The organism is Psychrobacter sp. PG1, assembly GCF_014897815.1.
In the GTDB taxonomy this organism is placed as follows: Bacteria; Pseudomonadota; Gammaproteobacteria; order Pseudomonadales; family Moraxellaceae; genus Psychrobacter.
Genome location: NZ_JABUZG010000048.1, coordinates 1 through 186,633 on the forward strand (window position 1 = coordinate 1; position 186,633 = coordinate 186,633).

Sequence of the window (186,633 nt, forward strand, 5' to 3'; positions counted from 1 at the left end):
ATTCTTTTAAAACGTTGCACTTCTTATTTGAATCTAGGGTCAAATAAAATCCTAGCTTAGTAATAAAAAATGGGTCACTTTTTAGGTCATTTGTGGAGCATATAATATTGAATAAACACCCTGAAAGTGGCTGGTTTAACCCTGCATTGCTGACAATAACGCACAGACTAAAGCAGTTCGCCCAGTTATGGTCGCTACAGACACTGACCGATATGCCTGATCGACTAAGAAACCTATGGCAGCAGCTTATCGGCTCTTATTGGTTTATCCCAACGGCATGCGTCATCGTTGGAATATTGCTTGCGCCTTTATTGGTCACTATCGATCAACACTTTGACCGCGAAACCGTCAGAGAGATTACCTTTGCTTTTACCGGTGACGACGATGCGGCGCGCGCTATCATGACTGCCATCGCAGGCGCAGTATTAGGCGTAGCAGGCACGACCTTTTCCATTACAATCGCCGTGCTGTCGATGGCCTCTTCGCAATTTGGCCCACGGCTATTGCGCAATTTTTTAACCGATACACCCAATCAATTTGTGTTGGGGGCGTTCATTGGCACGTTTAGTTATAGTTTATTGGTGTTAAAATCCATCCATAAGTATGACGTGGCTTTTGGTGTGCCACAGCTCGCAGTGACTTTTGGTATTATTATGGCTATTATATGTGCGCTGTTGCTGGTGTACTTTGTACAGCATATGGTACATGCCATTCAAGCTTCCCATGTGATTCAAAACGCCAGCAATGATGCGATTAATAATATTCACTATTGGTATCGTGATCATTGCGATATACAGCATCAACGCGATATAGAACATCATGACATTGAACAGTTTCATCACTGGTCAGCGATGCCCATCTATCCACCAAGCTCAGGTTATGTCCAACAATTTTACCTTGAGTCACTGATTACACTGACACAAGACTATGGTGGCGTGGTGCAAATGCGTATCAATCTTGGTGATTATGTCACTGATAAAAACGTCATTGGCTACTTTTACCAACGTCCAGCAGGTCATCCAAACAATCGACAAAAAACAGCGACGCCATCTTTAGCTGTTGTACCGCGTGCCCCTGACGGGCTTTTTTGGCAACGCTTTGCAGGCTGTATACGTATCGAACAACGACTGGCTCATTCTAACGATATTGCTTATAGCTTGGGACAAATGACAGAAATCGCCGTCCGCGCCTTATCGCCCGGTATCAATGATCCAAAAACAGCGGTCAACTGCGTACAATCACTAACCAGTTGCTTAAGTATTATGATGCGTCGCCAGCCGCCCAGTCCCTATCATTTTTATACACCGGCACAAAACGATGATTCATCGAAAGCCGAAGTTGACCAGCGACGCTTGGCGATATTAGCCATAGTTACTCATACTCCCAAAATATCTGATTTTATCAATACCTCACTTGGCGAGATACGTCGGTATGCAGCAGCAGATTTGATGGTCTTAAAAGCGCTATGTCAGGCGATGGTCAATCTAAGTTATGCTCGCGTAAATAACGCACAGCAGCAAACCCTATTGCATGAGATAAAAATGATTGAGCGCGCAGGAGAAGAAAACCTAAGCTATCAAGAGCTGATAGATGACTTGAGCGCGATGTGCCAACAAGCCCAACAGTTCATACTTAGCAACGATGCTCATCATCAGTATTTTAACTATGTTAGCGCGTTTGACAGCCATATTCGCCAAGCATTACAAACGCAATCAAAATAAAAAGACAAACGATAACTAAACTAAAATCAAACCTATTTAGTGTATGTAAGCGCTAAGCTTATGACAATTTTAAACTCACTTGAGAATTTTTTCATGGCCCCTACCAGTAGCCTAACCATACTTGAAATCAGCGCGATATTCTTATCAATCACAGCCCTATTAACTTACGTTAACCATCGTTTTATTGGTCTACCGACCACGATTGGCGTGATGGTTATCTCCATTTTATTATCTATTGGCGCCATATTTTTGGGATTTTTGGGATTTGATCAGCTCATTGATTATGAAGTAAGCTTATTAGAGCAGCTTGATTTTACCGAAGTCTTATTAGATGGCATGCTCTCTATGCTGTTATTTGCAGGGGCGCTGCACGTCAATATCAGCGATTTAAAACGTTATAAACTGCCTATTGGTATCCTTGCTTGCGTCGGTACCATCGTCTCTGCGATGCTTATCGCCACGGCGCTTTATTTTATGCTGCCGCTGCTTGGTTTCGGTTTGCCGTTTCTTTGGTGTTTGCTATTCGGTGCTCTAATATCACCGACCGACCCCATTGCTGTGATGGGCATCCTTTCATCGGCTGGCGCGCCAAAAAGTATAGAAACGGTCATCGCAGGTGAGTCTTTATTTAACGATGGTATCGGCGTCGTCATCTTTGTATTGCTGCTAGGTATTTTATCCAGTGGTGATATCCCAACCGCCAATTATGTGGCGCATACTCTAGCGGTTGAAGCCGGTGGCGGCATTGTTTTTGGCTTAGTACTTGGGGCGATTTTGTATTACATGCTGAAAAGTATCGATAGCTATCAAGAAGAAGTGTTGTTAACGCTTGCTGGTGTGATAGGTGGTTATGCACTCGCCAGCCATTGGCATTTATCAGGACCACTCGCCATGGTGATGATGGGGTTGATGGTTGGGAATCGCGGACGAGCATTGGCGATGAGCGATAAAACGCGGCATTATATTGATTTATTTTGGGAATTAATCGATGAAATTCTCAATGCTATTTTATTCGTACTCATCGGTTTAGAAGTAGTGATGATTGCTTATTCGGGTAATTTATTTATCGCCGCTGGCTTGACGATTGTCATTGCCCTAGTTGCGCGTTTTATCGTTGTAGGTATGACGACCAAAACCTTTCATCGTCAGCTCGATTTACCGACTGGTGCATGGAAAGTGCTGACATGGGGCGGATTACGTGGTGGTATTTCGGTTGCTTTAGTATTGCAGCTGCCGCTGGGAACCGAACGCGATATCTTGTTGGCACTCACTTATGCAGTGGTGATATTCTCTATCTTGGTGCAAGGTTTGAGTATTGGCAAAGTCGCCAAAAGCATTCGCACTGATAAAAGTATAGCAAAACCATAATTTGTAACCAGTTTTAAGCCAATCGTTTTAGCAAAAGAAAGCCAGCATAAGACAGTATCTTATGCTGGCTTTTTCATACATATTCAGTTTTTTTGATAGCCGCTATATACGCCTTTTTTATATCAATCCTTTACGCTTCATATTACGATATACCACGACCACAATAAGAAGATTCGAGACTAATATTCCAAGTTTAAACCAATCAAATGGGCTAACGATTAGATAGTAAAGCTCAATAGGAATAAACACCCCATAACCCAGCACACCAAACCAATACGCCCATGTTTTATCCTGCCATAAGCCATAAGCCTCAAGAAAACGTAGACTGGCGTAAGCAAAGATTAATAACAAGAATAATGACCAGTTTTTACTTGCCTGCTGGGCAATCCGTACTGCACTGTCAACTTGCGGTGCCAGTAGCTGTCCAAAAGTCTGTTGCCAAGAATCAGTCGCCGTCGTTAGCCAATGGTCAAGATCAGTATGCCATGACCATAAAGCCCCTGCCCCTAATAGTGCACCGACCCCTTTAACCACCTCATAGATTGCCACCGCTTTGATAGATTCACTGGCAGTACTGTGCGACTTGATGGTTTGGTTGTGCAAGTGATGATCGCTATCCTTCGAGGATGGTTGCAGACTATCATCCTGCCTAGGCAAATTAGCCAAAGAAAGTCTCCACAACGTGGCCTTGCAACTGCTGATTAAAGAATGGCGTGTTTTTACCATTGGACAGCATGGATTGGGCGGTCACTTGCCACTCTAACTTAGGATCCACCAGTACTGCGCCGCCGATTTTTTCATATTGCTCACTAATACCAGCGATTTTCGCCGGATTGAGACAGATTTTATCGACAAGTTGCTCTAAGGTTAACACCTCATCATTGACTAGCTGACAAGCCAGCGCCATAAAGGTATCAAAATTTGAGATGCCTGGTGTACTCTCAGCAAATGGGGCTTTTTTGGCGGTACTGTTCAAGGGTTCATGATGGCTACATATCGCATCAATGGTGCCATCTTTTAGACCACGGCGGATGGCTTGCTGATCGGTATTACTACGCAGGGGTGGTAATACATAGGCTTGGGCGTTAAAACCCTCTAAATTGTCATCGGTCAAATACAACTGATGCATGGCCACATCACAAGTCACGGGCAGGCCTTTATCTTTTGCCCAGCGCATTAATTCAATTGAAGATTTACAGGATAATTGACTAAAGTGAGCGGCGATGCCCGTTTCTTCAACCATTAGCAACTGCGTTGATAAGGCAACCGTTTCAGCAATCCAAGGAATCCCCTGCAAGCCATGATATGAAGCGATATAACCTTCATGAGCCACGCCATCACCAGATAGACTTGGCTCATCAGGATAAAAGAACACTTTCATATTAAAAGTCGCGGCGTATTCCAGTGTACGCAGTAATACTAAATCATTGCGAAAAGGGCGGCGCGCATTAGAAACGGCTATGCAACCGCCTTTTTTAAGCCCAGCGATATTTGATGGGCGCTCACCTTCTAAACCAGCAGTCAATGCACCCAAAATATGCAAATATATGCCGCCATCACCAAGCGCGCGCTCACGTAAGCCTTTTAATAATGAACCGTTCTCTAAGATAGGATTGGTATCAGGAGGAATGACCACATGCAAAAAACCATTGCCACGAGCAGCGCGCCCTTCTGACTCCAAAGTGCCATGTTGTTGTTGACCTGGTTCACGTAGGCGGGCGCACAGATCCACCAAAGGCGGCAGTAGCCACATTTCACGACCAGCTTCGAGTGACGCCAACTTATCTGTCGCAGCACTTGATAGTGAGTCTTTAAATGATTGAGGAAGATGGTTAATTATCGGTGCATCTATATTTAACATAGTTGTCATGAGCGTTATTACCGTATCAATAAAATGGGATAAATAAATATAAAACAGCGAGGCAGAGGATTATTTACTCGCAGCTTGGTGAGCGCGCTGACCTTCCATAGCTAACGACAGTACTGCCATACGAATAGCGATGCCGTTATTCACCTGTTTTAAAATCACTGACTGGTCGCCATCAGCAACGCTTGATGCAATCTCAACACCGCGGTTCATCGGCCCTGGATGCATGACCAACGCATCGGGCTTAGCCAACGCCATGCGCTCTGGTGTAATACCGTAGTGTTTATAATATTCACTCGATGATGCCAATAGTGGCGAGCCGATACGTTCGTTCTGTATTCTTAATCCCATAATGACATCACAGTTCGTGACACAGTCATTCATATCTTCATAGACTTGTACCCCAAAACGCTCAATGCCTTTCGGTAATAAGGTACGCGGCGCACAGACGCGAATGTCTTTTACACCCAAGGTTTGTAGCGCACTAATGTCTGAGCGCGCCACTCGCGAATGCTTGATATCGCCAACGATAGCCACTGACAGCTCCTCAAATGGGCGCGGCGCTTCACGATGAATAGTGAGCATATCGAGCATCCCTTGCGTTGGATGCGCATGCCAGCCATCACCGCCATTAATAATAGCAATATTCGGTGTGACCTCTGTTGCCATAAAATGGGCAGCACCTGATGCTGAATGCCGTACCACAAAGATATCTGCCGTCATGGCTTGTAGATTCCACAGCGTATCACGCAAGCTTTCGCCTTTTTTAGTGCTAGAGCGCTCGATATCGATATTAAGCACATTGGCACCGAGACGCTTTTCGGCTACCTCAAAGGTCGTACGGGTACGCGTTGACGGTTCAAAAAATAAATTCATCACCGTATAGCCTTCGAGCTCAGGGCGGTTAATGAGCTGTCCATTATCATCAAAAAACGTCTCTGCTTTGGCAATAATCGCCTGTAACTGCGCTTTATTAAGACCTTCCACCCCCAAAAAATGGCGAATACTGCCATCGCTATTAAGCTGCGGACGACTTAACGACGCATCAAGTTTCTCATGAATGGTATCAGGGTCGAATTTGGCATAATCCGTTGGCGAGACTGTCTGAGTTGAGCGGCTATCAGTAGAATTTGGCATAGTGGCAGGTCTTTATTGTTGGTTTATATGATTTAATAATCATTATTTATGCGTTTTTTGGCGATTTATAGTCGACGATAAGCACAGAGACAAGGACATTTTGGCACTTATTTGCTACAATTTACCCCAGTGGCAGTGAGAGACATAGCGCTGTAAAAAACAGCCATTGTTATCCTCTTGGGCAGTAGCCATAGACCTGTCAAAACCATCATCAAAAATCCGCTTAGCCAAACGATAAATAAATAATAATAGTGATAGTGTAGCTGATTTTGTGGTCAGGACAAAGATGCCGTGCGAGGTATTTAAAAATTTGCCAGATTTAGGTCTGTAACGTGCGACCCAACCGATTTTCCAACCCCTTATTTAATCCTTAGTTTCAGTAGCCTTTATTTTAACAGCATTTATTAGGAAGCCTTATGACAACCCTTACAGACTATCTCAATGATTATTCGCCCAATCCTGCACTGAGTGACGTTATTACTACTGTCACTGACGTGGGTAAAACCATCTCACAATTATTGAGAAAAGGGGCACTAGCAGACATTCTAGGCGAAGCTGGCAACCAAAACGTCCAAGGTGAAGACCAAAAGAAACTGGACGTACTGTCCAATGACTTATTGTTAGATGCATTAGCGAAAAATACACATTGTGCAGGCGTTGCCTCAGAAGAGCTTGACGATGCTACCCCTGCCAATGCAGACGGCAGTTTGTTGGTATTGTTCGATCCGCTTGATGGTTCATCAAACATCGATATTAATATGGCCGTTGGCACTATTTTTTCTATTTTACCGTACCAGCGCCAAGGTCAAGTCAGTGAAAATAGCGACTTCTTGCAAGCTGGTAATCAACAGTTAGCAGCCGGTTATTTGCTTTATGGTACCTCTACCGTACTAGCGCTAACTATCGCCGATCATGTCGTGATGTTTAGCCTAGATCCTGACACTAACGATTATGTATTGATACAAGAAAACGTGCAAATCGATGCCGATACCAGTGAATACGCCATCAATGCTTCAAACTACCGCTACTGGCGCGCACCCATGCAGCAGTATATCGATGAGTTAATTGCTGGCGAAACGGGTGTCCGTGGTCGCGATTTCAATACACGCTGGGTGGCGGCCATGGTCGGTGATGTGCATCGTATTTTATGTCGTGGTGGTCTCTTCACTTATCCGTTCGATACCAAATATGCCAATAAAGCTGGCAAATTACGCTTGATGTATGAAGCCAATCCAATGAGCTTATTGATTGAGCGTGCGGGTGGCGCTGCTACTGATGCAGTCAATCGCATTTTAGACATAGAGCCAACCGATATTCACCAACGCGTCCCAGTGGTACTAGGCAGCAAAAATGAAGTCGATTATGTTAAAAATCTGCATATAAATTACGCTGATAAATAAGCACTTTGCCTTTACTTTGATAACAGTCAGTATAAAGCCAGAGCATTTATAAGCTTTATACTGATCGTTTAATTTTTTTATATTTTTTTCTAAGCGATCCACTATGGTAGCAAATCCCACCGAGCTTATTACCTCAGATAAAAATACGACCGTTAAACTTGTCAAATCCTTGTTAACGCAAGCGCGGCAGCGGAAGAAGCAAGGGCAAACGGTGATTGAGGGCGTCCATCTCATCGATGCGGCGCTGCGTAGCGACTACCCGTTTGTCCAGATCCTACTCGCAGAGTCTGCGCACAACCATCCTGAGGTTCAGCAAATTTTGACGCACTTGCCTACTTATACGCCTATTTTCACGTTATCAAATTCGCTGTATGAGAGCATTCGTAGCTTAGGTACTGGTATCGATATCATGGCAATCATTAAAGTACCAACGCCTCATTTATCGATGATTGATAATGACTGCTTGATTTTAAATGATGTGCAAGACAGCGGCAATGTGGGCACTCTATTACGCACCGCAGCAGCGGTTGGCATCAAGAATATACTCTGTACCAGTGCGACAGCACAAGCGTGGTCCCCTAAGACATTACGAGCAGGCATGGGCGCTCAGTTTGCCCTGACCATTTATGAAGATCTAAGTGTGCAAGATATTTTAGACCATGTGCAAACACCGCTATTTGCTACCAGCTCCCATACTGATACAGTCATTTATAAACATGACTTAAAAAAACCTATCGCTTGGATTATGGGGCATGAAGGACAAGGCGTTTGTGACGAACTGATGCAGTGCGCCACCCCTATCGCTCTACCACAGCCTAATGGTCAAGAAAGCCTTAATGTCGCCATTGCAGGCTCATTATGCTTATATGAAACGCTACGTCAAAGAAACTATAACTAATGTTGTTTGACTGAATCAAAAACATACCTCTCAAATACGAAAAACCCGCTATAAATAATAGCGGGGTTTTATACTTAACTAATCACTAAATAACGATTAAACCTTGCTAGTAAGCTCAGGCAATGCTGTAAATAAATCCGCTTCTAAGAAATAATCAGCAACGCTAGCGATAGGTGCTTCTGGGTCATTGTTGATAGCAACAATAACTTTAGAATCTTTCATACCCGCTAAATGCTGAATCGCGCCTGAAATGCCCGCTGCAATATATAAGTCTGGTGCAACGATTTTACCCGTTTGACCGACCTGCATATCGTTTGGTACGTAACCTGCGTCAACAGCGGCACGTGATGCACCAACGGCAGCGCCAAGTTTATCAGCCAATGGTTCGATATATTTGGTAAAGTTCTCGCCATTTGCTAAGGCACGACCACCAGAAACCACAATGCCTGCTGAAGTCAATTCAGGACGATCAGATTTCGCCATCTCTTCATTAACGAAGCTTGCTTTGCCAGTTTCTTGCACGTTGTCGATTGTCTCAACAGTAGCTGAACCACCTTCGCTTGCTACTGGGTCAAAAGCTGTGGTACGTACTGTTATGACGGCTTTATCTTCTGTGGTCTTAACAGTTGCTGTTGCGTTACCAGCATAGATAGGACGCTCAAACGTTTGCGCATCTACGACGGCTGAGATTTCTGATAGCATGCTTACGTCAAGTAAAGCGGCAACACGTGGCATAAAGTTCTTACCAGTGGTTGTTGCTGGTGCAAGGATATGGCTGTAATCACCAGCGATATCAGCAACCAATAGCGCAACGTTACCCGCTAATTGATGCTCATAGGCAGCGTTGTCTGCTAATAATACTTTAGTCACGCCTTCTGCTTTAGCTGCTTGGTCAGCGACAGCTTGAGCACCACTACCTGCAACCAACACATGGATATCATCACCCATTTGCTTAGCAGCAGCGATGGTATTCAAAGTTGCCTTTTTCAGACTGGCATTGTCATGTTCTGCATATACCAAAATTGCCATGATTTTAATCCTTTTTTATTCGTATCATCTATTCATGCGGTTGTTTGTGTACAAAGCTGTTTGAGCAACTATTATTTTATATAAAATAAATCAGTTAAATCTATAGCTTTGTACAGGATATGCCGTAGCGAAGTATCCAATCATTGAAACATTAAATGACTTTTGCTTCGTTTCTTAGCTTATCGACCAACTCATCCACTGAACCCACTTTGATGCCAGCTTTACGTTCAGCAGGTGGCACAACTTTAATGATCTCTTGCTTAGAGGCCATATCAACACCAAAATCAGCAGGCGTTTTTTCGTCAAGTGGTTTTTTCTTCGCTTTCATGATGTTAGGCAATTTAGCATAACGAGGCTCATTCAAACGTAAATCAGTGGTGATAACCGCTGGTAACTCAAGTGCTAGCGTCTGTAAACCACCGTCGATTTCACGAGTCACGTTTACTTTATCGCCTTCAACTTTTACTTCTGATGCAAACGTACCCTGACCGATACCCATCAATGCCGCTAGCATCTGACCAGTCTGGTTGTTATCATCATCAATGGCTTGCTTACCCAATAAGATAATATCAGTGCCTTCACTCTCGGCGATATTTTTGAGGATCTTAGCAATTTGTAATGGATACGGCTTGTCGTCAGTCAACACTAAAACACCACGATCAGCGCCCAATGCTAACGCTGCACGAATTTGCTCTTGTGATTCTTTTGGACCGATTGAAGCAACAATGATTTCATCAATCACACCTGCTTCTTTTAGACGAACCGCTTCTTCTACTGCAATCTCATCAAAAGGATTGATTGACATCTTAGTGTTTGATAAATCAACGCCAGAGTTGTCAGCTTTTACACGAACTTTTACGTTGTAATCAATGACACGCTTGACCGCTACTAATGCTTTCATACGTTCCTCGTTTATTAATGTTATGAATTAAAAATTGTCAGTTAAGAACCAAAGGTTCATTTTTTTAAACTGTCGTTCAAAATACTACTTAGGGTTATTACTGCGTCAACAGATAGTAGTTAATTAAGCGAGAAGAAACAATACCGAAAATGGTATTAGTATCACACTACTCATTGATAAAATCTGCTAAAGCTAAGCCAACCATTATTATCAGACCCCTGTATCTTGCGTGAGCACAGGCATAAGGTCAAGACAACGCCGTGAATAATGCGTCATAAATTTGTCACCATTCTATAATAAATAGTTTATAAGTACACAATTTTACAGTCTTCTTTAACCTACATTCTCAATATTTCACCTATTTTTAGCACTGTCAATACGATAGTTACTTAATGGATTGTTGTGATCTATCTCGCTGGCATCAATCGAGAACATCAATCGACAACAATAATCAAAAACTCAAAATCTACGATTTTCTATTTTTACTGGAACCAATCAGCAACTCACTGTCGCGTATATCATCGAATAATGACCAGTCAGGCGTGACTGCATTATTTTTGATGACACTCATATCCCCTGTGGTTTCCATAATGACAGCAAATACTTCCGTTTTAGACTTGATCCCATTCTTGCGTAAAACCTGTTGAACATCACTGGTACTAAGATTGGCCTCTTTTAAATTTCTACTAAAATACTCGCCATGCGCCATTAATATAATGGCTCGATTGTCTATCAGAGATTTTAACGGTTTGAATTTACGCCTGATAAATGAGATAACCCCTTGAATCACAAACAATACTGCGACAGAAAACAGCCCTTGCATTAATGACGGTGTGTCTGATAGCACCGTTGAAGCGAGTATACTGCCAATACCGACAGTCATCGCAAAATCATGGCTTGAGAGCTTGGAGAAACTTCGCAACCCCATCAATCTTGTAAATAACATTAACCCTAAATAAAAACCGATTGCAGATAGAGAAATACCCAGCACTTACTGCCAATCGATTGAAAACCATGCCTCCCACTTCATAAAACAACCTTATTTTGTTAGATCTTTTTTGAGTCAGTGCTGATGACTGACAGCTAATATCAGTATGCTTTTGATGATTTTACGTTTATAGCAAAAAAAATGGCATAAAAAAAGCAACCTGATAAGAGGTTGCTTTTTTTTAGAGTTGAAACAGTATTTTTATTGTTTTAACAAACAAAGGCATCAATGCATATTGATAATCTTACTGTCATCAAGCTTACTGACTAATCAGCTTACCAGATGTCAAATGAGATTAGATAGCTTCGATTTGCTCGGCTTGTGGGCCTTTTTTGCCATCACCTAAGATGAAAGACACTTTTTGGCCTTCGGCTAGAGTTTTGAAACCACCACCTTGGATAGCGCTGTAGTGAGCGAATACGTCTTGTCCGCCATTGTCTTGAGCGATAAAACCAAAACCTTTAGCTTCATTAAACCACTTTACAGTGCCTTCAACTTTATCTGACATAAATTTTCCTAACTCTTTAACTGTTGGCGAGACGTGTGTCGTCACCGATTAATTGATATATACCCAAACTATTTTCTGCTAAATGCAACAGTCAATACGATCAAAATATCGTTAGATAGCTTGAAATTACGACCTAAAATCTTTTGAGTACAGCCTGATTATAGCAGCTTTTTATAATCGCAACAGGTTAAATTGATGATTTTTGTAAACAACGACAATCCGTTTTTAAAAGTCACGAAAGCCAATTAAATACTATCTAATACATTGATAAGAAAGATATTTTATATCATTTACTATCTATCATTCTAACGTAAAGGTGTCATTTAAGTTGGTGACAGCATTATCTCAAATAATAAATAGGTGATAAGTCAGCATATGCTTCATTGAGATATCGGTAGCCACGGTGAACTTAATACTAACAAACAAAGCGCAAAAAATATCAGCGAAAATGACTGACTATAGGCGATGTATTTAGCAGGTATCACCAAGTCTTTAGGAGAATCAGGAATACCTTTACGTTTTAGTAAACGCGTCCCGTATATCCATCCAAAGGTAGTATAGATGCCATAAGCAGCAGGTACCGTAATGGCTAGTGGCGTCAAGTCAATCACATATAATATGACAACGGAAATAAAGAACCACAAAGTATCCAAGAGTGAGCTGATTTGAAAAAACTTAGATTTAGGCAATTTGCCATCGGTTTTTTTGAGCATCTCCCCTTCTATCCATATTAAAACAGCTACCACAGCGCTAAGAGTAATATATACGAATTGCGGCGTTAGCCAGTCTGGATAAGATATTTGCACAACACACAACCTATAATCTATAAAAAATAAGAACGCGCAACTCAATCGTCTTGATAATTAACCAGCAACTGGTTGCACTAAGAATATTCAAAAAATCAATGAAGGCTAGATATATGAGGCATCGATTGGTCGTTTTCAACCAACACCAAAGCGATTGTGGTTAAAATTTCACTAAAGTAGTGCAAACTAAAAAAGCCCACACTATTAAGTAATAGCATGGGCTCTTAGGTCTATATCAGCGATTAATCTCTTAATAGCCTAATACTGAATTAGTTTTTTTCTTTATCGATGATTTTATTACCGCCGATCCAAGGCATCATGCCACGTAGCTTAGCGCCAGTGATTTCGATTTGATGCTCTGCATTGTTACGACGACGAGCCGTCATTGAGGGATAGTTGGTTGCGCCTTCAGAGATAAACATCTTCGCGTACTCACCAGACTGAATGCGTTTTAGGGCATTACGCATGGCTTCACGTGATTGCTCATTGATGACTTCAGGACCAGTTACGTATTCGCCATATTCAGCGTTGTTACTGATTGAATAGTTCATGTCAGCGATACCGCCTTCATACATGAGGTCTACAATAAGCTTAAGCTCATGCAAGCACTCAAAGTAAGCCATTTCTGGGGCATAGCCAGCTTCAGTTAGGGTTTCAAAGCCCATTTTAACCAGCTCTACTGCGCCGCCACAAAGTACTGCTTGCTCACCGAATAGATCAGTTTCAGTTTCGTCTTTAAAGGTTGTTTCGATAATACCTGAACGACCACCACCAACACCAGCAGCATAAGAGAGTGCTAATTGTTTGGCTTGACCTGAAGCATCTTGGTAGATAGCGATAAGATCAGGGATACCGCCGCCTTTGGCAAACTCTGAACGTACCGTATGACCTGGTGCTTTTGGTGCAACCATAATGACATCAAGATCACCACGTGGTACGACTTGGTTATAATGAATCGCAAAACCATGAGCAAACGCTAGGGTTGCACCTTCTTTGATATTTGGTTCGATTACATCATTATATAGCTCTTTTTGAAACTCATCAGGCGTCAAAATCATGATGACATCAGCAGCTTTTACCGCTTCTTCTACTTCAGCTACTTTTAGACCTGCGTTTTCTGCTTTTTTCCATGAGCCAGAGTTAGCACGTAGACCAACGGTCACATCAACATCTGAATCTTGTAGGTTAAGCGCGTGTGCATGGCCTTGTGAACCATAACCAATAATGGCAACTTTTTTGCCTTGGATGATTGATAGATCACAATCTTTATCATAATAAACGTTCATAAACAGAGTCCTTTTCCTAAATCATGGCTTGCCATGGATAAATAAACACTTAAATTATAATCACCTTATCGAAGTGATGGGTGAGATAAGCGCTATGTTAATGTTTGAATAAATAATTTGACCTACAATAGGTACAGTAAGCACCCATTATAAACTGAGCGTTTTTTCGCCGCGTGCAATACCAATCACACCCGAACGCACCACTTCCATAATACGTTCACGACCAATCACATCAATAAAGCCGTCAAGTTTGGCTTTGTCACCGACGATTTGAATGGTATATAGATTGGCGTTCACATCAACGATTTGTGCGCGGAAAATATCGGCACTGCGTTTAATCTCTTCACGTACGCCACCCGTCGCCCGTACTTTTATGAGCATCAACTCGCGCTCGACGTGCACGGTATCTGATAGATTAAGCACTTTAACCACTTCAATCAATTTATGCAATTGCTTGGTGATTTGTTCTATTTTTTCAGGTGATGTAATAGTAGTCAATGTTAAGCGAGAAATACTCGAATCGTCTGTTGGCGCAACGTTCAAAGTTTCAATGTTGTAGCCACGTTGAGAGAACAAACCGACCACTCGCGACAACGAACCCGCTTCGTTTTCCATCAATACCGAAATCAGATGTTGTTGTTGCATTAGGTACGCTCCCCTTTTGTTAACCACATATCACGCATCGCTTGCCCAGCGATTTGCATTGGATATACATGCTCGTTACGATCGACATAAACGTCAATAAATACCAATCTATCTGTTATTGCCATGGCTTCCGCCAATTGCGCTTCCATGGTCGCAGGATCAGTAATCTTGATACCGACGTGACCATAGCTTTCAGCGAGTTTGACAAAGTCTGGTAGTGAATTCATATAAGAATGGGCATGACGACCTTCATACAGCATATCTTGCCACTGCTTCACCATGCCTAATTGGGCGTTATTTAGATTTAAGATTTTAACTGGCAAATTATATTGTAAGCAGGTTGAGAGCTCTTGAATATTCATCTGAATAGAGCCTTCACCCGTGATACAAACCACGTCACGCTCAGGGTGAGCAAGTTTGGCTGCCATCGCATACGGCAAGCCAACACCCATCGTCCCTAAACCACCTGAGTTTAGCCATTGGCGCGGCTCATTATAGGTATAATAAAGCGCGGCAAACATCTGATGCTGACCGACGTCACTGGTGATAATAGCGTTACTATTCGTCACTTTATCTAAAGCTTGAACGACCGCTTGGGGCTTAATGCCGTTATCGGTGCTAGTGTCATAACGCAGGCCATGACGCTTACGCCACTCATTAATCTGTGACCACCAATCCAACAATGCTGGTTGGTCTAGCTCTTTATCATCACCGACAATCTCTAGTATATCGGTCAGGACAGATTTAACATCACCCACGATCGGAATATGCGCATTAATCGTTTTTGAAATAGAGGTAGGATCAATATCAATATGAATAATCGTCGCATTCGGACAGAATTTTTTGACATTATTAGTGACACGGTCATCAAAACGTGCGCCAACTGCCAAGATGACGTCGGCATGATGCATGGTCATATTGGCTTCATAAGTGCCATGCATACCGAGCATACCCAAGAACTGACTATCAGAACCAGGGAACGCGCCCAAGCCCATTAAGGTATTGGTTACTGGTAAGTTTAAACGATGCGCAAGATTAGTAAGCTCTTTATGCGCATTACCTAAAACAACACCGCCACCAGAGTAAATAATCGGACGCTTTGCAGCAAGCAGCGTTTCAACCGCTTTTTTAATCTGACCACTATGACCTTTTAATGACGGCTGATACGAACGTATAAACACTTCTTCTGGATAAGCGTAAGCAAACTTTTCACTTGGCGCGGTCATATCTTTTGGTACATCAATCACTACAGGACCTGGGCGTCCAGACTGAGCAATATAAAAGGCTTTTTTGACAATCATTGGGATTTCGCTAGCGTGGCGCACTTGAAAGCTATGCTTCACGATAGGACGTGATACACCGACCATATCTGTTTCTTGGAAGGCATCTTCCCCAATTAGGCTGCTAGGTACCTGACCTGCGATAACCACCATCGGCACAGAATCCATAAACGCTGTTGCGATAGCCGTTACGGTATTAGTAGCACCTGGACCTGACGTCGCTAAGACCACCCCTGTCTGCCCTGTGACTCGCGAATAAGCATCTGCCATATGACCGGCTGCTTGCTCATGACGTACTAAAATATGCTCGATATTTTCTTGTTGAAACAAAGCATCATAGATATGAAGAACCGCACCACCTGGATAGCCAAAAATATATTTGACGCCCTCATCAGTCAGTGATTGCACCAACATCTCAGCACCAGATAGCATTATAGGTTGCTCACTACCCTCAGCGAGGCGTTGTTGCTTTTCTTCAAAATTTTTGGCGGCATTCCCCGTTTGGGTATGTCCCGTCATATTCGGACTTTGCGTGGTTTGCGTCACTGTCATCACCTTTTTTTTGTCAAGAATTGGCGTTCATTTATAAGAGAAAACCACGCTATTTACACAAGATGGTTCGTCTTATAGAAATGGCTGCAAATCCTTATCCATATCAAGAATGTGTGCCCACTATCTCTAAGCAACGCTGTTTTATAAGACAGCAGGTTACTCAAACACAGCAATATATGTAGGGTCAGTTTTATGGCAGGAGTCTATCGATGTACAGTGACAAGATGCGCGTGCATCTATAAAAGAAGCTTATTATTGATAAATAGCAGATAGCATTTACAACAGATTGATTTATACAGAGGCATTGATATTCACAATTTAAATCACTCTCACAGCCAATACTAATTTGTAAAATGGTTAGATTTTACGACAGGCTTATTAAAAAGATTTAATTGCTGAATATTTTTCCATGTTTAATACAACCGCTAGAGTCACGCTTAGCGCATTTCAAATAATAAGTTTATCTTAGTCATTGTAGACAGATAAGTCCGGAGACAATACATAAAGTCATCGATAACAATCGTTATGATTACTATCTTTGCAATATCATTGTCACAAAGAAACGAAAACTGCGTAAGCCACTGATAAGTAACCTATCGTCCTCATTTTCAAGTGCCACGGCAATATCATAAAAGCCGCTCACTGACCAATCAACTGCTATTATATTCGATGGTTTGTGAGCTATTGTCAAGAAAAACTTCTAAAGCCCATCCCTAACTATTAGTTATTAAATAATATACATTCATAAGGATTATTTGTTAGAATCGAAAGCTGGTACATTTTTAGTACCATTCCAACACTTAAATGTTATATTGACACATATATACACATCTGTTTTTTACCCCTTGAGAGGATTGCTACTATGGCATATGCGTCTAAAATAAATACTGCTACCAAACTGCTTATGAGTACTGCGTATGTGCTAATGCTGTCGATGAATGCCAGTCATGCTATTCAAGTTTATAAATCTGTCGGTGCACATGGTGAAGTCAAATACAGCCAACATGCGCCGCAAAATGGTAAAAACATTGAGCTGATTGAATTTCGTAGTGACGGCAGACAAAGCAATGCAGGACAATTGGCTGGCAAAACAGATGCCAATCAAAGTACTAATACTCAAAGCGCAGAAGAACAAAGAGTTGCAGCGCTTGAAGCACGGATTAAAGAACAAGAAGCACAAGCCAATGCACAGCGTTGCCAGTCACTCCGCAATAATTTGACCAACTTGAATGTCGGCGGACGTATTTATGAGATGGATGCAAATGGCAAGCGTCAATATTTAGACGGTCGTGAAATTGAGCTCAAACGTGAACGTGTACAGCAGGCAATTGATCAGTATTGTGGCAACTCAACTACTTAGGTTTAATGCTAATTATAGATGTTAATCAATAGCTGCATCACATGACGAATGGCTGCTGGCATATCCTGAGCTTGTAGCCCTCGCTGTCCAACTAATAACGTATTATTACTTTGATTGACCAGCGTATCCCCTGCTAATCCATGTATAACAACCGCCTGATGCAAGCTTTGCATTCCTGACGATAAATCTTGTTGTGCTAGCAGACCAGCAATGACACCAGATAACACGTCACCCATGCCAGCCGTCGCCATCCCCGCATTACCGACAGCACAAACATAAACGTGGTGCTCATCTAAGCCCTGCTCTAATATCAAAGAACCTGCGCCTTTTAGCACCCATTCACCACCATAAGTTGTAGCGCACTGTTTTATCGCTTGTAGTCTATCGCTTTCCACTTCACTGATTCTCTTATTCAGTAATCTAGCAGTTTCGCCACTGTGCGGTGTCAAACAAACTTGATGATTAACGCTATATTCTCGCAGCTGACTGACCAATTCATGATGCTCTAATTGCAATGATGCCAAATGATAAAGTCCATCAGCATCAATCACTATTGCCTTTTTAGCTGTCATCGCAGTTTGTAGATACTTTATAAACAACACTTTTGCTTTTTCATCACGACCAAGCCCCATACCAATCGCAATCACAGTGGCTGACTTGATTAACTCCTGCACTCCATCCACATCATGCAAATTGATCGTCATTGCATCTGGTAGTGAAGTTAATAGGGCGCTATGAAAAGCCTCATGGCAAGCAACCGTAATTTTACCCGCTCCTGCCGCCATCGAGCTCGAAGCAGACAGTATCGCAGCGCCGCCCATACCTTGTGAGCCATCGATACGATTACCGCCAATAATCAGTACATGACCATAGCTACCTTTGTAGCTATTTTGACGGCGAGGACTTAGACCATATGCAGTAGTAATCAGTGTTGCTACTGGCATGAACCTTTTATCATTTATTGGATAAGGTATCAGCGGTATATCAATTACCTTGCCGCTACAATCCATACCATCTTTGGTATGCAAACCGAATTTCCGTGCAATTAAACATAGCGTTATATCAGCCTGTATAGCCACCTGCTCAAACACCTCGCCAGTCGAAGCCACCAGACCACTTGGAATATCAACCGCAATGGCCAAGGTACTATTTTGTTCAGATAACTTATTAAAAGTGCTAATGGCTGTTTTATAAATACCTGTAGGTGCACGATCCAGACCAATACCAAACAGTGCATCAATATAGACATCGGCTTGCAGATTACCATCTACTCCTTCTTCTAGCTCACAAGCACTATTTTCAAAGCGTTGATAAGGGCAATTAGCCAATAGCGCCTCTTTTAGGACTTTTTGTGCATCGGAGAATGCTGTTGTGTTACTGATATCAAAATCATCACTCTCAAAACCCACTGTTACCACTTGTACCTGCCAACCCATTTTCTGTAAATAATGAGCAATGAGCCAACCGTCGCCACCATTATTACCCTTTCCAACCCAAATGCTCACTCGATGCTGGCGCATATGACGACGAGGCACATAAGTAGTGGCTGATGGATATATGTTTAATTGTTTTTGTTCATATAATTGTTCTATATGTTGCGCCATTTGCCAGGCTGCTTGTTTCATCAACCCAAAACTATCATGCCCCTCTACAAACCATGCTTGCTCCATCGCATAGAGTTGTTCACTGCTATATAACGGGATAGGTTTTGTACTTTTTATAGGTGATAAATTGATCTGATTTTTCATAACTAATCCTTAAGTATTTTTTGCTGATTTTTTATTTTATTGGCATATGATTACTATCATTTAGCATCAGCTTAGCAAACGCTTACATCAACGTATGTATCAATATGAATGTGAAATTATTTGCTTTTATACTTGCGCTCTTGGCTCACTGGCTTATTATATCGGTATTCACTCTATCACCTACTGTCACACATGAATAATCTTCCTAAAGCAAACTTGCCTATCTCTTCAACCCAGCAGAAATCAGCTAAGCAAATCTCTTCTGAACCTAAGCCTGCGTCCGAAAAAAAGATTAATGTGAATAATAGCCCAACATTTACCACCACAGCAGATGTCAAACAATGGATTAAAGACCAAGCACAGGCTTTAGGGTTTGCCGACTGCGGGTTTTTATCGGTGCATCACCCTTTATTTGCTAAGCAGATTGTACAATTGCAACAATGGCTCGAAAAAGGCTATGAGGGGCAACTGCAGTTTATGCATAACAATCATGAACTGCGGGCAAATCCTGACCAACTGGTAGAAGGGGCAAAAACCATCATCAGTGTTCGTATGGATTACCTGACTCAAGCACCAACCCCACGTACGATCACTGACAATGACTACCCCAATCAAGGCATCATCGCTCGTTATGCCAGAGGACGCGACTATCATAAAACGATGCGCAGTCGTTTGAAACAATTGGCACTAAAGATAGAAGCCATGCTTCCTGAGTGGCAACACCTCAATATAGGTTCAGAGCAAGATTTTATTTTTAGGCCTTTTAGTGACTCTGCGCCTATTTTCGAGCGACCCATTGCCGATGCTGCTGGTCTTGGCTGGACAGGAAAGCACACCTTATTAATCAACAAGCAAGCGGGTTCATTTTTTGTATTGGGTGAGCTATTTATTAGTCTCCAGTTACCTGATGACAAACCGGTCAAAGAGCATTGCGGCAGTTGTAGCGCTTGTATCGATATCTGTCCCACTCAAGCAATTGTCGCGCCCTATGAGCTCAATGCTGCAGCTTGTATCTCCTACCTCACTATCGAGCACGACGGTATTATTGATATAAAATACCGCCGCACGATTGGTAATCGCATCTTTGGCTGTGACGACTGTCAACTTATCTGTCCTTGGAATCGCTACGCCAATCTTACACCTGTAGAGGACTTCGCACCACGGCACAACCTTGATAGCAGCAGTCTGCTGGAACTGTGGCAATGGCAAGAAGCTGAATTTATGAAAAAAACTGAAGGCAGCCCACTTAGACGCACAGGCTATGTGAACTTCTTGCGCAATATCGCGATTGGTCTTGGAAATGCTAATGGTCATCAAGACACCATTACTCAGTTACAATCAAAGCTAGGCATACACAACGAGATGCTTGATGTACATATCAACTGGGCCATAGCTGAACAGTACGAGAAATTAGAGAACATTTAAATCTTAAGCTTATATTTATATAAACCCGAAAAAAATGCCTCTTATTATAGTAAGAGGCATTCTTTATTTTATTCACACATATCGCTGACAGTTCAAAACCATATTATGGCTTATGGCTTAGGAATACGCAGTACTTGACCAGGATAAATCTTATCAGGGCTAGATAGCATCGGCTTATTGGCTTCAAAGATTTTCATGTAATCATCCGCTGAACCATAAACCTCTTTTGCAATCTTAGACAAGCTATCACCAGATTTCACTGTATACATCGTTGACTCAGGCGCATCTTCTTCGATATCAATATTATCGATTACCTTGGCCACGTTTTGTACATTACCAATGGCGATAATCGCTTTTTCGCGGTCTGCTTGCGTTTTAGCTTTACCGCTGATTTCTGCAGTATCTGTTGAGCCGTTATACTTGATTTTCAAATCGCTAATATTAAGATTCTGCTGTTGAATGCGACGAAGTAAAATATTGGCAACTGATTGCGCAGAAGGTTCGCTACTCTGTACTGGCGTATTAGCGTCTGCTTTTGTTTCTGACTTGGCATCGTGTTTGGCGTCATCACGATTGAAAATTTTATCACCGATATCTTTTGCAAAACTGAACATACCCATTTACATACTCCTTTAAATATTGTTATTTATTATTCATCATTATTTTTTTAATGGCATATACTTTCATATATAACCACACTTTATATATCACTATACTTTGTTACTACTTACCATTATGAGTATAGACAAAGATAGGTGAGGTAGATAGTAATAGTATGTTGAGTAATGTTGATTTGGCGTAGCTTATGTTAACGTATTGATTAATCACATAACTACCTGTTGCCATGGCAAATTAAGAACATAAAAAAACCGCCTATCTCTACAGATAGGCGGCTAGAATAACTCGCTAAGCCACTAGCTAATTATAGCTGCGCTTGTACATAATCAATCGCTTTTTGAACAGTCGTTAATTCTGCTGAATCTTCATCAGGAATGGTAATGCCAAAGTCACTTTCAAATGACATAACCAATTCGACTAGGTCTAACGAATCTGCACCTAAGTCTTCCATAAATGATGCATCATTGTTGATATCTTCAACATTCATACCCAATTGCTCAGCTACTGCAGCTTTAACTCTTAGCTCGGTATCATTACTCATGTAGATTTCTCCTTTTTGATCTATTATTTTGGCAAGTCACCATAGGCCTATCATTAGGCTCTACGGCATTGTATATAAAATCATATCTTCAGATTAGCACAGCTATCCGAGTACTTTGTAACTTGTTTTATAGCTGGTTATACATTTTGACTGATGTCTAGTAAAGCCCTGCTATAATACAGGGCTTTGACATAAAAGTATCCGTCATTATAACACCCTTTATTATAGTTTACACTCGTGCACAGAGTTTTTTATTATAACTGTGTAACACTTATTTATCACCTACATATACATACCACCATTGACAGGAATAACAGCGCCTGTGATATAACTGGCCTCATCGCTGGCTAAGAAATGTACGGCGGCGGCAATGTCTTCTGGCTGTCCAAGGCGACTGATAGGTACAGCGTCTAGCATAGAGTTCAATAGGCGCTCATCAAGCTCGTCCGTCATATCCGTTTCGATCAAACCAGGGGCTACGCAATTAATCGTCACTTGTCGTGAGCCAATTTCACGCGCGAGCGTACGGCTGAACCCTTCGACGCCTGCTTTGGTCGCCGCATAGTTCGATTGACCTGCATTACCCATTTGAGCAACGACAGAGGTTATATTGATGATGCGACCACGGCGTGCTTTCATCATACCGCGCACAGCACGTTTACTCATGCGGTATACAGACGTCAAATTGGTATCGATAACATTTTCCCAATCGTCATCTTTCATACGCATCAGCAGACCATCTTGGGTGATACCTGCATTATTAACCAAGACTTGTACTGCGCCGTAGACGCTCTCAATCTCTTCAAACAGCTTATCAATTTGTGCGGTATCGCGTACGTCTAAAACACGTCCAATACCGCCACTATCGTGGAGATAACCATCAATCAGCTCAGCACCTTTTTCCGTAGTCGCTGTACCAATAACAAAATGTCCTTCTTTGGCGAAACGTTTGGCAACGGCTTTACCAATACCACGGCTAGCACCTGTCACTAGAGTAATCGTACGACTCATGATAACACCTCCATTAATTTATCAAGACGAGCGGGCTTGTCAGTAGGATAGCTCATAATTGGCTGTGCTTGGCGCTTCGCCAAGTTGCTCAATACATTACCACTGCCGCATTCGATTAAAATATTAATTTGTTTGTCAGCCAGCTCTTGCATGGTTTTTGACCATAATACTGGTTGGCTTAATTGCTCTGTTAATGCCTGCTTGATACCGACCGCACTGCTCTCGACACGCGCATGTCGATTTTGGATAACAGGAATCGTCGCTTGATCAAATTTTATTTCTGCCAGAATCTCAGCCAATGCAATACTCGCTGGTTCCATTAGCGCGCAATGTGATGGTACGCTTACCTTTAGCGGGATAGATTTTTTGCCTGTGTTTTGCACTTTATCAATAACGGCATTCACACCAGCAGCATTACCCGATATCACCACTTGTCCCGGACTATTAAAGTTGGCTGCACCTACAATGGCACCCTCGACATGTTCAGTCGCTTGCTCACACAAGTTTTCTACTCGATTGTCCTCAAGCCCTAACACTGCTGCCATGGCAGTATCGACACCTACAACGGCTTCTTGCATCAACTGACCGCGCTTATGTACCAATTTAACCGCATCAGCAAGCGATATGACTTCAGCCGCACAAAGCGCACTGTACTCACCTAGAGAATGACCCGCTAAATAACAAGGCGCTGTGGTTATTTTTTGTTTTAAGATACGCCAAATGGCGATGCTGGCCGTCAGTAATGCTGGCTGAGTATATTGTGTTTGATTGAGTTTTTCTTCATTTTGACAGATTGCCCATAAGTCTTCACCAAGCGCGGCGCTAGCTTCAGTAAAGGTATCGAGAATCTCTGGATAGATTTCAGCAAGCTCACTAGTCATCCCGACTACTTGCGATCCTTGACCAGGAAAAATTACCGCAATACGTGTCGGCGGCTTTTTTACCATATCGGGTACAGAGGCCATAACCAATATTCCTTATTTAATTGGAAATATCCCTAAAAACAATTGGGGTTTATTATATTATTAGAGGCGATATAAAGCCGTTGCTTTAGTATTTGTCTAAAAAAACGGATTATCGATAAACTATACACTGACGCACACTATTATCATAGCGGATGCAACTGAAACACGTATAGTAAAAGATACCACTCACATTAAAATGGTAGAGTATATCGATTCATTTTCATATTTTCTAAAGGCACATGGTAAAAGGTTGTTCAAATACCTACCATAAAAGCTAATAGCAAAAAGCCAAGTTATCTAGCCACATAATATATGATAGCGAAATAACTTGGCTTTCTTCAGCTCAAAGCATATTACCTAATAACAGCGTTGCAAAAATAATGACAGTCACCAGTACTATCATTATTTTTGCAATTAGCTATTGAATAGCCAACAATTTAAGCGTCTTGACTAACTTTAAACAACTGGCGACCACGGTAGAAACCATCTTTAGTCATGTGATGACGACGATGTTTTTCACCAGTGGTAGCATCTACGCTTATCTCAGCGATTTCCATACGATGATGTGAACGGCGCATGTCACGACGAGAACGACTTTTACGACTTTTTTGAACGGCCATGATATAGCTCCTATACTTAAAAGGGGATAAGCTTGAAATTCAGCTTTAATCGACACTGACAGAGGCTATATAATCACAACAACCTAAGTCTTACGCATCATTAGTTAAATAGATTGCCACGTATTAAAGTGTTGATTACGTCTAAAATCTATAGTTAGTCTGCAAGATCAGCATCTATCTGCCAGTAGCAGATTGCTAGAATGCAATAAACGGGACATTATACGCATGTTTAGCGGATTAATAAAGCCCTGCTTCTCACTCTTTGGTAGAAAGCTGATGAAAGGTATCATAAATTTATTAAGTAGTACATTTATATATGACTTGTCTCTTAATAAGATTACAACTTGCCTTTTAGAGAGGCTAAAGCAGCAAAAGGATTTTCGCTTTCTTCCTCTTCTGGAATCTCACCAAATTGCTCTACCGTCATTTCACAGTCGTCATGTTTTGGCGACATTGGCGTCTTCAGTAATATCTCATCTTCTACCAATTTTTTGAATGGCAATAAAAGCTCTGGTGCAGGCTCAGTAATAATTTCATCAAGTAATAAATAATCTTGTTCATCATTGATTGAACGTGCTTGGCTCTCATCTTCTAGTAGCGCAATATTATAATCATCAGACAAATCGATAGCTACTGGCTGTAGGCAACGCTGACAGGTTAACCAAACTTCACCCGTCAGTGTGAATGCCAAATGTAAGACATTATTGCGTCGATACAGATTGGCATTAAGCGAGATATTTGCTTGTTCATGTTCGGTGGCTAAGGTAGCAGCAAGACGTTTGAAAGCGCTTGGCTCTACCTCTCCTGTCCATTCATATCCAGTATCTGCCCATTTATCCAAAGAAATAGATTCAGGCATACTAGTAGATAAAGGCGCTTTTTTATTATCAGCATAACCTGCTGACGGTTTACTTTCTGGAGTGCTTGACATGCGCGACCTCATTCATCAAAACGGTGTATAATATTGCCTGCCATACTAACGGAAAGCATTGAGCGACGCTAGCGCTAGTATGTTAAATTTATTTGATATAAGCTCTATTTTTATCTCTTTATTTCTCCTATTTATATTCAAAGATAGTTCTTCTTTTTATCTTTTATTTGACCAGTGCTTTACCTATGAATGTGTTTAATGATAAACCTGACTTCTCGAACCTACTTTCTCCACTTGAAGCAAAGATACTATTGCAACGTCTCACTACGTTAACCAGTAATGTGAATGCCTCTTCCACTGACTCGTGGAACCTTAAAAACAATCAGTGCTTAGAGGATGTAAAAAGTGAATGGCAAAGGTTAGAAAGGTTAGCTACTATCAAAGGCTTAGATGGCACTCCATCATTGGTTAATAAATACGAGCAAGCGGCTACTGATTGGCTCATCCAATTATTCAATAATTTATTCGCTCATCAAAATGTGACATTGGTTCGTGGACAAGGAGAACCAGAGTACTTTCCGGCACAAAATAACGAACCCGCAAAAATTGCATTCGCTCATGGATTTTTTGCTAGTGCGTTGCATGAAATGAGCCATTGGTGTGTGGCTGGAGAGGCTCGTAGACGTTTGCCTGACTTTGGCTACTGGTACGCACCAGATGGGCGTACTGCCGCTCAGCAGCAAGCATTTGAACGTGTAGAGATTAAGCCTCAAGCATTAGAGTGTTTATTTACTCTCGCTTGTGAACGGCAGTTTCAAGTCTCACAAGACAACCTGTTTGCTGACTTTGATACGAGCAATAGTACATTCGCAAACGACGTCTACCGACAAGTGCAACAATACATCGCTAAGCCCAATATATTGCCACCTGATGCTAAGACTTTATTACACGCTTTACTCAGTGTCTCTATAGCTGATCTAGAGTAACAGCGGCATATCAGCTTAGAAGTGTGGCATTTTTGCGTTAACGATTGTCTACGCATAGTAACGGCTTGCAATCAAACTTATATTGGCTTTGCGCTATACTAAGAAGGCAATGATGCTTTTTTAGTAAACTTAGTGAAAGAAGCGTACGCGCCATAAATGTCCTACTTAGTTAAAAACCTCATATTCAACAACCCATAATTATAAAATAAGGAACTGCTATGCAAGTATTTTATATTCATCCAGAAAATCCACAGCCACGTCTGATTGAGCAAGTGGCGGATTTGTTACGTAAAGACCAGCTCATTATCTACCCTACCGATACCAGCTATGCTTTTGGTTGTCGCTTAGGGGCAAAGGATGCACTCGATAAGCTTAAACAAATTCGTGAACTTGATGATAAACACCAGTTTACCTTACTGTGCCGTGACTTAAGCGAAATTGCCAACTATGCTGCAGTGGACAATATACAATTTAAACAGCTCAAAGCGCTTACTCCTGCGCCCATCACCTTTATCCTCAATGCTACAAAAGACGTACCAAAAAAATTGGCACACGCGAAGAAAAAAACCATCGGTATTCGAGTACCTAGCAACCCCATTGCGCAAGCGCTTTTAGAAGCCATGGATGAACCTATCTTGACAAGCTCATTAATACTACCTAACCGTGATGACATACTAGATGATCCCTTTGAGATTGAGGATTTATTAGGCAATCAAATCGACGGTTTAATAAATGCAGGTATAAAAACCACTAAGCTCACTACTATCGTTGATATGACTGGTAGCCAGCCTGAAATTATCAGGCAAGGTGCCGCGGATGTAGATTCACTACTACGGTAATAAATTAAAGCATCAGACACAAAAAAAAGCTCCAATTGAATTGGAGCTTTTTTATATACATCTTTTGCTTATTATAAAATTAGTCGCGATCAACCAATTCTACATATGCCATTGGCGCATTGTCACCATCACGGTAACCACATTTTACGATACGCAAATATCCACCTGGACGGGTCTGGTAACGAGGACCTAACGTGCCAAATAGTTTACCTACCATAGCTTTGCTACGCATACGGCTAAATGCCAAACGACGGTTAGCAACGCTGTCTTCTTTAGCCATAGTGATTAATGGCTCGGCAACGCGACGTAACTCTTTTGCTTTTGGTAAAGTTGTTTTGATCAGTTCATGCTCAAATAATGAGTTAGTCATGTTCTGAAACATTGCCTTACGATGACTGCCGGTACGACCCAGCTTGACTCCACTCTTACGATGGCGCATAGTCAAAAATCCTTAAAGTTTAACGGCTACGATAAGAAAAGCGATCATCAACACGAAGGTCAGCTGGTGGCCAGTTATCTAGGCGCATACCGAGCTCTAAATCTTTAGACGCTAGTACGTCTTTGATTTCCGTTAATGATTTCTTACCAAGATTTGGGGTTTTTAGAAGTTCAGTCTCTGAACGTTGTACCAAATCACCGATATAGTAAATGTTTTCAGCTTTCAAGCAGTTGGCTGAGCGAACCGTTAGTTCAAGATCGTCCACAGGGCGTAATAGCACCGGATCAACCTCTTCTTTCTCTTTCACAGGCTCAGGCGCTTCTTCAGCTTCTAGGTCAACAAAGATAGAAATCTGTTGTTGTAAAATAGTGGCTGCTTTACGAATTGCTTCTTCTGGATCTATAGTGCCATTAGTTTCAAGCTCAATGATAAGACGATCAAGATCAGTACGCTGCTCTACACGAGCGTTCTCAACCTGATAAGCAACACGAAGCACAGGACTAAAACTTGCATCAAGCTTTAAACGTCCGATTGCTTTAGTATCACCATCTTCACGGCGCTGGTTTGCTGGCTCATATCCACGACCCATTACTACACGCAAACGCATCTTAAGATGACCACGATCACTCAATGTACCCAACACCAATTCTGGATTGACGATGTCTACATTATGCGGTAACGCGATGTCTGCAGCAGTAATAGTGCCTGGACCTTGTTTATCCAAGGTCAAAAATACTTCATTTTGGTCATGAAGCGTAATGGCCAAGCCTTTTAGGTTCAAAAGCAAGTCAAGTACATCTTCTTGTAGCCCTTCAAGCGTTGAGTATTCATGGTCAACACCATCAATCTCAGCCTCAATGACTGCAGCACCAGGTAATGAAGATAACAAGATGCGACGTAAGGCATTACCAAGGGTATGCCCAAAGCCGCGTTCTAACGGTTCGAGCGTGACTTTCGCAATCGTTTCATTAACCGTATCCACATTAATGGCATTCGGCGTTAGAAACTCAGTTGCATTTAGCATCATGATGTCACCTCGATTTATTAAACTGGTTTAATTAACGTTGATTGCTCAATGCCGTTTTCACGACATCGAGCAGTACGTCATTACTTAGAGTATAGCTCAACGATCAAGCTTTCGTTGATTTCAGCAGGTAGATCAATACGATCAGGCGCTTGTTTGAAGGTGCCTTGTAATTTGCTGTGGTCAACATCTAGCCATTCTGGAATACCACGTTGGGTAGCCAGCTCAATTGCGTTTTTAATACGTAATTGCTCGCGAGACTTCTCTTGGATAGCGATGACATCACCATCTTGCAACTGAATTGATGGAATGTTCACACGAACAAACTCATCACGGCCAGCTTTTTTTACCATCACAGTACGATGACTGACTAGCTGACGTGCTTCGGCGCGAGTTGAGCCAAAGCCCATGCGATAAACAACGTTATCTAGACGGCTCTCAAGCATGGCTAACAGGTTTTCACCAGTAGCACCGCGCTTACGAGCAGCTTCTTTATAGTAATTAGCAAACTGACGCTCTAATACACCATAGATACGCTTAACTTTCTGCTTTTCACGCAGCTGTAAAGCATATTCTGAGGTCTTGTTACGGCTTACACCGTGTTGACCTGGTGGACGACCAGCTTTTTTCGTTTTTACGTCGTATGGTTTAACGCCAGACTTAAGACCTAAGTCCGTGCCTTCACGACGTGATAATTTGAGTTTTGGTCCAATATAGCGGGCCATTGTTATGTCTCCTATAAGCTTTTGGGATAAAAAGCTTCGTCTTTAATATTAGACGCGGCGCTTTTTCGGCGCACGGCAACCATTGTGTGGGATTGGGGTTACATCAGAGATGCTGTTAACTTTATAACCCAATGCACCTAGTGCTCTTACCGCAGACTCACGACCCGGTCCTGGTCCTTTGACCAAAACGTCGATATTCTTAACACCATATTCTTGAGCCGCTTTACCAGCGACCTCAGCTGCAACCTGAGCTGCAAATGGTGTAGATTTACGTGAACCACGGAAGCCTTGTCCACCTGAAGTGGCCCAAGCCAGTGCATTACCTTGACGATCGGTAATCGTAACAATGGTGTTATTAAAAGACGCATGGATATGGGCAATGCCCTCCGATACTGAACGACGAGTCACTTTCTTGCGACTACGAGTGTCTTTAGCCATCTTTTAGCTTCCTAAGTTAATTATCTTTTGAGAGGGCGTGTCGGACCCTTACGAGTACGAGCGTTGTTCTTAGTATTCTGACCTCTAACTGGTAGGTTACGACGATGACGGATGCCACGGTAACAACCAAGATCAACTAAACGCTTGATATTCATTGACACTTCACGACGAAGATCACCTTCAGTCATGTAATTTGCAACTTGTGCACGGATAGCATCTAACTGTGTATCATCTAACTGACTAACTTTAGTAGTAGGGGCAATGCCAACTGCTTCTAAGATTTTCTGAGCAGTGGTACGACCTACACCAAAGATGTAAGTTAGTGAAATAACAGCATGCTTATTATCCGGAATGTTTACGCCGGCAATACGAGCCATTGATTTCTCTCCATTAAAGAAAAATAAGCGTTATTTATCAATAAGGCATTATTTTTCAGATTTGTTGCTGTCAATACTAAAGCTTTTATAATTATTATCGCTGCTTTGACTTGGTTACAAGCCTATTCATTGACGGTCTTATAAAAGTTTTTGCATAAACTACGGCAAGTGGCGGATGATATCCCATCCGCCGTCATTTTTCAAGTATTAATTGAGATAGTAACAAAAGTCTAAGACTTTATAATACTAAATATTAACCTTGACGTTGCTTGTGGCGAGGTTCTGCTGTACAGATGATATGTACACGGCCTTTACGGCGCACAACTTTACAGCTACCACAAATCTTTTTAACTGATGCTTGAACTTTCATAGCATGCTCCTTTGAGATATCGTACCGCTCATTTAAGGTTGAGTGGGCGATTGAATTAACGTCTGATCATGATATTGATGGGTCATCAAATGCGCTTGGATTTGCGAAATGAAGTCCATTACCACAACCACCATAATCAGTAAAGACGTACCACCGAGTTGAAACGGTACACCAAACGATGACTGGACGACCATTGGCATTAAACAAATAACCGTCATATACATCGCGCCAATAAAGGTCAGTCGGTTTAATACATGATCTAGGTAACGCTGAGTTTGTTGTCCGGGGCGAATACCTGGGATATACGCACCACTACGTTTAAGGTTTTCAGCTACTTCACGTGGACTAAATACCAATGCCGTATAGAAGTAACAGAAGAAAATAATCATCGCGCCAAACAGAACCAAATATAGCGGCTGTCCTGGAGACAACACCAATGCCATATTCTGTAGTATCTTTTGTGTAAGGGTAGGATCAGTTGATTGACCGACCCACTGCCCTAAACTTGCTGGAAACAACAACAACGAGCTAGCAAAAATGGCTGGGATAACCCCTGCCATATTAAGCTTCAGCGGCAAATGTGACTGCTGCTGAGCATATATTTTGCGACCTTGTTGCTGCTTCTGTGCATAGTTCACTGGAACACGGCGCTGAGCACGTTCAATATAAACGATACCAGCAGTAACCGCGATGCCTAGTAGCACAAAAATAAACAGTACAATCAAGTTCATCTGCCCTTGATTGACCTGTTCAATAGACTGCGAAATCATACCTGGCGTACCAGCCACAATACTCGCAAAAATGAGCATTGAAATACCATTACCTACGCCGCGCTCTGTAATCTGCTCACCAAGCCACATCAAGAACATAGCACCCGCTACCAATGAGGTAACCGCTGGAATATAAAAGGTCAGACCAGAAGATAAAGTAAGATTTTGACTGATTAAGCCAGCACACATTCCTAATGACTGTACTAGGGCTAAAGCAAGTGTTCCTTGACGGGTATACTTGTTCAACTTACGTCGTCCCGCTTCGCCTTCTTTTTTGAGGGCTTCAAGCGATGGCAATACTGCAGACATCATTTGTACAATAATCGATGCTGAAATATACGGCATAATACCGAGCGCCATAATGGACATACGCTCTAGTGCACCACCTGAGAACATGTTAAACATACTCAAAATGGTGTTTTCGTTGCGCGAAAACAGATCAGCCAAGTTGACCGGATTGATACCCGGTACTGGAATATGTGACCCTAAACGATAAACAACCAATGCGCCGATTAAGAATAATAAACGCGTCCATAATTCATCATACTTGCGTATGAATGCAAATGGATTGAGCGGTATACCAGTCGATGACATTGATTGTTTTGACACGTTACTACTCCTCGATGCTACCACCAGCAGCTTCGATTGCTAGCTTAGCGCCTTTAGTCACTTTGATACCTTTAAAGGTATAAGCCTTAGTGACTTCGCCTGACAACATAATACGGGCACGCTTCATGTCGTGACGGATTAGGTTAGCAGCTTTAAGTGTTTCAAGGCTAACCACATCGCCATCAATTTTATTTAGTTCAGAAAGACGTACTTCAGCCGTCTTCATTGCCATTTTGCTGGTAAAACCAAATTTCGGTAGACGACGATATAAAGGCATTTGACCACCTTCAAATCCTGAGCGTATGCTAGAACCTGAACGAGATTTCTGACCCTTTACACCACGACCACCAGTCTTACCAAGACCTGAACCGATACCACGACCACGACGTTGGGCAGTTTTCTTTGCGCCAACACCTGGTGATAATTCATTTAATCTAAGACCCATTACGCTTCCTCCACTTTTACCATGTAGTTAACGCGATTGACCATACCACGTGTTGAAGGTGTATCTTCTACTTCAACAGTATGATTAATACGGCGTAAACCCAATCCTTTCAAGCTCGCTTTGTGGCTCTTTAGGCGATGGGCACCCGATTTAAATTGAGTGACTTTCATTTTTTTCATCGTAACTCACCTAGTCTAAGTTAACCCAAGATTTCGTCTACAGATTTACCACGTTTTGCTGCCATCTTCTCTGGAGTTGACATATCACGTAAACCGTTAAACGTTGCGCGAACAACGTTAGCAGTATTGGTAGAACCATAACATTTAGTCAAAACATCTTTGACACCAGCAACTTCTAATACAGCACGCATTGCGCCACCAGCGATTACGCCAGTACCTTCAGACGCAGGCTGCATATAAACTTTACTAGCACCATGACGTGCTTTGATCGGATGATACAAAGTTGCATCATTAAGCTCAACAGTAATCATATTACGTTTGGCAGCTTCTAGTGCTTTTTGGATAGCAGCTGGCACTTCACGTGCTTTACCGCGACCAAAACCAACACGACCATTGCCATCGCCCACTACAGTCAATGCAGTGAAAGAGAAAATACGACCACCTTTAACAACTTTTGCAACGCGATCAACGGTAACTAAGCGTTCTACTAGACCGTCAGTCTGTTCATTTTTATCATTTTTATCATTTCTAGCCATGATTAAAACTCCAATCCGTTTTCGCGAGCTGCTTCTGCTAAAGCTTTAACTCGACCATGATATTTAAAACCACTACGGTCAAAGGCAACTTTAGTGATACCAGCTGCTTTTGCGCGTTCTGCGATCATTTGGCCCACAGACGTTGCTGCATCAGCATTGCCAGTCGCGCCTGAGCGCAAGCTGCCGTCTAAGGTAGATGCCTGAGCAATCACTTCACCACCGGTAGGAGAGATAATCTGGGCATAAATATGTTTTGGCGTGCGAGTAACCGTTAAGCGATGAACGCCTAAGAAACGGATATGCGCGCGGGTTTTCTTAGCTCGACGCAGACGAGCTGCTTTTTTATCAAACATTTCAACTCACCTTATTTTTTCTTGGCTTCTTTGCGAATCACATGCTCGTCACTATAACGAATACCTTTACCTTTATAAGGCTCAGGTGGGCGGAAACCGCGGATATTAGCCGCTGCTTGACCAAGCTGCTGTTTATTGTTTGATTTCAAAACAATTTCAGTTTGCGTTGGGGTTTCAGCTGACACACCTTCAGGCAACGTATATTCTACTGGATGAGAGTAACCAACGTTCAAAGTTACCTTGTTACCAGCAACTTGTGCGCGATAACCAACACCAATTAACTGAAGACGCTTTTCAAAGCCTTCGTTCACGCCTTTAACATAGTTGTTAACAAGAGCGCGCATGGTGCCAGTGTGCATCATAGCTTCTTTTGAATCGACTGTAGGTGAGAAAATGATCGCATCATCTTCCTGTTTCAGCTCGACCAATTCATGCAGGCGTAAAGACAAAATGCCGTTCTTGCCTTTCACTTCGACCTGCCGATCGTTCAAAGTAACACTTACGCCGTTTGGCAGTGTCACTGGGGCTTTAGCCACACGAGACATAGGAATATTCCTTAAAAAATTAACTTCTTTATATTAGCGAAAAAACTAACAGGCTAAAAAGCGTGTTAGTTTAGCATAGTTGACTGCGTTAGACACCTATCAATTTGAAATAATTAATTATTACTCAATCAATAGAAGTCTAACAATTATCAAATAGACTTTATCGTCGTGTAGCTTACGCTACAAATGCGACGATTTCACCACCGATACCAGCAGCGCGTGCAGCACGATCACTCATGATGCCTTGGCTAGTTGATACGATAGCAACACCCATACCTTGCTTAACAGTAGGGATAGCGTCTTTACCGCGGAACTGGCGTAAACCAGGACGGCTAAAACGTTGAATCGTTTCGATGACAGCGCGGCCTTCGAAGTATTTCAATTCGATAGATAGGGTTGCTTTATTGTTTGCTTCTTCAGTAACAACAGCGCTCGCCACATAACCTTCGCTAACTAGCAAATCAGCAATTGATTTACGTAATTTAGAGCTCGGCATTGCTACCGATACTTTGTTAGCCATTTGTGCGTTACGAATACGGGTTAGCATATCCCCAACGGTATCTTGCATACTCATATAGTTACCCCTTACCAGCTTGCTTTACGAACACCAGGCACATCGCCTTGCATGACACGCTCACGCAGCATATTGCGTGATAAGCCAAACTTGCGGAAGTAACCGTGAGGACGACCGGTGATAGCACAACGATTGCGCAGACGTACTGGCGATGAATTGCGTGGAAGAGCTTGTAGCTCTAGCATCGCTTCCATACGAGTTTCGTCACTTGCAGTCATATCACTGATAGTTTCTTTTAGCTTGATACGCTTATCAGCGTACTTAGCAACCATTTTTTCGCGCTTTAATTCGCGGTTAATCATGCTCTTCTTTGCCATAACGTCTTTACCTTATTTAAATGGGAAGCCGAATGCTTTAAGCAACGCGCGACCTTCTTCATCAGATTGAGCTGACGTGGTGATTGTCACATCCATACCGCGGATACGATCAATCTTGTCAAAATCTACTTCTGGGAATACGATCTGTTCTTTGATACCCAATGAGTAGTTACCACGTCCGTCAAAGGCTTTAGGTGAAAAACCGCGGAAATCACGAATACGAGGAATTGCAATGGCAATGAGACGATCTAAAAATTCGTACATTTGCTCACCGCGTAGCGTTACTTTGCAGCCAATTGGCCATTCTTCACGAATTTTAAAGCCAGCAACTGATTTACGCGCTTTGGTGACGACAGGTTTTTGACCAGCGATAGCGGTCATGTCAGCTACTGCACCTTCAAGCAATTTCTTGTCTTGAGACGCGCCGCCTACACCCATGTTAAGTGTGATTTTAGTGATTTTAGGCACTTGCATCACATTAGCCAAACCAAGCTCTTCTTTGATTTGCTGCTTTAATTCTTCGTTATATAAAGATTTTAATCTTGCCATTACCATTACACCCTTAGTGTCTTACGCAGTCGCCACTACTTCACCGTTCGAACGATAGACGCGTTGTTTCTTGCCGTCTTCGCCGAACTGATAAGTAATACGATCAGCTTTTTGGGTTTGCGCATTTAATATTGCGACATTTGAGATATGTAGAAAAGCTTCTTTCTTAAGAATGCCACCTTCAACGCCAGTTGCCTGATTTGGCTTCTGATGTTTAGTGACAATATTAATGCCTTCAACTTTAATACGATCATTTTTTACAGCTTGTACAGTACCTTGCTTGCCTTTGTCTTTCCCAGCAATCACGATAACTGTATCGCCTTTACGTAATTTTGACATGGATTACCTCACAATACTTCTGGTGCTAGTGATACAATTTTCATAAACTGATCACCACGTAGTTCACGAGTTACCGGTCCAAAAATACGAGTTGCAATCGGTGCTTTATTTTGATTCAACAATACCGCAGCATTGTCGTCAAAACGCAGAACAGAACCATCAGGACGACGAACGCCTTTTTTGGTACGTACAACTACAGCATTCATCACGTCGCCTTTTTTAACACGACCGCGAGGAATGGCTTCTTTAACCGTTACTTTAATAATGTCGCCAACTGATGCATAACGACGATGAGAGCCACCCAGTACTTTAATGCACTGAACTCGTCTTGCACCGCTATTATCTGCAACTTCCAGCATCGATTCAACCTGAATCATAGCGTTACTCCACACGTATGAGCAATAAAAACCAGTTGCTGCCGCTAGCACAGTATGAGTAGTCGGCATTTTAATAATAATAACCGCTGCTACTCTTAATGTGAGTGATATACGCTCGGCGCAATCAGCATCCTTAAAAAGGCGGCTATTTTAACAGCTTCTGGCTTTTAATGCAATTTACTTAGATTTTTTCTACTTTTTCAACCACTTCAACCAAAGTCCAAGACTTGGTTTTAGAGATTGGACGCGTTTCTTTGATGCGGACAAGGTCACCTTGTTGGCAAACGTTATTCTCATCATGGGCTTTGATTTTTGTAGAACGACGAAGCTGCTTGCCATACAAAGGATGACGAACCAGACGCTCAATCAAAACTGTGATGGACTTGTCCATCTTGTCACTGACAACTCGTCCTGTCAATACGCTAGCATTAGCTGTTTGATTGTTATCGCTCATGAGTCGCCTCGTTGTTTCTCGTTAATCAAAGTCTGAAGCTGAGCAATCGCACGACGATTAACACGTACTTCATGGGTATTACCCAACTGACCAGTTGCTTTAGCCATACGAATACGGAAAGCATCAAGTTGCTTTTCATCAAGTAACTGAGTCAGTTCTTCTAATGATTTATCACGTAATTCACTGATCTTCATTACATTATCGTCCGCTTAACAATGGTAGTTTTAAAGGGCAGTTTTGCTGCAGCAAGCGTGAACGCTTCGCGAGCAAGTTCTTCTGAAACCCCTTCGAGTTCATATAGCACTTTACCAGGTTTGATTTCGCATACCCAATATTCTACAGGACCTTTACCTTTACCCATACGTACTTCTAGTGGTTTATTGGTAATTGGTTTGTCTGGGAATACACGAATCCAAATCTTACCACCACGCTTAATTTTACGAGTGATGGTACGACGTGCTGCTTCAATTTGACGGGCAGTCATACGACCACGAGTCAACGATTTTAGACCAATTTGTCCGAATGCAACGGTGCTTCCACGATGAGCTAGCCCAGTGTTACGACCTTTGTGCATTTTACGAAACTTGGTACGTTTTGGCTGTAACATAGTTTAACCTCTGTCTGTGTTTCGACGGTTTCCGTTTCCACGACCACGGCGTTTTGGCGCACGAGTCTGCTCTTCTTTAACGGGATTGTATACACTGTTCATACCGTCAAGGATTTCGCCACGGAAGATCCAAACTTTTACACCGATGGTGCCGTAAGTAGTTTCCGCACGTACTGACGAATAGTCGATATCAGCGCGTAGTGTATGCAATGGCACACGACCTTCACGGTACCATTCAGTACGAGCAATCTCAGCACCGCCAAGACGGCCAGACAACTCAACTTTAATACCTTTAGCACCAGAACGCATGCTGTTCTGTACGGCGCGCTTCATAGCACGGCGGAACATAACACGACGCTCAAGCTGACTTGCGATACCTTCCGCTACTAAATGAGCATCAAGATCAGGCGAGGTGATTTCTTCAATGTTGACCTGAGCAGGTACGCCCATAATTTTGGTCAATTCTTTTTGAAGTCTTTCAATGTCTTCGCCTTTCTTACCGATAACAATACCAGGACGCGCAGTGGCGATGGTAATCTTAGCAGCACCTGTAGGACGCTCAATCATGATTTTGCTAATCATAGCACTATCAAGCTTTTTGCGCAGATATTCACGAACTTGAATGTCATTGATTAGGTATTCTGAGTATTGTTTAGGGTTAGCATACCAGTTTGCGTTATGCTTCTTTACAACACCAAGACGAATTCCGATTGGATGTACTTTTTGACCCATAACTTATTCTCCTACCTTTATAGTGATGTGACAGGTACGCTTACTGATACGATCAGCGCGACCTTTAGCACGTGGTAGGATACGTTTTAGCGTAATGCCTTCATCAACGTAGATGGTTGATACTTTAAGGGTATCAATATCTAGACCGTTGTTATGTTCGGCATTGGCGATGGCTGAGTTAAGACATTTCTTAACAAATACAGCGCCTTTTTTATTACTATACGTTAGGATATCCAAAGCACGCTCGATAGATTTGCCACGAACTTCATCGGCAACGAGTCTAACTTTTTGTGCCGATATGGCGGCACCGCGTAATTTTGCAGTTACTTCCATGGTAAGCACCTTATCTCTTAGCTTTTTTGTCAATGCCATGACCACGATACGTACGAGTCGGGGCAAATTCACCTAGTTTATGACCAACCATCTGTTCACTCACGATAACCGGTACATGAGTACGGCCATTGTGAACAGACAAGGTTAAGCCAACCATTTGTGGTAGGATCATCGAGCGGCGCGACCAAGTCTTAATTGGCTTGCGTGAGTTGGTGTCTAATGCATTCTCAACTTTGGCAAACAAATGCGCGTCTATGAATGGACCTTTTTTCAATGAACGAGGCATGAAATTCTTCCTTTATTTCTTCTTGGCGCGACGGCGGATGATCATATTGTCAGTACGCTTATTACTACGCGTTTTAAGTCCTTTAGACTTCTGACCCCAAGGGCTGGTTGGATGGCGACCTTTATTACGACCTTCACCACCACCATGTGGGTGATCAACCGGGTTCATAGCAACACCACGAACAGAAGGACGAACACCACGCCAACGTGAAGCACCGGCTTTACCAAGTGATTTCAAGTTGTTTTCAGTGTTAGAAACTTCACCAATAACGGCACGGCAGTTCACGTGTACACGGCGTGTTTCGCCAGAGCGCATACGTAGAATAGCATAAATACCTTCACGACCTAACAACTGAACGCTGGCACCCGCAGAACGAGCCATCTGTGCGCCTTTACCGATTTTAAGTTCGATATTATGGATCACAGTACCCAATGGGATGTTTTTCAGCGGTAAACAGTTACCTGGACGAATTGGTGATAGCTCACCTGACATTACTGTATCGCCAACTACTTGTTTTTTAGCAGCAATGATATAGCGACGTTCGCCATCAGCGTACTTAAGTAAAGCAATGTGCGCAGTACGGTTAGGATCGTATTCAATACGCTCTACCGTGGCTGGGATATTGTCTTTAGTACGTTTGAAATCGATAATACGATAATGCTGCTTATGACCACCGCCAATATGACGAGTCGTTATGCGACCATTATTGTTACGACCACCAGTTTTACTTTTTGATTCGAGAAGCGCTGCAAACGGACGACCTTTATAAAGGTGTGGATGCACCACTTTTTCAACAAAACGACGGCCTGGTGATGTTGGCTTTGCTTTTACGATAGGCATGAGTGTAATCCTTATTCGTTGTTCGCTGTTTCACTAGTAGAAGCAGTCGTATTCGCGACCTCTTCACCAGCATCAGCCATTTGTACATCTTGACCAGCTTTTAAGGTAACGTAGGCTTTTTTGTAGTCATTACGACGGCCGATACTTTTACCAAAACGCTTTGTCTTACCTTTAACATTCAACGTGTTTACTTTTAAAACTTCAACACCTTCAAACATCATCTCAACCGCTTTTTTGACTTCAAGCTTAGTAGCGTTAGAGTCAATTTTAAATACCTGCACACCAAGTGAGTCGCCAAGCATTTGAGATTTCTCTGAGAATACAGGTCCTCTTAGGATCTGATAAAGTCTTGCGTTATTCATGCTAGTGCTTCCTCAAATTGTTTCGCAGCTTCGACTGTCATGATCACTTTATCAAAAGCGATCAAGCTCACTGGATCCACTTCACTTGTATCAAGTACATTGACATGTGGGATGTTGCGAGCAGCTAAGTATAAGTTTTCGTCAACTTCTTTAGTGACGATTAATGCACGTGATGCATTTAACTCACCTAACTTTGCAATCAACTCTTTAGTCTTAGGTCCAGAAACGCTTAGCTCTTCGACCAAAATCAAACGCTCTTGGCGAATCAATTCGGCTAAGATACACTGCATAGCACCGCGATACATTTTACGGTTAACTTTCTGTGACCAATCTTGTGGTTTAGCCGCGAATGCACGACCGCCCCCACGCCAGATTGGGCTACGAATAGAACCTGCACGAGCGCGACCAGTACCTTTTTGGCGCCATGGCTTAATGCCACCACCAGAAACTTCGGCACGGGTTTTTTGAGCGCGTGTACCTTGACGAGCACCAGCAAGATATGCGGTGACGACTTGATGCACTAGTGCTTCGTTGAATTCACGACCGAAAGCCGTATCAGAAAGCTCAACTGCCGCCCCTGTAACTGTTTTTAAATCCACGTTAATCCCCTTGCTTAGGCTTTGACTGACGGACGTACGATGACATCGCCACCGGTGGCACCTGGGATAGCACCCTTGATGACAAGTAACCCTTTTTCAACATCAACCGATATCACTTCTAGGCCCTGAACGGTAACGCGTTTGTTACCCATCTGACCTGGCATTTTTTTGCCTTTGAAGACTTTACCTGGTGACTGGTTTTGACCAGTTGAACCAATGGCACGGTGAGATACTGAGTTACCATGAGTGGCATCTTGCATGCTGAAGTTGTGACGCTTCACGCCGCCTTGAAAGCCTTTACCTTTACTGTTACCTGTGACATCAACCATCTGACCTTGTTCGAACAAGTCAGCTAGGATCTCACCACCAATTTCACGACCTTCAAGATCGCTATCATTGGCACGAAATTCCCAAACACCACGACCAGCGGCAACGCCAGCTTTAGCGAAGTGACCTTTTTGAGCTGCTGCTACGCGGCTGTCACGACGGGTACCTGTGGTAACTTGGATGGCTTGATAGCCATCTACATCAGTATTTTTTACTTGAGTAATGCGATTAGCACTGATCTCAACCACTGTTACAGGGATAGATGCGCCTGCTTCAGTGAAGACACGGGTCATGCCGCATTTTTTACCGACTAAACCGATCGCCATTTTAGACCTCTTTATATCTTATATTAATGGGTTGGGTGTTTATGTGCATTAACCCAAAGCAATTTGAACGTCAACACCCGCCGCCAAGTCAAGCTTCATTAGCGCATCCACAGTTTTGTCGGTAGGTTGAACGATGTCAACCATACGCTTATGAGTACGGATTTCGTACTGATCACGAGCGTCTTTGTTTACGTGTGGTGAAGTTAGAACGTTGAAGCGCTCAATGCGAGTCGGCAACGGTACAGGACCACAAACTTGCGCACCGGTGCGCTTTGCAGTATCAACAATCTCTTGTGCAGATTGATCAATCAGACGATGATCAAAAGACTTAAGACGGATACGGATTCTCTGGTTAGCCATGCCAGCAAGCTCCTAATATGTGCTTTTGTCATTTTTGCTTTGCAAAGATATGATCAAAAGCCGTTTGGTTAAATATTCACTTAAAGCGGCCTTCTGTTCTTAACCAGAATGAGTTCTTTATCCGAACTTGTAGCGTGCCAAAAGCAAAATAGTTTAAAGCCCCGCCGACCCTTCCATTATAGGATGTCAGCAAAGGCATAATGAAATAGTGCTAGAAACGATGCTCTAGCTGTCATAGCGCCCGCTGTTTGATTGGCGGCGCATATATAATTCAGTGGTGTATATTATACATAGTATTTCAGTCATTGCAAGGATAATATCTGTAGCGACTTATGATATTACCCTTTATAAACAGTAATATGTAAACAACCGTATCTGTGCTTAATAATCACGCTTATATGAATCGATAACTATGCACTGTTAATCTAAAGCTATGAAACATCAATCCAAAACAATGTCATATTGCTCTTGAGTATAGAGATTTTCGACATCAAAGGTAATCACTCTACCAAGTAAATACTCTAAATCTGCCACCGTGTCTGACTCTGAAGTGAGAAGTAAATCAATGACTGCAGCATGGGCAACGACCGTAAATTTCTTGGGAGAGTTATAAGTACGAGCACAACGCATGATTTCACGGAATATCTCAAAGCACACTGTCTCAGCCGTTTTAACAAAGCCGCGTCCTTGACAGGTCGAGCACGGCTCACATAGCTGCTGTCCGAGCGACTCACGCGTACGTTTACGCGTCATCTCTACTAACCCAAGCTCACTGACCTGAGTAATCTTAGTTTTGGCATAGTCTTGTACTAGCTGTGATTGCAGGCTCTCTAACACATCATCTTTATGCTGCTGTTCAAGCATGTCAATAAAGTCTAGGATGATAATACCGCCTAGATTACGCAAACGCAGCTGACGGGCTATCGCATGAGTTGCCTCAAGATTGGTTTTATAAACCGTATCTTCTAACGAACGCCCGCCTACGAATGATCCAGTATTGACATCGATCGTGGTCATCGCTTCTGTTTGGTCGATAATGAGATAGCCACCTGATTTTAAATCTACGCGGCGTTTTAAAGCATCACGCAAATCATCTTCGACGCGATGGACATCAAACAAGGATGGCTCAGCGGTATAATGGACAATGCGGTCATAGACAAAAGGCACAAACTCTTTGGCAAAGGATCTGACTTGTTCATAAATTTGTGCATTATCAATGATGACTTTCTCGGTATCCGCGTGAACCAAATCACGGATAGAGCGCAGCGGTAATGATAGCTCTTGATAAATAAGCTCAGAACTTTGATGTTGTTTCATCTCTTGGCGACGCGCGCAGATGGTACGCCACAGCTGCAATAGATAATAAATGTCTTCTTCAAGCTTATCGACAGGGACACGTTCAGCAGCGGTACGAGCGATGAGACCGCCTTTTAAATTGACCGTTTGCATCAGGCTACTAAGCTCAGTCTTCAGACGAGTGCGCTCTTCTTCGCCATCAATGCGCTGAGAGATACCAATGTGTTCGCTTGAGGGCAGATACACCAAATAGCGAGATGGCAAGGATATATTGGTGGTCAAGCGAGCGCCTTTACTGCCCAACTGATCTTTGGTCACTTGCACTAAAATACGTTGGCTTTCATGCAAGCGATGTTGAATCAACGTTTTAGACACAGGGATGACTTCGGTATTTTGTATACTAATCACCGGTGGCGTGACAGCCAAGTTATTAGTACTATTTTCTACCACAGCATCTTCTATATTGCTATCCGAGTTTTTATCGCTATTGTCAGCCGCTTTACTTTTATTTTCTGCTACTGGGCGCGGCTCACGCTGCATATCATTGACATGTAAAAATGCTGTCCGCGACTGCCCGATATCAACGAATGCTGCCTGCATACCAGGTAAAACGCGTACGACTGTACCCAGATAGATATTGCCGACCAGACCCAATTTATGATGACGTTCAATATAAATTTCGCCCAAGATGCCATTGTCTAAGACTGCGACACGGGATTCCATTGGACTAATATTAATCAGCAGCTCTTCGGACATAATGTTTTTCTCTTATCTCTCAGCTTTCTTGTTAGACGTTCATCGTCTATTATCTTTATAGTGTAACAAATGCTGCTGGCTCTCGCCCATTACTCTCGCGTGTTATTATGTGCAGCAGGTTGGAGTGACAACCAATCTCTGAGAGACCAATAATCTCTATGAGGTTCTGTCTCGCATTTTACTTGATACTAATATCTGTGACGTTTTTAATTAACGCCAGCGTTTGTGGAAGTGGTAAACCCACGACATTGGTATAGCTACCATTGATACGGCTGACCCAAATAGCACCCAAACCTTGTATACCATAACCACCCGCTTTATCAGCAGGCTCACCACTTTCCCAATAGTTACTCATCATATCCGCAGTGAGCGCTATAAAGGTCACTTCGGTACGCTCAGTGATTCGTTGCTGATTAATGATTTGAAATACTGGCTCATGAGTTGAGCTGTTAGCCGCTTTAGAAGATAATGATACATGCGTTGCTTGAACTGCTGTCCATACTTCATGGACATTATCAGACATCTGTTGCCACATGCTATAAGCGTGCTCACGATCGACTGGCTTGACCAGCACTGTTTGACCATCTGCCAGCACACCGATGGTATCAGACGTTAAAATGATAAGTGAGTCAGAAAAACAGTTTTTATCCGTTTTCAAGCGTGATACTAGTTGCTGTATGGCAGACTCAGCTTTAGTGGCGACCATGCGCTCGATATAGTCTGTGGGTGACTCCTCATCATGCTGTGTTTCATCGACATCTACACTCAATGTGCTAAATTCTAGTTGTGCTCTTTCTAACAGCTCACGACGGCGCGGCGAACCAGAAGCTAAAATAATATCCATCGCTACTCTCTTTATATCTGAATTTATCTGCCTACTACCGAAAATTGCTGCCTGTTAGTGCATTAATATTAGTTAGTCATGATTAATAAACACCAGCGCTATAATCTTATTGGTTATCAGCAGAATTTTTCTTATGACGCGAATTTACGCAAAGCCAGTAGTACCAATGGCCAGCTGATGATACTCATCAACAGTGATAAGGCAGATTGTGCGACAAAGACATTCTGGATAAACATCTGCAATATCCATAAACATAATTGAAAAACAAACAATCCTAAGCTCGCTAATAACCATGCACTGATGGTATTTAGTTGCCTAATATAAATACTGGTTATTTTTATGAAGAAGGCGACTGCCACGGCGGCAAAGGCTTGCTGTCCCAAATGGGTATCCATGAGTAAGTCAGCAATGAGACCGATGGTAAATGCTGTAAAAATACCAACATAGCGTGGCTGAAATAACAACCAAAAAATCAGCATCATGATCATGACCATAGGGCGTAAGGTAGCCATACTAGGACTTAACGGATAGACATTAAGCGATGACGCAATAACAAAACTTAGAATGATGGTAGCAATCAGTAGTACCGTTGCATTCTCAGAATCAGGATACGACATGGGTACTTACCTTAACGAATGTATTGATGGCTGCTGTTAAAGCATGAGTGGGCATTGATGGGATAAAAACCATGGCTAAAAATGTATCGACAAAAAGACCAGTTAATAAATAGATGCCAGCCATTATCTTATTGGTACTTACGTATTGAGCGCCTAACTTCTTAACGGTCATTGAGAGTCATATTATTTTTATTCACCAGCTTATCTTGCAGGACTAATACATATGCATTATCGATAAAGTTCGCCGCTGGGGTCACTTCTATACTTCTAAAGTTATCGGCTTGAGTATCTTTAATATGGGCGATACGCCCGACACGATACCCTGCTGGAATACGCCCACCCAATCCTGATGACACCAGCTCATCACCCACACGCACGTCTGAGGTTTTGAATACATAGTCAAGGCTTAATGAGGTTGGTATACCTTGCCCTGTCACGATAGCGCGTTGACCTGTGCGCTTAACCGTAACTGCAACCGATTGCTGTTCATCAGTAATCAATAGTAGGCGACTGGTATTGGGATAGACATTAATAATCTGCCCTAAAATACCGTCCTCATCAATCACTGTTTGTCCAACTTGAACCCCGTCTTGAACGCCTTTATTGAGCACCACGATTTGTCTGAGTAAGTTGGTGTCTGTACCGATTACCTGTGCCAAATTAAGATCAAATTGTTCAGGCTTGGTCGTTGATAAAATACCTTGCAGGCGCGCATTTTGTGCCAAAATATAATCTTGCTGCTGCAACTTGGCTTGCGCATGGATAAGCTGAGACTTCAATTGCATGTTTTCGCGGCGCAGCGCTTCTTTAGACTGTAAGCTGCCACCTGCCCAATGCTTGGCATAACTCGGTAACAGTGATAGCTCATAAATAGGCTGCATCGCGGCATGACTGGTACTACGTACTGGATTAAACCATTCTGAATTTTTGCTATCGAACCACATCAATATTAGAGCTGCTATTAATACAATGGCAGTCTTACGAAGTGCTAACGGCTGGCGCGCAAAAATACTTGGGGTCATAAGTCGTCTAACTCAGGAGTTATAAAATAAGCAGTAGCCAGTACTGGGTTCTAGTTGATTAATGCAATTAAAGGCAGCGCAACTGGCTACCTTTAATTTTATACTGTTTTGACCCACTATTTTTACGCAAGCTATCATCAAGCACGACGAAGAGGATTTATCAATACCGCAGTGCTTAACTAAAGCAATCTAAACAAAAATCATGTTCAAGCTTTTGTTATTGATAAAATCAAGTGCAATACCACCGCCGCGGCTGACGCAAGTCAATGGATCTTCAGCAACGGTCACAGGTAGACCTGTCTCTCTTGAAATCAATTTGTCCAAATCACGCAACAGCGCACCGCCGCCCGTCAAGACAATACCACGCTCTGCGATATCTGATGACAGCTCAGGTGGCGTCTGCTCAAGTGCAGCTTTCACCGCGCTAACGATACCGCTCAGCGGATCACTCAGGGCTTTTTGTACTTCTTCTGAGTTGACAGTAAAGGTTTTTGGCACGCCTTCTGCCATGCTACGACCGCGAACTTCAACTTCTAGCTGACTGTCTTCATTCAAAGCAGAGCCAACTTCGTGTTTGATACGCTCAGCTGTCGTCTCACCAATCACACAACCATGGGTACGGCGTACGTGGGTGATAATCGCGTCATCAAACATATCGCCACCGATACGAATCGACTCAGCATAAACGCAACCAGATAAAGCGATAACGGCAATCTCCGTAGTGCCGCCACCAATATCAACCACCATCGAACCACTGGCTTCATGAACTGGCAAGCCAGCACCGATGGCAGCAGCCATTGGCTCTTCTAACAATAGTACTTTACTCGCACCTGCTGAAGATACGGCTTCACGAATCGCTTTACGCTCAACCAGAGTAGACTTACAAGGCACACAAACCACCACGTTAGGCTGCGCCATAAAACGCTTAGCTTTTACCTTCGTGATGAAATGCTTGAGCATTTTTTGCGTCACTTCAAAGTCAGCAATCACGCCGTCTTTTAATGGGCGAATCGCTGTAATATTGGCAGGTGTACGACCAAGCATCTGCTTGGCATCAATACCAACAGCAGCAACGGTAGGGTTTTGTGTACGATTACTTCGTAACGCAACCACCGTAGGCTCGTCAAGTACGACGCCTTTATTAGGAATAAAAATGAGAGTGTTCGCAGTACCGAGGTCGATAGCGATATTATTTGATAAAAATCCAAACAGGTTCATGACTAATATTTCCAGCGTATTACAAATGAGGCGAATGAGATTGACTGAGGCGTTACTCATCAGCGTTGAGCAGGTCGTCGTTAGACATTACTTATGGCGAAATTTGAACCTCGCAACAAGTCAAACCTAAGCAATAATGATGCAAGGGAAAAACTGAGCTAAATTATACCGATTTGGCTCAAAAAAAACACAGATATTTGCATCAGTAAGTCAGGATTTTGGTCTTAAACGCTAAAAGTTGTTACAAAGTTTAAAATAGCAGTAAACACCATTCGACTTAATGAAACATCATTTAATTCAATAACTAACAAGGCTCTACAGGCAAATGATAATTTTGCTTAGCAGCACAGGTGCATACTGTAACGTATTTCAGAACGTAATGGGTAAGCAATTGAGAATCAATCGTGAATTATACGGTCAATTTTGCAAATCACGCCATCTTGGTTGATATTGTGCATCAATCAAGCGTCATGCTCTGTAAACTTAAGCCAGATGCTTTATAATAAAGCCACTATATATACATCTTAAGATAAACCCCTTGTTTTAGTTTGTGTTAATAATTATCTATATCTAGTGCTTGTCTATTTTAGCCGCATTCTACTCTAACAAAAACTGTCCTTCACTGGAGAAACTATGTCACAGCAACCAGCAACGTCTGACAGCAACGTCAGCCGTGAAGAAATCCTAGAAGTTGCCAACCTTGCACGTTTGGGTGTCGATGAAAGCACAGCCAATAGCTATGCCGACGATATTAGTAAAGTATTAAAACTGATGAATACGCTATCTAACGTGGATACCACAGGCATCAAACCCTTAGCAAACATTCATGAAGCTTGCCAAGAATTGCGGGCTGATGTGGCCAAACACGATATCAACCGCGCGCGCAATCAGTCAGTCGCCCCAGCTGTTGAAGATGGCTTATATTTGGTTCCACAAGTGATTGAATAAGCAGCGTGCTGCTTTAATCGCTACCCTATTTTACTTTATGCTACTCACATTTTGACGGACGACACCTTATGTCAGAACTTCATTTATTAAGTACCCAGCAGCTTATTACGGGCTTGCAAGACAAACAATTTAGCAGCCTTGAGCTGACAGAACACTACATCAAGCGTATAGATGCGCTAGACAATAAGATTAACAGCTTTATCACTCATACTTCTGAGACAGCACGCGCGCAAGCAAAGGCAGCAGACGAAATGCGCGCACAGGGCGATCAGCGTCCATTACTTGGTGTACCGATGGCGCACAAAGACATCTTTTGTACTCAAGGTGTACTGACGACTTGTGGCTCTAAGATGCTGCATAACTTTGTCTCGCCTTATGACGCTACCATCGTCTCTAATATCGACAAAGCGGGCATGATTAGTTTAGGCAAGCTCAATATGGATGAGTTTGCGATGGGCTCAGACAACAGCAGCTCTTACTATGGCACTGTGCAGAACCCTTGGAACCTAGAGCGCGTCCCTGGTGGTTCATCAGGTGGTAGTGCTGCCGCCGTTGCCGCAGGTTTTGTGCCAGTGGCAACGGGTAGTGATACTGGTGGCTCTATTCGCCAGCCTGCGTCATTTTGCGGCTTGACAGGTATCAAACCTACGTATGGCCGTGTGTCACGCTTTGGTATGATTGCCTATGCCTCAAGCCTTGACCAAGCGGGCAGCATGGGGCGCAGCGCTAAAGATTGTGCCTATCTATTGCAGCCAATGATTGGTCACGATCCACGCGATGCGACTTCTATCAAATATGACATGCCTGACTATGTACAAGACATCAATGATGCTGAAGGCGCGGCTGGCGATAAGCCATTTAACGGTCTACGTATTGGTGTTGCCAAAGAATACTTTAGTGCTGGACTAGACGCTGAAGTAGAAACGGCCGTACGTGCTGCTCTGAAAAAATATGAAGAGCTGGGTGCGACGATTGTGGAGGTGAATATCACTGACCCTGAGATTACTCTTGCCACTTACTACATGCTAGCCCCTGCCGAAGCATCATCAAACCTGTCACGCTTCGATGGCGTACGCTTTGGCTATCGCTGTGAGAATCCAACCGATCTGCTAGATCTATACACGCGTTCACGCTCTGAAGGCTTTGGTCCTGAAGTACAGCGCCGTATCTTGACCGGCACTTATGCACTTTCGGCAGGTTACTTTGATGCTTACTATACCAAAGCACAAAAAATCCGCCGCTTAATCGTCAAAGACTTTGATGAAGCCTTTGCTAGCTGTGATGTGATTGCTAGCCCAACAGCACCAACCGCTGCTTACAAGCTTACTGACAACCTTGATCCTGCGACGATGTATTTGGGTGACGTTTATACCATCGCGGTCAACTTAGCGGGTCTACCTGCGCTCAGTCAGCCAGTTGGTCTAACCTCAGAAGGTTTGCCTGTTGGCTTACAATTAATCGGTAAGCATTGGCAAGAGAGCCAATTGCTCACGACTGCTCACTTATTCCAACAGCATACCGACCATCATTTACAACACTCTACCATCGCAAAGGAGACGGTATAATGAGTACAGCTACTACTGATAACAATGCCGTGCGCGAGCATGCCGTGCGTAAAGAGCTTTTCGTCGATGGTTATGAAGTGGTCATCGGCATTGAGATTCACTGCCAGCTCAATACAGAGAGTAAAATATTCTCAAGTGCGCCCACTGATTTTGGTCATGAGCCAAACAGCCAAGCCAGTATCGTCGATTTGGGCCTGCCTGGCGTATTGCCAGTGCTAAATGCTGGCGTGGTCGATCGTGCCTTAAAATTCGGTATCGGCGTCAACGCTGAGTTGGGTCTATTTAATACGTTTGATCGTAAAAACTACTTCTATCCAGATTTGCCGAAAGGCTATCAAATCACCCAGATGGCAAACCCTATCGTTGGCGAAGGCTATATCGATGTCGTGGTCAATGAAGGGGATAAGAACGAATATCCCAAACGTATGGGTATTACGCGTGCGCATTTAGAAGAAGACGCTGGCAAGTCAGTACACGACGCCGTCGATGGTATGACTGGTGTGGATTTAAACCGTGCTGGTACGCCGCTAATCGAAATCGTCTCTGAGCCTGATATGCGCTCAGCTCACGAAGCACTTGCCTATATCAAAGCCATTCATCAGTTGGTTACGTGGCTAGGAATCTCAGATGCAGTGATGGCAGAAGGCTCATTCCGCTGTGATTGTAACGTCTCTATTCGTAAGCCTGGTGCAGAATTGGGTACGCGTACTGAGCTAAAAAACTTAAACTCGTTCCGCTTTATCGAGCGCGCCATCAATCGTGAAATCGAGCGTCAAATCGATATTTTAGAGGACGGTGGCAAAGTACTGCAGGCGACGATGCTTTATGATCCAGAGCGCGACGAAACTCGTGTAATGCGTACCAAAGAAGACGCCAACGATTATCGTTACTTCCCTGACCCTGACTTGCTACCTGTGCGTATCGAACAGCATACTGTAGATAGCATTCGTGCAGCAATGCCTGAGCTACCAGTTGCTCGTCGTGCGCGTTTTGAAAAAGCGCTTGGTCTATCAGAATACGATGCTCGTATCTTGACTGGTAGTCGTCAAATTGCTGATTACTTTGAAGCTGTGGTCGCAGAAGTTGGGCAAGCAGATGCCAAAATGGCTGGCAACTGGGTGATGGGTGATTTGCTTGGTGCACTAAACAAAGATGATAAAGAGATTACTGACTCCCCTATCAGCGCCAAGCAATTGGCTGGTATGCTAGCGCGTATTAAAGACGATACGCTATCTGGCAAATTGGCTAAGAAAGTCTTTAGTGCGCTCTATGAGCGCGCGGGCGGCGATGCTGATGATGCCGCTGACAAAATCATCGAAGAAAAAGGGCTTAAGCAAGAAACCGATACGGGCGCTATCAAAGCCATCGTTGAAGAAGTCATCGCTAAGAATGCAGCCATGGTTGAAGAATATCGTGGCGGTAAAGAAAAAGCCTTTAACGGTCTGGTCGGTCAAGTCATGAAAGCCAGTCGCGGTAGTGCCAACCCGCAGCAAGTGAACCAAATCCTAAAAGAGCTACTAGGTTAAGGATAATTGCTGATTGGTTTTGCCCATTGGTTATGCTGACTGTGATACGTAAATTAAGGTTATAGAGTTTGACTAAAATAAATAGCCCTTGCAATATGCATAATTTTGCGTAAAATAGTCAGTCATTCGGGGCGTAGCGCAGTCTGGTAGCGCACTACACTGGGGGTGTAGTGGTCGCAGGTTCAAATCCTGCCGTTCCGACCAAACATAGCAGTAATAGAGAAAAGCCAATCATTGTTTTCAATGGTTGGCTTTTTTTTGATTAAAATTTGGGCAATGCCTTACAGTTGTTACTTTTAGTAGGTGTAGGTATGACATTTAAATTACTTTGATGACAAATCTACAGATTACTAGCCCCTGCACAGACATCTTTGTTCAAAACCACTGTTTCTACCAAATTATCCTGATTGTCATAACTAGATAGCTTAACCACAACATTATTAGCAGCTTGGTATTTTGCGCCATAAAAATCATTACAAAGCTCAGTCATACCCGACTCTTGGAAACTAGGCTCCATGTTCTTAAAAGCGAGTGAGCTTGAGTATAGGTCGACATGCCAGCTCATCAAGTGATTTTTACCACCCAATTTAAAATCAGGTTGCTCATTTTTAATCTTTTTATTAAACATATGATCCATTAAGTCAAAAAAAGTAGACGCGGCTTCTAAGTCTACGTAACGGTAGTTTTCATCTACGACCTCAAACTCTTTAAAATACTTATCCATAGCATCAAAAGCACTGGCATTGGCATTGGTAGCGAATGTAACACCCATCAGAACAGCAGTAACTAGCCATGCTTTCATAATATATTACCTCTCATAACGATCATCTTTATCTATTCAAACAATTCAAACTGTTGCTTGATTTTATTATACATATAATTACTTTTTTCATCAGAACTTGATTTTCCATTACTCTCATTACCAATATGGCCTAGTTTCACAATTTATTTCCTCAATTTTATACTTGATAGCAGCAATACAGTATTTGTCTTCACTCACATACTCCCTACTCTCATAATTAGAAGTTTCTTTTTTATTAAATAGAGTGCACCTTCGAACCTTGTCATAGTTTAAGCTGTCATTAACCACCATAACATGATTAATTGCTTACTGAATATCTTGTGAAATATGCTCTTAGGGCAAAGTAGGTTTCTGTGCCATAGTCAAAGTTGCGCCCATAGACGCACAGGCAGTGGACTTATCATGCATGAAATATTTTACAGATGCTTATTTATCATCTTAGTATTAATAGTAAGGCATTATCGAGCAACAATATTTGGCTTGATACAAGTTATGGATAGAATATCTTGTTATTTTCAGGCATTAGCCGACAAGTGGTCACAACATTAACATAATACGATTGACCATAGACTTTTATAGAGCGAGCCGTTAGGGTAAATGCTACACCTTTACACTGGTTTATCCTATGTCAGAGCCTATCGCTCAGCCCTTCTCGACTTACCTTATAGATGACGCACCTTGGGACGTATACCAGCGACCTTATGTGCGTGATTTGGCGTATGTACTTGCCTGCCCTAACGTCTTGACTGAGTGGCTGGACTTTGCACCGCAGGAGAACACACATGCGATTTCAGTACATAGCGCCAGATTTTGGCAGGTACAATTTGAAGCGTATAAGCAACGATTAACAGAACTAGATACTACTACTGATTATCAAGAATTGACCCGTTATTTACTCAAGCGTCCAAGTCCCAATCGATTGGGGTTTCACTTTGAAGGGTTACTGTCATTTTGGTTAGAGGATGGTTTTGCGCGTAAGTTGCATCCGTATGAGACCCTAGCCAGTAACGTCCAGTTGTATAACGGTAAGCAGACGACTGGTGAGCTGGATTTAATCTTATATAATCATGGAGAAAATCTGGTCGAGCATTGGGAGCTGGCGATTAAGTTTTTTATGGGATCAGCGCCTTTTGCTCCTGAGAACTGGGTTGGCATCAACTCCAAGGACAATCTACAGCGTAAAATGACCCATATGCAAACCAAGCAGTTTCGTACCGTATGGGTAGATACCGAAAAGCATGGACAAGTTAAAATTGATAAGCGTTATGGCGTGATTAAAGGGCGATTCTTTTTGCCAATCAATACCTGTAATTTTGCTTATCCGCCTTGGTTAGCACCAAGCTTTCCTATACATAAATGGTGCGATAGCAATGATATGACTAATCTTGCGACGCTTAATATAAGGGCATTACGAGCCGCCCATTATATCGAATGGTTTACTAGGCGCGACTGCTATGATGGACGACAGCCGCAGGTAGCTTGGTCAAACGACGAACTACCTACGACAGGACTATACTTCGAAGGTCATAGTCCGATCGTCATTTATCCTGAACAGCGCAACAAAACGCATGACAAATTTTAGTAACGTCCACCGCATTATATGCACATCGAGGCTTTAGCCATCTGTTTTATTAATGCAATGCAATGAATCAAGCTACCAAGCATAGCGTCCATACAAGCTAATCTCACTGCGTTTGGCTTTTTCTGAATCGAGACTGTCAGTCAGCAATTTGATGCCAGCATAACGACTGTCTACAGCAAGACCCAAGGCTTGCGTTTGCGGCTCTATCAAGCCCGTCACCGTAATGGGAAAAGCATCATTGGACGTTTGGTAGCCTGCGGATAATTGATATAAGTCTTGAATGTCATTTACTTGACCATGTAGACCGAGCTGCCATTGACTGTCTAGCTGATGCTGAAGGCTACCTTCAACTCGCCATGGCAATGTCTGTGTGACATCGTCAGTACTAAGCTGCCCTTCAATCGTATAGAGAGGTCTACCATTGACGTCATAATCCAACGCATAACGAGTGCTTGGCATGTCTTTCCAGCGCATGCGTCCAAGGATATCGTAGCCACTCAGAGACAACTGTGTGCTATCAGACAACTGACCTGTAAGCTGCAAATCGAGCGAATAACCATATCCTGAAGGTTTCGCGGGGTTCCAGTCTAGGTTTTCCTCCCCTAAGGCTGGTTCATCATAGTAATAATCGATATAAGCGTTGGTTTTATCCAAACTGTCTCGTATGTCTGTCACCTCATTATTTGGCAACACTCTGGTGCTTAAATCGCCAACTATCTTACCTTCTAATGCATGCAGTCCTTGCCAGAGATTGGCCCGAGTCGTCAATTGCCAGTTAGGCAGGAGCTGCTGCGTCAGACCAATATTAGCACCGAATCTTTCATTGTGTTTGGCTTCCAAAAATAACGGATAATCTTGACTGGTACTTGAGGGCTGTTTATTTTCATATTGCCAATACACCTCTGCTGTCTCTTTGCTAAACGTCATCAAGTAATCATAACGCCAACCTAGACCGTAGCTAATCGCACTGCCCGCAGGACGAATCTCAAGCGACGTCCGACCTTGGGCATAAGCATGATCACCCGAGTCCAGCGGGGCACTCCAATCGTCTAAAAATGCGGAGATAGGCTGTGTTGGACTATAAGCCGTTGCCATCAGACTCCACTCTATCTGCGCGTTTGACTGAGCAGTATGACTGTCTAGCAAGCCTGTCGCTTGGGGGTAGAAGTAAAAATTCGTATCAGCAGCTGGTATATCTGCACTCTCAGCAACCGCAGCGCTGGATATCATCATAGCGGCAATCGCTGGCGTAGTGATTAACTTGGTACGGCTGTATAAATGCGATGCTAAGCTTTTAGGTAAAAGACCATAGAGACTTGAAACGTTATATGGCATAAATTTCTCACGTTTATTAGAGAGCATAAAAAAGAGACAGGAATCTGTCTCTTTTTTGTGTTGCTATACCTCAATCGCTACTAACAACGGTTGAGAGTCGATGTGACACATGGTTTGATTATAGAATAATTAAACTGTCATCAGTAAACTTGGCAGTAACTTTGCCATCATTATCCATTAAATCACCGTAGTCTTTACCGTTAACCATGATATCGCCGAGCTTACCCATTTTATCTTTGATAAAATCACCATTGGCATCGACATTTAACTTGATCGACGCTTTATTTTGCTCAACAGTAAACTGGGTGCTAACCACATCATAGTTATTATCTAAGCTTGACTTACCGGTTACAAATAGCTTCTTACCCTCTACGCTAGCAGTTAAACCTTGTAGCTCAATAACATTACGAGCAGTACGTTTAAGATTGGCTTGGAAATCAAGCGGAATCGTCGTTGTATTCTCTTTCGTTACCTTGCCTTTAATCGCCAATACTATTTCCATACCTACGTATTTATTGGCGGCCTCTTCGATATCACCAACTTCATCGATTATGATAAATTTCTTTATATCAGCGTCATTGGCAGTCGCATTCAGTGTAATCTCTACATCAGTCATCGGTTTTTGCTTGGTCATCTTGCCCGTTATAGCAAACTTATAAGGGATTGTTCTAACCACCAGACTGTTATCTGCCAGCTTTCTGCTGACATCCAGCGCAGCAAATTCAAAATCTTTTGCTTCAATGACGCTATCATTAGCCGTCAACTTCAGGCTGCTTAATTTGATGACCGCCTTTTCTAGCGTGATGCCTTCTCTATTTGCATCATTGATATCAAACTCATCATTGACCACGACTTTATCACTGAATTGACCACTGACTGTTGCGCCTTTAGTACTTGAGTTGAGGGCAACGATATCAGTGCCAGTGCCAATGTTAATACTCTTGAAACCCAAGCTGCCGTTAAAGTTATCTGTACTGGTTTTTGAGCTTAGCGCATCTTCGAAACCATCAAATGCTGCCTTAAAACTGTCTTGATTGACGACAACAGGTCCGTACAAACCTGTTTGCGGGTTATACACATAATCGTATTCTTCAATATCAATATTGGTGCTACCAGTTAAGGTAAACTTACCATCAGTATTTAACGTCGCTAAAAAGTCTTTTTCTGGGGTCAAGACTATATTTCCCAATGCTGTTTCAAACTCTTTATCATTAGCCAATGCAATAATGTCAGTTGCCGTGAGCTGTGATACATTATTCTTTTCCATATAGTATTTTAGATCACTTGGGATATCGAAGGTATAACCAAGTCGCGTATCTTGCTTTTCTGTAAGGATATCACTTACATCTTCGTAAGCATCTGTAACCGCTTTATTGTCACTGACAAATAACTTGGCGGTACGAATCATCTCTTTCGCTTGCTCGATCTCAGACAAACTATTATCGACAGGCGGCTTAACTGGCACATCTGGCGTATTAGTACTATTACCAGAAGAGTTATTATTGTTGTCATCACCACAGCCTGCTAACGCTAACGTGCTGGCTAACGCTAATGCGCTCAATTTAAAAAATTTCATAACACAGTCCTTTATAGAATGATTTTAAAAACCAGAAGCACCAAAATCTTTATCTAATTAAGCAAATAATGCCTTAATTCAAAAAATCGCCTCTTAATTTAGAAAACTTAAGTTTGCTTTAAAATAATAATACTCTTATTTAAACAACTTATCTATAAAGTAAACAGATATAACAGCAATGTTACACAAAAAAATAAATGCCGTTGTTACGACTAATCTTGACTGCCTGCCAAAGATACTTTATCAATAATTTTCAATTACTTGCATCAGCTCGTACCTGAGCATATCTGCGCTTGGCATGCGCTCAGCGTGAAAGCGCACAATAGCAATACCGGCACTAGCAAGGGCTTTGTCTTTTTTGTCATCCGCCTTTTGACGCGCTTTACTCGTGTGTGTCCAATCATCAAGCTCGATAGCAACCAGCGTGGTCTGCGCATCAATATCCACAATCACATAATCAACGCTTTGACGGCAGATACGATTGAACCAAAAGCTACGCTCGGACGCCTCACTGCTATTGCCTTCGATAATGCGTGACAGTTGAACTTGGACGAAAATATGATATTCCGGCAACGCACTTTTTAGCTTATTAAAGAAAATGACTTCCGTATCCGTCATAATCGGCATCGGCGCAAACGGCCAAATAGCCAACTCATCACCGCGTACTGGCTTTGGATCAGGCTCAACAACTGGAGGTCTTTTCAACAGCTTTGGTACGGTAATCAGCCCTAAAAACCCAACGGCCAATATTAAAAATATAACACCAAATGACATGGTTTTACCTTATACATGATTAAGGCAGCCAAATATGTATGACGACTTCCATAAAGTGACATACATACTCAACTGCGACAGGGCAGCCCTTATAGGCTGACCCGTTATACAGAAAAAATCAGGGGCAATCGGCGCACATCGTAGCTAAGCTTACGCCAATCAGCAAACACCAAAACAAAAAACACGACAATAAATGTCGTGTTTGAATAAAACTCAGATAAAACAATAAAATCTAACCAAGACTCTGCTGTTTATTTAGCAATAACAGTCATCCGATTATCGTGATTTTAATGCTATTTTAGCGCCAGTATAAAACCCAAGCACTGGTCGTATTGACCTTAGGATCGCTATTGATTTTATCTTTCAACGCTAATGCCGCCACTTTACCTCGCTCAGGACCGACGATGACGCGAACCCCGCGGCTGGTAGGGCTGGTCTTAACTTGGTAGCCTGCGGATTTAAATTTCTTTGCCAGCTCATCCGCTTTGGCTTGATCGTTTGCCAATGCTACTTGCACCCCAAAGCTGCCTTTGGCGTCGGTTTCTTTGACTTCTTTACGGGCTTCACTGAGTTTCTGCTGTGCTTCACGCTTAGCATCCGCTGATTTTTTGGCTAAAGCCTCTTCTTTCTGACGCTTGTCTTCACGTGCCTGCTCAGCCGCTGCCGCTTCACGTGCTAATCGCTCCACTTGCTTACGTGATGGAATGGTGATGTTTTGACCCAGTTGTAGCGATGTCGACGGTGACAGATTATTCGCTTGTGCCAATACTTCTACTGGCATATTGTATTGCCGCGCCAGTTTAATCAGCCCATCTCCTCTTTTAACTTGATAATCAGAAGGCGATTTTGGTGGCTCATTCTTAGCCGCTTCTGCTGCCGCTTGTTTTTTCTCAGCCGCAGCATCCGCTTGTTTCTTAACTTCCGCTTGTCTTTTTGCTTCCGCTTCTTTTTTACTGTCTGCTAGTTTCTTAGCGGCAGCCTGCTCTTTAATCGCCGCTTGCCTTTGAGCTTCTTGTTGCGCTTGGGCAGCTTTTTGCTGGTCTTCAGTATTTGTCTCACTTTCAGCTGACTCAGCAGCGCTAGTCTTTTTTATGGGCGTTGTAGCGTCATTTTTTTCCGCATCGGATTTGGATTTATCACTCTCTTCAGCAGCTGCCGCACTACTGGCCATATACTGCTGACTTTCTGCACGGGCTTTTGCCAATGCTTCCGCCTCAGCGGCTTCCTGTTCAGTTAAGAACTGCTGGGCACGTTTTTCTTGTTCAGCCACACGAGCAGCGCGCTCTTTTTGTTTCTCTGCCAAGATACGTTTTTCAGTCTCGATATCCGTCGTCAGCGGCTGAGGAGACTCTTGCTCAGGGCTTGGCTTATCTACCATTGCTGACGCTGGTTGTGGTTCATTACTATCACCAATCTGTTGCACCATGGCGTATAGCATCACGCTACCGCCGATAATCATCCCAATGCCCAATAAGGCTTGTCTCGAAAAGTTCATCCGTTTACGTCTCTTAGTTGGTAATAAGGTTGATTGAGCGGCGCAACTGTCGTCTCAAAACTGTGTTTAGATAGTTTTAATAGCCTTGATAGGTGTCATTGCCACCAGTTGCGTCCATCCGTTTTTAAATGTTATGCCAAGCGTTTAATGCCATTATAGAGCAACTTGCCAAATCACTTTGATTATAAAGCATATTTTTCATACTGTCTGCCATCATGCTACTGCTAAGATTAACATTAAATAAGCACCATTTTAATGTTAATTATCAACCGCCAGTGCTGCCAGTGCCTCGCCGATCGTATGAAAGGAGCCACATACCACGATAAGGTCTTGCGGCTGACTGCCATTGATAACCGCATCGGTCGCTTCTGCTAAACGTTTAAATTCGTGTATTTGAGCATTGTCGACATAGCTCGATAGGATACCTTGCAAGTGCTCAGTGCTCGCGGCGCGTGGATAATCAATCTCAGCGATATACCAATCGCTAATCGGTAAGCCCGCTATCGTCAAATGCTGCACGACTTTATTGATATCTTTATCACCCAACATAGAAAACAGCATTTTAATGCTGGCAGGTTTTCCTATAGCTTGACTGATATGATTACTATTTGGATTACTGCTTTGATTGAGAGCATCAGAACTATTTTGATTGGCTAAATGCTGTTGCCAAAGCGGTAATAGTTGCGCCAATAAAAACTCGACGCCTTGCTCGTTATGCGCGACATCAAACAGCCAATGGCGATTGTGGGTCTCACGATAATCAAAGCGACCAGCGAGCCTGACCGTTTGCAGCGCCTGCTCGATAGCAGTGCTATCAACATTTAACGAACTTGCGAGCACTGCTGATAACGCAGTGGCAGTATTGGTCAATGACAGTGCTGGGCGCGGTAATTGCATGGTAACGGCGGCATTGCTGTACTGCCAAGCGCTTGTATCCACTTCACGATAATCAAAGTCTTGCCCAACTCGATAACAAGTTGCTTGATGCTTATCAATCGCTTGCTGCACACTGACTGGCATCGCGGTAGCACCATAAACCACGCTGATACCATCACGTAAGATACCTGCTTTCTCACGGCCAATATCTTCAACATTGTCACCCAGCCAATCGACATGATCGATAGCGATATTGGTAATCACTGCCATATCAGGATCAATGATATTGACCACATCTAAGCGCCCACCCAGACCGACTTCTAACACCCAGACATCACAATCCGCTTCGGCAAATATTAATAATGCGGCAAGTGTGGTCATCTCAAAAAATGACAAGGTCAGCTCACACGCTAATCGCGCTGCTTCTACCTTGCTAAAAGCTTCAATTAACGTCTCGTCACTGACCATCTCGCCATTGATACGCACGCGCTCATTAAATACACTTAGATGCGGTGATTGATACAGAGCCGTTTTATAGCCTGCTGCTTGGCACATCTGCGCGATGGCAGCCGTCGTTGAGCCTTTACCATTGGTGCCTGCCACCGTAAATACATAAGCATCGTCTTTGGCTGACTGTACCACGCCTAATGCCTCGGCAACTGGCAAAACTCGCGACAACCCCATGTCTATTGCCGATACATGAATCTGCTGCATATAATCGAGCCATTCGGTCAAGCTAGAATGCTTGTTGGGAGTGTTAGGGTTAAAAAGTAGAGAGTCGGACATGGACACAGCCTATATTGAAATATTTGAATAAAAAATGGTCAATGAGAAAGCATTCATTAAGAAAGTACAGACAGTATATAACTACCTGCCCAAAAAGCAAAAATAGCATTTACCGCTGTTGACGATAAATGCTATTGATTGATCTTACTTAGTCAGCAAAACTGAGCATGCTACTAAGCATAAGTCATGCGGAATATTAAACTCAGTTATCCGTTAGTCAAGCCGATGAGCAAGTTAGGCATCAACATTAGGCATGCAGCTTAACTTTGCCAGCAGACGATAAATGGTATCAATCATTTGATGACGATGCACCACTTCATCGACCACACCATGTTCTAACAAGAACTCGGCACGCTGGAACGGCTCTTCTAGCGTCTCACGAACCGTTTGCTCAATCACGCGCTTACCAGCAAAGCCGATCATGGCTTTTGGTTCTGCTAAATGAATATCACCTAACATAGCGAGCGATGCAGTCACACCGCCATAAACAGGATTGGTCAATATCACGATATACGGCACGCCAGCAATTCTCAAACGCTCAATTGCAGCAGCCGTTCGTGCCATCTGCATCAAAGACAGCAAACCTTCTTGCATACGTGCGCCGCCAGAGGCAGCAAAGCAAACTAAAGGCACTTTGTCTGCCAGTGCTTTCTCAGCTGCTTGGACAAAACGATCGCCAACCACTGACCCCATAGAACCGCCCATAAAGCGGAAATCAAAGGCACAAGTAACGATATCAAGATTGCGCAATTTACCGTACATCACAATCAGCGCCTCAGACTCGCCGGTTTTGTCCTGTGCTTCGGTCATGCGCTGCGGATACGGCTTGCTATCCACAAACCTTAGCGGATCTTTGGCAGTAAATTGTTGTCCAAGCTCACCGTCTACTTGATCGAGCAACCAGTTTAAGCGCTCACGAGCACTCATCGGTAGATGATGATCGCAATGCGGGCAAACATAGCAATTAAAAATCAGCGCCGTATTGGTAATCATCGAATGACAATTACTGCACTTGGTTGACGGTTCAGTCTCTACTGCCGTCAAAGGCGCTGTCAGTTGCTGTTTAATACCCGGTATCGGGCGATTAAACCACGATTGCCCAGCCGTATTACCGTTTGGCTCAGCGTTACTTTTTTCAGTATGGTTCGGAGTCGTCATATCAGGTTTTATTATCGTATCAGTCATATTATTCGCCATTATCAAAGGCTTATCGACAAGCTGGCTCATGCGCTTGTCCCTAAGAATCGATTTATAAGGATCAGTTTAATCGTCACATATTCTCATAACTTTCGCAGCTATAAAGCTACAGTTATAAGGCACGCTTACGTGAAACTGTAACAATTTATATGTGATGTTAGTTTACACACGTAAACTAACTTTAGCAAAGTCATTTAACCCTGTCTTTATAAACATTGTTATTCATATTGCCATGACGATTTAAGTGACGATAATTTAACTTTATTTAACTCAGGCACTCAAACTATCAAGTGCACCGCGTAGCTCATCCATTTTTGCCATGATTTTTTGCTGAGCGGCGGCAACCGCAGTGCTATCATTGGCATCTATATCAGAAAAATTCTGCACCAAGGCACTACCGACAATAATACCATCAGCATGTGCTCCAATCGCTTTGGCAGACGTTGCATCACGAATACCAAAACCCACACATACTGGCAAATCAGTCGCTGCTTTAATCGCTTGTACTTGAGTCGCAACATCATCAGTATCAAGCGTTGCCGAACCCGTCACGCCTTTTAATGACACATAATAAATATAACCACCGCAATGGGTCAATACTTGCTCACGGCGCTCAGGTAAAGTGGTTGGTGACAATAAGAAAATTTCATTCATCGAATGGTCAGTTAAATGCTGGGTAAAGCTGCCCGCCTCGCTTGGTGGTAAATCAACCATCAAAATACCATCGACACCTGACTGCTCACATAACGCGACAAAGTTGTCATAGCCAATGATTTCCACGGGATTGAGATAACCCATCAAAATAATGGGCGTCTGCGTGTCTTGCTGACGGAACTCTGCAACCATTTTTAGCGCATCACGTGTACTCGTACCTGCGGCTAATGCACGCTCTCCAGCTAAAGCGACGACTGGGCCATCTGCCATCGGGTCAGAGAAAGGTAAGCCTACTTCGATCATATCCGCGCCGTGCTTAACCAAATCATGAAGCAAACCAACGAAGTTGCTTGGATTGGGGTCACCTGCCATCACATAAGGAATCAGGGCTTTTTTGTTTTGTGATTTTAAAGTTTCAAAAGTGCTTTCAATTCTAGTCATAGTAGTCTCTAAATATAGCTTGAGTTTGATTTATATTCCTGAGCTAGATCAATAAGATTCAAATTATTATATCTTTGGCTAGATGATACTGGGTATGTAGAATATACATAATCTATAAAACTGTTGTAATGCATTGTCTTAGTTTTGGATATAACAAAGTCGAGTATTCTCTTATCATCCTGGCTTATAACTTCTTCAGAAAAGATATTATTTTCGTTAATTAGTTTAATAACATACTTCGGACTACCATAAAAGTTAAAATCCATTTCTACATCTAAATAATTACTTTTATTGACCTCTTCGAGTACATCATTGACATATGGCCCATAGTGGTTGAACAGCCATAATATTTCAGACATTTGTTTACCTTTCAACAAACAACTAAACCAATCAGCTAAATACACTAGCTTAGTTAGTCTTGAGTTTGATAACTCATTCGTATAAGGATAATATTTACAGAAATATATAATAATTAGTTCTAATTTCATAACTGAACCTCAGACTGAATAAGCATCGTAAGCATGAACTCTTCATCGACATCTTTTGTAGATTGTGTTTCACTATGTATTAACTTGCCACTTACTATCCTATCTGAAAGTTGAGTATGGTAATTTGCGACTTGTTCAAGAATTCCATCTCTTTGCTTATTCACAAACTCCTTATTCTCACTTTTAAATAATATTACACCAATATGCTCATCAATATGCGTTAGAGCAACTCCAACGTACTCACAACTTTTCATTGTTAGACTTTCGGTTTGCTCTTGATCATAATCAAATTTTTGTTTTTGGTAATGTTCATAACCTGACTTGTCATCATAGGAACAACATTCATCATCATAATATTGTCCATGCTCCCACGCTTTACTTAAAGCACCTTTATTAATAGGGAATACCCTAGTATGAATTTCTTTAAATTTTGGGTTCTGAGAATAACGTCCTAATATCAAAAACTGACCACACTCTTCAAAATATATTGAAACTCTAGTATAAGTATCTAGTTCTAAATTTTTAAATATGCTTTTTAGTATAGAAATTACTAGTTGCTCATGAGTTTCTATCAACTTGAGATTCGTTTCTTGAAGCTTAATACCTGTTCTTTCAGACTCTTCTCCTGCTTTCCTTACTTTTACTTTTTCCATCTCTAACTTTTTTTTGATCTCTGAATTTTCTTCTTTCGATCTTTCCATATCAAAATGGTTGCCTATTGCTGCTAAGATAAGGAATAAAGATCCTACTCCTATACCCAGCCACCAATTATTATTAGAAGAGACAAATGCACAGCTTATAGAAAAAACTAATGTCGCCACTACATATAAAAAAATATACATTGTTCGATCTAAAAGAGAACCTATCTTTTCGAAAAAGCCCTCTTTAGACGTACGAAAGTAACCGAATTTGTTGAAAGCATTTTTTAAAGCCGAATATTCTGGTATTACATCACTTTCAGGCATTACAACTCAATCCCTTCCGCCTTCATTACTGAATGCAAATCTTTGTCACCACGACCTGACATATTGATGATAATGGTTTGATCAGGCGTCATGGTTTTAGCCAGCTTCAATGCATAAGCAACGGCATGAGCAGATTCAAGCGCAGGGATAATACCTTCTTTACGCGTGACTTCATGAAAGCCTTCTAACGACTCTTTATCGGTACAGCCGACATATTCAACACGCTTCATGTCTTTTAAGAAGCTGTGCTCAGGACCAACGCCAGGATAATCAAGACCTGCTGAGATAGAATGCGTCTCTTGAATTTGACCGTCATCATCCGCCATAAGATAGGTACGGTTACCATGCAGTACACCGATACGACCAGCGGCTAATGGTGCCGAATGGCGACCCGTTTCGATACCGTCACCCGTTGCTTCAACGCCATACATTTTAACGTCAGTATCGTTTAAGAAATCAAAGAACAAGCCAATGGCGTTTGAGCCACCACCCACACAAGCGACTAATGCATCTGGTAATTTACCCGTCATTTGCAGATGCTGAATACGTGCTTCTTTGCCGATAATCGCTTGGAAATCGCGTACCAATAACGGATAAGGATGCGGGCCAGCGACCGTACCGATAATGTAATAGGTGCTATCGACATTAGTAACCCAATCACGCATCGCTTCGTTCATGGCATCTTTTAGGGTACGTGAACCAGAAGTCACTGGCACAACTGTTGCACCGAGCAAACGCATACGATAGACGTTCATTTTTTGACGCTCGACATCGTCGGCACCCATATAAACAATACACTCTAACCCTAAGCGCGCGGCAATCGTCGCCGTCGCTACGCCATGCTGACCTGCACCCGTTTCAGCAATGATACGTTTTTTACCACTCATTTTGGCAAGTAGTGCTTGTCCAATGGTGTTATTCACTTTATGTGCGCCAGTATGGTTTAAGTCTTCGCGTTTAAAATAAATCTGCGCACCACCAATCTCATCGCTCAATCGCTTAGCATGATATAAAGGCGTTGGGCGGCCGACATAGTTGACCAAATCATTGTGATACTCTTCCCAAAATGCAGGATCGGCTTTGACCTTGATATATAACGTTTCTAGCTCTTCTAGTGCTGCCATCAAGGTTTCAGAGACAAAGCGACCGCCATGCACGCCGAAATGTCCACGGGCATCAGGATATTGATTGAAATCTTGCACGCTTTCTGGATTGGTGAAGGTATTGATAGCTTTAGCAGTGGTAGATAGATCTTTGCTCGCGACATGACTCATGATAATTCCTACTATAATAAGTGGTATTTTTTAAGATAAATAAGGGGAAAATTTTCCAAGTAATTAGCTATTTAACGGATAAAAAGTTCACGGCTAAAAAACTAGTTACTGATATTCGAAGATCCGCCAAGCGTCTCATTTTGCCATCGGTCGCGTTTTACCGCTTTCATAAAGGCACGCATTTTGGCAGCGTCTTTTTTGCCTTTGTCAGACTCAATCCCACCGCTGACATCGACCGCATAAATAGGCAAATCTAAAGTGGCAGCGACATTATCGGCATCCAGTCCGCCCGCTAAAATAATAGGTAGCGAGCTGTCTTGCGGTAGCAGACTCCAATCAAAACGTGCCCCTGTGCCGCCATATTTATGGGGATGGTAAGCATCCAATAAGATACTGTTCGCGCCAGCGGCGGCAAACTCATTAATCTCGGCGCTTACGCTAGCGGCAGTGTGTTGGTCAGCATTGATACGCAGCGCTTTTATCCAGCGTTTATTGACCGCACTGGCCAGCTGCGCACATTGCTCCGGTGTTTCATCACCATGGAATTGAATGATATCAAAAGCGACCTGATTCGCTAATTCTATCAGCTCTGCGCGCGGCATATTCACCACTAGAGCCACTATACTTATAAAAGCTGGCAAAGACGCACTTAACGATTGCGCCTGCTCGATAGTGACAGCGCGTGGACTGGGCGGATAAAATACCAAGCCAACCGCATCAACACCCAACTGGGCAGCAATTTTAATATCATTAGGCTGGGTAAATCCGCAAAACTTAACGTGCATGATGTGACCTTAGATATAACACTCAGTACGACATTATTAGACTGTCTTCGCTACATTGACGGAAGGTAAACGTCAATTGCCAACGCTAAAGCGTAAATATGAGGATTTGTTAATTGAATGGTAAATCCATTGCATCCAAAAACTTATCCTAGCATACTTTTATTACCAGTTTTGTTTATGATTGCGATTGATTAATAGAGGGATAGTTGAATGTCTAAAACGGCGGCGGAAACGTCTCATAACACCGATAGCACAGATAGCACCGAAACAAGCAACTTCAACAATAGCGACGATGCCACTAGCGTAAACCCAGCGCATTACCTAATGTGGTTTCGTCGTGACCTGCGAGTTCATGATAATACCGCGCTAGCTGCGCTTTGCGAGCAGGCAAATGCGGATAACGCCTCAGTAAGCGCTATTTACTTCGTGACGCCTGAACAATGGCAAGCCCATGACATGTCGCTGACACAGCTCGACCATATCGCTCGTACCTTGCCTATCCTAGCCAAATCTCTGCAAACGCAATTAAATATCCACTTAACAGTACAGCTCTGTCCAAGCTTTTCTGACTGTGTTGAGGCGATGCTAGATATCTGTAGCGCGAACCAGATCAGCACTGTGATAGCAAATCACGAGTACGAAGGCAATGAGATTAAGCGTGATGAGCAATTAACCAAACAGCTTGCAAACAACGATATAGAATTTATCCGCTGGCATGATCAATGTATCTTGCCACCACAAACCATCACCACGAACGATGACAGCATGTATCAGGTGTTTACCCCATTTTATAAAAAATGGCGGCATACCTTGGATATCGGCACCATACAAATGCATGAGGCATCCGCCATAAATGGCAACACTAAAGTCAAACTAGAAGTCTCAAACGCCAATGCTACTATCGAAGATATAGAAAGAGTAAGTAAAGAGGTAGTCGAAGATTATCAAAAGGCACTGCAAAATGCTGGTTTATTAGAGCACATGGATATAGACGTACAGCTTGAGCACGCTCGGGCAGCCTACCCTGCTGGCGAAGATGCAGCTTGCCAGCGTTTAGAGGACTTCATCGCTGATGATATCGATAACTACGATATCAGTCGCGATGTACCCAGTTTAAATACCACCAGTCAGCTATCTGCCTACCTGACTATTGGCGCAATCAGCCCCAGACTTTGCTACTTACAAGCTAACCTACAATTAAGCAAAGCACTGGGAGAATTACATGGGAATGACGGTGACAACTTAGATAGCGGGGATAGCTTTGACAACACTGATAATAATGACATTAACCGCTGGATAAGTGAGCTGGCTTGGCGAGATTTCTATCGCCATGTTTTAGACTATAAGCCCGAGCTGATTCGCCATCAAGCGTATAAAAAGGAAACCGATAGCAAGATTAATTGGTCATATAATCAGCAGGAATTTAATGCATGGTGCGTAGGTAAAACTGGCGTGCCGTTAGTCGATGCGGCAATGCGCTGCCTGAATACAACGGGCTTTATGCACAATCGCTTGCGGATGGTCACGGCAATGTTTTTAACCAAGGATTTATTGATTGATTGGCGCTTAGGTGAGCGTTATTTTATGCAGCAGCTGATAGACGGCGACTTTGCCTCCAATAATGGGGGTTGGCAATGGAGCGCGTCGACTGGCACCGACTCTGCACCTTACTTTCGCATTATGAACCCTTTTAGCCAAGCCAAAACCCACGATACCGATGGCGAATTTATCAAGACGTGGCTGCCTGAGCTAAAAGCTATTCCTGCCACCATCTTGCATAGCGAGGATAAAATGCGTCAAGCACTAGCAAAGGGCGGTAAATTTTCTGACATTGATTACCCATTACCGATGGTCGAACATAAAGCGGCTCGCCAATTAGCGATTGCTGAATTTAAAAAATAGCGACGCATTACATCAACACTAAAACCTCAATTTACTAAGAGTTTCAGCTATTAGCTATTGTATTTTAATCACATTATCTACCCTTCCTAGGGCGTGTCCTCATTTTAAAAATGGTGATAAAAATGAGATAAATTACCGTCAAACAAGGAAAGTAGCGCACATAATATTGAAATATTAAGAAGCTGTTTGACGATGTTTGGCAAAATTTAGCTGTTTTTAACCCATTTAACAAGTAATCGATTGAATTGAGGACACGCCCTAGCATCAGCTGGCTGCTTATAATATGCGGGTTTGGATAACATAAAGAGCATAGGCTAATAAAGTGAAGCTTATAATTAATAGCACCCATGTCGCAAAAGAAAGCGATTCTTTCGCTTTAGGGCGCTTATTAAGCTGACGTTCAGGCTTAGAAGACGGTTTATTATTAAGAGTTGTCATATACGCCACCTTTTATATAGGGTTATATCACCAACGAAATTCATAAGGTGATTATGAATAATAGATAAGCTCTACTATACAATATAAATGGCGTTACTTTAAGTGTTTCCAATTAATAAGCTAACGTATGACTATCTAGTCTATGGCTCTAATAAAATTATGTATGCGTTATTTTACTGGCATCTGGCACGCGCCTGCGCCTTGCGTAGTCACCGTCACTACTGCACCAGTTAACGAAAATAGCTGTTGCAGTTGGGTTTGCGCATTTTCTAGTGCCATATTCATGACATCACCACGACAAGCGCGTTCGAGTACTTCTTTTTTTGCCATACTTTGCGCTTGTTGCAATATTTTTGGATCGACTTGCATCATGCCAAAAGCACCTGTTTGCCAATCATAAATCTCGATATCGTCTAGATAAACTGAAAATATCTCTGATGGTGGGATGGTAATATTGATTTGCGGCATCACTGAGACTGGCGTATTAGCACCCGCTTCTTGTACCTCATCGACGTTAATTTCAGGCTGCACCACTTGTACCATCTCTGGGGTAAGTGCACTTAAATCAATTCCCGCCTCCACTCGTCCGCGCGCGATAAACAAACCCTTTTGCTCGTCTTGCCACAGCTTCATCCAACTGCCAGGGCGCTGGCTAGTAATGACGGTATCGACACTAAACGCCACCGTTTCCAAACGATTCAATTTTTGGATTTGTGTGACCACGCCTTCACGAGTAATGGTTTCTATCGGCTCTTCCTTGGTTATATTCTGCACACTATAAATAGCAAAAACGATAGCGGCTAAACCGATGAGCAATATTATCCACGACATCATCGCAATGGGTTTTTTCGCTTGTGAGTTAGTCGCATCATTATTAACAGGAGATCGATTGTCAGGATTATTCATATAAACACCCTCAGAGTTTTATCATTTATTTTTATTAAACGTATAACAAATAACTGTCTAAATGATAAATGCTACTTTTGAGCAGCAACTTCAAGTAATAACTACCAATACGCTACATAATGACTAGCGCTACCATTTACTATAAACACCCTAAAAACTGGTAAATAATCGAGTTGTAGTGACCTCATTTGCTCGTTTAAGTCACGTTTAAGTCACGTTTAAGTCACGTTCTGTCTGAAAAAACAAAAAGTCATTGCGTCTTAGGCTAACTTTACCTAACATAGTCAGATTGTATAAGCAAAATGTTGGCGTACATCTATTTTTCTGGTCTTTATGCGTAAAGTATGACGCTGCCAACATCAACGTTTTAATACAAAATGAAAAGTTCCAGCCTTTTTGTAAGGCGTTTTATGAACGCACTTTCTATTCATGTACTGTTTGTCGCAGTACTTTTTAGCTAGGCATGTCCTAGACTATTACCAAGTGATACAAAGGTAAGCTTGCGTCGGCCATCAAAGCACACGCTCAACATCCTACTATTTCTTATTTATTTTATCGTTGATAAGGTTACGCTTTATTTATGAAAGCCAGTCAATTTTTATTTGCCACTCTAAAAGAAACCCCAAGTGATGCCGATATCGCCTCAAGCCAATTGATGGTGCGTGCCGGTCTTATCCGAAAGATTGCTTCTGGGTTATATATTTGGTTGCCCATGGGGCTACGCATCTTGCAAAAAGTCGAACGTATTGTTCGTGAAGAGATGCAAGAAGTTGGTGCACAAGAAGTGCTCATGCCGATGACCCAGCCTGCCGAGCTTTGGCAAACGACCGGACGCTTTAACGATTACGGTCCTGAGCTATTGCGCTTCAAAGACCGTCATGATCGCGACTTTGTGCTTGGTCCGACACATGAAGAAGTTATCACCAATCTGGCGCAAGGCGAGCTGCGTAGTTATAAACAACTACCAATCACCTTTTTCCAAATTCAGAATAAATTCCGTGATGAGATTCGTCCACGTTTCGGTGTGATGCGCGCACGCGAATTTACCATGAAAGACGCCTACTCGTTCCACGTTGACCAAGCCTCATTGGCCAAGACTTACCATGACATGTATGACGCTTATACGCGCATCTTTACCCGTTTGGGTTTAGATTTCCGTGCCGTGCAAGCAGATACGGGTTCTATCGGCGGTTTTGCTTCACATGAGTTCCATGTGTTGGCAGACAGCGGCGAAGATGATATTGCCTTCTCTGATTCTTCTGATTATGCGGCCAACGTTGAGCTTGCCGAATCAGTGAGCACCGCTGAGCGTCAGCCACCGAAGATGGAGCGCGAAGACGTCCTGACGGAAAATATGACCAGCTGTAAAATGGTTGCTGAACATTTAGGCTTACCATTAGAAACGACGGTCAAAACATTAATCGTCCATGGTCATACCGAAAATGATGAGCCACAGCTTATTGCTATCGTATTACGCGGTGATCATCAGCTAAATACGATCAAAGCCGAGAAAATCGAAGAGGCCAATGTGCCGCTGACAATGGCTTCTGATGAAGAACTGAAAGCTGCTGGTCTGCATAAAGGCTATATTGGCGTTAATTTGGATATGCCTGTCTTTGTTGATCGTTCGGCAGCAAATTTGTCAGACTTTGTATGCGGTGCCAATGAAGTCAACAAACACACCACTGGTATGAACTGGGCGCGTGATGCGAGCATTACTCGTGTCGTTGATGTACGAAATGTGCAGGAAGGCGACCCTTCTCCTGATGGTAAAGGCAGCCTAAAAATCAAACGTGGTATCGAGGTCGGTCATATCTTCCAGTTGGGTGATAAGTACTCGCAAGCGTTAAATGCTACCGTATCTGGTGAAGATGGTAAGCCTGTGACCCTAATGATGGGCTGCTACGGTATTGGTGTGAGCCGTATCATTGCCGCTGCTATCGAACAGAACAACGACGAAAATGGTATCATGTGGCCACAGACGCCAACGGTTAATGATTCAATCGCTCCTTTTGAAGTCGCTATCATACCGATGAAGTCAAAAGAAGAGACCGTCATGCAGACAGCGACGGCACTCTATGAAGAGTTAAAAGCACAAGGCATCAATGTGCTTCTTGATGATCGTAACGAGCGTCCAGGTGTCAAGTTTGCTGATCTTGAATTGATTGGTATTCCTCATCGTATCGTGGTTTCAGACCGTAACTTGGCTGAAGGCAAGTACGAATACGTCAATCGCCGTGAGACAGAAAAGCAAATGCTCAGCCGTGAAGAAGTCATGGCAAAAGTAAGCGGCAAATAGTTTTATTCATAAACCTTATACCATAAAAAGCGCCTATCTTAGTGAATAAGATAGGCGCTTTTTTTACTTCTAAAAAAATGAAAATTGTTATTTGATATTATATTTTTTGGCAATCGCCTTACTACGTTTCTGTGTTTCATTAGCGGTGCAAACATTAGCGCTAATCTGAGCGTATACCACAGAATTATTCATTGGACCTTCGTAGTCAAAATCACACTTCTGATTGCGGGTCTTTAACCATACGCGCTGTTCTTTATCCAAGCGCTGTTGCTGTGTCGTATTTAAAGTACGATAAACGCTCATATAGATTTTATTAAGGCGATTTTTTTCGACTATAATTGCATTGTTACCACAATCATAAGCCACTTCCATATAAGCGTCTTCACAGTTATATTGGTTTTCCACAAATGCAGCCTGTGCTAACTGCAAGGTAGAAAGAGACAAAATAGCAGTCCCTAGAGCGGTTAAAAAGCTGGTTTTTAACTTCATAACTGCATCTCAATATTCATAAAATAAGGTTTATTGAGTATAAGAAAGAACGCGCATCTATGAAAGCTAAAAATTAATATTTATTTACTGCCGAATCAAGCGGCTTGGCTGTGGCATTAAGCGGATATCACTGACGCGACAAGGGTTGATATCGAGACCGCCTCGGCGTGTATACCAAGCGCGAACCATCAGCTCACTTGGCTCATAGTATTGACTCAAATCAGCAAATATTTGCTCCACACATTGCTCATGAAAACCATTATGCTGACGAAAACTTAAGATATAACGCAGCATTCCAGCATCATCGACTGTTTTATTACTGGTAATCGAAACCGCCAACGTCCCCCAATCTGGCTGATTGGTCACCGGACAATTACTGCGTAGTAAATTAGAATAGAAAATATAAGGCTCAGTGCCAGTATTCTCTAAAATAGAGCTACTGTTTAAATCTTTATCACTACTTAGCAATGACGCATCAGGATGCTCACACAATGCGACTTTTTCGCTACTGTTAGCAAGCGCGTCATCAATGCAAACACCCTCAGGTTGAGCCACCAATAACCCTGTTGTCTTATTATGCAGGTCTTCCTCTAAGCCAAACAACTCAACTTGCACGTCTGCTTTTACACAGGCTGATAAATCTTTAGCAATCAGCGCTTGCACATCATTCCAACTAGCGAATTCAGTAAAGTTGATACTGTTTAGATAGAGCTTAAGTGACTTTGACTCAACGATAAATGGCGAGCTGGCCGGAATGTCAAAACGTGCTATCGCAACTTGCGAGAGTCCTTGCGGATTCAACCAAGACATCTCAAATGCCTGCCACCAATCGATGCCAACCATTAACTTATCGTCTTGCCAGCCAATGACATCACGCCCCATACTGCGGGCAATAGGATACAAGGTTTCTGGACTATACTCAGTTGGATAGTCAGTGGTTTGCTCACCCAAGATACCGTGAATACTCATAAGTTACTTACCTTTCATGCTTAAATATAATAAAACGAAAACACGCTATTTTACAGCAATGGGCTATTTTATGGGAATCATTTGCCAGTCTGATGTGGGCTCTGTCTTCACATAATTAAATCGTACTCGATAAGCAATAGTGTCATGCTCATTCATATTAAAATAAAAATCTACCAATAAGCTATTATTGGTAACCCATTCAAGCTTTGCACTGTAAGGCATTGGACTATACTTCCGACTGTCATAAAACTTGAAATGTTGCCGAAAATTTCCATAATCCATATTGTTCTTATCATACTGATAGCTACCGTACTTGTCCTTTTTCCAAATGATAACCTCTTCTTCTGGAAACTCAACTTTAACCGTGGCTGCATAAGTCATGTCTGGTGAAAATGTCAAATGCGATCCTTCAAACTCTTGCTTGAAGCCTGAATCTAAATCAATCAATACTGTATTGTTAGTCTCATATATTTGCCCAGATAAATAAAGCCAGTTGTTATCTGCATCATAATGGTCTAAAAGATAAACATATCTAAGCTCTTTTTCCCCTTCTGCAAAATCGTCCATCAATATGATAAGGCCATGATTTGGTACCTTTATGATAGTCTTGTTTATCTTGCGAGAAATGTATTCTGATAAACCCCATTTCTTGATGAGTCTTTGATTATAAATCATCAAGCTTTTATCTAAGCAATCTTGATAAATCCGCTCATTTTCACTACTGCAATTCTCACCCCAGTTAGGATAAACGGGCTTGTCTATTATTTCCCAAACATAGTCATCCGTCGTCGCTTGGGGCAGGTCTGCTTGTGCTGGCATTGACAGCATTAGCAGTATTGCACTCGTCATACAGATGCGAATTTCAGTGGCTACTGATAGAGTTATTTGCATATGAGAGCTAGACCTTTTTATTGTTTTTTAATCGTTGGTATTAACATCAGGTAAAACTCTCTGCCATTTACCCTCTTTATTATCAGCCGCATAAATATAGCGCACGCGAAATGCTACCGTGTCAGTGGGATTGACTCTGTAATAAAAATCAACGTTAACTTTATTATCGCTTGTCCAACTGATATCTCGCGCTTCGTACACCTCATGTTTTTTGTCATTATCATAATCTTGTTCATATAATTCATTACTAGCAAATATCGTTGCATAGCGTCCGTCATTGTCAGCTTTTTGACGCTCCCATATTATGATATCTCTGGTCACACCTTGCCTACCATTAAACCCTACCACTTGATTCATATCGCTAGAAAACTTAAGATTGGTCGCATACAGCTCTTGCCAGCGCCCTGTGTTTAAATCGACAATGACAGTCGCTTGAGTCTCATACATCGTACGTAGTAACTGCAACAGATGATGTGATTTATCATAATCCTGCAATTGATAATGAGCCCTATACTCTTCTTCAAACGGTTCAAGATAATCCTTAAATACTAATGGCTGCTTATGGTTGGGTGTATTAATATAAATGGTATCTTTTTCTCGAATAACGCGGTCACTCAAGCCCCATTTTCGGCTTTGCAAATTATCAGCTTGGGCTAACGATTTAAAAATACAGTTTTCATAATCTTTAAACGTTCGATATTCAGTATGATCGTATCGACAGCTGTCTTCATACCAGTCTATGGCTACAGGCGAAGGGACTTTTATCCATACCTCTTCATTTGTCGATGGCTCTAAAGCTAAAGGCGCTGCCTGTGCATCTAAGGATGCTATTGTGGTCAATATAAATAGTCCTGCGACAGTCAACACCGTCTTTATACAATGAGAGATAGCGATCATTTACCTACTACCTTCATACAGTTGCCACTTATCCGTTGAGGCATTTTTAATAAAGGTATATCGTACTCTAAAAGCCGCTGAATCCGCTTGATTCAACTTATAAAAAGAATCTGCATAAAACTTATCATCATTTACCCAAGTAAAGGTTTCGCTATCATAAACCTGCTGTGCTTTATCTGCTTGATAAAACTTTTTATGATTGTCGTAGTTTTTTGAATCGTCACTACTGCTATAGACTTGTTTATAATAGCCTTCATAGTAACCGCTATCTTGTCGCTCCAAAATATTGACATGTTCCGTCGCTCCCATTTCACTTTCAAAACCGACTATATATCTCATATCAGGAGAGATACTTAGCTTTCTGAGACTAAAATCTTGCCAAAACCCAGTAACCAAATTAACTACCGTCAAGCTCTCTCCTTCATAAAATCTTTGATGTATTGTCAGTAATTTCCGTGATTTATCGTAGTCTTGTAGCGAATAATAAGGATTAAAATCCTCCTCATAAGGACTGGAGTAATCAACAAATACTAGTGGGTTTTTCCGATTAGCGACTTTGATATAAATGGCATTTCTCTCTCTAACGACTTTATCGCTGATACTCCATTGCTTACTAAGCGCATTATCCGCATCTTCCCTCAAGTTATAAAGACAGTTTTGTAGCGCATCATAAGTTTCATATTTGTAGTCGTTATGGCAATCATACTTATACGTTGCAGGATCTACAGGCGTCTCCATGACGACCCAATCATAATCATCCATTGCCGCAAGTGGCGCTGCGATGGCAATGCTCGTGATTGTACTCAATAAAGTGGCTGTAAAAGCCTTACTCATACTTCTGACAAAAAAATTTTGCATAAAAAAAGCCCAACAATGTTAGACTCTTATAATAAGGTGACAAGCTACATTTTACAAACTAATCTACAAGCGCACACGTGAGCCATTACTGAGTAAACGATAGGCGATGGTATAGAATACCGCACAGAAGACAAAAATAGCCGCCATTGAATACCAGACATTCACATCAGAATAACCAAGAATACCGTAACGGAATGAGTTCACCATATAAACGATAGGATTTAATAGTGAGATATTTTGCCAAAATGGTGACAAGTTTTCCATCGAGTAAAACACACCACCTAGATAAGTCAATGGCGTAAGCACAAAACTTGGAATGATAGAAATATCATCAAATGAGCGAGCAAACACGGCGTTGATAAAGCCACCAAGTGAAAATAAGATAGACGTACCCAGTACCGTAAATACCGTCACAAATAAATGTTCAATGCCAAGGTCGGTAAAAAATAGTGCGACTATTGAGACGATGATACCAATGGCCAGTCCACGAAAGATACCACCACTGATATAACCCATTAAAATCGCATGTTTGGAAACTGGCGAAACCAACAGCTCCTCGATACTGGAGGTGAATTTGGCACTAAAGAAGCTCGAAACCACATTGGAGTAACTGTTGGTAATAATCGACATCATAATGAGACCAGGCACGATAAACTGCATATATGGTACGCCGCCCATTTCACCCACACGCGAGCCGATCATCTTACCGAAGATGACAAAATAGAGACTCATCGTAATCACTGGTGGCAGCAAGGTCTGTGGCCAAATACGCAGAATTCGGCGAACCTCTTTTAACAAAATGGTGCGAAAAGCAATCCACTTTTTATTCCATGACATGGTTTTATTAGGATCTATCATTTCTTGACTCACAATCCTGCCTCCTTCATGCTGTCTGCACTTTGGATATTTTTGTCTACTAAGCGCATAAATAGCTCTTCTAGTCGGTTGGCTTTATTACGCATACTGGCTACCGTGATACCTTGCTCAGATAACTGGTCAAAAACACCATTCAACGATTCGCCTTCAGTCAGTGTGACTTCAAGCGTCTGATCATCAGGCTGCGATGTGTCTGTCACTCCTGCCAAAACCAATTGACGCGTAAGCGGTGTCTCCAAATCAAAAACAAAAGTCTCAACCGATAGCTGCGCTAGCAAATCCTTCATCTCGGTATTAATACGAATCTCACCATGATCCAAAATCGCAATGCGTTTGCACAGCTGCTCCGCCTCTTCAAGATAATGAGTCGTCAGAATAATCGTGGTGTTTTCTTCGATATTAATCTGCTGCATAAACTCCCACATAGAGCGGCGTAACTCGATATCTACCCCAGCGGTTGGCTCATCCAAAATCAATAATTTTGGCTTATGAATCAGCGCCCTTGCAATCATCAACCGGCGCTTCATACCACCTGATAGCTCACGTGACTTGCTATTGCGCTTGTCCCACAGACCTAGCGCCATTAATAATCGTTTTGCCCGTGGGCGTGCTTCTTTGGCAGGAATACCAAAGTAACCGGCCTGTGTAATCAAAATATCTTCGACTTTTTCGAACATATTAAAATTAAACTCTTGTGGGACGATACCAAGATACTGTTTAGCGATAGACGGATTCTCTAGTAAGTCGGTGCCAAAGATCTTTACGCTGCCAGTGGTTGGTTTAAAAAGCGAGCTAATAATACCAATCATGGTTGATTTACCAGCACCATTTGGCCCCAGCAACGCAAAAAACCCTCCTTGCGGGACAGTTAAACTGACATCTTTGAGTGCCGAAAACCCATTGCTATAGGTTTTGGATAAATTCTGGATAGCAAGTGCTGGTACCTCAGACATGAAAACCTCTTTATTGGTTATAAATTTATGTAAAATCGTTTTTAGAATATAAACAGACAGAAGAGACTGTGTAGTGTCATAAAGTGAGGCTAGTATTGGTGAATTTCAACTGTAATGCCTTAGAAGTACCGTATTGATAATACTCATCATTAAAAAAGCGCCTATCTCATTTAATGAAATAGGCGCTCCACTGATATATAGGGTAAAAGGCTTAGCCAGATATTCAATATAATTAGCTTGCTTCACCAACCATATAATCGACAGCGTTTTGAACTTCCTCATCAGGGATATCAGCACCACCTTTAGCAGGCATGGCGTTAAAACCATTGATAGCATGAGTGTATAATGTTTCTTTACCCTTAGAGATACGTGGTCCCCATGCACCAGCGTCACCTAAGATTGGCGAGCCAAGTAGACCTGCCGCATGACAAGTCTGACATACGGCATTGTATACTGCTTTGCCATCACGAGGACCATCACCCGCTGCTGGGCCAGCGGCGCGTGCCGTCACATCACAAACTTCATCGTCTTCAAAGCACACTTTAGCAACTGGCTGAATGCGAGCAATTAAGTTAGGATACAAAGCAATCAGCTTTTGCACTTGCGGCGTATCTTGCGGAATAGGCTCTTCATCAACCGCAGGTGCGGCAGCAGCAGTTTCTGCGGCAGGTGCCTCGCCATCAGTCGTATCTGCAGCAGCTTGGGTATCATCACCCAATTGCTCAGGCGCATTTGCTACCACTTCTTGCGCGGCTGCTACATCAGAAACAGTTACAGGAGTGTCTACTACACTTTCAGCTTGGCTCACCGCGATACTAGCGATTCCTAGAATGGCAGCTGCCGATAACATAACTACTTTTCTCATTCGTCACGTTCTCTTATTACATATACAAAGGCTTATACGGCTCAGACATTCTGTTTGTCCTCCTTTGACAACCAAGTAGTTATCAATAGCAAACAGCCATCCCGCATACTAGCACACTTGTAATCGGTGATTATAAATATGAATTCTCCCTGTCATTATAAGGGAAAAGGCAGGTAGATTGCCATGCCTGTTTAATGACTATCCTGTTTTTTCTTAAAAAACATCAATCACTGTCTTCATTCATTGGCTTTATGGATTTTATTTGTTAGACTAAGCGGTCTTTATTTTTCAACATCCTTACTGCTCATAACGCTCGTTTAAGCATGATGTTGATAATACCGTACGCCGTTGTTATTATGCGCTCGTAGCTCAGTTGGATAGAGTATCGGTCTCCGAAGCCGAGGGTCGTGGGTTCGATTCCCGCCGAGCGCACCAATCATCGTATTTCCCCCTTCCCTAGCATTACCTCAAACCTCTAAAACCCTTATATACTAAAGTATTACGTCTTTCAACATAACTTGCCATTACCTATTAGCACCTATAGAATGTTGTACATCTTGTTGTACATACACAACATTTTTTATAGCTGGCTTTCGGGTGTGATAATGAATGAGCGTAAAAACTATTTACTAACTGACAATGGCGTGAAGGCAATTGCTAAGCAGTCAGCACCCGCCAAACGCACAAGATATAGCGATGGAGACAGTCTTTATTTAATTCATGATCCTAAAGGTTCACTTTATTGGGTAATGGCTTATCGCCATCAGTCCGATAAAGATATTAAACCTAAACAAAAAACTCATCATATTGGTACGTATAAACTATCTAAGCAGATGATTGACGCATCATTCAAACCTGAAGTAACACTCAAGCAAGCTCGTATCGAACGCGACAAAGCAAAATTATTACTTGCTGACGGTATCGATCCTAACGACCATAAGAACAGGCACAAAAACAGCTACGAACAAAAAGATTTATTTAAAGTCATAGCTGAAAGCTATATGTCAGAGAAATCAAAAACCACATCGAAGAACGTGCAAAAGCTACAAGGGTTTTTGAATAATCATATTTTAGACCACATAGGTGAATATCCTATTAGTGCGATCACAGCGCAAGATATTATTAAGACAGGACTTGCTATTCAAACTAGCTTCGAAGCACAAGGCAAATATACGTCAGTAACCGCGCATAAATCCATGGGACTTATCAGCTCAATATTTGACTATGCTATCAATACGCTAGGTTATGACATCGTTAATATTGCCAGCGGACGTAACAAGGCATTAAGACCACACAAAGCCAACCGCATGAAAGCCGTTGAACAACACCAATTTCCTGAGCTTCTACGCAATATTGACAGCTATGTAGAAAACCATCCAAATGGCCATCAACAAACTGTTGCTGGCTTGCAGCTAATGACGCTATGTTTTGTTAGAACTAAAGAATTAAGGTTTTTTGAATGGTCAGAAATTGATTACCATAAAAGCGTTTGGCGCGTGCCAGCTCATAAGATGAAAATGCGTCAAGATCATATTATCCCGCTGTCACCACAAGCAATGGCAATTATTGAAAGTTTGAGACCACTGACAGAGCAGACAGGTTATGTTTTCTATAACTTCGAATCTAATAAGCCATATAGTGAAGCTTGGTTCAATCAGGCATTAAATCGCATGGGCTATACGGGTGACCACTACCCCAAAATGACAGGACATGGCTTCAGACAGCTTGCTAGTACAGGGCTATATGAGCTGCAATTCAATGACAACTTGATAGAAATACAGTTAGCGCACCTCGAGCAGTCTAGTGTGAAAAAGCGATATGACTTATCAGCTCATTTAGCGGAGCGTCAAATGATGATGAATAAATGGGCAAACCATCTTGAAGATTTGCGCGCCGGTAAAGCGGTTAGTTTTGATCTTTTAACACCTGATGAATTATACAAAGAAATGAGTAAGAGAAATAAGCAAGTGACTAATATAACGCTGCATGATAAAGACATTTTGATAAAAAATCTAAAAGCACAAGGCGTGTCAATAGATATATTAGATGCGCTCACTAAGCACTTTCAATATAAATAAAAGAGTAGATTTTTATATAGAACCAAAAAACAATGTAACTAAATATGATTTTATATGAGCGCTATTAGTTTACTTTGTCCCGATATCAGCGTACATAAGCCTATGAAAAAAATGGATAAAATCTCATTAAATACAATCGAAGTAGCTTAGTCGATTGATCTATCTACATAGGCAACTTAGTAAACTAATCTATAGATGTAGATAGCAACATTTAATAATGCTCCATAAACATGTGGTAAGCTAACTCTTAGTTACCTACTGAATTGTAGCAATGAAACAATCTGATTAAAAAATAAAGAAAAAATAGTATGGGCGTATAAGTCGCTTTTAAGTTTGGCGACTAGGTAGCGATTTATCCGCCCACCTATTTAATGAGACACAACAAAGAGGATTCAAACCATGACTTAAATAACCACCTAAAAGAGGAGATAGTTGTATCTTGGCTTTGTCTTTGCTGGTTTTTACTAACACTTAATATGCTTTTTTGACTTTCATATTATGTGTAAGTCTCATAGTAGTTAGCAAACGCCAAATAAGCAATACCCTTCAGCGAAACTGTACTCCTCTTAAAAGCCCGTAAGGTCTTACAAACCATAGCGATAAGCCTGTCAACCAGTCTAGAAATTGGTTACAAAAAAACAAGATTACTTTTATTTTGCCTCAGAACATTGAGGTGAAACAGACAGCTTATTGTTTTTTCTCATCGTTTTCTAAATAAAAAACTTTATAAGAGGTTTACATAATGACGCCAGTTAATAAGTACCTGAGGATGGCAGACCTTGCCAACTATCCCGAATGCAAAGCTAAGACCTACATTACAAAGTCAGGTCAACAGCGCACTGTCACTGCCAAAGCTGCCACACGCGGCATCACTGGCTTTAGTGTTAAGCATATCTACCATTTAATCAATCAAGGCAGTTTTCCAAAACCTTTTAAGATTGGAAGAGCTAGTCTATGGCGATTGTCAGAAATAAATAACTGGTTAGATAGTCATGGACAGCAGACAGATAATCATACCAATGCTAACGCAAAAGAAGGGGTTTAATATGTTGACCTCAGTAACTGCACCCGTGATCTACGAGCCTACCTCAAAAACCCAAATAGAAATAATCAGAGCGCACCTAATGACAGGCGCGACGATCAGTATATGGGAGTCTATCTGCCTTTACCAAATCACAAGCTTAGCCCAACGCATTCATAACTTGCGCGATACAGGACTGCTAATTCAAAGTGAAATGGTCAAGCATAACAACAAACGGTTTGCGGTCTATTGGCTCGATGAACAGACCTTACTAGAACTAGAAAGCGAATTTCCTAATACTGAGGTGACTCCATGAGCCAATCAAACGACATCTTAGAATCCAGCCTAGTAGCAGTTGATGGCCTTTACCTGTCTATCATTAACGACCGAGTACAAGACATATCAAACGATGCTGAAAGCTTATCAATGGGACTTAGTACTATTAAGATCAAGGATGACACGAGCAAGGGCATTATTGTAGGTATAAGGTCTACCCTACTGGAAAATAATGAGCTGGCAAGGATAGTTAGTGAAATGATAGATGGGCTTATAACCTTGCCAACAGTGGAGGTAAAGGGTCATGAGTAATAATCCTATCAAAGACAACTTACAACTCAAAAACGGTGCGCAAGCTGGCAAGCGTGGCATGTGGGTTAGTTTTATCATTTTTATGATATGGGTGAGTGTCATCGGCTTGCTTATATCATTAGTGGCATGTAAACAGAGCGAACCTGAAATATTTGTAACTAAAAAACTAGTGGAGTGTAAACATTCTTACCAAAGCAACGCTATAGGAATACCGATCTTAGTCTCTACTTTGAAAGGCATCAGCCTATATATCAGTGGAACGAGTTGCGAGAAAAGGAGTAATAAATGATTACTACACTAAAAACCGACAGCCAAGAAAAAACCCACGGCAAGGTGGGATTATCTGGCATCTTAGGTGACTACCCAATAGCAACTATCGAAGCACTATCAGGATTTACTATTTTAGCTGAAAACCAACTGTTATTGAACCCTAAAAGCTTGCTTATTATTGATGAAAGGGTAACACCAATCAAAGGAGAAAAAGCAGCGGATAAGTTGGACACAATAGGCACTATAGGAATGGTTTTGTATAACAAAGATTATGAGCCGACAAGCTTACGATGCTTATATGCTGATGACCATATCAAACCGATCATAACCGACACTAGCCAGCCGTCTGCTTACCTTATTGGATCATTAAGTAATGATAGCGAGCTTATCGCAGTAGATAACTTTGATGATGGCATAGCCCTAGCCAAATGCTTAATCAGCGAGCATGTGACGATAGCTATTAGCCCTACTGAATGGCTATTCAATGAAACGGTTAAGCATTTCTCACAAGATAGGCCTGTTACCATCTTTACGACATTAGACAAGGTAGACGAAGTAAGCAAGCCGCTGGCAGGTCATAACGTAAAGGTAATAGTTACCAGTGACCGGACAGTATTAGAACACTTGGAATATGGGGGCTTAAGTTATGCTGTTATTTTGGAAGACAGTAAAACCACTATAACTAATTTACAAGCTGATGCATGGAGCGAACCTGAACTGCTCGCAAGTGACCCAAGCCAGCCCACACTCTACCCCATCGAAGCATGGCCGCCGATACTACGAAGACCAATAGAAGCAATTGCTTACTATACACAAGTACCATTAGCGATGGCAGGACAGGCCGTTTTAGGTGCAATAGCCCATATAGGGCAAGCGCATATTGATGCACCGATGGGCAGCCAACACAAGCCAACGAGCCTTATTATTATTACAGAGGGCGAAAGCGGTACCGGTAAAACGCAAGTAATGGGCTTAAGTCACTTTAAAATAGACCAACATGAGAAACAGCTATATTCTAATTATTTAAGTGACATATCATCATGGGAGAATAATTTATTAAGTCTAAAAGGTAAAGACAGAGCCGCTTTTTTAGATGAAAACCCAAAGCCACCTAACCCCGTTACTATGTTCGATGATGCAACGATTGAACCACTTATTGATCGTTTTGTTGATGGTGAGATGTACAATGCTAGTTTATCTACTGATGAAGCAGGTCAATTTTTTAATGGCCACAGCATGACAGGTGATACCGCTGGCAGCGCATTAGGTGCAATAACAAAACTTTATAGCAGTGGCATGGCTAGGCGTATGAGATCACAAAAAAATGCTTACTCTAACCCAAGAACCACCGCTTATGATGTCCGTATGACTTTTTTACTTCAAGGACAGCGCGTAGTCTTAGAAAAAGCATTAACCGACCCATTTATGAGTGGACAAGGCTTTTTAGCACGGGCAATAATTGCTTGTCCTGAGGACTTACGAGGTAAAAGAGTTTGGAATGATCCAAAGCGTAGGAATGACAAACCACATGATAACCCTTACTTAATAGACTACTGGTCACGCTGTCAAAGCTTACTTGACCCACTGCCAGCCAATTTACCAAACGACAGCATAGGCGCACCTAGCCGTATTAAAATGCAATGGGCAAGCAATGAAGCAGTACAAGCTTTTGAGGACGGTATGCAAACGATAGAGAACCGACAAGCCAACGGACAAGTTTTACAATATCTCAAAGCTTACGCCTCACGTATGGCAGAAAATGCCACGCGCATAGCCTCACTAATGGCATTCTTTGATAGCCGTAAGACCGTTACCACTGATGACATAAAACGCGGCTTTATGTTGGTGGAATACTCAACAACCGAACGCTTACGCTACCAAGATGCAACCTCTACAGGTGAGCAGAATGACAGTGAAAAGCTAAGTTGCTGGTTAGTAAATAAAGCAAGAAATAAAAACCCTCATAAGTTAAACCGCGCTGATATTTATAATGGTGCACCTCAGCCTATGCGTAAGAATAACCGCTTACTTCAAGGTGAGCTAGATAACTTAGAAAGTAAGTCACATATCAGGCAAACGGAAGAGGGACGAAAAAAAATTATTGAGGTCAATCCAAAGCTTTATAAATAAAGATACTTACCCAGAAATGTGCCTTTTTTGCCTTAATACTCCTTAGCCCTTACAGCTAGGGGGTTTTTCTTAGTAAAGGCCTTTGCCTAACTATGCCTTTTTTGCCTAAACCGTCCTAAAACCATACCTATTTAGGCATAATAAAGGCAACTTAGGCACGCTTAGGACAGGGGCATTACTAATTTAATGGTACATGTGATAAGGCTTAGAAGCTATTTAGGCAAAAAAGGCACGTTTTCTTAGGTATAGATTCATAATGGCAAGTAAGTAATGATATAGTCTATTTTTTTATGTAATATAAAGAGTTACAGAATGAAATTAAAATCAGTATTAACTAAGATAGGTGTTGGCATTAGCTGCTTTATGGCGGTGACGTTCTCACATGCAGCCCTTGAATGTAAAGACATTGAACGCAGCAATTATGATGCACATGAAAATATGCAAAAATTAGCCATAGAAGCGAGACTAATTGACGGTTATGTGTCACGTAATCATGAAGCTGTCATATGGGAGTTATGCGGTTATGGCGAAGAGGATAGTAATGCAGATGAGTTTGTAAAAAAGATGACTGATGCAGGTTATGTCAGGCGCTCTGAGGTGGAAAGCATTAAAGAAGTACTTGGACTTGATAAACGTTCACCCGCTGGAAAAAACTATGAGTATGCGTACATTAAGTTTATTAACGACATAGGATTATCGTCTGCTGAATCTAGTCATGCTGCATCTTTTTATGCCAACAAACCTAATTCAGAATGTGGAAAAACTGCTAAACGGGCGTTAGAGGGCGACCAAATAGCAATAAAAAAACTAGAAAAAGAAGATAATACTTGTACCTCAGGTTATGAAGATTAATAAAACAAAGATAAGATGTAGTGGTTTCTATCTATCATATTAAAAATTTCTCATAGACAAAGGCAAGTTCTAATCATCTGTCTTTGTCTATGAACACACTTGTTATTTTTATTATCGCGAATACCTCTAAGCACCCAGCTTCGTATCAAGCATCAATCTAATGAACTTTTTAAACTGGTTAGGATTAGACAATAAGTGCATGGTCATACCCTCATACGCCTCTTGGCTCTCAAACAGCGCATCCATTGCTGCATCAGGATAGCCGCCCAACATTATCTGATCGGTACTGTTATTACTAAACTGCTTTACCACGATCTCATTTTCTGTGACTTTATCCCAAATGGTGTTTTGAAAATTAACCATATCATTCTCGGTAAAGTCCTCGCCAGCAAACACCTCATTTAAGCGCTCAATGATTTGCGACAAGAATGCTTCTTTTATATCCTTAGGAGTTGCCGTACCAGCGCCGCCGCCAGCTTCTAACTCACCACTACCCTCCTGTAGCTTTAGATCCTGCTGGTGCAGCTTTGAGACGCGGTAATGACTCATAGCGATGTTGGTTAGATCAATATCATCCTCATTGTCCACACTTTCGCGTAATAATGGCCGCAGGTTACGGGCGTATAAGCTCAGCTTTTCCAGCTCTTTATCGTCATAGTCCACGATTTGCGACATAAACTCATATTGACGGGTAAATGTCCCTAAATCCTTTTTAAAGATTTCTAGCTCGTCTTGCTCAGTCTTAAAGCCTTTGTAGTCATTCTCGGCATTGGTCATCAGTACCACATCGCCCGTGGCTTTGGTGCGCTCAAGCATCACCTTCGCGTGCTGTGCTTGTTCACGTGCCAGCTTATAACGCTTCTGCCAACGCTCGACCGCAGGCTTGCAGTTATTACTAATGGCGGCGTTAGACTTGTTCTTGCTGTAGAAAGCGTCAACAAACTGCTCAACCTCATTCCATAAGAAGATACCACTGGTGCGTAGTTTTTCAGAGAGGTCAAACACCTGATCGGGGTCGGACACGTCCGCTAAATGCGCGGTCTCATAATACGGTTGGAAGGCTTCAAGGATATCATCAGGATCATTAAAGAAGTCGAGCACAAACGTGCCGCTCTCCGCCTTGCCCTTATAGGTACGATTCAGCCGTGAGAGGGTCTGTACGCAGTCCACGCCTGTCAGCTTCTTATCGACGTACATGGCGCATAGTTTCGGCTGGTCAAAGCCTGTCTGGAATTTATTGGCCACCAGCATCACTTGATAGTCGTCACTATCAAAAGCTTTACGCGTATCACGGCCTTTGAGACCGATATTCATATTATGCTCGGTGAACTTCTCGCCAAGTAATGCGCCGCTATCAGGGTCATTGTCGTTAAAGGTCACTTCACCTGAAAACGCGACCATAGCATTGATACCGCGGTAACTGTTATCACTAATATATTTATCAAAAGCCAGTTTATAGCGTACTGCCTCTTTACGTGAGCCTGTCACGACCATCGCTTTGGCTTGGCCGCCGAGTAAGCCTTTGATGTTGTCATTAAAGTGCTCAATAATGATCTTAACCTTCTGCGCGATATTATGCTCGTGCAATCGCACCCAGTTATTCAGCTTAATCTTAGCGCGGCGGGCATCGACCTCATCGTCATCGCTAGCCAGCTTTTGAGTGAGCTGATAGACCACTTTGTAGTTGGTGTAGTTCTTGAGCACATCTAAGATAAAGCCTTCTTCGATCGCTTGGCGCATAGAATAGACATGATAAGCAGCTGGTAGGTTATCGCTGGCGGCTGGCAAGTCAGGGTTAGGCAGACGGCCAAACAGCTCAATGGTTTTTGGCTTCGGCGTGGCGGTAAAGGCGTAATAGCTTAGATTCGGACTGCTACGGCGGGCGGCTAATTTGGCGTCCATCGCCTGATTGATGACATCTTCACTAGAGAGCGGCTTATCATCATCCGCCTTACTCTCTATATCACCTGAGACCAGCACTTCTTTGAGCTGGCGTGCGGTAGAGCCTGTCTGTGATGAGTGCGCTTCATCGGCAATGATGGCGTAACGGCGCGATTTTAAGACGCTAGAATCTTCGATAGCTTTGAGCACAAAGGGAAAGGTTTGGATAGTGACAATGATAATCGGCTGGGAGTTGACCAGTGCTTCGGCAAGCTGCTCAGACTTTGAGCCGTCACTTTCTTTACGGTTGATCTTACCGACTACGCCATCAGCATGTTCAAATTGATAGATAGTATCTTGAAGCTGGTCATCCAGTACAGTTCGATCAGTGATGACAATGACTGAGTCAAACTGCTTATCGCCGTCGCTGTTGTATAAGGTGGATAGCTGGTGCGCAGTCCATGCAATAGAGTTAGACTTACCTGAGCCTGCGCTATGTTGAATGAGATACTTTTGACCCGCGCCCTCATCGATAGCCGCATCGACCAGCTTGGTCACCACGTCCCACTGATGATAGCGCGGAAACATCATGGTCTCACGTTTGGACTTGCGCCCGATCGCGTCCTCTTCCTCTTCGATCTGCAAGTGCATAAAGTGACCAAGGATGGCGAGCAAATTATCAGGCGTCAGCACTTCATTCCATAGGTAATCGGTGGCATAGCGGCTGCTATCGGCTGGCACGTCATTACCCGCGCCGCCCTCGCTGGTGCCTTTATTGAACGGTAAGAAGTAAGTACTGTCACCTGCCAGCTTCGTGGTCATATAGACTTCATATTGACTGACGGCAAAGTGAACCAATGCGCCGCGCTTAAACGTCAGCAGCGGCTCAGGTTTCTTGGTATCTGGGTCTTTTGGCAGGCGGGTCTTCTTATACTGAGTAATGGCATTTTGTACCGATTATTTAAACTCAGACTTTAGCTCCATAGTTACTACGGGCAAGCCATTAATAAACAGTACGATGTCAATGCGGTTACGCTTGGCGGTTTTGCCGTCGCTGCCAACTGCTGCTTTAGTATGCGGGCTATAAACCACTTCAGGCACGATACGGCATTTATTGCTCTCATAACGGGCGATGATATCAGGGTTTAAATCATGCTCTGGCTTAAACTGGCATAAACTAAAACGCGCATTACGAATCTTTAAGCCATGCCGCAACACACCCAAGGTGCCATAAGTGCGCGAGGCTCTATCAGTCGCATTGATATCTGCTTTATTGAGCTGCTTGACCAAAGCCTCAATAAAGTGACGTTCACTATCGATAGGAAACACGCGGCAAAACTTGTCCCACTCATCGGGCTGGGTCGTCTGCACAAAGTCCAGCACGTCTTGCTCATATAGCGCGGTCGCTGTTTGATAGCCGCTGGCATGACCCAATTGCCAGCCATGTGCCTGCATCTGGTCGATTATATCGGCTTGGAAGACAGATTCGTAAGTGATATCGTGGGCGTTGGTCATGTTAAGTCCGTTTAGTTTTATTATTATTTTGCTTAAAATAATTAGGTCGAAAGCGCTATAAGGTCTGAATACTCTCTAGCAAATATAAAAAGCAGCACTAGCAGAAACGTTAATAGTAGCGTTCTATATTTTTCAGCGACTGCTCTTTTAGAAGTAAGTGCCTTATAAAAAATAAACAGATAAGGAATAATTACAATCCAAACATAGGGAATCCAAAGGAACATTAAAGTAATGGTAATATCGTCCAGCATATACTTAGCGGTACTACTAAAAAACTCTAAAGAAACAGCATAATTCGAGTCGTGCTTTTTGTACCCGCTGTAAGTTAAGTAAGCATTTATTAGATAAGCAATAATAGGGCTATAAATGAGCGCCCAGAATAGCTGCTTGTAGCACTTAGTAACTGGATCGGGATGATTCATAATTATATCTATTAATATGCGGAAGTCATTTTAAGGCATACCTAACAGTTTAGAGCCAAGACACGATTGCAAGTCACCATTGCCACAGCCTTTATCAAACCATTCCTTAGCCTGCACGTTGTCTTGCTTTACCCCTTGCGCCTTCATATACATCAGCCCCAGATTACGCGGGGCGAACGGATGATTTTGGGCGGCAGCTTGTTTAAATAACGTCATGGCGCGGGCATAATTTTGCGGTACGCCATTGCCCTCTAAGTACATCACAGCAAGGTTGTTTAGACCAGCAGCTTCACCTTGATTGGCAGATTGTTGTGACCACTCAAAGGCTTTAACATAGTTTTGCTCAACGCCTTGACCACTATAGTATGCCCAGCCCAAACCGCCCATACCCAATGCATTGCCATGGTTGGCAGACTTTTCATACCATTTAAAAGCCTCGGCATAATCACGCGCAACCCCATTACCGTTCTCATACATATAGCCTAAATTATTTTGCGCCAAATCCTCACCTTGCGCGGCGGCTTTTCGTAGCCAATACAGTGCTTTGGTATAATCCTGCGTCACACCTAAGCCTTTTATATAAAACTGTCCAATATTGTTTTGGGCAATTGCATGTCCTTGATCGGCAGCCTTTTGATACCATTTGGCTGCTTCGCTATAGTCTTGCGTCACGCCTAAGCCTGCTTCATACATCACGCCGATGTTATTGTGAGCGTCAAGATCTCCTTGCTCAATGGCTTTTTGATACCAGTCATAGGCTTTGGTAAAATCCTGATCGACCCCAATGCCGCTTTGATACAACAAGCCCAAACTGTACTGCGCCATCACATTATCTTGTGCGGCGGCGCGTTGATACCACTCGACCGCTTTGGCATAGTCAGGCGTCACGCCCAGTCCTTCTTGGTACACCGCGCCCATGCTATATTGCGCGAATGGCTCCTCTTGATTGGCAGATTTCTCGAACCATGCGAGCGACTTGGCATAATCTTGCTCTACCCCTAAGCCTTCTTGATACATCGCGCCAAGATTATATTGCGCTATGCTGTCGCCTTGATTGGCAGCCTTTTGGAACCATTCGGCGCCAGTAGCATAATCCTGCGGCACATACTCGCCTGTCATATATATCGCACCCATATCGTATTGCGCTGCCGCCACGCCCTGATCAGCGGCTTTTTTATACCACGCCACCGCTTTGTTAGGGTCTTGGGGCACACCATCGCCCATCTCATACATCGCGCCCATGCTATATTGAGCGGCGGCATGACCTTGTTCCGCCAGCGCTTTGGTACTGCTAAAACTGGTTGCATGCGCGGATAACGATAGCGCTAAAGCAGCGCTCAAAGCTATTACTTTGTGTCTGATTCTTAGCGGTACGATTGACACTTTCATTTTGTCCTCTACATATTAGGGCGGAATGGATATAGGGTATTTTATTTATATCAAGTTATTGTATAAGGGCATTCCCGTTGCTTAATACTATAGTCATAAACCGCTGGCATGACCCACTTGCCAGCCGTGCGCTTGCATTTGGATGACGATGTCAGCTTGGAAGGCAGATTCGTAGGTGAGGTTATGGGCGTTAGTAGCAGTACTTGTCTGAGTCATGGTGAGATTCTTATTATTAAGTTATGAATTGGGCTTATGAGATCAACCACACTTTATCGATTTCAACGATCTGTTGCTCCTGCCCTTTAATGCTTTCTTTTCTTAAAAATCTAATAGGGTCAATGTCTTGCAACATCTCTACATCTTCTTCATCAGCCATATCATAATAGTCAAGCCTTCGATAAAGTTTCCATTCAAAATGATCTAAGTATTCAGCGGTTTTTGAATTATAGTGAATAGAGCTTTGAATACCATTTTCGGGCTGCTCATCTATTGGCTCAAACGTATTTTGATAAAAGTCTTTGTAATCCTCTATCGCACAAACTACTTGTGAGCGACTGATGTACGTTTCAAATAGCCAGATTTGTAAATAATACGGGGTTTGCAACTTTTCTAGCGAATCTTTCCATGACTGATAGATATTTTGCACATTTTTAATCAATAGATATTCACAGTCGCCCATTGGCTCAGGATAGATACTATTAATCAAAGACAAGCGTGACCATGGAGCTACCAAAAACTTAACGTAATCTCGCTTTTCTTGATTTAACAGATCAACATCAAGAACTTTATTAGCTTCGCCCCATTTTTCAATAGTGCGCTTACGGCGGTTCAGGCCTCTTATTTTTCGATATCTTAATACGTTGTTTTTCATAGCTCACTCTATTTTTTGATACGCTTAAATCAAGCCTTAGGGCTCCTCACATACCATCTTCAAGCTCTTACCAAATATGGTTTTATTGAGCTGATTGTAGTTGTTAAAGACTTTTTCAGAGTCAGCATGATAAACCTGATCATTCACGCAATTACCAAAGCCAAAAGTTATCAAGTTTATTCTGGCATACTTAGCAGAGTTACTTACCTTTTCTTCCTGATAGCGCTGGGTCGCAATTTTACGATATCGTTCTAATTCATCAGCCCCATACTCGCTTGTTTCCAGAATTTGCTCTTCAACAAACTGTTTCCATCTATTTTGCACCGCCGCTTCGTTCTGCATGAAAGGTTCAATATAGTTTTTACACATCTGAGGGCTTTGTTTGAGGGCTTCACTAGGGTTTAGATAGCCTAAAATGACTAATCGATCTTTTTCATACTCTGCATCAATCGTTTTGAGTAAGTTTTGTTTATAGCCTTTCGCTTCAGGTACAACATCAAGACGCTCAGTATCACGCTTTACTTGCTTATACTCTTCGGTCGAGACATCTAAGTCTTTCATAGATAGTTTATCTAGCGCATCAACACTCATGGGTGAAGAGAAGCTTTCCAGATTTAATCTGGTTAAACGATCCAATACGAGATGGGAATTTTTGATTTGCTTGGCGCTGTACTTTTTATTATCAAAACTCCCTTTCATATCGCATAGATCGTCTTGCCATTTGTAGACTTCGGCTGTTGCAATACTAGGCACAGTCAGTAATACGCTTACCGCTATCAACGAATACCTTTTCATCATTGGAGTCCTTTTTTTCATTCGCCTTGCTTATTTTGATATTTATTAATCGAGCAAACATTTAACTCACTATTCTTTTTAGGATGCTTTTTAAAGCCAGTCAAATTGAATTAAACAATCAACCATACTTTATTGATACCAACGATCTGATACTTTCTACCTTTGATGATCTCTGTTCTTCACTTTTGCAAGAGGTCTACTCTTGGCGCATTGCGCATTGCGCGGTGTATTTACCGTCAAATATTTTATGATTAAGCTTTGCATAATTAGTAGACACTGTCTTTAGCTCAGGGCGATAAGCGGTACTCTTAACACAGTTGTAAAACCCAGAAGACACAATAGCGTTTCGTGCATAAAAATAAGCACTCAGTGACTTTTGTTTTTGATAATCTCTCATCTCAATCTTACGATAAAACTCATCACTCAAACTACCCGTACGTACTTTATCCTGAATATTTTCTTCCACCACTTGCTGCCATTTATTCTGCACTGCCGTTTCATCTTGCAATAAAGCCTCTACATAATGCTGACACAGCGGCGGGCTTTGCTTAAGCGCTTTACTAGGATTTTGATAAGCCAAAATAGCCAATTGTGCCGTTTTATATTCGCCATCAATAGTCTTAAGTAACTCTTGTTTATACGTCTGTGCTTCGGGCACTAACTCAAGTTGCTCTACATTACTTTTAGCTTGCTTATATTCTTTAGTCAGTACCTCTGGGTCTTTCGACGATATATTGTCTAAAAAAAGATTACTCATAGGCTCAGAAAAGCTTTCAAGATTTGCTCTCGTCAAACTGTTTAATACGAAATGAGAATTCTCTATTTGCTTGGCAGTATATTTATTATTATCAAAATCTCCTTGATATTGACAAGACTTCATTTCCGAACGCCACTCATAAGTTTGCGCTTGGGCAATGGTGGTGACTGCCATTGAGACAAAAATGGCGGCTGTCGTCATTGCTTTCATAAATGAAACTCCTTTGGTTATTTTGCTGGTTATGACATATAAACAAGCGCTTCATCTTTACATTACTGACGACTCATCCGCCCGCCAACCTCTCACATCAATCTTACTCGTAACGGCAGCAGAGATTAAAACGGTGCGGAGTCTTACATCAATTGAAATTAATTATGGATAGACACCAAATACTAACGCTGCTATCTGATAGCCGCTGGTGCGACCCAACTGCAAGCCTTGCGCTTGTATTTGAGTGACAACATCAGTTTGGAGTACAGATTCTTAGGTGACGTCGCGGCTCATGGCATTTTCTTATTTTTACTTTTGTTAAACGGTATATAAATATAGCAGACAAAATATCAGCTAGCGCTGGCAAAACCCTTTGTATGTTCCATATATTACATATAGCCGATAACCGCTATTTCTATTCTTTAAACGATTCTTCAAATTTATCTATGTATGATAGAAAAGCTGGAACCTCTTCAGATTTTGATCTGATACTAATATTTTCAAGAATACGACGGACAATATGTAGGTTTTTAATATCCTTAAGTGTTATAAATATAAGCATCATGTCTCTAACGACAGGAATAACTTGCTCCAAAATTTTAGGGTTATCACTCAGCTGAAAACGAAAAGATATTTTATTTAGTACTATCAATCTATTAGAAAGATTTGGATCCATTTGAAGAATCTCATACTTTAATAATAATGCTTCAAGTACTGCAACCTCTGTCAATTCATCGGTACAATCAATCCCTTCATCCACTACTGAGTCTATAATTTTTAAAGATTTATTGTATTCTTTCAATCCATATAGTGCTCTGGCTTTATCAGTATATGCCGCTCTTATAATTTTTTTATTATAGCCATCATGAATATCTTCAGGAAGATTTCCATGAGTATAAATATCAATAATTTTTTCACAAACTGATATAGCATTTTGATATTCTTCAAGCATAATAAGGCTTGTTGTTTTCCATGTTAAAGCAGCTTTGGCATGGGCGCGCTCTTGTGAATCTTCGCTATCAATGTATTGACAATATAAGTTATCAGCCAGCTCAATAGCCTCATGATAACTATCTTTAAGAAAAAGTTTTTGAACATTTCCTGCCATTTTGGCAGATTTAGATTTTAAAAACCAAAACATCATCTAGCCTTTTTATACAGTCTATTTTTTCAATAACCAATACTATGTTAGTTGCTATATCATCTAGCATCTTTGGTATAAAAGCATGCTGGACGATGCTAGCATAAAAACAAAACAATTGTACATTAAGAATAAAAAACCATCCTACCTTTTGGGTCGATTATCTAACGCTATGTGCTTACCATAGAATATGTTGTGTCTCATTGCTTTACTTTAATCAACCACACTTTATTCACTTCTGCTATTGTGTGTGGGCGTCCATTAATAACCACGTTCATTTAATCGTCTATATTGATCACAGCCATATTGATGACCCTTGTCACACGTTTTCCCGTACCATTCCTTTGCTGTAGATCGGTTTCGCTTAAGACCACCAAAACCTTCTTCATAAAAGTATCCAAGCATCCCTTGACCTTGTATGTTTCCCTGTTTTGCTGCCTTTTGAAACATCTTTCTTGCTAATACAAGATCTTGACGGACGCCTTCACCGTTGTAATATATTAAACCAACCTTAACTTGATACTCTACATTGCCTTGGTTTGCCCATTTTTTCATATCGGCCAAACTATCCTTAGCGTCAGAATATTTATTCTCATAGGATAAACGGCTACTTAGCGAGCCTATCTTATATTTTTTTTGCTTGGCATGAGCACTTAGGTTATCAATAGCTTTGGATATCTCATCATTACTATATACAGTAGCACTACTATTGGTAGCATATATATTGCGACTAGAACCATAAATTGCAGACGTAGAATCATTGCTAGTCGTGTGGGTCAAAGTGTTATTTTGTTGGAAAGTAGTTTCGACAGCGCCATTCACTTGGGCTGTACCCACTCCTAATAGTATCAATAGTAATCTTTTCATAACTTTCATACCTATGCCAGTCAACTTTAATAAAGTACTCTTATAGCGCGTAATTTTAGTTGTGCATTACGAAGGCTTTGTTGTCAGCCGCCCGCCAACCCCTCACATCAATCTTACCCGTAACAGCAGCAGATATTAGAGCGGTGCGGCATACTTGCACGAGTTCAATAATTTATTTAGTTTGACTAAAAAACGTAATCCAAGTTTTACGGCTCATCGCACATCTGCTTAAAGCTTCTACCAAACAAGGTTTTATTGAGCTTTTGCTGATTACTAAACACTTCATCAGAGTCAGCATGATAGACCTGCTCATTGACGCAATTACCAAAACCAAAAGTAACCAAGTTTATCTTGGCGTACTTAGTAGGGTTGCTGGCTTTTTCTTCCTGATAGCGCTTGGTAGCCAAACTGCGGTAATACTTACCACCATCGTCTGTGATATCTGCTTGTTTTTGAATTTGCTCTTCAACAAACTGCTTCCATCTATTTTGCACAGCCGTTTCATTCTTTAATAACGGCTCAATATAAGTTTTACACATTTGCGGGCTTTGCTTGAGTGCCTCACTGGGATTCAGATATCCCAAAATCGTCAATTTATTTTGTTTATATTCGCCGTCAATAGACTTGACCAACTCTTGCTTATAACCTTTCGCTTCAGGCACTACATCAAGTCGTTCAATATTGTTCTTAACTTTTATATATTCTTCAGTAAGCTTGTCTAAGTCTTTCATCGATAACTTGTCTAGTGCATCAATATCCATCGGTGGAAAAAAGCTATCTAGATTAGATCTTGTTAAGCTTTCTAATACTAAATGTGAATTCTTGATTTGCTTAGCGGTATATTTTTTACTATCAAAGTCACCTTCCATACTGCAAAAATCATCTTGCCATTTATAGGTCTGTGCTTGGGCGATGGTGGTCACGGCCATTGATGCCAATAGAGCTGCTACGGTAACTGCTTTCATCATATAACTCCTTTTATTAATTTTCTTGTTTATCAAACGCAATATGCGCTTAATCTCTATTTACAGCTACTCAGGCGCAACCCAACCCCGCACATCAATCTTGCCTGTGACGGCAGCAGATATTAAAGCAGTGCGGCGTTCTTGCATGAGTTGGATGTTGTACTCTGATTTTTTTATTAAATCATCAAATTGGTTATCCATTTTTTCAATTTTTTTAACTATTAAATCTTGCTCTTGTTTTGAAGGTAAGGGCATGAAAATACGACCTAGTTCGTCAAAATAAAGTCTCAAACGCATCTCCATTATTCCTCTAGACCATCGCTTAAACTCCATATTAGCCAATCTGGTTCTAAACAAATAATGATAAAACTTAGAATTAATATCTTTCGTTGCTCGCAAAATGTCATACGCTGGGCTAGTAACTCCTTCATAATCCGAATAACCTACAGCACCCATCCAAGCCAATAGTTTATTTACAACTATATCCCCTTTCTTTACTTTCCAGTAACCATCAGTCGTAGACGCTTTATTTCCTTTCTGCTCTAAATCTTTACGAGGGCGGACTCCAATTGCTGTATAAACTGATAATAGCTCATAATCGTTGTTTGAAGGTGCTGGCTCAGCAACTAATCTAAAAAATCGTTTTGCAGGCAAAATCTCCCAATGCTCAGGCACATCTCCCAACCACTCAACGCCCGAATCTTTCATCGGCGCATCAGGGTTTAAGCCTTTCGTCACCGCATGACTGATCACCGCTTGGCGCTTTTCTTTTAACAGTTGGATAAGGGTTTGCTGCTTTTCGATTAAGGTATCGATTTGGGCAGTTTCATGGTCGAGGAAGTTAGCGATTTGGTTTGCTTTATATAAATCAATTTTTGGAATAGATAATTGCCCCAATCTTTCCGAGTTTAGAATTTTAACTACATTACCAGTAGCCATCTGCTCTAGTTCGTTTCTAGCTGCAAGTAATAAATAATAATTATATTTTGAATTATCTTTAAAGCTGACAGCGGTAATTTGCTGATTAGTCATAATAGTTTTGGACGCATATCCAGCCTTACCAATCGTACCTATACAGCACAATAAAACTGAGTTTTTAGCAACTTTTCTTTGTGTTTTCCAACCCAGTTTAGTTAAATATTTTGTTCCGCAAACTTTTTCGGTATTTTCTTTTATATCTTCTGGTCGCACCCATTCATATATTGTCACATCATCAGAGTAATATGCGCTAATAGCTGTAGATGGTGTCATTCCAGTAATGAATGAAGCTTTTCTTTTTAGACTTATAGTAGACCAATCCTTAGGAATCTCTCCCAACCACTCAACCCCTGATTCTTTATATTGTTCATATTGCTGATACTTTGCCATTATGAATGCACCTCACCCAATAACTGCATAATCTCGCTACTCACCGCATCCAAGTCCGCATCGATATCAGCAAGCGCGCGCGGTGGCTCATACACATAGAAGTGACGGTTAAACGGTATCTCAAAGCCCACAATGCCGATATCTTCATCGATGGCATCTGTCTTATCAGAATTGATCCACGCATCAGGCACATGCGGCTGCACTTCACGGGCGAAGTAACTTTCAATTAGCTCAGTGGTCGTCACCTCAGGATTGAGCGGCACGTTTTCGTAATCACGTAGATCGCTGTCTGTTTGGAACTCTACAATCTTGGTCTTGCTGGCAGGATCGGTGTAGCTAAACGCACCATAGAGCGGATTGGCAACCTTGACCGCTTTTTTGATGACGGGTTCTGCCTCAGGGTTTTTCCAAGTTATCGCATCCATCAGCTGCTTTTTCTCTTTGGTGTCTAAGCTAACCTCAGCGTCTTTTAACGCTTGCTTAAACACTTTTTCAAACTCATTGAAATCATCGAATTGGTTTTCACCAATCGCCGCTTGCAAGGCTTTGGCTTTATTCATGATCTCAAGCTGATCTCGCCATACTTTAGAGTCAAGCACGTCTTTGATTTGCTTTTCTTTTAGCTCAGAGAAGTCCGCCTTAATCATCGCACGCGCCTCAGTCGTGACCGCTGATAAGTCGCCGTAGCTGTTACTGTTGCTATCAGTCGTCCAATTACCACCAAATGCCTCATACAGCGCTGGCATGACCATATCAAATGGTTTAGGCGCATAACGTAGGGTCTCTAACGCGCTATCTGACAGCTGAGCAGACAGACGTAGCAGGCGCTCAATCGTGATACGGCGATAGCCAAACTCATGAGTGGCAAATATCTTACTGGCAAAGGTTTTGGCGGGTTCGGCTTTAGGATTGGCAGACTGACGGCCACGGTTAGACTTCACCTCTTCATGCTTATCTAGCACACGCGCATCAACCACTTCAAAGTCACCAAAGCTACGGATAATGGTCTTTATGTCGTCATCGCTCATCTCGTTACGCTTAGAGCCAAGTGATTTACGCATCTTGCCGTATAGGTTACTGCCATCGATCAATTGCACATGACCTTTACGCTCAGCGGCTTTCTTATTGCTTAGCACCCATACATAGGTAGCGATACCCGTGTTGTAGAACATATCGGTAGGCAGGGCGATGATGGCCTCTAGCAAATCAGCCTCAAGGATGTAACGGCGAATCTCACTCTCGCCACTCCCTGCGCCGCCCGTGAATAGCGGTGACCCATTTAAGATAATACCGATACGGCTGCCTTGGTTACTATTTTGACCATTATTAGCTTCTTGCTCATTAGTAGTGATCGGACGCATCTTGCTAATCAAATGCATCAGGAACAATAGCGAACCATCAGACACGCGTGGCAAGCCAGCCCCAAAACGACCGTCAAAGCCCTTTTGTGTATGCTCATCGTTTATCTCACCGGATATCTTTTTCCAATCGACCCCAAACGGCGGGTTAGACAGCATGTAGTCGAATTTCTCAGCGACCAGCTGATCACTAGACAAAGTATTGCCCAGCTTAATATTATTCACTTCTTGCCCTTTGATCAGCATGTCGGCTTTACAGATGGCGTAAGACTCAGGGTTGAGCTCTTGCCCATAGGTACGCATGACCGCATCAGGGTTTAGCTCTAGCACGTACTCCATACCAGAGGATAGGAAACCGCCTGTACCTGCTGTAGGGTCGTAAATGGTGCGAATAATGCCGTCTTTGGTCAGCGCGTTATCATCTTCCATAAACACCAGTGAAGTCGTCAGTCGCACGATATCGCGCGGGGTAAAGTGTTCCCCTGCAGTCTCGTTCGAGCTTTCAGCAAAGCGGCGGATCAGCTCTTCAAACACAAAGCCCATTTCATGGTTAGAGATCGCCTCAGGGCTAAGATCCGTAGTGGCAAACATCCGCACCACTTTATATAGTAAGTTGGCATCGGCCAGTTGCCCGACAAACTCTTCAAATTTGAAGTGCTCAAATATCTCACGCGCGTCTTTAGAGAAAGATTGCACGTAGGTGTTTAAGTTGTCTTTAATATCGCTCTGACCCATCTTGCTCAAATCCATGGGCGAGGTATTATAAAACGCATGCTTGCTGGCACGAATGATGAACTTCTCTTGTGCTTCCTCTGGCAGACCTTTTTCAGCGATACGCTCACTCTCAGCCACCACAGCAGCTTTGGTGTCTGCTAATACGCACTCTAGGCGGCGCAGTAGTGTAAATGGCAGGATGATGCGTCCGTATTGAGATTGCTTAAAGTCACCACGTAATAGATCAGCGACAGACCAGATGAAAGCCGCTGTTTGAGAGAAGTTTTTGGTCATTAGAGTGTCTTATTGTTTGTTGGGCAAGGATAAATACTTTGGATGATATGACAGGCTTAAAAATTGGCTAACACGTACTGCGATGGAATATATCGACTTATGACGGTCTATAAAAATTATTGTATGATAGTAGAGGATATGAACGCTAGTTTGCAAACGCAATTAAGGCTTTTATTGGATAAAAGTATTCTTATTTAAATAAAAGAATTCTTTTAATGTCTGGATACTGCTTTTGGAAGCAAGAAATTGAGGAAGCAGGGAAATGAGGAATAAAAATGCGCTTTTTTATACCTTTATTTCAAAGTGGAAAACCACCTCTAAGCTAATAAAATAAATAGCTGACGTTGGAAGCGGAAAAATTCTCAGGAAGCAGAAAGTGGAATAATTAACATTCTACAGTAGCGGCTTTAAATGTAGGATAGTACACTAGAAAGGAATCCAGATTTACTCACAGTGACCGACCTATAAATACAACTAGATAGCTATTGGAGATTGAAACCCAACGCCTTTCAAAGTAAAAATGCGACTGCTTACACTCATGAATGTTATGTACTGGGAAATATTGTGATTAATACATTTATATATCTGATGAATGCCTACTTGTATCAAAATTGGTGGGCAGAGTATTCTGATCCTAAAGTGAATGACGCAGATGTTCTCATTCATTTTGCGAGTAAGGAAAATCTAGATATCTTAAATAGCTTAGTTCAAGACCTCGAGTATATATTGGCCAATGATTTAGCAAAAAAAGTTTTTGAAAACAATACTTTTGATTTCGATCCATTATTAAATGGTTATGCTAGTGAGCAAGCATGGATTGAGTCAGCTTATAAGACGCTAATGGCTGAAATTAGATAATTGACTTTCATCAGCATAATTATTTTGTAAGTAGCTATGAGTAAGCTTCCAAGTTATAAGCCGAGAGTAACGATATTAAAATGTTGTACATAACGTTGTACATATAATTAATAATTTATTTAAAACTATTTAATATCAAATACTTACCATAAATGATTGACTCCCGCCGAGCGCACCAATCATCGTATTAATAATCTTTGTTTCATCCTTCCCTAGTAACACCCTAAATCTTGAATATCTATCAAATCCGTGCTCAAAATATTTGCGGCTTTTCTGTGCCTATAGATTTTAGAATCTCTCACCTATAACACTCGCCTATTCTGCTTGCTGCAAATTAGCTGCTAGCTGGGCACGGTTAGGCACACGATGATAATTAATCACGGGCACGTTACCCAACAGGCGCTGACCTGAAGCAATTTTCTTATCCATCGTAATCATTGCAATTTTCCTGTCTTGTTTACTGAGCAATAAATGATTGGTCTTGCGTGTGACTCGATAATCAGGAAAATACTGTTTGATCAGCACGGAGGTTTTTTGCAGGTCGTCATTAATAGGTTTTTTCACGCTTTTAGACGATTTATTATGAATTGTCTCACCCACTTTTACGCCGCGTGACTTTGCCAACAACCATAAAGCGGCAATAACGGCAAACAATATGACAAGCCACCAAATTCCATCTATCATTAGAAGAGATATCCATTATTAGCAAGGGTTGGCTCATGTTAGCAGAATTATCACCAGCGTTAATAGCAGAAGTAGAACTTGCTGCTAAATTATTGACATCCAAACAGCATATTTGCATCTTAACGGGTGCAGGGATTTCAGCCGAAAGTGGCATTCCAACTTTTCGAGATAAGCAAACAGGCTTGTGGGAAAACTATGGTGTGGAAGACTTGGCGACACCTGAGGCTTTCACTCGTGATCCAAAACTGGTGTGGTCATGGTATCAATGGCGCAGGCAATTGGTCGCAGATAAAAAACCGAACCCTGCACATGTTGCCTTAGCGCAGTGGCAATACCATACTCAGTCGTCCAATCAATCATTAACGCTTATCACTCAAAATGTTGATGATTTACATGAGCAAGCTGGCAGTATGGTAACTCATTTGCATGGCAATCTGTGGCATAACCGCTGTAGTCAATGTGAGACAGCCTGCCAAGGTCAATCGAGGGCTTCGTATCATAGCGAGGATACAATCAATTTTGATGACACACTGATGACCTGTCCACATTGCGGTGGCTATATCAGACCAGATATCGTTTGGTTTGGCGAAGCATTACCAGTACAAGCATGGCAAACGGCAGAAGATGCGGCGGCGAACTGCGAGGTATTTCTCAGTATTGGCACCTCCAGTCTCGTCTATCCTGCCGCTGGACTCGCACAGTTAGCGAAGCAAAATGGTGCCAAAATTATTGAGATAAATCCCAATCCAACGCCGAATACTATTGTGGATATCACCTTAGCAGAAAAAGCTGGTGTGATTATGCCGTTATTAATCCAGAAAATCACTGCGCTCTAGTCGCCTGAACCTAAGTTACTTGCACCTAAGTCGCTTGAACCTAAAAAGCATACCGTGTAAAAAAGAAAAGGCTTAACGATTGATATCAACCGTTAAGCCTCGGGTACTAAAATCTAATCATAGTTGATTTACTTTAGTGCCAGATCAACTTTCGCCAAATATGCTGCTTTTAATTCATCACTAATAAATGAGGCATTAAAGGAGTTCTTTACCAAAGTAACAACATCATCTTCTGTTAGCGGTAAATTTTCGCATATATTTATAAAGTTCTGATTCATATAACCTTTGAAATAGGCTGGGTCGTCTGAGTTTATGGTGATATTTAGACCATAATCTAGCAGCTCTTTGATATTGTGTTCTTTGTAATGATCAAAGACTTTCAGCTCAATATTTGAGTTCGGGCAAACGGTCAGCGGCATTTGCTCGTCTTTAAGTCTTTGCATCAACTCTGGGCTTGTTATCGATTGCACACCATGATCGATTCTATTGATATTTAATAAGTCCAGCGCTTCGTAAATGTACGAAAAATCTGCTTCTTCACCAGCATGGGCGACCAGCTTAAAACCTGCTTCTTTAGCTTTTTTGAAGACATCTTTGAATTTCGATGGTGGATTGCCCAGCTCTGACGAATCAAGACCGACACCGATGATATCATCTTTGAATACCAGTGCTTGCTCTAAGGTCTCAAACGCTTCTTCTTGTGATAAATGCCTTAGGAAACACATGATAATACAAGAGGTGATACCATATTTTTCTTTGGCATCTGCAAGCGCTTCTTTGATGCCTGTTATCACCACTTCAAAAGGTATGCCTCGGTCAGTATGCGTCTGCGGGTCAAAAAATATCTCTGTGTGAATGACATTATCTTCAACACACTTAAGTATATATTCCCACGTTAAATTATAAAAATCGTCTTTAGTGATCAGGACATTTGCGCCTGCATAGTAGATATCTAAGAAGGTTTGCAAGTTGGTGAAGTTGTAGGCGTTGCGCACATCTTCTATGTTTTTATAGGGAATCTCTATCTGGTTCTTTTTGGCCAATCTAAACATCAGCTCAGGTTCTAGTGAGCCTTCAATATGTAAATGCAACTCAGCTTTTGGTAATTTCTTTATTAAATCAATCATAGGATTCCAGTGACGGCTTTTTGTAGTAGAGTACTTTTGATAAGTGCTTTTGAGAAGTGCCTTTATAAATGCAAAGCCTGTATAGACGCTTGAGCAATATATCAATCACCCTCGATTTCTAGAGGCGCTATTATATTGTAATTGATGCCTAAACCCTATAAAAGAACACGATGCTAGCAAAATAACAAGCCATCAGATTCCCTCATCAACGTTACTTCAAAAACACCACAGTATCAGACAACTCGTTACCCGCTGGATCCTGATCCAAATGATAATACTGACGCAGCACTTGCCCAACTTCATCTAACAATTCAGCCAAGCTTTCTTCGGTTTTTTGATTGGCAATACCCGACACGGCCTTATCACACATCGCCCGCCAAACGGTGGGGCTGACATGAGCACTGATACCACGATCAGCTACGATCTCTAACTGATGCTCGCAAATATTGACATACACCAAGACGCCCGTATTCTCTTCAGTATCCCAAACTCGATACTCACTAAACAGCTCAATCGCACGTTCGCGACAGCCAATATAGTACGCCTCTTGAATCGGCAGATGGTTTTCTACAATCAAAAACACCTCACCGCGATGCCCTCGCTCTGCACGGGTCACCTCGTCTGTCAAACGTGCTTTGGCTGCTGCTGTTAACCATTTACTATGCAATATAGGAATAAATAAGACTTGACGCCACCAGCGGGCAAAACTGGGATTTGACGCGTTGTTTTCTGACATTTTACTATTTCCTCAAATACGTCATTACTGACGGTCGTTTAGTATCCGTTTTTACTTAAGCATCTACCAAGCGTCTACCACGAGCCACCAGCACCGCCGCCGCCAAAACCACCGCCGCCACCACCGAAGCCGCCGCCGCCGAAACCACCACCTCCAGAGCCGCCGCCACCGCCCATACCAGGTAGGAATATCATACCGCCGCCTCTACGACCGCCGCCAGATCCACCTTTACCACCACCGCCGCCACCTCGTGAAATCAAAAATAGCCATAAGAAGATAGCCATGATAACGGTCATAAAAAACCCACCGCCTAAGGCTAACGATCCCGCAAAAAAACCACCAGCAGTAATAATAGAACCAAATACACGACCAAAAATACTGGTAATAAAGCTTCCAAATATCATCGCCATAATAAATAAAAATATGGGTGATGGTAGCTCGTCTGAACCTTGTTGTGCACTACGCTCAGCTGCTTGCGCATCAGCACGAGCCAATACCTCAGGATCAGCAGTCAGCCGCGTTTTGAGTGCGTCAACGCCAGCTATTATCCCAGCGCCATAGTTATTTTGCTTAAATAACGGCGTGATATCTTCACGAATAATACGATTGACGGCAGCATCTGGTAAGACACCTTCTAGTCCATAACCCGTCAAAATGTACATATCACGGTCATTGACGGCGACTACCATGAGTAAGCCATCATCGACGTCTTTATTGCCCAGCTGCCACTTCTCAGCTACTTGTAGAGCATAGTCAAAGATAGGAACACCATTGGTCGTAGGCACGATAACCACCGCTGCTTGCGCAAGACCTTGCTGATAAATATTTCTAAGCTGCGCCTCTAGACGCTGTTTTTCTTGCGGATTTAGAATATTAGCCTGATCAACGACAGGATTATTTAATATAAGTTTATCGGCATCGACACTGGGTGCATTCGACTGTATAGGAGAAGGATTTGCGGCTGTAGACCCAACTGTTGCCTCATTATTAGCCACATTAGGGTTGATCGCCTCATTACCTAAAATGGCATCATTGATTGCATCATTACCCAATACAGCGTCATTGATCGCTTCATTAGACTCGCCCGCTTTGGCAATCGCTACCAAGTCCTCAACACTACGATTTTGCATGTCTGAGGTGCTATCAATGGCTTCATTAGGCGCAGCATACAACACAGGCGCACTACTGACGCTGAGTGTGAACAGTAATACTGATAGGATTGCTTTTGAATTGTTCATCTAATCTATACCACCTCAAGTGACATCTGTACTTAGTGAATCTACGTGAGACCATTCACAAAAATTAGCATAGCAAAAAAACCAAATTTGACATAGCTAATCGTACTTTTTGGATTTGATATTCATTTAATAGGCATTCATATCCATCAATACCTTTAAAAATGTGGCTAAGCAAACTAGTGGCTAACTAAGCTAAACGATAAAAATGTAAACAAACAGAGTGGCAAATCCCGCTCTGTTTTCATCTCTATTTAATCACCACTACTCAGCTGTCGCTGACTTATCATCACCGAAGTCAACACTTGGTGCGGTTGAAATAGCGTCTTCATTCGCCACGCTAAAGTTTGGCTTGGCATTCATACCAAATACTTTTGCTGTAATGTTGGTTGGGAACTGGCGCACCGTCGTATTATAGCTTTGCACTTCTTGAATATAACGGTTACGAGCAACGGCAATACGGTTTTCAGTGCCTTCGAGCTGGGCTTGTAAGTCTTGGAACAAAGCATCTGACTTTAACTCAGGATAACGTTCAGAGACAGCCATCAAACGTGATAGTGCACCTGTCATCTGTTCCTGTGCCGCTGCATAACGCTCCATCGCTTCTGGATCATTCAGTACTTCTGGCGTCACCGTAATGCTACCAGCACGAGAGCGTGCCTCAGCTACTTGAGTAAACACTTCTTGTTCTTGCTCAGCATACTGCTGCACGACTTTGACTAAGTTTGGCACCAAATCAGCGCGGCGTTGATATTGGTTCACCACTTCTGACCACGACGCGGTAACTTGCTCATCTTGAGCTTGCAGGTTGTTGTAGCCACAACCGCTTAGACCAACGGTAGACGTCGCTAACACGGCTGCCAGCAATATGGGTTTTACAATTGATTGACGCGTCATCATTGTTTCTCCTAATAATGGTAAATAATAAATAGCCAGTAACACTTTTTTAATAATTTTTTAAAGCTTGTATTTTGAAGCTGATACATGAGGTCATGCAAATGTATGTCTATTTATATTGAAGCCGTATATTTTTTATAATAAAGGCACATCACTTATATTAAAGCCACACTAAACATAAAAAAAGCAGTTAATGAGTACGATAGCAATCGTATGCCGCCCTATGATCTCGTCTTATCAACGAAACGAAACTATAGGATAAGATATCTTACACAATGATGGCGCTATCTCAGTATTTTTACAATTAGCCGTTACCAAAACACAACCGCAAAACCACACTGCTATCCCATGACTATTGCTCGTTTTTATTACCTATCATTGATAACATCTACCTCACAAATACCATCGAACCACTGGCATTATCTTTAGTGCATAGCTTGTCCAGTATAGAGAAGTGACAGATAAGCGATTAATGATCGCTCTGTTTTTCTGTAGTCGATGTGGCTTTATCTATTGTTTCGATATCTAACGACGGTTAAAACATACGATATTTTATCGTTATTTGTAGTCATATCTTCCTGACTCAATATGAATATATATGCTTCTGTACAAAGAAAATTCTAGTAATTACGACAAAAATATGGCAAATTGCAGTTACGTAGCCGTACGGTTTGAATACATTTGGTAGTGGACTTATGGCTTGATTAGTATTAGCGAGTTGTTGATTTCTATGTAAAATATTACTCAATTATTAGAGATTCGCTTAATCGTTTCAATCAGCCACACTGACCCTGTAGTCAATCGATACCGCTCACAAAAAGTTGAATGCTATCGGCATGATAAGTATTTAATATTATAACCGCCTGTTTTATCCACCGGTCTACTGAACATTCATCTCAGATATTAAGTGATAAGATAAATGTCGCAGTAATTGAGACAGCTTACGCCTTGCAACTATGCTGATACGCATATCGTCGGTAATAAGCTTAAGCAAACTGTCAATATTACTGATAAACCAAGCGGATAACGACAGACAACTACAGTCCATTCTTAGTGGCTAAGCGCGTATGAGACTTAACGGATATACATGAGTCAATGTAGATAATTTAACTGCTTAACTTAAATAAGTAAGTTAACCAGTTAGCTTACTCCTAGCATACAGAGCCACTTTGAGACAGTACTAGGAATATACATATGGAAGGTTTAGTTAACTTAGTAAACGGAATTATCTGGAGCCCCGCACTGATCTATCTGTGCTTGGGCGCGGGCCTATTTTATTCCATTATGACGCGCTTCGTACAAGTGCGTCTGTTCGGTGAAATGATCAAATTACTCTTTACTGGTAAATCTAGTGATCAAGGTATTTCATCATTTCAGGCACTTGCCGTATCACTCGCAGGACGCGTGGGTATGGGTAACATCGCTGGGGTAGCTGCGGCTATCGGTTTCGGTGGCCCAGGTGCCGTATTTTGGATGTGGGTCGTGGCCTTCTTAGGCGCATCTACTGCTTATGTTGAGTCTACGCTCGCACAGATTTATAAAGAAAAAGACGTCATCACTGGCGAATATCGCGGTGGCCCAGCTTACTATTTTGAGCGCGCACTTGGCCAAAAATGGTATGGCATCCTCTTTGCAATCTCATCTATCCTCGCTTGTGGTATATTTTTACCAGGTGTACAGGCAAACGGCGTTATCAATGCTTTCGCACAGGTAATGGGCGAAGGGTCTGTTATGAGCATTGGCGCCTTAGAAGTTGGCTCAATGCGTCTAGTAGCCTTAGCCATTATCCTTGTGGTATTAGGTATTATCATTTTTGGTGGTATCAAGCGTATCGCAACGTTTACCGAGTATGCCGTTCCTTTTATGGCATTGGGCTATATCGTCCTTGCACTGATCATCATGTTTACTAACTTTGATATGATTCCACAAGTATTCGGTCTAATCGTTAGCGATGCCTTTACTGCTCAAGCAGGTTTTGGTGCAGCGATTGGTTGGGGCGTAAAACGTGGTATTTACTCAAATGAAGCAGGTCAAGGTACAGGTCCTCATGCTGCTGCTGCTGCTGAAGTTGAGCATCCATCACAGCAGGGTTTGGTTCAGGCATTCTCAGTATATGTCGATACCCTATTAGTATGTTCTGCTACTGCCTTCATGATCCTAACCATGGGTACTTACAACATTCAAGGAACATTACCAGACGGTCAATTCATCGTACAGAACGTCGCTGCTACTACTGAAATCAACGCCCCTGCATTCACGCAAATGGCGATGGAATCTGTTTATGGTGGTTTTGGTAACACCTTTATCGCTATTGCTGTCTTCTTCTTTGCCTTTACCACTATCTTGGCTTACTACTACATCGCTGAAGTGAACGTTGCTTATCTAACTCGCTTTGTCGGTCGCAGTGCCAACAAGACTGGTCTATTCTTAGTCAAAATCTTAATCATGGTGATGGTTGCTTACGGCGGCCTAAACTCAGCTGGCTACATTTGGGCTATTGGTGATATTGGTGTTGGGCTTATGGCTTGGTTGAACATCGTTGGTATTTTGGTCATCTTCATTGTGGCTCGTCCAACACTTACCATGCTGAAAGACTATGAAGCACAGCGTAAAGCAGGTGTTGAGCGCTACAGTTTTGATCCTGCAAAATTCGGCATCAAAAACGCCCCTTATTGGGAAGAGCGTCATCTAAAAGAGCAACAAAGAATGGCAGCGGATCCACTACGCAAAGAGCATAAGTAATATTCTATAACGTAGCTATTATTCTTTAACATAATTGTTATTCAAACTTCCAAAGCAAAAGCCCGAAACAGTCGTTTCGGGCTTTTCTGTTTCAAACCTTTGCATTCATAAGCCTTCAATAGATATCTTACATAAGTCATCATTACTCTTTAAACTTGCATTAGTGTGAACCAATGAGAGGCTCATTTATCTTACTCTCCACTACATTGAACCGTTTTCATGCGACTGACTTATATCAATGCTATGGTAAACATTAGGTATCCCCCAAACGCAAAAAAGCCCAGCTCAATAGCTAGGCTTCTTTGACGTCATTATTTAAATAATTAATTAATCATAAATAAAGAGACTATAGAAACAACTTACTCAGGCATCAATACTGCATCGATAGTGTGAACCACACCGTTCGTTGCCATGATATCTGTACCAGTAATATTAGCCGTATTACCAGTCGCATCAGTGATGACATTAGCATCACTAATATTGATAGTAGCACCATTTACAGTAGCAACATCAGTACCATAAGGAATGTCAGCTGCCATAACGACCATAGGTACTACGTGATACGGAAGTACTTTTTTCAGTAGATCTGTATCGGCTAATAGCTCTTCTTTAGTAACGCCTAGCTTCTCTAACACAGGAGCAAATGCATCATCAGTTGGTGCAAATACCGTATAAGTCCCAGCATCCATCATCATTGTATCTAAACCAGCAGCTTGTAATGCAGCCGTTAGAATCGTTAGATTTTCGTTGCCAGCTGCTATTTCAGCAATGCTTTGCGTCGCAGCAGTATCGGCCATTGGATCGGCTTCAGTCATTGGCTCAACTTCGGCAACAGGCTCTACAACCACTTCTTCAGTAGTCACTTCAGGCTCAACAGGATCAGTAGCTGCTTCTTTATCATTACAAGCGGCTAATGACATGGCAGCTGTAACGACAGCAATAGAAAGTAAGTTTTTCTTCAACATAAGTATTTCCTTATAAAGGGATGGTCTGTTAAGTGACTTGTTTGATAAATAACTTAACCCAGTTAATGTATATAACAGCGAACCACTTATCTGTTGCAAATGATAGCAACTAAACAATAGTAATAATGTCGCCTCTGCTATACCAATAACTATAATTTTAACTGATTAATTTTGGATTAATGCTTACTTAGGTAGCAACACTGTATCGATCACGTGTACAACTCCATTGTTCGCTTGTATATTCGCGGTCACAATATTAGAGGTACGATTTCTCCCATCGGTAATTTGTTTTTTAGCGTCAAATGTGATGCTACTGCCTTCTAGCATCTCTTGACTGCCTGCCATAATTTCAGAGGCAAAGACGCGGTCGTCTTCAATTACATGATAGGTGAGCACTTTCGTCAACAACAGCTTATCTTGTAATAGCTGTTCTTTACTTATCTCAAGTTCAGCTAATAATTTAGCAAAAGCGGCATTGTTTGGTGCAAAGACGGTAAGGTCAGCATCTTCATCAGCGAGGGCATCAGCCAATCCTGCTGCTACCACCGCTTCTTTGAGGATACTGAGATCCTCTGTGGCAACGGCCAGATCCACTATAGACTTGTCAGTAGGTAACAGTACGTCGTCAATGAGGTGAATGACGCCATTAGTGGCCAATACATCTGTTTTGATAATTTTAGAGGTATCCCCACTTGCATCCATAATGACATTGGCATCACTAATAGAGAATGCTTGACCATTGATTGTTTCGATACTGTCGCCATAAGGAATGTCAGCAGCTTTGACTGTCATATTGGGAATAACATGATAAGTTAAGACCATGGTTAATAGCTCTTTATCAGCCAATAACTCTTCTGATGTCACATCAAGCTCTTCCAATAATTGAGCAAATGCAGCATCAGTAGGTGCAAATACAGTAAATTCGTCCTCTGATGACATCAAAACTTTATCAAGTCCAGACGCCTTTAACGCAGCGTTAAGAATGGTTAAATCTTTATTTTCAGCAGCAATTTCTGCAATATTTTGTGTTGGCGCTTCTACAACAACTGAAAAATCATTGTCGTCGTCATTACAAGCGGCTAGCGGCAAAACGGTCATGGCAAGCGCCAGAGATAATAGGGTTCTTTTTAGCATGAGTATATCCTTATGTATGAGTTCAGATGAACCATCTACTTTGTCAGTAGCATCCGTCGAATGATTGAAGTCGAATGATTTAAATTGTTAAATGATCAAAGCTTTCAACAAGAAACAAAGATGACTGTCGTTTATTGTCGTAGTGTTAAACAATAATGATGACACGCTTAAAAAATATCTCAAATATTCTAAATGCCAGCAGTGTCATCTAAAGGAGCTTCATCTAAAACAATTGGCAATTAAAATAGCGTGTATTTAACAATCATGTCATCAAAGACGGTAGCTGGTACTCATACCAGCTTCATCATACAAAGTAATAGGGATATAATTCTTTAACTGTAATTTTGAAATCTATCTTATTTGGGCAATAATACTCTATCGATAACATGTACTACGCCATTATTAGCAGCAATATCGGTTTTTATGATATTGGTAGTACGACCATTTTCATCCATTAATTTTCCCTGATTGGTGACCATCAGAGTATCTTTACTGAACATAGTAATATTGCCCGGTTTAACGTCTTTCGCATATACTGGCGCCGCACCGTTAATCACGTGATAGCCTAAAATCTTAGTCAATAGTGGCTTGTTGGCAAATAGTTGTGCTTTGCTCATGCCTGTTTCTTGCAGAACTTGTACAAATGCGGCATTGGTCGGCGCAAATATTGTATAGTTTGCATTCGGGTTAGACAAAGCACCCGCCAAATCTGCCGCTACGACGGCTTCGACCAGTAGCGAGAAGTCAGGATTGCTTTGGGCAACTTGTACCACATTCATTTTTGCCATAGATTGACTGTGCATAGGTGCTTTCATCGCTGCGCTTTTGCTTGGCATCATATTATTACAAGCACTTAAACCAGCGATTGAGAGTACTAATGTACCGATGGTAGCAATTTTAGTAAGCTTCATAACATTATCCTTAATGATTGAGTATTTATTGACTGTTCTATAACTGTCTTGCAGATTAGATCGTCTTCCCTTATAGCAAATACTGGCGCTAATAATAGTAGTAAATGTTAGATGTCACTAATACAACTATTAACATTTACTAGTAAGTTTTGCTTATGAAACATCAATCCTTCTGAAATTAAATTAACATATAACCAAGCTTTATCAATTCCTCTTTACGCAACTTTTTGTAGTACAGGTGTAAACTCTGTCTGACTTTTAAGCACAATCGTTGTGCTTTCATTTATAGAAACAAAGCTTTATGTAATCTTTAAGCGAAATGATATTCATTTGTTCCTAATCGCTTAATGCCATAAACTTTGAACATCATGCTAGAATAATGCGGATTTGCCCACGCCTTTTATGAATGTTGCACGCTATTTATTATTCTTATTCTTATTACTTCCCCTTTTATAACATTGACGATATAAGCAGCGCTCCTATGACTCAAACGATGACTTCTCAATCTGATCCTACTTCTAGTCCATCATCCGCTGATGACTTTATTTTAACGCCACCTGCCGTGTTTCCTTACAAAGAGCAGCAACTGACAGCACGTGCACGTATCACCGAGCAAATGGCATCACGCATCTTGATGTTAGATGGGGCGATGGGTACACAGATTCAGACCTATAAATTAGAAGAGGCAGATTATCGTGGTGAGCGTTTTGCCGATATCAATCAAGACGTACGCGGTAACAATGATTTATTGGTACTGACACAGCCGCACATGATTAAAGACATTCATCACGATCATCTGCTAGCTGGTGCCGATATTATCGAGACCAATACCTTTAACGGTACGCGTCTGTCGATGGCTGACTACGATATGCAGTATCTAGTGCCTGAGCTGAATAAGACAGCAGCCAAGATTGCCCGTCAAGCGGCGGATGAATTTACGGCAAAAACGCCTGAGAAACCGCGTTTTGTCGCGGGTGTCGTAGGGCCAACTTCACGCACGTGCTCGCTATCACCGGACGTCAATGACCCAGCTTTTCGTAACATTACCTTTGACGAATTGGTACTAAATTACCGTGAAGCGACTTTATGCCTGATAGAAGGTGGTGTTGATCTCATCCTCATCGAAACAATATTTGATACGCTCAATGCCAAAGCTGCAATCTTTGCCATCACAGGCGTGTTTGATGACATTGGTTTTGAATTACCAATTATGATTTCGGGCACCATTACCGATGCCTCAGGTCGAACGCTATCAGGTCAAACCGCCGAAGCCTTTTATAACTCAATCCGCCATGCAAAACCTTTAAGTGTTGGCTTTAACTGCGCATTAGGCGCCGATGCGCTGCGTCCGCATATCCAAACACTGTCGAACATTGCTAATACCTATGTGTCCGCGCATCCAAACGCAGGTCTGCCCAACGAGTTTGGTGAATATGATGAAACAGCCGAACAAACCGCCGCCCTACTTGAAGGCTTTGCCAAAGCAGGTATTTTAAACATCGTTGGTGGCTGTTGTGGTACGACGCCTGAGCATATCCGTCAAATCGCTAAAATGGTGGCAAATTATCCACCGCGCGTGATTCCTGAAATCGCCCCTGCCTGCCGCTTATCGGGGCTTGAGCCATTTACTATTAATGCAGATAGCTTGTTCGTCAACGTGGGTGAACGTACCAACGTGACAGGCTCTAAAAAGTTTTTACGCTTGATTAAAACCGAAGCCTACACCGAAGCGCTCGATGTGGCACGCGATCAGGTCGAAGGCGGCGCGCAAATCGTCGATATCAATATGGACGAAGGCATGCTCGACTCCAAGCAAGCGATGATTCATTTCGTCAACCTCGTGTCTGGTGAGCCTGATATCAGCCGTGTACCACTGATGATTGACTCGTCTAAATGGGACATCATAGAAGAAGGTCTTAAGCGTATCCAAGGCAAGTCCGTTGTCAACTCTATCTCATTAAAAGAAGGTCATACTGAATTCGTTGAGCGTGCCAAGCTTTGCATGCGCTACGGTGCCGCCGTGATCGTCATGGCATTTGATGAAGACGGTCAAGCCGATACTTACGAGCGTAAGATTCAGATTTGTCAGCGCAGCTATGATGTGTTGGTCAATGAAGTTGGTTTCCCATCAGAAGACATTATTTTTGACCCAAACATTTTTGCCGTTGCCACTGGTATCACTGAGCACAATAATTATGGTGCCGACTTTATCAATGCCACTAAATGGATCACCGAAAACCTGCCCAACGCCATGGTATCGGGTGGTGTCTCTAACGTGTCGTTTAGTTTCCGTGGTAACCCTATTCGTGAAGCCATCAACTCCGTATTCCTTTATCATGCGATTCAGAATGGTCTGACGATGGGTATCGTCAATCCTGCCATGCTTGAACTGTACGATGATATTCCAAAGGAAGCTCGTGACGCCATCGAAGATGTGATGCTCAACCGCAACCAAGGTGAGAGCGGTCAAGACGCCACCGAACGTCTGATGACTGTGGCTGAGAACTACCAAAACGGTGGCAAGAAAAAAGACAGCACCATTGATATGAGCTGGCGCGAAGGCACGGTAGAAGAACGCATTGCTCATGCACTGGTCAAAGGCATCACAACCTTTATCGAAGCCGATACCAAAGAAGCATGGGAGAAATACCCCAAGCCGCTAGAAGTCATCGAAGGGCCATTGATGGACGGGATGAATATCGTCGGTGACTTATTTGGTGCCGGTAAAATGTTCTTACCACAAGTGGTCAAATCAGCTCGCGTGATGAAACAATCCGTTGCGTGGCTAAATCCGTATATCGAAGCGGAAAAAGTAGAAGGTGAAAAGAAAGGCAAAATCCTCATGGCAACGGTCAAAGGCGATGTGCATGATATTGGTAAAAACATCGTCGGCGTGGTGCTGGGCTGTAATGGCTATGATATCGTCGATCTAGGCGTCATGGTGCCGTGTGAAAAAATCCTCGATACCGCTATCGCAGAAGAAGTCGATATCATTGGCTTATCAGGTCTGATTACCCCAAGTCTTGATGAGATGGTCTATGTCGCCAAGCAAATGCAAGAGCGCGGCATGACGCTACCCTTGATGATTGGCGGTGCAACGACCTCCAAAGCGCATACCGCGGTCAAAGTCGAGCCACAATACCAAAATGATGCCGTCATCTATGTATCTGATGCCTCACGCTCAGTCGGTGTAGTCACCAAACTGCTCTCCAAAGAACACCGTCAAGCGCTTATCGATGAAACCCGCGAAGAGTATGTCAAAGTACGTGAACGCCTTGCCAAGCGTCAGCCAAAGGCGGCGAAGGTCACGTATGCCGAATCGGTCAAGATTGGCTTTCAGTATGATTGGGAAAACTATGTACCACCAGTCCCCAATAAGCTGGGGCAAGTGATATTTGACGACTATCCAATCGCTAACCTACTGCCTTATATCGACTGGACACCATTCTTTATCTCTTGGGGACTGGTCGGTAAGTATCCGAAAATATTGCAAGATGATGTGGTGGGCGAAGCGGCACGCGATTTGTTCGATAATGCCAATGAGCTGATGCAAAAGATGATTGATGAAAAATTAATCGTCGCCAAAGGGGTGTTTAAACTCATGCCAGCTCGCCGTACTGGTGCCGATACCGTTACTGTCTATGACCATGCCACTGAAGGTGGTGCAGTAGAATATCAATTCGAGCACTTACGTCAGCAAAGCGACAAAGCCAGTGGTAAGCCGAACTTTAGCTTGGCAGACTTTATCTCGCCATCAGAGACGCATACCGATCACTTGGGCGGCTTTACCGTCTCTATCGTCGGTACAGAAGCACTGGCTGAAAAGTACAAAGCGGCAGGCGATGACTATAATGCCATCATGGTACAGGCATTGTCTGATCGCTTAGCTGAAGCGTTTGCCGAGCATTTACATGAGCTCATCCGTAAAGAGTATTGGGGCTATCAACCAACTGAATCACTCACCAATGATGAGATGATTAAAGAGAAATACGTCGGTATCCGCCCTGCACCTGGCTACCCTGCTTGCCCTGAGCATACCGAAAAAGGCAAATTGTTTGATTGGCTCGGTACGGTAGAGGCGATCGGTACGACTTTGACCGAAAGCTATGCGATGTGGCCTGCGTCATCGGTCAGCGGATTCTATTACTCGCATCCTGATAGTGAATACTTCAACGTCGGCAAAATCAGCCGCGATCAGTTAGAGAGCTATGCTGAGCGTAAAGATTGGGATATGAAGACTGCTGAGAAGTGGTTAAATCCGAATTTGTAGTCGATTGGTTAATGCTATTATAGAAACCTGATAGTTATTTTTTGGCTTACTCATTTAATATGGGTAAGCCATTTTTTATAGTATTTCATTTTGCCTACCTTCAGCAAACTTATCGCTAAGTTAATAGCAAAATACTTTTATCATTTACTAACAAGAACCATGCTAGATTATTGTCTACTCTATTATTTTTATCTTTGTGAGACAGGCTATGAATCAGATTGCATTACTTTCTAGTTGGATTGGCAAAACCTTTGCAATCTGGGCATTGGTCAGTGCTGTTTTGGGATTTATTTTTCCTGAATTCTTTGCCTCATTGGCTTTTTTGATCGTTCCCATACTTGGCATCATTATGTTTGGCATGGGCATGACGCTCAAAACGGAAGATTTCCTAGAAATTGTCAAACGCCCCAAACCTGTACTGGTAGGATTGTTGGCACAGTTCACGCTCATGCCGTTGATCGCTTACCTATTAACGGTCATTTTCAACCTTGATCCTTTAATCGCGGTCGGTGTCATCTTGGTTGGCTGTTGCCCTGGCGGTACGTCTAGTAATGTGATTACGTTCTTAGCCAAAGGTGATGTGGCATTGAGTGTGGCGATTACCTCTATCTCTACCCTACTTGCACCTTTTCTGACCCCTATTCTGCTCAGTGTTTTTGCGGGTCAGCTGATTGATATCGATTTGGCCAGTATGATGATAACCATTACAAAAATCGTAATCTTGCCCATATTGCTAGGTGTTATCTTTCATAAATTTTTGGGTAAAAAAATCGATTTCGTCACCGAGGTATTACCAATGGTATCGGTATTGGGTATTTCCATTATTATAGCGGCGGTGGTTGCCGTGTCTAAAGCGACTATTCTAGACAGCGGTGCTATCGTGTTTATCGTGGTTGCCTTACATAATATGACGGGTTACACCTTGGGGTATTTGATCGCCCGTTTGTCTGGCTTTACGGAGAGACAACGCCGCGCGATTATGATAGAAGTGGGCATGCAAAACTCTGGTCTGGGCGCTGCCCTTGCGGCAACTTATTTCAACCCTGTCGCGGCCTTACCTAGCGCAATCTTTAGTGTATGGCATAACTTTAGTGGTGCGTTAGTTGCGAATATCTTTGCTAAAAAAGATGCTAAGTGAGTGTTTGTTTTATAAGTTGCGGCCTTATTATAAATACTTTAAATTTGATAAAAATATTTAAGATTAGTTGGATAAATAATATTGATATTAGAGTACAAAAAACTCTGGAAAACGTTTAAACTCGAATTAGCAAACAGTTCATTTTCTTCTTGCTCTTACTATAAATTTTAGGTATAATGCGCTCAACAGCACCGCCACCTCTACTTACTGAGCATGTCTCGATAAGAAATGTGGCGGTCTTCTTTTGTCTCAATACTGTACAAGTTCCAATCTTCCCAACTTTTTAATCCCATGTCTTCCTCAGAAATCGCTTCATTGGCAACTATTGGAAAGTTCAAGAGTAATAACTCAACTCGCTTATCCCATGTTGCACGTGGATTTATAATACTTAGAAAATGCTTCATAAGACATAAGTAGAAAAATATCTTCCTTCTATCTAAGTCATGCCAAGGTTTTATATCTTTTGATTTTTTAGCTGGCTTAGGTATATTAGTGTTCCATAGTCTAGAGTGGTGAGCACAAATATTCCGGACGATATTTAATGAATGTATCCAACTCGTAAATACATCCTCACTAGTTTCATATTTTTCTGCAATTTGCTGACGATGCTTATATTTAAGTCCTGAATACAGTATAGATATAGAACCAAAATCAATTACCTCTACTGCTACCCAGATAGGTATGCCTTTGTAATATTGAAGATGATGCTGAATTAATGCCTGTTTCTTGGAACGCTTGATTTGTTGATGATAACGCTCTAACCAAATTTCATGTTTAGATTTACCAAGACGTTTATCATATCTTGTAAAATCTCCATCTAAGAATTTTCCATACAAATGAGCTTGAGGGTCTGAACGACCCAATAGATACGCAACTTCAGTTCTAATAGCCATTTCAATACGCTCTAACGCATCTAGGCATATCAATCTCAACTTTTTGTCAAACTGATAAATATTTAACACATCATTGAAACATGTATTTTCTACGAAGAAATCATCTCGTTTTTTATGACTAATTGGCAAACGAAAAGGATACCAGTAGCCACTTAAACGGTAATAACCTATGCATGAAAGATAATGTTTGGAACGTTCAAAATCCTCAATAACTAATCCTCTACTTTGCAAAATATTTAACTGTTGCTCAAAAGTATTCCAAATTTTTAGAGAGCGTTTTTCATTAGTGTGAGATGACATATTGAGACCCAATCTTAGAGTAGATTAATTTTTTGGCTTTTAAAAAGTAGATAATCACTTAGTTACTCTCACCTTTTCACCTCGCCGACACCGCTCAGAACAATAAATCACCTGCTCCCAATCCTTCTCCCACTTTTTACGCCACGTAAACGGGCGCTGGCAGACGGGGCAAGTTTTTTGCGGTAAGTTTACTTTTTTATGTGCCATCATATGCCCCCTTGTGCCGTATATCTAATATCTATGGTTAATGTTTACTGCCTAGTTATCTTCTTTTTGATGATCTAGCCCTTCATACTTTTTAACGCGGCGGCATTGGTCGGAGCAATAGACCATGCTCTCCCAGTTTTTATCCAACTTTTTAGTCCAGCTAAACTCACGCTCGCAGACAGGGCAAAGTTTTTTGCGAACGTTCTTCTTTTTGTGCGCCATAATTTTCTCATTGGTTTGATATAGTCGATTCACTACCATCGGATACGGTGTCAAGCTCGCTTCACCTACTGTTTGTAGCAACTTTACTCGCCGTCATTGTATCCAAAGTAGCTGTTGCCGACTATATTACCACTGTCTCTTAAATCATAAGCCCTATTTATAGTGCTATTCATAAGTGATGTTCATAAGTGCAAGTCATCAGCATTGCTCATAAGCCTTAATAATTAAGCATTAACGCTTAATCGTTAGCTATCAATCATAGCTGTTAACCAGTAGTGACTAATCATCAGCTATTAATCAGTAGTTATTAATCATAATCATCAAAGATTTTATTAAGTCTGTTGAGGCTATTAACGATGAGCTTGCCGGATTGATCGGTACTGCTATCGATGAGTAATTTTTCATCCATACGCATCGTCAGCGGTGCAAGCGCCTCTTTTAATGCGTTTGCCATAAGCGTGGTCTGCTGAGTGATGTCAGGCACATCGTCACCCACTGTTTGATTCTCTTCATTATTAATCAGGCTTTCAGTTAAACTATTAGACAGACTATTCGCCATTTTCTGTGCCAGCTCTTCAACGGCATTGACCAGCTGCACCATCAGTGCTTTTTGCACCTCTTGGTTTTGCTTGAGATACTCGCCTTCTACCTTCTCAGCATTGTGATCATGCTTATATATTTGCATCAGCTGATTCAGACTTTTCTCAAAGCCATTATCGATGCTGGCGCTGACGACTTTGGCATTATTGAGCACACTATCGGCAAGGATTTTCTGTGTTTCTAATTGGCCGTTTAACTGGGCATCGAGTTGTGCTTGCTGTCCTGCTTCTCGTAAGCGAGCGATTTGCTCTGGATCATTTTTCGTTAAGTATGTCTCAAACTGGCTACTGATAGCATTGAAGCTACTGGCCAAATCGACCAACTGGGCAACGATACGCGCGCCCGTATCGCCATCTTCACCGCCCATGGCTTTGTTACGTAAGAAGTCGACTTTGATTTGCGCCCAACGCTCTTTTTCTGTTTCGGTCAAGACACCGCGCATCTCGCCAAGCTTGAGCAAGTTGCTCTCTGCGCCTTGGGTCAATAGCTGCGACTCACCCAGATAATGATCATCTATCAGCTGGTTCAGCTCACTCTTATTCATGACCGCCGACAGCTTTTCGGTCATCTTGTTCATATTACGATAACTGCCTTGCAGCTTAAATATCGGTTCAACACGATACTTATCATCTTGCGAGGCCGAGGCAATATACGCTTGGTTGACGTCTAGAATGACCTCTTGCACCCTAAACATATGACGCAAGATCGCGACAATCTCATTAATCTCTGAAGTGCTATATGGATACGTCAAATCACCGCTTTGGGCTTGGGCGAGATTCGCATTGTCCGCTTTCGCCATTTTAATGAGACGATGGACATCCGCTAAATCACGGTTGGCTAGTGGTGCGAGGACAGTATTAGAAGTTAGAGAGTTTTCGATATAACTGAGCGCAAACACTTCTTCCATGCCGCTCATGATATCGCCTAAGTTGTAGATATCGGCACGGTTGGCGAGCATGTCTGGCACTTTAAAGGCTTCGCCGCTCTCGGTATATGGGTTACCTGCCATGACCACGCAGAACTTTTTGCCACGCATGTCATAAGTTTTGGTTTTATCTTGCCAAACACCATCGATACGGCGCGTACCATCACCGAGTGAGATAAACTTCTGCAAGAACTCCGCATGTGTGTGCTGAATATCATCAAGATAGAGCATGACATTATTTCCCATCTCAAAAGCTAAGTTGATTTTATTCAGCTCTTCTCGTGCGGTGGCATTAGGCGCTTTTTCGGGATCTAAAGACGTTACGTCGTGACCAAGTGACGGACAGTTAATCTTCATAAAGATTAAACCCAAACGGTTTGCCACGTACTCCATCAAAGTGGTTTTACCATACCCTGGTGGCGATATCATCATGAGAATACCCATCAAATCGGTACGCTTATCTTCACCGACCGTACCCATCTGTTTGGCGAGGTTGTCACCGATGAGAGGTAGATAACTCTCGTTAATCAGACGGTTACGCACAAAGGAGGACAATGGACGCGGCATAAATTCGTCTAGTCGTAACGTCTCTTTTGAGTCATGCAAAATCTCTGAGCGCATGGCCAGATAACGTCTATAGGCAGGAATGACCTGCGCATCATGATGATGCAAACGATTTAAGAAATCATCAACGGCAAAGGTTAAGGTCTGCTGATGGATACGCGTATGCTCACCTAGCAAGTTATTAACTTGTATTTCAAGCGATACCTTACCCGTGCTACGCTCAAAGCTTTGTACTTGGTTGAGCGGGTTATTAATACTGGTCAATGATGTTGTCGATGAAACTGGCGACGAGGTGATTGAAGAAAATGATAAGGTAGATGGAGTAGGATTTGCGCTTGTACTGCCTAACCCTTTAACACCCATCCGTTTATCAAAGCTAGCACCTGAATCAATCAATCGCTGCACCAAGGCTTCACGTTGGGCATCGTTCAATTGAGTGAGTAAAACGGCTATCGCCTCCGGCACATAATGACGGCCACTTTCTAATTGCTGCTTACGTAGCGCGTTTTGTGCGTCAATCTCGGCAAGCTGAGCTTCGCTGAGTGCTTCGCCTGCTGCATTGGTGCTATCAGTCGCTACGTTAGCCGATTCATTCTCACCGTAAATCTTCTCAAGTAATGCATGGAACCAGGTTGCCAACAGCTCATAAGCTGATTTTGGTTGGAAGCCAAGCTTGCCAATAGAAGATTGCAGTTGGTCAAAGCCAGCTGTGCTTTGCAGGCTGCCTGACGCACTGTTTAGCGTTTGGCTTAGCTGCTCACACAACTGCTGCGCTTGTTGGCTGGTTTGCCAGTTTACTGTGCTGTTTGCGCCTGCACTGGTTTCAACCGACTTCCCCATGACGCTAACCAAATATTCGCAGGCAAGCTGGACATAGCTTGGTTTGAAGATATTAGCGCCGTTATCAACGCTACCATCTTTATCAAGGCTAGCACCGATATCACTACCAATATTGTCATCATGATAAGCAGCGACAAAATCACGCATCACTTGGCTCATGTCTTCGACCAATAAAGATTTGGCCGTATCGCTGCCCAATGCACGGCGCAGTTGCTCGGCGGTCGCGGCTCTATCCGTCCAGTTGCTCGCGCGCGTCAGCACGGACTCATTTAACCAAGCGTCATAACCAAATTGGCGTAAGCTGTCTAAGCCTAGCGCTTGTACGATATTCAGCTGCCAATAGAATAATTGTGCCAGCGCACGTACTTGCGGGGTATAAATCAGCAGCCCTGCTTCACGCAATGTCGGCAGGATTTGCATCAGTAATAACGTAGCATCATGGTCGTGAATACCTTTGTCATAGCCGAGCTGATAGCGAGGGGTGGCGTAAGCTTTGACCAGTTTGGACAATGGGCTGTCATTATCAATATCGCCATTCACATCAAGGGTAATGACCGTCGCATCGTATGCTTGATATAGACGGTCTTCAGTCAAGTCCTCTTGGCTATTTTTGGCACTTTCGATAATGCTATATGCCAAATACTCGGCGCGGTAGACGATATCGGACTCAGAGGCGATATTCATGTCCCAATACGGGCGCAAGGCGTTCAGCTCAGTATTATTAAGCACTTCATAATAGTCTGTGCCCGTTAGATGTAGATTTAAAACACGATTGCCATCTGACTGTTGACGACTCAATAATGTCAAATCAAGTAGCTGAGTATTGACCGAAAAACGATGCTTGCCCAGTTTAATAATCTGACCACCATCTTCAAACAAGTCCGACTTATCTTTTAGACTCTTATAACTCTCGATTTGAATGGCTTTTAGGCGGGCATCGATGTCATCAGCTTTTACACTAAAGCCCATCGCTTGTAGCTCTTTTGCGATGTTGCAGACTTTTTGTACCAGACCATCAGCCGCAAAATACGTATTTAGCGCTTCTTCCTCTGTAAAGCCTGTGACACCAGTGCTTTGCGTACGTTTTTTAATACTCTCAAGCATTCGTAGCGCGCCATCACCTAAGTTTTGCGCTTTGCGGTTGCGGGCATCGAGCAATTGCTGCTTATGATTTTCAAAGGTCTCGTAAATCTCTTCACGCTTACTGATGATATCGGCTAAAAACTGATCGCCGCTGTTGGTCTCTGGATCAGCGAACTGACTTTCTAATTCTTCTAGCTGCACCAATAGCTTAGCCATTTGCTCATCTGATTTCTCAGGGGTATTGGCAATAGATAACGCATTGGCAATCGATTGCCCGAATAGCTTAAACTGCGCACCAAATTGTGCAACGGCCTCCGCTGAGCCTAGATTTTTGCGTTTATGATTGAGCTTGGCTTTGCTCTGGTTCAAGCTCGCATAAATGGTCGATATGTCATCGATGATTTGCGTACGTACGGTGGCATCGGCAACATCTAATGTGCCTAGTAGCTCCGTTAGCAGATCTAACCCTTGCGCCGTCTCGTCGATTTTATCCAATACAGGTTTTAGCTCGGCATTGGTTTCTGCGGTGTTCAAGCGCTCACTGACATCGACTAATATGCCTTCGTAACTTGAGAGCGCCTCTTCGCCACTTAAAAACAGCACAGTCTTTTCAGCCAGCTCGCTTTCGGCTTCTTCTAGCTGCGTCTGCAATGCTTGTAGTTTATCGGCATCTAGATAACGCAAATCTTCCAAGCTGACCAAACGGCCTTTTTGGCGTCTTAACGCTGACAACTGATCGACATAATCACTGGCCGACTCAAAACTAGTAACGCGTATCTGCCGCAAAATCTCACTTTGCTGCGTATCGGCATCGGCTAACGCGGTTTGGGTTTGCTTTTGGATACTTTGTACTTTAGCGAACTCATCAATCACTAGCTCAGCCGTGGCCGTCACTTCTTTAATACTACTGGCGACTTCGCTCAGCTCAGGTTCAGACAACCAATAATAGCTGTCAAAGAGTCGGCTGGTATTATTAGTAAGCTCTTCATAGAGTTTTTGTGACACGCTTTGATTATCAATCAGGCGCGTGATGCTATAAAGGTCTGAGATACCGCGCACCAATTCTTTATTACCAATCTTGCCATAAAAACTCGTGCTCTCTGGCAGCTCACTCACATACTCGTGTGAGGCATAAGGCGTGTGCCATATCTGCATTGGATGAATACGAGATGGCTCACTTTGGTCACTAAACAGCACCAAGCGACCATTCTCAGCCAAGGCCATACCGTTGCAATAGATAGGATTTGCCAATTGCTTTTTAATCAGGTTATAAGGGAACAGCCCCGTGACGCCCAAGTCTCTGTCGTAAAATAAAAATAGAACATCTTCCCCATTTGGCGAGACAATTTTACGCTTAAACCGTAAGTCATTAGCACCAACGTTATTGGCCTCAAACAGCTTATACTCACCCGTTTGCAGATAATAACCACCCGGAAACATGATGCCGTGGTCTTCTGGTAGCTGGACACATGATTGACCAATCGCATCCAAACGCAGCACCGCTTCGGTCAAAGTGTTGTAAACGAAATAACGGTAGTCCTCTTCACGATAGGGCAATATCTTGAGCAGTATTAGACTGCCGACTTTGGCATACGCAATCTCAGCATCCGTCAGCGACTGGGTACGATCATTGACCGGTTCGCTATAAATACCCTGACCTGACTGCGTATTGTCCTCAATCTTGATGGTCAAATCGCCACCGACCGTTTCCACAAATATCGTGTCTAAGATATTCATATGTGGATATTTGCCATTCACCATTTGATCACGGGTGGTCTCAATCCAGTCGAAATCATAAGCAGGCGGCAGCTCAATATCACGCTCGCCTCGATTGTCCACATAAGCGACTTGCGCCGACTCTGGCGTACCTTGGCTAAAATCTAACGCAAAACGGAACACTCGAATATCGGTGATGCGCTCGCCAATCTGAAACGCCAATAGCAATTTGCTGTCTTTAACTGTTATTTGAATCAGGCGTGTTTGCTTGTAGTATCGATACAGCTCATTGAAGTCTTGGACAAAGGCGTCTTGAGCCAAAAAAGTCCCTTTTAGGTCTACTTCTTCGAGCTGATACTCTTCTTCATTACCAACTGGCTCGTTCAGACGATATAACGACAATACGTCCTTAATATTACTCGCGCGTTTGAGCCCCATAAAAACGTTGTAGCCAAACAGCAAATAATCACCGACCTGCACCATATCTTGCGCCACACAGTTGTGCTCGGTACGAATACGAGTACGGGCAATAACTTGCATCTGGGTGCTGCCAAACTCTTCGAGACGCGCATTATTTAGCGTCTGCGTTTGCTGCTCTAAGCGGCTGCCTTGCTCGGTTAAACGCTTTTTGATGAGCTCATAAGCATTGCCTGAAGCAACTGCCTGATCGGTTTGGTTAGCTTGATTAGCGCTATTATTATCGTTGCTATCTGAGTTCTTTGAAGTTTGCGTGTCCGCCATCGTTGCTCGTCCGTTTCTGTTTTTACATAATATAGTTAATCCTTTATAAAAGAGCTACAGCGTTAACCTCGCTTGAAGTATCACATATACATCTGCACTCGGTTGCCTTGTATCTCTTTTAAACTGAATCCACTATAAGAGAATTTTGGGCAATAAAGAATCATTGAAAGTAAAGAAGCACTTGGCTAATCTAAAAAAACAAGTCGTCACTGCTATTTTTTTAGATTAACCAACTCATCATGATTCGTCATTCTGAATCACCCTGAGTTAGCCAAAAAAATCTGCCGCCTACACGATAGATTCTTTATTTTAGAAAATATTACTCATTCATACTGTTAGATAAAAACTTGCTCACTAATAATTACCCATTAAGGCTAGGGCGTGTCCTCATTTTAAACATGGTGATAAAAATGAGATAAATCGCAGTCAAACAAGGAAAATAGCGCAGATAATATCGAGATATTAGTCAGCTATTTGACGCTGTTTGGCAAGATTTAACCATTTTTAACCTATTTAGATAACTATCGATTGACTTGAGGACTCGCCCTAGACATTTAGACCCTATTAATAAGTCGTTTTATCATCATTTTTCTGGTTTGATTTCATGGCTTGACTGGCCATCACACCATTGATGATACCGCTCAAGGTGTCTGACTTACCCGCTAGGCCATCAATGGCTTTACCGATAGACAGTGATTTGGCAAAGTTATCAAAGAAATGCGCTTCGCCGCCAACAATATCGATTTTGGCTTTCTGTAACGCAACTGCCAATACTTCAGCATTTTCTTTCGCAATCTCTTTACCAGCATCAATCGATGCCAATGCTTCTTGCAATGCTGTCTCAAGGCTCATGCGGAATTCTTCGTGCTCACGTGCCTCTTTGCTCATGCTACCCATGGCATTGAATTTCTCGACCAGACCATCTGCTTCGGCTTGGAAATGTGCACGAGTAACTTCGGCTTTTGCCAATCCAACTTCGCGTTCTGCTTTGGCATTTGACTCACCGCGAGCCGCGATGACTTGAGCATCTGCCATGCCTTTTTCACGCTCAGCTCTAGCGGTAGATTCACCACGAGCGGCGATGATTTCTGCATCGACCATACCAATATCACGCTCAGCTTTTGCCTTAGACTCGCCACGAGCCGCGATAACCTCAGCATCTGCCATACCTTTTTCACGATCTGATTGCGCTTCAGCTTGTCCAGTCGCTTTGATAACATTGGCTTTCGCAATGCCTTCTTTTTCCAAAGAAGCGGCTTTGACTTCTTGGATAGCCGCTTCAGCAAAGCCATGTGCTGACTCTTCTGCTTTGATACCTTCGGCCATTTTAATTTTGGCTTCTGAATCTTTGGCAGATGCTTCAAGATTCGCGGCAGCCAATGTGGTGATTTCGACGGCTTTATGCTTGGCAGATAGCTCTTCTGCTTCGGCTTTTTTCACCTGACGTACTTTGATTTCTTCCGCATCGGCTTCTGCTGCTAGGACACGTGTTTGCTTCGAACGCTCCGCTTCGCTAATTTCGCGAACTTCTTTGATACGCTCTTCTTCTTGCGCAACGGTTTTGTCCACTGCGATACGTTCACGAATGACGTTGGCGATTTCTTTTTTCTCAAGCTCAATCGCGCGTTCAGCCTCGATACGTTGCAAGTCAACTTCACGCTCACGAGAGACAATTTCTAAATCACGGGCACGCGTGACTTTTTCTTCTTCGATGACGACCGCACGCAGACGATTTTGTCCTGCTACTTCGATTTCACGCTGCTGATTCTCACGCTGAATGGCTAAATCTTGCTCAACCGAGATAACAGCCGTTTCAGATTTTTTACGCTCTTCTTCTTCAATTTTGCGAGTTTCAGCAGTCTCACGTGCAATCACTGACGAGATTTCACGTTGCTGTTTGGCTTCGGCATCGGCTTGTTGACGCTCTAGCTCTAGCATCGCCTCTCTGGTTTCGACATTCTTTTTCTTAACAGCCAGTTCTTCATCACGCTCCAGCTCGTTGGTGATAACGTTCTGAAAAGCCGTTAACTGAGTAATCTTTTTGATACCTTCAGCATCTAAGATATTACTTGAGTCTAATGAAGATTTTGGCGTTTGCTCTAAGTAATCAATCGCCACATCTTCTAAGACATAGCCGTTCAGATCGTTACCGATTTCTTGAACGATGCTGTCACGAAACTCGCTGCGGTTTTCAAACAGTTTGACGAAATCAATCTGTTTACCAACCGTTTTCAATGCTTCAGAGAATTTAGCATTAAATAGCTCGTTGACAGCGACTTTATCTGATGCGCGCTCAACCCCAACCGATTTGGCGACTTTTAGCACATCCTCTTCGGTTTCATTGACGCGTAAATAAAATGCCACGGTGATATCAGCACGCATGTTGTCTGCGCAAATCAAACCTTCTTTACCGCGTCTGTCTACTTCTAACGTGATGAGCGATATGCGCATCAATTCTTTTTTGTTGATGACTGGCCAAACAAAACCACCATCAAAACGTACGGCAATTTTACTCACACCGTTAATAATGAGTGCTTTGCCCTGCTCAACCTTAAAGTAAAAGGCCTTGAGCATCAATAGTGCGACCATCATAAAAACAAACGCCAGCACTACAACCACGCCGACGATAATGAGTGTGTCCATATCCATTCCTTTAATTAAAACATTCCATAATCAATTCTATATAAATCAGATACGCTATCACGCCTGCTAACTCTACTATTTATGGCACTGTATATAGCACGTGTGCTTTATAGCCCTGTCATTCGCCTTCGATATATCTGAATTACCTTGAACCGACTATCACCAAATTTAAAAATATTTATGTTACTTCTAAAAATGCACAATTTTATTCATACTTTTACAATATTTTTTTATCTTCGACGACAGCAACTCGGTAGGTATTGGCTTCGTCTAAATACTCTATCAACATCACTCTATCGCCTTGTTTTAGCAAACCATCATTGGTGTCTGAACGAATCTTTAATATCAATCCTGCACCGCCATCATTTAGCTCTGCTTCGCCATGTTTATCTGTGACACTAAGGGTACGCACAACAGCGATCTTACCCACATTATTAGACGAATTACGTTTGGGAATTTTAGCGATATTTTTGCGAATCGGCGAAATAATAATACCTGTCAACCACATAGAGACGACCAATACGAAAATGAGCGCCCCTGTACCGAATAAATAATACAGAACGCCAGAATCGAAATATTGGTGTAAAAAGCTGGTATATAAATAGCTAAGCAACCAACCGATCAAGCTAATTAAGCTTAGTATGATGATTAAAGGGACACCGTAAAGACCAAATTTGAGCATGAGACCGGTAAAAAAACCAGTCGATGATAAGGTAGAGACATCAGCATCACCGCCTGACTCACCAAGGTCTACGCTATCCATATCTGCCATGCCGAGTAAAGACACAATCCAATATAAAGTGACGAACATCACAAGCCCTGTAAAAATAATCGTGGGATATAAACTGATTTTAGTGATAAAGACTAAAAAAGCTTCTTGCATTGCGCGTATTCTCCTTTTGCTCACCCAATCTATTAGCTCAATGACTTGGTTATGCAAATTGGTATTATGTGGATGATGCTCACTCGAATTAATGCTGCCAAGTTTACATTTTTTAAATCAACTTATGTTGCTTTATCAAGGATTATATATACATTCCATTACATAATACATAGGTTTTGCCTTTAACGTCCCCATATTGGAGAGCGCACGACTCCGCCCACCTTACTGCCAATGGCATAACTTGTATTACCAGATAATGAGTGAATGACCAAGCTGCCGCCATTTTGAACGCCCACTTGTGAAAGCTTTGTCGGATAGACAGCATACTGTGCAGATGGTGACAGACGTGCTGGTTCATCAAGTCCCGTCTCTGCTAGATTGATAACTTGCCCTGTAGCCAGCGTCATCACCGCAGCCTTACGACCATTGAGATATGCCATACGCTGACCGTCCAAGCTCAGTTGCGGACTGGCGACATAGCCACTTGTTGGCACAGGCGTGGCACTAGCAGTCTCGAAGTTATAGCGATAGATACGTGGGCGTCCAGCGCGGACTTTATCACTGGTATAGACAAAGCTTTGCCCATCACTGGCGTAGCTTGGCTGCACTTCCGTGCTCGGTAACGTAGTGAGCTGTGTGGTCTTACCGTCGCTCAGACGCATCTCATAGATATCAGCATTGCCGCCGACCGTCGAGCTATAGAGGAGTTTTTGCCCATCAGGTGAGAACGACGCTGACATATTGCTGCCTTCAGCATTTACCACAAGGTTGCGGATGTTGCTTTTGCGATCATAGATATAAATCTTAGGATGCTGGCGCGGCGCTTGTTTACTATATCCCAGCAGTTGCCCATCAGCTGACCACGCTGGCGCATAAATATAACCATTAAGCTGATCGATTAACTGACGATCACTACCATCAGGACGAATGCTATAAAGCGTCGATATCTTTGCAGCTCCGACTCCTTGCTCCTCGACATAGGCAATACGCCCTTGCCGATCTATCGCTGACATTCGCGCCGTTAGTGGATTGCTCGCACTTATATTACTAGCAGGTGCTTGCATCGTTTTAGACATCGTACTAGGCAAGGTCTGACAACCCGTCAACAGAATAAAAGTCGTTAGTGCGGTGATATTACTTATCGTTCGTATATTGACGGATGATTTTGATACAAGCATTTTTGACATAAAATAACGTCCAATAAAGTATTGATTATTGCGTACTGAGAATCTTGACAATCAAGGCTAAAAGATTGAGTGCATTAAAATATCCTAGCCTAAAGACTTTACTTAATAGCAAATGACAGTGTAGCGTAAACCATGCCAAATTTTGGACAAAAAAATACCCCACTAGATAGTGAGGCATTTTTAAAACTACATCTGGCTTTTATTCAACGTTACTTTTATAGAACATTGCTTTTAGCAAATACTATTTAAAAACCATCTGTAATGATTGAATTATTTCGAAACGGCTTTGAAATGGGCAACTTGATTGCTATTGGTAATGGTCAAAATAGGCGTGTTATTGGCATTTTTACTGATGCTATATTTACCTTGTACGGTCGCTAAAGTCGCAGTATCAAAACTTGCTTGTGGCTCAGGACATGCCATCATAGTAGATAAAACGTTGCCTAATACGACATTGCCATTCACAACCTTGTAGTCAGCACCCATGTTATTACAGGTGTTCATAAAGGTCACACGGTCACTGCCGCTATCCTTGAAGAACTTTAGCGTCAATGGCTTCGCTGGATCAAAGAACAATTGGCTAACTTTGTCGCCATTGCTGCGTTTTGCGTCAACTAGCTGCCAATCATATGCTTGTAGCGTATTAGAAGTAATTGGTTGAGTCACTGGCGCTGTTACGCTAGGGGTGGTTTGGCAACCAGCAGCCAATGTACCTACCGCAAGTGTCGCTGCCATCATCATTTTAGTCATGTTTTTCATATAAACTCCTCTAGTGGTTTTTTTAGAATAAAAAATAGCTCTTATCCTAAACATTCATTTTTATTATGATTAATTTACTGTTTTATTCATTATTCTCAATAATGCGGTCATTATGCACAACTGGAGCTTAACTGACATTATAGATTGAGTGTATGATTACCCTGTTATTTGTTGCGCTCTATAGTCTTTTTGCTAACCTCTATTGTTAGACGGTACATTAACTGCTAACACTTTTTCTATAACTTCTCGAATATACTCTGAAAACCGACAATTTCTCGTTAAAATTATCGTTTTACTTATTTATGTTAGGCATTACTCTAGATTGGCGCTGTTCTGTTGTTGCAAAGCAGCATAGCCTACCAAACGTTTGCGTTCAGCCTCACTAAATAGCTGCTGTTCGATTTTATTGATTTGGGTTTGTGCTTGCGTTTTATCTGCACTTTGACTTAATAAGCGCTGTTTTTGAGCTTGATATTGGTCGAAACGTTGAGCAAAGTTAGCATCTTCTGCATCGACTTGCGCGAGGCGTGCGGCGGCTGGAGCACCTACCAGATCACGACGCATGTTATACAATTCCTGAGCCGTTGCCCCTTTTGCTTGCATCTGTTTTGTGCGATTCATCAGCTCGTTCAGATTGGCTTGCTGGGTGATACCGGCTTTGAGCGCATTATCTGGCATACGGCTAATGTAGTTCTGCCGTGTCGCCTCTTTTTGCACATCCGTTAGCTGCTGGTTTTGGTTAATTCTGACCATCTCCATACTATAATCATCATACTCCTCTTCTGCACCAAAGAAGGCGGTAATGGTTTCTTTAGTAAAATACTGCTGACGCAACTTGGCTACATCTTGCTTTTGCTGCGCGACGACATTCAGATCCAGCTCACCGCTTTTTGCCGCTTGTAATTGCAGATTACCGTAACGTCGTTCTATTTCAGGAATGGCTTTAAGATAGGTAATATATTGGTCAAATATAGCGACCGCTTGACTAGCGGCTGGCTCTGGCGTGTGGTGACGAATATAGCTTTCGACACGGGTATAAATAACCGCTTCATCTTCTTCACCCAGCGCCGACAAAAAATAATCGAATAAACGCCGTAGACCTTCAGTGACGACCAACTGCTTATTTTCATCAATGATGATTTCGCCGTCAATTTGCGTGCCTTGTAATGAGCGCGGAAAATGCTCCAATCCAGTGACAAATAGAGACTGGTTTTGGGCGGTAGTTGTTTGCACTACTTGGCCATTATCCAGCGCAGTCGATAGAGTAGCACCAGCCTCACTAGCGAGAGCATTGGATACTGGTTGCGCTGTAGCCATACGTGTATTATCAGGTTTGAACCACATAATCACCGCCGCAGTTATGGCTATGCTAACCACGGCGATTATAGCGATTGGTAGATAGGCTGGGCGGCGATTATTCGACATAAATGAAGGTTCTTTTATAAGTCAGCTTAAAGGCTTATGTGTTTAAAAGCGTATGTTCTTAAAAGCTTACATTATTAAAGGTTAGCGTTTTTAAGACGATTGACCTGAGTACGATAGATGGATTTTGGTTCAGAATCGCCCCATGCCGTCAGACCCAATACTTGATCGGCTGAATCCAAATGGTTCATTCTATAATTATCCCGAATCACATAACCAAGACGACTTGAGCAAGCAGACACCAACCCATCATTAGACTCGCCTGCAAACGGCACGCTCGTTGCTGCTAATAAATAATCACTAGGATCAAGTGCGCTTGTTATTTGCCCAACCCCGCTGAACGAATAGTATTTGATACCGTTGACGGCAGTACTGGTCGGCTGACCACAATAGTTTTTTGGCATTGCCGCGGGAAATTTGGCATTGAACTTAGCAGCACCATCAGTTGATAAAGCCACGAGCGCTTGCCAGCCATCTTGCTCTTGTATCTCTTTAAAACTGATACCTGAACCCACGTCTGTAAAGCCACCAATCAAATTGAACACGCCTGAGACTAGCTGTGTTGTGACATTGGATGGATTACCTGTGGTGTTGTTTGGCTCAAGGGTGTTTTTGACAAAATCTGCCGTTTTTGACCCTTGTTCTGGGCTTGAGACTGCCGTAACTGATGCGACATATTTTGGCGCGACGCCAGCGACATAGCGGATATCTATACCGCCTTGACTGTGTCCAAATAAATTGACTTTAGGCTCACCTGAAATGGCAGTGATGGTTTTGACTTGTTGCAGCAGTTGCTCTCCGCGAATCTCACTGTTATTGACGGCTGACGTTTTGGTGGTATATACCTCTGAGCCGCCTTTCATCAACTCTTGAGGAATGCCATTGAAGTAGTCGATAACCCCAAACAAGTTAGTGAAGCCGCCAAGACCATGTGCCATAACAATTGGGTATTTTGTATCAGTATGATTTGACGTCCAGTATTTGTTGCTGACCAACTTGCATCCGGTTGAATTAGCACAATTATAGTATTGACCAGCAGCTTGAGCCGAGGTGGTTTGTAAAGCCATTAAAAGTACACCGGCACCGATAACACCAAGTGAGGGGAGAAATGCGCTAGGCGTGAAAGCCGAAGCTAGAGAAGATTTTAGCGTCATAATAACGTCCTTGTTATCATTAATGTGGGTTATCTTTACCTCTCAAATACGACAGCAGAAGCGGCAAAGATTGCTGCTAATTCCTTTAGCATGCAAAATTACATTACTTATATCTTCTGTAACATTCAACTAAATTGTCAAAATATGAATATATTATCGTGACTATAGGGTCACAACTGCCCTTACTTCGCTGTAAAGCAATTATTATCAATAATAATGATAGGTTCACTATCACTTAACGTAAAACAGCGGCGTCTTCATTTATGTTATAATTCAAGCCATTAATTCCATAACTATAAGTAATATAATGATGATTAAAAAATCCCTTATCCAGTCCCCAGAAGCCATAGAAAAAATGCGCGTGGCCGGTAAACTTGCCAGTGATGTCCTTGTCATGCTCGATGAGCACGTTCGAGTTGGCATCAGTACCGAGGCACTTAACCAAATCGCCCATGACTATATCGTTAATGTGCAACAGGCTATTCCTGCACCGCTTAACTACAATGGCTTCCCAAAATCAATTTGTACCTCGATTAACCATGTGGTTTGTCATGGTATTCCAGCCGAAAACAAGCTACTCAAAGATGGCGATATCATCAATATCGATGTGACCGTGATAAAAGATGGCTACTATGGCGATACCTCAAAAATGTGGATCGTTGGTAACGGCTCTATCATGGCACAGCGTATCTGCAAAGTGGCACAAGACGCCCTTTATGCTGGTATGAGTGTCGTCAAAAATGGTGCGCGTCTAGGTGATGTCGGCGCTGCTATCCAAGCAGTGGTCGAGCCTGAGCGTTTCAGTATCGTCCGCGAGTTCTGTGGTCACGGCATTAGTAATGAGTTTCACCATGAGCCGCAAGTCATGCACTATGGCAAAAAAGGCACAGGCTTTGAGCTAAAAACAGGCATGACCTTTACCATCGAGCCGATGATTAACCAAGGTACATGGCAAACCAAGATTTTGCCTGACGAATGGACGGCGATTACTAAAGACCGTAAGCTGTCAGCACAGTGGGAGCATACGATGGTCGTGACCGATAATGGCTGTGAGGTGTTTACCACTCGCCCTGAAGAAGATTTAAGTTTTTTGACCCAGTAATATCAAAAAAGATCGCCTAGGCGGTCTTTTTTTTGGCCAATAATTAGGTCGTATTGAGTATTGTGCTCACCCACTTTTTATCTTTATACTCTGATGACTTAATAACTTATATTGGTAACTTATATTTGTGGCTTTTATCAGCTACCAGCACACTGGTGATTCTACGCTTTTCAGCTGAAACGTTTTATTTTTAAACTCTTAACGGGATAACACTCATGTTTACTTGTGATGTCGCTTCTATCGATCTGACACCTTTACCTCTATTATCAAAAGATATAGCGACAAACGCGTCACTGCTAGCGGACACCCCTGTCACTGAAAAGTCGCTACTGGGTATTCCTCACTGGTTGACTCAAATTAATCAGGATGTTAACCGTGCACTTGAACGCGGTGTCAATATTCGTCAATTGGTGGCGGCACGCTCTGGTGCGATTGACGAATTGCTGATTGCCTTGTTCAACTGGTTTGAGCTGGATAAAACAGATTTGGCTTTATTTGCCACAGGCGGTTATGGTCGCGGCGAGCTGTCGCTTTATTCAGACATCGACATTTTATTGCTCTCCCCTGATGAGATTGGCGCTGATGCCAGTGGGAAAATAGATCGGTTGGTGGCGCTATTGTGGGATATAGGATTAGAGCCTGCTCTCTCGGTACGTAGTGTTAATGACGCTTTAGAAGCGTCGCTCGATCATACCATTGCCAGTGCCCAGCTAGAAGCTCGGCTATTAATTGGTAATGAGGCTTTACAGGATGTGCCCGTTCAAATTGTCAATAAACAGTGGTCGCCGCGTGAGTTTTTTGAAGTAAAAATCGCAGAAGCGAAAGCGCGATACTTACAGCACAATGCCACCGAGTATAACCTTGAACCCAATATAAAAACCGCCCCTGGTGGTCTACGCGATATTCATATCATCGGCTGGGTAACCAAACGCTATTTTCGAGTGGGTAAGCTGTATGACTTAGTACAACAAAACTTTTTGACTGAAAAAGAGTTCGATGAGCTGAACTTTGCAGAAGGTTATTTATGGCAAATACGTCATTATCTGCATGTATTGACTGGTCGCAACGAAAACAAGCTGCTGTTTGATTATCAGCGTGAAATTGCCCAGTTGATGGGTTATGAGACGCAGCCAGACGATCAGCCAAATGCCGCAGTCGAGCGTTTTATGCGCGACTATTATCGCTGTGCCATGCAGATATCGACGCTGTCTGAGATGCTGACCAATCACTACTACGAGACGATTATAGAGCCGCAGTTGCCTGATGATGAGCGTCCAAAAAAACAGCCAATCAATGCGCGCTTTAACCAAGTTGGTGACCAAATCGCCATGGCGCATCATCGGGTTTTTGCTCAGCATCCTGACTCTATCCTAGAGATGTTTTTACTGATGGGTCAGTACGGTATCAAAAACGTGCGCACTCATACGTTGCGTGCGCTAAAAATCGCCGCGCGTGGCATCGATCAAGTCTACCGTGATAACCCCGCTCACCAAGCGCTCTTTTTAGCCAATTTAAAAGAGCAGAATTATCTGTTTCATCGCCTGCGTGCCATGAATCGCTATGGCGTCTTAGGCAGCTACATTCCTGCGTTCGCCCAAGTGACCGGTCTGATGCAATATGATTTATTTCACCGTTACACGGTTGATGCGCATACCTTATTTTTGATTCGGATTTTGCATCGCTTCACCGACCCACGGTTTTATGAAGATTTTCCACTGGTCAGCTCTATCTTTCAGCGTATCGAGCGCAAGGAAATCTTGGTACTGGCCGCCATGTTCCATGATATTGCCAAAGGTCGCGGTGGCAACCATAGTGAGCTTGGTCAAACCGAGTCGACTGAATTTTGTTTGGCGCATGGTATGAGTCTGGCAGATGCCAATTTGGTCGGTTGGCTCACTCGCTATCATTTATTGATGTCGATGACTGCTCAGAAAAAAGACATCTCAGATCCAGAAGTGGTCACTATTTTTGCCAATTTAGTCGGTAATGTCACCCACCTCAATCATTTATATGTGCTCACTGTTGCGGATATGAATGCGACCAATCCACAGTTGTGGAACAGCTGGCGTGCCACATTAATGAAACAGTTATACTCACAAACTCGGCGCATTTTGCGCGCTGATATCGATGCACCTACTAATCGCCAAGATATGATCAGGGCCACACGCACCCAAGCATTAGCGATGCTCGATAGTGTCAACAATCAACACATGAATCGTGATGAAGTCTTGAGGCTATGGGATGATTTGGGTGATGAATATTTCTTGAGAGAAATTCCTGAAGACATCTTATGGCATACCGAGGCCATTTTGAACCATCCGCCGATTGGTCTTGCTTCTAATGCAGATAGCCCGCCATTGGTGGTATTACGTGAGCATCGTGAGTTGGCCCTTGATGCGGTACAGGTCTTTGTTTATACCCAAGATCAGACGAACCTGTTTGCAGTCACCATGGCTGTATTCGATCAAATGAACTTGGATGTTTTAGACGCCCGTATCATTACTGCTACCCGCGATTTTGCTTTGGACTCCTATGTACTGCTCGATCCCAGTGGCACACTATTGGTCGATGAGGACAGTCAACAAGAGCTCAAACAGCGCTTAATCAATGCTTTTAAAGACCCGACATTACTGAAACTTACCAATAAGCGCATACCGCGTCAGCTTAGACATTTTGAAGTAACCACGGTGATTAATTTTGAGTTTAATGAGGCTTCTGATCAGCATATTATGAGCTTAGAAACCCTTGATCAGCCGGGACTATTGGCAAGAGTAGGACAGGTATTTTTGCAGGAGAAAATTGAGGTACATGCGGCGCGTATCACCACTTTGGGCGAACGTGCAGAAGATATGTTTTATATCAGCGATCAAAATGATGAACCGCTATCTGCTGCTAGACTTGAAGCGCTACGATCCGCTTTGATGGCAAGTCTCAGTATGCAAAGAGAGCAGCCTGCTGCTTACAGCAAATGTGATTGAACAAATGGGCTTACAAGATAAGTCTAAGATAAATACTCGGCGTGTATCATCCATTCATTGATGGCATGCTTTGTATTTTTTAACCCGTTAATATCAAAAGCACCTTTTATAAGGTGCTTTTATATATCATTTCGCTAGCGTGCTCATTGAGCTCATCATCCGCAAGATCTGGTGGCAGAATCTCTGCTTCAATCTGTTTTTGCGTCAGTATTAAGCGCCCAGCGTTGACCTCTTTTTGCAGCAAACAATGTAAACTTGCTAAATGAAAATCTCTGCCAAAACACTCATAGATTTGTCTTAGAGAAATAGGCGATTTGGCATGCACATCGGGATAAAGGCTGTCCTCTGCTAAGATAATCATCTCATTCAGTGCCTCTTCACGCATCAACTCATCTTTATCGATTTTACGTTGCAAGCTGTCTGCCATTCGACTTTTGGACGCGAGCATGGCCACAAAAATCACTGTCTGTAAGACAAATAAGGCAATATATTGCCATAAGGGTAGTAAAATACCGAGCTGATTGCTAAGCAACATCAGCACCATCGCAACGATCACGTAACTGACCAGTTGCCACAGTAACCACATCATCAAGCTGTTTTCACCGTACCAAAACATTTTTCGTTCTTTATGGCTAATTAATTGCTGGCGAGCTTGCCACCAGCTTTGCTCCCGCTGTTTTAATAGCTCGTAGAATTTGGCTCGCTGTTGCGCATCATCAAAATTTTCATCTTGAATGCCTGTCGCGTTAAGATCATTAGTTTTTGAGATACTAGGCATATCAAATTATCCTCACCATAATCTATCATTAGGGCTGACAGCAGTTTTTTGTATTGTTATAAGTTATCAATTGATAAGCTTTTTTTAGGATTTTTAAATCTGTGACGGCTTCATTAGTTATTATAATTTATGGTTAAATAGCTAAGCAGCTTGAGCATGAGAAGTAAAAGACAAAAAATAAGAGAAGTGCTACACTGCTTAAATGTAATTTTTCTTTATAACTTTATTATTAATTGTCTATTATAGTTACCCTACTTATGAATCACAACTTAACGTACCTGCATCCTTACCCTTTTGCAAAGATGGCAACATTGCTTGCTAACAGTGTGCCAGCCCATGACTACAGTGAAATCAAGCTCGGTATTGGTGAACCAAAACATGAGCCACCAGCGTTCGTGCTGGACGTACTACGTGAAAATTTGGACAAAATAAGTCGTTATCCAACGACTAATGGCATGTTTGAGCTGCGCCAAACCATCGCGCATTGGCTAGAAAAATGCTTCTTTTTGAACCATGTCGATGCCAATACGCAAGTATTGCCAGTAATGGGCACACGCGAGGCTATTTTTAGTCTGGTACAAGCAGTCGTTGATCATAAAGTAAGCGATACAGAGAGTAGTCCGCTGTCTGGCTCTGACCCGTTATCTGCCGTTTCTCCTATGACTGCTCCTACAATAGTCATGCCCAACCCTTTTTACCAAATATATGAGGGTGCAGCGATACTGGCGCAAGCCGAGCCTTATTTTGTTCCTTGCACACTGGACGATGACTTTAAAGGTAACTATCGCGCCGTACCAAAAGATGTTTGGGCGCGCACGCAGTTGCTGTTTGTTTGTAGTCCGAACAATCCGACGGGCTCGGTCATGACGATGGAGGATTGGGAGTATCTCATTCGTCTGTCAGATCAGTACGATTTTATTATTGCCAGTGACGAGTGCTATAGCGAGCTGTATTTTGATACGGCGCCGATTGGATTATTGCAAGCCTGTGCTGCCCTCGGTCGTCATGATTTCAAAAATTGTATTGTCTTTCACTCTTTATCTAAGCGTTCAAATCTGCCTGGTTTGCGCTCAGGGTTTGTGGCAGGTGATGCCAATATTTTACAAGCTTACCTGCAATATCGTACGTATCAAGGCTGTGCGATGCCGATACCACATCAGCTCGCCTCGATCGCTGCATGGCAAGATGAAAAGCATGTGGCACACAATCGCGCTCTGTATCAAGAAAAATTTGCCTTGTGGATGTCTGAGCTTGGTGAACTACTAGAGTTACGAATGCCTGAGGCTGGATTTTACTTTTGGATAAAAGTCCCTGAGCCGTTCGATGGGGATGATGAGCGGTTCGTCAAAGCACTGTACGAGCAGGCCAATATTCATGCACTAGCAGGGCGCTATCTATCACGTGATATTGATGGCAAAAACCCTGGGCAAGGCTATGTGCGCATTGCGCTCGTTGCGAGTGTTGATGAGAGCCGTAAAGCAATAAACCGTATTCGAAAATTACTAGGCGCATAAGCAGTCGCTTTATAAACAAAATCTTTCAAAAAAACAGCAACCTCTAATAGCCACAACATTACTGTGGTTATTAGAGGTTTTTTGCTTTAATAATGCTATAGTGAAGTGTCTTTTATCATCGATTATCTTTTACCAAATATGCCATCAAGGATGATGCCATGCCCCATCTTGATTTTACCCAGCCGCCCTTTGACGTATTGAGTCTGGCTGAACGCCAAAGCATCAGAAAAAACACCCAAATCCGCTACCTTGCCAAAAATGAGAATCTAACTGCCGAAGAGTTGCAATATCTGTATGTGGTCATTAAAGGGCAGATTGAGCAATTGCTTGATGGTGAGTTTGTTGCCTCTTACTTGGGTAGTAATCACTCCGACCATCTCAATAATAACGACTGGTTCGACAGCCGTCGTCTGCCTGAATCATTGACTGAAAATAGCCTTAATACTGAAGCACTGCAGACCTATCAGTTTCGAGCCGCTGAGGATACCTTGCTGCTCCAAGTCGCTGGTAGCGCAGTCGATAAAATCAGCGCCCAAAATCATCTAGTACGCCAAATGCTATCAGACAAATTGCCCGAACGGCTAAAGGCATTACAGCAGCGCCGCAATAATAAATCCATAGTCTCTGCTAGCTACAATGACCAACAAGAAGTGCAGCAAATCATGTTGCAGCCCGTCATTGATGTCAATCTATTGCCAGTCCATATCGTCAACGCCAGTAACAGCTTGTACGAAGCCGCGTCTATCATGACGAAAGCGGGGCTAAAACACGTACTGGTGCAACCCTTAGACCACCTAAAAAACGAGGGAGAGATGCAATATGGTACTGGTCATCTATTGGGCATTTTGACCGATACCGATATTTGCCGCGCCGTAAGTGACCAGCAAGATCCAGCCACTACCCCCTGCCAGCGCTATGCTAATTTTAACCTGCGTACCATCAAAGCCAGTGATGAGATTGGCGATGCATTATTGACCATGACCCGCTATCGCATCCATCGGCTACCAGTGATGGATCAAAATGGGGATGTCGTCGGTATATTAGGACAAAGCGATATGCTTGCGCATATTGGTCATCATTCACAGCTCATTAGTATCCAAATCGAGCAAGCAAAAGACTTATCGAGCTTAGATACTGCCGTCGAGCTTATCGGTCGTTATATTCGCGCCCAACATCAAAACGGTGTCAAAATCGGTAATATCAGCCGCATGGTACAGACCTTGAATGCACAGGTATTTACTAAGCTCTGGCAACTTATCGTGCCTGATGAGGTCATGACAAATACCTGCCTGATCGTGATGGGCTCCGAGGGGCGCGGTGAGCAAATCATGCGTACTGACCAAGACAATGCACTCATCTTACGTGACGGCTATACTCACCCTGAGCTGGCAGAATTTGCGGATACTTTTAATCAGAATTTAGCAGACCTCGGTTATCCACTGTGCGATGGTAATATCATGATGACCAATCCTATGTGGCGACAGCCGCTAAAACAGTTTAATGCTCAGATTGGTTTATGGTTTAGAAATACGGATCCCATGCATGGTATTTATTTGTCCGCCATACTCGATGGCGAATATGTCTGCGGAGATGAGTCATTATTGACTCAGGTGCGTCAACATTTAAAGGTTGCCCACAGGCATTCAGATCCTATGTTTGTACGCCAGTTCGCGCGCGCCGCGCTGCAGTTCGGTGATGTCAATCAGTGGTGGCAAAAGTTCGTGCCTTTGCTCGGTGGTAAATCTGGGTCAGAAGACATTGATCTAAAGAAAGCCGGTATTTTTCCACTGGTTCATGGCATTCGTACCTTGGCGTTAGAAAACGATATCTTAGAGCTGCCCAGTAGTAAAAATCGTCTTAAAGCTTTGGTACAAGCGCGCGCCTTGACCCAAGAGCGCGCAGATACTTTACTAGAAGCCTTGGAATTTTTTATGGCACAGCGCCTATCAGTCGCTCTATCAACCGACGATAAACATGCACGGCAAGTAAACCCAATGACCTTGACCGCGCTTGAGCGCGACTTATTAAAAGAGTGTTTGGCCGTTGTTAAAAGCTTTAAAAATCAGCTACGTCAGCATTATCAACTAGAGCTCGCATAAGTACAACAATCGTATAAATGGATGAGCGACAACTATGAGTTGGCTAACACAGTTATCCTGCGCTTGGCAAAAAACGCAGCTACAGCGCCCAGAATTGGCATCGATGTTTACCAAACCTGTGGCTAAGCAATGGGTAGCGATTGACTGCGAAATGACGGGACTCAATCCAAAAAACCACCATTTATTGTCTGTCGCCGCGATTCATATCAATGACAATACAATCGATACCGGTAATGGCATGCATATCGTATGCAGACCACCTGTGATGCCAGACCGTGACACCATTGTGATTCACGGTCTACGTACTGCCGACGTTGAGCATGGTATGAGCTACGATGAGATGCTGGCGCTGCTGTTGCCATTTATAGGTAATCGCCCAATTGTGGGGTTTTGTACGAGTTTAGACACAGCGTTTTTAAACCCTCTGGTCAAACGCTATATGGGCACAGCACTGCCTAACGAAGTCATCGATTTGCGCCATTTATATAGTCGGCGCATGAGTGGTCAAACCCAAGGGCTATCTAGCCAAGCTCAGCATCTGACCAATATTTTAGCGCATTATAATATACCCGAACTAGGCGCTCACGATGCTTACAACGATGCCATCATGACCGCCATGGCATTTTTACATGTGCGCTAGCGTGCGTTAGCATTTTGAACATTCAGATAAAAACAGGTTTTCATCTACGCCTGCCATCTACGCGAAAACGGCAACTCATGTTACCATAGGCTGTTTTTGCCACCTGATGAAAGATGCTCATGCGACCCACCTCTAAACTCCGTCATTCCTCTGCTTTTACTGCCAAATTATTCCCTTTCTGTCGTTATCTGCGACCGTCGAAGCCACCTGCTAAATACGCACCTATCATGGCGTTATTAGCAACGGCGACACTATTGCCAATCCATGCACAAGCAGCACTACCAAAAGCCATCGAAGCAGCATTATCACGAGCCGATTTAACAGAAGCTGATATTAGTATTATCGTCACACCAGTCGGTGATAAAAATGCCAGTCACCTGCCCGCTCCCATTCAGGTTATTGATAGCAGCACACACCGCTCATCTAAACCCGCTCTTCAGACAAAACCGACTGCCAATATAAATGCTGATATAAAAAGTAACTCTCAAAAAGCCACGAAAAATAATAATGACAAAACCAGTAATAACCATTTGCGCCAACAGAGTACGCTGATTACTATTGAGCAGCGTACCATTGAAAAGCATGAGAAAAAACTGCATGCCTACACCGATGATCCTTATACTTATCAAAGCTTAGAAAGCATCCCAACGATATTGGGTAATGAGGCAAAAACAGCTGTCATTAACGACAACAACACCAGTAACAGTAATAATAAAACTGGTGACATCAGTACTGATAATACCTCCATAAAAATTTCATTTTCACCATTACTGAACCATCAAGCTGATATCGCTCGCACGCCTGCCAGCACCATGAAACTCGTTCCCAGCTTTATTGCTTTAGACACCCTAGGCGCTGATTTTGTTTGGCATACCCGTGTCTATCATACAGGCCTTGTCATCGGTGACCGTCTGCATGGCGATTTGATTATTCAAGGCAGCGGCGATCCAAAAATGACCCACGAGCGTTTAAAACAGCTCCTTTATAAAGTACAGTCGTCCGGTATCCGTCATATCGACGGTGATATTATCATTGACAGTGGCGTCTTTAAAAATGTCAGTAAAGACCCTGCCGCCTTTGACAACTCGCCACTACGTCCTTATAACGCCAGTCCCGATGGTTTTTTGGTAAATTTTAGTACCATCGGTATCAAAAGCTATCCGTTAAACGATGACCAAGCAAATCTAACTTATACACCAAAATTAGCAAACTATGCTTTGCCCAGTATAATAAATACGCGTTCGGCGGCCTGTGGGCAAGCGCGTTATAGTCTCGCACCTGAATGGCAAGCAAAACAATTGGTGTTAAATACTCATTTGCCAAACAGCTGCCAAGAGCATGCTTTTTATGTGGCTTATCCTGACGCCAAAGATTTTGCAGCACGCGTTATTGCCGCAAAATGGCAAGAGCTAGGCAATACGCTGAGTGGTCATGTCATCACTCAAGAAGCACCCTACACTACAATGAAAAGCACCAAATCAACGCATGGTCTGGCAGCACTTCCTATATCACCGCTGCCTATTGTCAGCTACCCATCGTTGAATTTGACGCAGCAGATTTATGATATCAATCACTTTTCAAACAATGTGATGACTGAGCAAGTGGCGCTATCGATTGGTGTTTATGACAAAGTTGATAATAAAACACTCGATAAAGCTATTAATCGTTCATATAGCTTGTATCAATTTGGCAAGCCGACTGAGACGAGCTATCCTGTCGCATTGCAAACTATTAATCAATGGTGGCAGACCAATCTAAGCACACCGCCGCCTCATTTGACCAATGGTTCAGGACTCTGCCGCGACTGCACCATCACAGCTGCCAACCTAAGCGAGCTATTAACTTATGCTTATAGCCATCCAAGTTTTAACGCTTACGTCAACTCGTTGGGTATCGCTGGCGTCAGTGGCACCATTACCGCTCATAGTGAACGCCTACCAGAATCAGCAGCCATTGGTCGTGCGTGGATAAAAACAGGTACCTTAAACAACGTCACCTCGATGGCAGGCTATGTCAAAGGATTGTCGGGACAGGATTATGTCGTGGTTGGACTCATCAATAGTGAGCAAGCACATAACGCTTATACAGCCAGACCCGTGCTAGATGCGATGCTTGATTGGACGGCGCAGCATTAAGTGTTTTTCACATCCTATTTTTCACCTTTATAAAGGTTCACTTATGTCACGCAAGACAACCAATCTCAATAAATCCAAGACTCATTCAGGTGGCGAGCCGCTGCCGAAAAACCATGAGTCAGCGCAGCCTAAATTGGCACAATATGTAGGATATTTCGCGATTGGCTATACGCTTGCCAGCGCAATATTTATGATGATTCAAACCAAGCTTGCTGTGAATTCGCAACTGGTAACGGTATTGTCTATCATTATCGGGGCTTATATCGCGGTTCGTAAATTTGTCAAACATCAGCAGCGCGCATTGAATAGCGGTGAAATCAATCGCTTAATGTTTGGCGGCGTCGCGGTGGTCTGGCTACTGACTGTCATTTATTTCTTAGCCATATGGTTTTGGTTGTTTGATGCGGTAAATCGCGAAGTCCTACTAGAAATGGCCGTCCAGCAACCACTACCATTGGTCTCATCGCTGGTGATGATATTGGTGCTGACACTGGTCAGTGCTCGCATCAGTCTTTGGGCGATCAATCGCCTGCTTGACCCCAAACGCAAAACTATGTGAGTGAGGAAACCTCAGCCGAACCTCTACAAGGTGCTACAAATTTTTCTTCCTATTAATACATAAAATCCGTTAGGCTAACTTTAATGAGTAACCTTTTGAATGATTTTAGGTGATTAACGGTTTTATATTTTAATAGGAGCATTTATCATGGACATGGTTTTTTTTGACAATATAGACAAGCTTGGACGCATCGTTTTGACGACAGTCATGGTTTATGTGTTGATCGTACTGGTGACCAAAGTCTCAGGTAAACGCTCCACCTCGCAGCTTAATAATTTTGATTGGATCGTCACCGTGATGATCGGTTCACTTGGTGCCAGTACTATTTTGCTCAAAGACATTCCTTTTGTCGAAGGAGTTTCATCGATTTTAGTACTTTATTTATTGCAGTTTTTAGTTACGAAATACGCCTCTATCTCACCGCAATTTAGCAGTTTTATTTTGTCAGAGCCGCGTATTGTTTTTTATCAGGGGCAGTTTTTGCCAGATGCCATGCGCGCTGAGCGGCTGACTCGTCAAGAGATTGAATGTGCGATGCGCTCCGAAGGCATGAATAGCTTTGATGATATTGAAGCCATCGTTTTTGAATCTGATGCCAAGCTTACTATTATTCCAAAACCCAGCCCAACTGATGTAAGCGATAATGACCAAAATACAGAAGATAGTGTCTCGCAAACCATACAGCCTTTGATGTAATACCTATTGCTTATCGAAGATTAGTAAAGCATAAAAAAAGCTTCGTAGAATCTTGTTTGTTACGTTCACTTCAGCGTAAAATTCTTTTGTTACATTTGACTAATGACTAAAATTAAAGTGGTACTGGCTATGAAAGTAAGGATTTTAACCGTCGGTAATAAAATGCCTAAATGGGTACAGACGGGGTTCGATGAGTATTTTAAGCGTATCCAACCTATGCTCAGCACAGAAATCGTGGAAATTGCTGCCGCAAAGCGTGCAAAAAACCCTTCTGATGCCAATTTGGCACAATACCGTGAGCAAGAAGGACAGTCAATACTAGCCGCTCATAATGCCTCAGGGCGTGAGCAACTATGGGTATTGGATGTCAAAGGTAAAATGATTTCCACAGAAGGGCTGGCTGATAAATTAGCTGATGGCATGCAGCAAGGCGATGATATTGCGCTGGTGATCGGCGGTGCAGACGGCGTATCGCCAGAAGTATTAGCCAAAGCCGATGTAAAATTATCACTATCAGCGCTGACATTACCGCATCCGTTGGTACGTGTTGTGCTAATGGAACAGTTGTATCGCGCGATGAGTATCAACAACAATCATCCTTATCATCGTGGCAATTAAGCAGTCATTAAACACTGCCATACTCTGTGCTAATATTTTTTGCCGAGATTCTGTGCTGATAGTTTATGGGCAACAATATCAATGATAGAAGCGATTGAAAAATCGCGGCGCGCCCTAATAAACGCTACATGAAATATCCAAAACATGCGACACCTAACGCCCCTCATGCAATTCATCAGCTTGATGACTCGTACTCTCATTCGCCAACGCCGATCACGGCGACTGGTGTTTGGGCAGATGCGCCTATTTTAAAATCAAATGTGGCTAAGCTACCAGCGTTGTTTATCTCGCATGGCGCACCCACGCTTGCCATTGAGCAATCAGCCACGACCAGTGCACTGAGTCGTATCGGGCAAAACTTACCGAAGCCACGTGCCATCCTGATTATGTCAGCGCATTGGCAATCCGCCAAACTCGAAATAAGCAGTAATCCGCAACCCAAGACTTGGCACGACTTTTCAGGTTTTCCGCCTGAGCTATATGAGCTTCAATACCCTGCAACTGGTCAGCCAGCACTTGCTGAATCCCTTGCCCAGCAGCTCACTGCACGCGGTATTACTTGTAGCGTCAATCCAGTGCGGGCTTGCGATCATGGGGTATGGGCACCGCTCAGGCACTTATATCCAGAGGCTGAGATACCTATCGTACAGGTTTCTCTACCGCAGCATTATGACAGTATCGCCTGTTATCAATTGGGTGCGCAGCTAGCGCGCCTACGTGAAGAGCAAATACTGATCATTGGTTCAGGTAACATTACCCATAATCTGCAAGCATTACGCTGGCAAGCAGATAGTGTTGACCAAACGGCTAAAGCATTTAAGCAATGGCTGCTACAACAGCTCAAAACAGACATTCCTAGTGCTTTAGATTGGCAGCAATATCCTGACTATAAAGATATTCATCCGAGTGATGAGCATCTGTTGCCATTGTTTTTTGCCCTAGGTACAGGTCAGCGTGTCTCAGTTGTCCATCAAAGCATGGCGCATCATAGCTTGGGCATGGATATTTATCGATTTGATTAAGTAATATCAATGTCAAAAAATCTGAGTAGCCTGAAATATGAGAGTCGTACTAAAGTAACCATTGCACGCGCATTCTTTGCTATTCACAATTTTGGCAATGATGTAAGTAATCATTACTTAATCGATAGAATGCAAACTTACTTCTCAAAGGCTGCCTTGGTAAACAACCCTGCTCGCTCCATCTCCCCTGCTACACTGAATAATGTCGCTTCATCATTCATACGCCCAATCAGCTGCATCCCAATTGGCAAACCTTTTTTACTCATTCCTACCGGTAATGACATCGCTGGCAATCCTGTGATATTACCCAGTAGTGTAAAGGCCATTTTGCCCAGTACAGGCTGACTAAGCTTTTCGATCATACCTGAGCTAAAGGCATACTTACCCATATCGATGCCCTTATTGAGCACTCCTGCGCTACGCATGAGCATTTCATCCATACGACTTGGTGGCAGTACACCATGCTTAACTGCAGGTGTCGGTACGGTCGGACATAAAATCATGTCATAGGTTTCGAGTAGCAAGCCCGTTTGATACTGACTGTGATGCCAACCATGCTTAGCATGCGCCAAATCAACGGCTGATAATGAGCGACCCAGCAATGCCATATTGTAGGTTTGCGGCTCTAGGTTTTTGATATGTTCTACCCCAAAGTCACGCTCGATATTATCAATGGTAAAAGCGGTATGGGTGCAGACCACCACCATAAAGTCATGCCAAAACTGCTCGATATTGATATTCGGCTCAGCGGGTATGACGCGATGACCCATGGCTTCTAGCTGCTTAGCCGTTTGCTCTAATACGGCTAACACTTCTTTGTCCACCACAGTATTGGCAATCAATGGCTGTTGATGCAAGGCAATGGTTAATTGCCTTGGTGCGCGCATCGCAGCTTGCAAAAATGTGCCATCAGGTGGCGCGATGACATAAGGCGCACCAATCTCTGCGCCATTTGTAGCGTCGAGCATCGCGGCACTGTCACGTACGCTGCGGGTAATCACGTGATCTGCGACTGCACCTTCCCAGCCTTCCCCGAATTTAGGGCCTATCGGGTTACGACCACGGCTGGGTTTGAGTCCAAACGCGCCGCACCAAGCAGCAGGGAAGCGTATTGAGCCACCACCATCACCCGCACCCGCCATCGGTACGATACCGCTCGCCACTGACGCGGCACTACCGCCCGATGAACCGCCAGAGCTGTAACCTTTTTTGAAAGGGTTATGAGTCGCACCATGGGCTTTTGGTTCAGTGGTAATGATTAAACCAAATTCTGGCGTATTGGTTTTGCCAAAAGTATTCACACCTGTGGCTTTCATGCGCTTGACGATTTCACTGTCGCTCTCAGAGATGATATTAACACTACGACTGCCCATCGTGATTGGCTCATTAGCAAAGCTAAATGACAAATCTTTGAGCAAATAAGGCACACCATTAAATATACCTGAGGGTAATCCCGCCTGTGCAGCATGATAAGCACGGTCATCGAAACGATGGATAATAGCGTTTAATTTGGGATTGAGTGTATTGGCTTGATAGACGGCAGCATCTAACAACTCTTTAGCGCTGACTTCACCTGAATTGACCAATGCCGCCAATGCTATGGCATCATATTGGGTATATTCTTTAAACATAACCTGCCTCCTTGCTGAGTAATGAACCTAAAATTTCTGAAAATTGAGTGATATTTATCACTCAACAAAGGTCAGTTTAGTATAAAAAACGAGTGCTGATAATTGATAAAAAACTGATTGGTCACTCAGACATGAGCGCTATCATATTTTTTCAATAAAAAAGACGAACCACTTTTGTGACTCGTCTTTTTTATTGTCTAATAAAGTCTAAACGCTACATTAATAGCTCACGCTTACCGCTTTTGCCCATTGAGCTGACCAACCCCGCGTCCTCCATGGAATCTACGATACGTGCGGCACGGTTATAGCCGATGCTAAATTTACGCTGAATACTTGAAGCAGAAACTTTTCGCGTCTCCATAATAAAGGCCACAGCATCGTTATAAAGGTCATCGTCCTCACCAGAGGCGTTAGCCGTACTACCACCGCCACTAGGACTAGACAGTTCAAAGTTGCCTGCCATATTATCAATATAATCAGGCGCACCGCGTTCGCGCCACGCGTCACAGACACGGTTGACCTCTTCATCGCTGACATAGGCACCATGCACACGATCTGGCTCAATTTGCCCAGGCCCTAAAAACAGCATATCACCATTACCCAGCATGTCTTCGGCACCGCCACTGTCCAGAATCGTCCGCGAATCTACTTTTGAGTTCACTCGTAATGCTGCACGTACAGGAATATTGGCTTTAATCAGACCAGTAATGACATCGACCGATGGACGCTGGGTAGCCAGCATTAAATGAATACCTGCTGCCCGCGATTTTTGTGCCAAGCGGGTGATAAGCTCTTCGGCTTGCTTACCAACCTGCATGATCATATCGGCAAACTCATCCGCGACAATGACAATCATCGGTAAGGTTTTTAGCTTCGGCGCTTGACTGATACTCACGCTATCATTAGGTCTCCATAATGGATCGAGCATTGGATTGCCCGATTTCTCAGCAGCAATGACCTTTTTATTAAACTCGTTAAGCTTACGCACTTTGAGCAAACTCATCAGTTGATAGCGACGTTCCATCTCTGCCACGCACCATGACAAAGCACTGGCCGCTTCAGTCATATCGGTGACAACTGGTGTTAATAGATGCGGGATATCATTATAGTTGGCAAGCTCAAGCTGCTTTGGATCAATCAAAATGAGACGCAGCTCATTTGGCGTATATTTGAGTAGCATCGATAATAGCATCGAGTTGACCAATACCGATTTACCCGAACCTGTAGTACCAGCAACCAACATATGCGGCGCGCGCGCAAGGTCAGTAATGATGGCATTACCACCGATATCCTTACCCATCGCCATGCTGATTTGAGCTTTGGGATCTTGGAATTTTTCGGTATTCAATAGCTCAATCAAACGTACCATTTCGCGCTGCTTATTGGGTACCTCGATACCGATATACGGCTTACCCGGAATTACTTCAACCACACGCAAAGACGCCATCGATAGCGAGCGAGCCAAATCACGTGAAATACCGGTAACCTTACTGGCTTTTACACCAGCAGCAAGCTCAACTTCAAAGCGGGTGACAACAGGACCCGGAATGGCGTTGACCACATTCGCCTTTACATTAAACTCTTGTAATTTAATCTCTAGTAACTCTGATAATTGCTCAAGCTCGGCGACGGTATAACTGGGCTTACGATCAGGGTCTGGCTTATCCAAAATAGAAATCTCTGGAATAGGCGTTAGGCTACTGCGATAGGCAGCTGTTTGCATCGAGCGTGATTTTTGGCTGAAGGCGGCATCATCACTAATATCTGGCATAAAGGGCGCATTGACATCCTCAGCGCTATCATCCTCTGGCATCATGTCAGTGATATGATTGCTACTATCGCCCTCAGGTACTGCAAAACTTACCGTTGGTTTAGGCGCAACCATTGGTTCAATACCTGACGCTGTGACGCGGGTTTCTACCGTAGGCGGCAGTTTAGGATTAGACGGTGGCGTATTGGTCGGCGTCATATCGGCAACTGACGCAACTGGTTCAACCACGTCTACTGCTTTGGCGACACTCGCTTCGTTAGATACAGAAGAAGTCTCGAAATCCTCTGACAGTTCAGGCTCTTCATCAAACCATTTATCAGTAAAGTCGTTCATTTTGCTATTTGATGAGTCTGTCGCAGGCGCTGTGACTGCTGCTTGTCTGGGCAGCTCAGTCCTATTGGCTGCTTGCACTGTTTCTGCAGGCTGCATAGCTGTAGATGTTGAGACATCCGCATGCTCTGCCAACCATGCATCGGCCAGTATATCAACGGCCTCCACTTTATCCTCTAACTCGAACGATTTAGGCTCATTATCCGTTTCGTCAGCCGTCTCACCGTATACCAGCTCATTTATTGATGGCTGAGCTGTTGACTGCAAGTTCTCTGTTGATTGAGCTTCGGACATCTCTACGGCTGATATCCCTGTAGAGTCTAGCACCGCTGTCTCTAACGACTCAGTATTGCTATCAGCAGATACAGAAGTAGTAGCAGCTGAATCAGAAGTGTTCATATTATTAGCTTGATAAGCCACTTGCTCGCTGGCTAATAAGTCATCGACAGTATTGGCGTCATTCCAAGTAAAGCTTGGCTCGACTTTACGGATACCAGTCATGGCAGGACTTGACGGCGTCGATGTATTCGTATGACTTACTAGATTTTGAACAGTACTGCTAGGTGTTTCTACTGAGACAGGGACAGACTCACTATTCTCACGACTAGATTTAGCAGCTGAATTAGGCATCGCCGCTTGTGTTGCGGCAACTACAGAAGCTTTAACGCTCTCAGCCAACCCTGACGTTGCCAAGAACTCTGACAACACATTGCTGAACCGACCACTGTTGTCTACGGCTTGAGCATTGCCAGCAACTTGCAACTCAAGTGGTAACTGCTCGTGATCGGCTGTGTCTTTTTTCACATTATTTTTGACTATGTTTTCATCATTTTGCTTGGCATTAATATTTTCTAGCGTGGTTGATACGCCATCGTGCTTCCTACCCTGACGCTTCACCCCTGAGCCAAGCCACGATAGCGCCTTAACCTTCTCATAAATCGCTAGCCAATGAATATTAAAGGCAAAAGTCGCGGTAATAATGACGAATGCCGTCAAGAAAATCACACTCCCCCACTGCGATAAAAGCTGTGCCAAACGCGCCTGTAATTCAAACCCAATAATGCCACCAGCTACGCTTTCCAGCCCTAGCGTTCCTGGATTGGTCAATTGCTGTACTAACGCCACCAATTGTGCAAACAAAGCGCTGGCACTTAATAATAAAAATACATAAGCAACCACTCGCATCAGCCAAAACGTTGGCTTGTTGTCCCACCAAATAAGGATAGACTCATAAACCACAAACGCCAGCAGCCACCATGCACCAAAACCAAAGAAGCTATAAAGCAAGTCAGATAACCAAGCACCCGATTCACCGCCTACATTATTAATCGTGGTCATATCGCTACTGATATGCGACCAACTAGGATCGTTACTGGTATATGTCATCAAAATGACAAATAGATAAACGGCCAGTATTAACCCAAGAAGGGTAAATATTCCCTTTTTTAAATACTCAATAAGCGGTGCTGATATCACGTAAGATCTGCCTTGTTATTAATACTAAATGGTTGCCAATGCATGACTAAGCCTAATCATGCTGACATAAAGCGCTGATAAAGGGTTGGATATAAAGTGCTGATACAAACGCACTTAGCGAAGTGTACAGAAAACATTGTCTATTATAAAAGCGATATATAACAGCCTTCTTTTTGCCTTTGGCACACTTGGCATAACTTCTTATAATAACAAATACATAGGGATAGTGGCGACCGTCTTACAAAGAAAGCGTGCAATAAAATCAGTCTCTATACGGTTTAGGCAAAAATCATACGGTTTAGGCAAAAATCATACGGTTTAAGCAAAAACCTATGTCACTCGCAAAATATAACGAATAGAACAAGGACAGTCATATTAGATAAGACCTATAAAATACCAGCGGTTTCTAACCATAATATTTCAAGAGAAATATACTTTGATTGTAATCATACCTGTGTTTGTTTTAGCAAACTTGTACTTTTCGTCCAATGCCCTTATGTTATTATCACGCAGCGATTAGAAAATCCCATTAGCATCAATTTTGAAGACTGTTTTTTATTATATTGCTCACTCGTATTTTTAACATTTATATTTAGCAAGGAACAACTCATGGCAACTGACAATACCGCTCCACGTCACGAAAAACTCATTATCCTAGGCTCAGGCCCTGCTGGTTATGCAGCGGCTGTGTATGCAGCACGTGCCAACCTGAAACCTGTCATGGTCACGGGCATGGAAGTAGGTGGACAGTTAACTACCACCACTGAAGTCGATAACTGGCCGGGCGATGCGCATGACTTAACAGGTCCTGCATTGATGGATCGTATGAAAGCCCATGCCGAGCGCTTTGGTACTGAACTGGTTTATGACCATGTCAATGAAGTCAATTTAAACGTGCGCCCTTTTGAGCTGACAGGCAATAATGGTAGCTACACTTGTGATGCGCTTATTATCTCGACTGGCGCGTCAGCACAGTATTTGGGGTTGGAGTCAGAAACCAAATTCCGTGGCCTAGGCGTATCAGCGTGTGCAACTTGTGATGGTTTCTTTTATAAAGATCAAAAAGTTGCTGTCATCGGTGGTGGTAATACTGCCGTTGAAGAAGCCCTGTATTTATCTAACATTGCCGCTGAAGTGACCTTGGTACATCGCCGTGATAGCTTACGTTCTGAAAAAATCCTCCAAGATAAACTGTTTGAAAAGGTCAAAAACGGTAATATTAAAATCGAGTGGAATCATAAAGTCAAAGAAGTCGTCGGCGATGACATGGGCGTCAATGGCGTTATCATCGAATCTATGATTGATGGCAGCACCAAACAGTTAGACGTGTTTGGCATGTTTGTCGCGATTGGTCATAAGCCGAATACAGACTTATTTAAAGGTCAGCTGGATATGAAAGACGGCTATCTTATTGTCAAAAGCGGCTTAGACGGCAATGCCACACAAACCAGCATCGAAGGTGTATTTGCCGCAGGTGATGTCGCAGACCATGTCTATCGTCAAGCTATCACTTCTGCTGGTACGGGCTGTATGGCCGCGCTAGATGCTGAAAAATACTTGGATGCGATTGGCGAAGCTACAGCCGCTGACCATACTTATGCGTCAACATTGACTGCTGATAAAGAAGCCTAAATGGGTAATTTCTCTCAATACAACAATGAGCACATCACGCCTGAGACCTTAAAAAGTTTTGGGCGTTATGACTTTCCTGACCCTTTGATGGTTGATCCTGACGGCATTGGCATCGTCGCTGTCGGAGGAGATTTGGCACCCGAAACACTGATTTCTGCTTACGCGCAGGGTCTGTTTCCTTGGTTTAATGAAGATGAACCAATTGCATGGTGGTGCCCTGAACCGCGCTGTGTGATGGTGCCAACCAATTATAAGCCAAGCAAGTCGCTGCGTAAGCAAGCCATCCGCGAGCGTTGGCAATTAACCCTGAATCAAGCTTTTGATGACGTTATTCATGCCTGTAGTTTACCGCGCAGTGATCGCCTCAATAATGAACAGCCCGAGGGCGAACATACTTGGATTCATGATGAAATGATTGAGGCTTATACCGAACTGCATGCACAAGGATTTGCGCATAGCATTGAAGTTTGGAATGATAAAGGGCAACTCATTGGCGGGCTTTATGGTCTAAAAATAGGTAGCATTTACTTTGGCGAATCGATGTTTCATATCACCTCTAACGCCTCAAAGTTCGCATTTTGGGGTCTAATGCGCTTATGTGAACAAAGCCATGTGGCGCTAGTTGACTGTCAGCTACCAAATGAGCATTTGATGAGCTTGGGTGCAACCACGCTACCGCGTGCTGACTTTTTGACTCAATTGGATCTCTTAACGGCTAATAGCACTGTCAAATGGCAAAATAACTCTCATAAACCACTCGCCGTATCGTTACTTGATACCATAGAACCTTGGCAGCTTATCTTAAAATAAATACGATGACGAAGTGATTGATGGCTTATGCCTGTTTGTTAATCGCTACTTTATTAACTCGTACCTTATCAACTGCTACCTACCGACGAGGTTATCATGGCACCCGACACATCGTTCTTACTGATTGGAACACTGGCTACAAAAGCTCAAACAACCAAAGACACTGTTCGTCATTATGACCAACTGGGCTTGCTAAAATCTCGTAAGCGTCAGGCAGGCTCGCGTTTATATACCGAGTTTCATCCAGAATGTATTGAACGTATTGAGCTAATCAAAAGTGCGCAAGCGATTGGCTTTACACTTACTGAAATCAGAGACAGCTTGAATGATTATTACGATGGTCAATTGGATGTTGATTTACAACTGATGCTTACTCAGCAAAAATTGGCGCAAATACAAAAACAGCAAGCCAATATCAGCCTCATGGTAGAGCTATTAAGCGAACGCATCGACGTTCTTGAGCGTATGAAAGTAGATAATGACTATAAACTCAATATTGAAATCTGTAAAAAGAAAATACCCACTCAATAATGATAAAAGTGCCGACCCATCTACTACTCTGCGGGTTTATTTGGTTCTATTCGATGCCATTCATTATTCTCGGACGTACAGGCGCTGCATAATCAATGCATCAATAGCTGGTTGATGGGGAGTTTGGTAATACCCTTTACGCTTATGAATTAGAGCAAATTCTTGCTGTTCATATAAGGCTATCGCAGGCGCATTATCTGCGCGCACCTCTAATAAAAGGCTCTCTACCTGACTGGTCTTTAACTCTGTATTCAGTCTGGCAAAAATTTGTGAGGCAATACCTTGACGTTGATAATCAGGATGCGTGCCAATACGTAAAATCTCCGCTTGTTCAAAAATCACTTGATATAGGCAATAGCCTGTCACAGTATTACCAGCAATACTGTCTTTTTGCTCATAAACGATCAGCATATGCATGCTATCTTGTTTGAGTGATTCCACTAATGTCTGAAAACCCCAAGCATCTTGCAGCTGAACGATGGCTTCAATATCCGCTACTGCTTGCAGCACTTGCTCAAAATCTGCACTATGGGTTGATAAAATCTTTATCATCAACATTATGTATCCTCTTATTATTATTTATACAAACTCAAATACAATAGCACTTACTGTATTTCAAATATTTATCATTACAATATTGATTATGCTATTACGTTTTTATAGCCAAAAAAAAGCCACCCTTAAACAAGGATGGCTTTTTCATAACTAACTTACAAGCTCATTACTGAGACTAATAGATTAGTTTAGTACGTTAGCAACAACACCAGCGCCTACAGTACGGCCGCCTTCACGAATAGCGAAGCGAAGACCTTTGTCCATAGCGATTGGGTGGATAAGCTCTACGCCCATCTCAACGTTATCACCAGGCATGACCATTTCAGTACCGTCTTGTAATTGGATTGCGCCAGTTACGTCAGTCGTACGGAAGTAGAACTGTGGGCGATAGCCGTTTAGGAATGGTGTGTGACGACCACCCTCTTCTTTTGACAATACATAAACTTCAGCGTCAAACTTGGTGTGAGGAGTGATTGAACCCGGCTTAGCTAGTACTTGGCCACGTTGTACGTCTTCACGTTTAGTACCACGTAGTAGTACGCCACAGTTTTCGCCTGCACGACCTTCGTCAAGCAGTTTACGGAACATCTCTACACCAGTACAGGTGGTTTTTTGAGTGTCACGGATACCGACGATTTCAATTTCGTCGCCTACGCGTACGATACCAGATTCAACACGACCTGTTACAACAGTACCACGACCTGAGATTGAGAATACGTCTTCGATTGGCATTAGGAATGCTTTGTCAACGTCACGCTCTGGCTCTGGGATGTAGGTGTCAAGAACGTTAAGAAGTTCTACAACCGCTGGTTGGCCATATTTTTCTTGTGAGCCTTTTAGGGCTTCAGTCGCTGAACCATGGATGATTGGGGTATCATCACCTGGGAAGTCGTAGTCATTAAGAAGTTCACGAACTTCCATTTCTACGAGTTCTAGCAATTCTTCGTCATCAACAACATCACATTTGTTCATGAATACGATGATGTACGGTACGCCAACCTGACGTGAAAGCAAGATGTGCTCACGGGTTTGTGGCATTGGGCCGTCAGTTGCTGATACGACTAGGATTGCGCCGTCCATTTGAGCGGCACCAGTGATCATGTTTTTAACATAATCGGCGTGACCTGGGCAATCGACGTGAGCGTAGTGACGTGCTGGGGTGTCATATTCTACGTGTGAGGTGTTGATGGTGATGCCACGTGCTTTTTCTTCTGGTGCTGAGTCAATAGACGCGTAGTCTTTGGCTTCGCCACCAGAGGTGATTGCTGCTACCGTTGCGATGGCAGCTGTTAGGGTTGTTTTACCGTGGTCAACGTGTCCGATTGTACCGACGTTGACGTGTGGCTTTACGCGTTCAAACTTGGCCTTTGCCATGGGTATTTCCTCTTTTTTTGGTGAATCTTTATCAATCAAAGATCGGTGAATAGCTGTTTGACGGCTCATGATGCATACAAAACCATCAAACCGTTGACGCTATGGCTTATCTACTAAAACTGTTTGATCACTTTACGACTGTATATATGTGCTCAGATCATGCATTTCAATGCTGCACACATAAGTTTAAGCATTATACGTATTTTTTAATCTAGTGAACATTGCAAGATATTATACATTATCGCTGTTGCACTACTTTATCTTAGTGTAAATCATTAATAATATTGGAGCCTGTCAAACCTAGATGCTTTTATCTTAAATATTTTTATACAATTACTCATGTATTGATAACTTAATAAATTGACAGCACTAAAAGGCAACACCTCAGTGTCACCCTTAAATATTATTTGCTACACTGTAATTTATAATTTTCAATATTTTGTAATTTCGATATCGACACGAACTGTTTAAAGATGGCAAAGCAAACACAAGAGGTTTAAACAATAAATGGAGCTCATATTGAGAATTGAACTCAAGACCTCTCCCTTACCAAGGGAGTGCTCTACCGCTGAGCTATATGAGCATGTTTTTAATAACCACAAAAAACAACTTATGGATTTACTAAAAAAAATATCACGATACAGCAATACTAAAACTGACTGTCGTGATGATTTATTGATAATCTTTGCGATGTTGTATATATGGAGCGGGTGGCGGGAATCGAACCCGCGTCATTAGCTTGGAAGGCTAAGGTGTTACCATTATACCACACCCGCAATTACTCTTATTCAAGAGGACTCTAATCGAGAGTCATTAAGTATAAAGAGTATGCTTGGCGCTATGACAAACTTAAAAAAATATGGTGGTGGGAGAAGGATTCGAACCTTCGAAGCTTTCGCGACAGATTTACAGTCTGTTGGGTTTGACCGCTCCCCAATCCCACCTTAGGTTGCTTTAAACAAAAATGGCTTTAGTTTAAGACAAATTCATAAAAAGCTACTTTAAGAGAGATGGTGCCGACTGCCGGGATCGAACTGGCGACCTACTGATTACAAGTCAGTTGCTCTACCAACTGAGCTAAGTCGGCTTGTTCTCTTAAAGTGGTGGCTATTCTATCAAATTTTTTGAAAGACGCAAGCCCTTTTTTGCCTTTTTTATGATTATTTCAATAAAAAAATATAACTGATTGATTGTAATGATGTTTTTTTAAATAAAAAATAGGCTGTTTTTCCACAATAACCGCGTACTGTGTTTTTATGACTGGAGTCCCTAGCGAATCCGTAAACCATTACACGCCATTTTTACCGCTTTGACCAACGCCAATGCTTTTTTGTTGGTCTCTTCCCACTCTGCTTCTGGAATAGAATCAGCGACCACCCCAGCGCCCGCTTGGATATGAATTTTACCACGGCGCATCACAGCAGTACGAATAGCAATGGCGGTATCCATGTTGCCATGCCAGCCTAGATAACCCACTGCGCCACCAAATACCGTTCGGCGGACTGGCTCTATCTCGTCAATGATTTGCATGGCGCGTATTTTGGGCGCACCTGATAGCGTACCAGCGGGGAACGTCGCACAAAAAACATCCAACGCATCCTTATTGGGCAATATCGTCCCTTCAACATTAGAAGCAATGTGCATCACTTGCGAATAACGCTCGACAAACATCTTTTCGGTGACTTTGACACTGCCATATTCACAAACGCGGCCAATATCATTACGACCCAATTCGATAAGCATCAAGTGCTCGGCGATCTCTTTTTTATCACTCAGCAGCTCTTCTTCAAGCGCTAAATCTTCCGCTTCATTTTGTCCGCGTTTACGAGTACCCGCCAATGGTCGTACCGTCACTTTGCCATTTTCGATACGTGATAATATCTCAGGGGATGCTCCAATAATGTCGAAACGCTTGTGATCATCGAGGGTATAACCATGCACCAGAAACAGATAAGGCGATGGATTTAAGAATCGTAGGGCACGATAAACTGCTAATGAGTCGCCAGTATAATCCGCCGTCAAACGCTGCGCAGGAACGACTTGCATGACATCGCCTGCTAAAATGTAATCCTTTATTTTATTGACATCATGACAATATTTCTGCGCGCCTGTTTGTGAGGTAAATGTCGGCGTCGGCATTACGGGTGCGCTCAGATTTGGCATTTCTGCCAGTTTTTCTTCAATTTTTTCTAGCTCGCGGATGGCATTGCTATAGCCATCTTCAGTGTGACAATCAGCATAGACGATGATAGATAACGTATTTTCTAAACTGTCAAAAACAATCACGCTCATTGACAGCATCAGCCACATATCCGGCATTGTCATCGGATTGGGGGCGTCTGACAAACCCACGCTTGGCTCGATAACCCTCACCATGTCATAGCCAAAGTAACCTACTAAGCCGCCGCTAAAGCTCGGTAGCGTTGCAATATCCTCGACTGTTGGCATCTTATATTGCGCCATTAGCTGACGGATATAGTCAAACGGCTCAGCGACTGCATCGACATCGGTGTGGTCATTTTTTTTGACGGTCATATTACCATCGGCATACTGCAAAATGAGATCACTACCTAAACCAATCATCGAATATCGAGCCCAACGCTCCCCGCCTACGACAGACTCAAATAAATATGCAGAGCCGTTTAAATCACGTACTTTAGAAAATACAGATACTGGTGTCTGTGCATCCATTAGACGTTTTTTTATCAGTGGAGCATGACTAAAGCCACGGTCTTTAAAAGCTTGATATTCTTCAAAGTTCATCATAATAATGCTCTCTTAACAAAATATTGGCAAAAGATAAAACAGCAGACTGTTAAATAAAATATAGCGTCAACACTCTATTGAATGTTGACGCTATCAAAGTGGCATATTCGTAAGGGTTGCTAGACTATTAGCCGATAGTAGCTAACAATGGGCTAATAATTATACCAAAGCCGCTTGGATTAGAGCATCTCAAACGCACTGGTCAGTACTTAGTTACGCACCGCCCATGTTAAATAACCACAATGCTAACGCAATAATGATGATGGCAATAAACACCCAAATAAACCAACCACCGCTTGGTTTTTTCTCTGCCTGTCCTGCATTGGCTGGATTGCTGATAGTCTGATCCATCGCATTATTACCTTCTGTCCCAACATCACGAGATTGACCTAGATTGGCAGTGCCAGAAAATTGTGCGGTTGCCGCCTGCTTAGCTCGTAGAATGTCGGGATCTGCTTCTTCTTGTAGAGCAGTTTTAGTCGTTTTGTCATGCTCTGATTCAACTGCTGGCTTTTCATGTACAGCTGACTGCTCTACTAATGACGTATCATGAGCAGGTGCTGTCGGTGCCGCCTCTGTCGCTGTGACGGCTTCTGGCTGACTTACAGCAGGTTGTGCATCTATTACAGTTGCAGCGGGGACTGGTGCCGCTTCAGTTGTGTTAGACACGGTATTATCTATAGCCGTTAGGACTTCATCGATGCCCGTTTGTTTCACAATCGGCTCCTGAATCGGCTCCTGTAAGACTGGTTCAACTGTTTCATTAACACTGGTCTCAGCTACCGCTACTGAGTCTGCTACTCTATCCGAGGCTGTATCAACAGGTACTGTCTTCACATCAGCTGTCACAGGCAGAATATCTTCGACGCCCGTTTGCTTAACAATCGGCTCTTTTACTACTGATTCATGAATAACAGGTTCACTCACCGTCGAGTCTTCGACAGCCTGTGTTTCGGCAGTCGTTTCAGCAACCACTGTCTCAGTCTTAGCCACTGAATCCTGTACTGCTACGGGCGCTAATACATCAGTATCTGTGGCAGCAAGTGGCGCGTTTACCTGAAAGCTGAAACTGGCAAATCCAATGGTATCATTTACCTGTAAAAGGCTCGATGTATTACCTTCGATACGCTGCTCGTTGATAAATGTACCGTTCGATGAGTCTAAATCTTTGACATACAATCGACCATCTAAGATGCTTAACACCGCATGATTACGCGATACTTGCTTGCTACCAAGTACCACGTCATTGTCGCTGCCACGACCAACAGACAGGCTGTCATTGACCGTTAACGTTAGGTCACCAAGCGCTTCTGTTAAGGCATTAAGTTGCCAAGTCTCTGTGTCGACTGTCGCCTTCATACTATCTGTATTGTTCGTCATGCGGTAACTCCTTATTCTTTTATTAAATTTCAAATGGTTTTAGATAAATCATTGCCAATTTTTTAAGAGATTTTACGATTTTTTTAATATAAACCGTAATAAGTTATGCAATGACTATCTGAACTATTTAGGTATAAAGTGCGGCTTTATGACACCGTCGAGCTTACTGTACGGGATACTAAGTACTGGCATACCATAAGCATATGGGCCGATAGAATAATGCTGATAACGGATATCGATGCCTTTATCCGTCAGTGTCACATTGTCACTTAAGGTAAATGGCCAGTTTTTCTCATAACTACTGACATCGTCGTCAACCGTTTTCACCCAAGTTTTATAAGCATCATAAGCAAGCGCTTTAAAACGTGATTCCTTGCCTGATTGAAGTATATCCTTAAGCGTGATTTGTTTTTTGGTATTAAGGTCAAATATTAAGTATTCGCTATAAGGCATGCCATGAGCGCCACCAGTAAAGACATAAGTATTGATTTCAAACAGTTCAAAATCACTGACATGACCCAAATACTCAGGCGTTACCATTAGGCTATAAGCCCATGAACTGCCCTCTGGCATATCTATAAACTGTGAGCTGGCAAAATCATCAATGGCGGCTTTCACCATTGTCTGATTGACGTTCGTTTTGATAGGCGCAGATTCAGTCGGTTTACTATTGACGACTAAATTATTAATACGCGCATTGGCGATATCATTGATCCAACCGTGATTGGTCTTCAGATATTTGATGTCAATCTCTGGACAGTTATCGCGCTCAACACACTGTGCTTGCACTTTTTTAGGCAGCTCATATTCTAGATAATCCGTGCTACTGATGAGATTACCTGCATTGGCAGGCATCGCGATGCTACCTAGCAGTAAACTGCCGGCAAGCAGTCTCAGCATATGACTACGACTTGCTGTCATCGATAAATGCGGATTCATTGTTGGCTGATTGATATCAATTTGATTCGCAGCGTTCATATATCCTCTTTTATAAACATAAGATGTTACTTGATATTCTACCGTAACAATGACGATGTATTGTAGGAACACTGTTTGTGTTTTTAGGGTTTTGCTGTCTCCTGCTAACGAATAGCTACCTACCCTCTCTCGTTTCATGCCTAAATCTAAGCTAATAAAAAAGACACGGCTGGCGTGTCTTAAAAGATAAACTAACTCGTAAAATGATGAATTTTAGTGCTCACGAGTATTGCTAAAAGTGACTTCTGGATAGCGATCTTGCATAAGCTGCAAGTTGACCCGTGATGGGGCAAGATACGTTAAATAACCACCGCCATCTAGCGACAGCTGGTCATGGGCTTTGCGTTTGAATTTCGCCAATGCCACTTCATCATCACAATGAATCCAGCGTACGGTGGCAATCGATACTGGCTCAAAGATACACTGTACTTTGTACTCTTCTTTGAGGCGATGCGCGACCACTTCAAACTGTAGTACACCAACCGCGCCCAAGATTAAATCGTTGTTAATCTGCGGCATAAAGACCTGTGTCGCGCCCTCTTCGCTTAGCTGCTGTAGCCCTTTTTGCAAGGCTTTTGATTTGAGCGGATCTTTTAGAATGACACGGCGGAACAATTCAGGCGCGAAATGCGGAATACCCGTAAAGTTCAGCTCTTCGCCTTCCGTAAAACTGTCACCGATAGAGATGGTGCCGTGATTATGCAAACCGATGATATCACCCGGATACGCTTCTTCTAACGCTTCGCGGTCCCCTGCCAAAAAGGTCAGTGCATCGGCAATACGTACGTCTTTACCCAAACGTACATGCTTTAGCTTCATGCCTTTTTCATACTTGCCTGAACACACGCGTAAAAATGCAATGCGATCACGATGGCGTGGGTCCATATTGGCCTGAATTTTAAAGACAAAACCACTAAAATCCGTCTCTGTTGCCGCTACTTCACGCTCATTGGTTGGATGCGACTTGGGTGGCGGTGCATATTTGATCAAGGTATCAAGTACCATGTTTACGCCAAAGTTGCCCAATGCTGTACCGAACAATACTGGCGTCATCTCGCCCGCTAAGAACGCCTCAACGCTAAATTCTTCTAACGCCATTTGTACCAGCTCAAGTGACTCTTCGAAGGCATCAAACATCAATTGACCCAAACGCTCACGGATATCTGGATAATCATAGCCCGCGCGGGTCTCAGAGACTGTCATCTTGCCGCCATTACCTTTTTCATAAAGGTAGGTCTTATTTTCGGTCAGATGATAGACACCAACGAAATCTTGTCCCATACCAATCGGCCAAGTCACTGGAATACATTTAATTTTTAACACTGCCTCAATCTCGCTAAGCAGCTCAAGCGGCTCACGAATTTGACGATCCAGCTTGTTGACAAATGAGATGATTGGCGTGTCGCGCATGCGGCAGACTTCCATCAGCTTGATGGTTCGCTCTTCGACCCCTTTAGCCCCATCGACCATCATCAGTGCGCTATCGACAGCGGTCAAGGTACGATAGGTGTCTTCACTAAAATCGGCGTGACCTGGTGTATCCAATAGATTGACCACATGGTCTTGATAAGGAAACTGCATGACAGAGGTAGTGATCGAGATACCACGCTCTTGCTCCATACTCATCCAATCTGATGTCGCATGGCGATCTGTTTTTCGGCCTTTGACCTCACCTACTACCTGAATTGCCTGACCCCATAATAGTAACTTTTCAGTCATGGTGGTCTTACCTGCATCGGGATGCGAGATAATGGCGAAAGTACGGCGTTTAGCCACTTCTTTGTTTAATTTCTTTGGATCTACGCTCATAATTTTTGGCTTCAACCTTAACTTCAAAAAGGCTGTCTTTTAGACAGTAATCTAACTAAATAGAATAAATAATGAGCGTATTGTAGCGGATTTAGCGTCAAGGTGCAGAATTAGCGCATAAAAAAACACTCCCTAGATAGTCAAATAGAGAGTGTTGGTCAATTTTTTAACATGATGAGTTTTTAAGATTAATAGTAGCGTTTGATTTGTGCGGCCAAGAAATCTCCTGCGACTTCATTGACTATCGTACAATCCACCACACCGCGAAGACTGTTGGTATTCGGATTTATCACACCTTTGGCAACATAATTTGCTTCATAAATAGCATTTTTATCATTCGTGCCATCGTTATATTCGACACCATTGTACTGATAAGCAGGCTGATTCCGGTATTCTAAGAACGTCACTTGTGCCGCTTTTTGCTTATTGCCTATGCCTACACCAAACTCAGAGGTTCTGTAGCCTCTATCATCGCTAAAACGGTTTTCAGCCGCATCAATCCACTTATCGATCGATGTATATCCCGTCTTGTTTTTGTCGTTAAAGGCTAAAAACGAGCGTTCGCTCTCGACTACTGGAAGATAGCAAACAGAGCCTATCGGAAACTCTGCATTAGCCGGAATCTTAGGATAATTATTCAAGTCCGTGAGAATACCGCGACTGTTATTTATGTTTGTACCAGCGCTATAACTGTTTGCCTGCAAGCCTGATAAGTTAAGCGTCTTATAATTGGTTTCGTAGTCTAGCTTGTTATTACTGTTTTTTTCATAGATGGGACGTTTGACCGTGCGGTTATCAACTTCAATGTTTTTGTTTTCCAGTCGCCCTTCGAAGTTGTCTGATAATACCGTTCTGTCCAAAGTATTCAAACCTTGATTACTATAATTATTAACGATATTTTTTATCTTGATTTCACGCTCACCAGTACGGTAGGTCTCATCGATGCGTGCAATGGCACTATCTTTCGCTTGCTTATCATAGCTATTGTCAAAGCTGGTCAGCGTAATCTTATTATTACCCGAACCATAAATACCATCATCCTCCCCACCGCAGCCAGCAAGGGTAAATGTTAGCAAAGAAAGTGCAATAGGTAACACCATTGATTTATTCATCGAATAAGACCTTTATTGGTTAGATTTTTTATCATCTATTTTGATAACTTTATTTTTTACAGCTATATTCCTATATTACATTAATACTTCTGTTACTTATAGCGATTAAGCTTTTCTTGCGATAGTTAAATGCAGCTAAAGATTCTACTAACAGTTCACTTACAAATCCACAGTATATACTTACGACTGACCTATATTGCTCATGCACTGGTTTGTTATGCTGAATCCCTATCAAAATTTATTGCTTAAACATAAAAACTCACAACAAAGGATATGTTATGAAAACACTATATTCCACCAAAGCAACAGTTACTGGCGGTCGTACAGGTAATGCCAGTCTGCAAGACAGTGATTTGACGATTAATATGGTCGCGCCGGGTTCCAGTAAGGACGGTAATAATCCAGAACAGTTATTTGCGATGGGCTATGCCGCTTGCTTTGATGGCGCACTTGCTGCGGTCAAAGGGGCAGAAAAAGCAAAGTTTGACTCTACCACTGAAGTATCCGTAGATTTAATGAAAGGTGAAGGCTTAGATTTTCAATTAGCCGTGAAAATTCATGTCACTGCTGAAAACACAGAGCTATCAGCGGATGAGTTCCAAAAGTTGGTCGAAAAAGCCAATAAAGTCTGCCCATATTCTAAAGCGACTCACGGTAATATCGATAGTGAAGTGACTTCAGAAGTGAGATAGATTTTTAACAATAACAATGTCGGCTTTATCTATAAGAGAACTCAGTAAATACTGGGTTCTTTTTTTATGAGCGTCTGTCAGCAGTAGAAATATCATAACTATCGAGAAGTTCGGCAAGGTCTGATTTTATCGTTATAATGGAAGCATCGTTTTATCTGATATTTACTCTATCTGATACCTAATAATAAGTGACTTTTATGACTGACCATATGACCGAATCCTCCGCAGACAATAACCACAACTCACATCAAGCGCTTGACCCTAAAGCCTTACCAAATTTTGATACCATGCCCAACGTAGCGACTATGGACACCAGTCACGTGGACAAAAACCAGCCACCTTTTATTTTGGTTGATGGCTCTTATTATCTGTTTCGCACTTATCACGCCTTGCCAAAGACTATGCAAAACTCGCAGGGGCTAATAACGAATGCCATCCGTGGCACGCTCAATGCGCTACTAAAACTGATGCGTCGATATCATCCTACTCACATGGCGGTCTGTTTTGATACCAAGTCACCTACTTTTCGCCATCATATGTCTGCTGACTATAAGGCGGCGCGTCCACCCATCGACATAGAGCTGGTGGAGCAAATTCCTTATATCCATCGCTTGGTAACCGCTTTGGGCATTCCACTGTTACGCATCGAAGGTGCAGAAGCAGATGACATTATAGGCACACTGGCGCACCGTGCGGTCGAGCAAGGTCATCATGTGGTTATCTCAACCGGCGATAAAGACATGATGCAACTGGTTAATGACTGTGTCATATTGGAAGATAGCTTCACGGGTAAAGTGACAGATACCCAAGCGGTCATCGAAAAATTCGGTATTAATCCAAACCAAATGATTGATTTTTTGACCTTGATGGGTGATGCTTCTGACGGTATTAAAGGCGTGCCCGGTATCGGTAAAAAGACGGCGAAAGACTTGCTCGTTGAATACGGTGATATCGACAATATGTTAAAGCACATCGGTTTTATTAAAGGACGCGGCGCTAAAGGCTTGATTGAGCATGCAGAGGAAATTCCATTCAATGCCAAACTGGCCACTATCGTCACAGACTTAGATATCGGTCAAGACTGGAATGATTTGAAAATCGATACCAATCCTTGTGCTCATATAGATGAACTGCGCGAGCTATATAGCGAGCTTGAGTTTAGAAATGAGCTTGCTTCTCTTGACCACCCAAACCATCCAGCCAATGCTAATGGGAACGGCGTACAAAGTGTTGCAAGTAGCCAAGCAGATGCAGAATCACAAGCACAAATCGCTAAATCGCTACAATCAAGCAGTATTGATAATGTTCCAGACAGCAAACAGCATGATAGAGCGTGGCATACTGTGCTCGACGAACCAGCTTTTGAGAGTCTAGTCGAATTATTAGAGTCTGCGCCGCACTTTGTCATTGATACCGAAACCACTAGCGTCCATTGGCGTCAAGCACAAATCGTCGGTTTGTCTTTTGCGGTACAAGCGCATGAAGGCTATTATATACCACTGACACATGCGCTAGAGGGTGACGAGCTGACGGCTAAACAGCTCGACCGTGATAGCGTTTTAACACGTCTAAAACCTATTTTAGAAAACCCAAATATCGGTAAAATCGGTCAGCATTTAAAGTACGACGCCCATATTCTCAGCCATTATGATATCGATTTATTGGGTAATATTCATGCTCGTCCCAATAATTGGGCGATGGATACCATGCTTGCCAGCTATGTAATTAATGCCGCCATCACTCGTCATGGCATGGATGATTTGGCACGCCATTATCTACAAATGCAAACCATCAGCTATGAAGATGTCGCTGGTAAAGGCGCTAAGCAAGTCACCTTTGACCAAGTCGCCATCGATATTGCTAGCGACTATGCTTGTGAAGATGCTGACATTACTTATCAGCTATTTGAGGTGTTCAGCGTTGAGCTGGTGAACGATGCCAATAATGCCAAATTATTACACGAGCTAGAGATACCAACCGCCGAAATACTTTGTCAAATGGAAGCAAACGGTATCTTAATCAAACGCCCATTTTTAAACGAGCTATCAAAGCGCTTCGATGAAGAAATTATCGCGCTAGAAAAACGCGCTTATGAAGTGGCAGGAGAAGAGTTTAACCTCGGCTCACCTAAGCAGCTCGGTGAGATGCTATTTGAAAAACTCGGCGTTCCGGGTGGCAAAAAAACCAAATCGGGTCAATACTCTACTGGTGAAGCCGTACTGTCAAAAATCGATCATCCATTGGTCGATATCACCTTAGAATATCGCGGTCTATCTAAGCTCAAAAGCACTTATACCGATGCGCTTGATAATGTCGCAGATTCTGAGACTGACCGCGTACATACCAGCTATCATCAAGCATTGACCAGTACTGGGCGTTTGTCTTCGACTGATCCCAATTTACAAAATATTCCGATTCGTACCGCGACTGGTCGCTTGATTCGTCAGGCCTTTATCGCCCCAGAAGGTCGCGTTATTTTGGCGGCGGATTATTCACAAATTGAATTGCGTCTCATGGCGCATTTCTCAGGCGATAAAAACTTAACTGACGCCTTTAATGAAGGGTTAGATATTCACGCTGCGACTGCCGCTGAAGTACTTGGCAAGGATGTTGCCGACGTGACCTCGACCGAGCGCCGTAATGCCAAAGCCATTAATTTTGGTCTGCTATACGGTATGAGCGCCTTTGGACTTGCCAAGCAACTACAAATGAGTCGCAATGAGGCACAAGATTATATTGATATGTATTTTGATCGCTATCCGGGTGTCAAAAACTATATGATCAATACTCGCGCCAGTGCTCACGAGCAAGGCTATGTAGAGACGATATTAGGTCGTAAGCTCTACACGCCTGATATCACTCACAGCAACCGCATGGTCAAGCAAGGCGCTGAACGTGCTGCGATTAACGCGCCACTACAAGGGTCAGCGGCAGATCTAATTAAGCTGGCTATGATTGCTGTCGATAAAGTACTGCCAAAAGCGCAAGCCAAAATGCTACTACAAGTCCATGATGAATTGGTGTTTGAAGTGGATAGTGACAAGGTAGATGAGATTAGCCAATTGATTACCGATGCCATGCAAGATGTCTTAACGACCACTGCTGTCGAAAAGGGCTGGAATGTGAGGTTTGCTGTGCCATTATTAGTTGAGACGGGTGCTGGCGAGAACTGGGATGAGGCGCATTAAGCGTTTTTGTAGAATAAAACAGCTCAAGACCTAACGTTTTTATTTTATAGGATATGGGCTGTTCTTTAGATTGCCCATATCATACCCAATCGATAGTATCTAATTCGTAGGAGCTGACGTTGATGACTAAGGATTCCGTTATCAAACAATTATTGACCACACTCATCCTAGCTTTTAGCTTGTCTTTAAGCAATTACGTAATAGCATGCGGATTATTGCCAGGATATAAGTTGTCGAAGGGAGTAAGTTGGGGTGAGCTATGTGACTTCAATGAAGGTTTAGCAAGTGCTCAGAAAGATGGGAAATATGGTTTTATTGATAAACAAGCCAATATCATCGTTCCATTCAGTTATAACTTTACTGCTGAGTTTTCTGATGGACTCGCCATCGTTAAAAAAAATGAACATCATGGATACATCAACAAAAAAAACCAAGTCATTATTCCGATAATATATGATGATGTCAGACCTTTTTCTGAAGGTAAGGCGGCTGTTGAGTACGAGGGTAAATGGGGTGTTATTAATGATACTGGCGAACTTACTATTCCATATCAGTTTGACGAAATCAGGTATTTCTCAGAAGGACTAGCACCTGTAAGAAAGGATGAACTGTGGGGTTATATTGATAGCAGTGGAAAGACTGTTGTACCCTTAAACTATCTGAATGCTGATTCATTTCATAATGGCTTGGCAGTCGTGGCAAAAGAGAATGGTTATGGCATGATAAATAAAGATAATAAAATAATCGTCCCTACGGAGTATGACATGCCTATTTTCATTGATAATTATTACATAGATACTTTTAAGTTTTTGAAAGGCAATAATTTTTATTATTTTGATTCAAATGGTGATCGCTTAGCTGTTAGCAGCTATCTTGACACGATGCCTGAAGTGATACTCGATAGACAAAGATAAATACAGTAACCGCTAAAGATAATAAGAATTTTTCATCTTAACTTTTATCATCTGGCAAGTTAAACATCTGTGTCTGCTCGTTGAACTCTACAATAAAGCTATCTGTACCTTTATCCAGACTAGAGGGTATTGGCTCGTAGTTGTTATCATAAAGACCGTGTTCGTAATTGACAGTGACTTTTAAGGGATAAAAGCCTTGAGTCATAACCCCACCTGTATTGATACTAACATCACTTTCAGCTTCACCATATGACTGTTTACTCATAAGCTCATACGAATAATCTAAATCCAATCTTGCCACTTCTTCGACTTTACCACTTGTCATAGCAGCGTACATACTCCAAGAACAATTGGTTTGACCACCTGCACCGGAGCCACAAAACTTACCTACCCAACCGTACCTATCAGCACCCACTTCTCTTAAATCGAAACCTATCAGCTGACTTTGACCTGCTCCACCATTTCTTATGTAAGGCTCGCTTGCAGAGACGACCCAAGAGTTGCCTAATTTATAAAGTATGAATAAACCGCCAAATCCTGGTGTCACTCGTGCACCATCTTCCACCGTATCACCAGAAACCAATACATATAAAGTATCTACTCCCTCGATGTTTTTAAATTCATAATGCTTAGGAGCAAGGCAATAGATTTCTGAGCCGTCGTCATATAAGGTACAACCACGCAACTTATCATAGCTTGAACTGTAATAAACACTCATAATTTTTTCGACAGCTTGTCTGATATCAAGAGATATTTCAGCATGTGCTGAAGGCAAGACCATCAGAAACAAGCTTACAATGATTAAAACTTTCATATAATAGCGCCTCTATATGTATGTGCTTAACGACCTATGGCATAATACTTTTGTTTGTCCTTTTTAGCTACCCAAAGTAATTGAAGCTCTCCATGATTAAACCAGCAAATCTCAACACCATTACCCTTTACACACTTGCCAGCTTAAGTTTATGCACGCAAGCATGGGCGGATACTACGCCCACCACAGAGCCGAAAGTCGAACCGCTAAAATCTGACACTTCTTCGTTATCTCATGATGCTAACTCTAATCGAGATGAAAACCTCAATCAATTTGGCTATCGACCTCAACCTACCGAAACATCTGCCGAGCAGTCCGCTCCATCAGTACAAGGAGCACAAAATTGGACGGACGAACGCCGTGAAGAGGTCCAAGAGCAGCTGCATGAATGGGCACACAAAATGGACGGTTGGTTCGGCGAACCGGATCCCAAAAAACCCGCCAAAGCCAGTTTACGAGTTGTACTAGATACCCGCTGGGTCAACGATCCACAATCAGGCAGTGATATAAGCGTTGAACCTAGGATTCGCGGCCGCTTACGATTGCCAGTGTTAGAAAAAAGATTGAGCCTGATTATCGGTGATGAGGATTTGGATGAAGATACTTTCTTAAAACAGAATGTGACGGGCGATACCTACCAAGCAAATACCAGTAACCAAGATGGACTCGTCAACAGGAGAAAAACGCGAGAAGACAATGGTTCTATCGCCCTTCGTTGGTCACGTTTTAGTCATGAGGTTGAGCAGCAGTTAGGGGTCAAAACAGATATCGATGTCGGGGTTCGCTCGCTCGATGACTTATACGTAAAAATGAGCGTCGATAAAGACTGGTATGACAACAAAAAATGGACTGTCACTAGTGATAGTTACTATCGTTATGGACTCGATAGTGAGCACTATGCAAAAGGCGGGCTAAATCTGCAATATGGCACAAATCCTGAGCGGTTCATCAATAATCGCACCGCCATCCGTTATCGCAATCAAGACAATGAAGAAAGCACAGACTGGAGCAATGACCTCAGACAAGTACACTACTTGGGCAATGAAAAACAGCTGGCTTATGGTGTCTCTACTGGCGGTTACTTTGACCATGACAAATCAACATTAAACAGCTATGGCCCTGCTATAAGCTACCGCCAACCCGTCTGGCGAGAGTGGCTTTATGTACAAACAGAGCTAAATTATTACAATGATAAAACAGCGGATAAGGACCATTACCCGTCAGCATTATTACGGATGGAAGCCTTATTTTAACCCTGCCATCTATTGAATTGGTTGTATCATCATAGGTATAAATAGCCGCTAGCAATGTGCATAAAAAAGGGCATTTGTTTGCTTGTATTAACAATGACATATGACTCATTAGTTATATTAAATAACGTTATAGCACTGACATTGGCGTTATAATAGCGGTCTATTACGTTACCTGTAATTAAATAAGTTTCGGTCTAAAGTGAGCCTTTGTGCTCACTTTTTTTATTTTAAAAAATCAGGAGATTTTTATTTTGAGTTCAGATGGCATCATCGAAATTCCTGGCATTATTATTTTATTCGTCTGTCTGCTACGTTGTGTGCAGTATTTACTACAGAGCTCTGCCGCAAATACGTTTAAACAGATTCGAGCTTTTTGGTTGGCAGCGGTGCTGGTATTCTTTGCTGTGATACGCCGTGAGTTAAATTATCTACCAGACTTATTGGTTCCCACTGACTTTGTGTTGTTCAGCCATTCTTATGACTGGTGGGAAGACCTCGTCCTGACCATCGTTTATGTGCTGATCGTTGGTTTATTGGCTTATTCATGGCGTTATCTTTGGGCAATATTAAAAAAAGTACCCGTTTCTTTGTATTTTAGCGTCGCCGCCTTGGCATTATTAGAATATATGGGCGAAAACGCCATTATGATTCCCGAAGCTTTTGGCGTCATCACAGAAGAGCTGTCAGAGACTGCTATTTATGGCATTGCCTTGATTTATTTGTGGCGCTTAAACTTAGACGAGTACGACTGTCAAGCAGAAGGGACGAGCGAGCTGCATTGTCAAACGGCTTCACACTAACGCAGAGTGTCTCTGCTAACAGTGATAACTACTCGTTATATTAATCACCATGCGCTCTACATCAATAGTTATACTCTCTAGCAAAATACATTTAGACGAATTTGTTATACTACAGTCGGTTCAATTTAAAAATAGTACAAGGCAACCGAGTGTAGATGTATATTTAATACTTCAAGCGAGGCTAACGCAGTAATATTATTATAGTGGAATGGCTATAATAATAAGCCCGAGGGATAAGCACTCTAATATATGACCTCGATTTACTCATGATTAATAACGATTAAGTCACTTATTATGAATATATTGATTACAGGCGCATCACGTGGTATCGGTTTGGCCACCGCCAAAAAGCTGGCGGAAAAAGGCCACAATATTGGGTTATTTGCGACCACTACTGCCACACTTGAAAGCGCCATTAAAGACAAATCTTTTAAGAAAGCCGTCAAACAACAGCGTATTATCACAGGTCTGCTGGATGTCACCCAACCTGACTCATGGGACAATGCGATCAATCAAATGATTGAACATTTCGGTGGTATTGATGCACTCATTAATAATGCTGGGGTGCTGGTCAGTGGCGCATTACCAACGACCAACTTGGATGAGCAACTGGCTTTAATTGACGTCAACTGTAAAGGTGTTTTGATTGGCTGTCATAAACTGGCGCCTTATCTGGCTGATAGCAAAGACGGCAAGATTATCAATGTGTCCTCTGCTTCTGCTATCTATGGTCAACCCGAAGTTGCGACTTATGCGGCCAGTAAGTTTTTTGTGCGAGGTCTCACAGAAGGCCTTAATATTGAGTACGAAAAATTGGGTATCAAGGTGATCGATGTGATGCCGCTGTGGGTCAAATCTGACATGACTGCTGACATCGAAGTGACCAGTATGGATCGCTTGGGCATCCATCTAACGGTCAACGATGTCGCCAAAACATTGTTTAAATTGACGACCAGTCCCAATCGTAAACTCAAAAGTACGCATTACTCTGTGGGCATGCCAGCAAAAATCTTTCAAGCAGTCTCGCAAGTCACGCCAGATTCTGTAATCCGCTGGGTCAATACCAAGGTTGGTGCTTAATAGCAACATCACCTATTCGTTATACTGTTGTTTACCGATAACGCTTATTTAATATACAACCACACTTACGGCTGCTCAATATGAGTAGCCGTTTTGCTTGCCTCACGAATTTTTATGGCTTGCTCAGCAGTTTTACCAGTAAAAATATTGTTTTTAATAACCGTCTCTTTTATCGCCCCTGCTGCGCTGTCTTCCCGAATTTCAGAACCGACATAAATGGGTAAACGCACGTTCGCTGCGAACTTATTGCTAGCTATTAGCGTGCCATCATCCTCTACGATAATGCCCTGCTCGACTTGCTCAAATCGATTATCGATGATCTGATTGTCCTTAGCGCTGTCTAAATGATAGCTGGCAAATGGCGTTTGCTTCAGCAAATAAGCACCGCATTCAAAACCTTTGAGATTGCGCGACTGTCTTGACGCTACCCAAACCCCGACTGGCTCGTCGTTAAAAGTATTGCCACGAATCATATTGTCACGGCTCGACTCGGTACGCTTAAAGTGATTGCCACGCGCCCGATCATCAGCATGCTCAAAGCAATTGCGATACAGCAAAATACTGCCTGCCCCATTATGGATAAATTGATTGTTTTCGATACGGTTATTGCTCGACGAATCCACGGCAATGGCCTCACGATTGGGCTTAAAGGTACGGAAACCATTACCGACAAACACCGAATTTTGAATCACATTATCGCGGCTACCAAATTCCAGATATAATCCAACGGTGCCTGCATTTTGAATACGTACTTTATCAAAGCTCACGCCATGCACATGATCACCGACGAACATGCCACTATTGATACTGTTTTGACTACTCACATTAATCACACGAATATCGCTTGGTGCAAGCGCACGATTGGCAGCAGGGTCTATCAAGCCGCGCGCATAACGCTGATTGGGCTGGCTATATTGGCGAATATGTAGCGCATGACCATAGCCATCCACATGACAATTGGCAACGGTAATATCTTCGATAGCGCTATCTGTTTTGGGCTTAATCATAATTGCACTGGCCGTTGACGCATCATCAGCGCGAGTACTGAGTAGTGCGCCCTGACAGTCGAGAGAACTGTGCGAATCATTCAACTCAAAGCGTATCGACTTGGCTGTCAAATCACAGCTTGCACTGAGTACGCTGTGACCTTTTACCTTAACTATTTGCTTCGGCGTTAATTGTGCGCAGTCTATGGCTGTCGTGTCTTTTGGCAGTTTGGCATCGATAATTAACGGCTGTTTTAAATCAGCATTATCCAAGCTGCTATGGGCGCTGCTACCAGAAAAAGGTACACCTTCACAAGCAGTCAAACCTATTGTGGCACTGATTAAGGATATTGTGACGAACAACCTACTACTTGATACCATCGTATATTTCCTACTTTTATGTCTATCTTGTACTTGTCTTACATTTTTTGAACATCCTGTGACACCTTACTACTATTAGCAAGCGTCATAACACGTCACAATGTTTTTAATAAAGTCACAATGCTTTTAATAAATAAATCTTAATAAATAAAATCAGTCACATCCATTAATAATAACTATCGATAATAAGGAAACCATAATGGACCACTCAAAAAGCCCATTACCAGAAGCAATGGATCACATTGAAGGTGATACGGACGTCAATAATAACAGCCAAGAAATTGATTTGGCTGACCCTATGTTGCATACCATTGATAATGATGATGTCATTGACAATAGCGCAGGATTTGACAACTCGCAAGCCGGCAGTGATGCGATTCAAGGGCTGACACCCATGCATCATCAAAATATAGACGAATCGCGAATCGATGAAGTATTAGTGGATGATAATTTGGATGACAGCGATTACCCAGATATTGTCGATATCGCTGATAGAGATGCGGCGGAACGTAGCAATGACGACGACTTTTAACCAAGCTCTTTCATGATAAAAAAGCTCTCTCATAACAAAAAAGCACGCCCGTTATATCGAGCGTGCTTTTTTATTGTGCTTACCGTACTTCTGATATCAGGGTCTGTTGAGCAACCAACTATAGCGCTGACAATGGCTGATCTGTCCAAACATCTCGGTAACTGGTGTAGTAGGTAATCATGCCTATTGGAAGCAGTGCTAATATACCTAGCCCTAGTGTAAAAACTACCATCAATATCATTATTATAGGAGCAATCAACCAAAAAACGAAAAATGGTAAGATATTTTTTAAACACCCTTTAAAACTCATTTTCATTGCCTGAACAGGCTCAATGTTGTGAAGCACAATTAAAGCAGGTGCAAACCAGATAGCCATAAGTACAGGAAATAATAGTACAAAAACCAATAAAACACTCAATACCATACCTGCAATCGCAACGTCACTTGACTCCTGAGCTAAAGACAAAGCCATACCACCGAATATAATCAGCATAGGTATCATTGCAACAATAACAGCCACTAAATACAATACAAATAAAATAACTAATGGCTTGAGATGCGTATAAAAGGCTGAAAAAAGATGGTCAAACCTCAGCTCGTTACCTACAGCTTGATCGGCACAACCTTTTATTATTCCACCAACAAACACAAAGGAAAGAAAAGGGAAAATGAAATTTATCACGGGTACGCTACTACCAATCATAGCAATGATTAAATAAACAACACCAATAGCTAACCATAATAAAAATTGATCTTTAAATATTGCAAATGCTTTGGTAATCCAACTTATACCCCACCCTGCTTGGCACATTCGAGGTTCTACCAATAACTGTGGTAATAGGCCGCCATACTCGTCAGTGGGCGGTAAGTTCGGTGGTTGACCGTTAGGTTTTTGTAGAGACACAGAAGGTTGTGAATAATTGGAGCTGCACATATTTATCCTCAAAAATAAAGTTAAGCAAATGTGAAACTAACAATGACAATGAAACAAAAGTTTATTTGGCATAGTTTTACATATCAGTCACCAAAAATCCCAACTTTATTCTATTTTAATCAAATTCATTAAAATCATTTAGTCAAAAAAATACCGAACATGATGTCCGGTATTTTTTTATAACTTACAAATTCAATTAATCAAGCCCAACCATCTAGCGTTCCCGCCCAGCCTTTGACCAATGGCGCACTAAGCGCTTCGAGAAAATCAATGTGCGCCTCATCCAAGTTCAATGCGGGAATATAGTGATATTCTTGTCCACCCGCGTGGAGAAAGTTTTCACGATTTTCGATGGCCAGCTCTTCTAGCGTTTCCAGACAATCAGCAGAAAAAGCCGGACTAATGACTTGTACCGAGCGCACACCTGACTTGCCCCACTCTTCTAGTACCACGTCGGTATAGGGCTTGACCCATTCTTGCTTGCCAAAGCGTGATTGAAAACTGATAATCCATTCGTCATCTTTTAGACCAAGCGCGTGAGCCACTTGTGCGGCAGTACATTTACAACGCTTAGGATACGGATCACCTTTATCAGCATAAGGCTGCGGGATACCGTGGAAGCTAAACATCAGCTTGTCAGGCTTGCCATGCTCTGCCTGAAATCGGCGAATCGAATCAGCCAATGCTTGAATGTACAGCGGATGCGCAAAGTAATCTTTGACAATAGTATAGTTCGGCAAATTACGCTGCTTGAGCGTCCACTTTGTCAACGCATCATAAACAGCACCACCAGAGGAAGCGGAATACTGTGGAAATAATGGCAAGATAACAAAGTGATCAACGCCTTCACCGCGTAAGGTATCCATCACATCAGGTAAACCAGGATTGCCATAGCTCATCGCCGGATGGACAGAAACCCGAAATGGCGCGGCACTGTTTGCAAGCCGTGGTTCCAATAGCTCCACTTGGCTCTTTAGTATCTTACGAATCGGTGAGTCGCCTTCCCAAATACTGGCATAGGCTTTTGCCACACGTTTAGGGCGGCTTGGCAATACAAACAAATTGAGAATAATCGCCCACAAGAATTTCGGAATCTCGATTACTCGTGGGTCAGACAAAAACTGTTTTAAGTAACGACGGACAGCTGGCGCTGTTGGCTCATCTGGCGTACCTAGGTTCACTAATAGGACGGCAATACGGGGAGGCAGTTCAGGTTTCATAGCAGCACTATTTTATTATTAGGTTAATTAAAGAAGAATATGCGATAAAAGATTATTAAGTCATGGTTGATTGAATGCTTTGTTAGTGTAGCATTTTATCCATTAATAACGCATGGTAAAAGCACCCTTATACAATTTGATACTTAGTTGCTATTTATTGACAGTCATCAATCATTGATTCACCCTAACTCTTCTCTACCTACCACCCATCGTCCCTAACAACCATGCTTAAAAGACTATGCTCAAAAGACTCGCTCGACGGTTGTACTCCTACGCGCATCACCATACAATAGGCAAGCACATTGTAAGAAAAACATTTAGAAAACAGTGTCGGCAAAGCAGTATTGGCAACACTGCCTATCGACAGTTTGCCCTTTTTATTTTATTGATGATTGTTGTCTTGCGAGGTAGCTTTGAACGCACGCCCTAATAATACCAGTGACCAGTCCCCGACAGATACGCTTCATTCGGCGAGCTTAGTTAATCCTGTGGACTCAGTCGGTTCAGTCGGAATTATCACGCCTCAGATTTTTCATTTCGCTGAGCCGTTGACGTTAGAATGTAATCGTACTTTGCCATCGTTTGATTTAATCATCGAAACTTATGGCACGCTAAATAATGACAAATCAAACGCGGTACTCATTTGCCACGCCCTATCCGGCAGTCATCACGCAGCCGGTTTTCATAGTGCTGATGATAAAAAAGCCGGCTGGTGGGACAATATGATTGGCCCTAATAAAGCGATCGACACCAATCGGTTTTATGTCGTATGTGTCAACAACATCGGCAGCTGTTTCGGCTCTACTGGTCCAACGACCATTAATCCTGACAGTATCGATTCAGACCAGAATAATGTAAACAAAAACAGTTTAGACAAAAACAATCCAGCCAGTGAGCCGCAAGTTTATGGTCCTGACTTTCCGCTCGTCACTATTAAGGACTGGGTAAAAACCCAAGCGATGCTGTCAGATCGTCTCGGTATTGACGTTTGGCATGCCATTGTTGGTGGCTCAATGGGTGGTATGCAGGCGCTGCAATGGTCAGTTGATTATCCAAATCGGTTAAAACGCTGCGTGGTCATTGCCAGCACGCCAAAGCTCTCAGCACAGAATATCGCTTTTAACGAAGTGGCACGGCAGTCGATATTGTCCGACCCTGATTTTAAAGACGGACGCTATTTACAAGCAGGCACCTACCCTCGTCGCGGGCTAATATTGGCTCGGATGGTTGGGCATATCACCTATTTGACCGATGATGCGATGAAGGCGAAATTTGGTCGTGATTTAAAGTCTGGCAAATTTATGTATGGCTACGATGTTGAGTTCCAAGTGGAGAGCTATTTACGCTATCAAGGCGAGCGCTTTAGCGAAAATTTCGATGCCAATACTTATTTGCTCATGACCAAAGCTTTGGATTATTTTGATCCAACACGTGATTATCCATCAGCCATGGCAACAGATGCTACAGAATCAGCAGCACAACTTGAGGACTCAATCGCCACATCAGTCGAATCTAGTAAACAAAGCATGCAACCTGCGTTAGAAGATACAGTGGCAACAATAGATGAGAGTGAACAGAATCGCCAGCAAGAGTTGTCTGCGCTCAAAGCCGCCTTTGCCCATACGCAATGCCAATACCTAGTGGTCTCATTTACCACGGATTGGCGCTTTGCACCGGAGCGCTCACAAGAGATTGTCGATGCACTAATGGCGACTGGCAAACCCGTCAACTATATCAATGTCGATGCGCCGCATGGTCATGATTCTTTCTTATTTGATATTCCCCGTTACATGGGTGCCGTCCGAGGATTTTTGACTGCGCCATTTATCACCGATAGCAAATCAAAGCAGCCAGCAAAAATCACAAATCAAAGCAGCCAGCAAAAATCAGGAGCACGCTCATGAGAATGGATCATCAATTGGCTGAGCGCTGGATTGCGCCGCACTCACATGTACTGGACTTGGGCTGCGGCAATGGTGAGTTACTCGCGCATTTACAACAAAATCGCGGCGTCACTGGCTACGGACTTGAGATTGACGAAGAAAAAATCAACGATGGTATCGCCAAAGGCTTATCTATCATCGAGCAAGACTTGAATGATGGTCTGGCACGTTTTGCTGATAACAGTTTTGACACCGTCGTCATGGCACGGGCGCTGCAAGCGGTCAAATCACCTGATGTGCTCTTACTTGACATGCTACGCGTTGCCCGCGAAGCCGTTATCACCTTCCCCAATTTTGCTCATTGGCAAAACCGCATTCATTTAGGGCTTAAAGGGATGATGCCTGTCTCAGAGGCATTGCCTTATGAGTGGTATAACACCCCAAACATTCATCTGTGTACGTTTAAGGATTTTGAGCAGCTTTGCGCCCAGCATGATATTCATATCGTCAACCGCTTTGCCGTCAGCGATTCTGAAAAAGGTCATACGCCACTTATGAAAGCATTGATACGCCAAGCACCCAACCTATTGGCAGACGTCGCTATCTATCGTGTCACCAAACAAAAACCTGAATAATAGATTTATCTACTTGAGGCGTGTCTTCATTTTAAAAATGGTGATAAAAATGAGATAAATTGCTGTCAAATAAGGCAAGTAGCGCAAATAATATCGAGATATTGCTAAGCTATTTGACGATGTTTGGTAAAATTTAGCCATTTTTGTCCATTTAGAGGATAATCAATTGAATTGAAGATACGCCCTAGCATCGATTGAAAGCGGTAGCACGGCTCATAAATACAAATTTTAACCTTAATAGCTGGTTAATTTATTCTTACGCTTAAGTAACTCTATGATTTTATTGAGGACAATGAGGTATGAATAAGCATTAAATCATGTAATTAGTATTTGAGTTTCGTAAGTTTGGGTGTTAAGCTAGCAAAATAGTGTCAATCGCACCCTGATTCTGACCGTTTATCGGTTCGACTAAAGGCATTTGCCACACCACATCGATTAATTATATTGCTAATGATTAGGTAAGTTGGTATCGCAAGATTTCACCTAATTGTTATCGCCGTCTAAATCCTTTTAGCGGTGCAACTTTTTTTTGCTTATTAACTGCCTAATTTTGGAGCTGCTATGAAATTATTAAAAGCTGCGTTGTTTACTGCCTTATTTTCTTGTGCAGGTCTAGCAAACGCTGAGTTAATATCAAACGTGCCACTTGATACGTCACGTTTTGAGCTAATGCCAATCAGTGAGCTGTCTAACCGCGCTGCCCAAGGTAACGATCACGCTCAGTTTTATTTAGCCAAGCGCTTACAGAAAGGTGAAGGTATTGCAAAGAATACCCAACAAGCTATTCAGTGGTATACCAAAGCGGCTCAGCAAGGCGTTGCCCCTGCTCAGTTGAATCTTGCCATCATGTACTTGCGCGGTGAAGGTGTTCAGCCTAACTTGCAACAAGCGAAAGTTTGGTTAGAAAAAGCCGCTATGCGTGGCGATAACCGTGCCAGTTATACCCTTGCATTGCTCGATGAAAAGCAAAAAAATCTAGTCGATGCTTATAAATGGTACGATTTGGCTGCCCGTGATGGTATGCTTGATGAAAAAGTACGTAATAAAGCACGCGGTAAAATTGGACAATTGGCATTGAACTTATCAAGCTCAGACATCGCTAGCGCTCGTAGCAAAGCCGATACTTGGTTCCAGAGTAAGTAAATCTAGCAATATACAGTTTTATTTTAAAAATAAAAATCCAGCCTTTGAGCTGGATTTTTTGTTGTCTGTTTCGCTCACATTTTACTTTTTTTTATAGAGAATTACCCATACATTCTTTGACGTAGACTAATCATGAATTTAAAGGCTTATATTCTCAATGAGTAGATACTCGTATAGCCCCAAACCCAAAAAGTAAGATTAGCTTAGTCAAAATTGCTAAGCATAATATATGTAGTGTGTGCTCAAGTTTCTCACATTACTCTAATTTTTGGAAATAGCATGAAAGCACTAGAGAGTAAAAAGATAATTTAATGCATTAGATATTATGTAACCATTGTATAACCATGTATAATGTTTCAATGAGAAAATTTTATACTATTGCCGAAGCTTCCATTATTCTTGGAAAATGCAAACAAACTCTACGTAGATGGGATAATAAAGGTAAGTTAACTGCCTTTCGCGAACCCATAAGTAATTATCGAGTTTATAGAAAAAAGGATATCAACGCTATTTTACAGCCTACTTTGTTAACCGATCCAATAATTAACTTTGTCAAACCTCATAAAAAATATACTGTTCTTGAATTGTTTGCAGGTGCAGGTGGACTCGCCTTAGGACTTGAGCAGTCTGGCATTGAATGTGTAGCACTCAATGAAATAGATAAATGGGCTTGTCAAACGTTACGACACAACCGTCCTAACTGGAACGTACTAGAAGGTGATATTAAGTCGTTCGACTTTTCAGAATACAAAGGCCAAGTCGATATCGTGACAGGTGGTTTTCCTTGTCAGGCTTTTAGCTATGCAGGTAGAAAGCTTGGGCTTGAAGATACACGTGGTACATTATTTTATGATTTTGCACGAGCAGTTAATGAGGTTCGACCATTAATTTGTGTTGGGGAAAATGTCAGAGGTTTAATGTCGCATGAAAAGGGTAAAACTTTAGAAGGTATGATTTCCGTTCTTGATGAAATTGGATATCGAGTTGTTCCAGTGCAGGTATTAAAAGCTATTCACTATAATGTACCTCAAAAGCGAGAACGCTTATTTATTATTGGTATACGTAAAGACATTGATATAAATTATCAATACCCCAAACCATCAAATAGAGTTTATAATTTGAGAGATGCTCTAAAAAAAGGGATGCTATATCAAACAGACGTTCCGAAATCAGATGGTGCAAAATACCCCATACATAAAAAAGAAGTTCTTGACTTAGTACCACCTAAAGGCTATTGGCGGGATTTACCTCTCGATATTCAAAAGGAATATATGGGTAAAAGCTTTTATTTAGGTGGCGGTAAAACTGGAATGGCTAGACGGATAGGATGGGATGAGCCTAGCCTTACTCTGACTTGTAGCCCTGCTCAGAAACAAACTGAACGTTGTCATCCTGATGAAACTCGTCCGTTTACAGTGAGAGAGTACGCACGCATCCAAACCTTCCCCGATGATTGGAAATTTATTGGTTCAACCTCTCAACAATATAAACAAATTGGTAATGCCGTCCCTTGCAATCTAGGTAAGGAAGTCGGATACTCTTTAGTGAAATTTTTAAATGCTTATTATGAGAAATCAAACAGTGAGGATTCTTCAATTTCTTTTGCCAATGCTATATAGCCTTGTTTAAAGAAATCATGTGAGTACATATTAAGAATCATATTATCCAATTTCCCAACCAGCTTTTCGTAAAATCCAGAGTACCCTGTCAGTCTATGCCAAAACTCATTGCCAATAACAACAGGAAACTGCTTATCAATTTCCTTATAGTGTTGACTTAATTGGCTTTCATCGCCGTATAAAACACCTAGTATCAAATCTGAGTTATTTAGATTTATGGCATTGGTTCTAGCTAGATTTGTTACTGTTGTAAATTTAGCTAGAAGTGGATTGACATCCTCTGAATTTATGGTGTTTGGTCCTGATTTTAATTGACACCATTTCTTCCGACCATCAACTTTATCTTCAAACTCAATATCCATGCCTTTTATTAATGAACCTTGGGCTAAATCCAATTCCACAAACATATTCTGAATACGAGTCCCGAAAGATGTGTTTATTGAAGTTCCTAAAACCCGTGGATAATATAAGGCTTTAGCTATACCAAGAGGTGTGAAATCATCTTCTAAAATCTTAGATAAGTACTTAACAAGAATTGGATTTATCTTATACGACTTTAGCTTTGAATGTGTTTTGATCACATTTATTCTATGATTGTCGAATATCTTTTCTTGAAAATATTTGGCTATTATATCCAATAGTTCTTGTTCACTTTTATTGTCCATAGTTTCCTACATGGTATTTCTAGTAAATTTGAAGCATCAATTATACACACACTTCAGTAGAGTACTAATTTATTAATACTTTACTGAAACCCAACAAACAACTTTCTTGATAATCTTTTTCTTTACTTAGGCGGATGTTGTCCTGCTTTGATAGGTCTAGAAAACAATGGCTATAAGTCTGCCAAGCCGTCTCTAGCTGAGTGCTATCAAGTTCGCGGACATACTTTTCGATGACGATAGATTGAAACAGAGACATACGAGCGCCTTAATAATGAAATAAATAGAACCAAACGATGAGCAAACGTCTACTATAGCAAGCTCTACTCATCGGATAAATGCCTAAAATTGATAATCACTCAGATAAGATTTCTTTAGTGAGTCGGCATTGCTTTAGCGATACCATTCGCTATTAAAGTATTCAAAACTTCCCTAAAATTTGCTACACTACGCCCGCATTAGCCAATTCCACAATCGTGCTAGTGTTATAGCATTACCAATTAATTTCAACCGTTAATTTTAAAAAGCACCTTAAACCCAATGCACTAGGTTTGCGACCTAGCCAGCAGGAGAAAAATATGAGTACCATTCAAGACCATAATACAGCTAGCAATATCCAAAACAGCACTGTCACCGACAACAAATCAGCCCCAGCCTACGATAGCGTCACCAATAACATCGTCGTTGCCGCTCTATATAAGTTCACGCGTTTTGCTGACTTTGAGCAATACCGCGAGCCAATTTTAAATAACATGCTCGATAATGATGTCAAAGGCACGTTATTGATTGCTAATGAAGGCATTAATGGTACGATTTCTGGCACACGCCAAGGTATTGATAACGTCCTTGAGTATCTGCGCAGTATCGAAGCGATTGGCAGCTTTACCTTTAAAGAATCTTATACCGATGCTCAGCCTTTTTATCGTACCAAAGTGAAGCTCAAAAAAGAAATCGTTACCATGGGCGTTGAAAATATCGACCCATTGCAATCAGTTGGACGCTATGTAAAACCAAGCGAATGGAATGCGTTAATCTCAGATCCTGACGTCATTCTTATCGACACCCGTAATGATTATGAAGTTAAAATCGGTACGTTCCAAAATGCCGTCAATCCAAATACCGAAACGTTCCGCGAGTTCCCAGAATACGTCGCAAAAGAGATGGATCCAGCCAAACATAAAAAAGTCGCGATGTTCTGTACTGGTGGTATACGCTGTGAGAAGTCTACTGCTTATATGCGCGAGCAAGGATTTGAAGAGGTGTATCATTTAGAGGGCGGCATCTTAAAATATCTAGAAGAAATTCCAGCCAGCGACTCTATGTGGCAAGGCGATTGCTTCGTTTTTGATAACCGCGTGTCGGTCAATCATAACTTAGAAAAAGGCAGCTATGAGCAATGCTTCGCCTGCCGTATGCCCATTACTGTCGATGACATGCAAAGCCTTGCTTACATCAAAGGCGAGTCTTGCCCGCATTGTATTGATAAAGCAACGGATGAGCAAAAAGCCAGATTTCGCGAACGTGAGCATCAAATGCAGCTGGCAAAGAAACGTGGCGAAGCGCATATTGGTAGTGATGTGATTGATGTGATTGAGAAACGCAAAGCCGCTAAAATCGAAGTACGTCGCCAAGCAGAGGAAGCCAATAAAGCTAACGCTGAATAAAGTTAAGATGGATAAAAGCAAAAAGGACGCCCCAATCAAATATTTGATTGGG

At 42.6% G+C, this 186,633-nt stretch carries 169 protein-coding genes, 6 tRNA genes and 1 pseudogene; 53 read left to right on the plus strand and 123 right to left on the minus strand.

All coding sequences use genetic code 11. The features are described from left to right. Positions 1–107 precede the first annotated feature (107 nt). On the plus strand, positions 108–1,721 hold the full coding sequence (locus tag INT03_RS04395) for a DUF2254 domain-containing protein (RefSeq protein WP_226950245.1): 1,614 nt from the start codon (positions 108–110) through the stop codon (positions 1,719–1,721). A 60-nt stretch (positions 1,722–1,781) separates the two neighbouring features. Continuing rightward, positions 1,782–3,089 (plus strand): cation:proton antiporter, encoded by a 1,308-nt coding sequence (locus INT03_RS04400; RefSeq protein WP_264298297.1) that lies wholly within the window; start codon positions 1,782–1,784, stop codon positions 3,087–3,089. Between the two features lie 117 nt (positions 3,090–3,206). On the opposite strand, the gene INT03_RS04405 is transcribed toward INT03_RS04400, so the two are convergent. Genes INT03_RS04405 through INT03_RS04415 form a run of 3 tightly spaced genes read right to left on the minus strand, consistent with a single transcriptional unit; the run spans position 3,207 to position 6,093 of the window. Next, the gene (locus INT03_RS04405) at positions 3,207–3,755 is read right to left on the minus strand and encodes a DUF2127 domain-containing protein (RefSeq protein ID WP_226950246.1); all 549 of its coding nucleotides are present in this window, start codon (positions 3,753–3,755) and stop codon (positions 3,207–3,209) included. Next, positions 3,748–4,959, minus strand: coding sequence for a dihydroorotase (locus INT03_RS04410; protein WP_193007801.1), 1,212 nt, complete (start codon positions 4,957–4,959; stop codon positions 3,748–3,750). The genes INT03_RS04405 and INT03_RS04410 overlap by 8 nt, the downstream gene beginning before the upstream one ends. A 60-nt stretch (positions 4,960–5,019) precedes the next feature. After that, entirely contained in the window at positions 5,020–6,093 is a 1,074-nt protein-coding gene (locus INT03_RS04415) for an aspartate carbamoyltransferase catalytic subunit (RefSeq protein WP_193007802.1), read from the minus strand. A 416-nt stretch (positions 6,094–6,509) separates the two neighbouring features. Here INT03_RS04415 and INT03_RS04420 point away from each other — a divergent pair, with 416 nt between their 5' ends. After that, positions 6,510–7,493 (plus strand): class 1 fructose-bisphosphatase, encoded by a 984-nt coding sequence (locus INT03_RS04420; protein ID WP_193007803.1) that lies wholly within the window; start codon positions 6,510–6,512, stop codon positions 7,491–7,493. Between the two features lie 103 nt (positions 7,494–7,596). Then, on the plus strand, positions 7,597–8,391 hold the full coding sequence (locus INT03_RS04425) for a TrmH family RNA methyltransferase (protein ID WP_193007804.1): 795 nt from the start codon (positions 7,597–7,599) through the stop codon (positions 8,389–8,391). Between the two features lie 96 nt (positions 8,392–8,487). Here the strand turns inward: INT03_RS04425 and INT03_RS04430 are convergent, their stop codons facing one another. From INT03_RS04430 to INT03_RS04465, 8 genes are all read right to left on the minus strand, one after another. Beyond that, a complete protein-coding gene (locus INT03_RS04430; RefSeq protein ID WP_193007805.1) occupies positions 8,488–9,420 on the minus strand; it encodes an electron transfer flavoprotein subunit alpha/FixB family protein in 933 nt (310 codons plus the stop codon). 151 nt (positions 9,421–9,571) lie between these two features. Beyond that, positions 9,572–10,321: an electron transfer flavoprotein subunit beta/FixA family protein gene (locus INT03_RS04435; RefSeq protein ID WP_045446670.1), complete on the minus strand. Its 750-nt coding sequence runs from the start codon at positions 10,319–10,321 to the stop codon at positions 9,572–9,574. A gap of 466 nt (positions 10,322–10,787) precedes the next feature. Continuing rightward, positions 10,788–11,204 carry a DUF421 domain-containing protein gene (locus tag INT03_RS04440; protein ID WP_226950247.1) on the minus strand — a complete coding sequence of 139 codons (417 nt, stop codon included), beginning with the start codon at positions 11,202–11,204 and terminating at the stop codon, positions 10,788–10,790. Between the two features lie 400 nt (positions 11,205–11,604). Next, entirely contained in the window at positions 11,605–11,817 is a 213-nt protein-coding gene (locus INT03_RS04445; protein WP_010196799.1) for a cold-shock protein, read from the minus strand. A gap of 380 nt (positions 11,818–12,197) precedes the next feature. Continuing rightward, positions 12,198–12,623, minus strand: coding sequence for a hypothetical protein (locus INT03_RS04450; RefSeq protein WP_045454429.1), 426 nt, complete (start codon positions 12,621–12,623; stop codon positions 12,198–12,200). 269 nt (positions 12,624–12,892) lie between these two features. Beyond that, entirely contained in the window at positions 12,893–13,909 is a 1,017-nt protein-coding gene (ilvC, locus tag INT03_RS04455; protein ID WP_045446660.1) for a ketol-acid reductoisomerase, read from the minus strand. A 147-nt stretch (positions 13,910–14,056) separates the two neighbouring features. Beyond that, complete coding sequence (gene ilvN, locus INT03_RS04460; protein ID WP_045454430.1) at positions 14,057–14,554, minus strand: acetolactate synthase small subunit; 498 nt, start codon at positions 14,552–14,554, stop codon at positions 14,057–14,059. Continuing rightward, complete coding sequence (locus tag INT03_RS04465) at positions 14,554–16,386, minus strand: acetolactate synthase 3 large subunit (RefSeq protein ID WP_193007806.1); 1,833 nt, start codon at positions 16,384–16,386, stop codon at positions 14,554–14,556. The genes ilvN and INT03_RS04465 overlap by 1 nt, the downstream gene beginning before the upstream one ends. A gap of 862 nt (positions 16,387–17,248) precedes the next feature. Between INT03_RS04465 and INT03_RS04470 the strand changes: the two genes are divergently transcribed. After that, complete coding sequence (locus INT03_RS04470) at positions 17,249–17,746, plus strand: DUF4124 domain-containing protein (protein ID WP_193007807.1); 498 nt, start codon at positions 17,249–17,251, stop codon at positions 17,744–17,746. Between the two features lie 8 nt (positions 17,747–17,754). Here the strand turns inward: INT03_RS04470 and INT03_RS04475 are convergent, their stop codons facing one another. Next, positions 17,755–19,494 (minus strand): NAD(P)H-hydrate dehydratase, encoded by a 1,740-nt coding sequence (locus INT03_RS04475; RefSeq protein WP_193007808.1) that lies wholly within the window; start codon positions 19,492–19,494, stop codon positions 17,755–17,757. A 192-nt stretch (positions 19,495–19,686) separates the two neighbouring features. On the opposite strand from INT03_RS04475, the gene queG reads away from it, so the two are divergent. After that, positions 19,687–20,919: a tRNA epoxyqueuosine(34) reductase QueG gene (gene queG, locus INT03_RS04480; RefSeq protein WP_055125279.1), complete on the plus strand. Its 1,233-nt coding sequence runs from the start codon at positions 19,687–19,689 to the stop codon at positions 20,917–20,919. A 110-nt stretch (positions 20,920–21,029) separates the two neighbouring features. On the opposite strand, the gene lysM is transcribed toward queG, so the two are convergent. The 6 genes from lysM to INT03_RS04510 form a co-directional block, all read right to left on the minus strand. Beyond that, a complete protein-coding gene (gene lysM, locus INT03_RS04485) occupies positions 21,030–21,539 on the minus strand; it encodes a peptidoglycan-binding protein LysM (protein WP_055125278.1) in 510 nt (169 codons plus the stop codon). A gap of 302 nt (positions 21,540–21,841) precedes the next feature. Further along, positions 21,842–22,078 carry an acyl carrier protein gene (acpP, locus tag INT03_RS04490; protein WP_025652201.1) on the minus strand — a complete coding sequence of 79 codons (237 nt, stop codon included), beginning with the start codon at positions 22,076–22,078 and terminating at the stop codon, positions 21,842–21,844. Positions 22,079–22,360: 282 nt separating this feature from the next. Beyond that, entirely contained in the window at positions 22,361–23,089 is a 729-nt protein-coding gene (gene fabG / locus INT03_RS04495; protein ID WP_045454442.1) for a 3-oxoacyl-ACP reductase FabG, read from the minus strand. Beyond that, a complete protein-coding gene (gene fabD / locus INT03_RS04500; protein WP_055125277.1) occupies positions 23,086–24,054 on the minus strand; it encodes an ACP S-malonyltransferase in 969 nt (322 codons plus the stop codon). The genes fabG and fabD overlap by 4 nt, the downstream gene beginning before the upstream one ends. A gap of 437 nt (positions 24,055–24,491) precedes the next feature. Beyond that, entirely contained in the window at positions 24,492–24,674 is a 183-nt protein-coding gene (gene rpmF, locus INT03_RS04505) for a 50S ribosomal protein L32 (RefSeq protein ID WP_011512869.1), read from the minus strand. 337 nt (positions 24,675–25,011) lie between these two features. Further along, positions 25,012–25,605, minus strand: a complete 594-nt coding sequence (locus INT03_RS04510) for a YceD family protein (RefSeq protein WP_045446650.1) — start codon at positions 25,603–25,605, stop codon at positions 25,012–25,014. A 185-nt stretch (positions 25,606–25,790) separates the two neighbouring features. Here INT03_RS04510 and INT03_RS04515 point away from each other — a divergent pair, with 185 nt between their 5' ends. Together INT03_RS04515 and INT03_RS04520 are read left to right on the plus strand one after the other, a co-directional pair. Further along, a complete protein-coding gene (locus INT03_RS04515; RefSeq protein WP_193007809.1) occupies positions 25,791–26,531 on the plus strand; it encodes an elongation factor P hydroxylase in 741 nt (246 codons plus the stop codon). 218 nt (positions 26,532–26,749) lie between these two features. Continuing rightward, positions 26,750–27,370: an L-threonylcarbamoyladenylate synthase gene (locus tag INT03_RS04520; RefSeq protein WP_055125275.1), complete on the plus strand. Its 621-nt coding sequence runs from the start codon at positions 26,750–26,752 to the stop codon at positions 27,368–27,370. Between the two features lie 79 nt (positions 27,371–27,449). Here INT03_RS04520 and rplQ read toward each other — a convergent pair whose 3' ends face one another. From rplQ to INT03_RS04685, 33 genes are all read right to left on the minus strand, one after another. Next, a complete protein-coding gene (rplQ, locus tag INT03_RS04525; protein WP_021813387.1) occupies positions 27,450–27,809 on the minus strand; it encodes a 50S ribosomal protein L17 in 360 nt (119 codons plus the stop codon). 19 nt (positions 27,810–27,828) lie between these two features. Continuing rightward, a complete protein-coding gene (locus INT03_RS04530) occupies positions 27,829–28,836 on the minus strand; it encodes a DNA-directed RNA polymerase subunit alpha (RefSeq protein ID WP_045446643.1) in 1,008 nt (335 codons plus the stop codon). 80 nt (positions 28,837–28,916) lie between these two features. After that, positions 28,917–29,558: a 30S ribosomal protein S4 gene (gene rpsD / locus INT03_RS04535; protein ID WP_010196731.1), complete on the minus strand. Its 642-nt coding sequence runs from the start codon at positions 29,556–29,558 to the stop codon at positions 28,917–28,919. Positions 29,559–29,606: 48 nt separating this feature from the next. Continuing rightward, positions 29,607–29,996 (minus strand): 30S ribosomal protein S11, encoded by a 390-nt coding sequence (gene rpsK, locus INT03_RS04540; protein WP_045454458.1) that lies wholly within the window; start codon positions 29,994–29,996, stop codon positions 29,607–29,609. 20 nt (positions 29,997–30,016) lie between these two features. After that, positions 30,017–30,373 carry a 30S ribosomal protein S13 gene (gene rpsM / locus INT03_RS04545; RefSeq protein WP_021813384.1) on the minus strand — a complete coding sequence of 119 codons (357 nt, stop codon included), beginning with the start codon at positions 30,371–30,373 and terminating at the stop codon, positions 30,017–30,019. A gap of 253 nt (positions 30,374–30,626) precedes the next feature. Continuing rightward, positions 30,627–30,743: a 50S ribosomal protein L36 gene (rpmJ, locus tag INT03_RS04550; RefSeq protein WP_010196721.1), complete on the minus strand. Its 117-nt coding sequence runs from the start codon at positions 30,741–30,743 to the stop codon at positions 30,627–30,629. Positions 30,744–30,775: 32 nt separating this feature from the next. After that, positions 30,776–32,107, minus strand: coding sequence for a preprotein translocase subunit SecY (gene secY, locus INT03_RS04555; protein WP_173936727.1), 1,332 nt, complete (start codon positions 32,105–32,107; stop codon positions 30,776–30,778). A 19-nt stretch (positions 32,108–32,126) separates the two neighbouring features. Next, complete coding sequence (gene rplO / locus INT03_RS04560; RefSeq protein ID WP_045446637.1) at positions 32,127–32,567, minus strand: 50S ribosomal protein L15; 441 nt, start codon at positions 32,565–32,567, stop codon at positions 32,127–32,129. After that, entirely contained in the window at positions 32,567–32,746 is a 180-nt protein-coding gene (gene rpmD / locus INT03_RS04565; RefSeq protein ID WP_010196714.1) for a 50S ribosomal protein L30, read from the minus strand. Before rpmD ends, rplO begins: the two co-directional genes overlap by 1 nt. Before the next feature lie 20 nt (positions 32,747–32,766). Further along, complete coding sequence (gene rpsE / locus INT03_RS04570) at positions 32,767–33,282, minus strand: 30S ribosomal protein S5 (protein ID WP_010196711.1); 516 nt, start codon at positions 33,280–33,282, stop codon at positions 32,767–32,769. Between the two features lie 2 nt (positions 33,283–33,284). Then, positions 33,285–33,635 (minus strand): 50S ribosomal protein L18, encoded by a 351-nt coding sequence (gene rplR, locus INT03_RS04575; RefSeq protein ID WP_021813381.1) that lies wholly within the window; start codon positions 33,633–33,635, stop codon positions 33,285–33,287. Positions 33,636–33,646: 11 nt separating this feature from the next. Continuing rightward, on the minus strand, positions 33,647–34,180 hold the full coding sequence (gene rplF / locus INT03_RS04580; RefSeq protein ID WP_045446634.1) for a 50S ribosomal protein L6: 534 nt from the start codon (positions 34,178–34,180) through the stop codon (positions 33,647–33,649). A 175-nt stretch (positions 34,181–34,355) separates the two neighbouring features. After that, a complete protein-coding gene (gene rpsH / locus INT03_RS04585; RefSeq protein ID WP_045446631.1) occupies positions 34,356–34,754 on the minus strand; it encodes a 30S ribosomal protein S8 in 399 nt (132 codons plus the stop codon). An 11-nt stretch (positions 34,755–34,765) separates the two neighbouring features. After that, positions 34,766–35,071, minus strand: a complete 306-nt coding sequence (gene rpsN / locus INT03_RS04590; protein ID WP_021813378.1) for a 30S ribosomal protein S14 — start codon at positions 35,069–35,071, stop codon at positions 34,766–34,768. 12 nt (positions 35,072–35,083) lie between these two features. Next, entirely contained in the window at positions 35,084–35,620 is a 537-nt protein-coding gene (gene rplE, locus INT03_RS04595) for a 50S ribosomal protein L5 (RefSeq protein ID WP_011512858.1), read from the minus strand. A 21-nt stretch (positions 35,621–35,641) separates the two neighbouring features. Beyond that, the gene (rplX, locus tag INT03_RS04600) at positions 35,642–35,959 is read right to left on the minus strand and encodes a 50S ribosomal protein L24 (RefSeq protein ID WP_045446626.1); all 318 of its coding nucleotides are present in this window, start codon (positions 35,957–35,959) and stop codon (positions 35,642–35,644) included. Between the two features lie 8 nt (positions 35,960–35,967). Beyond that, positions 35,968–36,336, minus strand: coding sequence for a 50S ribosomal protein L14 (gene rplN, locus INT03_RS04605; RefSeq protein ID WP_010196702.1), 369 nt, complete (start codon positions 36,334–36,336; stop codon positions 35,968–35,970). A gap of 181 nt (positions 36,337–36,517) precedes the next feature. Continuing rightward, entirely contained in the window at positions 36,518–36,790 is a 273-nt protein-coding gene (gene rpsQ / locus INT03_RS04610) for a 30S ribosomal protein S17 (RefSeq protein ID WP_045446623.1), read from the minus strand. After that, positions 36,787–36,984: a 50S ribosomal protein L29 gene (rpmC, locus tag INT03_RS04615; RefSeq protein ID WP_011279794.1), complete on the minus strand. Its 198-nt coding sequence runs from the start codon at positions 36,982–36,984 to the stop codon at positions 36,787–36,789. Before rpmC ends, rpsQ begins: the two co-directional genes overlap by 4 nt. Beyond that, complete coding sequence (gene rplP, locus INT03_RS04620; protein ID WP_055125273.1) at positions 36,984–37,397, minus strand: 50S ribosomal protein L16; 414 nt, start codon at positions 37,395–37,397, stop codon at positions 36,984–36,986. Before rplP ends, rpmC begins: the two co-directional genes overlap by 1 nt. A gap of 3 nt (positions 37,398–37,400) precedes the next feature. Then, positions 37,401–38,129 carry a 30S ribosomal protein S3 gene (gene rpsC / locus INT03_RS04625; protein WP_045446618.1) on the minus strand — a complete coding sequence of 243 codons (729 nt, stop codon included), beginning with the start codon at positions 38,127–38,129 and terminating at the stop codon, positions 37,401–37,403. Positions 38,130–38,132: 3 nt separating this feature from the next. Continuing rightward, complete coding sequence (gene rplV / locus INT03_RS04630) at positions 38,133–38,462, minus strand: 50S ribosomal protein L22 (protein WP_045446615.1); 330 nt, start codon at positions 38,460–38,462, stop codon at positions 38,133–38,135. A gap of 10 nt (positions 38,463–38,472) precedes the next feature. Further along, positions 38,473–38,748, minus strand: a complete 276-nt coding sequence (rpsS, locus tag INT03_RS04635; RefSeq protein ID WP_010196682.1) for a 30S ribosomal protein S19 — start codon at positions 38,746–38,748, stop codon at positions 38,473–38,475. 12 nt (positions 38,749–38,760) lie between these two features. Then, a complete protein-coding gene (rplB, locus tag INT03_RS04640; RefSeq protein WP_193007810.1) occupies positions 38,761–39,588 on the minus strand; it encodes a 50S ribosomal protein L2 in 828 nt (275 codons plus the stop codon). 11 nt (positions 39,589–39,599) lie between these two features. Then, positions 39,600–39,950, minus strand: a complete 351-nt coding sequence (gene rplW, locus INT03_RS04645; RefSeq protein ID WP_010196677.1) for a 50S ribosomal protein L23 — start codon at positions 39,948–39,950, stop codon at positions 39,600–39,602. Beyond that, the gene (rplD, locus tag INT03_RS04650; RefSeq protein WP_045446611.1) at positions 39,947–40,549 is read right to left on the minus strand and encodes a 50S ribosomal protein L4; all 603 of its coding nucleotides are present in this window, start codon (positions 40,547–40,549) and stop codon (positions 39,947–39,949) included. The genes rplW and rplD overlap by 4 nt, the downstream gene beginning before the upstream one ends. 14 nt (positions 40,550–40,563) lie before the next feature. Continuing rightward, positions 40,564–41,202: a 50S ribosomal protein L3 gene (rplC, locus tag INT03_RS04655; protein WP_055125271.1), complete on the minus strand. Its 639-nt coding sequence runs from the start codon at positions 41,200–41,202 to the stop codon at positions 40,564–40,566. A gap of 48 nt (positions 41,203–41,250) precedes the next feature. Next, on the minus strand, positions 41,251–41,562 hold the full coding sequence (gene rpsJ, locus INT03_RS04660) for a 30S ribosomal protein S10 (RefSeq protein ID WP_010196670.1): 312 nt from the start codon (positions 41,560–41,562) through the stop codon (positions 41,251–41,253). Positions 41,563–42,003: 441 nt separating this feature from the next. Beyond that, complete coding sequence (locus INT03_RS04665) at positions 42,004–43,614, minus strand: Rne/Rng family ribonuclease (protein ID WP_060490531.1); 1,611 nt, start codon at positions 43,612–43,614, stop codon at positions 42,004–42,006. A 178-nt stretch (positions 43,615–43,792) separates the two neighbouring features. Further along, entirely contained in the window at positions 43,793–44,458 is a 666-nt protein-coding gene (locus tag INT03_RS04670) for a Maf family protein (RefSeq protein ID WP_193007811.1), read from the minus strand. Positions 44,459–44,589: 131 nt separating this feature from the next. Then, positions 44,590–45,075 (minus strand): rod shape-determining protein MreD, encoded by a 486-nt coding sequence (gene mreD, locus INT03_RS04675; protein WP_193007812.1) that lies wholly within the window; start codon positions 45,073–45,075, stop codon positions 44,590–44,592. A 161-nt stretch (positions 45,076–45,236) separates the two neighbouring features. Further along, positions 45,237–46,097, minus strand: coding sequence for a rod shape-determining protein MreC (mreC, locus tag INT03_RS04680; RefSeq protein ID WP_087814671.1), 861 nt, complete (start codon positions 46,095–46,097; stop codon positions 45,237–45,239). A gap of 189 nt (positions 46,098–46,286) precedes the next feature. Beyond that, positions 46,287–47,315 carry a rod shape-determining protein gene (locus INT03_RS04685; RefSeq protein ID WP_083475748.1) on the minus strand — a complete coding sequence of 343 codons (1,029 nt, stop codon included), beginning with the start codon at positions 47,313–47,315 and terminating at the stop codon, positions 46,287–46,289. A 633-nt stretch (positions 47,316–47,948) separates the two neighbouring features. Here INT03_RS04685 and gatC point away from each other — a divergent pair. The 4 genes from gatC to INT03_RS04705 all read left to right on the plus strand — a co-directional run bounded on the left by gatC (position 47,949) and on the right by INT03_RS04705 (position 51,558). Continuing rightward, positions 47,949–48,263, plus strand: a complete 315-nt coding sequence (gatC, locus tag INT03_RS04690) for an Asp-tRNA(Asn)/Glu-tRNA(Gln) amidotransferase subunit GatC (protein ID WP_193007813.1) — start codon at positions 47,949–47,951, stop codon at positions 48,261–48,263. Between the two features lie 68 nt (positions 48,264–48,331). Beyond that, complete coding sequence (gene gatA, locus INT03_RS04695; RefSeq protein WP_193007814.1) at positions 48,332–49,828, plus strand: Asp-tRNA(Asn)/Glu-tRNA(Gln) amidotransferase subunit GatA; 1,497 nt, start codon at positions 48,332–48,334, stop codon at positions 49,826–49,828. After that, positions 49,828–51,354 (plus strand): Asp-tRNA(Asn)/Glu-tRNA(Gln) amidotransferase subunit GatB, encoded by a 1,527-nt coding sequence (gatB, locus tag INT03_RS04700; protein ID WP_193007815.1) that lies wholly within the window; start codon positions 49,828–49,830, stop codon positions 51,352–51,354. Before gatA ends, gatB begins: the two co-directional genes overlap by 1 nt. A 127-nt stretch (positions 51,355–51,481) precedes the next feature. Beyond that, positions 51,482–51,558, plus strand: a tRNA-Pro gene (locus INT03_RS04705). 136 nt (positions 51,559–51,694) lie between these two features. On the opposite strand, the gene INT03_RS04710 is transcribed toward INT03_RS04705, so the two are convergent. After that, positions 51,695–52,156, minus strand: a complete 462-nt coding sequence (locus tag INT03_RS04710) for a hypothetical protein (RefSeq protein WP_087814674.1) — start codon at positions 52,154–52,156, stop codon at positions 51,695–51,697. A 625-nt stretch (positions 52,157–52,781) separates the two neighbouring features. Here INT03_RS04710 and INT03_RS04715 point away from each other — a divergent pair. Next, a complete protein-coding gene (locus INT03_RS04715; protein WP_193007816.1) occupies positions 52,782–53,738 on the plus strand; it encodes a DUF1853 family protein in 957 nt (318 codons plus the stop codon). 72 nt (positions 53,739–53,810) lie between these two features. Here the strand turns inward: INT03_RS04715 and INT03_RS04720 are convergent, their stop codons facing one another. The 11 genes from INT03_RS04720 to INT03_RS04770 all read right to left on the minus strand — a co-directional run bounded on the left by INT03_RS04720 (position 53,811) and on the right by INT03_RS04770 (position 66,384). Continuing rightward, entirely contained in the window at positions 53,811–55,073 is a 1,263-nt protein-coding gene (locus tag INT03_RS04720; RefSeq protein WP_193007817.1) for a DUF5723 family protein, read from the minus strand. A 118-nt stretch (positions 55,074–55,191) separates the two neighbouring features. Further along, complete coding sequence (locus INT03_RS04725; RefSeq protein WP_193007818.1) at positions 55,192–56,649, minus strand: hypothetical protein; 1,458 nt, start codon at positions 56,647–56,649, stop codon at positions 55,192–55,194. Positions 56,650–56,892: 243 nt separating this feature from the next. After that, a complete protein-coding gene (locus INT03_RS04730) occupies positions 56,893–57,423 on the minus strand; it encodes a DUF2726 domain-containing protein (RefSeq protein WP_045446569.1) in 531 nt (176 codons plus the stop codon). 298 nt (positions 57,424–57,721) lie between these two features. Continuing rightward, the gene (locus INT03_RS04735; protein WP_193007819.1) at positions 57,722–58,918 is read right to left on the minus strand and encodes an SPOR and LysM peptidoglycan-binding domain-containing protein; all 1,197 of its coding nucleotides are present in this window, start codon (positions 58,916–58,918) and stop codon (positions 57,722–57,724) included. Between the two features lie 258 nt (positions 58,919–59,176). Beyond that, on the minus strand, positions 59,177–60,580 hold the full coding sequence (gene folC, locus INT03_RS04740; RefSeq protein ID WP_055125258.1) for a bifunctional tetrahydrofolate synthase/dihydrofolate synthase: 1,404 nt from the start codon (positions 60,578–60,580) through the stop codon (positions 59,177–59,179). 234 nt (positions 60,581–60,814) lie between these two features. Continuing rightward, the gene (accD, locus tag INT03_RS04745; RefSeq protein ID WP_173936726.1) at positions 60,815–61,777 is read right to left on the minus strand and encodes an acetyl-CoA carboxylase, carboxyltransferase subunit beta; all 963 of its coding nucleotides are present in this window, start codon (positions 61,775–61,777) and stop codon (positions 60,815–60,817) included. Between the two features lie 270 nt (positions 61,778–62,047). Further along, a complete protein-coding gene (trpA, locus tag INT03_RS04750; protein WP_193007820.1) occupies positions 62,048–62,872 on the minus strand; it encodes a tryptophan synthase subunit alpha in 825 nt (274 codons plus the stop codon). An 8-nt stretch (positions 62,873–62,880) separates the two neighbouring features. Further along, a complete protein-coding gene (locus INT03_RS04755) occupies positions 62,881–63,360 on the minus strand; it encodes a Panacea domain-containing protein (protein ID WP_193007821.1) in 480 nt (159 codons plus the stop codon). Next, positions 63,357–64,325 carry a hypothetical protein gene (locus tag INT03_RS04760; RefSeq protein ID WP_193007822.1) on the minus strand — a complete coding sequence of 323 codons (969 nt, stop codon included), beginning with the start codon at positions 64,323–64,325 and terminating at the stop codon, positions 63,357–63,359. Before INT03_RS04760 ends, INT03_RS04755 begins: the two co-directional genes overlap by 4 nt. After that, positions 64,325–65,527, minus strand: a complete 1,203-nt coding sequence (trpB, locus tag INT03_RS04765) for a tryptophan synthase subunit beta (RefSeq protein ID WP_296292536.1) — start codon at positions 65,525–65,527, stop codon at positions 64,325–64,327. The genes INT03_RS04760 and trpB overlap by 1 nt, the downstream gene beginning before the upstream one ends. A 173-nt stretch (positions 65,528–65,700) precedes the next feature. Further along, positions 65,701–66,384: a phosphoribosylanthranilate isomerase gene (locus INT03_RS04770; protein WP_193007823.1), complete on the minus strand. Its 684-nt coding sequence runs from the start codon at positions 66,382–66,384 to the stop codon at positions 65,701–65,703. A 210-nt stretch (positions 66,385–66,594) separates the two neighbouring features. Between INT03_RS04770 and INT03_RS04775 the strand changes: the two genes are divergently transcribed. Then, positions 66,595–68,286, plus strand: a complete 1,692-nt coding sequence (locus INT03_RS04775) for a cryptochrome/photolyase family protein (RefSeq protein WP_193007824.1) — start codon at positions 66,595–66,597, stop codon at positions 68,284–68,286. A gap of 276 nt (positions 68,287–68,562) precedes the next feature. Here INT03_RS04775 and INT03_RS04780 read toward each other — a convergent pair whose 3' ends face one another. Together INT03_RS04780 and INT03_RS04785 are read right to left on the minus strand one after the other, a co-directional pair. Further along, positions 68,563–68,724 carry a hypothetical protein gene (locus INT03_RS04780; protein ID WP_193007825.1) on the minus strand — a complete coding sequence of 54 codons (162 nt, stop codon included), beginning with the start codon at positions 68,722–68,724 and terminating at the stop codon, positions 68,563–68,565. A 168-nt stretch (positions 68,725–68,892) separates the two neighbouring features. Further along, positions 68,893–69,630, minus strand: coding sequence for a DUF4230 domain-containing protein (locus tag INT03_RS04785; RefSeq protein ID WP_193007826.1), 738 nt, complete (start codon positions 69,628–69,630; stop codon positions 68,893–68,895). Between the two features lie 580 nt (positions 69,631–70,210). On the opposite strand from INT03_RS04785, the gene INT03_RS04790 reads away from it, so the two are divergent. After that, on the plus strand, positions 70,211–71,929 hold the full coding sequence (locus INT03_RS04790) for a proline--tRNA ligase (RefSeq protein ID WP_193007827.1): 1,719 nt from the start codon (positions 70,211–70,213) through the stop codon (positions 71,927–71,929). A gap of 87 nt (positions 71,930–72,016) precedes the next feature. Here INT03_RS04790 and INT03_RS04795 read toward each other — a convergent pair whose 3' ends face one another. The 8 genes from INT03_RS04795 to INT03_RS04830 form a co-directional block, all read right to left on the minus strand. Next, complete coding sequence (locus INT03_RS04795) at positions 72,017–72,418, minus strand: lysozyme inhibitor LprI family protein (RefSeq protein WP_193007828.1); 402 nt, start codon at positions 72,416–72,418, stop codon at positions 72,017–72,019. Positions 72,419–72,502: 84 nt separating this feature from the next. Continuing rightward, positions 72,503–73,387, minus strand: coding sequence for an NADPH-dependent 7-cyano-7-deazaguanine reductase QueF (gene queF, locus INT03_RS04800; protein WP_193007829.1), 885 nt, complete (start codon positions 73,385–73,387; stop codon positions 72,503–72,505). Positions 73,388–73,450: 63 nt separating this feature from the next. Beyond that, positions 73,451–74,278: a hypothetical protein gene (locus INT03_RS04805; RefSeq protein ID WP_193007830.1), complete on the minus strand. Its 828-nt coding sequence runs from the start codon at positions 74,276–74,278 to the stop codon at positions 73,451–73,453. Between the two features lie 27 nt (positions 74,279–74,305). Beyond that, on the minus strand, positions 74,306–75,175 hold the full coding sequence (locus INT03_RS04810; RefSeq protein WP_193007831.1) for a hypothetical protein: 870 nt from the start codon (positions 75,173–75,175) through the stop codon (positions 74,306–74,308). Next, positions 75,176–76,033, minus strand: coding sequence for a hypothetical protein (locus INT03_RS04815; RefSeq protein ID WP_193007832.1), 858 nt, complete (start codon positions 76,031–76,033; stop codon positions 75,176–75,178). 63 nt (positions 76,034–76,096) lie between these two features. After that, positions 76,097–76,870, minus strand: a complete 774-nt coding sequence (locus INT03_RS04820) for an ABC transporter permease (RefSeq protein ID WP_045446727.1) — start codon at positions 76,868–76,870, stop codon at positions 76,097–76,099. Positions 76,871–76,899: 29 nt separating this feature from the next. Next, positions 76,900–77,862 (minus strand): ABC transporter ATP-binding protein, encoded by a 963-nt coding sequence (locus INT03_RS04825; RefSeq protein ID WP_060490505.1) that lies wholly within the window; start codon positions 77,860–77,862, stop codon positions 76,900–76,902. 232 nt (positions 77,863–78,094) lie between these two features. Then, the gene (locus INT03_RS04830) at positions 78,095–78,727 is read right to left on the minus strand and encodes a c-type cytochrome (protein WP_109591522.1); all 633 of its coding nucleotides are present in this window, start codon (positions 78,725–78,727) and stop codon (positions 78,095–78,097) included. Between the two features lie 358 nt (positions 78,728–79,085). Between INT03_RS04830 and INT03_RS04835 the strand changes: the two genes are divergently transcribed. The 8 genes from INT03_RS04835 (at position 79,086) to INT03_RS04870 (ending at position 85,666) form a co-directional block, all read left to right on the plus strand. Further along, positions 79,086–79,162: transfer RNA gene (locus INT03_RS04835), tRNA-Arg, on the plus strand. Positions 79,163–79,332: 170 nt separating this feature from the next. After that, positions 79,333–80,805, plus strand: coding sequence for a tyrosine-type recombinase/integrase (locus tag INT03_RS04840; protein WP_193007833.1), 1,473 nt, complete (start codon positions 79,333–79,335; stop codon positions 80,803–80,805). A gap of 769 nt (positions 80,806–81,574) precedes the next feature. Then, positions 81,575–81,850, plus strand: coding sequence for a helix-turn-helix transcriptional regulator (locus INT03_RS04845; RefSeq protein WP_193007834.1), 276 nt, complete (start codon positions 81,575–81,577; stop codon positions 81,848–81,850). A 1-nt stretch (position 81,851) separates the two neighbouring features. Continuing rightward, on the plus strand, positions 81,852–82,142 hold the full coding sequence (locus tag INT03_RS04850) for a helix-turn-helix domain-containing protein (protein ID WP_193007835.1): 291 nt from the start codon (positions 81,852–81,854) through the stop codon (positions 82,140–82,142). Then, positions 82,139–82,414, plus strand: a complete 276-nt coding sequence (locus INT03_RS04855) for a hypothetical protein (protein ID WP_193007836.1) — start codon at positions 82,139–82,141, stop codon at positions 82,412–82,414. Before INT03_RS04850 ends, INT03_RS04855 begins: the two co-directional genes overlap by 4 nt. Next, positions 82,407–82,703 (plus strand): hypothetical protein, encoded by a 297-nt coding sequence (locus INT03_RS04860; RefSeq protein WP_193007837.1) that lies wholly within the window; start codon positions 82,407–82,409, stop codon positions 82,701–82,703. The genes INT03_RS04855 and INT03_RS04860 overlap by 8 nt, the downstream gene beginning before the upstream one ends. Further along, positions 82,700–84,814 carry a DUF3987 domain-containing protein gene (locus INT03_RS04865; RefSeq protein ID WP_193007838.1) on the plus strand — a complete coding sequence of 705 codons (2,115 nt, stop codon included), beginning with the start codon at positions 82,700–82,702 and terminating at the stop codon, positions 84,812–84,814. Before INT03_RS04860 ends, INT03_RS04865 begins: the two co-directional genes overlap by 4 nt. Positions 84,815–85,126: 312 nt before the next feature. Continuing rightward, positions 85,127–85,666, plus strand: coding sequence for a hypothetical protein (locus INT03_RS04870; RefSeq protein WP_193007839.1), 540 nt, complete (start codon positions 85,127–85,129; stop codon positions 85,664–85,666). A gap of 126 nt (positions 85,667–85,792) precedes the next feature. Here INT03_RS04870 and INT03_RS04875 read toward each other — a convergent pair. From INT03_RS04875 to INT03_RS04925, 12 genes and pseudogenes are all read right to left on the minus strand, one after another. Next, positions 85,793–89,062: pseudogene (locus tag INT03_RS04875) on the minus strand (type I restriction endonuclease subunit R). A gap of 41 nt (positions 89,063–89,103) precedes the next feature. Continuing rightward, positions 89,104–89,484 carry a hypothetical protein gene (locus INT03_RS04880; protein ID WP_193007840.1) on the minus strand — a complete coding sequence of 127 codons (381 nt, stop codon included), beginning with the start codon at positions 89,482–89,484 and terminating at the stop codon, positions 89,104–89,106. Between the two features lie 30 nt (positions 89,485–89,514). Continuing rightward, positions 89,515–90,825, minus strand: coding sequence for an SEL1-like repeat protein (locus INT03_RS04885; RefSeq protein WP_193007841.1), 1,311 nt, complete (start codon positions 90,823–90,825; stop codon positions 89,515–89,517). A 141-nt stretch (positions 90,826–90,966) separates the two neighbouring features. Continuing rightward, complete coding sequence (locus INT03_RS15000) at positions 90,967–91,089, minus strand: hypothetical protein (protein ID WP_264298298.1); 123 nt, start codon at positions 91,087–91,089, stop codon at positions 90,967–90,969. Positions 91,090–91,123: 34 nt separating this feature from the next. Continuing rightward, positions 91,124–91,744, minus strand: coding sequence for a hypothetical protein (locus tag INT03_RS04890; protein WP_193007842.1), 621 nt, complete (start codon positions 91,742–91,744; stop codon positions 91,124–91,126). 36 nt (positions 91,745–91,780) lie between these two features. After that, on the minus strand, positions 91,781–92,539 hold the full coding sequence (locus INT03_RS04895; protein WP_226951669.1) for a hypothetical protein: 759 nt from the start codon (positions 92,537–92,539) through the stop codon (positions 91,781–91,783). 196 nt (positions 92,540–92,735) lie between these two features. After that, positions 92,736–93,506 carry a hypothetical protein gene (locus INT03_RS04900; RefSeq protein ID WP_193007844.1) on the minus strand — a complete coding sequence of 257 codons (771 nt, stop codon included), beginning with the start codon at positions 93,504–93,506 and terminating at the stop codon, positions 92,736–92,738. Positions 93,507–93,921: 415 nt separating this feature from the next. Further along, positions 93,922–94,647, minus strand: a complete 726-nt coding sequence (locus tag INT03_RS04905) for a hypothetical protein (RefSeq protein ID WP_060490493.1) — start codon at positions 94,645–94,647, stop codon at positions 93,922–93,924. A 261-nt stretch (positions 94,648–94,908) separates the two neighbouring features. Next, positions 94,909–95,514, minus strand: coding sequence for a tetratricopeptide repeat protein (locus INT03_RS04910; RefSeq protein ID WP_193007845.1), 606 nt, complete (start codon positions 95,512–95,514; stop codon positions 94,909–94,911). Between the two features lie 206 nt (positions 95,515–95,720). Further along, a complete protein-coding gene (locus tag INT03_RS04915; RefSeq protein ID WP_193007846.1) occupies positions 95,721–96,479 on the minus strand; it encodes a hypothetical protein in 759 nt (252 codons plus the stop codon). A 66-nt stretch (positions 96,480–96,545) separates the two neighbouring features. Next, positions 96,546–97,847 carry a restriction endonuclease subunit S gene (locus INT03_RS04920; protein WP_193007847.1) on the minus strand — a complete coding sequence of 434 codons (1,302 nt, stop codon included), beginning with the start codon at positions 97,845–97,847 and terminating at the stop codon, positions 96,546–96,548. Next, on the minus strand, positions 97,847–100,213 hold the full coding sequence (locus INT03_RS04925; RefSeq protein WP_193007848.1) for a type I restriction-modification system subunit M: 2,367 nt from the start codon (positions 100,211–100,213) through the stop codon (positions 97,847–97,849). Before INT03_RS04925 ends, INT03_RS04920 begins: the two co-directional genes overlap by 1 nt. Before the next feature lie 564 nt (positions 100,214–100,777). Here INT03_RS04925 and INT03_RS04930 point away from each other — a divergent pair. Further along, a complete protein-coding gene (locus INT03_RS04930; RefSeq protein ID WP_193007849.1) occupies positions 100,778–101,071 on the plus strand; it encodes a contact-dependent growth inhibition system immunity protein in 294 nt (97 codons plus the stop codon). Positions 101,072–101,386: 315 nt separating this feature from the next. Here the strand turns inward: INT03_RS04930 and INT03_RS04935 are convergent, their stop codons facing one another. Further along, positions 101,387–101,755, minus strand: coding sequence for a hypothetical protein (locus INT03_RS04935; protein WP_109591524.1), 369 nt, complete (start codon positions 101,753–101,755; stop codon positions 101,387–101,389). 35 nt (positions 101,756–101,790) lie between these two features. Between INT03_RS04935 and INT03_RS04940 the strand changes: the two genes are divergently transcribed. Next, positions 101,791–102,591 (plus strand): SIR2 family NAD-dependent protein deacylase, encoded by an 801-nt coding sequence (locus INT03_RS04940; protein ID WP_193007850.1) that lies wholly within the window; start codon positions 101,791–101,793, stop codon positions 102,589–102,591. 128 nt (positions 102,592–102,719) lie between these two features. On the opposite strand, the gene INT03_RS04945 is transcribed toward INT03_RS04940, so the two are convergent. The 4 genes from INT03_RS04945 to INT03_RS04960 form a co-directional block, all read right to left on the minus strand. Beyond that, positions 102,720–103,718 (minus strand): adenosine deaminase, encoded by a 999-nt coding sequence (locus INT03_RS04945; protein ID WP_193007851.1) that lies wholly within the window; start codon positions 103,716–103,718, stop codon positions 102,720–102,722. A gap of 211 nt (positions 103,719–103,929) precedes the next feature. Then, complete coding sequence (locus INT03_RS04950) at positions 103,930–104,454, minus strand: TPM domain-containing protein (RefSeq protein ID WP_193007852.1); 525 nt, start codon at positions 104,452–104,454, stop codon at positions 103,930–103,932. A gap of 74 nt (positions 104,455–104,528) precedes the next feature. Further along, a complete protein-coding gene (locus INT03_RS04955; protein WP_193007853.1) occupies positions 104,529–105,692 on the minus strand; it encodes a TPM domain-containing protein in 1,164 nt (387 codons plus the stop codon). A 261-nt stretch (positions 105,693–105,953) separates the two neighbouring features. Beyond that, positions 105,954–106,586: a LemA family protein gene (locus INT03_RS04960; protein ID WP_045456163.1), complete on the minus strand. Its 633-nt coding sequence runs from the start codon at positions 106,584–106,586 to the stop codon at positions 105,954–105,956. 1,194 nt (positions 106,587–107,780) lie between these two features. Here INT03_RS04960 and INT03_RS04965 point away from each other — a divergent pair. Then, a complete protein-coding gene (locus INT03_RS04965) occupies positions 107,781–109,328 on the plus strand; it encodes an alanine/glycine:cation symporter family protein (protein ID WP_055125213.1) in 1,548 nt (515 codons plus the stop codon). Positions 109,329–109,687: 359 nt separating this feature from the next. Here INT03_RS04965 and INT03_RS04970 read toward each other — a convergent pair whose 3' ends face one another. The 3 genes from INT03_RS04970 to INT03_RS04980 all read right to left on the minus strand — a co-directional run bounded on the left by INT03_RS04970 (position 109,688) and on the right by INT03_RS04980 (position 112,338). Further along, positions 109,688–110,293, minus strand: coding sequence for a fasciclin domain-containing protein (locus INT03_RS04970; RefSeq protein WP_055125212.1), 606 nt, complete (start codon positions 110,291–110,293; stop codon positions 109,688–109,690). A gap of 183 nt (positions 110,294–110,476) precedes the next feature. Next, positions 110,477–111,427 (minus strand): fasciclin domain-containing protein, encoded by a 951-nt coding sequence (locus INT03_RS04975; RefSeq protein ID WP_193007854.1) that lies wholly within the window; start codon positions 111,425–111,427, stop codon positions 110,477–110,479. A gap of 356 nt (positions 111,428–111,783) precedes the next feature. Then, on the minus strand, positions 111,784–112,338 hold the full coding sequence (locus INT03_RS04980) for a fasciclin domain-containing protein (RefSeq protein ID WP_193007855.1): 555 nt from the start codon (positions 112,336–112,338) through the stop codon (positions 111,784–111,786). Between the two features lie 481 nt (positions 112,339–112,819). Between INT03_RS04980 and metH the strand changes: the two genes are divergently transcribed. Together metH and INT03_RS04990 are read left to right on the plus strand one after the other, a co-directional pair. Beyond that, entirely contained in the window at positions 112,820–116,608 is a 3,789-nt protein-coding gene (gene metH / locus INT03_RS04985; RefSeq protein ID WP_193007856.1) for a methionine synthase, read from the plus strand. 208 nt (positions 116,609–116,816) lie between these two features. After that, positions 116,817–117,746, plus strand: a complete 930-nt coding sequence (locus INT03_RS04990; protein ID WP_193007857.1) for a bile acid:sodium symporter family protein — start codon at positions 116,817–116,819, stop codon at positions 117,744–117,746. A 200-nt stretch (positions 117,747–117,946) separates the two neighbouring features. Here INT03_RS04990 and INT03_RS04995 read toward each other — a convergent pair whose 3' ends face one another. The 10 genes from INT03_RS04995 to INT03_RS05040 all read right to left on the minus strand — a co-directional run bounded on the left by INT03_RS04995 (position 117,947) and on the right by INT03_RS05040 (position 133,885). Continuing rightward, the gene (locus INT03_RS04995; protein WP_193007858.1) at positions 117,947–118,939 is read right to left on the minus strand and encodes an Abi family protein; all 993 of its coding nucleotides are present in this window, start codon (positions 118,937–118,939) and stop codon (positions 117,947–117,949) included. A gap of 54 nt (positions 118,940–118,993) precedes the next feature. Beyond that, positions 118,994–119,146, minus strand: a complete 153-nt coding sequence (locus INT03_RS05000) for a DUF2256 domain-containing protein (protein WP_193007892.1) — start codon at positions 119,144–119,146, stop codon at positions 118,994–118,996. Positions 119,147–119,197: 51 nt separating this feature from the next. After that, entirely contained in the window at positions 119,198–119,449 is a 252-nt protein-coding gene (locus INT03_RS05005) for a DUF2256 domain-containing protein (RefSeq protein ID WP_226950249.1), read from the minus strand. A 226-nt stretch (positions 119,450–119,675) separates the two neighbouring features. Next, complete coding sequence (locus INT03_RS05010) at positions 119,676–125,837, minus strand: DNA repair ATPase (protein ID WP_193007859.1); 6,162 nt, start codon at positions 125,835–125,837, stop codon at positions 119,676–119,678. Between the two features lie 564 nt (positions 125,838–126,401). Further along, positions 126,402–128,480 carry a flotillin family protein gene (locus INT03_RS05015; RefSeq protein WP_109591553.1) on the minus strand — a complete coding sequence of 693 codons (2,079 nt, stop codon included), beginning with the start codon at positions 128,478–128,480 and terminating at the stop codon, positions 126,402–126,404. 217 nt (positions 128,481–128,697) lie between these two features. Further along, complete coding sequence (locus tag INT03_RS05020) at positions 128,698–129,363, minus strand: DUF1449 domain-containing protein (RefSeq protein WP_193007860.1); 666 nt, start codon at positions 129,361–129,363, stop codon at positions 128,698–128,700. Positions 129,364–129,545: 182 nt separating this feature from the next. Further along, positions 129,546–130,550 (minus strand): PD40 domain-containing protein, encoded by a 1,005-nt coding sequence (locus tag INT03_RS05025; protein WP_193007861.1) that lies wholly within the window; start codon positions 130,548–130,550, stop codon positions 129,546–129,548. A 270-nt stretch (positions 130,551–130,820) separates the two neighbouring features. Then, on the minus strand, positions 130,821–131,309 hold the full coding sequence (locus INT03_RS05030) for an META domain-containing protein (protein WP_055125201.1): 489 nt from the start codon (positions 131,307–131,309) through the stop codon (positions 130,821–130,823). 312 nt (positions 131,310–131,621) lie between these two features. Continuing rightward, entirely contained in the window at positions 131,622–132,734 is a 1,113-nt protein-coding gene (locus INT03_RS05035; RefSeq protein ID WP_193007862.1) for a lipase secretion chaperone, read from the minus strand. Positions 132,735–132,808: 74 nt separating this feature from the next. Then, on the minus strand, positions 132,809–133,885 hold the full coding sequence (locus tag INT03_RS05040) for an esterase/lipase family protein (RefSeq protein ID WP_087814041.1): 1,077 nt from the start codon (positions 133,883–133,885) through the stop codon (positions 132,809–132,811). 307 nt (positions 133,886–134,192) lie between these two features. Here INT03_RS05040 and map point away from each other — a divergent pair, with 307 nt between their 5' ends. Beyond that, entirely contained in the window at positions 134,193–134,987 is a 795-nt protein-coding gene (map, locus tag INT03_RS05045) for a type I methionyl aminopeptidase (RefSeq protein WP_087814040.1), read from the plus strand. Between the two features lie 215 nt (positions 134,988–135,202). After that, a complete protein-coding gene (glnD, locus tag INT03_RS05050) occupies positions 135,203–137,965 on the plus strand; it encodes a [protein-PII] uridylyltransferase (protein WP_193007863.1) in 2,763 nt (920 codons plus the stop codon). A gap of 106 nt (positions 137,966–138,071) precedes the next feature. Here glnD and INT03_RS05055 read toward each other — a convergent pair whose 3' ends face one another. After that, a complete protein-coding gene (locus INT03_RS05055; protein ID WP_193007864.1) occupies positions 138,072–138,743 on the minus strand; it encodes a hypothetical protein in 672 nt (223 codons plus the stop codon). 257 nt (positions 138,744–139,000) lie between these two features. On the opposite strand from INT03_RS05055, the gene dapC reads away from it, so the two are divergent. The 8 genes from dapC (at position 139,001) to INT03_RS05095 (ending at position 148,026) form a co-directional block, all read left to right on the plus strand. Next, positions 139,001–140,257 (plus strand): succinyldiaminopimelate transaminase, encoded by a 1,257-nt coding sequence (gene dapC / locus INT03_RS05060; RefSeq protein WP_193007865.1) that lies wholly within the window; start codon positions 139,001–139,003, stop codon positions 140,255–140,257. Between the two features lie 158 nt (positions 140,258–140,415). Continuing rightward, a complete protein-coding gene (locus tag INT03_RS05065) occupies positions 140,416–142,356 on the plus strand; it encodes a DUF294 nucleotidyltransferase-like domain-containing protein (protein ID WP_193007866.1) in 1,941 nt (646 codons plus the stop codon). 34 nt (positions 142,357–142,390) lie between these two features. Then, positions 142,391–142,996 carry a 3'-5' exonuclease gene (locus INT03_RS05070; RefSeq protein ID WP_193007867.1) on the plus strand — a complete coding sequence of 202 codons (606 nt, stop codon included), beginning with the start codon at positions 142,391–142,393 and terminating at the stop codon, positions 142,994–142,996. A gap of 119 nt (positions 142,997–143,115) precedes the next feature. Then, positions 143,116–145,131, plus strand: a complete 2,016-nt coding sequence (gene dacB / locus INT03_RS05075) for a D-alanyl-D-alanine carboxypeptidase/D-alanyl-D-alanine-endopeptidase (RefSeq protein WP_226950363.1) — start codon at positions 143,116–143,118, stop codon at positions 145,129–145,131. A gap of 43 nt (positions 145,132–145,174) precedes the next feature. Next, complete coding sequence (locus INT03_RS05080; RefSeq protein WP_045447693.1) at positions 145,175–145,690, plus strand: ABZJ_00895 family protein; 516 nt, start codon at positions 145,175–145,177, stop codon at positions 145,688–145,690. 147 nt (positions 145,691–145,837) lie between these two features. Continuing rightward, on the plus strand, positions 145,838–146,386 hold the full coding sequence (locus INT03_RS05085; RefSeq protein WP_193007868.1) for a DUF421 domain-containing protein: 549 nt from the start codon (positions 145,838–145,840) through the stop codon (positions 146,384–146,386). A gap of 129 nt (positions 146,387–146,515) precedes the next feature. After that, on the plus strand, positions 146,516–147,004 hold the full coding sequence (gene rlmH, locus INT03_RS05090) for a 23S rRNA (pseudouridine(1915)-N(3))-methyltransferase RlmH (protein ID WP_055125193.1): 489 nt from the start codon (positions 146,516–146,518) through the stop codon (positions 147,002–147,004). 128 nt (positions 147,005–147,132) lie between these two features. Beyond that, entirely contained in the window at positions 147,133–148,026 is an 894-nt protein-coding gene (locus INT03_RS05095; protein ID WP_193007869.1) for a DODA-type extradiol aromatic ring-opening family dioxygenase, read from the plus strand. Positions 148,027–148,163: 137 nt separating this feature from the next. Here INT03_RS05095 and INT03_RS05100 read toward each other — a convergent pair whose 3' ends face one another. Together INT03_RS05100 and INT03_RS05105 are read right to left on the minus strand one after the other, a co-directional pair. Continuing rightward, entirely contained in the window at positions 148,164–149,657 is a 1,494-nt protein-coding gene (locus INT03_RS05100) for an amidase (RefSeq protein WP_193007870.1), read from the minus strand. A gap of 214 nt (positions 149,658–149,871) precedes the next feature. Continuing rightward, on the minus strand, positions 149,872–153,234 hold the full coding sequence (locus INT03_RS05105; protein ID WP_193007871.1) for a DNA translocase FtsK 4TM domain-containing protein: 3,363 nt from the start codon (positions 153,232–153,234) through the stop codon (positions 149,872–149,874). Between the two features lie 609 nt (positions 153,235–153,843). Here INT03_RS05105 and trxB point away from each other — a divergent pair. From trxB to INT03_RS05120, 3 genes are all read left to right on the plus strand, one after another. Next, positions 153,844–154,866 carry a thioredoxin-disulfide reductase gene (trxB, locus tag INT03_RS05110; protein ID WP_193007872.1) on the plus strand — a complete coding sequence of 341 codons (1,023 nt, stop codon included), beginning with the start codon at positions 153,844–153,846 and terminating at the stop codon, positions 154,864–154,866. Next, on the plus strand, positions 154,867–155,676 hold the full coding sequence (gene aat, locus INT03_RS05115; protein WP_193007873.1) for a leucyl/phenylalanyl-tRNA--protein transferase: 810 nt from the start codon (positions 154,867–154,869) through the stop codon (positions 155,674–155,676). Between the two features lie 96 nt (positions 155,677–155,772). Beyond that, positions 155,773–156,207, plus strand: a complete 435-nt coding sequence (locus INT03_RS05120; protein ID WP_045447676.1) for a MerR family transcriptional regulator — start codon at positions 155,773–155,775, stop codon at positions 156,205–156,207. 63 nt (positions 156,208–156,270) lie between these two features. Here INT03_RS05120 and rimI read toward each other — a convergent pair whose 3' ends face one another. The 11 genes from rimI to INT03_RS05175 form a co-directional block, all read right to left on the minus strand. Further along, a complete protein-coding gene (gene rimI, locus INT03_RS05125; RefSeq protein ID WP_226951670.1) occupies positions 156,271–156,759 on the minus strand; it encodes a ribosomal protein S18-alanine N-acetyltransferase in 489 nt (162 codons plus the stop codon). 186 nt (positions 156,760–156,945) lie between these two features. Continuing rightward, the gene (tuf, locus tag INT03_RS05130; protein WP_055124836.1) at positions 156,946–158,136 is read right to left on the minus strand and encodes an elongation factor Tu; all 1,191 of its coding nucleotides are present in this window, start codon (positions 158,134–158,136) and stop codon (positions 156,946–156,948) included. Positions 158,137–158,644: 508 nt separating this feature from the next. Continuing rightward, positions 158,645–158,719: transfer RNA gene (locus INT03_RS05135), tRNA-Thr, on the minus strand. 119 nt (positions 158,720–158,838) lie between these two features. Next, positions 158,839–158,912: transfer RNA gene (locus INT03_RS05140), tRNA-Gly, on the minus strand. Between the two features lie 84 nt (positions 158,913–158,996). Beyond that, positions 158,997–159,080: transfer RNA gene (locus tag INT03_RS05145), tRNA-Tyr, on the minus strand. A gap of 67 nt (positions 159,081–159,147) precedes the next feature. Further along, positions 159,148–159,223 (minus strand) — tRNA-Thr (locus INT03_RS05150). A 182-nt stretch (positions 159,224–159,405) separates the two neighbouring features. Then, positions 159,406–160,902 (minus strand): anthranilate synthase component I family protein, encoded by a 1,497-nt coding sequence (locus INT03_RS05155; protein ID WP_193007875.1) that lies wholly within the window; start codon positions 160,900–160,902, stop codon positions 159,406–159,408. A gap of 213 nt (positions 160,903–161,115) precedes the next feature. Further along, positions 161,116–162,282 (minus strand): FHA domain-containing protein, encoded by a 1,167-nt coding sequence (locus tag INT03_RS05160; RefSeq protein ID WP_193007876.1) that lies wholly within the window; start codon positions 162,280–162,282, stop codon positions 161,116–161,118. A gap of 123 nt (positions 162,283–162,405) precedes the next feature. Further along, a complete protein-coding gene (locus INT03_RS05165; RefSeq protein WP_193007877.1) occupies positions 162,406–163,260 on the minus strand; it encodes an RsiV family protein in 855 nt (284 codons plus the stop codon). Positions 163,261–163,473: 213 nt separating this feature from the next. Then, entirely contained in the window at positions 163,474–165,069 is a 1,596-nt protein-coding gene (locus tag INT03_RS05170; protein ID WP_045453786.1) for a peptide chain release factor 3, read from the minus strand. A 188-nt stretch (positions 165,070–165,257) separates the two neighbouring features. Further along, entirely contained in the window at positions 165,258–166,181 is a 924-nt protein-coding gene (locus tag INT03_RS05175) for a hypothetical protein (RefSeq protein WP_193007878.1), read from the minus strand. 278 nt (positions 166,182–166,459) lie between these two features. On the opposite strand from INT03_RS05175, the gene INT03_RS05180 reads away from it, so the two are divergent. The 3 genes from INT03_RS05180 to INT03_RS05190 all read left to right on the plus strand — a co-directional run bounded on the left by INT03_RS05180 (position 166,460) and on the right by INT03_RS05190 (position 170,975). Further along, the gene (locus tag INT03_RS05180) at positions 166,460–166,873 is read left to right on the plus strand and encodes an organic hydroperoxide resistance protein (RefSeq protein ID WP_060490459.1); all 414 of its coding nucleotides are present in this window, start codon (positions 166,460–166,462) and stop codon (positions 166,871–166,873) included. Between the two features lie 197 nt (positions 166,874–167,070). Further along, positions 167,071–170,061 (plus strand): DNA polymerase I, encoded by a 2,991-nt coding sequence (gene polA, locus INT03_RS05185; protein WP_413469135.1) that lies wholly within the window; start codon positions 167,071–167,073, stop codon positions 170,059–170,061. A gap of 122 nt (positions 170,062–170,183) precedes the next feature. Further along, on the plus strand, positions 170,184–170,975 hold the full coding sequence (locus tag INT03_RS05190) for a WG repeat-containing protein (protein WP_193007879.1): 792 nt from the start codon (positions 170,184–170,186) through the stop codon (positions 170,973–170,975). Positions 170,976–171,012: 37 nt separating this feature from the next. Here the strand turns inward: INT03_RS05190 and INT03_RS05195 are convergent, their stop codons facing one another. Continuing rightward, on the minus strand, positions 171,013–171,789 hold the full coding sequence (locus INT03_RS05195) for a hypothetical protein (RefSeq protein WP_193007880.1): 777 nt from the start codon (positions 171,787–171,789) through the stop codon (positions 171,013–171,015). Between the two features lie 92 nt (positions 171,790–171,881). On the opposite strand from INT03_RS05195, the gene INT03_RS05200 reads away from it, so the two are divergent. The 3 genes from INT03_RS05200 (at position 171,882) to INT03_RS05210 (ending at position 174,922) form a co-directional block, all read left to right on the plus strand. Continuing rightward, positions 171,882–173,042 (plus strand): hypothetical protein, encoded by a 1,161-nt coding sequence (locus INT03_RS05200; protein ID WP_193007881.1) that lies wholly within the window; start codon positions 171,882–171,884, stop codon positions 173,040–173,042. A gap of 251 nt (positions 173,043–173,293) precedes the next feature. Continuing rightward, on the plus strand, positions 173,294–173,842 hold the full coding sequence (locus tag INT03_RS05205) for a hypothetical protein (RefSeq protein WP_226950365.1): 549 nt from the start codon (positions 173,294–173,296) through the stop codon (positions 173,840–173,842). A 294-nt stretch (positions 173,843–174,136) separates the two neighbouring features. Then, positions 174,137–174,922 (plus strand): SDR family NAD(P)-dependent oxidoreductase, encoded by a 786-nt coding sequence (locus INT03_RS05210; RefSeq protein ID WP_193007883.1) that lies wholly within the window; start codon positions 174,137–174,139, stop codon positions 174,920–174,922. Between the two features lie 65 nt (positions 174,923–174,987). Here the strand turns inward: INT03_RS05210 and INT03_RS05215 are convergent, their stop codons facing one another. Further along, on the minus strand, positions 174,988–176,289 hold the full coding sequence (locus INT03_RS05215; protein ID WP_193007884.1) for a right-handed parallel beta-helix repeat-containing protein: 1,302 nt from the start codon (positions 176,287–176,289) through the stop codon (positions 174,988–174,990). Positions 176,290–176,488: 199 nt separating this feature from the next. On the opposite strand from INT03_RS05215, the gene INT03_RS05220 reads away from it, so the two are divergent. Continuing rightward, positions 176,489–176,821, plus strand: a complete 333-nt coding sequence (locus INT03_RS05220; RefSeq protein WP_055125701.1) for a hypothetical protein — start codon at positions 176,489–176,491, stop codon at positions 176,819–176,821. A gap of 118 nt (positions 176,822–176,939) precedes the next feature. Here INT03_RS05220 and INT03_RS05225 read toward each other — a convergent pair whose 3' ends face one another. Together INT03_RS05225 and hemH are read right to left on the minus strand one after the other, a co-directional pair. After that, entirely contained in the window at positions 176,940–177,632 is a 693-nt protein-coding gene (locus INT03_RS05225; protein WP_193007885.1) for a BPSS1780 family membrane protein, read from the minus strand. A 323-nt stretch (positions 177,633–177,955) separates the two neighbouring features. After that, positions 177,956–178,975 carry a ferrochelatase gene (gene hemH, locus INT03_RS05230; RefSeq protein WP_193007886.1) on the minus strand — a complete coding sequence of 340 codons (1,020 nt, stop codon included), beginning with the start codon at positions 178,973–178,975 and terminating at the stop codon, positions 177,956–177,958. A gap of 488 nt (positions 178,976–179,463) precedes the next feature. Here hemH and metX point away from each other — a divergent pair, with 488 nt between their 5' ends. The 4 genes from metX (at position 179,464) to dcm (ending at position 184,255) form a co-directional block, all read left to right on the plus strand. After that, entirely contained in the window at positions 179,464–180,879 is a 1,416-nt protein-coding gene (gene metX / locus INT03_RS05235) for a homoserine O-acetyltransferase MetX (protein ID WP_193007900.1), read from the plus strand. Then, positions 180,876–181,493: a methionine biosynthesis protein MetW gene (metW, locus tag INT03_RS05240; RefSeq protein WP_045443684.1), complete on the plus strand. Its 618-nt coding sequence runs from the start codon at positions 180,876–180,878 to the stop codon at positions 181,491–181,493. Before metX ends, metW begins: the two co-directional genes overlap by 4 nt. A gap of 561 nt (positions 181,494–182,054) precedes the next feature. After that, a complete protein-coding gene (locus INT03_RS05245) occupies positions 182,055–182,636 on the plus strand; it encodes a tetratricopeptide repeat protein (protein WP_193007887.1) in 582 nt (193 codons plus the stop codon). Between the two features lie 344 nt (positions 182,637–182,980). Further along, the gene (gene dcm, locus INT03_RS05250; RefSeq protein ID WP_201605438.1) at positions 182,981–184,255 is read left to right on the plus strand and encodes a DNA (cytosine-5-)-methyltransferase; all 1,275 of its coding nucleotides are present in this window, start codon (positions 182,981–182,983) and stop codon (positions 184,253–184,255) included. Here dcm and INT03_RS05255 read toward each other — a convergent pair. Both INT03_RS05255 and INT03_RS05260 read right to left on the minus strand, forming a co-directional pair. Continuing rightward, positions 184,201–184,920, minus strand: coding sequence for a PmeII family type II restriction endonuclease (locus tag INT03_RS05255; RefSeq protein ID WP_045453744.1), 720 nt, complete (start codon positions 184,918–184,920; stop codon positions 184,201–184,203). The two genes, dcm and INT03_RS05255, sit on opposite strands and share 55 nt — an antisense overlap. Before the next feature lie 64 nt (positions 184,921–184,984). Continuing rightward, positions 184,985–185,176 carry a hypothetical protein gene (locus tag INT03_RS05260; RefSeq protein ID WP_193007888.1) on the minus strand — a complete coding sequence of 64 codons (192 nt, stop codon included), beginning with the start codon at positions 185,174–185,176 and terminating at the stop codon, positions 184,985–184,987. A gap of 319 nt (positions 185,177–185,495) precedes the next feature. Between INT03_RS05260 and INT03_RS05265 the strand changes: the two genes are divergently transcribed. Beyond that, positions 185,496–186,581: a rhodanese-related sulfurtransferase gene (locus tag INT03_RS05265; protein ID WP_226950366.1), complete on the plus strand. Its 1,086-nt coding sequence runs from the start codon at positions 185,496–185,498 to the stop codon at positions 186,579–186,581. Positions 186,582–186,633: the final 52 nt, after the last annotated feature.

Excerpts from the sequence above, each read along its gene's own strand:
- queG (WP_055125279.1), top strand. The coding sequence starts at position 19,687 with ATGAATAATCTTCCTAAAGCAAACTTGCCTATCTCTTCAACCCAGCAG.
- INT03_RS04830 (WP_109591522.1), bottom strand. The coding sequence starts at position 78,727 with ATGAGAAAAGTAGTTATGTTATCGGCAGCTGCCATTCTAGGAATCGCT.
- acpP (WP_025652201.1), bottom strand. The coding sequence starts at position 22,078 with ATGAGTAATGATACCGAGCTAAGAGTTAAAGCTGCAGTAGCTGAGCAA.
- INT03_RS04820 (WP_045446727.1), bottom strand. The coding sequence starts at position 76,870 with ATGTCATGGAATAAAAAGTGGATTGCTTTTCGCACCATTTTGTTAAAA.
- folC (WP_055125258.1), bottom strand. The coding sequence starts at position 60,580 with ATGTCCGACTCTCTACTTTTTAACCCTAACACTCCCAACAAGCATTCT.
- INT03_RS04670 (WP_193007811.1), bottom strand. The coding sequence starts at position 44,458 with ATGGATATTATTTTAGCTTCTGGTTCGCCGCGCCGTCGTGAGCTGTTA.
- rpsC (WP_045446618.1), bottom strand. The coding sequence starts at position 38,129 with ATGGGTCAAAAAGTACATCCAATCGGAATTCGTCTTGGTGTTGTAAAG.
- INT03_RS05265 (WP_226950366.1), top strand. The coding sequence starts at position 185,496 with ATGAGTACCATTCAAGACCATAATACAGCTAGCAATATCCAAAACAGC.
- rpmF (WP_011512869.1), bottom strand. The coding sequence starts at position 24,674 with ATGGCCGTTCAAAAAAGTCGTAAAAGTCGTTCTCGTCGTGACATGCGC.
- INT03_RS04790 (WP_193007827.1), top strand. The coding sequence starts at position 70,211 with ATGAAAGCCAGTCAATTTTTATTTGCCACTCTAAAAGAAACCCCAAGT.
- INT03_RS05180 (WP_060490459.1), top strand. The coding sequence starts at position 166,460 with ATGAAAACACTATATTCCACCAAAGCAACAGTTACTGGCGGTCGTACA.
- INT03_RS04735 (WP_193007819.1), bottom strand. The coding sequence starts at position 58,918 with ATGAACTTTTCGAGACAAGCCTTATTGGGCATTGGGATGATTATCGGC.
- INT03_RS05010 (WP_193007859.1), bottom strand. The coding sequence starts at position 125,837 with ATGGCGGACACGCAAACTTCAAAGAACTCAGATAGCAACGATAATAAT.
- INT03_RS05055 (WP_193007864.1), bottom strand. The coding sequence starts at position 138,743 with ATGCCTAGTATCTCAAAAACTAATGATCTTAACGCGACAGGCATTCAA.
- INT03_RS04715 (WP_193007816.1), top strand. The coding sequence starts at position 52,782 with ATGTCAGAGCCTATCGCTCAGCCCTTCTCGACTTACCTTATAGATGAC.
- rplB (WP_193007810.1), bottom strand. The coding sequence starts at position 39,588 with ATGCCTATCGTAAAAGCAAAGCCAACATCACCAGGCCGTCGTTTTGTT.
- lysM (WP_055125278.1), bottom strand. The coding sequence starts at position 21,539 with ATGGGTATGTTCAGTTTTGCAAAAGATATCGGTGATAAAATTTTCAAT.
- rpmD (WP_010196714.1), bottom strand. The coding sequence starts at position 32,746 with ATGAAAAAAATGAAAGTCACTCAATTTAAATCGGGTGCCCATCGCCTA.
- INT03_RS04665 (WP_060490531.1), bottom strand. The coding sequence starts at position 43,614 with ATGTCCGAAGAGCTGCTGATTAATATTAGTCCAATGGAATCCCGTGTC.
- INT03_RS04975 (WP_193007854.1), bottom strand. The coding sequence starts at position 111,427 with ATGCTAAAAAGAACCCTATTATCTCTGGCGCTTGCCATGACCGTTTTG.
- INT03_RS04925 (WP_193007848.1), bottom strand. The coding sequence starts at position 100,213 with ATGACCAAAAACTTCTCTCAAACAGCGGCTTTCATCTGGTCTGTCGCT.
- INT03_RS05155 (WP_193007875.1), bottom strand. The coding sequence starts at position 160,902 with ATGATGAACTTTGAAGAATATCAAGCTTTTAAAGACCGTGGCTTTAGT.
- INT03_RS04915 (WP_193007846.1), bottom strand. The coding sequence starts at position 96,479 with ATGAAAGCAGTTACCGTAGCAGCTCTATTGGCATCAATGGCCGTGACC.
- INT03_RS04430 (WP_193007805.1), bottom strand. The coding sequence starts at position 9,420 with ATGGCAATTTTGGTATATGCAGAACATGACAATGCCAGTCTGAAAAAG.
- gatC (WP_193007813.1), top strand. The coding sequence starts at position 47,949 with ATGTCACAGCAACCAGCAACGTCTGACAGCAACGTCAGCCGTGAAGAA.
- INT03_RS04895 (WP_226951669.1), bottom strand. The coding sequence starts at position 92,539 with ATGAAAAGGTATTCGTTGATAGCGGTAAGCGTATTACTGACTGTGCCT.
- INT03_RS04955 (WP_193007853.1), bottom strand. The coding sequence starts at position 105,692 with ATGAACAATTCAAAAGCAATCCTATCAGTATTACTGTTCACACTCAGC.
- INT03_RS04475 (WP_193007808.1), bottom strand. The coding sequence starts at position 19,494 with ATGAAAAATCAGATCAATTTATCACCTATAAAAAGTACAAAACCTATC.
- map (WP_087814040.1), top strand. The coding sequence starts at position 134,193 with ATGATGATTAAAAAATCCCTTATCCAGTCCCCAGAAGCCATAGAAAAA.
- INT03_RS04710 (WP_087814674.1), bottom strand. The coding sequence starts at position 52,156 with ATGAAAGCATGGCTAGTTACTGCTGTTCTGATGGGTGTTACATTCGCT.
- rpsQ (WP_045446623.1), bottom strand. The coding sequence starts at position 36,790 with ATGAGCGATAACAATCAAACAGCTAATGCTAGCGTATTGACAGGACGA.
- rplN (WP_010196702.1), bottom strand. The coding sequence starts at position 36,336 with ATGATTCAGGTTGAATCGATGCTGGAAGTTGCAGATAATAGCGGTGCA.
- rplQ (WP_021813387.1), bottom strand. The coding sequence starts at position 27,809 with ATGCGCCATCGTAAGAGTGGAGTCAAGCTGGGTCGTACCGGCAGTCAT.
- INT03_RS15000 (WP_264298298.1), bottom strand. The coding sequence starts at position 91,089 with ATGACTCAGACAAGTACTGCTACTAACGCCCATAACCTCACCTACGAA.
- secY (WP_173936727.1), bottom strand. The coding sequence starts at position 32,107 with ATGTCATCGACTGGTATACCGCTCAATCCATTTGCATTCATACGCAAG.
- accD (WP_173936726.1), bottom strand. The coding sequence starts at position 61,777 with ATGGCGAATAATATGACTGATACGATAATAAAACCTGATATGACGACT.
- trxB (WP_193007872.1), top strand. The coding sequence starts at position 153,844 with ATGGCAACTGACAATACCGCTCCACGTCACGAAAAACTCATTATCCTA.
- rpsH (WP_045446631.1), bottom strand. The coding sequence starts at position 34,754 with ATGAGTATGCAAGATACCGTTGGGGATATGCTAACCCGTATTCGTAAC.
- INT03_RS04435 (WP_045446670.1), bottom strand. The coding sequence starts at position 10,321 with ATGAAAGCATTAGTAGCGGTCAAGCGTGTCATTGATTACAACGTAAAA.
- INT03_RS04935 (WP_109591524.1), bottom strand. The coding sequence starts at position 101,755 with ATGATAGATGGAATTTGGTGGCTTGTCATATTGTTTGCCGTTATTGCC.
- gatA (WP_193007814.1), top strand. The coding sequence starts at position 48,332 with ATGTCAGAACTTCATTTATTAAGTACCCAGCAGCTTATTACGGGCTTG.
- INT03_RS05065 (WP_193007866.1), top strand. The coding sequence starts at position 140,416 with ATGCCCCATCTTGATTTTACCCAGCCGCCCTTTGACGTATTGAGTCTG.
- INT03_RS04530 (WP_045446643.1), bottom strand. The coding sequence starts at position 28,836 with ATGATGCTAAATGCAACTGAGTTTCTAACGCCGAATGCCATTAATGTG.
- INT03_RS05175 (WP_193007878.1), bottom strand. The coding sequence starts at position 166,181 with ATGAATAAATCAATGGTGTTACCTATTGCACTTTCTTTGCTAACATTT.
- rplR (WP_021813381.1), bottom strand. The coding sequence starts at position 33,635 with ATGTTTGATAAAAAAGCAGCTCGTCTGCGTCGAGCTAAGAAAACCCGC.
- INT03_RS04855 (WP_193007836.1), top strand. The coding sequence starts at position 82,139 with ATGAGCCAATCAAACGACATCTTAGAATCCAGCCTAGTAGCAGTTGAT.
- INT03_RS04520 (WP_055125275.1), top strand. The coding sequence starts at position 26,750 with ATGCAAGTATTTTATATTCATCCAGAAAATCCACAGCCACGTCTGATT.
- INT03_RS04415 (WP_193007802.1), bottom strand. The coding sequence starts at position 6,093 with ATGCCAAATTCTACTGATAGCCGCTCAACTCAGACAGTCTCGCCAACG.
- INT03_RS04400 (WP_264298297.1), top strand. The coding sequence starts at position 1,782 with ATGACAATTTTAAACTCACTTGAGAATTTTTTCATGGCCCCTACCAGT.
- INT03_RS05030 (WP_055125201.1), bottom strand. The coding sequence starts at position 131,309 with ATGAAAAACATGACTAAAATGATGATGGCAGCGACACTTGCGGTAGGT.
- INT03_RS04880 (WP_193007840.1), bottom strand. The coding sequence starts at position 89,484 with ATGAATCATCCCGATCCAGTTACTAAGTGCTACAAGCAGCTATTCTGG.
- INT03_RS05035 (WP_193007862.1), bottom strand. The coding sequence starts at position 132,734 with ATGTCGAATAATCGCCGCCCAGCCTATCTACCAATCGCTATAATCGCC.
- aat (WP_193007873.1), top strand. The coding sequence starts at position 154,867 with ATGGGTAATTTCTCTCAATACAACAATGAGCACATCACGCCTGAGACC.
- INT03_RS04995 (WP_193007858.1), bottom strand. The coding sequence starts at position 118,939 with ATGTCATCTCACACTAATGAAAAACGCTCTCTAAAAATTTGGAATACT.
- rplO (WP_045446637.1), bottom strand. The coding sequence starts at position 32,567 with ATGGGTCTTAGATTAAATGAATTATCACCAGGTGTTGGCGCAAAGAAA.
- INT03_RS05245 (WP_193007887.1), top strand. The coding sequence starts at position 182,055 with ATGAAATTATTAAAAGCTGCGTTGTTTACTGCCTTATTTTCTTGTGCA.
- queF (WP_193007829.1), bottom strand. The coding sequence starts at position 73,387 with ATGAGTATTCACGGTATCTTGGGTGAGCAAACCACTGACTATCCAACT.
- rplV (WP_045446615.1), bottom strand. The coding sequence starts at position 38,462 with ATGGAAGTAACTGCAAAATTACGCGGTGCCGCCATATCGGCACAAAAA.
- INT03_RS04720 (WP_193007817.1), bottom strand. The coding sequence starts at position 55,073 with ATGCCATATAACGTTTCAAGTCTCTATGGTCTTTTACCTAAAAGCTTA.
- dcm (WP_201605438.1), top strand. The coding sequence starts at position 182,981 with ATGTATAATGTTTCAATGAGAAAATTTTATACTATTGCCGAAGCTTCC.
- INT03_RS04795 (WP_193007828.1), bottom strand. The coding sequence starts at position 72,418 with ATGAAGTTAAAAACCAGCTTTTTAACCGCTCTAGGGACTGCTATTTTG.
- INT03_RS05255 (WP_045453744.1), bottom strand. The coding sequence starts at position 184,920 with ATGGACAATAAAAGTGAACAAGAACTATTGGATATAATAGCCAAATAT.
- INT03_RS05210 (WP_193007883.1), top strand. The coding sequence starts at position 174,137 with ATGAATATATTGATTACAGGCGCATCACGTGGTATCGGTTTGGCCACC.
- INT03_RS04905 (WP_060490493.1), bottom strand. The coding sequence starts at position 94,647 with ATGTTTTGGTTTTTAAAATCTAAATCTGCCAAAATGGCAGGAAATGTT.
- dapC (WP_193007865.1), top strand. The coding sequence starts at position 139,001 with ATGAATCACAACTTAACGTACCTGCATCCTTACCCTTTTGCAAAGATG.
- INT03_RS05170 (WP_045453786.1), bottom strand. The coding sequence starts at position 165,069 with ATGAGCGTAGATCCAAAGAAATTAAACAAAGAAGTGGCTAAACGCCGT.
- INT03_RS04980 (WP_193007855.1), bottom strand. The coding sequence starts at position 112,338 with ATGAAGCTTACTAAAATTGCTACCATCGGTACATTAGTACTCTCAATC.
- INT03_RS05080 (WP_045447693.1), top strand. The coding sequence starts at position 145,175 with ATGTCACGCAAGACAACCAATCTCAATAAATCCAAGACTCATTCAGGT.
- INT03_RS04990 (WP_193007857.1), top strand. The coding sequence starts at position 116,817 with ATGAATCAGATTGCATTACTTTCTAGTTGGATTGGCAAAACCTTTGCA.
- INT03_RS04850 (WP_193007835.1), top strand. The coding sequence starts at position 81,852 with ATGTTGACCTCAGTAACTGCACCCGTGATCTACGAGCCTACCTCAAAA.
- rpsK (WP_045454458.1), bottom strand. The coding sequence starts at position 29,996 with ATGGCTAAAGACACTCGTAGTCGCAAGAAAGTGACTCGTCGTTCAGTA.
- INT03_RS04970 (WP_055125212.1), bottom strand. The coding sequence starts at position 110,293 with ATGTTGAAGAAAAACTTACTTTCTATTGCTGTCGTTACAGCTGCCATG.
- INT03_RS04470 (WP_193007807.1), top strand. The coding sequence starts at position 17,249 with ATGGCATATGCGTCTAAAATAAATACTGCTACCAAACTGCTTATGAGT.
- INT03_RS04945 (WP_193007851.1), bottom strand. The coding sequence starts at position 103,718 with ATGATTGATTTAATAAAGAAATTACCAAAAGCTGAGTTGCATTTACAT.
- fabG (WP_045454442.1), bottom strand. The coding sequence starts at position 23,089 with ATGAGTCGTACGATTACTCTAGTGACAGGTGCTAGCCGTGGTATTGGT.
- INT03_RS05160 (WP_193007876.1), bottom strand. The coding sequence starts at position 162,282 with ATGACGAACAATACAGATAGTATGAAGGCGACAGTCGACACAGAGACT.
- rpsJ (WP_010196670.1), bottom strand. The coding sequence starts at position 41,562 with ATGGCTAACCAGAGAATCCGTATCCGTCTTAAGTCTTTTGATCATCGT.
- INT03_RS04755 (WP_193007821.1), bottom strand. The coding sequence starts at position 63,360 with ATGAAATTAGAACTAATTATTATATATTTCTGTAAATATTATCCTTAT.
- rpmC (WP_011279794.1), bottom strand. The coding sequence starts at position 36,984 with ATGAAGATCAGTGAATTACGTGATAAATCATTAGAAGAACTGACTCAG.
- INT03_RS05215 (WP_193007884.1), bottom strand. The coding sequence starts at position 176,289 with ATGGTATCAAGTAGTAGGTTGTTCGTCACAATATCCTTAATCAGTGCC.
- INT03_RS04515 (WP_193007809.1), top strand. The coding sequence starts at position 25,791 with ATGAATGTGTTTAATGATAAACCTGACTTCTCGAACCTACTTTCTCCA.
- trpA (WP_193007820.1), bottom strand. The coding sequence starts at position 62,872 with ATGACTAGAATTGAAAGCACTTTTGAAACTTTAAAATCACAAAACAAA.
- rpsE (WP_010196711.1), bottom strand. The coding sequence starts at position 33,282 with ATGGCTAGAAATGATAAAAATGATAAAAATGAACAGACTGACGGTCTA.
- mreC (WP_087814671.1), bottom strand. The coding sequence starts at position 46,097 with ATGACCCCAAGTATTTTTGCGCGCCAGCCGTTAGCACTTCGTAAGACT.
- gatB (WP_193007815.1), top strand. The coding sequence starts at position 49,828 with ATGAGTACAGCTACTACTGATAACAATGCCGTGCGCGAGCATGCCGTG.
- tuf (WP_055124836.1), bottom strand. The coding sequence starts at position 158,136 with ATGGCAAAGGCCAAGTTTGAACGCGTAAAGCCACACGTCAACGTCGGT.
- INT03_RS05015 (WP_109591553.1), bottom strand. The coding sequence starts at position 128,480 with ATGGACACACTCATTATCGTCGGCGTGGTTGTAGTGCTGGCGTTTGTT.
- INT03_RS04810 (WP_193007831.1), bottom strand. The coding sequence starts at position 75,175 with ATGATCGCTATCTCTCATTGTATAAAGACGGTGTTGACTGTCGCAGGA.
- fabD (WP_055125277.1), bottom strand. The coding sequence starts at position 24,054 with ATGGCCTCTGTACCCGATATGGTAAAAAAGCCGCCGACACGTATTGCG.
- rplW (WP_010196677.1), bottom strand. The coding sequence starts at position 39,950 with ATGAATAACGCAAGACTTTATCAGATCCTAAGAGGACCTGTATTCTCA.
- INT03_RS04920 (WP_193007847.1), bottom strand. The coding sequence starts at position 97,847 with ATGGCAAAGTATCAGCAATATGAACAATATAAAGAATCAGGGGTTGAG.
- ilvN (WP_045454430.1), bottom strand. The coding sequence starts at position 14,554 with ATGCAACAACAACATCTGATTTCGGTATTGATGGAAAACGAAGCGGGT.
- INT03_RS04780 (WP_193007825.1), bottom strand. The coding sequence starts at position 68,724 with ATGACAACTCTTAATAATAAACCGTCTTCTAAGCCTGAACGTCAGCTT.
- INT03_RS04960 (WP_045456163.1), bottom strand. The coding sequence starts at position 106,586 with ATGACGCGTCAATCAATTGTAAAACCCATATTGCTGGCAGCCGTGTTA.
- INT03_RS05225 (WP_193007885.1), bottom strand. The coding sequence starts at position 177,632 with ATGTGCCAAGCAGGGTGGGGTATAAGTTGGATTACCAAAGCATTTGCA.
- rpsD (WP_010196731.1), bottom strand. The coding sequence starts at position 29,558 with ATGGCCCGCTATATTGGACCAAAACTCAAATTATCACGTCGTGAAGGC.
- INT03_RS05040 (WP_087814041.1), bottom strand. The coding sequence starts at position 133,885 with ATGACGCTAAAATCTTCTCTAGCTTCGGCTTTCACGCCTAGCGCATTT.
- rpsN (WP_021813378.1), bottom strand. The coding sequence starts at position 35,071 with ATGGCAAAGAAGAGCATGATTAACCGCGAATTAAAGCGCGAAAAAATG.
- INT03_RS04825 (WP_060490505.1), bottom strand. The coding sequence starts at position 77,862 with ATGTCTGAGGTACCAGCACTTGCTATCCAGAATTTATCCAAAACCTAT.
- rpmJ (WP_010196721.1), bottom strand. The coding sequence starts at position 30,743 with ATGAAAGTTCAAGCATCAGTTAAAAAGATTTGTGGTAGCTGTAAAGTT.
- rlmH (WP_055125193.1), top strand. The coding sequence starts at position 146,516 with ATGAAAGTAAGGATTTTAACCGTCGGTAATAAAATGCCTAAATGGGTA.
- INT03_RS04965 (WP_055125213.1), top strand. The coding sequence starts at position 107,781 with ATGGAAGGTTTAGTTAACTTAGTAAACGGAATTATCTGGAGCCCCGCA.
- INT03_RS05020 (WP_193007860.1), bottom strand. The coding sequence starts at position 129,363 with ATGCAAGAAGCTTTTTTAGTCTTTATCACTAAAATCAGTTTATATCCC.
- INT03_RS05000 (WP_193007892.1), bottom strand. The coding sequence starts at position 119,146 with ATGGCACATAAAAAAGTAAACTTACCGCAAAAAACTTGCCCCGTCTGC.
- INT03_RS05200 (WP_193007881.1), top strand. The coding sequence starts at position 171,882 with ATGATTAAACCAGCAAATCTCAACACCATTACCCTTTACACACTTGCC.
- INT03_RS05260 (WP_193007888.1), bottom strand. The coding sequence starts at position 185,176 with ATGTCTCTGTTTCAATCTATCGTCATCGAAAAGTATGTCCGCGAACTT.
- INT03_RS04425 (WP_193007804.1), top strand. The coding sequence starts at position 7,597 with ATGGTAGCAAATCCCACCGAGCTTATTACCTCAGATAAAAATACGACC.
- polA (WP_413469135.1), top strand. The coding sequence starts at position 167,071 with ATGACTGACCATATGACCGAATCCTCCGCAGACAATAACCACAACTCA.
- rplX (WP_045446626.1), bottom strand. The coding sequence starts at position 35,959 with ATGTCAAAATTACGTAAAGGCGATACAGTTATCGTGATTGCTGGGAAA.
- INT03_RS04910 (WP_193007845.1), bottom strand. The coding sequence starts at position 95,514 with ATGAAAAGATTACTATTGATACTATTAGGAGTGGGTACAGCCCAAGTG.
- INT03_RS05070 (WP_193007867.1), top strand. The coding sequence starts at position 142,391 with ATGAGTTGGCTAACACAGTTATCCTGCGCTTGGCAAAAAACGCAGCTA.
- INT03_RS04440 (WP_226950247.1), bottom strand. The coding sequence starts at position 11,204 with ATGACTGTCGGTATTGGCAGTATACTCGCTTCAACGGTGCTATCAGAC.
- INT03_RS04725 (WP_193007818.1), bottom strand. The coding sequence starts at position 56,649 with ATGAAATTTTTTAAATTGAGCGCATTAGCGTTAGCCAGCACGTTAGCG.
- ilvC (WP_045446660.1), bottom strand. The coding sequence starts at position 13,909 with ATGAACGTTTATTATGATAAAGATTGTGATCTATCAATCATCCAAGGC.
- INT03_RS05095 (WP_193007869.1), top strand. The coding sequence starts at position 147,133 with ATGAAATATCCAAAACATGCGACACCTAACGCCCCTCATGCAATTCAT.
- INT03_RS05190 (WP_193007879.1), top strand. The coding sequence starts at position 170,184 with ATGACTAAGGATTCCGTTATCAAACAATTATTGACCACACTCATCCTA.
- INT03_RS04510 (WP_045446650.1), bottom strand. The coding sequence starts at position 25,605 with ATGTCAAGCACTCCAGAAAGTAAACCGTCAGCAGGTTATGCTGATAAT.
- rimI (WP_226951670.1), bottom strand. The coding sequence starts at position 156,759 with ATGATAAAGATTTTATCAACCCATAGTGCAGATTTTGAGCAAGTGCTG.
- rpsM (WP_021813384.1), bottom strand. The coding sequence starts at position 30,373 with ATGGCTCGTATTGCCGGCGTAAACATTCCGGATAATAAGCATGCTGTT.
- hemH (WP_193007886.1), bottom strand. The coding sequence starts at position 178,975 with ATGAAACCTGAACTGCCTCCCCGTATTGCCGTCCTATTAGTGAACCTA.
- INT03_RS04890 (WP_193007842.1), bottom strand. The coding sequence starts at position 91,744 with ATGAAAAACAACGTATTAAGATATCGAAAAATAAGAGGCCTGAACCGC.
- INT03_RS04465 (WP_193007806.1), bottom strand. The coding sequence starts at position 16,386 with ATGACAGTGACGCAAACCACGCAAAGTCCGAATATGACGGGACATACC.
- INT03_RS05165 (WP_193007877.1), bottom strand. The coding sequence starts at position 163,260 with ATGAACGCTGCGAATCAAATTGATATCAATCAGCCAACAATGAATCCG.
- INT03_RS04900 (WP_193007844.1), bottom strand. The coding sequence starts at position 93,506 with ATGAAAGCAATGACGACAGCCGCCATTTTTGTCTCAATGGCAGTCACC.
- INT03_RS04770 (WP_193007823.1), bottom strand. The coding sequence starts at position 66,384 with ATGCACGTTAAGTTTTGCGGATTTACCCAGCCTAATGATATTAAAATT.
- rplP (WP_055125273.1), bottom strand. The coding sequence starts at position 37,397 with ATGTTACAGCCAAAACGTACCAAGTTTCGTAAAATGCACAAAGGTCGT.
- INT03_RS04940 (WP_193007850.1), top strand. The coding sequence starts at position 101,791 with ATGTTAGCAGAATTATCACCAGCGTTAATAGCAGAAGTAGAACTTGCT.
- INT03_RS04685 (WP_083475748.1), bottom strand. The coding sequence starts at position 47,315 with ATGAACCTGTTTGGATTTTTATCAAATAATATCGCTATCGACCTCGGT.
- INT03_RS05100 (WP_193007870.1), bottom strand. The coding sequence starts at position 149,657 with ATGTTTAAAGAATATACCCAATATGATGCCATAGCATTGGCGGCATTG.
- glnD (WP_193007863.1), top strand. The coding sequence starts at position 135,203 with ATGTTTACTTGTGATGTCGCTTCTATCGATCTGACACCTTTACCTCTA.
- INT03_RS04420 (WP_193007803.1), top strand. The coding sequence starts at position 6,510 with ATGACAACCCTTACAGACTATCTCAATGATTATTCGCCCAATCCTGCA.
- INT03_RS04785 (WP_193007826.1), bottom strand. The coding sequence starts at position 69,630 with ATGAATAATCCTGACAATCGATCTCCTGTTAATAATGATGCGACTAAC.
- INT03_RS04950 (WP_193007852.1), bottom strand. The coding sequence starts at position 104,454 with ATGTCAGAAAACAACGCGTCAAATCCCAGTTTTGCCCGCTGGTGGCGT.
- metH (WP_193007856.1), top strand. The coding sequence starts at position 112,820 with ATGACTCAAACGATGACTTCTCAATCTGATCCTACTTCTAGTCCATCA.
- INT03_RS04445 (WP_010196799.1), bottom strand. The coding sequence starts at position 11,817 with ATGTCAGATAAAGTTGAAGGCACTGTAAAGTGGTTTAATGAAGCTAAA.
- INT03_RS05195 (WP_193007880.1), bottom strand. The coding sequence starts at position 171,789 with ATGAAAGTTTTAATCATTGTAAGCTTGTTTCTGATGGTCTTGCCTTCA.
- INT03_RS04815 (WP_193007832.1), bottom strand. The coding sequence starts at position 76,033 with ATGCAAAATTTTTTTGTCAGAAGTATGAGTAAGGCTTTTACAGCCACT.
- INT03_RS04760 (WP_193007822.1), bottom strand. The coding sequence starts at position 64,325 with ATGCCTGAAAGTGATGTAATACCAGAATATTCGGCTTTAAAAAATGCT.
- INT03_RS04870 (WP_193007839.1), top strand. The coding sequence starts at position 85,127 with ATGAAATTAAAATCAGTATTAACTAAGATAGGTGTTGGCATTAGCTGC.
- INT03_RS04860 (WP_193007837.1), top strand. The coding sequence starts at position 82,407 with ATGAGTAATAATCCTATCAAAGACAACTTACAACTCAAAAACGGTGCG.
- mreD (WP_193007812.1), bottom strand. The coding sequence starts at position 45,075 with ATGTCGTATCCTGATTCTGAGAATGCAACGGTACTACTGATTGCTACC.
- rpsS (WP_010196682.1), bottom strand. The coding sequence starts at position 38,748 with ATGCCTCGTTCATTGAAAAAAGGTCCATTCATAGACGCGCATTTGTTT.
- INT03_RS04840 (WP_193007833.1), top strand. The coding sequence starts at position 79,333 with ATGAATGAGCGTAAAAACTATTTACTAACTGACAATGGCGTGAAGGCA.
- INT03_RS05120 (WP_045447676.1), top strand. The coding sequence starts at position 155,773 with ATGGCACCCGACACATCGTTCTTACTGATTGGAACACTGGCTACAAAA.
- INT03_RS04845 (WP_193007834.1), top strand. The coding sequence starts at position 81,575 with ATGGCAGACCTTGCCAACTATCCCGAATGCAAAGCTAAGACCTACATT.
- INT03_RS04410 (WP_193007801.1), bottom strand. The coding sequence starts at position 4,959 with ATGACAACTATGTTAAATATAGATGCACCGATAATTAACCATCTTCCT.
- INT03_RS04775 (WP_193007824.1), top strand. The coding sequence starts at position 66,595 with ATGTCTAAAACGGCGGCGGAAACGTCTCATAACACCGATAGCACAGAT.
- INT03_RS05085 (WP_193007868.1), top strand. The coding sequence starts at position 145,838 with ATGGACATGGTTTTTTTTGACAATATAGACAAGCTTGGACGCATCGTT.
- dacB (WP_226950363.1), top strand. The coding sequence starts at position 143,116 with ATGCGACCCACCTCTAAACTCCGTCATTCCTCTGCTTTTACTGCCAAA.
- INT03_RS04865 (WP_193007838.1), top strand. The coding sequence starts at position 82,700 with ATGATTACTACACTAAAAACCGACAGCCAAGAAAAAACCCACGGCAAG.
- rplE (WP_011512858.1), bottom strand. The coding sequence starts at position 35,620 with ATGGCAAGATTAAAATCTTTATATAACGAAGAATTAAAGCAGCAAATC.
- rplC (WP_055125271.1), bottom strand. The coding sequence starts at position 41,202 with ATGGCGATCGGTTTAGTCGGTAAAAAATGCGGCATGACCCGTGTCTTC.
- INT03_RS04805 (WP_193007830.1), bottom strand. The coding sequence starts at position 74,278 with ATGCAAATAACTCTATCAGTAGCCACTGAAATTCGCATCTGTATGACG.
- INT03_RS05025 (WP_193007861.1), bottom strand. The coding sequence starts at position 130,550 with ATGTCAAAAATGCTTGTATCAAAATCATCCGTCAATATACGAACGATA.
- INT03_RS04730 (WP_045446569.1), bottom strand. The coding sequence starts at position 57,423 with ATGTCATTTGGTGTTATATTTTTAATATTGGCCGTTGGGTTTTTAGGG.
- rplF (WP_045446634.1), bottom strand. The coding sequence starts at position 34,180 with ATGTCTCGTGTGGCTAAAGCCCCAGTGACACTGCCAAACGGCGTAAGT.
- INT03_RS05220 (WP_055125701.1), top strand. The coding sequence starts at position 176,489 with ATGGACCACTCAAAAAGCCCATTACCAGAAGCAATGGATCACATTGAA.
- metW (WP_045443684.1), top strand. The coding sequence starts at position 180,876 with ATGAGAATGGATCATCAATTGGCTGAGCGCTGGATTGCGCCGCACTCA.